198 protein-coding genes, 2 tRNA genes and 3 pseudogenes (1 of these 203 cut by a window edge) are annotated in these 230686 nt (G+C 63.6%); 98 read left to right on the forward strand and 105 right to left on the reverse strand.

Annotated features, from left to right (window positions below):
* Positions 1-185: 185 nt before the first annotated feature.
* The 11 genes and pseudogenes from hemE to pilM all read right to left on the reverse strand — a co-directional run bounded on the left by hemE (position 186) and on the right by pilM (position 15632).
* Positions 186-1253 (reverse strand): uroporphyrinogen decarboxylase, encoded by a 1068-nt coding sequence (gene hemE / locus AC1RCO_RS21870; RefSeq protein ID WP_041115348.1) that lies wholly within the window; start codon positions 1251-1253, stop codon positions 186-188.
* Positions 1254-1482: 229 nt separating this feature from the next.
* Complete coding sequence (locus AC1RCO_RS21875; RefSeq protein ID WP_011058828.1) at positions 1483-2901, reverse strand: FAD-dependent oxidoreductase; 1419 nt, start codon at positions 2899-2901, stop codon at positions 1483-1485.
* Positions 2902-2934: 33 nt separating this feature from the next.
* A complete protein-coding gene (gltB, locus tag AC1RCO_RS21880) occupies positions 2935-7383 on the reverse strand; it encodes a glutamate synthase large subunit (RefSeq protein WP_492618036.1) in 4449 nt (1482 codons plus the stop codon).
* 348 nt (positions 7384-7731) lie between these two features.
* Positions 7732-9312 carry an AAA family ATPase gene (locus tag AC1RCO_RS21885; protein WP_492618037.1) on the reverse strand — a complete coding sequence of 527 codons (1581 nt, stop codon included), beginning with the start codon at positions 9310-9312 and terminating at the stop codon, positions 7732-7734.
* A 10-nt stretch (positions 9313-9322) separates the two neighbouring features.
* Entirely contained in the window at positions 9323-10423 is a 1101-nt protein-coding gene (gene aroB / locus AC1RCO_RS21890) for a 3-dehydroquinate synthase (RefSeq protein ID WP_011058825.1), read from the reverse strand.
* Between the two features lie 145 nt (positions 10424-10568).
* Positions 10569-11087 (reverse strand): shikimate kinase AroK, encoded by a 519-nt coding sequence (gene aroK, locus AC1RCO_RS21895; protein WP_011058824.1) that lies wholly within the window; start codon positions 11085-11087, stop codon positions 10569-10571.
* 4 nt (positions 11088-11091) lie between these two features.
* Positions 11092-12747 (reverse strand): annotated as a pseudogene (locus AC1RCO_RS21900) (type IV pilus secretin PilQ); the annotation flags it as partial.
* A 110-nt stretch (positions 12748-12857) separates the two neighbouring features.
* Positions 12858-13388: a pilus assembly protein PilP gene (locus AC1RCO_RS21905; protein ID WP_011058822.1), complete on the reverse strand. Its 531-nt coding sequence runs from the start codon at positions 13386-13388 to the stop codon at positions 12858-12860.
* Complete coding sequence (locus AC1RCO_RS21910; protein ID WP_492618038.1) at positions 13385-14008, reverse strand: type IV pilus inner membrane component PilO; 624 nt, start codon at positions 14006-14008, stop codon at positions 13385-13387. Before AC1RCO_RS21910 ends, AC1RCO_RS21905 begins: the two co-directional genes overlap by 4 nt.
* Positions 14005-14571 carry a PilN domain-containing protein gene (locus AC1RCO_RS21915; protein ID WP_492618039.1) on the reverse strand — a complete coding sequence of 189 codons (567 nt, stop codon included), beginning with the start codon at positions 14569-14571 and terminating at the stop codon, positions 14005-14007. The genes AC1RCO_RS21910 and AC1RCO_RS21915 overlap by 4 nt, the downstream gene beginning before the upstream one ends.
* Positions 14571-15632 (reverse strand): type IV pilus assembly protein PilM, encoded by a 1062-nt coding sequence (pilM, locus tag AC1RCO_RS21920; RefSeq protein WP_492618040.1) that lies wholly within the window; start codon positions 15630-15632, stop codon positions 14571-14573. The genes AC1RCO_RS21915 and pilM overlap by 1 nt, the downstream gene beginning before the upstream one ends.
* Before the next feature lie 220 nt (positions 15633-15852).
* Here pilM and AC1RCO_RS21925 point away from each other — a divergent pair, with 220 nt between their 5' ends.
* Positions 15853-18285 (forward strand): penicillin-binding protein 1A, encoded by a 2433-nt coding sequence (locus tag AC1RCO_RS21925; protein WP_492618099.1) that lies wholly within the window; start codon positions 15853-15855, stop codon positions 18283-18285.
* A gap of 121 nt (positions 18286-18406) precedes the next feature.
* On the opposite strand, the gene AC1RCO_RS21930 is transcribed toward AC1RCO_RS21925, so the two are convergent.
* The 3 genes from AC1RCO_RS21930 to rpmE all read right to left on the reverse strand — a co-directional run bounded on the left by AC1RCO_RS21930 (position 18407) and on the right by rpmE (position 20905).
* Positions 18407-19675 carry a malic enzyme-like NAD(P)-binding protein gene (locus AC1RCO_RS21930; protein WP_053156016.1) on the reverse strand — a complete coding sequence of 423 codons (1269 nt, stop codon included), beginning with the start codon at positions 19673-19675 and terminating at the stop codon, positions 18407-18409.
* Positions 19676-19862: 187 nt separating this feature from the next.
* The gene (locus tag AC1RCO_RS21935) at positions 19863-20642 is read right to left on the reverse strand and encodes a thermonuclease family protein (RefSeq protein ID WP_011058816.1); all 780 of its coding nucleotides are present in this window, start codon (positions 20640-20642) and stop codon (positions 19863-19865) included.
* 41 nt (positions 20643-20683) lie between these two features.
* Positions 20684-20905: a 50S ribosomal protein L31 gene (rpmE, locus tag AC1RCO_RS21940; protein ID WP_011058815.1), complete on the reverse strand. Its 222-nt coding sequence runs from the start codon at positions 20903-20905 to the stop codon at positions 20684-20686.
* A 299-nt stretch (positions 20906-21204) separates the two neighbouring features.
* On the opposite strand from rpmE, the gene AC1RCO_RS21945 reads away from it, so the two are divergent.
* The 10 genes from AC1RCO_RS21945 (at position 21205) to AC1RCO_RS21990 (ending at position 34081) form a co-directional block, all read left to right on the forward strand.
* On the forward strand, positions 21205-23424 hold the full coding sequence (locus AC1RCO_RS21945) for a primosomal protein N' (protein ID WP_065364836.1): 2220 nt from the start codon (positions 21205-21207) through the stop codon (positions 23422-23424).
* Between the two features lie 210 nt (positions 23425-23634).
* Complete coding sequence (gene argS / locus AC1RCO_RS21950) at positions 23635-25371, forward strand: arginine--tRNA ligase (RefSeq protein ID WP_011058813.1); 1737 nt, start codon at positions 23635-23637, stop codon at positions 25369-25371.
* Between the two features lies 1 nt (position 25372).
* A complete protein-coding gene (locus AC1RCO_RS21955) occupies positions 25373-26080 on the forward strand; it encodes an SPOR domain-containing protein (protein ID WP_011058812.1) in 708 nt (235 codons plus the stop codon).
* A gap of 199 nt (positions 26081-26279) precedes the next feature.
* The gene (gene hslV, locus AC1RCO_RS21960) at positions 26280-26810 is read left to right on the forward strand and encodes an ATP-dependent protease subunit HslV (protein ID WP_003186641.1); all 531 of its coding nucleotides are present in this window, start codon (positions 26280-26282) and stop codon (positions 26808-26810) included.
* Between the two features lie 57 nt (positions 26811-26867).
* Positions 26868-28208: an ATP-dependent protease ATPase subunit HslU gene (gene hslU, locus AC1RCO_RS21965; protein ID WP_492618041.1), complete on the forward strand. Its 1341-nt coding sequence runs from the start codon at positions 26868-26870 to the stop codon at positions 28206-28208.
* Positions 28209-28299: 91 nt separating this feature from the next.
* Positions 28300-28677 (forward strand): gamma-butyrobetaine hydroxylase family protein, encoded by a 378-nt coding sequence (locus tag AC1RCO_RS21970; RefSeq protein ID WP_011058810.1) that lies wholly within the window; start codon positions 28300-28302, stop codon positions 28675-28677.
* 256 nt (positions 28678-28933) lie between these two features.
* Positions 28934-30613 carry a class II poly(R)-hydroxyalkanoic acid synthase gene (gene phaC / locus AC1RCO_RS21975; protein ID WP_015633859.1) on the forward strand — a complete coding sequence of 560 codons (1680 nt, stop codon included), beginning with the start codon at positions 28934-28936 and terminating at the stop codon, positions 30611-30613.
* A 130-nt stretch (positions 30614-30743) separates the two neighbouring features.
* Positions 30744-31604, forward strand: a complete 861-nt coding sequence (gene phaZ / locus AC1RCO_RS21980) for a poly(3-hydroxyalkanoate) depolymerase (protein WP_011058808.1) — start codon at positions 30744-30746, stop codon at positions 31602-31604.
* 108 nt (positions 31605-31712) lie between these two features.
* Positions 31713-33395: a class II poly(R)-hydroxyalkanoic acid synthase gene (gene phaC, locus AC1RCO_RS21985; protein ID WP_011058807.1), complete on the forward strand. Its 1683-nt coding sequence runs from the start codon at positions 31713-31715 to the stop codon at positions 33393-33395.
* A 65-nt stretch (positions 33396-33460) separates the two neighbouring features.
* Positions 33461-34081: a TetR/AcrR family transcriptional regulator gene (locus AC1RCO_RS21990; protein ID WP_011058806.1), complete on the forward strand. Its 621-nt coding sequence runs from the start codon at positions 33461-33463 to the stop codon at positions 34079-34081.
* A 60-nt stretch (positions 34082-34141) separates the two neighbouring features.
* On the opposite strand, the gene AC1RCO_RS21995 is transcribed toward AC1RCO_RS21990, so the two are convergent.
* The 3 genes from AC1RCO_RS21995 to AC1RCO_RS22005 form a co-directional block, all read right to left on the reverse strand.
* On the reverse strand, positions 34142-35014 hold the full coding sequence (locus AC1RCO_RS21995) for a phasin family protein (protein ID WP_445494152.1): 873 nt from the start codon (positions 35012-35014) through the stop codon (positions 34142-34144).
* Between the two features lie 10 nt (positions 35015-35024).
* The gene (locus AC1RCO_RS22000) at positions 35025-35447 is read right to left on the reverse strand and encodes a phasin family protein (protein ID WP_011058804.1); all 423 of its coding nucleotides are present in this window, start codon (positions 35445-35447) and stop codon (positions 35025-35027) included.
* A gap of 123 nt (positions 35448-35570) precedes the next feature.
* Positions 35571-35846, reverse strand: a complete 276-nt coding sequence (locus tag AC1RCO_RS22005; protein WP_011058803.1) for a polyhydroxyalkanoic acid system family protein — start codon at positions 35844-35846, stop codon at positions 35571-35573.
* Between the two features lie 155 nt (positions 35847-36001).
* Here AC1RCO_RS22005 and ubiE point away from each other — a divergent pair, with 155 nt between their 5' ends.
* From ubiE to AC1RCO_RS22060, 11 genes and pseudogenes are all read left to right on the forward strand, one after another.
* Positions 36002-36772, forward strand: a complete 771-nt coding sequence (gene ubiE / locus AC1RCO_RS22010) for a bifunctional demethylmenaquinone methyltransferase/2-methoxy-6-polyprenyl-1,4-benzoquinol methylase UbiE (RefSeq protein WP_011058802.1) — start codon at positions 36002-36004, stop codon at positions 36770-36772.
* A complete protein-coding gene (locus tag AC1RCO_RS22015; RefSeq protein WP_011058801.1) occupies positions 36772-37395 on the forward strand; it encodes a ubiquinone biosynthesis accessory factor UbiJ in 624 nt (207 codons plus the stop codon). The genes ubiE and AC1RCO_RS22015 overlap by 1 nt, the downstream gene beginning before the upstream one ends.
* Complete coding sequence (ubiB, locus tag AC1RCO_RS22020; RefSeq protein ID WP_011058800.1) at positions 37392-38996, forward strand: ubiquinone biosynthesis regulatory protein kinase UbiB; 1605 nt, start codon at positions 37392-37394, stop codon at positions 38994-38996. Before AC1RCO_RS22015 ends, ubiB begins: the two co-directional genes overlap by 4 nt.
* A gap of 80 nt (positions 38997-39076) precedes the next feature.
* Positions 39077-39469: a phosphoribosyl-AMP cyclohydrolase gene (hisI, locus tag AC1RCO_RS22025; RefSeq protein WP_011058799.1), complete on the forward strand. Its 393-nt coding sequence runs from the start codon at positions 39077-39079 to the stop codon at positions 39467-39469.
* A 1-nt stretch (position 39470) separates the two neighbouring features.
* Entirely contained in the window at positions 39471-39803 is a 333-nt protein-coding gene (locus tag AC1RCO_RS22030; protein WP_011058798.1) for a phosphoribosyl-ATP diphosphatase, read from the forward strand.
* A 25-nt stretch (positions 39804-39828) separates the two neighbouring features.
* Positions 39829-40110: a twin-arginine translocase TatA/TatE family subunit gene (locus tag AC1RCO_RS22035; protein ID WP_011058797.1), complete on the forward strand. Its 282-nt coding sequence runs from the start codon at positions 39829-39831 to the stop codon at positions 40108-40110.
* Positions 40111-40120: 10 nt separating this feature from the next.
* Complete coding sequence (tatB, locus tag AC1RCO_RS22040; protein WP_011058796.1) at positions 40121-40579, forward strand: Sec-independent protein translocase protein TatB; 459 nt, start codon at positions 40121-40123, stop codon at positions 40577-40579.
* A complete protein-coding gene (gene tatC / locus AC1RCO_RS22045; protein WP_011058795.1) occupies positions 40576-41370 on the forward strand; it encodes a twin-arginine translocase subunit TatC in 795 nt (264 codons plus the stop codon). Before tatB ends, tatC begins: the two co-directional genes overlap by 4 nt.
* Complete coding sequence (locus AC1RCO_RS22050; protein ID WP_210457718.1) at positions 41367-42074, forward strand: 16S rRNA (uracil(1498)-N(3))-methyltransferase; 708 nt, start codon at positions 41367-41369, stop codon at positions 42072-42074. Before tatC ends, AC1RCO_RS22050 begins: the two co-directional genes overlap by 4 nt.
* A gap of 137 nt (positions 42075-42211) precedes the next feature.
* Positions 42212-43273, forward strand: a pseudogene (locus AC1RCO_RS22055) (methyl-accepting chemotaxis protein); the annotation flags it as partial.
* Positions 43274-43414: 141 nt separating this feature from the next.
* On the forward strand, positions 43415-44128 hold the full coding sequence (locus AC1RCO_RS22060; RefSeq protein WP_425335757.1) for a methyl-accepting chemotaxis protein: 714 nt from the start codon (positions 43415-43417) through the stop codon (positions 44126-44128).
* A 49-nt stretch (positions 44129-44177) separates the two neighbouring features.
* Here AC1RCO_RS22060 and AC1RCO_RS22065 read toward each other — a convergent pair whose 3' ends face one another.
* The 19 genes from AC1RCO_RS22065 to hutC form a co-directional block, all read right to left on the reverse strand.
* Entirely contained in the window at positions 44178-44912 is a 735-nt protein-coding gene (locus AC1RCO_RS22065; protein WP_011058792.1) for an amino acid ABC transporter ATP-binding protein, read from the reverse strand.
* Positions 44905-45867, reverse strand: coding sequence for an amino acid ABC transporter permease (locus tag AC1RCO_RS22070; RefSeq protein ID WP_011058791.1), 963 nt, complete (start codon positions 45865-45867; stop codon positions 44905-44907). The genes AC1RCO_RS22065 and AC1RCO_RS22070 overlap by 8 nt, the downstream gene beginning before the upstream one ends.
* 145 nt (positions 45868-46012) lie before the next feature.
* Positions 46013-46810 (reverse strand): transporter substrate-binding domain-containing protein, encoded by a 798-nt coding sequence (locus tag AC1RCO_RS22075; protein ID WP_019095754.1) that lies wholly within the window; start codon positions 46808-46810, stop codon positions 46013-46015.
* A gap of 259 nt (positions 46811-47069) precedes the next feature.
* On the reverse strand, positions 47070-49640 hold the full coding sequence (mdoH, locus tag AC1RCO_RS22080; RefSeq protein ID WP_011058789.1) for a glucans biosynthesis glucosyltransferase MdoH: 2571 nt from the start codon (positions 49638-49640) through the stop codon (positions 47070-47072).
* On the reverse strand, positions 49633-51465 hold the full coding sequence (locus AC1RCO_RS22085; RefSeq protein WP_011058788.1) for a glucan biosynthesis protein G: 1833 nt from the start codon (positions 51463-51465) through the stop codon (positions 49633-49635). Before AC1RCO_RS22085 ends, mdoH begins: the two co-directional genes overlap by 8 nt.
* Positions 51466-51741: 276 nt before the next feature.
* On the reverse strand, positions 51742-52179 hold the full coding sequence (gene dtd / locus AC1RCO_RS22090; protein WP_011058787.1) for a D-aminoacyl-tRNA deacylase: 438 nt from the start codon (positions 52177-52179) through the stop codon (positions 51742-51744).
* Positions 52176-53147 carry a prolyl aminopeptidase gene (pip, locus tag AC1RCO_RS22095; RefSeq protein ID WP_011058786.1) on the reverse strand — a complete coding sequence of 324 codons (972 nt, stop codon included), beginning with the start codon at positions 53145-53147 and terminating at the stop codon, positions 52176-52178. Before pip ends, dtd begins: the two co-directional genes overlap by 4 nt.
* A 202-nt stretch (positions 53148-53349) precedes the next feature.
* On the reverse strand, positions 53350-54150 hold the full coding sequence (gene hutG, locus AC1RCO_RS22100) for an N-formylglutamate deformylase (protein WP_492618042.1): 801 nt from the start codon (positions 54148-54150) through the stop codon (positions 53350-53352).
* 10 nt (positions 54151-54160) lie between these two features.
* Positions 54161-55366, reverse strand: coding sequence for an imidazolonepropionase (gene hutI, locus AC1RCO_RS22105; protein WP_065364832.1), 1206 nt, complete (start codon positions 55364-55366; stop codon positions 54161-54163).
* A 10-nt stretch (positions 55367-55376) separates the two neighbouring features.
* The gene (locus tag AC1RCO_RS22110; protein ID WP_015633849.1) at positions 55377-56789 is read right to left on the reverse strand and encodes an amino acid permease; all 1413 of its coding nucleotides are present in this window, start codon (positions 56787-56789) and stop codon (positions 55377-55379) included.
* Positions 56790-56945: 156 nt separating this feature from the next.
* Positions 56946-58484, reverse strand: coding sequence for a histidine ammonia-lyase (gene hutH / locus AC1RCO_RS22115; protein ID WP_019095429.1), 1539 nt, complete (start codon positions 58482-58484; stop codon positions 56946-56948).
* Between the two features lie 117 nt (positions 58485-58601).
* The gene (locus AC1RCO_RS22120; RefSeq protein ID WP_492618043.1) at positions 58602-60125 is read right to left on the reverse strand and encodes an HAL/PAL/TAL family ammonia-lyase; all 1524 of its coding nucleotides are present in this window, start codon (positions 60123-60125) and stop codon (positions 58602-58604) included.
* 80 nt (positions 60126-60205) lie between these two features.
* Entirely contained in the window at positions 60206-61036 is an 831-nt protein-coding gene (locus AC1RCO_RS22125) for a quaternary amine ABC transporter ATP-binding protein (protein WP_072443857.1), read from the reverse strand.
* Positions 61033-61884 carry an ABC transporter permease gene (locus tag AC1RCO_RS22130; RefSeq protein ID WP_011058779.1) on the reverse strand — a complete coding sequence of 284 codons (852 nt, stop codon included), beginning with the start codon at positions 61882-61884 and terminating at the stop codon, positions 61033-61035. The genes AC1RCO_RS22125 and AC1RCO_RS22130 overlap by 4 nt, the downstream gene beginning before the upstream one ends.
* 71 nt (positions 61885-61955) lie before the next feature.
* A complete protein-coding gene (locus tag AC1RCO_RS22135; protein WP_011058778.1) occupies positions 61956-62921 on the reverse strand; it encodes an ABC transporter substrate-binding protein in 966 nt (321 codons plus the stop codon).
* A 75-nt stretch (positions 62922-62996) separates the two neighbouring features.
* Entirely contained in the window at positions 62997-64466 is a 1470-nt protein-coding gene (locus tag AC1RCO_RS22140; RefSeq protein ID WP_015633845.1) for a purine-cytosine permease family protein, read from the reverse strand.
* 129 nt (positions 64467-64595) lie between these two features.
* Positions 64596-66278 (reverse strand): urocanate hydratase, encoded by a 1683-nt coding sequence (gene hutU / locus AC1RCO_RS22145; protein WP_011058776.1) that lies wholly within the window; start codon positions 66276-66278, stop codon positions 64596-64598.
* Between the two features lie 404 nt (positions 66279-66682).
* Positions 66683-67255 carry a HutD/Ves family protein gene (locus tag AC1RCO_RS22150; protein ID WP_011058775.1) on the reverse strand — a complete coding sequence of 191 codons (573 nt, stop codon included), beginning with the start codon at positions 67253-67255 and terminating at the stop codon, positions 66683-66685.
* A complete protein-coding gene (hutC, locus tag AC1RCO_RS22155; RefSeq protein WP_011058774.1) occupies positions 67252-68001 on the reverse strand; it encodes a histidine utilization transcriptional repressor HutC in 750 nt (249 codons plus the stop codon). Before hutC ends, AC1RCO_RS22150 begins: the two co-directional genes overlap by 4 nt.
* A gap of 107 nt (positions 68002-68108) precedes the next feature.
* Here hutC and AC1RCO_RS22160 point away from each other — a divergent pair, with 107 nt between their 5' ends.
* The gene (locus AC1RCO_RS22160; RefSeq protein WP_011058773.1) at positions 68109-69473 is read left to right on the forward strand and encodes a formimidoylglutamate deiminase; all 1365 of its coding nucleotides are present in this window, start codon (positions 68109-68111) and stop codon (positions 69471-69473) included.
* An 81-nt stretch (positions 69474-69554) separates the two neighbouring features.
* Here AC1RCO_RS22160 and AC1RCO_RS22165 read toward each other — a convergent pair whose 3' ends face one another.
* Positions 69555-70124, reverse strand: coding sequence for a lipocalin family protein (locus tag AC1RCO_RS22165; protein WP_011058772.1), 570 nt, complete (start codon positions 70122-70124; stop codon positions 69555-69557).
* Positions 70125-70160: 36 nt separating this feature from the next.
* Positions 70161-70415 carry a hypothetical protein gene (locus tag AC1RCO_RS22170; protein WP_011058771.1) on the reverse strand — a complete coding sequence of 85 codons (255 nt, stop codon included), beginning with the start codon at positions 70413-70415 and terminating at the stop codon, positions 70161-70163.
* A gap of 294 nt (positions 70416-70709) precedes the next feature.
* On the opposite strand from AC1RCO_RS22170, the pseudogene AC1RCO_RS22175 reads away from it, so the two are divergent.
* Positions 70710-71732, forward strand: a pseudogene (locus AC1RCO_RS22175) (HAMP domain-containing protein); the annotation flags it as partial.
* A 93-nt stretch (positions 71733-71825) separates the two neighbouring features.
* The gene (locus tag AC1RCO_RS22180) at positions 71826-72590 is read left to right on the forward strand and encodes a methyl-accepting chemotaxis protein (protein ID WP_370059460.1); all 765 of its coding nucleotides are present in this window, start codon (positions 71826-71828) and stop codon (positions 72588-72590) included.
* A 36-nt stretch (positions 72591-72626) separates the two neighbouring features.
* On the opposite strand, the gene AC1RCO_RS22185 is transcribed toward AC1RCO_RS22180, so the two are convergent.
* The 5 genes from AC1RCO_RS22185 to AC1RCO_RS22205 all read right to left on the reverse strand — a co-directional run bounded on the left by AC1RCO_RS22185 (position 72627) and on the right by AC1RCO_RS22205 (position 82088).
* Positions 72627-73229 carry a DUF924 family protein gene (locus AC1RCO_RS22185; RefSeq protein ID WP_011058769.1) on the reverse strand — a complete coding sequence of 201 codons (603 nt, stop codon included), beginning with the start codon at positions 73227-73229 and terminating at the stop codon, positions 72627-72629.
* 3 nt (positions 73230-73232) lie between these two features.
* A complete protein-coding gene (locus AC1RCO_RS22190) occupies positions 73233-74243 on the reverse strand; it encodes a class 1 fructose-bisphosphatase (RefSeq protein ID WP_011058768.1) in 1011 nt (336 codons plus the stop codon).
* Between the two features lie 186 nt (positions 74244-74429).
* Positions 74430-75803: a DUF3999 domain-containing protein gene (locus tag AC1RCO_RS22195; RefSeq protein ID WP_072452097.1), complete on the reverse strand. Its 1374-nt coding sequence runs from the start codon at positions 75801-75803 to the stop codon at positions 74430-74432.
* Positions 75800-79432 (reverse strand): DUF2339 domain-containing protein, encoded by a 3633-nt coding sequence (locus AC1RCO_RS22200; protein WP_492618044.1) that lies wholly within the window; start codon positions 79430-79432, stop codon positions 75800-75802. Before AC1RCO_RS22200 ends, AC1RCO_RS22195 begins: the two co-directional genes overlap by 4 nt.
* Before the next feature lie 205 nt (positions 79433-79637).
* Positions 79638-82088, reverse strand: coding sequence for a glycogen/starch/alpha-glucan phosphorylase (locus AC1RCO_RS22205; protein ID WP_041115300.1), 2451 nt, complete (start codon positions 82086-82088; stop codon positions 79638-79640).
* 269 nt (positions 82089-82357) lie between these two features.
* Here AC1RCO_RS22205 and AC1RCO_RS22210 point away from each other — a divergent pair, with 269 nt between their 5' ends.
* The gene (locus tag AC1RCO_RS22210) at positions 82358-82798 is read left to right on the forward strand and encodes a YkgJ family cysteine cluster protein (RefSeq protein WP_026020056.1); all 441 of its coding nucleotides are present in this window, start codon (positions 82358-82360) and stop codon (positions 82796-82798) included.
* A gap of 267 nt (positions 82799-83065) precedes the next feature.
* Here AC1RCO_RS22210 and typA read toward each other — a convergent pair whose 3' ends face one another.
* Together typA and thiI are read right to left on the reverse strand one after the other, a co-directional pair.
* Positions 83066-84886: a translational GTPase TypA gene (gene typA / locus AC1RCO_RS22215; protein WP_019093868.1), complete on the reverse strand. Its 1821-nt coding sequence runs from the start codon at positions 84884-84886 to the stop codon at positions 83066-83068.
* A 139-nt stretch (positions 84887-85025) separates the two neighbouring features.
* Positions 85026-86480, reverse strand: a complete 1455-nt coding sequence (gene thiI, locus AC1RCO_RS22220) for a tRNA uracil 4-sulfurtransferase ThiI (protein ID WP_011058762.1) — start codon at positions 86478-86480, stop codon at positions 85026-85028.
* A gap of 331 nt (positions 86481-86811) precedes the next feature.
* Here thiI and glnA point away from each other — a divergent pair, with 331 nt between their 5' ends.
* From glnA to AC1RCO_RS22235, 3 genes are all read left to right on the forward strand, one after another.
* Entirely contained in the window at positions 86812-88218 is a 1407-nt protein-coding gene (gene glnA / locus AC1RCO_RS22225; RefSeq protein ID WP_011058761.1) for a glutamate--ammonia ligase, read from the forward strand.
* A 137-nt stretch (positions 88219-88355) separates the two neighbouring features.
* Complete coding sequence (locus AC1RCO_RS22230; RefSeq protein WP_011058760.1) at positions 88356-88910, forward strand: chorismate mutase; 555 nt, start codon at positions 88356-88358, stop codon at positions 88908-88910.
* 68 nt (positions 88911-88978) lie between these two features.
* A complete protein-coding gene (locus AC1RCO_RS22235; RefSeq protein ID WP_015633837.1) occupies positions 88979-89485 on the forward strand; it encodes a DUF4124 domain-containing protein in 507 nt (168 codons plus the stop codon).
* Positions 89486-89488: 3 nt separating this feature from the next.
* On the opposite strand, the gene AC1RCO_RS22240 is transcribed toward AC1RCO_RS22235, so the two are convergent.
* Both AC1RCO_RS22240 and AC1RCO_RS22245 read right to left on the reverse strand, forming a co-directional pair.
* On the reverse strand, positions 89489-90676 hold the full coding sequence (locus tag AC1RCO_RS22240) for a CaiB/BaiF CoA transferase family protein (RefSeq protein WP_492618045.1): 1188 nt from the start codon (positions 90674-90676) through the stop codon (positions 89489-89491).
* Positions 90677-90711: 35 nt separating this feature from the next.
* A complete protein-coding gene (locus tag AC1RCO_RS22245) occupies positions 90712-92433 on the reverse strand; it encodes an acyl-CoA dehydrogenase family protein (protein WP_492618046.1) in 1722 nt (573 codons plus the stop codon).
* Positions 92434-92543: 110 nt separating this feature from the next.
* Here AC1RCO_RS22245 and AC1RCO_RS22250 point away from each other — a divergent pair, with 110 nt between their 5' ends.
* Both AC1RCO_RS22250 and AC1RCO_RS22255 read left to right on the forward strand, forming a co-directional pair.
* Positions 92544-93443, forward strand: coding sequence for a LysR family transcriptional regulator (locus tag AC1RCO_RS22250; RefSeq protein ID WP_492618047.1), 900 nt, complete (start codon positions 92544-92546; stop codon positions 93441-93443).
* Positions 93444-93600: 157 nt separating this feature from the next.
* Entirely contained in the window at positions 93601-95013 is a 1413-nt protein-coding gene (locus AC1RCO_RS22255; RefSeq protein ID WP_065364826.1) for an MFS transporter, read from the forward strand.
* Here AC1RCO_RS22255 and AC1RCO_RS22260 read toward each other — a convergent pair.
* Entirely contained in the window at positions 94996-96090 is a 1095-nt protein-coding gene (locus tag AC1RCO_RS22260; RefSeq protein ID WP_011058754.1) for a bifunctional transcriptional activator/DNA repair enzyme AdaA, read from the reverse strand. The genes AC1RCO_RS22255 and AC1RCO_RS22260 overlap by 18 nt on opposite strands.
* Before the next feature lie 371 nt (positions 96091-96461).
* Between AC1RCO_RS22260 and glnL the strand changes: the two genes are divergently transcribed.
* On the forward strand, positions 96462-97547 hold the full coding sequence (gene glnL / locus AC1RCO_RS22265; protein ID WP_011058753.1) for a nitrogen regulation protein NR(II): 1086 nt from the start codon (positions 96462-96464) through the stop codon (positions 97545-97547).
* A complete protein-coding gene (gene ntrC, locus AC1RCO_RS22270; RefSeq protein WP_492618048.1) occupies positions 97544-98980 on the forward strand; it encodes a nitrogen regulation protein NR(I) in 1437 nt (478 codons plus the stop codon). The genes glnL and ntrC overlap by 4 nt, the downstream gene beginning before the upstream one ends.
* A gap of 766 nt (positions 98981-99746) precedes the next feature.
* On the opposite strand, the gene AC1RCO_RS22275 is transcribed toward ntrC, so the two are convergent.
* Complete coding sequence (locus AC1RCO_RS22275; RefSeq protein WP_011058751.1) at positions 99747-100187, reverse strand: hypothetical protein; 441 nt, start codon at positions 100185-100187, stop codon at positions 99747-99749.
* Here AC1RCO_RS22275 and trmL point away from each other — a divergent pair.
* Positions 100186-100641, forward strand: coding sequence for a tRNA (uridine(34)/cytosine(34)/5-carboxymethylaminomethyluridine(34)-2'-O)-methyltransferase TrmL (gene trmL / locus AC1RCO_RS22280; RefSeq protein ID WP_047283558.1), 456 nt, complete (start codon positions 100186-100188; stop codon positions 100639-100641). The genes AC1RCO_RS22275 and trmL overlap by 2 nt on opposite strands.
* Positions 100642-100736: 95 nt before the next feature.
* Here the strand turns inward: trmL and secB are convergent, their stop codons facing one another.
* Genes secB through AC1RCO_RS22295 form a run of 3 tightly spaced genes read right to left on the reverse strand, consistent with a single transcriptional unit; the run spans position 100737 to position 101926 of the window.
* Positions 100737-101216, reverse strand: coding sequence for a protein-export chaperone SecB (gene secB / locus AC1RCO_RS22285; protein WP_011058749.1), 480 nt, complete (start codon positions 101214-101216; stop codon positions 100737-100739).
* Between the two features lie 42 nt (positions 101217-101258).
* Positions 101259-101513 (reverse strand): glutaredoxin 3, encoded by a 255-nt coding sequence (gene grxC / locus AC1RCO_RS22290; RefSeq protein ID WP_011058748.1) that lies wholly within the window; start codon positions 101511-101513, stop codon positions 101259-101261.
* Complete coding sequence (locus AC1RCO_RS22295; protein WP_011058747.1) at positions 101513-101926, reverse strand: rhodanese-like domain-containing protein; 414 nt, start codon at positions 101924-101926, stop codon at positions 101513-101515. Before AC1RCO_RS22295 ends, grxC begins: the two co-directional genes overlap by 1 nt.
* Before the next feature lie 164 nt (positions 101927-102090).
* Between AC1RCO_RS22295 and gpmI the strand changes: the two genes are divergently transcribed.
* The 5 genes from gpmI (at position 102091) to AC1RCO_RS22320 (ending at position 108438) form a co-directional block, all read left to right on the forward strand.
* Positions 102091-103632 carry a 2,3-bisphosphoglycerate-independent phosphoglycerate mutase gene (gpmI, locus tag AC1RCO_RS22300; RefSeq protein WP_492618049.1) on the forward strand — a complete coding sequence of 514 codons (1542 nt, stop codon included), beginning with the start codon at positions 102091-102093 and terminating at the stop codon, positions 103630-103632.
* 166 nt (positions 103633-103798) lie between these two features.
* Positions 103799-104713 carry a DUF1460 domain-containing protein gene (locus AC1RCO_RS22305; protein ID WP_019093875.1) on the forward strand — a complete coding sequence of 305 codons (915 nt, stop codon included), beginning with the start codon at positions 103799-103801 and terminating at the stop codon, positions 104711-104713.
* Between the two features lie 174 nt (positions 104714-104887).
* Entirely contained in the window at positions 104888-106174 is a 1287-nt protein-coding gene (locus AC1RCO_RS22310; RefSeq protein WP_019093876.1) for a murein hydrolase activator EnvC family protein, read from the forward strand.
* A 31-nt stretch (positions 106175-106205) separates the two neighbouring features.
* Positions 106206-107516 carry a S41 family peptidase gene (locus tag AC1RCO_RS22315; protein ID WP_011058743.1) on the forward strand — a complete coding sequence of 437 codons (1311 nt, stop codon included), beginning with the start codon at positions 106206-106208 and terminating at the stop codon, positions 107514-107516.
* A 115-nt stretch (positions 107517-107631) separates the two neighbouring features.
* On the forward strand, positions 107632-108438 hold the full coding sequence (locus AC1RCO_RS22320; RefSeq protein WP_492618050.1) for a divergent polysaccharide deacetylase family protein: 807 nt from the start codon (positions 107632-107634) through the stop codon (positions 108436-108438).
* Between the two features lie 38 nt (positions 108439-108476).
* Here the strand turns inward: AC1RCO_RS22320 and AC1RCO_RS22325 are convergent, their stop codons facing one another.
* The 7 genes from AC1RCO_RS22325 to AC1RCO_RS22355 form a co-directional block, all read right to left on the reverse strand.
* The gene (locus AC1RCO_RS22325) at positions 108477-109232 is read right to left on the reverse strand and encodes a substrate-binding periplasmic protein (protein ID WP_169892965.1); all 756 of its coding nucleotides are present in this window, start codon (positions 109230-109232) and stop codon (positions 108477-108479) included.
* Positions 109233-109295: 63 nt separating this feature from the next.
* Positions 109296-110066 (reverse strand): imidazole glycerol phosphate synthase subunit HisF, encoded by a 771-nt coding sequence (gene hisF / locus AC1RCO_RS22330; RefSeq protein WP_015633827.1) that lies wholly within the window; start codon positions 110064-110066, stop codon positions 109296-109298.
* A gap of 9 nt (positions 110067-110075) precedes the next feature.
* A complete protein-coding gene (gene hisA, locus AC1RCO_RS22335; RefSeq protein ID WP_011058739.1) occupies positions 110076-110813 on the reverse strand; it encodes a 1-(5-phosphoribosyl)-5-[(5-phosphoribosylamino)methylideneamino]imidazole-4-carboxamide isomerase in 738 nt (245 codons plus the stop codon).
* A gap of 42 nt (positions 110814-110855) precedes the next feature.
* Complete coding sequence (locus tag AC1RCO_RS22340; protein WP_011058738.1) at positions 110856-111116, reverse strand: DUF2164 domain-containing protein; 261 nt, start codon at positions 111114-111116, stop codon at positions 110856-110858.
* The gene (gene hisH, locus AC1RCO_RS22345) at positions 111117-111755 is read right to left on the reverse strand and encodes an imidazole glycerol phosphate synthase subunit HisH (protein WP_019093880.1); all 639 of its coding nucleotides are present in this window, start codon (positions 111753-111755) and stop codon (positions 111117-111119) included.
* Entirely contained in the window at positions 111755-112348 is a 594-nt protein-coding gene (gene hisB / locus AC1RCO_RS22350) for an imidazoleglycerol-phosphate dehydratase HisB (protein WP_011058736.1), read from the reverse strand. Before hisB ends, hisH begins: the two co-directional genes overlap by 1 nt.
* Positions 112349-112585: 237 nt before the next feature.
* Positions 112586-114247 carry an OFA family MFS transporter gene (locus AC1RCO_RS22355; protein WP_492618051.1) on the reverse strand — a complete coding sequence of 554 codons (1662 nt, stop codon included), beginning with the start codon at positions 114245-114247 and terminating at the stop codon, positions 112586-112588.
* 342 nt (positions 114248-114589) lie between these two features.
* Here AC1RCO_RS22355 and AC1RCO_RS22360 point away from each other — a divergent pair, with 342 nt between their 5' ends.
* The 4 genes from AC1RCO_RS22360 to AC1RCO_RS22375 all read left to right on the forward strand — a co-directional run bounded on the left by AC1RCO_RS22360 (position 114590) and on the right by AC1RCO_RS22375 (position 118329).
* Positions 114590-116815, forward strand: a complete 2226-nt coding sequence (locus AC1RCO_RS22360) for an AsmA family protein (protein WP_492618052.1) — start codon at positions 114590-114592, stop codon at positions 116813-116815.
* Positions 116812-117879 (forward strand): A/G-specific adenine glycosylase, encoded by a 1068-nt coding sequence (gene mutY / locus AC1RCO_RS22365; RefSeq protein WP_053148603.1) that lies wholly within the window; start codon positions 116812-116814, stop codon positions 117877-117879. Before AC1RCO_RS22360 ends, mutY begins: the two co-directional genes overlap by 4 nt.
* Positions 117876-118148: an oxidative damage protection protein gene (locus AC1RCO_RS22370; RefSeq protein WP_011058732.1), complete on the forward strand. Its 273-nt coding sequence runs from the start codon at positions 117876-117878 to the stop codon at positions 118146-118148. Before mutY ends, AC1RCO_RS22370 begins: the two co-directional genes overlap by 4 nt.
* A gap of 105 nt (positions 118149-118253) precedes the next feature.
* A tRNA-Phe gene (locus AC1RCO_RS22375) sits at positions 118254-118329 on the forward strand.
* Positions 118330-118594: 265 nt separating this feature from the next.
* Here the strand turns inward: AC1RCO_RS22375 and AC1RCO_RS22380 are convergent.
* From AC1RCO_RS22380 to AC1RCO_RS22390, 3 genes are all read right to left on the reverse strand, one after another.
* On the reverse strand, positions 118595-119077 hold the full coding sequence (locus tag AC1RCO_RS22380; protein WP_492618053.1) for a hypothetical protein: 483 nt from the start codon (positions 119075-119077) through the stop codon (positions 118595-118597).
* 12 nt (positions 119078-119089) lie between these two features.
* Positions 119090-119548: a hypothetical protein gene (locus AC1RCO_RS22385; RefSeq protein ID WP_019093885.1), complete on the reverse strand. Its 459-nt coding sequence runs from the start codon at positions 119546-119548 to the stop codon at positions 119090-119092.
* 252 nt (positions 119549-119800) lie between these two features.
* Positions 119801-120142: an isochorismate lyase gene (locus AC1RCO_RS22390; RefSeq protein WP_065364820.1), complete on the reverse strand. Its 342-nt coding sequence runs from the start codon at positions 120140-120142 to the stop codon at positions 119801-119803.
* Positions 120143-120264: 122 nt separating this feature from the next.
* Here AC1RCO_RS22390 and AC1RCO_RS22395 point away from each other — a divergent pair, with 122 nt between their 5' ends.
* Positions 120265-120594, forward strand: a complete 330-nt coding sequence (locus AC1RCO_RS22395) for a hypothetical protein (protein ID WP_065364819.1) — start codon at positions 120265-120267, stop codon at positions 120592-120594.
* 49 nt (positions 120595-120643) lie between these two features.
* Positions 120644-121621, forward strand: a complete 978-nt coding sequence (locus AC1RCO_RS22400) for an alpha/beta hydrolase family protein (RefSeq protein ID WP_072443820.1) — start codon at positions 120644-120646, stop codon at positions 121619-121621.
* On the opposite strand, the gene gltS is transcribed toward AC1RCO_RS22400, so the two are convergent.
* Genes gltS through AC1RCO_RS22415 form a run of 3 tightly spaced genes read right to left on the reverse strand, consistent with a single transcriptional unit; the run spans position 121622 to position 124565 of the window.
* The gene (gltS, locus tag AC1RCO_RS22405) at positions 121622-122830 is read right to left on the reverse strand and encodes a sodium/glutamate symporter (protein ID WP_065364941.1); all 1209 of its coding nucleotides are present in this window, start codon (positions 122828-122830) and stop codon (positions 121622-121624) included.
* A gap of 52 nt (positions 122831-122882) precedes the next feature.
* Positions 122883-123821: a formimidoylglutamase gene (gene hutG / locus AC1RCO_RS22410; protein ID WP_041115264.1), complete on the reverse strand. Its 939-nt coding sequence runs from the start codon at positions 123819-123821 to the stop codon at positions 122883-122885.
* Between the two features lie 18 nt (positions 123822-123839).
* Entirely contained in the window at positions 123840-124565 is a 726-nt protein-coding gene (locus tag AC1RCO_RS22415) for an IclR family transcriptional regulator (RefSeq protein WP_019093890.1), read from the reverse strand.
* Positions 124566-124824: 259 nt separating this feature from the next.
* On the opposite strand from AC1RCO_RS22415, the gene AC1RCO_RS22420 reads away from it, so the two are divergent.
* The gene (locus AC1RCO_RS22420; protein WP_011058723.1) at positions 124825-125235 is read left to right on the forward strand and encodes a hypothetical protein; all 411 of its coding nucleotides are present in this window, start codon (positions 124825-124827) and stop codon (positions 125233-125235) included.
* An 82-nt stretch (positions 125236-125317) separates the two neighbouring features.
* Here the strand turns inward: AC1RCO_RS22420 and AC1RCO_RS22425 are convergent, their stop codons facing one another.
* The 3 genes from AC1RCO_RS22425 to gabP form a co-directional block, all read right to left on the reverse strand.
* Complete coding sequence (locus AC1RCO_RS22425) at positions 125318-125638, reverse strand: hypothetical protein (RefSeq protein WP_047335447.1); 321 nt, start codon at positions 125636-125638, stop codon at positions 125318-125320.
* Between the two features lie 358 nt (positions 125639-125996).
* Positions 125997-128027: a DKNYY domain-containing protein gene (locus AC1RCO_RS22430; protein WP_492618054.1), complete on the reverse strand. Its 2031-nt coding sequence runs from the start codon at positions 128025-128027 to the stop codon at positions 125997-125999.
* A gap of 187 nt (positions 128028-128214) precedes the next feature.
* Complete coding sequence (gene gabP / locus AC1RCO_RS22435) at positions 128215-129606, reverse strand: GABA permease (RefSeq protein WP_011058720.1); 1392 nt, start codon at positions 129604-129606, stop codon at positions 128215-128217.
* A 565-nt stretch (positions 129607-130171) separates the two neighbouring features.
* Between gabP and AC1RCO_RS22440 the strand changes: the two genes are divergently transcribed.
* From AC1RCO_RS22440 to AC1RCO_RS22460, 5 genes are all read left to right on the forward strand, one after another.
* Positions 130172-130945 carry an ABC transporter ATP-binding protein gene (locus AC1RCO_RS22440; RefSeq protein ID WP_011058719.1) on the forward strand — a complete coding sequence of 258 codons (774 nt, stop codon included), beginning with the start codon at positions 130172-130174 and terminating at the stop codon, positions 130943-130945.
* 13 nt (positions 130946-130958) lie between these two features.
* Positions 130959-131711, forward strand: coding sequence for an ABC transporter substrate-binding protein (locus AC1RCO_RS22445; protein WP_047283533.1), 753 nt, complete (start codon positions 130959-130961; stop codon positions 131709-131711).
* Between the two features lie 65 nt (positions 131712-131776).
* Complete coding sequence (locus tag AC1RCO_RS22450) at positions 131777-132469, forward strand: ABC transporter permease (RefSeq protein WP_047283532.1); 693 nt, start codon at positions 131777-131779, stop codon at positions 132467-132469.
* Positions 132469-133158: an ABC transporter permease gene (locus tag AC1RCO_RS22455; RefSeq protein WP_047283531.1), complete on the forward strand. Its 690-nt coding sequence runs from the start codon at positions 132469-132471 to the stop codon at positions 133156-133158. Before AC1RCO_RS22450 ends, AC1RCO_RS22455 begins: the two co-directional genes overlap by 1 nt.
* A 48-nt stretch (positions 133159-133206) precedes the next feature.
* Positions 133207-134415, forward strand: a complete 1209-nt coding sequence (locus tag AC1RCO_RS22460) for a methyltransferase (RefSeq protein WP_065364816.1) — start codon at positions 133207-133209, stop codon at positions 134413-134415.
* 285 nt (positions 134416-134700) lie between these two features.
* On the opposite strand, the gene AC1RCO_RS22465 is transcribed toward AC1RCO_RS22460, so the two are convergent.
* Positions 134701-136602: an acyltransferase family protein gene (locus AC1RCO_RS22465; RefSeq protein ID WP_065364815.1), complete on the reverse strand. Its 1902-nt coding sequence runs from the start codon at positions 136600-136602 to the stop codon at positions 134701-134703.
* 144 nt (positions 136603-136746) lie between these two features.
* On the reverse strand, positions 136747-138330 hold the full coding sequence (locus AC1RCO_RS22470) for a zinc-binding metallopeptidase family protein (protein ID WP_065364814.1): 1584 nt from the start codon (positions 138328-138330) through the stop codon (positions 136747-136749).
* A 283-nt stretch (positions 138331-138613) separates the two neighbouring features.
* Here AC1RCO_RS22470 and AC1RCO_RS22475 point away from each other — a divergent pair, with 283 nt between their 5' ends.
* From AC1RCO_RS22475 to AC1RCO_RS22515, 9 genes are all read left to right on the forward strand, one after another.
* Positions 138614-139531 carry a LysR substrate-binding domain-containing protein gene (locus AC1RCO_RS22475; protein WP_011058712.1) on the forward strand — a complete coding sequence of 306 codons (918 nt, stop codon included), beginning with the start codon at positions 138614-138616 and terminating at the stop codon, positions 139529-139531.
* A gap of 149 nt (positions 139532-139680) precedes the next feature.
* Positions 139681-140772, forward strand: coding sequence for an ABC transporter ATP-binding protein (locus tag AC1RCO_RS22480; protein WP_492618055.1), 1092 nt, complete (start codon positions 139681-139683; stop codon positions 140770-140772).
* An 85-nt stretch (positions 140773-140857) separates the two neighbouring features.
* Positions 140858-141970 (forward strand): ABC transporter substrate-binding protein, encoded by a 1113-nt coding sequence (locus AC1RCO_RS22485; protein WP_019093896.1) that lies wholly within the window; start codon positions 140858-140860, stop codon positions 141968-141970.
* Between the two features lie 10 nt (positions 141971-141980).
* Positions 141981-142817 (forward strand): ABC transporter permease, encoded by an 837-nt coding sequence (locus tag AC1RCO_RS22490; protein WP_047283525.1) that lies wholly within the window; start codon positions 141981-141983, stop codon positions 142815-142817.
* A gap of 7 nt (positions 142818-142824) precedes the next feature.
* A complete protein-coding gene (locus AC1RCO_RS22495; RefSeq protein WP_019093897.1) occupies positions 142825-143640 on the forward strand; it encodes an ABC transporter permease in 816 nt (271 codons plus the stop codon).
* Positions 143641-144044: 404 nt separating this feature from the next.
* The gene (locus AC1RCO_RS22500; protein ID WP_011058708.1) at positions 144045-144521 is read left to right on the forward strand and encodes a formate dehydrogenase subunit gamma; all 477 of its coding nucleotides are present in this window, start codon (positions 144045-144047) and stop codon (positions 144519-144521) included.
* A complete protein-coding gene (locus AC1RCO_RS22505) occupies positions 144521-146080 on the forward strand; it encodes a formate dehydrogenase beta subunit (RefSeq protein WP_492618056.1) in 1560 nt (519 codons plus the stop codon). The genes AC1RCO_RS22500 and AC1RCO_RS22505 overlap by 1 nt, the downstream gene beginning before the upstream one ends.
* On the forward strand, positions 146077-148974 hold the full coding sequence (gene fdhF, locus AC1RCO_RS22510; RefSeq protein ID WP_072452121.1) for a formate dehydrogenase subunit alpha: 2898 nt from the start codon (positions 146077-146079) through the stop codon (positions 148972-148974). The genes AC1RCO_RS22505 and fdhF overlap by 4 nt, the downstream gene beginning before the upstream one ends.
* Positions 148971-149192 (forward strand): formate dehydrogenase subunit delta, encoded by a 222-nt coding sequence (locus tag AC1RCO_RS22515; protein WP_011058705.1) that lies wholly within the window; start codon positions 148971-148973, stop codon positions 149190-149192. Before fdhF ends, AC1RCO_RS22515 begins: the two co-directional genes overlap by 4 nt.
* Before the next feature lie 53 nt (positions 149193-149245).
* On the opposite strand, the gene AC1RCO_RS22520 is transcribed toward AC1RCO_RS22515, so the two are convergent.
* Positions 149246-149890, reverse strand: a complete 645-nt coding sequence (locus tag AC1RCO_RS22520; RefSeq protein WP_065364809.1) for an amidase — start codon at positions 149888-149890, stop codon at positions 149246-149248.
* Positions 149891-150088: 198 nt separating this feature from the next.
* Here AC1RCO_RS22520 and AC1RCO_RS22525 point away from each other — a divergent pair, with 198 nt between their 5' ends.
* The 10 genes from AC1RCO_RS22525 (at position 150089) to AC1RCO_RS22570 (ending at position 159450) form a co-directional block, all read left to right on the forward strand.
* Positions 150089-151474, forward strand: coding sequence for a sodium:solute symporter family protein (locus AC1RCO_RS22525; RefSeq protein ID WP_053148563.1), 1386 nt, complete (start codon positions 150089-150091; stop codon positions 151472-151474).
* Between the two features lie 29 nt (positions 151475-151503).
* The gene (gene speB, locus AC1RCO_RS22530) at positions 151504-152460 is read left to right on the forward strand and encodes an agmatinase (RefSeq protein WP_011058702.1); all 957 of its coding nucleotides are present in this window, start codon (positions 151504-151506) and stop codon (positions 152458-152460) included.
* Positions 152461-152573: 113 nt separating this feature from the next.
* Positions 152574-152649: transfer RNA gene (locus tag AC1RCO_RS22535), tRNA-Thr, on the forward strand.
* Positions 152650-152913: 264 nt separating this feature from the next.
* Positions 152914-153897 carry a helix-turn-helix domain-containing protein gene (locus AC1RCO_RS22540; protein WP_011058701.1) on the forward strand — a complete coding sequence of 328 codons (984 nt, stop codon included), beginning with the start codon at positions 152914-152916 and terminating at the stop codon, positions 153895-153897.
* Positions 153898-154058: 161 nt separating this feature from the next.
* The gene (locus AC1RCO_RS22545; RefSeq protein WP_011058700.1) at positions 154059-155093 is read left to right on the forward strand and encodes a DUF1254 domain-containing protein; all 1035 of its coding nucleotides are present in this window, start codon (positions 154059-154061) and stop codon (positions 155091-155093) included.
* Positions 155094-155306: 213 nt separating this feature from the next.
* The gene (locus AC1RCO_RS22550; protein ID WP_342403516.1) at positions 155307-156158 is read left to right on the forward strand and encodes a MipA/OmpV family protein; all 852 of its coding nucleotides are present in this window, start codon (positions 155307-155309) and stop codon (positions 156156-156158) included.
* Positions 156159-156193: 35 nt separating this feature from the next.
* Positions 156194-157021 carry an acid phosphatase gene (locus AC1RCO_RS22555; RefSeq protein ID WP_492618057.1) on the forward strand — a complete coding sequence of 276 codons (828 nt, stop codon included), beginning with the start codon at positions 156194-156196 and terminating at the stop codon, positions 157019-157021.
* A 13-nt stretch (positions 157022-157034) separates the two neighbouring features.
* The gene (locus AC1RCO_RS22560) at positions 157035-157829 is read left to right on the forward strand and encodes a hypothetical protein (RefSeq protein WP_492618058.1); all 795 of its coding nucleotides are present in this window, start codon (positions 157035-157037) and stop codon (positions 157827-157829) included.
* A 79-nt stretch (positions 157830-157908) separates the two neighbouring features.
* Positions 157909-158295: a c-type cytochrome gene (locus AC1RCO_RS22565; RefSeq protein ID WP_011058696.1), complete on the forward strand. Its 387-nt coding sequence runs from the start codon at positions 157909-157911 to the stop codon at positions 158293-158295.
* Positions 158296-158319: 24 nt separating this feature from the next.
* A complete protein-coding gene (locus AC1RCO_RS22570; protein ID WP_492618059.1) occupies positions 158320-159450 on the forward strand; it encodes a lysozyme inhibitor LprI family protein in 1131 nt (376 codons plus the stop codon).
* Positions 159451-159522: 72 nt separating this feature from the next.
* Here AC1RCO_RS22570 and AC1RCO_RS22575 read toward each other — a convergent pair whose 3' ends face one another.
* From AC1RCO_RS22575 to AC1RCO_RS22595, 5 genes are all read right to left on the reverse strand, one after another.
* Entirely contained in the window at positions 159523-160218 is a 696-nt protein-coding gene (locus AC1RCO_RS22575; RefSeq protein ID WP_011058694.1) for a tetratricopeptide repeat protein, read from the reverse strand.
* Positions 160219-160223: 5 nt separating this feature from the next.
* A complete protein-coding gene (locus AC1RCO_RS22580; RefSeq protein ID WP_492618060.1) occupies positions 160224-160889 on the reverse strand; it encodes a hypothetical protein in 666 nt (221 codons plus the stop codon).
* Between the two features lie 208 nt (positions 160890-161097).
* A complete protein-coding gene (locus AC1RCO_RS22585) occupies positions 161098-162381 on the reverse strand; it encodes an OprD family porin (RefSeq protein WP_072443798.1) in 1284 nt (427 codons plus the stop codon).
* A 238-nt stretch (positions 162382-162619) separates the two neighbouring features.
* On the reverse strand, positions 162620-163009 hold the full coding sequence (locus AC1RCO_RS22590; RefSeq protein WP_015633792.1) for a nuclear transport factor 2 family protein: 390 nt from the start codon (positions 163007-163009) through the stop codon (positions 162620-162622).
* 27 nt (positions 163010-163036) lie between these two features.
* A complete protein-coding gene (locus AC1RCO_RS22595) occupies positions 163037-163732 on the reverse strand; it encodes a DsbA family protein (protein ID WP_072443796.1) in 696 nt (231 codons plus the stop codon).
* A gap of 262 nt (positions 163733-163994) precedes the next feature.
* Here AC1RCO_RS22595 and AC1RCO_RS22600 point away from each other — a divergent pair, with 262 nt between their 5' ends.
* Positions 163995-166094 (forward strand): TonB-dependent receptor, encoded by a 2100-nt coding sequence (locus AC1RCO_RS22600; protein ID WP_011058688.1) that lies wholly within the window; start codon positions 163995-163997, stop codon positions 166092-166094.
* 105 nt (positions 166095-166199) lie between these two features.
* On the opposite strand, the gene AC1RCO_RS22605 is transcribed toward AC1RCO_RS22600, so the two are convergent.
* The 4 genes from AC1RCO_RS22605 to AC1RCO_RS22620 form a co-directional block, all read right to left on the reverse strand.
* Entirely contained in the window at positions 166200-166400 is a 201-nt protein-coding gene (locus AC1RCO_RS22605) for a hypothetical protein (RefSeq protein ID WP_220223551.1), read from the reverse strand.
* Between the two features lie 244 nt (positions 166401-166644).
* Positions 166645-167751: an agmatine deiminase gene (aguA, locus tag AC1RCO_RS22610; RefSeq protein WP_011058686.1), complete on the reverse strand. Its 1107-nt coding sequence runs from the start codon at positions 167749-167751 to the stop codon at positions 166645-166647.
* A 5-nt stretch (positions 167752-167756) separates the two neighbouring features.
* Positions 167757-168635, reverse strand: coding sequence for an N-carbamoylputrescine amidase (gene aguB, locus AC1RCO_RS22615; protein ID WP_492618061.1), 879 nt, complete (start codon positions 168633-168635; stop codon positions 167757-167759).
* Positions 168636-168904: 269 nt separating this feature from the next.
* Entirely contained in the window at positions 168905-171823 is a 2919-nt protein-coding gene (locus AC1RCO_RS22620; RefSeq protein ID WP_492618062.1) for an aminotransferase, read from the reverse strand.
* A gap of 238 nt (positions 171824-172061) precedes the next feature.
* On the opposite strand from AC1RCO_RS22620, the gene rfbB reads away from it, so the two are divergent.
* The 7 genes from rfbB (at position 172062) to AC1RCO_RS22655 (ending at position 179253) form a co-directional block, all read left to right on the forward strand.
* A complete protein-coding gene (rfbB, locus tag AC1RCO_RS22625) occupies positions 172062-173144 on the forward strand; it encodes a dTDP-glucose 4,6-dehydratase (protein WP_065364797.1) in 1083 nt (360 codons plus the stop codon).
* Positions 173141-174016, forward strand: a complete 876-nt coding sequence (gene rfbA, locus AC1RCO_RS22630; protein WP_492618063.1) for a glucose-1-phosphate thymidylyltransferase RfbA — start codon at positions 173141-173143, stop codon at positions 174014-174016. Before rfbB ends, rfbA begins: the two co-directional genes overlap by 4 nt.
* Positions 174013-174558: a dTDP-4-dehydrorhamnose 3,5-epimerase gene (rfbC, locus tag AC1RCO_RS22635; protein WP_492618064.1), complete on the forward strand. Its 546-nt coding sequence runs from the start codon at positions 174013-174015 to the stop codon at positions 174556-174558. The genes rfbA and rfbC overlap by 4 nt, the downstream gene beginning before the upstream one ends.
* Positions 174555-175436, forward strand: coding sequence for a dTDP-4-dehydrorhamnose reductase (gene rfbD / locus AC1RCO_RS22640; RefSeq protein WP_492618065.1), 882 nt, complete (start codon positions 174555-174557; stop codon positions 175434-175436). The genes rfbC and rfbD overlap by 4 nt, the downstream gene beginning before the upstream one ends.
* Positions 175437-175470: 34 nt before the next feature.
* Positions 175471-177279, forward strand: coding sequence for a sensor histidine kinase (locus tag AC1RCO_RS22645; RefSeq protein ID WP_011058679.1), 1809 nt, complete (start codon positions 175471-175473; stop codon positions 177277-177279).
* 74 nt (positions 177280-177353) lie between these two features.
* Positions 177354-178760: a sigma-54-dependent transcriptional regulator gene (locus tag AC1RCO_RS22650; RefSeq protein ID WP_053155930.1), complete on the forward strand. Its 1407-nt coding sequence runs from the start codon at positions 177354-177356 to the stop codon at positions 178758-178760.
* A gap of 37 nt (positions 178761-178797) precedes the next feature.
* Positions 178798-179253, forward strand: a complete 456-nt coding sequence (locus AC1RCO_RS22655; protein ID WP_492618066.1) for a thioesterase domain-containing protein — start codon at positions 178798-178800, stop codon at positions 179251-179253.
* Between the two features lie 141 nt (positions 179254-179394).
* Here the strand turns inward: AC1RCO_RS22655 and cysQ are convergent, their stop codons facing one another.
* Positions 179395-180222: a 3'(2'),5'-bisphosphate nucleotidase CysQ gene (cysQ, locus tag AC1RCO_RS22660; protein ID WP_492618067.1), complete on the reverse strand. Its 828-nt coding sequence runs from the start codon at positions 180220-180222 to the stop codon at positions 179395-179397.
* Positions 180223-180233: 11 nt separating this feature from the next.
* Entirely contained in the window at positions 180234-180800 is a 567-nt protein-coding gene (gene nudE, locus AC1RCO_RS22665) for an ADP compounds hydrolase NudE (RefSeq protein ID WP_011058675.1), read from the reverse strand.
* Positions 180801-181024: 224 nt separating this feature from the next.
* Here nudE and yrfG point away from each other — a divergent pair, with 224 nt between their 5' ends.
* Complete coding sequence (gene yrfG / locus AC1RCO_RS22670) at positions 181025-181687, forward strand: GMP/IMP nucleotidase (RefSeq protein ID WP_011058674.1); 663 nt, start codon at positions 181025-181027, stop codon at positions 181685-181687.
* Between the two features lie 68 nt (positions 181688-181755).
* Here the strand turns inward: yrfG and lysM are convergent, their stop codons facing one another.
* Positions 181756-182196, reverse strand: coding sequence for a peptidoglycan-binding protein LysM (gene lysM, locus AC1RCO_RS22675; RefSeq protein ID WP_011058673.1), 441 nt, complete (start codon positions 182194-182196; stop codon positions 181756-181758).
* Between the two features lie 136 nt (positions 182197-182332).
* Here lysM and AC1RCO_RS22680 point away from each other — a divergent pair, with 136 nt between their 5' ends.
* The 3 genes from AC1RCO_RS22680 to AC1RCO_RS22690 all read left to right on the forward strand — a co-directional run bounded on the left by AC1RCO_RS22680 (position 182333) and on the right by AC1RCO_RS22690 (position 186623).
* Positions 182333-183220, forward strand: coding sequence for a LysR family transcriptional regulator (locus AC1RCO_RS22680; protein WP_011058672.1), 888 nt, complete (start codon positions 182333-182335; stop codon positions 183218-183220).
* 281 nt (positions 183221-183501) lie between these two features.
* Positions 183502-185850, forward strand: coding sequence for an FdhF/YdeP family oxidoreductase (locus tag AC1RCO_RS22685; protein WP_072452134.1), 2349 nt, complete (start codon positions 183502-183504; stop codon positions 185848-185850).
* Between the two features lie 299 nt (positions 185851-186149).
* Positions 186150-186623, forward strand: coding sequence for a glycine zipper domain-containing protein (locus AC1RCO_RS22690; protein ID WP_011058670.1), 474 nt, complete (start codon positions 186150-186152; stop codon positions 186621-186623).
* Positions 186624-186825: 202 nt separating this feature from the next.
* On the opposite strand, the gene AC1RCO_RS22695 is transcribed toward AC1RCO_RS22690, so the two are convergent.
* From AC1RCO_RS22695 to AC1RCO_RS22715, 5 genes are all read right to left on the reverse strand, one after another.
* Positions 186826-187260 carry an acyl-CoA thioesterase gene (locus AC1RCO_RS22695; protein ID WP_123473107.1) on the reverse strand — a complete coding sequence of 145 codons (435 nt, stop codon included), beginning with the start codon at positions 187258-187260 and terminating at the stop codon, positions 186826-186828.
* 67 nt (positions 187261-187327) lie between these two features.
* Entirely contained in the window at positions 187328-188554 is a 1227-nt protein-coding gene (locus AC1RCO_RS22700; protein ID WP_220223544.1) for a 3-hydroxyacyl-CoA dehydrogenase, read from the reverse strand.
* A gap of 104 nt (positions 188555-188658) precedes the next feature.
* Positions 188659-190593 (reverse strand): RecQ family ATP-dependent DNA helicase, encoded by a 1935-nt coding sequence (locus AC1RCO_RS22705; RefSeq protein WP_401261628.1) that lies wholly within the window; start codon positions 190591-190593, stop codon positions 188659-188661.
* A 168-nt stretch (positions 190594-190761) separates the two neighbouring features.
* Positions 190762-191892 (reverse strand): polysaccharide deacetylase family protein, encoded by a 1131-nt coding sequence (locus tag AC1RCO_RS22710; RefSeq protein WP_220223542.1) that lies wholly within the window; start codon positions 191890-191892, stop codon positions 190762-190764.
* Positions 191893-191959: 67 nt separating this feature from the next.
* Positions 191960-193117 (reverse strand): YfaP family protein, encoded by a 1158-nt coding sequence (locus AC1RCO_RS22715; RefSeq protein WP_015633773.1) that lies wholly within the window; start codon positions 193115-193117, stop codon positions 191960-191962.
* A 233-nt stretch (positions 193118-193350) separates the two neighbouring features.
* On the opposite strand from AC1RCO_RS22715, the gene AC1RCO_RS22720 reads away from it, so the two are divergent.
* Together AC1RCO_RS22720 and AC1RCO_RS22725 are read left to right on the forward strand one after the other, a co-directional pair.
* Positions 193351-193704: a DUF1493 family protein gene (locus tag AC1RCO_RS22720; protein ID WP_011058664.1), complete on the forward strand. Its 354-nt coding sequence runs from the start codon at positions 193351-193353 to the stop codon at positions 193702-193704.
* A gap of 40 nt (positions 193705-193744) precedes the next feature.
* A complete protein-coding gene (locus tag AC1RCO_RS22725; RefSeq protein ID WP_492618100.1) occupies positions 193745-194599 on the forward strand; it encodes an EamA family transporter in 855 nt (284 codons plus the stop codon).
* 115 nt (positions 194600-194714) lie between these two features.
* Here the strand turns inward: AC1RCO_RS22725 and AC1RCO_RS22730 are convergent, their stop codons facing one another.
* Both AC1RCO_RS22730 and hslO read right to left on the reverse strand, forming a co-directional pair.
* Entirely contained in the window at positions 194715-196259 is a 1545-nt protein-coding gene (locus AC1RCO_RS22730; protein ID WP_011058662.1) for a phosphoenolpyruvate carboxykinase, read from the reverse strand.
* 179 nt (positions 196260-196438) lie between these two features.
* Entirely contained in the window at positions 196439-197341 is a 903-nt protein-coding gene (gene hslO / locus AC1RCO_RS22735) for an Hsp33 family molecular chaperone HslO (protein WP_011058661.1), read from the reverse strand.
* A 98-nt stretch (positions 197342-197439) separates the two neighbouring features.
* Here hslO and AC1RCO_RS22740 point away from each other — a divergent pair, with 98 nt between their 5' ends.
* Positions 197440-198252: a phosphatase PAP2 family protein gene (locus AC1RCO_RS22740; RefSeq protein WP_011058660.1), complete on the forward strand. Its 813-nt coding sequence runs from the start codon at positions 197440-197442 to the stop codon at positions 198250-198252.
* 38 nt (positions 198253-198290) lie between these two features.
* Here the strand turns inward: AC1RCO_RS22740 and AC1RCO_RS22745 are convergent, their stop codons facing one another.
* The gene (locus AC1RCO_RS22745; RefSeq protein WP_011058659.1) at positions 198291-198695 is read right to left on the reverse strand and encodes an RNA-binding S4 domain-containing protein; all 405 of its coding nucleotides are present in this window, start codon (positions 198693-198695) and stop codon (positions 198291-198293) included.
* Between the two features lie 115 nt (positions 198696-198810).
* Between AC1RCO_RS22745 and rimA the strand changes: the two genes are divergently transcribed.
* From rimA to rimK, 3 genes are read left to right on the forward strand one after another with little or no spacing between them, the layout of a single operon-like run.
* Positions 198811-199590 (forward strand): S6 modification regulatory phosphodiesterase RimA, encoded by a 780-nt coding sequence (gene rimA / locus AC1RCO_RS22750; RefSeq protein WP_492618068.1) that lies wholly within the window; start codon positions 198811-198813, stop codon positions 199588-199590.
* Between the two features lie 16 nt (positions 199591-199606).
* On the forward strand, positions 199607-200089 hold the full coding sequence (rimB, locus tag AC1RCO_RS22755; protein ID WP_007931742.1) for a retropepsin-like aspartic endopeptidase RimB: 483 nt from the start codon (positions 199607-199609) through the stop codon (positions 200087-200089).
* Complete coding sequence (gene rimK, locus AC1RCO_RS22760; RefSeq protein ID WP_007931744.1) at positions 200086-200991, forward strand: 30S ribosomal protein S6--L-glutamate ligase; 906 nt, start codon at positions 200086-200088, stop codon at positions 200989-200991. The genes rimB and rimK overlap by 4 nt, the downstream gene beginning before the upstream one ends.
* Positions 200992-201066: 75 nt before the next feature.
* Here rimK and AC1RCO_RS22765 read toward each other — a convergent pair whose 3' ends face one another.
* Both AC1RCO_RS22765 and ompR read right to left on the reverse strand, forming a co-directional pair.
* A complete protein-coding gene (locus tag AC1RCO_RS22765) occupies positions 201067-202380 on the reverse strand; it encodes an ATP-binding protein (RefSeq protein ID WP_011058657.1) in 1314 nt (437 codons plus the stop codon).
* 105 nt (positions 202381-202485) lie between these two features.
* A complete protein-coding gene (gene ompR / locus AC1RCO_RS22770) occupies positions 202486-203226 on the reverse strand; it encodes an osmolarity response regulator transcription factor OmpR (protein WP_011058656.1) in 741 nt (246 codons plus the stop codon).
* Positions 203227-203585: 359 nt separating this feature from the next.
* Here ompR and AC1RCO_RS22775 point away from each other — a divergent pair, with 359 nt between their 5' ends.
* From AC1RCO_RS22775 to tauD, 7 genes are all read left to right on the forward strand, one after another.
* Positions 203586-205910 carry a Tex family protein gene (locus AC1RCO_RS22775; RefSeq protein WP_011058655.1) on the forward strand — a complete coding sequence of 775 codons (2325 nt, stop codon included), beginning with the start codon at positions 203586-203588 and terminating at the stop codon, positions 205908-205910.
* Positions 205910-206293 carry a PaaI family thioesterase gene (locus AC1RCO_RS22780; protein ID WP_011058654.1) on the forward strand — a complete coding sequence of 128 codons (384 nt, stop codon included), beginning with the start codon at positions 205910-205912 and terminating at the stop codon, positions 206291-206293. The genes AC1RCO_RS22775 and AC1RCO_RS22780 overlap by 1 nt, the downstream gene beginning before the upstream one ends.
* A gap of 215 nt (positions 206294-206508) precedes the next feature.
* On the forward strand, positions 206509-208092 hold the full coding sequence (gshA, locus tag AC1RCO_RS22785; protein WP_026020196.1) for a glutamate--cysteine ligase: 1584 nt from the start codon (positions 206509-206511) through the stop codon (positions 208090-208092).
* 173 nt (positions 208093-208265) lie between these two features.
* Positions 208266-209243 carry a taurine ABC transporter substrate-binding protein gene (gene tauA, locus AC1RCO_RS22790; RefSeq protein WP_311167037.1) on the forward strand — a complete coding sequence of 326 codons (978 nt, stop codon included), beginning with the start codon at positions 208266-208268 and terminating at the stop codon, positions 209241-209243.
* A 27-nt stretch (positions 209244-209270) separates the two neighbouring features.
* Positions 209271-210065: a taurine ABC transporter ATP-binding subunit gene (gene tauB, locus AC1RCO_RS22795; RefSeq protein ID WP_492618069.1), complete on the forward strand. Its 795-nt coding sequence runs from the start codon at positions 209271-209273 to the stop codon at positions 210063-210065.
* On the forward strand, positions 210062-210901 hold the full coding sequence (gene tauC / locus AC1RCO_RS22800) for a taurine ABC transporter permease TauC (protein WP_041115196.1): 840 nt from the start codon (positions 210062-210064) through the stop codon (positions 210899-210901). Before tauB ends, tauC begins: the two co-directional genes overlap by 4 nt.
* A gap of 253 nt (positions 210902-211154) precedes the next feature.
* On the forward strand, positions 211155-211994 hold the full coding sequence (gene tauD / locus AC1RCO_RS22805) for a taurine dioxygenase (protein WP_041751907.1): 840 nt from the start codon (positions 211155-211157) through the stop codon (positions 211992-211994).
* 57 nt (positions 211995-212051) lie between these two features.
* On the opposite strand, the gene lpdA is transcribed toward tauD, so the two are convergent.
* From lpdA to AC1RCO_RS22845, 8 genes are all read right to left on the reverse strand, one after another.
* Positions 212052-213506 (reverse strand): dihydrolipoyl dehydrogenase, encoded by a 1455-nt coding sequence (gene lpdA / locus AC1RCO_RS22810; protein WP_123431243.1) that lies wholly within the window; start codon positions 213504-213506, stop codon positions 212052-212054.
* The gene (locus AC1RCO_RS22815; RefSeq protein ID WP_169892889.1) at positions 213503-214264 is read right to left on the reverse strand and encodes an alpha/beta hydrolase; all 762 of its coding nucleotides are present in this window, start codon (positions 214262-214264) and stop codon (positions 213503-213505) included. Before AC1RCO_RS22815 ends, lpdA begins: the two co-directional genes overlap by 4 nt.
* Positions 214265-214466: 202 nt before the next feature.
* Positions 214467-214664, reverse strand: coding sequence for a rubredoxin (locus AC1RCO_RS22820; RefSeq protein WP_011058646.1), 198 nt, complete (start codon positions 214662-214664; stop codon positions 214467-214469).
* A 37-nt stretch (positions 214665-214701) separates the two neighbouring features.
* Positions 214702-216681 (reverse strand): alpha/beta fold hydrolase, encoded by a 1980-nt coding sequence (locus AC1RCO_RS22825; RefSeq protein ID WP_015633761.1) that lies wholly within the window; start codon positions 216679-216681, stop codon positions 214702-214704.
* An 18-nt stretch (positions 216682-216699) separates the two neighbouring features.
* Positions 216700-217020, reverse strand: a complete 321-nt coding sequence (locus AC1RCO_RS22830) for an acyl carrier protein (RefSeq protein WP_011058644.1) — start codon at positions 217018-217020, stop codon at positions 216700-216702.
* Between the two features lie 52 nt (positions 217021-217072).
* The gene (locus AC1RCO_RS22835) at positions 217073-218029 is read right to left on the reverse strand and encodes an acyl-CoA desaturase (RefSeq protein WP_015633760.1); all 957 of its coding nucleotides are present in this window, start codon (positions 218027-218029) and stop codon (positions 217073-217075) included.
* Positions 218030-218060: 31 nt separating this feature from the next.
* Positions 218061-218969, reverse strand: a complete 909-nt coding sequence (locus AC1RCO_RS22840; RefSeq protein WP_015633759.1) for an acyl-CoA desaturase — start codon at positions 218967-218969, stop codon at positions 218061-218063.
* Positions 218966-220747, reverse strand: coding sequence for a fatty acyl-AMP ligase (locus AC1RCO_RS22845; protein ID WP_492618070.1), 1782 nt, complete (start codon positions 220745-220747; stop codon positions 218966-218968). The genes AC1RCO_RS22840 and AC1RCO_RS22845 overlap by 4 nt, the downstream gene beginning before the upstream one ends.
* Before the next feature lie 371 nt (positions 220748-221118).
* Between AC1RCO_RS22845 and AC1RCO_RS22850 the strand changes: the two genes are divergently transcribed.
* Positions 221119-222165, forward strand: coding sequence for a GlxA family transcriptional regulator (locus AC1RCO_RS22850; RefSeq protein ID WP_011058640.1), 1047 nt, complete (start codon positions 221119-221121; stop codon positions 222163-222165).
* A gap of 14 nt (positions 222166-222179) precedes the next feature.
* On the opposite strand, the gene AC1RCO_RS22855 is transcribed toward AC1RCO_RS22850, so the two are convergent.
* On the reverse strand, positions 222180-223775 hold the full coding sequence (locus tag AC1RCO_RS22855; RefSeq protein WP_065364781.1) for a DHA2 family efflux MFS transporter permease subunit: 1596 nt from the start codon (positions 223773-223775) through the stop codon (positions 222180-222182).
* 77 nt (positions 223776-223852) lie between these two features.
* Here AC1RCO_RS22855 and AC1RCO_RS22860 point away from each other — a divergent pair, with 77 nt between their 5' ends.
* Positions 223853-225040, forward strand: a complete 1188-nt coding sequence (locus tag AC1RCO_RS22860; protein ID WP_011058638.1) for an HlyD family secretion protein — start codon at positions 223853-223855, stop codon at positions 225038-225040.
* Positions 225041-225135: 95 nt separating this feature from the next.
* Here AC1RCO_RS22860 and mgrA read toward each other — a convergent pair whose 3' ends face one another.
* The 3 genes from mgrA to AC1RCO_RS22875 all read right to left on the reverse strand — a co-directional run bounded on the left by mgrA (position 225136) and on the right by AC1RCO_RS22875 (position 230053).
* Positions 225136-226173 (reverse strand): L-glyceraldehyde 3-phosphate reductase, encoded by a 1038-nt coding sequence (gene mgrA, locus AC1RCO_RS22865; protein WP_019094917.1) that lies wholly within the window; start codon positions 226171-226173, stop codon positions 225136-225138.
* Between the two features lie 149 nt (positions 226174-226322).
* Positions 226323-227651, reverse strand: a complete 1329-nt coding sequence (locus AC1RCO_RS22870) for an LLM class flavin-dependent oxidoreductase (RefSeq protein WP_492618071.1) — start codon at positions 227649-227651, stop codon at positions 226323-226325.
* A 143-nt stretch (positions 227652-227794) separates the two neighbouring features.
* Positions 227795-230053, reverse strand: a complete 2259-nt coding sequence (locus tag AC1RCO_RS22875) for a TonB-dependent receptor (RefSeq protein ID WP_492618072.1) — start codon at positions 230051-230053, stop codon at positions 227795-227797.
* Positions 230054-230258: 205 nt separating this feature from the next.
* On the opposite strand from AC1RCO_RS22875, the gene AC1RCO_RS22880 reads away from it, so the two are divergent.
* Positions 230259-230686: the start of a LacI family DNA-binding transcriptional regulator gene (locus AC1RCO_RS22880; RefSeq protein WP_011058634.1), read on the forward strand. It continues 619 nt past the right edge of the window; 428 of the gene's 1047 nt are visible here — the first part of the coding sequence; the start codon lies at positions 230259-230261; its stop codon lies off the right edge, out of view.

A 230686-nucleotide genomic window follows, 5' to 3' on the forward strand; every position in this document is an offset into this window, starting at 1 on the left:
GCAAGCTGGCTCCTACACCGAGCGAACCTGGCTGGCCGGCCCCCTGTAGGAGCTGGCTTGCCAGCGAAGGCGTGCGCAAGGCAGGCGCAAGTCTTGAAGGCCCTCTCGCCAGCAAGCTGGCTCCTGCAAAAAGTGTCCGCCAATGAAAACGCCCGGCAGGTGCCGGGCGTTTTTTAGGGGGGCGCTTATTCGTGGTATTGCGCCGACAACTCGTGCACCGCTTCCAGGAAGGCTCCGGCGTGCTCCGGTTTCACTTCCGGAGTGATGCCGTGGCCCAGGTTGAACACGTGGCCGCTGCCCTTGCCGTAGCTGGCGAGGATGCGCGCAACTTCGCTGCGGATCGCCTGCGGGTTGGCGTAGAGCACGGTAGGGTCCATGTTGCCTTGCAGCGATACCTTGCTGCCGACCCGGCGGCGGGCTTCGCCGATGTCACAGGTCCAGTCCAGGCCCAGGCTGTCCGCGCCGGCATCGGCAATGCTTTCCAGCCACAGGCCGCCGCCCTTGGTGAAGAGGATCACCGGAACCTTGCGCCCGTCGTGTTCGCGGATCAGGCCACTGACGATCTTGCGCATGTAGGCCAGGGAGAACTCCTGGTAGGCCGCCGCCGAGAGGCTGCCGCCCCAGCTGTCGAAGATCTGCACCGCCTGCGCGCCGGCACGGATCTGCCCGTTCAGGTACGCGGTGACCGACTGGGCCAGCTTGTCCAGCAGCAGGTGCATGGCTTGCGGGTTGTCGTAGAGCATGGCCTTGGACTTGCGGAAGTCCTTGGAGGAGCCGCCTTCGACCATGTAGGTGGCCAGGGTCCAGGGGCTGCCGGAGAAACCGATCAACGGCACACGGCCGTTGAGTTCGCGACGAATGGTGCTGACCGCATCCATTACATAGCCCAGGTCCTTGTGCGGATCGGGGATCGGCAGGGCTTCGATGTCGGCCAGGGTGCTGACCACTTTCTTGAAGCGCGGGCCTTCGCCGGTTTCAAAGTACAGGCCTTGGCCCATGGCATCGGGGATGGTCAGGATGTCGGAGAAGAGGATCGCCGCATCCAGCTGTGGATAGCGGTCCAGAGGCTGCAGCGTGACTTCGCAAGCGAACGCCGGGTTCATGCACAGGCTCATGAAGTCACCGGCGTTGGCGCGGCTGGCACGGTATTCAGGCAAGTAGCGCCCAGCCTGACGCATCATCCACACCGGGGTGACGTCTACGGGTTGCTTGAGCAGGGCACGAAGGAAACGGTCGTTCTTCAGGGCAGTCATGTCGGCATCCGGAAAAAAAGTGGGGGCATTTTCTCAGAGCGCGACACAAAAGGCACGGCAAGAGCCGTGCCTTTTATGTATCAGGTCAATTTGTCGCGGACTACAAGCAGTTGTTTAAGCGTCGCGAGCGAAGGCAAGGCAAGGCGAAAACAGACGAGGAAGCGGAGTTGACTGCTGTCAATGAGCATTCCGAGTCTGTTTTCAACGCAGCATTGCCGAGCGCAGCAGCTTAAACGCCCAGGTAGTCGAGGATGCCTTCGGCGGCGTTACGCCCTTCGAAGATCGCCGTCACCACAAGATCAGAACCGCGCACCATGTCACCACCGGCAAAGATCTTCGGGTTGCTGGTCTGGTGCTTGAACTGGCCCTGTTCCGGGGCCACGACACGGCCCTGGCTGTCGGTCTGGATGCTGAACTGCTCGAACCATGGTGCCGGGCTTGGACGGAAACCGAAGGCGATGACCACGGCGTCGGCCGGGATGATCTCTTCAGAACCCGGGATCGGCTCGGGGCTGCGGCGGCCACGGGCGTCCGGCTCGCCGAGACGGGTCTCGACCACCTTCACGCCTTCGACGCGGTCTTCACCGACAATGGCGATCGGCTGGCGGTTGTAGAGGAACTTCACGCCTTCTTCCTTGGCGTTCTTCACCTCTTTGCGCGAGCCGGGCATGTTGGCTTCGTCACGACGATAGGCGCAGGTCACCGACTTGGCGCCCTGGCGGATCGAGGTGCGGTTGCAGTCCATCGCGGTGTCGCCACCGCCCAGCACCACCACCTTCTTGCCTTTCATGTCGACGAAGTCTTCCGGCGACTTTTCAAAGCCCAGGTTGCGGTTGACGTTGGCGATCAGGAAATCCAGCGCGTCATAGACGCCCGGCAGGTCCTCACCGGCAAAGCCGCCCTTCATGTAGGTGTAGGTGCCCATGCCCATGAACACCGCATCGTATTCGGCGAGCAGTTGCTCCATGGTCACGTCCTTGCCCACCTCGGTGTTCAGGCGGAACTCGATGCCCATGCCGCTGAAGACTTCGCGACGATTGCTCAGCACGGTCTTTTCCAGCTTGAACTCGGGGATACCGAAGGTCAGCAGACCGCCGATTTCCGGGTTCTTGTCGAACACCACCGGGGTCACGCCGCCACGCACCAGCACGTCGGCACAGCCCAGGCCCGCCGGGCCCGCACCAATGATCGCCACGCGTTTGCCGGTGGGCTTGACCTTGGACATGTCCGGGCGCCAGCCCATGGCGAAGGCGGTGTCGGTGATGTACTTCTCCACCGAACCGATGGTCACCGCACCAAAGCCGTCGTTGAGGGTGCAGGCACCCTCGCACAGACGATCCTGCGGGCACACCCGGCCGCAGACTTCCGGCAGGGTGTTGGTCTGGTGCGACAGCTCGGCGGCGGCGAGGATGTTGCCCTCGGCCACCAGCTTGAGCCAGTTGGGAATGAAGTTGTGCACCGGGCACTTCCATTCACAGTACGGGTTACCACAACCCAGGCAGCGGTGGGCCTGGTCGGCCGACTGCTGGGGTTTGAAGGGTTCGTAGATTTCCACGAACTCTTTCTTGCGTTGACGCAACAGTTTCTTCTTCGGATCCTTGCGCCCGACATCGATGAACTGGAAGTCGTTATTCAGACGTTCAGCCATTATCAAAACCTCATCACACTCTTCAGGCGCATATCACTGCGGGTTGGCACGGGTGCTGGAAAGCAACGACTTCAAGCTGGCAGCCTTGGGCTTGACCAGCCAGAAACGGCGCAGGTAGTCGTCGAGGTTCTCGGCGAGGTTACGGCCCCATTCGCTGTCGGTTTCCTCGACGTACTCGTTCAGCACGCGCTGCAGGTGGCTGCGATAGGCTTCCATCGCTTCGCCGCTGATCCGTTGGATTTCCACCAGTTCGTGGTTGACCCGGTCAACGAAGGTGTTGTCCTGGTCCAGCACATAAGCGAAACCGCCGGTCATGCCTGAGCCGAAGTTGTAACCGGTCTTGCCCAGGACGCAGACGAAACCACCGGTCATGTACTCGCAGCAGTGATCGCCAGTGCCTTCCACCACGGTGTGGGCACCGGAGTTGCGCACGGCGAAACGCTCACCCGCGGTGCCAGCGGCGAACAGCTTGCCGCCGGTGGCGCCGTACAGGCAGGTGTTGCCGATAATGGCGCTGTCCTGGGTCTTGTAGACGCTGCCCTTGGGCGGAACGATCACCAGCTTGCCGCCGGTCATGCCCTTGCCCACGTAATCGTTGGCGTCGCCTTCCAGGTAGAGGTTCAGGCCGCCGGCGTTCCACACGCCGAAGCTCTGCCCCGCAGTGCCCTTGAAGCGGAACGTGATAGGCGCCTGGGCCATGCCCTGGTTGCCGTGGAGCCTGGCGATCTCGCCGGAGATCCGTGCGCCGATGGAGCGGTCGCAGTTGCAGATATCCAGGGCGAAATCGGCGCCGCTCTTGTCATTGATCGCCGAGCGGGCCATCTCGACCATTTTCTCGGCCAGCAGGCCCTTGTCGAACGGCGGGTTGCGGTCCACCTGGCAGAACTGCGGCTTGTCCGCCGGAATGTGGTCACTGCCCAGCAACGGGGTCAGGTCCAGGTGATGCTGCTTGGCGGTCTGGCCTTCCAGCACCTCCAGCAGGTCGGTCCGGCCGATCAGTTGCTCCAGGGAACGCACGCCAAGCTTGGCCAGCCACTCACGGGTTTCCTCGGCGACGTAGGTGAAGAAGTTCACCACCATGTCGACAGTGCCGATGTAGTGATCCTTGCGCAGTTTCTCGTTCTGGGTCGCCACACCGGTGGCGCAGTTGTTCAGGTGGCAGATGCGCAGGTACTTGCAGCCCAGGGCGATCATCGGCGCGGTGCCGAAGCCGAAGCTCTCGGCGCCGAGGATGGCTGCCTTGATCACGTCGAGGCCGGTTTTCAGGCCGCCGTCGGTCTGCACCCGGACCTTGCCGCGCAGGTCGTTGCCGCGCAGGGTCTGGTGGGTTTCCGCCAGGCCCAGTTCCCACGGCGCACCGGCGTACTTGATGGAGGTCAGCGGCGAAGCGCCGGTGCCGCCGTCGTAGCCGGAGATGGTGATCAGGTCGGCATAGGCTTTGGCCACACCGGCAGCGATGGTGCCAACGCCGGCTTCGGCCACCAGCTTCACCGACACCAGCGCCTGAGGGTTGACCTGCTTGAGGTCGAAGATCAGCTGCGACAAGTCTTCGATCGAATAGATGTCGTGGTGCGGCGGAGGCGAAATCAGGGTCACGCCGGGGACTGCGTAGCGCAGCTTGGCGATCAGGCCGTTGACCTTGCCACCAGGCAGCTGGCCGCCCTCGCCGGGCTTGGCGCCCTGGGCCACCTTGATCTGCAGCACTTCGGCGTTGACCAGGTACTCCGGGGTCACGCCGAAACGGCCAGTGGCCACTTGCTTGATCTTCGAGCTCTTGATGGTGCCGTAGCGCGCCGGGTCTTCGCCGCCCTCACCGGAGTTGGAACGCGCGCCGAGGCGGTTCATGGCTTCGGCCAGGGCTTCGTGAGCCTCCGGCGACAGGGCGCCCAGGGAGATACCGGCAGAGTCGAAGCGCTTGAGGATCGACTCCAGGGGCTCGACTTCGCTGATGTCCATCGGCGTGTCCAGGGTCTTCACCTGGAACAGGTCGCGGATCATCGACACCGGGCGGTTGTCCACCAACGCGGTGTATTCCTTGAACTTGGCGTAGTCGCCCTGCTGCACGGCGGCTTGCAGGGTGTTGACCACGTCCGGGTTGTAGGCGTGGTACTCACCACCGTGGACGAACTTCAGCAGGCCGCCTTGCTGGATCGGCTTGCGCGGGCTCCAGGCTTCGGTCGCCAGGGCTTTCTGCTCGGCTTCGATGTCGACGAAACGTGCGCCCTTGATCCGGCTCGGCACGCCACGGAAGCTCAGGTTGCAGACCTCCTCGGACAGGCCGATGGCTTCGAACAGCTGCGCGCCACGGTAAGAGGCGATGGTGGAGATGCCCATCTTCGACAGGATCTTCAGCAGGCCCTTGGTGATGCCCTTGCGGTAGTTCTTGAACACCTCGTAGAGGTCGCCCAGCACTTCACCGGTACGGATCAGGTCGCCCAGCACTTCGTAGGCCAGGAACGGATAGACCGCCGAGGCGCCGAACCCGATCAGCACCGCGAAGTGGTGCGGATCGCGGGCGGTGGCGGTTTCCACGAGAATGTTGGAGTCGCAGCGCAGGCCCTTTTCAGTCAGGCGGTGGTGCACCGCGCCGGTGGCCAGGGAGGCGTGGATCGGCAACTTGCCCGGCGCGATATGACGGTCGCTCAGGACGATCTGGGTGCGGCCGGCGCGAGCGGCTTCTTCAGCCTGGTCGGCGACATTGCGGATCGCCGCTTCCAGGCCGACGCTCTCGTCGTAGTTGAGGTCGATGACCTGGCGCTCGAAGCCCGGGCGGTCGAGGTTCATCAACGAACGCCACTTGGCCGGGGAGATCACTGGCGAGCTGAGGATCACTCGCGAAGCGTGCTCGGGCGACTCCTGGAAGATGTTGCGCTCGGCACCGAGGCAGATCTCCAGGGACATGACGATGGCTTCGCGCAGCGGGTCGATCGGCGGGTTGGTGACCTGGGCGAACTGCTGGCGGAAATAGTCGTAGGGGGTACGCACGCGCTGGGACAGCACCGCCATCGGCGTGTCGTCGCCCATCGAACCCACCGCTTCGTAGCCCTGCTCGCCCAGCGGGCGCAGGACCTGGTCACGCTCTTCGAAGGTGACCTGGTACATCTTCATGTACTGCTTGAGCTGGTCGACGTCGTAGAAGGCCGAACCGTGGTCGTTGTCTTCCATGGTGGCCTGGATGCGCAGGGCATTCTTGCGCAGCCATTGCTTGTACGGATGACGGGACTTCAGACGGTTGTCGATGGCGTCGGTGTCGAGGATCTGCCCGGTCTCGGTGTCCACGGCAAAGATCTGGCCCGGGCCGACCCGGCCCTTGGCGATCACGTCCTCGGGCTGGTAGTTCCACACGCCGATTTCCGAAGCCAGGGTGATGAAGCCGTTCTGGGTGGTGACCCAGCGCGCCGGGCGCAGGCCGTTGCGGTCCAGCAGGCAGACGGCGTAGCGGCCGTCGGTCATGACCACGCCGGCCGGGCCGTCCCACGGCTCCATGTGCATCGAGTTGTATTCGTAGAACGCGCGCAGGTCGGCGTCCATGGTCTCGACGTTCTGCCACGCTGGCGGAATGATCATGCGCACGCCGCGGAACAGGTCGATGCCGCCGGTGACCATCAGCTCCAGCATGTTGTCCATGCTCGAAGAGTCGGAACCCACGCGGTTGACCAGCGGGCCGAGCTCTTCCAGGTCCGGGATCAGGTCGTTGGCGAACTTGGTGCGCCGGGCCACGGCCCAGTTGCGGTTGCCGGTGATGGTGTTGATCTCGCCGTTGTGGGCGAGGAAGCGGAATGGCTGGGCCAGCGGCCATTTCGGCAGGGTGTTGGTAGAGAAACGCTGGTGGAACACGCAGATCGCGGTTTGCAGGCGTTCGTCACCCAGGTCCGGATAGAAGGCGGCGAGGTCCGCCGGCATCATCAGGCCCTTATAGATGATGGTCTTGTGGGAAAAGCTGCAGATGTAGTGGTCGGTGTCGGCGGCGTTGGCCACCGAGGAGCGACGACGGGAGCTGAACAGCTTGATGGCGAAATCCTGGTCGCTCAGGCCCTGGCCGCCGATGAATACTTGTTCGATCTGTGGCAGGCGCTCCAGGGCCAGACGCCCGAGCACACTGGTATCGATCGGTACTTTGCGCCAGCCCACCAGTTGCAGGCCGGCGACGAGGATCTCGCGGTTCATGTTTTCGCGAGCGGCTTCGGCTTTCACCGGGTCCTGGTTGAAGAACACCATGCCCACCGCATATTGCTTGGGCAGCTCGATGCCGAAGTGCTCCGTGGCGACTGCGCGCAGGAACAGGTCGGGCTTTTGCATCAGCAGACCGCAACCGTCGCCGGTCTTGCCGTCCGCGTTGATCCCACCGCGGTGGGTCATGCAGGTCAGGGCCTCAATGGCCGTTTTCAACAGGGTATGACTGGGTTCGCCCTGCATATGGGCTATCAGGCCGAAACCACAGTTATCCTTAAATTCATCTGGTTGGTACAGACCTGCTTTCATAGACACTTTCTCACCAGGCTGCCTCTTTTAGAGGCAAATTTCTTTTCAATTCAACCACTTGCATTCCGCGCCGAACGTACGCCAGCTTTGCGGGGGCAAAAGGGAGGTCATTGTACACACCGACACAAAGCCCCACAAATTTAGCGACGATCTGTCGTAAATTCATGTCGCATTTATGAACGTTTTAAAGCGATATGCTGTGCTAGTCAAAAAGTTTTGCTTTTGACTGCCGCGACTCAAAAACTACTGTGACGCAGACACCACAAGGCACGCGGCCTGTAAGGCAGCATGCCGATGCGGAAATTTGAGGTTGCCGGGAGAGGCGGCCTGGGTAAGGCCGCCGAATCTTCAGCGAGTTGTTGCCAGTTCTTGTTGAACGCTAGCGACAGTGCGAGGCCAAGGTTTACCAGCCTGAACCTTCGCTGGCAAGGATTTGATGGCGCTGACCGCTGCATCGCGGCTTGCGAAGTTGCCGTAGGTGATCACATACAGCGGCTTGCCGTTGAGGACTTTCTTGAAGTAGCGGTATTCGCCGCCCTGTTCCTTGACGAAGTTCTGCGCGGTGGCTTCCGAGCTGGTGCCGAGGATCTGCACCACGTAGTTGCCTGGCGCCTGGCCAGCGTACCAGCTGCCACCGGCGGCCTTGGCCACGGTGACCGGCTTCTCGGCCGGCTTGGCCGGAGCAGGCTTGGCTGCCACTGGTTTCTCTGCCGGCTTGGCGGCAGGCGCAGGCTTGGCCGTGGCCACCTGGGTCGGTGCCGGGGCTGGACGCGCTGCCGGAGTCGGCGTCGGGCCAGCCGTAGCCCCAGCAGGCGGCGCGGTGGTGGTCACGGTCGGTGGAACGGCGCTGGAGCCTTCAACCGGTACCCCGTCGTCACCCTCACTGATACCCCCTGCGGCTTCGGCCAGAGGGCCGCGCATCACGGGCTGCGACTGGCCGACCAACGGCAGCGGCATTGGCTGTGACGAACCGGCGAACTCTACTGACGGACTGCCATTGGCATTGGGTGTCGGTGTTTGCCCCAAAGGCAGCTGCGCTTGCTCATTGGCCGGAGCGCCGGTGGTTGGAGCCTTGCTGCGGCCCGGCATCAACCAGGCCGCGGCCACGGCCACCACCACGACAGCGGAGATGGCCAATACGTGTTTCTTCGGCATGTTGAACCCCATACTTGGACGCTTGACCGCAGAGCGGCTGGCGATCATTGCTTCGATCATTGCATCCCTGGCGACCTGGTTGATGTTGCCCGGCCAGCCATCGGAGCCTTCGTGAATATCACTGATCTGATCTGCGGAGAAAAGTTCGATGCCCTGCCCCGCACCTTCAAGCCGCTGGGCCAGATATTCGCGGGTTTCCTCTTCGGTATAAGGCTGCAACTCGATGACGTGGAAGCGCTCTTCCTCGGTATTGAGCTGGTCCAGTGCGGCGATCAGCGACGACTCGCCGAACAGGAACACATGGGGACGACCTTCCGGAGCGCCGGCCGCCAGGGCCAGCAGGGCCTCGAGGGCGGACTCGTCGAGCTGCTCGGCATCATCCATCAGCAGATAGACTTCCTGACCGGTCAGGGCCAGTTGCACTATCTGGGCGAGGATCGCGCCGATTTCAGCCTCGGCCACGTTCAGCGCCTGGGCCACCTGGCGCAGCACGCCGGCAGCGTCGCCGGCGCCGCGGGCCGACACCACCACGCTCTGCACCGATTGCTTGTTGGTACTGGCTACCAGCGCCTGGCGCAGCAGGGTCTTGCCGCTGCCCTGAGGCCCGGTGACCACCAGCAGCAACTGGCTGTAGCGGGCCAGGTGATGCAGTTGCCCCAGCACGGGCTTGCGCTGGGCAGGAAAGAACTTGAAGCCAGGGACCCGGGGAGCGAAAGGATCGTGGCTCAACTGGTAATGGCCGAGGAAAGCCTCGTCGGCGTGCAAACTAGTCATCGGGATCTTATTAACCTTTAAGCTGAGCCAGGGCGCGGTAGTCCGCTCCCAGCGTGGCCTGTAAAACCTCTTTCGGATAATCGTCGGTCACTACGGCTTCGCCCATGCGGCGCAACAGCACCAGACGCAAACGACCGTCGATCACTTTCTTGTCAATTGCCATGTGTTCGAGAAAATCCGCTTCGCTCATTTCCTCTGGCGGGATGACCGGCAAGCCCGCGCGCTGGAACAGGCGAATACCGCGGTCACGCTCCTGGCTGGTGATCCAGCCCAGGCGCGCGGACATTTCCAGGGCCATTACGGTGCCAGCAGCCACCGCCTCACCGTGCAGCCACACACCGTACCCCATGTGGGTTTCGATGGCGTGGCCGAAGGTATGCCCCAGGTTGAGGGTGGCCCGCACTCCCGATTCACGTTCGTCGGCACCCACCACCGCGGCCTTGGCCGCACAGGAGCGCTCGATGGCGTAAGTCAGGGCCTGCTGGTCCAGGGCCCGCAGGCGGTCGACGTTCTCTTCCAGCCAGGTAAGGAAGGGCTCGTCGCAGATCAGGCCGTACTTGATCACTTCCGCCAGACCTGCCGACAGCTCGCGGCTGGGCAGGGTGTTAAGGCTGGTGGTATCGATCAGCACCACGTTCGGCTGGTAGAAGGCGCCGACCATGTTCTTGCCCAGCGGGTGGTTGATACCGGTCTTGCCACCCACCGAAGAGTCCACCTGGGACAGGAGGGTGGTAGGAATCTGGATGAAATCCACGCCCCGCTGGTAGCAGGCCGCGGCAAAGCCGGCCATATCACCGATCACGCCGCCACCGAGGGCGATGATGGTAGTGCGTCGATCGTGGCGAGCAGTGAGCAGGCCATCGAAGATCAACTGCAGGGTTTCCCAGTTCTTGTAGGCCTCGCCATCGGGCAGGACCACCGAGATCACCGAGAACTGCCCCAGGCTGCGGGTCAGACGCTCAAGGTAAAGCGGCGCGACGGTCTCATTGGAAATGATCGCCACTTGCCGCCCGGCGATATGCGGCACCAGCAGCTCGGGCTGGTCCAACAGACCTTCACCAATGTGAATCGGGTAGCTGCGCTCGCCTAGATCGACCTTAAGTGTCTGCATGTGTCCCCACAGTGAAGATGGAAGCAGGCATTGTGCCCTGCATTGACGATGGGCCTCGTCTGGTCTTCTGACGCAGCCCGATAGCTCTGCGCCACACCTTGGCGGTCTGGCGCGACGCCGAGAATAGCGCATTTCGCTCGACGCATTAACGGGGTGGCAGCTGCTGCAGGCGCTCCAGTATGTCCAGTACCACCATTCGTGGCGGCCGCTCATCGGTTTCCACCACCAGATCGGCAATTTCCCGATAAAGCGGGTCGCGGATTTCCAGCAGGTCGCGCAGGGTCTTGGCCGGATCGGCGGTGCGCAGCAGGGGACGATTGCGGTCCCGGGCGGTGCGCCCCACCTGTTGCTCGACCGAGGCGTGCAGATAGACCACTCGTCCGCCAGCGTGCAGCGCCCGACGATTGGCCTCGCGCATCACTGCACCACCGCCAGTGGCCAGGACCACGCCGTCAGTGCCACAGAGCTCGGCGATCATCGCCTGTTCGCGATCACGAAAGCCCGGTTCGCCTTCCTTATCGAAGATCCACGGGATATTCGCGCCTGTACGCAGTTCAATTTCCTTATCGGAATCTTTGAATGGCAGGCGCAGCTCTTTGGCCAGTAAGCGACCGATGGTGCTTTTTCCAGCCCCCATCGGCCCAACAAGAATCAAATTTCGCACAGAATCAACGACTCACAGCAATCGCCTGGTTGTTCATGATACGCGGAGTGAGAAATACCAGCAGCTCGGATTTTTTCTCCGACACCACGTCACGCCGGAAAAGGCGGCCAAGATACGGCACATCGCCAAGAAATGGCACTTTATCTACAACCTTGCTCTGGGTATTCGAGAAAACCCCGCCGATGACGATGGTCGCCCCGTCGTTGACCAGTACCTTGGCATTGACCTCGTTCTTCTTGATCGGCGGTACATCCTGGACCTTGTTCAGGTAGTCAGGCTCATCCTTGGTGACCTTGACCTCCATGATGATGCGGTTGTCCGGGGTGATCTGCGGCGTCACTTCAAGCGACAGCGACGCCTCCTTGAAGGACACCGAGGTAGCGCCGCTGGAACTGGCTTCCTGGTAGGGGATCTCGGTGCCCTTGAGGATCTTTGCGGTTTCCTTGTCGGAGGTGACCACCTTGGGCTGGGAAACGATCTCGCCGTTGCCGGTCTTCTCCATGGCGGTCAACTCCAGGTCCAGCAGCACGTTGTCGGTGATGTAGGCGATACCGATGCCCGAGGTATGGGCGCTAGCCCCCAGATCGACAAAGGGTGAGTTGCTGCCGCCGCTGCCCGGAGCGCCGATGCTGCTGGAACCGCTGGCAGCGTTCTGCACCCCGCTGGCGCTCCAGTTGCCCTGGTTCTGCACCGAGCCGCCCCAGCGCACGCCCAGGCTCTTGTCGTAGTCAACGTTGGCCTCGACGATGCGCGCTTCGATCATCACCTGGCGCACCGGAACATCCAGCTGGGCGACGATGCGCCGAAGTTCGTCGAGGCGCTCCTGGCTCTGGTAGGCAATGATGCTGTTGGTGCGCTCATCCACGGTGATCGAGCCACGCTCATCGGCTTTTTCCTCGGCGCGGGTCACCGACTGGAACAGCTTGGCGATGTCCGCTGCCTTGGCGTAGTTGACCTGCAGCAGCTCCCGACGCAACGGCGCCAGGTCCTCCAGCTGCTTCTGTGACTCCAGCTCCTGACGCTCCCGGGCGGCAATCTCATCCGCCGGAGCCACCAGCAGCACATTGCCGATCTTGCGTGAATCAAGGCCTTTGGTCCGTAGCACCAGATCCAGGGCCTGATCCCAGGGCACGTTCTGCAGGCGCAGGGTGATGCCGCCCTGCACCGTGTCGCTGGCCACCAGGTTGAGGCCCGTGAAATCGGCGATCAGTTGCAGCACCGAGCGCACCTCGATGTCCTGAAAGTTCAGCGAGAGCTTTTCCCCCTTGTAGGCAGGTCGGGCCGCAGCCGCCCTGCTGCTGGTCTCGGCCAGGGGGCGGACACTGACCGTCAGGCGGTTGTCGGTCTGGAAGGTGGAATAGTCGAAGGCGCCCTTGGGCTCCAGGGTGACGGTGGTACGCCCGGCAGCCGTATCCGCAGTGATGTACTGCACCGGGGTGGCGAAATCCTTGACGTCCAGGCGAACCCGCAGCGCCTCGGGCAATTGGGTACGGGCAAAATCGAGGACGATCCGGCCCTCGCGCCGCTGGACATCGACAGCGATGCGCGGGTCGGACAGGTCGATCAGCACATTGCCTTCGCCCTCCTCGCCGCGCTGAAAATCCACGCCGCGTATCGACCCGGCCACTGCCTGCGGCTTTGCAGGCGCCCGAGCTGCCGTCCCCGGAGCAGCGGGCTTGGGCTCGGCGGCGCCGACCAGCGGTGCCAGCAGCGCTATCCATAGCGCTACACCGAGGGCTGAAACAGTCCTGTTCATTTTCCAGATTCCACTTAAGAGTGTTTTTTCAGCGCCAGTGTTCGCGGCCGCTCCAGCCAGGCTCCCGCTCCATCGGGAACAATTTCCACCACCTCGATCTGCGATTCGCTGATGGTCACAACCCGGCCTTCGTTGCGCCCCAGGTAGTCGCCCACCTGCAAGCGGTGGATGCCACCTGCGCCGCGCAACAGGGCAAAGCTCCCGGAGGCGTTGGACAGGGTCCCGACCATTTGCAACTGCTCGATATCGAACCCCTCCAGGTATTGCCGGGCTCGCTGCGGGTCGGGCCGGACCGCACTGGCCCCTTGCCGACGGGCCGCCAGGTCAAGCCTTTGCGGCGGCTGGAACGGACTACGCAATGCGCTGGCGTCATAGGTGAACGAGGGGTAAGACCGGATTACCGGCATTGGTTCAATCGGCCCGGGCGCTTGCAGGCGCATCTGGTTCATGTAGGCGTCCAGGTCGGCAAAGTCGTCATCGGCGCCACCACACCCCCACAGCCCGGCACAAAGGCAGCCAAGCACCGCCCAGCGCAGGCGCCTCATGAGTGCGGCTCCGGAGCGTCGTACCTGTAGGTGCGCGCCTCGATGCTCATGCGCAACAGCGCCGGATTGCCCACCGCCACAGGCTGAATGCGAAAATCATGCAAGGTGACGATGCGCGGCAGGCCGGCGACGCCACTGACGAAGCTCGCCAGGTCGTGATAGGCCCCGGTGACAGTAATCTGGATCGGCAACTCGACGTAGAACTGCCTGGCCACCTCCGGTTGCAGCCTGATTTCCTCGAAGGCCAGGCCACTGCCCAGCCCCACGCGACTGATGTCCTCCAGCAGGCCGGGGACCTCGGTGTCGCTGGGCAACTGACGCAACAGCAGGTCGAAGCTGTTGCGTATGACGGCCAACTGCTCCTGGTAGCGCGGCAAATTGGCTCCCTGGCGCGCCTTGCCGGCAAACGCCTGCCGGAGACGAGTTTCCTCCTGGCGCTGGCGCTCCAGTTGCTCCAGGTGCGGGCTCAGGTAAAAGCCGTAGCCCACTAGCAGAACCAGCAGCAGAAGCAGGGCCGCCACCAGACTCCTGGCCGGCCCTGGCCAGGAGCCCAGGTTGGCCAGCTCCAGCTCCCGCAGATCGATACGCCGCAACTCTGCCAGCCATTGTCGGGGGGTCATTGCCGAAGCTCCCCGGCTGGCCCGGGCGTCTGCCCGACATTCAGCCGGAACAGGTTGTTCAGCCCTTGCTGGGCGTCCACCGCGTTCTTCACCTCGGTCAGGCTGGGGGCAGCAAAACCCTCGGCAGCCTGCAGATTGCGCATCAGGTCGGACACCCTGTTGTTTGACTCGGCGGCACCGCTGATTCCAAGGTTCTGCCCCTGCAGATCCACCTCGGTGAAGTACACGCCATCAGGCAGGCTGCGGGCCAACTGCTGAAAAATCCGCACACTGTTGGAGCGGTTGCCCTGCAGCTCTTCGATGATGCCCATGCGTTCGAGCAACTGCTGTCGTTGCGCCTTGAGCCCCTGGATGCTGGCGATCTGCTTATCCAGGCGTGCCGTCGCCTGGCCCAGATACTGGTTGCGCAAATGCTGGCGCTCGATCACCCGGCTTATATAGGCGTCGGCCAACAGAATGACCCCGGCCCCGAGCACGACCATCATCGCCAGCATCTGTAGGAAACGCCGACGTCTCAGTTCGCGCGAGGCCTCGCGCCAGGGCAACAGGTTGATCCGCGCCATCAGTCGAACCCTCGCAGGGCCAGGCCACAGGCCAGGAGCAGGTTCGGCGCCTGTTCATTCAATACCTGGGGGTCGACTCGAGGCCCCATCGGCATGGCCCGGAAAGGATTGGCCAGCGACGTATCGATGCCTGTCTCGCCCTCCACCCGCCGCTCCAGGCCGGCCAGGCCGCTACCGTCTCCGGCCAGCAGCAGTTGCACCAGGGGCTGTTGCTGAGGCGAGGTGGCGAACTGCTGCAGGGAACGGCTGACCTGTTGCAGCACCTCCTGCTCGAAGGGTTGCAGCAACTCTTCGGCGCAACCCTGTGGCAAACGGCCCTGGCTCTGCGCCAGCAATGCCTGCTCCAGTGTCAGCCCGTATCGACGCTGGAGCGCTTCAATCAGAGGCCCGCTACCGAAAAGCTGCTCACGGCTATAGATCACTCGCTGGCCGTGCAGGACGCTGAAACAGCTGAGGGCCGGGCCTATATCCAGCAACGCCACGGCGCCAGGAGTCGCCAGCGGCAGGTGCGCCGCCAGCAGCAACAGGCAGCGCTCCAGAGCCAGGGGCTGGGTATCCACCACCCGGGCTGTCAGGCCGGCCAGGCCCAATACCGTTTCCAGGGCTTCTACCCGCTCGTTGCGACAGGCCACCAGCAGCACCTGAACCCGCTGCGGATTACCGGGCACCGGCCCCTGCACTTCAAAATCCAGGGCCACGTCTTCCAGGGGATAGGGAATGTACTGGCCGGCTTCCAGCCGGACCTGCTGCTCCAGTTCGTCGGTGTGTAGGCCCGCCGGCATCTCGATCAGTTTGCTGATCACCGCCTCGCCGGCCACCGCTACCGCCACCCCCTTGAGCCGGCTGCCCGTCTTGAGCCAGGCGCGGGACAGGGCCGCGGCCAGGGCCTCGGGGTCGGCAATGTGCTGGTCAAGCACAGTATTGGGCGCCAGGGGCTCCCTGGCGTAGGCCTCGACCCGGTACCCCTGCCCCTGGCGCCCCAGTGCCAGAAGCGTGACCGATGTCGCATTGATATCGATCCCCATAAGGGAACTCGGCTTTTTGCTGAAGAGTCCAAGCACGACCAATTCCCTATGACTATCCGTGACTTACGGACTGCTTAAGCTGCATTGCGTTCAATGGTCACGTCTTGACAGACGGGCAAATGACGCTCTCGGCGGAAAATGCTTATAATGCCCAGCGTTTTTTTTCCGCTTTTACCTGCTGCGTGGGCCGGCCCCTGATGTCCGTGAATGCCCTGACGCCTAATTCATTCCTTTCTCTGGAAATCCAAAAGCCTTGATTCGTCTGCTGAAGTTTTTCGGGTGGTCCATCGTCGCGGTGTTCTGCGGGCTCCTCCTCGCCCTCTCCGGTGCGTTTCTCTATCTTAGTCCCGGCTTGCCGTCGGTTGAGGCCCTGAGAAGCATCCAGTTGCAGATTCCCCTGCGGGTGTACAGCAGCGACGGCAAACTGATCGCTGAATTCGGTGAAATGCGCCGTACTCCCATACGTTTCGCCGACATTCCGCCCAACTTCATCAATGCGTTACTAAGTGCTGAAGACGACAACTTCGCTAACCATTACGGGGTTGACCCCAGCAGCCTGATGCGTGCCGCAACCCAGCTGGTCAAGAGCGGACACATCCAGTCCGGCGGCAGTACCATCACCATGCAAGTGGCGAAGAACTTCTTCCTGACCAGCGAGCGCAGCTTCTCGCGCAAGACCACCGAGATCCTCCTGGCTCTGCAGATCGAACGGCAGCTGACCAAGGACGAGATCCTCGAGCTGTACGTCAACAAGATCTACCTGGGCAACCGTGCCTACGGAATCGAGGCAGCGGCCCAGGTGTATTACGGCAAGTCCATCCGTGACGTGAGCCTGGCGCAGATGGCGATGATCGCCGGCCTGCCCAAAGCGCCTTCGCGCTTCAACCCCCTGGCCAACCCGGCACGCAGCAAGGAACGTCGCGACTGGATCCTGGGGCGCATGTACAAGCTCGGCAAGATCACCGAAGCGGCCTATACCGAGGCAATCAACGAACCGTTGAACGCCAGCTATCACGTACCGACTCCGGAAGTGAACGCCCCGTACATCGCCGAGATGGCCCGGGCCGAAATGGTCGGCCGCTATGGCAGCGATGCCTACACCGAAGGTTTCCGGGTCACCACCACGGTGCCCAGCGATCTGCAGGAAATGGCCAACACCGCGGTCCATGAAGGCCTGATGACCTACGACCAGCGCCACGGCTATCGCGGCCCGGAATCGCGCCTGCCAGGCAAGACCCAGGCGGCCTGGGCCAGCGAACTGACCAAGCAGCGGACCATCAGCGGCCTGGAACCGGCGATCGTCACCCTGGTAGAGAAGAATGGCCTCCAGGTGCTGACCCGCAACGGCGAAGAACATGTGGCCTGGGACAGCATGAAATGGGCCCGGCCGTTCCTCAATACCAACAGCATGGGCCCGGCCCCGCGCCAACCGGCGGACGTGGCCCAGGTCGGCGACCTGATCCGCGTGCAGCGCCAGGCGGACAACTCGTTGAAGTTCAGCCAGATCCCGGTCGCCCAGGGCGCCCTGGTGACGCTGGACCCGCAGAACGGTGCGATCCGCGCCCTGGTGGGCGGCTTCGCCTTCGAGCAGAGCAACTACAACCGTGCGATGCAGGCCAAGCGCCAGCCCGGCTCCAGCTTCAAGCCGTTCATCTATAGCGCCGCCCTGGATAACGGCTACACCCCGGCCAGCCTGGTGAACGACGCACCTATCGTGTTCGTCGACGAATACCTGGACAAGGTCTGGCGCCCGAAGAACGACACCAACACCTTCCTCGGCCCGATCCGCATGCGCGAGGCGCTGTACAAGTCGCGCAACCTGGTGTCGATCCGCCTGCTGCAGAGCATGGGCGTGGACCGCACCATCGACTACATCAGCAAGTTCGGCTTCAACAAGCAGGACCTGCCGCGCAACCTGTCCCTGGCCCTGGGTACCGCAACCCTGACTCCGATGGAAATCGCCACCGGCTGGAGCACCTTTGCCAACGGCGGCTACAAGATCACCCCGTACATCATCGACAAGATCGAAAGCCGCAACGGCGAGCTGCTGTTCAGCGCCAACCCGCCAAGCGCCCCCACCGGCAATACGGCCACCAGCGGCATCGCCGCCCCTGAGCACAACTTCACGATCAACAACGTGGCCGGTGAAACCTCAGCTCCGGCAGCGACGCAAGCCCCGGCGGTTGCCGAGCGGATCATCGATGGCCGTACCACCTACATCCTCAACAGCATGCTCCAGGACGTGATCAAGCTGGGTACCGGACGCCGCGCACTGGCCTTGGGCCGTACCGACCTGGCGGGCAAGACCGGTACCACCAACGAGTCCAAGGATGCCTGGTTCTCCGGCTACAACGCCGACTACGTGACCACCGTATGGACCGGTTTCGACCAGCCGGAAAGCCTGGGGCGCCGCGAATACGGCGGCACCGTGGCACTGCCGATCTGGATGAGCTTCATGGGCGCCGCCCTCAAGGACAAGCCGCCACACACCCAGCCAGAGCCGGAAGGCATTCTCAGCCTGCGGGTCGACCCGGTCAGCGGCCGCGCCGCCACACCCGGCACGCCCAATGCCTACTTCGAACTGTTCAAGAGCGAAGACACTCCGCCCTCGGTCAATGAACTGGGCAATGGCGCCGTACCAGGCAGCCCGCTGCCGGCGGACGAAGCGGCGCCGATCGATCTGTTCTAGCGCCAGGGGAGCCGCGAACGCGGCAACCTTCGCCGGCGTGCCCGATCCTACAGCGGACAAGCGCCCACAAAAAAGCCCCGGTTCTCGCGAGCCGGGGCTTTTTGCATGACGCTACGAACGCTTAACCGTTGAACACATCATCCACGCTCTTGAGCGGGTAGTTCTTCGGGTACGGCAGGGTAGCCACGCCGGTCTCGATGGCGGCCTTGGCCACGGCATCGGAGATCACGGTGATCAGGCGGGCATCCATTGGCTTGGGAATGATGTACTCACGGCCGAATTCCAGCTTGATGCCACCGTAGGCGTCGCACACTTCCTGAGGAACCGGCAGCTTGGCCAGGTCACGCAGGGCGTTGGCCGCGGCGATCTTCATTTCTTCGTTGATGCGCTTGGCGCGTACGTCCAGGGCACCACGGAAGATGAACGGGAAGCCCAGGACGTTGTTCACCTGGTTCGGGTAGTCCGAACGGCCGGTAGCCATGATCACGTCGTCGCGGGTGGCGTGCGCCAGTTCCGGGGCGATTTCCGGATCAGGGTTGGAGCAGGCGAACACGATCGGGTTCGGCGCCATGGATTTCAGGCCTTCAGCACTCAGCAGGTTCGGGCCGGACAGACCGACGAACACGTCGGCGCCTTGCAGGGCGTCGGCCAGGGTGCGCTTGTCGGTGGAGTGGGCGAACACCGCCTTGTACTGGTTCAGGTCATCGCGGCCTGAGTGGATCACGCCGGTACGGTCGACCATGAAGATGTTTTCGATCTGTGCACCCATGCTCACCAGCAACTTCATGCAGGAGATGGCGGCAGCACCGGCACCCAGGCAGACGATCTTGGCGTCGGCCAGGGTTTTGCCAGCGATTTCCAGGGCGTTGATCATGCCGGCGGCGGTAACGATCGCGGTGCCGTGCTGGTCATCGTGGAACACCGGAATGTCGCACTGCTCGATCAGAGCGCGCTCGATCTCAAAGCACTCGGGTGCCTTGATGTCTTCCAGGTTGATGCCACCGAAGGTGATGGAAATGCGCTTGACGGTGTCGATGAAAGCCTGCGGGCTTTCGGAGTCGACTTCGATGTCGAATACATCGATGCCGGCGAAACGCTTGAACAGCACGCCCTTGCCTTCCATCACTGGCTTGGAGGCCAGTGGGCCGAGGTTACCCAGGCCGAGAATCGCGGTGCCATCGGAAATGACGGCAACCAGGTTGCCTTTGCCGGTGTACTTGTAGGCCAGTTCCGGATCGCGAGCGATTTCGCGTACCGGCTCGGCTACGCCGGGGCTGTAGGCCAACGCCAGATCACGAGCGGTAGCAGTGGCCTTGGTGAGCTCGACACTCAGCTTTCCTGGACGAGGATTGGCATGGTATTCGAGAGCGGCAGTTTTCAAATCAGACATGTGGGCATTCCGCTTTTTGCTGTTGGACAGACGGACCGCCGAGGATACTCGTGTCGCATAGTCCCCACAAGACTGCCCAGTCACCCCTGTCAAGGCCCCTAGCGTACGACTTTGGGCCAAGAGCCGCGGGGTACAAGGCTTTCAACTGTTCACAATCCATTAAAAAAATGTCTACAATTTTTCTTTATCAGATAAGTCCGAGCATGGAAGGGTCTGTCACGGACAACATCCAGCGCGGATGTGCAGATTGCCGACCAGGCTGACGCGAGCGATCGACAACCCAGCCCCGAGCCTCGATCCGGCGCCCTGAAAGGCCACTGAGCAGCCGGCGATCGAAGCGCCGCAGGACATTGGGTGCAATGCGCAATACAACCTGCCCCTGCAATGTGATCCAAAGACCACCGCGATTGCGCTGCACCCTGCTCACTCGCCCTTCGAACAGGGCAAAGCCCGCGCGATGGATCTGCTGCGCCTTGAGTACAGGTGAACGTCGCCAAAGCCCCAGCCCGGCTCGGCGCGCATGGTTCTCGGCAGCCTTCTGGCAGCTCGCCAGGGCGACGTTTGGCAGCACGGCAATCCGATAGGCCAAGCCTTCCGCGATCAACCGGGCTTCGAAGTTGATACCAGTGACGCCATAGACATGGGCCAGGACACGACCGTAGCGATCCTGCCTTTCACGCCCCGGCAGCAGGCCGACCCGCCCACCACTCTGTGCCACCAGTTGTCGCAGGCGCTGCCGCGCCGCCTCGGCGAAGGGCTCGGCAGGGCGCCCCTTGCCCGCCAGCTCCGGGGCATTGAGGCCGATCATGCGCAACCTGCGGCCATCCTTGAGGTGCAGGGTGTCGCCGTCCACCACCCGGAGCACCGTTGCCGGCAACAGCCCCTTGGGCGCCGGGCAAAACGCCTCGGCCGCTGTCAGCCAAATCGCGCCCACAAAAAAGGCGCCCACTAGGGACGCCTTTTTCATCAGCGAGGAAAGTCGGTATCGGCTTTCCAGAACGATCAGCCTCAGGCCTTCTTCGTTGCGCCGAAAGCACCGAAGCGCGACTTGAACTTGTCGACACGACCGCCAACGTCCAGAGTCTTTTGCTTGCCGGTGTAGAACGGGTGGCACTCGTTGCACACGTCCAGGCTCAGAGGCTTGGCCAGGGTGGAGCGAGTTTCGATGACGTTACCGCAGCTGCAGGTAGCGGTAATGGCTTCGTATACTGGATGGATATCGGCTTTCATGGTGTATTCCTCAGGCTAGCGTGCCGCCACCCAACACTATTGTTGAATACCGCACGAATTAGGGCGCGAATTCTACCAGACCGCGTCAAACGCGCAAGCGATCCTGAGTGCAGCCCATCAGAAAAAGCCGGTGCAACCTTGACAGCCCAGGCTTTGCCACCCCCTGAACTGAAAAACCGGCTCCATGCCCGGGCAGACCCCGCAGGTACAGGGGCCACGCACGCTTATACAGGACACTCCACCGCTGCTCTGTTAGGCTCCGGGGCCTATTTACCCTCTGCTCAACGAGATTGTCCCGCGTGCCCGACGCCATCCTGCGCCTCGCCCTGCCCTCGCCCCTGCGCCGCCTGTTCGACTACCGTGCTCCGGCCGGGGTGCTGCGTGCCCAGTTGCACCCCGGCATGCGCCTGCGGGTGCCATTCGGCCGCCGGGAAATGATCGGCATCCTGGTGGAGGTGGCAGATCACAGCGAGGTCCCGGCGGAAAAACTCAAGCCGGCCCTGGCCCTGCTGGATCCCACGCCTCCGCTGCCGCCGGCCCTGTTCAAGCTGTGCCTGTGGACCGCCCAGTACTACCAGCACAGCCTGGGAGATACCCTGAGCTGGGCATTGCCAGTGCTGTTGCGCCAGGGCGAGCTGGCCGAGGCCCGCCAGGAACGCTTCTGGTCGATCGCCCCCGGGGCCCGGCTCGACGACCCGCGCATCGCTCGCGCCCCACGCCAGCGCGAAGCCCTGGCAACCCTGGCCCAGCACCCACACGGCGTGCCCCATACCCTGCTGAGCAAGCTGATGCTGAGCAAGGACAGCCTCGACCTGCTGCTGGCCAAGGACCTGGTGCAGGTGGAGGTGCGCAAGCACGCGCCGGGCGTGCGCCACGAACACTGGCTGGCCCAGCCCGAACTGCCGCTCAACAGCGAGCAGCGCGCCGCCTATGAAGCCATCCGCGCCGGGTTCGACAGCTATCACGCGTTTCTCCTGGCCGGGGTCACCGGCAGCGGCAAGACCGAGGTCTACCTGCAACTGATCCGCGAAACCCTGGAAGCCGGCAAGCAGGCCCTGGTGCTGATTCCGGAGATCAACCTCGGCCCGCAGACCCTGGCGCGCTTCGAGCAACGCTTCAACGCCCGCATCGCCCTGCTGCACTCGGCGGTCAATGACCGCGAACGCCTGGACGCCTGGCTGGCTGCCCGGGACGGCGAGGCCGACATCATCATCGGCACCCGCTCGGCCCTGTTCACGCCGATGAAGAACCCTGGCCTGATCATCATCGACGAGGAGCACGACGGGTCCTATAAACAGCAGGAAGGCCTGCGTTACCACGCCCGCGACCTGGCTTTGGTGCGTGCGCGCCAGGAAAACATTCCCATCGTCCTGGGCTCGGCCACGCCGTCCCTGGAAAGCCTGCACAACGCCTACACCGGCCGCTACGGCCTGCTGCGCCTGAACGAGCGGGCCGGCGGCGCCAAGCAGCCGCGTTTCCTGCGCCTGGACGTGAAGAGCCGCCCGCTGGACAGCGGCATTTCCGGCCCCATGCAGCAAGCCATCGGCCAGACCCTGGCCGCCGGCCAGCAGGTCCTGGTGTTCCTCAACCGCCGCGGCTTCGCCCCGACCCTGCTCTGCCACGACTGCGGCTGGATGTCCGAGTGCAAGCGCTGCGACGCCCGCATGACCGTGCACCAGCGTTCCGGCGAGCTGCGCTGCCACCACTGCGGCCATGTGGAGCGGGTTCCGCGCCATTGCCCGCAATGCGGCAAGGTCGACCTGCGCCCCGTGGGCGCCGGCACCGAGCGGGCGGAAGAGCGCCTGGGCATCCTGTTCCCCGATTACCCGGTGCTGCGGGTGGACCGCGACAGCACCTCGCGCAAGGATGCGATGAACCAGCTGTTCGCCACCATCCAGAAAGGCCAGCCGTGCATCCTCGTGGGCACCCAGATGCTGGCCAAGGGTCATCACTTTCCCCGGGTGACCCTGGTGTCGATCCTCGATGCCGATGGCGGCCTGTTCTCCGGCGACTTCCGCGCCAGCGAGCGCATGGCGCAACTGATCGTCCAGGTCGCCGGGCGGGCCGGCCGGGCCGAAGAGCCGGGCAAGGTGATCATCCAGACCCACCTCGCCGACCACCCGTTGCTGGTGCAGTTGACCGAGCAGGGCTACTTCGCCTTCGCCGAACAGGCCCTGAGCGAGCGCCGCGCCGCCGGCCTGCCACCTTTCGCCCACCTGGCGCTGCTGCGGGCCGAAGCCCACAAACCGGGCCAGGCCGAGGGGTTCCTCGATGAAGCCTGCAGCGAGGCCGAGCGCCTGCTGGCGGAACAGAACCTGGGGGGCATCGAACTATTGGGCCCGGTGCCGGCTCCGATGGAGCGGCGCGCCGGACGTTATCGCGCGCAATTGCTGCTACAGGCCAATGCCCGAGCGCCCTTGCATCGTTTGCTCAGCAGTTGGCTGCTGGTGCTGGAACAGATGCCCAGCGGGCGGCAGGTCCGCTGGTCGCTGGATGTGGATCCCGTGGATCTGTATTGATCGAGGTCGTGCTTTCGCGGGCAAGCCCGCTCCTACAATGGGCAGCATCAAACCCGCAAGAGCGGGCTTGCCGGCGAAGGCAATCGAATGCCGCCATCGATCCCCAAGCAGTCCTCTATAGTTGGCAAGCCCGTTCCAGCAACGGATAATGCCCAGTTTTTCCACCTGCGCACCGAAGCGCCGCCGCACCAGCGGTCGAAAGAGAAGACCATGAAAGACACCATTCGCCAGCTCATCCAGCAAGCCATCACCCAACTCGTCACCGAAGGTGTGTTGCCAGAAGGCCTGACGCCGGCGATCCAGGTCGAAAACACCCGCGACAAGACCCACGGCGACTTCGCCAGCAACATCGCCATGATGCTGGCCAAGCCGGCCGGCATGAAGCCGCGCGACCTGGCGGAGAAAATCATCGCCGCCCTGCCGGCCCATGAAGACCTGAGCAAGGCGGAAATCGCCGGCCCCGGCTTCATCAACTTCTTCCAGAACACCCAGGCCCTGGCCGCGCGCCTGGACGCCGCTCTTGGCGACGACCACCTGGGCGTACGCAAGGCCGGCCCGGCGCAGCGCACCGTGATCGACATGTCGGCGCCCAACCTGGCCAAGGAAATGCACGTTGGCCACCTGCGCTCCACCATCATTGGCGACGGCGTGGCCCGGGTCCTGGAGTTCCTCGGCGACACCGTGATCCGCCAGAACCACGTGGGCGACTGGGGCACCCAGTTCGGCATGCTGATGGCCTACCTGGAAGAAAACCCCATCACCAGTGACGAGCTGTCGGACCTGGAGAACTTCTACCGCGCCGCCAAGCAGCGCTTCGACGAGTCCGAAGCCTTCGCCGACCGCGCCCGCGGCCTGGTGGTCAAGCTGCAGGCCGGCGACCCGGACTGCCTGGAGCTGTGGACCAAGTTCAAGGACATCTCCCTGTCCCACTGCCAGAAGATCTACGAGCTGCTCAACGTCAAGCTGACCATGGCCGACGTGATGGGCGAGAGCGCCTACAACGACGACCTGATCAACGTGGTCAACGACCTCAAGGCCCAGGGCCTGCTGGTGGAGAGCAACGGCGCCCAGTGCGTGTTCCTCGACGAGTTCAAGAACGCCGAAGGCGAGCCGCTGCCGGTGATCATCGTCAAGGCTGACGGCGGCTACCTGTACGCCACCACCGACCTGGCGGCCGTGCGCTACCGCAGCGGCAAGCTCAAGGCCGATCGCGCCCTGTACTTCGTCGACCAGCGCCAGGCCCTGCACTTCCAGCAAGTGTTCGCCGTGGCCCGCAAGGCCGGTTTCGTGACCCATCCGATGGAAATGGAGCACATGGGCTTCGGCACCATGAACGGCGCCGACGGCCGTCCGTTCAAGACCCGCGACGGCGGCACCGTGAAGCTCATCGACCTGCTGACCGAAGCCGAAGAGCGTGCCTACGCCCTGGTGAAGGAAAAGAACCCGCAACTGCCGGAAGCCGACCTGCGCAGCATCGCCAAGGTGGTGGGCATCGACTCGGTGAAGTACGCCGACCTGTCCAAGCACCGCACCAGCGACTACAGCTTCAACTTCGACCTGATGCTCAACTTCGAAGGCAACACCGCGCCGTACCTGCTGTACGCCTACACCCGCGCCGCCGGTGTGTTCCGCAAGCTGGGCAAGGACTTCAGCGAAGTCGGCGGGCAGATCGAACTGCACGCGGCCCAGGAACTGGAGCTGGCGGCCAAGCTGGCGCAGTTCGGCGAGATTCTCAACAACGTCGCCGAGAAGGGCACGCCACACATCCTCTGCACCTACCTGTACGACGTGGCCGGGCTGTTCTCCAGCTTCTATGAAAACTGCCCGATCCTGGCAGCCGAGACGCCGACCCAGATGCACAGCCGTCTGCGCCTCACCGAGCTGACCCGGCGCACCCTCAAGCAAGGTCTGGAACTGCTGGGCCTCAAAGTCCTGGAGCAAATGTAAGTTGGCTGCCAAGAAAAAACCTGCACCCAAGCGTGGCGCCAGCCGTTACCAGGCCCCGGCCAAGAAGCCGATTCCGGGCTGGTTGTGGCTGGCCATCGGCCTGACCATCGGTGCCTTCATCGTGTTCCTGATGAAGCTCGAGCCCGGCAAGGGCGGCGACAGCGTCAAGCGCGAGAAGATCGAACAGCAGAAAGCCACCAAGATCGCCGAGGCCAACAAGACCCCGCCGAGCCCCCAGCAACCGGTGAAGCCGAAATACGACTTCTACACCCTGTTGCCGGAATCGGAGGTCATCGTGCCGCCGGAAGCGGTGCCGGAAAAAACCCTGCCGACGCCACAGGTGCCACCAGTGCCGACCACCCCGGTAACCCCGGCGGAAGCGGCCAAGATCGACACCGCCCGTGCCCAGGCAGCCCTGGCCGGGATCACCCCGCCACCAGCGCCACCCGTGGCCAAGGCGGCGCCGGTGACCAAGTTCTTCCTCCAGGCCGGTTCGTTCCGCAAGGAAGCCGATGCCGACAAGGTCCGGGCGCAGATCATCCTGCTGGGCCAGTCGGTCTCGGTGGAATCCGGCACGGTGAAGGATGAAACCTGGTACCGGGTATTGGTAGGCCCGTTCAGCAACCGCGAACAGCTGACCGTGGCGCAGAAGCAACTGGCCGGCGCCGGCTTCAGCAACCTGCTGTTACAACAGCGCCAGAGCCGCTAAGCCGACCGCTACGCGATTGATCGCGGGCAAGCCCACTCCTACATGGCCCCCCGTAGGAGCGGGCCTGCCCGCGCAGCGCTTGCAGCATGCAACAATGACCGCCGGTCCCTCGCTGCAGCCTCCGGTTGAAAAACGCCCGGCCACCCCCATATGAGTTTCCATCAGGGCACTTTCGCCCCGCTGTGTGGAGACTCCCCCCTTGACCACCATCGTTTCAGTCCGCCGCCACGGCAAAGTCGTCATGGGCGGCGACGGCCAGGTTTCTCTCGGCAACACCGTGATGAAAGGCAACGCGAAAAAAGTCCGCCGCCTCTATCACGGCCAGGTCATCGCCGGCTTTGCCGGGGCCACCGCCGACGCCTTCACCCTGTTCGAGCGCTTTGAAGGCCAACTGGAGAAACACCAGGGCCATCTGGTCCGTGCCGCCGTAGAGCTGGCCAAGGAATGGCGCACCGATCGCTCCCTGAGCCGCCTGGAAGCCATGCTGGCCGTGGCCAACAAGGATGCGTCCTTGATCATCACCGGCAATGGCGACGTGGTTGAACCCGAGGACGGGCTGATCGCCATGGGCTCCGGTGGCGCCTACGCCCAGGCCGCTGCCAGCGCCCTGCTGAAAAAGACCGACCTGTCGGCCCGTGAAATCGTCGAGACCGCACTCGGCATCGCCGGCGACATCTGTGTATTCACCAACCACACTCAAACCATCGAGGAGCAGGATCTCGCGGAATAAGCCTGTTGCGGCGCTTGCGCCACGGCATTCATTCTTGCTTGAGGACCGCCAACTACTATGTCCATGACACCCCGCGAAATCGTCCACGAACTCAATCGCCATATCATCGGCCAGGACGATGCCAAGCGCGCCGTCGCTATCGCCCTGCGCAACCGCTGGCGCCGCATGCAACTGCCGGCCGAGCTGCGCGTTGAAGTGACCCCCAAGAACATCCTGATGATCGGCCCGACCGGCGTCGGCAAGACCGAGATCGCCCGCCGCCTGGCCAAGCTGGCCAATGCGCCCTTCATCAAGGTCGAGGCCACCAAGTTCACCGAAGTCGGCTATGTGGGCCGCGACGTTGAATCCATCATCCGCGACCTGGCCGACGCGGCGATCAAGATGTTCCGCGAACAGGAAATGATCCGGGTTCGCCATCGCGCCGAAGACGCCGCCGAAGAACGCATCCTCGATGCCCTGCTGCCCCAGGCACGCACCGGTTTCAACAGCGACGACACGGCTCCGGCCCAGGACTCCAACACCCGCCAGCTGTTCCGCAAGCGCCTGCGCGAAGGCCAGCTGGATGACAAGGAAATCGAGATCGAAGTGGCGGAAGCTGCAGGCGTCGACATTTCCGCGCCACCGGGCATGGAAGAAATGACCAACCAGCTGCAGAGCCTGTTCGCCAACATGGGCAAGGGCAAGCGCAAGAACCGCAAGCTCAAGGTCAAGGAAGCGCTGAAGCTGGTACGCGACGAAGAAGCCAGCCGCCTGGTCAACGACGAAGAACTCAAGGCCAAGGCCCTGGAAGCCGTCGAGCAGCACGGCATCGTGTTCATCGACGAGATCGACAAGGTGGCCAAGCGCGGCAACGCCGGCGGTGTGGACGTCTCCCGCGAGGGCGTGCAGCGTGACCTGCTGCCGCTGATCGAAGGCTGCACCGTCAACACCAAGCTGGGCATGGTCAAGACCGACCACATCCTGTTCATTGCCTCCGGTGCCTTCCACCTGAGCAAGCCCAGCGACCTGGTACCGGAGCTGCAAGGCCGTCTGCCGATCCGCGTGGAACTCAAGGCGCTGTCGCCGCAAGACTTCGAGCGCATCCTCAGCGAGCCGCACGCTTCGCTGACCGAGCAATATCGCGAGCTGCTGAAGACCGAAGGTCTGAACATCGAGTTCCTGCCCGAAGGCATCAAGCGCCTGGCGGAAATCGCCTGGCAGGTCAACGAGAAGACCGAGAACATCGGTGCCCGTCGCCTGCACACCCTGCTCGAGCGCCTGCTGGAAGAGGTGTCGTTCAGTGCCGGTGACCTGGCCAGCGCCCACAGCGAAGAGCCGATCCGCATCGACGCCGCCTACGTCAACAGCCACCTGGGCGAATTGGCGCAGAACGAAGACCTTTCCCGTTATATCCTGTAAACCTTCGCCACCCATGCAGGGACTGGCTTGCCAGCGATAGGGCCTCCCCCGATCGCCGGCAAGCCGGCTCCTGCCGGAAGGACTACAGGTCATGAGCAAACTTCCCACCGGTATCAACCTGCACAAAGCCTCGAAAACCCTGACCCTGACTTACGGGCCGGACGAGGTCTATCACCTGCCTGCAGAACTCCTGCGGGTGCATTCTCCCTCCGCCGAGGTCCAGGGCCACGGCAAACCCATCCTGCAATTCGGCAAGCTCGGCGTCGGCCTGACCAAGGTTGAACCGGCGGGCCAGTACGCACTGAAATTGACCTTCGACGACGGTCATGACAGCGGATTGTTCACCTGGGACTACCTCTACCAACTGGCGCTGCGCCAGGACGAGCTGTGGAACGACTATCTGGCGGAGCTCAAGGCTGCCGGAAAATCCCGCGATCCGAACGAGTCCATCGTCAAGCTGATGCTCTAGCTCAAGGCTCCGATGGTTTAGAGGGCATTTTCTAATTTCATCTGTTTGAATGCTTGGCTGTATGGCCAATGAATGGCCTGCTTGCGGAAAAAATTAAACTCGGGTAACCAATGGAGCTGGCAAGTTCCCTGCAGAGCTTTCGGAACAAAAAGCAGCGGTGCGCAATCAACGGTCACCCGAGCAGTAGTACCTGGCATCGTGCTGTGTGACTGCACAGCAGGTCCGGTACTCGTCTCAGGACAATGGAGCGTCGTAGATGAGTAACAAGAATAACGATGACCTGAAACGCCAAGCCTCGGAAAACACCCTGGGGCTCAATCCGGTCATTGGCTTGCGTAGAAAGGACCTGCTTACTTCCGCTCGAATGGTGCTTGCCCAGGCCATCAAACAACCCATCCACAGCGTCAAGCACGTCGCCCATTTCGGCATCGAACTTAAGAACGTGATGTTCGGCAAATCCACCCTGCAGCCGGAGAGCGACGACCGTCGCTTCAACGACCCCGCGTGGAGCCAGAACCCGTTGTACAAACGCTACCTGCAAACCTACCTGGCGTGGCGCAAGGAGCTCCACGACTGGATCGACGACAGCAGCCTGTCCGAGCAGGACATCAGCCGCGGCCACTTCGTGATCAACCTGATGACCGAAGCCATGGCCCCGACCAACAGCGCGGCCAACCCCGCAGCGGTCAAGCGCTTCTTCGAAACCGGCGGCAAGAGCCTGCTGGACGGCCTGTCCCATCTGGCCAAGGACCTGGTGCACAACGGCGGCATGCCCAGCCAGGTCAACATGGACGCCTTCGAAGTGGGCAAGAACCTGGGCACCAGTGAAGGCGCGGTGGTGTTTCGCAATGACGTGCTGGAGCTGATCCAGTACCGGCCGATCACCGAGCAGGTGCATGAGCGCCCGCTGCTGGTGGTGCCACCGCAGATCAACAAGTTCTATGTCTTCGACCTCAGCCCGGACAAGAGCCTGGCGCGCTTCTGCCTGCGCAACAACGTGCAGACCTTTATCGTCAGCTGGCGCAACCCCACCAAGGCCCAGCGCGAATGGGGCCTGTCCACCTACATCGAAGCCCTGAAAGAAGCGGTCGACGTAGTGACCGCGATCACCGGCAGCAAGGACGTGAACATGCTCGGTGCCTGCTCCGGCGGCATCACCTGCACCGCGCTGCTGGGCCACTACGCGGCGCTGGGGCAGAAGAAGGTCAACGCCCTGACCCTCCTGGTCAGCGTACTGGACACCACCCTGGACACCCAGGTAGCGCTGTTCGTCGACGAGCAGACCCTGGAAGCGGCCAAGCGCCACTCCTATCAGGCCGGAGTCCTGGAAGGCCGCGACATGGCCAAGGTGTTCGCCTGGATGCGCCCCAACGACCTGATCTGGAACTACTGGGTCAACAACTACCTGCTGGGCAACGAGCCGCCGGTGTTCGACATCCTGTTCTGGAACAACGACACCACCCGCCTGCCCGCCGCCTTCCACGGCGACCTGATCGAAATGTTCAAGAACAACCCGCTGGTGCGCGCCAATGCACTGGAAGTGTGCGGCACGCCGATCGACCTCAAGCAGGTGACCGCCGATATCTTCTCCCTGGCCGGCACCAACGACCACATCACCCCGTGGAAGTCCTGCTACAAGTCGGCGCAGCTGTTTGGCGGCAACGTCGAGTTCGTGCTCTCCAGCAGCGGCCATATCCAGAGCATCCTCAACCCGCCTGGCAACCCCAAGGCGCGCTACATGACCAGCACCGACATTCCGGCCTGCCCCGACCAGTGGCAGGAAAACTCGATCAAGCACACCGATTCCTGGTGGCTGCATTGGCAGGCCTGGCAGGCGGAACGCTCAGGTGACCTGAAGCCGGCGCCCACCAGCCTGGGTAACAAGAAGTTCGCAGCCGCCGAGGCGGCGCCCGGGACCTACGTCCACGAGCGCTGAGCCCCGGCCATCGACACGGCGGCGCCAGGAGGCTCCGCCAAGCCCTATTCTTGACAAGAGGCTCGGCCTCAGGAAATCCGCAGGACGCCCGGGATGGCGGCTGCGACGGTTTAATTCACAGGGCTACGGCATGCCACACTCATTCATATTCCGCACCGTCGACCTGGATGGCCAGACCATCCGCACCGCGGTACGCCCAGGCAAGCCGCACTTGACGCCGCTGCTGATCTTCAACGGCATCGGCGCCAACCTGGAGCTGGTGTTTCCCTTTGTCCAGGCCCTGGATCCGGACCTCGAGGTGATCGCCTTCGATGTCCCCGGTGTCGGCGGCTCCTCCACGCCGAGCCGGCCCTACCGCTTTCCCGGGCTGGCCAAGCTGACCGCGCGGATGCTCGACTACCTGGACTACGGCCAGGTCAATGCAGTGGGTGTGTCCTGGGGCGGCGCGCTGGCCCAGCAGTTCGCCTACGACTACCCCGAGCGCTGCAAGAAGCTGGTGCTGGCCGCCACCGCGGCCGGGGCGTTCATGGTCCCGGGCAAACCCAAGGTGCTGTGGATGATGGCCAGCCCACGGCGCTACGTGCAGCCCTCCCATGTGATGCGCATCGCGCCGCTGATCTATGGCGGCTCCTTCCGCCGCGACCCGAGCCTGGCAGCGGAACACGCAGCCAAGGTGCGCTCGGCCGGCAAGCTCGGCTATTACTGGCAGCTGTTCGCGGGCCTGGGCTGGACCAGCATTCACTGGCTGCACAAGATCCATCAGCCGACCCTGGTGCTGGCCGGCGATGACGACCCGCTGATTCCCCTGATCAACATGCGCATGCTGGCCTGGCGCATACCCAATGCCCAGTTGCACATCATCGATGATGGCCACCTGTTCCTGATCACCCGGGCCGAGGCCGTCGCCCCGATCATCATGAAGTTCCTCCAGGAAGAACGCCAAAGGGCGGTGATGCACCCGCATCCCGAACCTGTGCGCCCTACCAAGTAAAAGATACCTGTCGACAGGATCGTCGCGCGCAAGAAGGGCCAGGACCGACTATGTTGTCTGTCTTGGATTGGTCTGCTTGTTAGTGGTTTGACGAAGGAGTGTTGACTCATGCAAGACAAACCTGCGACGGGCTCATTGCCGTCACCCGCCGCGTATATCAATGCGCAGAGCGCGATCACCGGCCTGCGCGGCCGGGATCTGTTCTCCACCTTGCGCAGCCTGGCGGCCCACAGCCTGCGCAATCCGTTGCACAGTGCCCGGCATACCCTGGCCCTGGGCGGCCAGCTGGGGCGTGTGCTGCTGGGGGAAACCCTGCACAAGACCAACCCCAAGGACAACCGCTTCGCCGACCCGGCCTGGAGCCTCAACCCCTTCTACCGGCGCGGCCTGCAGGCCTACCTGAGCTGGCAGAAGCAGGTGCGCCACTGGATCGACGACAGCGGCATGAGCGAAGACGACCGGGCCCGGGCACACTTTGCCTTTTCCCTGCTCAATGATGCCGTTGCGCCTTCCAATACCCTGCTCAACCCCCTGGCCCTCAAGGAGATCTTCAACACCGGGGGCAACAGCGTGGTGCGGGGCATCGGCAACCTGCTGGATGACCTGCTGCACAACAACGGGTTGCCCAGCCAGGTGACCAAGCACGCCTTCGAGGTGGGCAAGAACCTGGCGGTCACCCCGGGCTCAGTGGTGTTTCGCAATGAATTGCTGGAGCTGATCCAGTACAGCCCCATGAGCGAAAAACAGTACGCCAAGCCGCTGCTGATCGTGCCGCCGCAAATCAACAAGTACTACATTTTCGACCTGAGCCCGACCAACAGCTTCGTCCAGTACGCGCTGAAAAACGGCCTGCAGGTGTTCATGGTCAGCTGGCGCAACCCGGATGTGCGGCACCGCGAGTGGGGCCTGTCGACCTACGTCGAGGCGGCCGAAGAAGCGCTGAACGTCACCCGGGCGATTACCGGCAGTCGCGAAGTCAACCTGGTGGGAGCCTGTGCCGGAGGGCTGACCATCGCCGCCCTGCAAGGCCACCTGCAGGCCAAGCGCCAGCTGCGCCGGGTATCCAGCGCGACCTACATGGTGAGCCTGCTGGACAGCCAGATGGACAGCCCGGCAACGCTGTTCGCCGACGAGAAGACCCTCGAAGCGGCCAAGCGTCGCTCCTATCAGCAAGGGGTACTGGACGGTCGCGACATGGCCAAGGTGTTCGCCTGGATGCGCCCCAACGACCTGATCTGGAACTACTGGGTCAACAACTACCTGCTGGGCAAGGAGCCGCCGGTCTTCGACATTCTCTACTGGAACAACGACAGCACCCGGTTGCCGGCCGCACTGCACGGCGATCTGCTGGACTTCTTCAAGCACAACCCCCTGAGCCATGTCGGCGGGCTGGAAGTCTGCGGCACGCCGATCGACTTGCAGAAGGTCACGGTGGACAGCTTCAGCGTGGCCGGGATCAACGACCACATCACGCCCTGGGACGCGGTCTACCGCTCGACCCTGCTGCTGGGCGGCGAACGGCGCTTCGTGCTGTCCAACAGCGGCCACGTGCAGAGCATCCTCAACCCGCCGAGCAATCCCAAGGCCAACTACGTGGAGAACCGCAAGCTCAGCAGCGACCCGCGGGCCTGGTACTACGATGCCGAGCATGTGGACGGCAGCTGGTGGAGCCAGTGGCTGACCTGGGTCCAGGAGCGTTCGGGGGCGCAGCGGGAAACCCTCACCACCCTGGGCAACCAGAACTATCCGCCGATGGAGGCTGCGCCCGGCACCTACGTGCGCGTGCGCTGAAGACACTTTGCACCACGGTTCCACGCCGGAGCCGTGCCCCTTCAATGGACCGACAAGAAGTCAGGATGAAGACCCGCGACCGGATACTCGAATGTGCCCTGCAACTGTTCAATCAAAAGGGCGAGCCCAATGTCTCCACCATGGAGGTGGCCAATGAAATGGGGATCAGCCCCGGCAACCTCTACTACCACTTCCATGGCAAGGAGCCGCTGGTGCTCGGCCTGTTCGAGCGCTTTCAGAACGAACTGACGCCGTTGCTGGACCCACCGTCCGACGTCCAGCTGGCGGCGGAAGACTACTGGTTGTTCCTGCACCTGATCGTCGAGCGCCTGGCCCACTACCGCTTTCTGTTTCAGGACCTGTCCAACCTGGCCGGGCGCCTGCCAAAACTGGCCAAGGGCATTCGCAACCTGCTCAATGCCTTGAAACGCACCCTGGCCTCGTTGCTGGCCCGGCTCAAGGCTCAGGGGCAACTGGTCAGCGGCACCCAGGCCCTGGGGCAGCTGGTGGAACAGATCACCATGACCCTGCTGTTCTCTCTGGATTACCAGCGGATTCTCGATCGCGAAGGCGAAGTCCGACTGGTGGTCTACCAGATCATGATGCTGGTGGCGCCACACCTGCTGCCGCCGGCAAAGATGGCCACCGAACAGATGGCGCTGCGCTACCTGGATGAGCAGGGCTAGAACGCCTCAATAAAAAACGCCCGGCCTTCCCAGGCCGGGCGTTTTTTATTCCTGATGCGATCAGGACTGGCTGCTTGGCGTCGCTGGAGCTGGCGCGGCAGTCGGGGTTGCAGCCGGGCTCGGGGCTGCGGCGGAGTTCGCCGAGCTGGCCGGGGCCGGGGCTGCAGGCTTGGCCGCAACAGCGGGCTTGGCTGCTGGTTTGGCCGCTGGCTTGGCAGCCACAGGCTTCTTGGCCACAGGCTTTTTCGCCACTGCAGGCTTGGCGGCCGGTTTGGCCGCTGGCTTGGCCGCTGCGGTTTTCGCCGCGGGCTTGGCTGCTGGCTTGGCAGTGGGCTTGGCCGCTACAGGCTTGGCAGCCGGTTTGGCCGCTGGTTTGGCGGCTGCGGTTTTCGCGGCCGGCTTGGCTGCGGGTTTAGCGGCGGCCTTGGCGACAGGCTTAGCGGCAGGCTTGGCCAGAGGCTTGGCTGCGGGTTTTGCAGCAGGCTTGGCAGCTGCAGTTTTGGCTGCAACCGGCGCAACCTTGGCACCTGTGAGTTTTTCAATCTGCTTGGTCAGGGTATCGACCTTGTCGTGCAGGGCCTTGACTTCGTTGCGGCTAGGCACGCCCAGACGCGAGATGGCGCTGTTCAAGCGCTTGTCGAAAGCGCCTTCCAGTTCATCCCACTTACCCAGGGCGCGATCCTTGACGTCGCTGATACGCGACTTGGCCGAAGTTGCGGAATCTTTGGCCGCATCAACTTTCTTGCCGACTACGCTCTTAGTCAGTTTCTCGGCTTTCTCACCATCTTTGACCAATGTCTCGAAAAGCTTGCTGCCGTCAGAGTCGATTTTCGAGTACACGCCTAAACCAGCAAGCCAAATTTTACGGGAGTACTCTTCGACTTTCCCGATCCACGAGCTGCCTTCTTTTTCAGTATTCTTTTTACCAGCCATCCCGTTCTCCTTAATGTTTACGCGCGACACGTTCGAGCAACGCCGTCAGCTCATCGAGCTTAGCAGAGAGTGTCTCAACGTCATGTTTAGACGGAATGCCGATACGATTCAAGGCACTGGCGACGCGCGTGTCAAAAGCCTTCTCGACCTTGTCCAGCTGCACTTCGACTTTGCCTTTAAGAGTGCTGACATCCCCTTTAACGCCATCTATCTGACTGTTGGCTGCTTCAAGTTGTTCAGTGACAACTTTTTTGCCTTTCTTTTCAACGGATTGACCAGCCTTGATCAACTCCTGGAAGTACTCGCTGCCTTCCTGACCGACTTTGGCGTAGGCCCCCAGGCCTGCCAGCCAGATCTTGCGGGCATAGGATTTGACTTCACTCAGAGCAGTCGATTGGGCATCAACTTTTTTCTTCAGAATTACTTTGGCCATGGTGCACCTCACGCGCAGAAGGTTTGAGGAACTGCCCTCGGAAAGAGGACCTGAGGCACAACCTAGAGAGAAAAATTAGAATCGGCACCCTAACGACTGTCATGAATTCATGTAGGAGCCGGTTCAGACCAGAGCCTTGTCCAGAGCCTTTTCGATTTCCGACTTGATGGTGCCGCTCATGGCCGACATCAACATCCCCAGTTCCACGTCGATGCGGATCGACTCTTCACCCACATGCACCGCGCCTTTGACGCCCGAGCGCTTGAGGTTCAGGGTATCGCCTGCCCACTGTGGCTCCAGGCCATATTGATCGGCGAGTTTCTGCGCCAGTTTGTCGGCCTTTTCACGGGCTGCCTGCTTGCCCAGGCCATGGGCACGTTCAACACTAATACGGGCCATTGAAGGTCTCCTGCTGTTTCGGGACTTGCCTGAAGCATCTTGACCCTGCGTGCGTCAAAACGTCCCGGCGGATCGCTATCTTACATTCAGCCTTGCCAAGACAAAGACCGCCACCGGCATTAGAATGTCCCGCATTCTCTTTTGGTGACAGCGATATGACTGATCAGCGCAAAGGCAGCGATGCCGAACCCACCACTCACTTCGGCTTCAAGAATGTTCCTGAAAGCCAGAAAGCGGAAAAAGTCGCTGAGGTGTTCCACTCGGTAGCGGCCAAGTACGACTTGATGAACGACGTGCTGTCCGGTGGCATGCACCGCCTGTGGAAACGCTTCACGATCGAGCTGTCCGGCGTGCGCGCCGGCAATCGCGTACTGGACATCGCCGGCGGCACGGGTGACTTGACCAAGCGTTTCTCCCACCTGGTGGGCCCGACCGGCCAAGTGGTACTGGCCGACATCAACGAATCCATGCTCAAGGTCGGTCGTGACCGCCTGCTGGACCTGGGTGTGGCCGGCAACGTCGAGTTCGTCCAGGCCGATGCGGAAAAACTGCCGTTCCCGGACAACCATTTCGACTGCGTGACCATTGCCTTCGGCCTGCGCAACGTGACCCACAAGGAAGACGCCCTGCGCTCCATGCTGCGGGTGCTCAAGCCCGGCGGTCGCCTGCTGGTGCTGGAGTTCTCCAAGCCCACCAACGCGCTGATGTCCAAGGTCTACGACGCCTACTCGTTCGCCTTCATGCCCCTGGCCGGCAAGCTGATCACCAACGACTCGGAAAGCTACCGCTACCTGGCCGAATCGATCCGCATGCACCCCAACCAGGAAACCCTGAAGTCGATGATGGTCGAGGCCGGTTTCGACCGCGTGACCTATCACAACATGACCGCAGGCATCGTCGCCCTGCACCGCGGCATCAAGCCCTGATGTTGCTCAGCGGCCTGCTCGCCAGCGTCGAGACCGGCATCAATCGGGTGCTGCGTCTGGACAGCACGGCGCTGCCGCGCCTGCAGCACCTCAATGGCAAGGTGATCGCCGTGGAATGCCGCAACCCGGCGCTGCAGCTGTTCATCCTGCCCAGCGATGAAGGCCTGATGCTCGCCAGCCAGTGGGCCACGGACCCGGACTGCACCCTGCGCGCACCGGCCTCGAGCCTGCTGCGCCTGGCCCTGAGCAAGGACAAGACCGCGGTCCTGCACGGCCCCGAAGTGGAGCTGGAAGGCGATAGCGGCGTGCTGCTGGACCTGGCAGCAACCCTTCAGGACCTGGAGCTGGACTGGGAATACGAACTCTCGCGCTGGCTGGGCCCCGTGGCCACCCAGCTGTTCAGTGGCCATGTGCGCAGCCGCGCCCGCTGGTATCAGCAAGGATTTGCCAGCCTCAACCAGAACCTCGCCGAATTCCTCGCCGAAGAATCGCGGACCCTGGTGGGTCAGCGTGAAGCCGAAGCGCGCTTTCGCGAGCTGGATCAGGCCAAACTCGACCTGGAACGTCTCGAGGCGCGCTTGGAGCGCCTTTCCCGATCCCTTGACCCAAGCGATAACGCATGAAGCTGCTTGCCGTCCGCCGTCTGTTGCGCATCCAGCGCGTCGTGATCCGCTACCGCCTCGATGACCTGCTGTTCGACCTGCCCCTGCCCTGGTTCCTCCTGGCCCTGCGCTTCGCCCTGCCCTGGCGCTGGTTCCCGCGCAAGCCGCTGGACCTGAGCCGCGGTGCACGCCTGCGCCTGGCGTTGCAGGACCTGGGGCCGATCTTCATCAAGTTCGGGCAGATCCTCTCGACCCGCCGCGACCTGCTGCCGGAAGACATTGCCGACGAGCTGATGCTGCTGCAGGACCGGGTGCCGCCGTTCGACTCGCAAAAGTCCGTGGCCCTGATCGAAGCGCAGCTGGGCAAGAAGATCAGCGACGTGTTCAGCCGCTTCGACATCGAGCCCCTGGCGTCGGCGTCGGTGGCCCAGGTGCACGCCGCCAAGCTCAAGACCGGCGAAGAAGTGGTGGTCAAGGTGATCCGCCCAGGGCTCAAGCCGATCATCGCCCAGGACCTGGCGTGGCTGTTCATCCTCGCCCGGGCCGCGGAAAAGCTCTCAGCCGACGCGCGCCTGCTGCACCCGGTGGACGTGGTCAGCGACTACGAAAAAACCATCTACGACGAGCTCGACCTGCTGCGCGAGGCGGCCAACGCCAGCCAGCTCAAGCGCAACTTCGAAGGCTCGCCGCTGCTCTACGTGCCCCAGGTCTACTGGGACTGGTGCCGGCCCAAAGTGCTGGTGATGGAGCGCATCTACGGCATTCAGGTCACCGACCTGGCCACCCTGGCCGACCAGCGTACCGACATGAAGATGCTCGCCGAGCGTGGCGTGGAGATCTTCTTCACCCAGGTGTTCCGCGACAGCTTCTTCCACGCCGACATGCACCCGGGCAACATCTTCGTCAGCACCGTGCAGCCCTGGAGCCCGCAGTACATCGCCATCGACTGCGGCATCGTCGGCAGCCTGACCCCGGAAGACCAGGACTACCTGGCCCGCAACCTGTTTGCCTTCTTCAAGCGCGACTACCGCCGCGTGGCCCAGTTGCACATTGATTCCGGCTGGGTCCCGGCGGAAACCAAGCTCAACGAATTCGAGGCGGCGATTCGCACCGTGTGCGAGCCGATCTTCGAAAAACCGCTGAAGGACATTTCCTTCGGCCAGGTGCTGATGCGCCTGTTCCAGACCGCTCGGCGCTTCAACATGGAAGTGCAGCCGCAACTGGTGCTGCTGCAGAAGACCCTGCTCAACATCGAGGGCCTGGGCCGCCAGCTGTACCCGGACCTGGACCTGTGGAACACCGCGCAACCCTTCCTCGAACGCTGGATGCGCGAACGGGTCAGCCCCAAGGCCGTGCTCGGCAACATCCACAGCCAGATCGAACAGTTGCCGCACCTGGCCAACATGACCCGCGACCTGCTGGAGCGCATGTCCCAGCCCCATGCCGCCGATCCGCCGGCGCCCTGGCACAAGCGCAAGGACGACTGGTTCCTGCGCCTGCTGGGCACTGCCCACCTGGGCGGTGGCGCGGTCCTGGCCGCCGGCGGTCCATTGCATGAGCTGGGGCACTGGCCTGCTGGCATCATGATTGCGGTCGGTTTGTATCTGATCGTTCGCCGATAGCCAGTGGCGCGACCTGCTGGCAAACTGTCGAAATCGCCGAGGCGTCACCAGCGGGTAGAGCCCGGTTGTCGGAGTCGAAAATGAAAGATTGGCTGGACCAGATCAAATGGGATGCGGACGGCCTGGTGCCGGCCATCGCCCAGGATCACAAGACCGGGCGCGTACTGATGATGGCCTGGATGAACCGCGAGGCCCTGAGCCTGACCGCTGCCGAGAATCGCGCCATCTACTGGTCACGTTCCCGTGGCAAGCTGTGGCGCAAGGGCGAAGAATCCGGGCACGTGCAGAAGCTTCATGAAATGCGCCTGGACTGCGACGCCGATGTGATCATCCTGATGGTTGAGCAGATCGGCGACATCGCCTGCCATACCGGCCGCCACAGCTGTTTCTACCGCGTCTATGAAGATGGCGAGTGGAAAACCGTCGAACCGGTCCTCAAGGACCCGCACGCGATCTATTCTGCAGGACACTGACATGAGCGATACCCTCACCCGTCTGGCCCAGGTGCTGGAAGAGCGTAAAGACGCCGCAGCCGACAGCTCCTACGTCGCCAGCCTGTACCACAAGGGCCTGAACAAGATTCTGGAAAAAGTCGGCGAAGAATCGGTGGAAACCATCATCGCCGCCAAGGACGCTGCCATCAGCGGCGACTGCAGCGATGTGATCTACGAAACCGCGGACCTGTGGTTCCACACCCTGGTCATGCTGGCGCAGCTGGGGCAGCATCCCCAGGCCGTGCTCGATGAGCTGGACCGCCGCTTCGGTTTGTCCGGACACGCCGAGAAAGCCTCGCGTCCGTCCGCCTGAACAACTTTCTAAGAGGAAACGCAGCATGGGCATTTTTGACTGGAAACACTGGATCGTCATCCTGGTGGTCGTGGTACTGGTATTCGGCACCAAGAAGCTCAAGAACCTGGGCACCGACGTCGGCGAATCGATCAAGGGCTTTCGCAAGGCCATGAATGACGACGAAAAGCCTGCCGAACCCGTGGTCCCGCCAGCAGCGCAGCCTGTGCCACCGGTTCAGCCGCAGCAGAGCGCGCCGTTGAACCAGCCGCACACCATCGACGTGCAGGCGCAGAAAGTCGAAGAGCCGACCCGCAAAGACTCGTGAGCACTGACTAATGTTTGGTATCAGCTTCTCTGAACTGCTGCTGGTGGGCCTGGTGGCCCTGCTGGTGCTCGGCCCCGAGCGCCTGCCCGGCGCTGCGCGCACCGCCGGCCTGTGGGTCGGGCGCCTCAAGCGCAGCTTCAACGCGATAAAACAGGAAGTTGAACGTGAAATCGGTGCCGACGAGATCCGCCGGCAACTGCACAACGAGCACATTCTGTCCCTGGAGCAGGAAGCGCGGAAAATCCTCGCCCCGACCCAGCAGCAACCGACTCCGGTAGAGCCTGTGGCCGAGCAGACGATTCACGCGCCAGGCGCCGCTACGGTCGCCGAAGCGCCGCCAGCCAGCGAAGTGCCCGCGCCCCTGCCATCGACACCAGCACCGGCACCGACCGCAGAGCCCGCAGCCCCAGTGGCAACACCCGCCACCACGGCCCCCCACGACTCCACCTTGCCGCCGCGAGCACCATGAGCGATATCCCAGAGAACGACCAACACATGCCGCTGGTGTCGCACCTCACCGAGCTGCGCACCCGCCTGCTGCGCTGCGTAGCGGCGATCTTCATCATCTTCGCCGGGCTGTTCGCCTTCACCCAGCAGATCTACACCATCGTCTCCACGCCGCTGCGCCAGTACCTGCCGGTCGGCGCGACGATGATCGCCACCGACGTCGCCTCGCCGTTCCTCACGCCGCTGAAGCTGACCATGATGGTCTCGCTGTTCCTGGCGATCCCGGTGATCCTGCACCAGATCTGGGGCTTTATCGCACCCGGCCTGTACAAGCATGAAAAGCGCATTGCCGTGCCCTTGCTGGTGTCGAGCATCCTGCTGTTCTACATCGGCATGGCGTTCGCCTACTTCCTGGTGTTCCCGCTGATCTTCAAGTTCTTCGCCGCCGCCACCCCGGCCGGCGTGGAGATGATGACCGATATCACCAGCTACCTCGATTTCGTCATGACCCTGTTCTTCGCCTTCGGCGTGGCCTTCGAGATCCCGGTGGCCGTGGTCCTGCTGGTGTGGATAGGCGTGGTCAACGTGGCGTACCTGCGCAAGATCCGCCCTTACGTGATCATCGGCTGCTTCGTGGTAGGCATGATCCTCACCCCGCCGGACATTTTCTCCCAGACCCTGCTGGCCGTGCCCATGTGGCTGCTGTTCGAGATCGGCGTGCTGTTCGGCGGGCTGATCAGCAAACGTGGCGAGCACCCGGACGATGAACCGGCCGACGACCACAACGACCAGCCGCCAGCGACCCAAGCGTGAACCTGCTGCTTCTGGAAGAGGCCGATTTCATTGCGGCCGACCGGGTAGTGCTGCGCGACCGACGCCTGACCCACATGCAGGACGTGCATCGGGTGGCGGTCGGCGACAGCCTGCGGGTCGGGCGCATTGGCGGCTTGATGGGCAGTGCCCAGGTACTGCGCCTGGAGCCTGCTGAAGCCGAACTGCAAGTGAGCCTCGATCAGCCGCCACCGGCCAAGCTGCCGTTGACCCTGGTGCTGGCCCTGCCGCGCCCGAAAATGCTTCGCCGGGTGTTCCAGACCATAGCGACCATGGGCGTGCCGCGGCTGGTGCTGGTGAACAGCTACCGGGTAGAAAAGAGCTTCTGGCAGACCCCGTTCCTGGAGCCCGAAACGATTCGCGAACACCTGGTGCTCGGCCTGGAACAGGCCCGTGACACCGTGCTGCCCGACGTCCTGATCGAAAAACGCTTCAAGCCCTTCGTCGAAGACCGCCTGCCGGCCCTCAGCGCTGGCACCCTGGGGCTGGTGGGCCACCCTGGCCCATATCCGCCCTGCCCTCGCGGGCTGGACCAGGCCGTCACCCTGGCCATTGGCCCGGAAGGCGGCTGGATTCCCTACGAGATCGATCTTCTGGGCAAGGCCGGCCTGCAACCGGTGCAACTGGGCGAACGCATCCTGCGGGTCGAAACCGCGGTCACCGCCCTGCTTTCGCGCCTGTTCTGAGCCCCCATGTGCGTGCTGGCCAAGTGGCCAGCCGGACCTCACGGTCGTAATGGCAACTAGCCATTCAAGCTACAGAATCCCCCACTCCCGCCGATAGCCTATGGTTAAGCGCACATTGCTAAAAGGGAGTTCGCAGAATGTACCGTTGGCTAGCCAGAAACCTGGGAAACGTAAGCGTCAGCCTCAAGCTGGGTATCGGCTTCGGCCTGGTACTGCTCCTGACCCTGCTGATCACCGCCACCGGCTGGACCGGCCTGGGCCGGGTGATCGACCGGGGCGACAAACTGGGCAATATTTCCGTTATCTACGCCCTGACCAAGGACCTGCGCATCGCCCGCCTCAACTACGAGATGAGCCGCGGTGAACACGGCCCGGCAGCGGTCAACGACTTCCTCAAGCAACTCAACGACGGCCTGCAGGACGCTCGCGCGCAGCTGCAGCAACCGGAAAGCATCACCATGGTCGACCAGCAACTGGACGCCGTGGCCGAATACCAGAAAGCCTTTGCCGACATGACTCGCGCCACCGCCAACCGCGAGGCCGCGAGGTCCCAGCTTGGCGCCACCGCGGACAATGCCGTGGCCCGGGTCGCGGAGGTTGAGAACTCACTGCTGCAAGGCGACAGCGTGGCGCAGTTCAATAGCGTGATCGACCTGTCCAAGCTGATCCAGCAGGCACGCTTCCAGGTACGCGGCTACACCTACAGCGCCAAGCCCGAGGCCAAGCAGCCGGCGCTGGACGCCATCGACAACGCCCTGAACAACCTCACCAGCCTGCCTTCGCGCCTGCCCGAGCAGCACGTTGCCAACCTGCAACAGGCCAGCGACTCGCTGAAGGCCTACCGGATGGCCGTCAGCGCCTACAGCGACGCCGAAGAAGCCAGCGCGGCTGCGCTCAAGCGCATGGCCGCCCAGGGCGACCGGCTGATGGACCTGAGCAAGCAGCTGACCGTGGCCCAGACCACCAAGCGTGACAGCGACGCCGCGCAGGCCAAGAGCACCCTGCTGATTGCCACCTTGCTGGCCATGCTGTTCGGCCTGATCGCCGCCTGGGCCATCACCCGGCAGATCACCCAGCCGCTGCAGCAGACCCTCAAGGCCGCCGAGCGCGTGGCTTCCGGGGACCTGAGCCAGAACCTCGCCGTAGAGCGCCGCGACGAACTGGGCCAACTGCAGAAAGCCATGCAGCGCATGACGGTGAGCCTGCGGGAACTGATCGGCGGCATCAGCGACGGCGTGACCCAGATCGCCAGCGCCGCCGAGCAACTGTCCGCGGTGACCGAGCAGACCAGCGCCGGGGTCAACAGCCAGAAAGTCGAGACCGACCAGGTGGCCACGGCCATGAACGAAATGGCCGCCACCGTGCAGGAAGTGGCGCGCAACGCCGAGGAGGCCTCCGAGGCCGCTGTGGCGGCCGACCAGCAGGCCCGCGAGGGTGACCGGGTGGTGAACGAAGCCATCGCCCAGATCGAGCGCCTGGCCAGCGAGGTGGGCCATTCCACCGAGGCCATGGGCCATCTCAAGCAGGAAAGCGACAAGATCGGCAGCGTCCTGGATGTGATCAAGTCGGTGGCCCAGCAGACCAACCTGCTGGCCCTGAACGCCGCCATCGAGGCCGCCCGGGCCGGTGAAGCCGGGCGGGGTTTTGCCGTGGTGGCGGATGAAGTCCGCAGCCTGGCGCAACGTACCCAGCAATCCACCGAAGAAATCGCTGAACTCATCGTTGGCCTGCAAAGCGGCACCCAGCAGGTGGCCAGCACCCTGGATACCAGCCGCAGCCTGACCGACAGCAGTGTCGAGCTGACACGCCGGGCTGGTGGTTCCCTGGAAAACATCACCCGTACCGTGTCGGCGATCCAGGCGATGAACCAGCAGATCGCCGCGGCAGCAGAGCAGCAGAGCGCGGTGGCGGAAGAGATCAACCGCAGCGTGTTGAATGTGCGGGATGTGTCTGAACAGACGTCATCGGCCAGCGAGGAAACCGCCGCGTCCAGCGCCGAGCTGGCGCGGCTGGGGATTCACCTGCAAACCCTGGTGGGGCGTTTCCGGGTCTGAGCCGCTTCGCCGGCAAGCCGGCTCCTACCGGGAAATGCAGGAGCCGGCCTTACAGCACCTGGCGCAGGAAAGCCTGGGCCCGCGGGTCTTGCGGCGCGTCGAAGAACACCTGCGGCGCCGCGTCTTCCAGCAGTTTGCCGTGATCGAAGAACAGCACCCGATCCGCCACTTCCCGGGCAAAGCCCATCTCGTGGGTCACGCAGACCATGGTCATGCCTTCCAGGGCCAGGGTCTTCATCACATCCAGCACCTCGCCGACCATTTCCGGGTCCAGGGCCGAGGTCGGCTCGTCGAACAGCATCACCTTGGGTTCCATGGCCAGGGCCCGGGCGATGGCCACACGCTGCTGCTGGCCTCCGGAAAGCCGCGAAGGAAACTCGTGGGCCTTCTGGGCGATCCCGACCTTTTCCAGCAACGCCAGGGCCTTGGCCTCGCGCTCCTGCTTGCCGCGCTTGCGTACCACCTTCTGCGCCAGGCAGAGGTTTTCCAGCACGGTCATGTGCGGGAACAGGTTGAAGTGCTGGAACACCATGCCGACTTCCCGGCGGTAGGCGTTCACATCGGTCCTCGGGTCGGCCAGTTGCAGACCGTCGATGCTCACCGAGCCGGAATCGAACTCTTCAAGGCCATTGAGGCAACGCAGGAAGGTCGACTTGCCGGAGCCGGACGGGCCGATCACCACCAGCACCTCGCCCTTGGCCACCTGGGTGGTGACGTTATCCACCGCGCGCACCACCTGGCCGCGGGTGTCGAAGACTTTTACCAGATCGCGGACTTCAATCACTTTGCGCGAGCCTCCGCTCAAGCCGGCTGGCCATCTTCGACAGCGGCAGGTTGATCAACAAATACAGGCCTGCCACGCAGAACAGGATCTCGAATGGCGAGAACGACGTGGTGATGACTTCCCGGCCGCTCTTGAGCAGTTCGGTAATGGCGATCACCGACACCAGGGAGGTGTCCTTGACCAGGCTGATGAACTGCCCGGCCAGCGGCGGCAGCACCCGCTTGAAGGCTTGGGGCAGCACCACATGGCGCATCGACTGGCCGGCGCTGAGCCCCAGGGAGCGAGCGGCTTCGTTCTGCCCGCGGGCGATGGACTGCACCCCTGCGCGAACGATTTCCGCCACATAGGCCCCGGTAAACAGCGACAACGCGGCGATCCCGGCGAACTCCCGGGACAGATTGAGCACCGTGCCAATAAAGAAATAGAAGATGAAGATCTGCACCAGCAGCGGCGTGCCCCGCACCAGTTCGACATAGATCGTCGACAGGTCGCGCAGGGTCGGGTTGCTGGACAACCGGCACAGGCCGGTACCCAGGCCGATCAGCAGCCCCAGCACGCCGGACACCACCGACAGCCACAAGGTGGTCCACAGGCCCCACAACAGCGGGCCCGCGGCCCAGTGCCGGGTCACGCCGATGACATCGCCTTCGGCCACGTCATCGCCGCTAGCCACCTGCAAGCTGCTTTCATCGACGCTCAGATGCTGCTCGGCACCCGAGTCACCGCGCAGCGTGACTTGTGCCTTGCCGCCCTGGCGCACCACCTCGGCGACGGTGGAGATTTCCGCCGCCCTCTGGGACTCTTCGGCCTGATAGGCGAAGTACTGGGGGACACGGTTCCAGCGCCACTCGTAGGACATCAACGAGGTGGCGTAGTACAGCGCGCCAGCCAGACCGATCAGCACCAGCACGGTCAGCACGTGCCAGGGCCATTGGGCTTTCTTGTGTTTGTTCACTTTGCAGGTTCCAGCGATTTGAAGCGGGGAGGTTCGGCAGAGCCCGGGGGGGCATCGTCGCGAGCAGGCTCGCTCCTACAAAAACGCTATGCGCCCTGTAGGAGCGAGCTTGCTCGCGATCAACCACAAGTCAGTTGCCTGACACCTATTCCATGTCCTTGAGCCACTCGGTGCTCTTGAACCACTTGTCATGGATGCGATCGTAGGTGCCGTCTTCGTGGATCTGGTGCAGGAAGTTGTTGATGAAGTTGATGCTGTCGTAATCGCCCTTCTTCAAACCGAAGGCCAGGGGCTCGTAGGTGAACGGCTTGTCGAGGAATACCAGCTTGCCATTGCCCACTTTGTTGACGGCCACCACGTTGTACGGGGCGTCGTAGATGAAGGCGTCGGCCTTGCCGTTGACCACGTCCAGCACCGCTTCCTGCTCGTTGTCGTAGCCGTGGTACTTGGCCTTGGCGATCAGCTTCTTGGCGACCATCTCACCGGTGGTGCCCAGCTTGGAGGTGATGCGGTAGTCGGCGCTGTTCAGGTCCTTGTAGGACTTGATGGTGCCTTCCAGGTCCTTGCGAATCAGCAGGGTCTGGCCCACCACGATGAAGGGTTCGCTGAAATTCAGGCGCAGGTTGCGTTCCTGGGTCAGGGTCATGCCGCTGCCGATCATGTCGAACTTGTCGGTCAGCAGGGCCGGGATGATGCCGTCGTAGCCAGTGGAAACCATCTCCAGCTTGACCCCCATGGACTTGGCCATGGCCTTGAGCAGGTCGACTTCGAAACCGATGATTTCGCCACGCTTGTTGGTCATCTCGAACGGCATGTAGGTCGGGTCCATGCCGACTTTCAGCGTGCCGCGCTTGACCGCGTCGTCGATAGCGCCGGCCTGGGCCGTGTTGACCGCCAGCAGGGCTGCGGCACCCGCCAGCAGCAGCGAAAGATACTTCTTCATCTCAAGTCCCCTGAAGCCATTTTATTGTGGTGTCTGCGCACGGCGGTCATCTGCTTGAGTGCTTCGAATGGCAGGCCGTTGTCGATTGCGCGCAGAAATTTGCGGGTGCGATGCTAACGCACTCGGCCATTTGCACAAGGATTTTTGTTGTTTCAGGGGGAGCGACCGGTGGCCGCTGCCACAGCCTCCGGCAAGGCGTAGGCGGCCATTGGCGCCATAAAGCAAAACGCCCTTGAGCAAGAGCTCAAGGGCGTTGGCTTCAGGCCGGTTGCGGCGCCGCGTTCAGCGGCTGCAACGGCAGCAGCGGTGCATGGGGATCGGCATCCACCGACTGGCGCCAGGCGCTCAGCCATTCGCTGTGCCCCTCGCTCCAGACCTGCTCGTGCAGGCGTCCCAGGGCTACCGGGTCGCTCAACAGCGCCAGCCGCTCGCTGTTGTTCAGGGCCGCCGGGCCGACTTTCAGGGCATGCCGTACACGCTCCTGGCGCAGCCACTCGATGGGCTCGGCCTGGGTGTGGCGCGAGGTCGCCAGGGCACAGGCCAGGGCGTTCTGCTGCGGATCCACCACGGCCCGGACAAAGCCGTCGTTGAGCGCATGCCAGCGGTTTTCATGGGTGTACTGGTCGGTTGCCAGCAGCGCCTGTGGCGGAGCGTATTCCTCGGGGATCAGGAACAGGCTTTCGTCACGGGACTTCAGGCCCAGGCCCACACGACTGGAGATCACCGACACCGGGATCGACAGCATCAACGAACCGACGATCGGTACCAGCCACCAGAGGAAGCTCGGATTCAACCAGATCACCAGCAGCGCCCAGCAGAAGCCCAGCAGGGTCTGCGGACCGTGGCGCTTGACCGCTTCGCTCCACGGCGTGGAGTCGTCGTCACGCTGTGGCGAGTTCCAGGTCGCGGCCCAGCCCAGGAATGCGGCCAGTACGAAACGGGTGTGGAAAATCATCCGCACCGGCGCCAGCAACATGGAGAACAGCATCTCCAGGAGCATCGACAGGGTCACCTTGAACTTGCCACCGAACTCTTTCGCACCCTTGGCCCAGATCAGGATGATGCTCAAGAGCTTGGGCAGGAACAGCAGCACGATGGTGGTGGAGAACAGCGCGATGGCCTTGTCCGGATGCCACTGCGGCCACAGCGGATACAGCTGCCGCGGCTCGAGGAAGTACTGCGGCTCCATCAGGGTGTTGACCGCCAGCAGGGCCGTGGACAGCACCAGGAAGAAGAACCACAGCGGCGCCGACAGGTAGGACATCACCCCGGTGAGGAACACCGCGCGGTGCACCGGGTGCATGCCCTTGACCAGGAACAGGCGGAAGTTCATCAGGTTGCCGTGGCACCAGCGCCGGTCACGCTTGAGTTCGTCCAGCAGGTTCGGCGGCAGCTCTTCGTAGCTGCCCGGCAGGTCGTAGGCAATCCACACGCCCCAGCCGGCACGGCGCATCAGCGCGGCTTCGACGAAGTCGTGGGAGAGAATCGCACCGGCGAAGGCACCCTTGCCCGGCAACGGCGCCAGGGCACAGTGCTCGATGAACGGCTGCATGCGGATGATCGCGTTGTGCCCCCAGTAGTGGGATTCCCCCAACTGCCAGAAGTGCAGGCCGGCGGTGAACAGCGGGCCGTAGACCCGGGTGGCGAACTGCTGCATGCGCGCATACAGGGTGTCCATGCCCGAGGCCCGTGGCGCGGTCTGGATGATCCCCGCGTCCGGCGTGGCTTCCATCAGGCGTACCAGGCTGGTCAGGCATTCGCCGCTCATCACGCTGTCAGCGTCGAGCACGACCATGTACTTGTAGTCACCGCCCCAGCGACGGCAGAAGTCGTCGAGGTTGCCGCTCTTGCGCTTCACTCGGCGGCGACGGCGGCGATAGAAGATCTTGCCGAAGCCCTTGGCTTCGCGGCAGACATCCAGCCAGGCCTGCTGCTCGGCCACGCAGATATCGCTGTCGTTGCTGTCGCTGAGGACGAAGAAGTCGAAGCGGTCCAGGTCACCGGTGGCCGCCACCGACTCGAAGGTCGCGCGCAGGCCGGCAAACACCCGGGGCACGTCTTCATTGCAGATCGGCATTACCAGTGCGGTGCGCGCATCCTTGGGAATCGGCTCGTTGCCGGCGCTGGCCCCAGAGATGCGGTACTTGTCGTGGCCGGTCAGCAGTTCCAGGAAGCCCATCAGCGCGGTCCAGAAACCTGCCGAGACCCAGCAGAACAGGATCCCGAACAGAATCAGGATGCTGGTCTGCAGGGCATAGGGCAGCACTTGCTGGGCGGTCTGCATCAGCGGCTGGTGCATGACCTCTTCCAGGTCGACGAAGGACCAGCCCTGGTACGGCATGATGCCTTTCATGTACCAGCCGGCGACGATGGTCTGGCCGAGCATCAGCACCAGCAGGATGTAGCGGCGGATAGAACCGACGGTACGCCAGCGAGCGGCCGGCAGTACCCGTTCGTCCTTCTTCGGCGCTGGCGGGTTGGTACGCCCGGTCAGGCGCCGCCAGCCGCGCACCAGAATATTGGTGCGCCACGGCTCCGGGACCACCTTGGTGCGGCGGATCGGTGGCGTGGCCTTGAGGCAGACCCGGCCCTCGGCGTCCACCGCGAGCATTTCCGCTTCTTCCAGCTCAGCGGCGGTGCTCAGGGTCAGGCGCTGGCCCACCGAGGCCTGGGCGGCATCGGTGGGGCCATCGAAGGTGCTGGACGACAGGCGTTGGTGCAATTCGCTGAAGGACTGGCAGCCCGCGAGTTCCGCGCGCTGCTGGTCCGACATCGGCAAATGCGCCAGGTACTCGGCAAGAGACTCTGGCTGTAGTTGAGAGTTACTCATCGGCAGGCAACTGATAGCTCCAGGTCTCGGTCAGGACTTGCTCCGTTTTAACCGGTTCCGGTGTGGCTGGGGCCGCGTCCGCAGCAGCAGGCTGCTTGGCGTCTTTGTGGTCCTTGTCCTTGGCGTTCTTGGCGTCTTTAGCCTCTTTGCCCGGCTGGGCTTGCGCCTGCTTGGCGGCTGCCGCTGCGGCTTCCTTCTCTTTCTTCTCCTGCTGCTTGGCGGCGATCTTGTCGGCCTTGGCGATGGAGGAGTTGGAGTTCGGCGTCGAGGCCTTGGCCGGCTCGGGCTGCGCAATGTCGCGGACCAGAGCGGCACGCATCTCGGTGGACTTGCTCGCGTCCTTGATCTTCATCCGCAGGGTCAGGCGCCAGCCCTTGGTTTCCGGGTTGTAGCGAACGCTGTTTTCCACCAGCTCGGCGTTGTCACCCACGCTGACCTGGCTGCGAACGTCGGCGTTTTCCGGCAATGCCGCCAGGGACGGGCCTTCGAAGTCCACCAGGTAGGCCACGCTGCCGTCGGGCTGACGGATCAGGTTGGACTGCTTGACGTCACCGGTGGAGCGCAGGGTCTGCTGTACCCAGGCGCTGTCAGGGGAATGCAGGGCGGCTTCGTCGATGGTCCAGTGCAGGCGATAGGCGAAATCCAGCGGCTGGCCTGGCTCAGGCTGCTTTTCCGGGTTCCAGAACGCCACGATGTTGTCGTTGGTTTCGTCCGCGGTCGGGATCTCTACCAGGTCGACGGTGCCCTTGCCCCAGTCGCCCTTGGGCTCGATCCAGGCGCTTGGGCGCTTGTCGTAGCGGTCGTCGAGGTCTTCATAGTGGCTGAAGTCGCGGCCACGCTGGAGCAGGCCGAAACCACGCGGGTTCTCCACCGAGAAGTTGCTCACGGCCAGATGTTTCGGGTTGTTCAGCGGGCGCCAGATCCATTCGCCATTGCCGGCGTGGATCGACAGGCCGCTGGAGTCATGCAGTTCGCGACGGTAGTTGAGGACCTTCGACGGCTGGTTGGCGCCGAACAGGTACATGCTGGTCAGCGGGGCCAGGCCCAGCTTGCCGACCTTGTCACGCAGGAACACCCGGGCCTTGACGTCGACAATGGTGTCGGCGCCCGGCCGCAGGGTCAGGCGATAGGCGCCGGTGGCCCGTGGCGAATCCAGCAGGGCGTAGATCACCAGGTGCTTGTCGGTAGCCTTGGGCTGCTGGATCCAGAACTCGCTGAAACGCGGGAATTCCTCGCCGGATGGCAGGGCGGTGTCGATTGCCAGGCCCCGGGCGGACAGGCCATAGGTATGGCCCTTGCCAACGACGCGGAAATAGCTCGCGCCGAGCATGGTCATGATCTCGTCTTGCTTGTCAGCCTTGTTGATCGGGTACAGAACGCGGAAACCGGCGTAGCCGAGCTTCTCGGTGGCCTTGGGATCGAACTTCACGTCGCCGAAATCGAAACGGTTCGGGTCGTACTTGATCTCGGTAACGGTGTTGGCGCTGATCTCGTTGATCTTCACCGGCGTGTCGAAGTGCATGCCCTGGTGGTAGAACGACAGCTTGAACGGGGTCTTCTGGTCGGCCCATTCGGCTTTTTCGGTGAGGAAGCGGATTTTTTGGTAATCCGCGAACTTCATCTCACGGAACTCGTTCGGCAGGTTACTGCGCGGGGCCTCGTACTTCTGCCCGGCCAGGTCCTTGGCCTTGACCGATACATCATCCAGATTGAATGCCATGAGTTGACCGGCGCCGAGCAGGCAGACCAGCGCAGAGCCCGTCACCAGTGCGTTTCGTAACCGTTTGGCAAACAAGTTTGGTGCATTACAGGGACTAACAATCACGAGCAACCCTCGCCGAAAACAGATCAAAAAACCAACGGCCAGCTATCTATATGCCAGGTTGGCGAGCATTGTTCCGACTCCGATGGGGCTAAATGATTCCCCAAACGGCCGTGGACAAGTCTCTACTTAAGTCAAAATGGACCAACGAACGCTGATCCCCGTAGCGCGCGATTATCTAGTAGCCCGCGTTACAACGCATCAGGGGTAACAAAGTATTTATCGCGAAAAACAGCAGTTTCCGGCCCAAATCGGTGGAAAAAGCTGTTTCAGGCGTTTTCAGGTCTGTAACAGGAAGGTTACCGGGCCATCATTGACCAGGTGCACCTGCATGTCCGCGCCAAAACGCCCTGATGCCACTTTGCCATGCAACTGTTGCGCCTTCACTACCAGGTAGTCAAAAAGCTCTTCGCCAAGGGCCGGCGGCGCGGCTGTGGAAAAGCTCGGGCGCAGCCCGCTCTTGGTGTCCGCCGCCAGGGTGAATTGCGACACCAGCAGCAAGCCGCCCTGCACATCCGCCAGGGACAGGTTCATCTTGCCCTCGGCATCACTGAACACCCGATAGTTAAGCAGCTTATGCAGGAGTTTGTCGGCACTGGCCCGGGTGTCCTCGGGCTCCACCGCCACCAGTACCAGCAATCCCTGGTCCACCGCGCCGACTATGTCCCCGGCGACTTCCACCCGCGCGCCACGCACGCGCTGCAACAGGCCCTTCATGCTTCTTCGGGCGGCAGGTCGAGCAGACGGCGCGCCATCTGGTCGGTGGCGCGTACCAGAGCATCGGTGATGCCCGGCTCGGAGGCGGCGTGGCCAGCGTCGCGGATCACCTGCAGCTCGCTGTTGGGCCAGGCCTGATGCAGCTCCCAGGCGTTGTCCAGCGGGCAGATCACATCGTAGCGGCCATGGACGATGACCCCGGGCAGATGGGCGATCTTGCCCATGTCGCGGATCAGCTGGTCAGGTTCGAGGAAGGCGTTGTTGGTGAAGTAATGGCATTCGATCCGGGCAATCGACAGCGCCCGCTGCGGCTCGGAGAAACGGTCCACCACCAACGGGTTGGGGCGCAGGGTCGCGGTGCGCCCTTCCCAGCCCGACCAGGCCTTGGCCGCATGCATCTGGGCGATCTGGTCGGTGCCGGTCAGGCGCTTGTGGAAGGCGCTGACCAGGTCATGCCGCTCTTCCAGGGGAATCGGCGCCACATAGTCCTGCCAGTAGTCGGGGAACAGGCGGCTGGCGCCACACTGGTAGTACCACTGGATCTCCTGGGGCCGGGCAAGGAAGATGCCCCGCACGATCAGGCCGAGCACGCGCTCCGGGTGGGTCTGGGCATAGGCCAGGGCCAGGGTCGAACCCCAGGAGCCGCCAAACAGCACCCACTTGTCGATGCCCAGGTGCTGGCGAATGCGCTCAAGGTCCGCCACCAGGTCCCAGGTGGTGTTGTTTTCCAGGCTGGCGTGGGGGGTGGAACGCCCGCAACCGCGCTGGTCGAACGTGACGATGCGATACAGATTCGGGTCGAAGTAGCAGCGGCTGGCCCCATCGCAGCCCGCCCCCGGCCCGCCATGAATGAACACCACCGGCAAACCTTCCGGTGAACCACTTTCGTCGACATACAGCACGTGCGGCTCGTCGACGGCCAGATCGTGCCGGGCATAGGGTTTGATCTGCGGGTACAAAGTCTGCATTACGCGCTCCGTGGAGGTCGGGTTCATCCCTGGCGGGGACTACATTTATTCTGCCGTCCGGCATCATAAACCCGAATTACGCAATGAGCATGTCCTTGGAGAAAACAGGGTTGTTTGCAGGTTTTGCGCGGGGGTCGAAGGCGCTTCGCGAGCAAGCGCGCTCCTACACAAAGGCGTGTACCCGCTGTAGGAGCGCTTGCTGTCAGGCGTAACGTTCCTGCCCCCAGGCCAGCAGCCCCTGGAGCAATTCCTTGAGCACCACCTGGGTCGGTGCTGCCAGGTCCTCGCGATAGCGGAACGGTTCGAACTCTTCCATGTAGGCGCTCTGTGCCAGTTCCAGTTGCACGGCATGGATATGCTCGTCCGGGTTGCCGTAGTGGCGGGTGATATGCCCGCCCTTGAAGCGCCCGTTGAGCACATGGGTGTAGTCGCCGTGGCCGGCGCAGATCGCCTCCAGCCGGCCGGCCAGTTGCGGATCGCAGCTGGCGCCATTGAAAGTGCCGAGGTTGAAGTCCGGCAGCTTGCCTTCGAACAGGTGCGGGATCAGCGAGCGGATGGAGTGGGCATCGAACAGCAGGGCATAGCCGAATTCGGCCTTGAGCCGCGCCAGCTCTTCCTGGAGGGTGCGGTGGTAAGGCCCCCACACCTCGTGCAGGTACTGCTCGCGCTCCTCACTGGACGGCGCCTGACCTTCGACGAACAAGGGCTCGCCGTCGAACAGGGTGGCCGGGTACAGGCCAGTGGTGGCCCCCACGTACAGGGGCTTGTCATCGGACGGGCGGTTCAGGTCGATGACAAAACGCGAATATTCGGCCGCCAGGGTACTGGCCCCCAGCTCCTGGGCGAACTGGTACAGCCGTGGAATGTGCCAGTCGGTGTCCGGCAGGCTCTGCGCCTGGGGCACCAGCCCGGCCGCCACCGCCGGGGTCAGGCGCGTACCGGCGTGGGGCATGCTGATCAGCAGCGGCACCCGGCCTTGTTTGAAATTCAGAACCTTATCCACAACCCTTCTCCTACACAGTCACTTCAACGCCGTGTCGCACGACGCGCTTTTCCAGATCGCCGCCCAGCCAGTAGGCCAGGTCGGCAGGACGATCGATCTGCCAGGCGACGAAGTCCGCCACCTTGCCCACCTCCAGCGAACCATGGGTCTTTTCCATGCCCAGGGCCTGGGCCGCATGCAGGGTAACCCCGGCCAGGGCCTCCTCGGGGGTCATACGGAAACAGGTACAGGCCATGTTCAGCATCAGCCGCAGCGACAACGCCGGTGACGTACCGGGATTGAGGTCGCTGGCCACGGCGATCTTCACCCCGTGCTTGCGCAGGGCTTCCATTGGCGGCAGCTGGGTTTCCCGGAGGAAATAGAAGGCCCCCGGCAGCAACACCGCCACGGTCCCGGACGCCGCCATGGCTATTGCATCCTCCTCGGTCATGAACTCCAGGTGATCGGCAGACAGCGCATGGTAGCGGGCCGCCAGGCTCGAACCATGCAGCGACGACAGTTGCTCGGCGTGCAGCTTGACCGGCAGGCCGAGCTGTTGCGCGACAATGAACACCCGCTCCACCTGCTCCGGGGAGAACGCCAGGTATTCACAGAAGGCATCCACCGCGTCCACCAGCCCCTCGGCCGCCAGGGCCGGGAGCATCTCGCTGCAGATATGCTCGATGTAGGCATCGCTGCGCTCGGCGTATTCCGGCGGCAGGGCGTGGGCCGCCAGGCAGGTGCTGCGCACGCTGACCGGCAACTCTTCGCCCAGGCGACGGATCACCCGCAGGATCTTGCGCTCGCTGGCCAGGTCCAGGCCGTAGCCGGACTTGATCTCGACGCTGGTCACGCCATCGCGCAACAGGCTCAGCAGACGCTTGCGGGCGCTGCTGAACAGTTCCTCCTCGGTGGCGGCCCGAGTAGCCCGTACGGTACTGGCGATACCACCGCCGGCAGCGGCGATCTCGGCATAGCTCACCCCTTGCAGACGCTGCTCGAACTCACCACTGCGGTTGCCGCCAAATACCGTGTGGGTGTGGCAATCGATAAAGCCCGGGGTTACCCAGGCTCCAGCCAGGTCATTGACCTGGGCGTAGTCGCCGGCCGGCGCCTCCGAGCGCCGGCCGATCCACTCGATGTGCGCCCCTGACGTCACCATGGCCGCATCCTCGATGATCGAGTAAACACCCGAGGCCATGCTGGCGACGTTGCAGTGTTGCCAAAGAGTTTTCATCCAACCTCCATTAATGGTCAGTAGGTAAAGGAGCGTCGCTCATGATCGCCTGGGCCTGCCCCGCCATGGGCTTGACCCACAGCATATAGGCCACGATCAGTAGAGCGATCCACACTACGCCGACGATCAGCGCTCCCTGGGTTTTCGGGAAATAGCCCAGCACGCCGAAGATGAATAGCATGAAGGCAATGGCCGCCGCCGGGGCCCAAGGCCAGAATGGCACCTTGAACTGCAACTGGGCCACCTGCTCGGCGGTCATCGAACGGCGCATGGCCACGTGAGTCAGGAGAATCATCAGCCACACCCAGACCGTGGCGAACGTGGCCAGGGACGCGATCAGCAGGAAGATGTTTTCCGGGATCAGGTAGTTCAGCACCACCCCGATCAACAGAGTCACGGCCATCACCACCACGGTCATCCACGGCACCCCGTGCTTGGACACCTGGGCAAAGCCCTTGGGCGCCTGCCCTTGCCGGGCCAGGCCATACATCATCCGGCCGGCGCCGAAGATGTCGCTGTTGATGGCCGATACCGCCGCCGAAATCACCACGATATTGAGGATAGTGGCGGCCGAGCTGATGCCCAGGCTGTCAAAGATCTGCACGAACGGGCTGCCCTGGGTACCGATCTGTGGCCAGGGGAAAATCGACATCAGCACGAACAGGGTCAGCACGTAGAACAGCAGGATACGCAGCGGCACGGCATTGATCGCCTTGGGAATGACCCGCTTCGGATCCTGGGCCTCGCCCGCAGTGACCCCGATGATCTCGATGCCGCCAAAGGCAAACATCACCACGGCAAACGAGGCGATCACCCCACTGATGCCATTGGGCATGAAGCCACCGTGGGCCCAGAGGTTGGCGGCGCCAGTGGCCTGGTCCTGCGCGGCGCTGCTGATACCGAAGAGCATGATGCCCAAGCCCCCCAGGATCATCGCGACGATCGCCCCGACCTTGAGCAGCGACAGCCAGAACTCCATCTCGCCGAACACCTTGACGTTGCACAGGTTCAGGCCGCCGATGAACAGCACGATGCCCAGCACCCAGATCCAGCGCGCCACTTCGGGAAACCAGAAGCCCATGTAGATGCCAAAGGCAGTCACGTCCGCCAGGCACACGATCAACATCTCGAAGGCGTAGGTCCACCCCAGGATGAAGCCCGGCAACGGCCCCAGGTACTGGCTGGCGTAATGCCCGAACGAACCGGACACCGGGTTGTGCACGGCCATCTCCCCGAGGGCGCGCATCACCATGAAAACCGCCGCGCCACCGATCAGGTAGGCCAGCAACACGGCGGGCCCGGCCATCTGGATGGCCGAGGCCGAACCGTAGAACAATCCTGTACCGATGGCCGACCCCAAGGCCATGAAGCGTATATGGCGGGCTGTCAGCCCTCGGCGTAGTCCACTGTCTTGCGATTGCATGTCATCGTCCCTTTTATTGTTATCGGACAAGTCCGCCCCGCGCAGGGGTGCGGGGCGGAGGAAGCAGACGCTCCGCGCCTGTCTTGCAGGTAAAGCCAACCAGCACGGGCCGCAGCTCCACGCCGAGCGCGAAGCTGCCTGGCGGCCCGGCGTGCATTACAGGCTCGGCAACAACCGGGCTGGCAGCAGCCCGTTCAGGCAACGCGAAGCCAGCAACTCACTGGCGGCGTTGATGTCCGGTGCAAAGAAGCGGTCCTTCTCGTAGTACGCCACTTTCTCGCGCAAGGTGGCACGGGCCTTTTCCAGGGTCGGCGAGGTTTTCAGGCCTTCGCGCAGGTCCAGCCCCTGGCAGGCCGCCAGCCATTCCACAGCCAGGACACCACGGGTGTTCTCGGCCATTTCCCACAAGCGCTTGCCGGCGGCCGGGGCCATGGAGACGTGGTCTTCCTGGTTGGCAGAGGTAGGGATGCTATCCACCGAGTGCGGGTGGGCCAGGGCCTTGTTCTCGCTGGCCAGGGCCGCGGCGGTGACCTGGGCGATCATGAAGCCGGAGTTGACCCCGCCATTGGCCACCAGGAACGGCGGCAGCTGGGACATGTGCTTGTCCATCATCAGCGAGATCCGCCGTTCGCTCAGGGAGGCGATCTCGGCGATGGCCAGGGCCATGTTGTCGGCGGCCATGGCCACCGGCTCGGCGTGGAAGTTGCCACCGGAAATCACGTCACCTTCGGCGGCGAACACCAGCGGGTTGTCCGACACGGCGTTGGCTTCCACCACCAGCACTTCGGCAGCCTGGCGCAACTGGGTCAGGCAGGCGCCCATCACTTGTGGCTGGCAACGCAGGGAATACGGGTCCTGGACCTTGTCGCAGTTCTTGTGCGACGCGGATACCTCGGTGCTGTCCCCCAGCAACGCGCGATAGGCCGCAGCGGTATCGATCTGCCCGCGCTGACCACGAGCGGCGTGAATCCGCGGGTCGAATGGCGAGCGCGAACCCAGCACCGCTTCCACGGTCAGGCCGCCGCACACCAGGGCGCCGGCGAACAGGTCTTCGCCTTCGAACAGACCACGCAAGGCGTATGCGGTGGAAACCTGGGTGCCGTTGAGCAGCGCCAGACCTTCCTTGGCGGCCAGGGTCAACGGCTTGAGGCCGGCCACTTCCAGGGCCGCTGTCGCTTCCAGCCACTGCCCCTTGTAGCGCGCCTTGCCCTCGCCCAGCAGCACCAGGGACATGTGGGCCAAAGGCGCCAGGTCGCCGGAAGCACCCACCGAGCCCTTGAGCGGGATGTGCGGGTAGACCTCGGCGTTGATCAGGGCGATCAAGGCGTCGATCACCTGGCGGCGGATCCCGGAGAAGCCACGGCTCAGGCTGTTGACCTTGAGCACCATGATCAGGCGTACCAGGTCATCGCTGATAGGCTCGCCAACACCGGCGGCGTGGGACAGCACCAGCGAGCGCTGGAGGTTTTCCAGGTCGGCGCTGGCAATGCGGGTCGAGGCCAGCAGGCCAAAACCGGTGTTGATGCCATAGGCAGTACGATTCTCGGCGAGGATCTGCTCGACACAGGCGACGCTGGCGTCGATCTGCGCCGAGGCGCTGCCATCCAGGGTCAGGGTCAGCGGCTGCTGATAGATGGCCCGCAGTTGGGCCAGGGTCAGTTGGCCGGGAATCAGGTTTAGCGCAGTCACATTCATGCTCCTTTTGAGAGTTTTGTAATAACTAGCCAGTCGCTCCGGAAGCTTCCGTTGTCCGTCGCCACCCGCAGCTTGAGCAGGTGGCGCCTTGGCACGCTGGCGATGGGGAAATCCGTTTTATTGCACCTTGGAAAAGCGTTTGTTGAGCAATCGCGGGTCCTTGAGCAAGGCCGCCACGCTGGCGATATCCGGGGCCAGCCAGCGGTCCTGGTCGTAGGCCGGAACCCGCTCGCGCAGCAGGCACCAGGCAATGCCGGTGCCGGTGCCGAAGCGCTGCTCCTTGAGAAATTCGAATGCCTGGGCCGCCAGCAGGTACTCGATGGCGAGGATCTGGGTGCAGTTTTCCAGCACCTGCAGCAGCTTCAGGGCGGCGTTGGTGCCCAGGCTCAGGTGGTCTTCCTGCAGGCCCGAGGTGACGAAGTTGTCGAGCACCGCCGGCTGTGCCAACTGGCGGTTCTGCGCGCACAGCGAGGCCGCCACGTACTGCATGATCATCATCCCGGAGTTGACCCCGGGCTCGGCCACCAGGAACGCCGGCAGGCCACTGACATGGGGGTTGATCAGGCGGTCCAGGCGGCGCTCGGCGATGGAGCCGATCTCGGCCATGGCAATCGCCAGCACGTCCGCCGCCAGGGCCACCGATTGGCCGTGGGGGTTGGCCTGGGACACCACCCGATAGTTGTCCGGGGTGCCCAGCAGCAACGGATTGTCGGTGGCGGCATTGAGCTCGGTTTCCACCTGCCTGGCCGCGTGGGCCAGTTGATCCCGGGCAGCACCGTGCACCTGGGGAATCGAGCGGATGCTCAGGGCGTCCTGGGTACGGATGCCCTTGCTGGAAGCGATCACCTCGCTGCGGTCGAGCAAGGCCCGCAGGTTGCTGCCCACCACCTGCATGCCGGGGTGCGCCTTGAGGGCGATGATCTCGGCATCAAAGGCGGCGATCTGGCCGCGCAGGGCCTCGAAGCTCATGGCGCCGATCACGTCGGCCCACTGCAACAGGCGGCTGGCATCGGCCAGGGCCAGGCAACCGAGGCCGGTCATGCACGGCGTGCCGTTGACCAGGCACAGACCATCCTTGGCCCCCAGTTGCACCGCTTGCAGCCCTTCCTCGGCCAGGGCCTGCTCGGCGCTGACGATGTGCCCGCGATAGCTGACCTGACCGACGCCGAGCAGCGCCACGCCGATATGGGCCATGTGGGTCAGGTAGCCCACCGAACCCTGCGACGGCACCTGCGGGGTGATCCCGCGATTGAGCAGCGCCAGCAGCGCCTGGACCACCTGCCGGTGGATCCCGGACTTGCCGTGGCTGTAGTTGATGATGGCCGCACAGATGATCGCCCGGGTCTGTTCGTCGGCCAGCACCGGGCCAACTCCGCAGGCATGGCTGAGCAGGGTATTGCGCGACAGCTGGCTGAGCTGCTCGCCGGCCAGCAACACATTGCACAAGGCCCCAAGGCCGGTGCTGATGCCATAGGCGCGCTCGCCGCTGTCCACCACTTTGCGCACGATGGCCTGGGCATTGTCGATCCGCGCCCAGGCCTGCTCCGAGAGTTCGAGCTCAGCACCGTGGCGGGCGACGGCGACAACATCCTGCCAACCCAGGGGGGCGTCGGCGATTACGATCTTTTCAGCCTGGAACATCGTTAACCTCGTGGTGGAATCCGGGGGCCTCTTCGCTGGCAAGCCAGCTCCTACGGGCCCGGGGCTTGTGGGCTGTTGAATTACACCGTCGCGGCACGACGCTGGACGAAACGGTCGACGTACTCATCCGCCGGTGAATGCAGGATTTCCCTGGGCGTGCCCACCTGGATCAGGCGGCCGTCCTTGAGGATCGCGATGCGGTTGCCGATGCGCACGGCCTCGTCCAGGTCATGTGTGATGAAGACGATGGTCTTGTGCAGCGTCTTCTGCAGCTCCAGCAACTGGTCCTGCATTTCTGCGCGGATCAGCGGGTCGAGGGCGCTGAAGGCCTCGTCCATGAGAATGATGTCGGTGTCCGCCGCCAGGGCCCGGGCCAGGCCGACCCGCTGGCGCATGCCGCCGGACAGCTGGTGCGGGTACTTGTTCTCGTAGCCCTTGAGGCCCACGGTGTTGATCCAGTGCAAGGCACGCTCGGCACACAGTGCCTTGCTCTCGCCGCGCACCTTGAGGCCGTAGGCAACATTGTCCTGCACGTTGCGGTGGGGCAGCAGGCCGAAGCTCTGGAACACCATGCTGATCTTGTGCCGGCGAAACTGGCGCAGGGCCTCCATGTCGTATTGCAGGATGTCCTCGCCGTCCACCAGGATCGCGCCGCTGGTGGGGTCGATCAGGCGGTTGAAGTGGCGCACCAGGGTCGACTTGCCAGAGCCGGACAGGCCCATGATGACGAAGATCTCGCCGGTGCCGATGCTCAGGGACAGGTCGTTGACCCCGACCACACAGCCGGTCTCGGCCAGCACCTGGTCCTTGCCCTTGCCTTGGTGGATCATCGCCAGGGCATCGGCAGGGCGACTGCCGAAAATCTTGAAGACGTTCCTCACTTCGATCTTGCTGATGGCAGCGCTGCTCATTTGCTCACCTCATGGCGCGGACGACCGTAGGCCTGGGTAATGCGGTCGATCACCACCGCCAGAATCACGATCGCCAGCCCCGCTTCCAGGCCGCGCCCGACGTTGAGGGTCTGGATCCCCACCAACACATCCTCGCCCAGGCCACGGGCACCGATCATCGAGGCGATCACCACCATCGACAGGGCCATCATCGTGGTCTGGTTGATCCCGGCCATGATGCTCGGCAGGGCCAGGGGCAGTTGCACACCGAACAGCTGCTGCCAGCGGTTGGCGCCGAAGGCGTTGATCGCCTCCATCACCTCGCCGTCCACCTGGCGGATCCCCAGGTCGGTGAGGCGGATCAAGGGCGGCGCGGCGTAGATCACCGTAGCGAAGATCGCCGGCACCTTGCCCAGGCCGAACAGCATCAGCACCGGGATCAGGTACACGAAGCTGGGCATGGTCTGCATGATGTCCAAGAGCGGCATCAGCACTGAGCGCAGGCGGTTGCTGCGGGCCGAGAGGATCCCCAGGGGGATGCCGATCAGCACCGAGATCAGGGTGGCCACCAGCATCAGCGCCAGGGTCTGCATCAGCTTGTCCCACAGCCCCACCGCGCCCACCAGGAACAGCAGGCCGACGATCACCGCGGTGGTCAGCAGCTTGCGGGTGGCGTGCCAGGCGATACCGCCGACAATCGCCAGCATCAGCCACCAGGGCGCCATGCGCAGCAGGCCTTCGAGGTTGACGATGGCCCACAGCAGGGTGTCGGAAATGTGCCTGAACACATCGCCATAATGGGTCACCAGGGCGTCGACCCAGCCGTTGACCCAATCGGCGATGGAAAACGTGAAGCTTTCTGGAAACATAGGAAACTCTCGCTCAAAGGAGGTTGCTGTCCGGTTCCCGACGGCCCTTGGAGCCGCCGGAAAAGCCCGGGCTACAGGGCCGCGTCGATTTTCCCGGCGGCCTCTTCACTGACCCATGGGTGCCAGACTTCAGGATGTTCCTTGAGAAAGAGTTTCGCCAGTTTCGGCGACTCGATGCGCTCACGGCTCATGCGCGCCAGATTCTGGTTGAGCAGATCGATCGGCAGGTTGACCTTTTCCAGTACCGCCACCAGCTCCGGGGCCTCGTCGTGGAAGACTCTGGACAAGCCGACCTTGATGCTCACGCTCTTGTCGACGCCAGGTTTCTCATCGAGCTTGACCAGGTCCACCTGGCCCATCAGCGGGGTCGGCGACCAGTAGTAGAAGAGGATCGGCTCGCCGCGCTTGTAGCTCGACAGTACCGCCGCATCCAGGGCCGGGCCGGTGCCCGGGCGGAAGTTGGTGTAGCTGCTTTCCAGGCCGTAGCTCTTGAGCATCTCGCTGTTGTCCAGCTCGCAGGTCCAGCCCGCCGGGCAGTTGTAGAAACGCCCCTTGCTCGGTTCTTCCGGGTCCTTGAACACGCTGGCGTACTTGCCCAGGTCGGCAATGTTCTTCAGGTCCGGGGCCTTGGCTTCGAGCTTGCGCTTGGCGTCGCCTTCGATCACGTAGCGCGGGACGTACCAGCCTTCGACAGCACCCACCACCGGGGCGCCGACGCCCACCACCTTGCCGGCCTTCTCGGCCTTGTTCCACACCTCGCTGCGGCCCACCCACTCTTCGGCGAAGATCTGGATGTCATTGCTGCCCAGAGCGTTTTCCATGGTGATGGAGTTGCCCGGCAGGCTGTCGGTCTTGCAGCCGTAGCCCTTCTCCAGGACCAGTTGCAGCACGTCGGTCAGCAACATGCCGCTTTCCCAGTTCAGGCCGGCGAACTTCACCGCCTTGCCCGACTCGCACCAGCCCGCGGCCTGGGCGCCGGAAGCGGCCAGCAGGCCCATGGACAGCAACGTGGTCAGCAGGGTCTTATGCATTTTCATTGTGTGACGCTCCTAATCATGAGTTGGCTTACGGCAGTTAAGAGGCATCCAGCCCTGTCCACGTCCAATCAAGACTCATACCGCTGCAGCGCGGGTGGTCCCACTCGTTTTTTGTTCGGTGGGCGCGCCCTGCTCTATTGGCAGGATCAGGTGCTCGGGCACCGCGCCATGCCACTTCTTCGCACAGGCGTAGTACAACGCCGCGGGCACCACCAGGCCGATGATCCAGGAGATGTCGGTATCTCCGAGGCTCGCCACCAGGGGGCCGGTGTAGAAGTGGGTGGAAATGAACGGCATCTGAATCAGCACGCCGAACACATAGATACTGATGCCCATGACATTCCAGCGGCCGTAGCGACCGTCCGGATTGGACAGCGCGGGGATGTCATAGCGCTCCTTGGTAATGCAGTAGAAATCCACCAGGTTGATCGCACTCCAGGGCGTGAAGAACGCCAGCAGGAACAGGATGAAGGCGGAGAAATCCTTGAGGAACGAATCCTTGCCCAACAGTGCCAGGGTGGCGGCAAGCGAGACCATGATGAAGATGTAGAACAGGCGCACACCGCTGCCGATATGCCGGCTGCCGCGAAAGCCGCTGATGATGGTGGCGATCGACATGAAGCTGCCGTAGGCATTCAACGTGGTCACCGTGACCTTGCCGAAGGCCACGGCGAAATACAGCAGGCCGGCGACGATACCGGTACCGCCGAGGCTGACGATGAACGACACCTCGTGGTGGGCGAACTGGGACCCGGCCAGGGCCGCCGCGAAGACCCCGAAGACCATCGCGGCCTGGGCCCCGATCACCGAACCCAGGCCTACGGCCCAGAAGGTTTTCGCCGCCGAGGTGCTGCGCGGCAGGTAACGCGAGTAGTCCGCCACATAAGGGCCGAAGGCGATCTGCCAGGAGGCCGACAGCGATACCGCCAGCAGGAAGCTGGCCAGGGAAAAATGCTTGTTGCCGAGCAGGGCCGCGATGTCGTTGCCTGCCAGCAGCTTGTAGAACAGGTAGATGAAGGCCACCACGCCAAGCACGCTGGCGATCCGCCCGATGCCGTGGATGACCCGGTAGCCGAAAATGGTGAAGACCATGATCGAGCCGGCGAACAGCAGGATGCCGGCCCAGTCTTCGACGTGCAGCAGTTGCGCCACCGCCTGCCCCGCCAGCAGCGAACCGCTGGCGGAAAAGCCGACGTACATCAGGCACACCAGCACCAGGGGAATCACCGCACCGTACACGCCGAACTGCACGCGGCTGGAGATCATCTGCGGCAGCCCCAGTTGCGGGCCCTGGGCGGCATGCAGGGCCATGACCCCGCCCCCCAGCAACTGACCGACCAGCAAGCCGATCAGCGACCAGAACACATCACCGCCCAGGACCACTGCCAGGGCGCCGGTGACAATGGCGGTGATCTGCAGGTTGGCGCCCAACCACAGGGTGAATTGACTCAAGAGACGACCGTGTCTTTCCGCTTCCGGGATGTAGTCGATCGAACGCCTTTCGATCAACGGTTTGTTGCTTGCACGATCATTCGCTAAAGCCATGGACGTCGAACCTCTAGTGGGCACTGCAGACGATTTCCCCTGTAGGAGCGAGCGGGCTCGCGAGGCGGTGTGCCTGATGCACCGCGGTGCATGCTTGGCCAGCAAGCTGGCTCCTACAGAGGGCGGTGGTTACTTGCCGGTGATCATCGGCAGATTCAGGCCCTGTTCCTTGGCGCAATCGATGGCGATCTGGTAGCCGGCATCGGCGTGACGCATCACCCCCGTGGCCGGGTCGTTGTGCAGCACCCGGGCAATACGCTCGGCAGCTTCATCGGTGCCGTCGCAGACGATCACCATCCCCGAATGCTGGGAGAAGCCCATGCCGACGCCGCCGCCGTGGTGCAGGGAAACCCAGGTCGCGCCACTGGCGGTGTTCAACAGGGCATTGAGCAGCGGCCAGTCGGACACGGCATCGGAACCGTCCTGCATGGATTCGGTTTCACGGTTCGGGCTGGCCACGGAACCGGAGTCCAGGTGGTCGCGACCGATGACGATCGGTGCCGACAGCTCGCCGCTGCGGACCATTTCGTTGAAGGCCAGGCCGAGCTTGGCGCGCAGGCCCAGGCCAACCCAGCAGATCCGTGCCGGCAAGCCCTGGAAGCTGATGCGCTCGCGCGCCATGTCCAGCCAGTTGTGCAGGTGGGCGTCGTCGGGGATCAGTTCCTTGACCTTGGCGTCGGTCTTGTAGATGTCCTGCGGGTCGCCGGACAGCGCCGCCCAGCGGAACGGGCCGATGCCACGGCAGAACAGCGGACGGATATAGGCCGGGACGAAGCCGGGGAAGTCGAAAGCGTTTTCCACGCCCTCTTCCTGGGCCATCTGGCGGATGTTGTTGCCGTAGTCGAAGGTCGGAACCCCCATTTTCTGGAAGTCCAGCATGGCTTGGACGTGCACGGCCATGGACTGCTTGGCCGCCTTGATCACCGCCGCCGGCTCGGTCTGGGCGCGGTCACGGTACTGCTCCCAGGTCCAGCCCTTGGGCAGGTAGCCGTTCAGCGGGTCGTGGGCGCTGGTCTGGTCGGTGACCATGTCCGGGCGCACGCCGCGGCGTACCAGTTCCGGCAGGATCTCGGCAGCGTTGCCGCACAGGGCAATGGAGATGGCACGGCCTTCGGCGGTGTATTTCTTGATCCGCGCCAGGGCGTCGTCCAGGTCAGTGGCCTGCTCGTCGACGTAGCGGGTCTTGAGGCGGAAGTCGATGCTGGTCTGCTGGCACTCGATGTTCAGCGAGCAGGCCCCGGCCAGGGTCGCGGCCAGTGGCTGGGCGCCGCCCATGCCGCCCAGACCGGCAGTCAGTACCCAACGGCCCTTGAGGTTGGAATCGTAATGCTGGCGGCCGGCTTCGACGAAGGTTTCATAGGTGCCCTGGACGATGCCCTGGCTGCCGATGTAGATCCAGCTGCCGGCGGTCATCTGGCCGTACATGGCCAGGCCCTTGGCATCCAGTTCGTTGAAGTGTTCCCAGCTGGCCCAGTGCGGCACCAGGTTGGAGTTGGCGATCAGTACCCGCGGGGCATTGCTGTGGGTCTTGAACACGCCCACCGGCTTGCCGGACTGCACCAGCAGGGTTTCGTCGTCGTTCAGATGAGTCAGGGCCTCGACGATCTTGTCGTAGCACTCCCAGTTGCGCGCCGCGCGGCCGATGCCGCCGTACACCACCAGCTCCTTGGGGTTCTCGGCAACTTCCGGGTCGAGGTTGTTCATCAGCATGCGCAGCGGCGCTTCGGTCAGCCAGCTCTTGGCGGTCAGCTTGTTGCCGCGTGCAGCACGGATTTCGACGTTACGGTATTTAGTTGGCTTGCTGTCGGTCACGGAAAAACTCCTCGGCGATGAGTCCAAGGTGCGAAGAGGATTCCATCGACTCTTACGCACACATATTTACTTGTACATACAAGCATATGCAATCAAGCGGCCAACTCCCTTGAGATCATTCTCATAAACCTGACGAACACATCGCAGGCCTTGTAGAACGGGGCTCTCAACCAAAGATAAATTTTCAGCGAAGGTTTTTTGCCACGCGCGCGGCTGTTACCAGGATGGGCTTTTGCGCCGAGCTGGGGCGTTCGGTAACAAATGAGTGCGCGCAAGAAACAGCAGGCGCGCCGGCGCAGGCACGCAGGACCCCGCACGAAGCCGAGGGCAACCAAGCACGAATAAAGAAAGGAGGTTTGCAGCATCCGCAGGCCGTATCCCGGCCTGCGGCAAGACGCGATGAATCAGCGGGCGGTGAGTTCGATCACGCAGCACAGCCCGTCCAGGGCGACTTCCAGCAGCCCGCGATTGCCTTCCAGGCGCAGGCAGTCATAACGCCCCAGTGCTTGCACCGGTGCGCTACCGGTATCCACCCAGGCTTGCTCGGCAGCACTGAACAACAACAAGGTGTGCGCCTGGGTGAAAAACCGCTGCTGGCCATCGAGCCACTGCAAACGGGCGACGTAGCGCTGTGGGCAATAGATCAGGTTGAAGTCGCGGATCGCCCCCTCCAGCAATGTGCAATCGACCTGGCTGGCGCCGCTGAAGGCAAAGGCGTCCAGAGGCAACAGCGGCCGCACATCCTCGCCATCGATGGTCAGTTGCATGCCCGCGCCCTGGAGCACGGTGATGACCCGCTGGTAACCGGCAAAACTGGAAAACCCGCCGGACTCGGCGATATCGGCAATCGACAGGCGCCAGCCGAAACCGTCCAGGCCGTCACCGGTATCCCGGGCAATCTCTTCGGTGCTGCCTCCACCATTTTTCCAGGGCATGCGTGGGTAGTCGGCGGCACGCAGATGGGTGAGCTGGATCATTTGTGAAAGCGCCCTTCCAGACGATGACGGGAACCGGGGTGGATCAGCCGCGCGGCGGTCACCGGCTGGCGCCCGGACCAGGTGCGACGGCGAATCAGCAGGCAAGGCTCGCCCCGCTCGATCTGCAGCAGCCGGCATTCTTCGGCTTCGGCGAGAATCGCCTCCACCACATGCTCGCCCTCGGTCAGGGGCGCGACCTGGGACAGATAGGCGTAGGGGGTCTGCAGGGTGAAGTCCTGCTTGAGGTACTCCGGCGCCACCAGGGCGTTGACGAAACGGTCCTCGATCTGCACCGGGATGTCGTTCTCGAAATGCACGATCAGCGAGTGGAAGACCTTCTGCCCTTCACGCATGTCCAGGGCCAGGGCACGCTCGGAACCGGCGGCCTCCTCGCCCAGGGTGATCACCTGGCAGGTGTGGCGATGACCGCGAGACGCGATCTCGTCGGCAATGTTGTGCACTTCGAACAGGGCGGACTGGCTCTTGGGTTCGGCGACGAAGGTGCCCACGCCCTGCATCCGCACCAGCATGCCTTCGGCCGTCATCTCGCGCAGCGCGCGGTTGATGGTCATGCGGCTGAAACCCAGCTGATTGACCAGCTCGCTTTCCGAGGGAACACGGTAGTGCGGCGGCCAGTTTCCGCTCTCGATCTGCTGGGTGATCATCTGTTTGACGCGGGCGTACAAGGGCGCCGGACTATCGCCCAAGTGGGCAGCCAGCGGCGATTTGGCAGGCGGAGTCGGCACAGGAAATCCTTGTTGATCGATAAAGGTGGCTAGCTTGCCGGAGTTTACCGGGCAGGCAAACGTCTGTATATGTATATACAAATAACAAACGATAGGGTGCTTGAACCATGTCCGCCTTTTTCGCCGAACGTGCACTGCTGCCTGATGGCTGGGCCAACCATGTACGCCTTGAAGTCAGCGCTAACGGCCAACTGACACAGATCCAGGCCAACGCCAGCGCAGACGGCGCGGAACGGCTCAAGGGCCCGCTGCTGCCGGGCATGCCCAACCTGCACTCCCATGCATTCCAGCGGGCCATGGCCGGGCTGGCGGAAGTGGCCGGCAACCCCAATGACAGCTTCTGGACCTGGCGCGACCTGATGTACCGCCTGGTGGGCAAGATCAATCCCGAGCAGTTGGAAGTCATCGCCCGGCAGCTGTATATCGAAATGCTCAAGGCCGGCTACACCTCGGTAGCTGAATTCCACTACGTGCATCACGACAGCGACGGCAAGCCCTACGCCGACCCCGCCGAACTGTCCCGACGCATCAGCCAGGCCGCCGCCGGCAGCGGTATCGGCCTGACCCTGCTGCCAGTGCTCTACAGCCACGCAGGCTTTGGTGGCCAGGCACCGAATGACGGCCAGCGCCGCTTCATCAACAGCACGGAAAACTACCTCAAGCTGCAACAGCACTTGCAGCCGCTGCTGGCGCAGCAGGCCAACCAGCAACTGGGCCTGTGCTTTCACTCGTTGCGAGCGGTCACGCCACAACAGATCAGCGAAGTGCTGGCTGCCAGTGATCGCCATTGCCCGGTGCATATCCACATCGCCGAGCAGCAGAAGGAAGTCGACGACTGCCTGAGCTGGAGCGGCCGGCGTCCATTGCAGTGGCTGTATGAAAACGTCGCGGTGGATCAGCGCTGGTGCCTGGTCCACGCCACCCACGCCAACCCCGAGGAAGTCAGCCTCATGGCCAGAAGCCGGGCCATCGCCGGCCTGTGCCTGACCACCGAGGCCAACCTGGGCGACGGTATTTTCCCGGCGGTGGACTTCCTGGCCCAGGGCGGGCGCCTGGGCATCGGCTCCGACAGCCATGTGTCCTTGAGCGTGGTGGAAGAGCTGCGCTGGCTGGAGTACGGCCAGCGCCTGCGGGACCAGCGCCGCAACCGCCTGTACCGCGCCGACCAGCCCATGGTCGGCCGGACCCTGTACGACGCCGCGCTGGATGGCGGTGCCCAGGCCCTGGGACAAGGCATTGGCGCCCTGGCCGTGGGTACCCGCGCCGACTGGCTGGTGCTGGATGGCAACGACCCCTACCTGGCCACCGCCGACGGCGACGGGATTCTCAACCGCTGGCTGTTCGCCGGCGGCGACCGTCAGGTGCGCGATGTGATGGTGGGTGGGCAGTGGGTCGTGCGCGACGGGCGTCACGCCGCCGAAGAAGACAGCAGCCGGGCCTTCACCCAGGTCCTGCGTGACCTGCTCAACTAACCCCGACCTGTAGGAGCCGGCTGGCCGGCGAAAGCATTCTCACGAGCGCCTTCGCCGGCCAGCCGGCTCCTGCGGATGAGCTTATTTCGAGGTCTTGGCCATGGCCGAGTCCGACACCCGCCAGATCAGCCGCGTGGTGTCATACCCCTGCTGGCGAGCCTTGCTCAGCAGCTCCTCGCGCACCGTTTCGTTGACCTCCTTGGTCCGCGACAGCAGCCACAGGTAACGGCGGTTCGGGTTGCCGACAATCGCGGTCTTGTAGTCATCGCTGACGTACAACACCCAGTAGTCGCCCTTGGTAGCGCCCGGCAGCAGCCGCGAGAACCAGTTATCGAACTCCACCCACAGCTTGTCGGTCTTGCCCGGCACTTGAGGCGTGGCCGTACCACGGGCCTCTTCCCATTTCCATTCCGGCGTCAGGCAGCGATTGAGCACCGCCACGTTGCCCTCCGGCAGCAGGGTATAGCGAGCCTCGGATTGCGCACAGTTGCGCTGGAAGTACATGGGCAACCGCGCCAGCTCGTACCAGGTGCCCTGATAACGCTTGAGATCGACGTGGTTGACGGTCTTGGGCGCCAGCGAATCGTCCCGGGACGTGGCGCAGCCGGCCAAGAGCAGGCCGACCAGAAGAGTGACAGCAAAACGCATCATTATTTTTCTCCCGTGGGCCCGAAGCCCCGGTTTTTTTTACTTCAGGCCTTGCCCGGAAAACATCAGAACCTTGTCACCGGCGTACTGCACGCTGATAAAGCTGTTCTTGTCACCCCAGGTGCAGCTGGACATGCCCAGCGCGCCCGAACAGTCAGTCGGCTTGCCCAGGAGTTGTTCGACCTCGGCCTTGGGCATACCCGCCGACAGCTTGGAATAGTTTTCCTGATTGACCTTGCTGCACGCGGCCAGCAGCACGCAGAACGACAACAAAGCGAGAGAACGCAGGGACATGGTGAACTCCTGAACAAAAGGGGGAAGGCCTGTCAGCCAACCAGAAGCTTAGAAGAGAAAACCCCCTTCTGGTTCCCCGGGGAGACGGGTATTTCTTGCCTGGCAAACCGGGCAATTGCCTCGTAAATCAAGGACCTTTTTGCCGCACCTGACAGTTCGTCGGCTTTGTGTATCTGCCCCTCATTTTCAGTGGTGGCCAGTCGACATAAGATGCAGCGCAAAGCCCTCCACTGTGGCAAATTGACGCCCCTCGTTGACCAGCCCCTCGCGGTAGTTCATTTAATGACCAGAAATATGAAGTTCAGCCACAAGATCCTGCTCGCCGCCGCCCTTGTGGTTGCCGTTGCGTTCGCCTGTTTTATTCTGTTCAACGACTATCGACAGCGAGAGGCCCTGCGCAGCAGCACCGAAGCCTCGATGCAGGAACTGGGCAGCCTGACCACCAGCAACATCCAGACCTGGCTGGAGAGCCGCATCCAGCTCCTGCAATCCCTGGCCCAGCAGATCGCCGTGGACGGCAGCGGCGCCGATAGCCTGAAACGCAGCGTCGGCCTGCCCGCCTACACCGGCAACTTCCAGCTCAGCTACTTCGGGGGCCAGGACGGCGTGATGTTCTCGGTACCGGCCGGCAACCGCGCCGCCGATTACGACCCCCGTGCCCGCGGCTGGTACAAGGCAGCCACCGGCGCCCAGCGGACCATCGTCACCGAACCCTACATCGCCGCCTCGTCGGGCAAGCTGGTGATCACCGTCGCCACCCCGGTACAGCACCAGAACCAGATGATCGGCGTGGCCGGTGCCGACATCGACCTGTCGAGCGTCAGCGCCATCATCAACTCACTGAACTTCGGCGGCCACGGCCATGCCTTCATCGTCAGTGCCGAGGGCAAGATCCTCATCCACCCTGACAGCAAGCTGGTGCTCAAGAACCTGAGCGAGGCCTACCCCAACGCAGCGCCGAACGTCAGCCCGGGCCTGAAAGAAGTGCAGCAGGGCGGCAAGACCCAGTTCATTTCCTTCACCCACGTCAATGGCGTGCCCTCGGCCGACTGGTACGTGGCCCTGGTCCTGGACCAGGACACCGCCTTCGCCATGCTCAGCGAGTTCCGCACCTCGGCCATCATCGCCATGGCCATTGCCGTGGTGATCATCATCAGCCTGCTGGGCATGCTGATCCGCATGCTGATGCAGCCCCTGCACCTGATGGGCCGGGCCATGCACGATATCGCCGAAGGTGAAGGCGACCTGACCAAACGCCTGGTGATCCACGGCCACGACGAATTCGGCACCCTGGGAGTGTCGTTCAACCGTTTCGTCGAACGCATCCACAGCTCGATCCGCGAAGTGTCCTCGGCCACCGGCCAGGTCAACGAAGTGGCCCTGCGGGTCGTGGCTGCCTCCAATTCGTCGATGTTCAACTCCGACCAGCAGGCCTCGCGCACCAGCAGCGTGGCCGCAGCCATCAACCAGCTGGGCGCCGCCGCCCAGGAAATCGCCCAGAACGCAGCCCTGGCCTCGCAGCACTCCAGCGACGCCCGCAGCCTGGCGGAAGACGGCCAGCAGGTAGTGGACAAGACCATCGCCGCGATGCACCAGCTGTCGGCCAAGATCAGCAGCTCCTGCGACAACATCGAAACCCTCAACAGCAGCACGGTGAACATCGGGCAGATTCTGGAAGTGATCACCAGCATCTCCCAGCAGACCAACCTGCTGGCCCTCAACGCCGCCATCGAAGCCGCCCGCGCCGGTGAAGCCGGGCGCGGCTTCGCAGTGGTAGCGGACGAGGTGCGCAACCTCGCCCACCGCACCCAGGATTCGGCGCAGCAAGTGCAGAAGATGATCGAGGAACTGCAGGTAGGCGCCCGTGAAGCGGTGGGCACCATGACCGAAAGCCAGCGCGAGAGCGAGAACAGCGTGGGCATTGCCAACCAGGCCGGCGAGCGCCTGGGCAGCGTGACCCAGCGCATCGGCGAGATCGACGGCATGAACCAGTCGGTGGCCACCGCCACCGAGGAGCAGACCGCCGTGGTGGAGTCGATCAACGTCGACATCACCGAGATCAACACCCTCAACCAGGAAGGCGTGGAAAACCTCCAGGCCACCTTGCGCGCCTGCGCCGACCTGGAGCAGCAGGCCAAGCGCCTGCAGCATCTGGTGGGCAGTTTCCGTATTTAAAGGAACGGCTTCGCCGGCTTGCCGGCGAAAGCGCTCTTAAAAACGCGAACCGGGCTCGCGCAGGAAAGCCAGTTCCTCGGCCGTGGATTCGCGGCCCAGGATGGCATTGCGATGGGGGAAGCGCCCAAAGCGGGCAATGACTTTCTGGTGCCGTTCGGCGTAGTCCAGGTTGTCGGCAAACACTGCACGCTCGTCCGCTGGCTGTTCATCGTGCAGGGCGGTAAAGCGTGAAACGCTCTCATTCTGCACTGCCAGGTTTTCGCAGTGCTCGAACACCAGGTAGATGAAGCAGCGCTGCATGGCCGGCAGGCGCCGGTCAAAATCCGCGGCGATACCCTGGGCCACCAGTGCCTGGGCACGCAGGTCGCCGGCAAATGCCTTGGGAGTGTCGCGATAGATCATCCGTGGCAGTTGGTCGAGCAACAGCACCATGGCCAGCCAACCTTGGGGGCTTTGCGCCCATTCGGTCAAACCGCCAGCCAGGGCCTGCTCCACCAGGCCGGCGAAACGCTGACGCGCTTCAAGGTCCTGGCTGTCGCGCTTGCCGAACCACAACCGGCCCTTGGCAGCGACAATCTCCGCCGGCTTTTCGGCTGAACCGAACCACCAATCAAGCAGAGGCTGCCAGGGCGCGCTCATGATTTATTCCTTGTGGTAGCCGGTCACGCGGGCCACTTCTTCCTTCGAGCCGAGGAACACCGCCACACGCTGGTGCAGGCCTTCAGGCTGAATGTCGAGAATGCGCTTGTGACCATCGGTGGACGCGCCGCCGGCCTGTTCCACCAGGAACGACATCGGATTGGCTTCGTACATCAGGCGCAACTTGCCCGGTTTTTCCGGCTCGCGGCTGTCCCGTGGGTACATGAACAGACCGCCCCGGGTCAGGATACGGTGCACGTCAGCCACCATCGCCGCGACCCAGCGCATGTTGTAGTTCTTTTTCAGCGGGCCGGTGTCGCCCGCCAGCAGTTCTTCCACGTAGCGCTTGACCGGGGCTTCCCAGTGACGCTCGTTGGACATGTTGATGGCGAATTCCTGGGTGGATTCCGGAATCTTGATGTCTTCGTGGGTCAGGACGAAGCTGCCCATTTCGCGGTCCAGGGTGAAGCCTTTGACGCCGTCGCCCAGGGTCAGCACCAGCATGGTCTGCGGGCCGTAGATGGCGTAACCGGCGGCGACCTGCTGGGTGCCCGGCTGCAGGAAGGCCTTTTCATTCAGGGCTTCGTTCTGGCTCAGGTACTCGTTGGGGCAGCGCAGTACCGAGAAAATGGTGCCGACCGGTGCGTTGATATCGATGTTCGAGGAGCCGTCCAGCGGGTCGAATACCAGCAGGTAGGCGCCTTTGGGGTACTTGCCCGGGATCTGGTAGGCATTGTCCATTTCCTCGGACGCCATGCCGGCCAGGTGGCCGCCCCATTCGTTGGCTTCAAGCAGGATCTCGTTGGAGATCACGTCGAGCTTCTTCTGCACTTCGCCCTGCACGTTTTCCGTGCCCATGCTGCCCAGGACACCGCCCAGGGCGCCCTTGGAAACGGCGTGGCTGATCTCCTTGCAAGCACGCGCCACCACTTCGATCAGGAAGCGCAGATCGGCAGGAGTGTTGTTGCTGCGGGTCTGCTCAATCAAATAGCGACTCAGGGTAACGCGGGACATGGAAGGCTCCGGAGGAATGGGGGGCTAAAAACCCGCGCAGTTTAACGCGAGTCGAGGCGCATTTCCTCCTCTCAGACAGGGAACCGCCAGTTAGAGTTCAGGCGCCGGTTTCAGCGTAGTCAAAAACCCCGGGCACGATGGACCTTGGTGGCGAGGGAGCTTGGTCCCTCGCCACACCTGCCCGCCTCAGGCCGCGGGTTTGCGCAACATGCTGAAGGCCATGCCGGCCAGGGCCAGCACCCCGAGAAGCAATACGGCCCACAGGCCGATCTTCTTCCAGTCCGGCCCGCCTGCCGCCACGGCAGCGGCAGGAGCGACAGTGGCCGAGGCCAGTTGCGCCGCGCCCTCGACCTTGGCCTGGCCCAACTGCTTGAGGCGTTGCGCACTGTAGTCGGGGATCAGGGTCGCCAGCGGCAGGTTGGCCGCGCTCGCGGTGGGGTTGCCCAGGGCCAGGGTGTAAGGGCCGGCTCCCCGAGCCAGGAACACCAGTTGGGTGCCACGCACGGCGAACTCCAGGCTCGGGGCCTCGGCGCCCAGGCCGCCACCACGCTCATCCACCACCAGCCTGAGTTGCTGCACGGTCTGCCCCGGCAGTTGCAGTTCGTTCTGCTGCACGTCCTGGCCATTCTGGGTCAGGCGGTACAGCAGGCCATTGCCCAGGGGCTGCCACGGCAGGCTGCTTTCTCGGCGCCCATAAAGCGTGGCCGGAGCCAGGCTGTTGGCCTGGGTCAGGGCAATGCGCACTCGCTCCAGGTTCAAACCCATGGGCAACTGCCAGGTGTACTCGCCGGCCTTGGCACTGCTGCCCTTCAGGGGCTGCGACCACACCAGCGGCGATGGCAGGCTGCTGGTGGTACTGCTTTGCAATTGCGCCGAAGTCAGCACCGGCGCCGTTTGCGGGGTGTTCCACAAGAGGCGCAGGTAGCGCGCCGTCTGCCCGGGCAAGGCCACTTCATGCTGTTCGACCCGTTCGTCGGCGAACGACAGGCGCGCCACCTGGCCTTCGCCCCAGGGCTGCCAGTGCTGCAGGTCGTCGCTGGCTTCGATGCTGAACCGCTGGAAGCCGTCGCGTTCGCTGGTCCAGTCCAGCACCAGTTGCTGCAACGGTGCCTTGATTGCGCTGGCATCCAGCAACCAGCCACGCAGGACCTCCTCGCCGGCCTCCAGTTGAGTGGAGGGCTGAACCTCCACCAGCGTGCCATTGGTGGTGGATTGCACCCGCACGCTGGGGGTGCTGTCGGCGGCATCTGCCGAGCTGTACAACGGGAACCACTTCACATCGCTGAGCGTGTGCTGCTCGGTGGTCTGCGCCTGCTGGCGCGCCAGGGCATAGGCCTGGGGCTCACCGGCAGCGTTGAACACACGGATATCCCGCAGGTCGGTCTGGCTGGCGTGCAGTTGCACCGCCAACGGCAGTTCCAGGCGATACCAGGGCCCCTCGCCGCTCAGGCTCAGGGGTGCCAGGGACTTGAAGTCCCCCGGTTTGTCCTGGGCCACGGCGGACAACGCCACACACAGGCCCACAGCCCCCAACCAGCCCAGGCTCAGCTTCGCACTCACGATGACACTCCTTCATTCAACGGTTTGCCGGGCTCGGCTTGCGCCTCGGCGCGCTTGGGCGGCAATGGGGCGAAATAGCCCACCACCAGCAGCAATACTCCCACCCCGATGAACGAGACGATCCGCGCCAGCCCGCCACGGTTGCTCAACTCCACCAGGAACAGCTTGGCCACCACCACGGCAATCAGCACTGCGCCGATCAGCCAGACTTCACGGCGATGACGCAGGTGGCCGCCGATCATCAGGCTCAGGGCAATCAGGGTCCAGACGATGGACAGCCCGGCCTGGACCATCATCGATTCCAGCAACGCATCCGCCTGGAACGGCACGCCGCTCCAATGGTGGGCCGCCCGCATCACCAGCACGGTGAAGAAGGCGAACAGCGACAGCCCCGCCACCAGTTGCGTGGCACGCTCGGCGTAGTCGGCACGGATCGCCAGTTCCCGCACCGCGCTGCGCGACCAGACATAGACGCCGAACAGCGCGAACAGCAGCCCCAGTTCCAGCGGGTTGAGCAGCGGCAGGTAAGGCAGTGGTTCGGCCCGGCCATCGCTGAAGATATTCGCCAGCCAGAACCAGCCGAGCATCAGCACCGCCAGGGGCAGCGCGGCATACAGGCGGTACTCGCGGGAGTGGGCAGAAACCGGCCACGGCCAGGCGCGCGGCGCGGCCATCGCCACCAGGTACAGGCTCGGCAGGATCGCCCAGCCCAGCCAGCGCCAGGCGTTGTACTGCTCGGACAACAGCAGCAGGCCATAACGCAGCTCCAGCGCCAGCACGCCGATCAGCAACCAGCAGCCCAGCACATGGGCGATGCTCGCCACCCGTGCCGGCAGCTGCGACACCAGGCGCCGCTGGCTGAAGAAGTGCACGGCGAACAACAGGGTCCAGGCCAGCCAGCCGAAATCCGCCGCCGGGTGATAGCGCGGAGCCCAGGAAGCCAGGAGCACCAGACCCGCGGCTGGTATCAACAGGCTGCACAACAGGCCCAGGGACGACCATTTCAAACGTACCGCCAGCAGCGCCCAGAGCAACACGCTAGCCGCGCTGATCAGCAACAGCAGGCTGGCCTGCCAATGGGCCGGGGCGAAGCGCAGCACTTCCTTGAGCCAGGTAAAGGCCCACCAGCAGGCGCCCCAGGCCAGCAACAGATCGGACAGATGGCCCAGGCTCAAGGTATCGAAGGCCGAACCATGGTTGCCCCGCTGCAGGCGCCAGGCGCCCACCAGGGCCGCCAGGGCCAGGACCATCGGCGTCCAGAAATCGCCATTGGCCAGAGGCCGCGCAGCGTCCGTCGCCACGAAATACCAACCCGAACCGGCCAGCAGGAAAGTGCTGCCGCCAATCACCTGGAGCACCAGGCCGAAGACAAAGCTGGCCCGCTGCTGCAGATACAGGCTGAGCCAGATGATCAGCAGGCCACTGGCGGCCCAGACGCCACTGGCCGTGCTCCAGGGCAGGACGAACAGCACCGCCAGGTTGATCATCATCAGGCCGGCCAGCAGTACCAGGGACAAGCCCCGCAGCAGCCGCGGATCACTGTGCACCATGTCATTGCGGGCTGCCAGGAGCATGCCGCCGATCAGCGCCAGGCCAATCAGCGAAGCGCTCATCAGCCCGCTCCAGCCGGCGTTGAACACCGCACCGGCATCGCCGTCCGCACCTTGCAGGCGCATCAGGAACAGCGCACCGCCCAACAGCTGCACGGCGAAGGCGGTGAACAGGAACGTCCGCGATTGCAGGCGCAGGCCGACAAACAGCGTCGCCAACCCGGCCACCGCCCAGCTGATGGCGGTGCCCTGGGTGAACAGGAACAACGGCGCCAGCAGGTACAGGAAAGCCAGCCCGGCCACCGCCAGGATCGGCGCAATGCCCTGCTCCCAGCTCGCTACCTGGGTCTTCCGCGCCCGCCGCAACTGGTCGAAGCTGAACAGCAGCGCGACGCCCAGCAGCAACGCCCCCAGCGGCGCGCCATCCAGCAGGCTGGTAGCGCCAGGCTGCAGCTTACTGAGGAAGGCCAGGGCCGACCCCAGTTGCAGCAGCAGGGCGAACGCCCGGGCCAGCGGCCGTTGCTGGCGCAGGCCGAGCCAGAAGATTCCCGCCCCTTCCACGGCCCAGGCAGCGCAGGTCCAGCGCGCATCCAGGCCTAGAGGGATCGCCAGGCTGGCGAAGATCACGCCCAGGGCCAGGCAGGTTTCACCCAGCAACAGGGCGCGGCCGCCCATCAGTAGCCGGGCCAGGACCATGTAGGTCAGGCCCAGGGCCAGGGCACTGAAGGAAGCGGCGAACTCCAGGTGCTGGACCAGCGCCAGTTGCAGGCCGAAGCCCACCAGGGGCGGGCCGAAGAGCATGCTGCCGTCGACGTAGTCACCCTTGCGCGCAGACCAGTGCAGCAGCGCCTGGCGGCTGTCATCCGCCGGTGCGTCGGGCATTTCCAGCAGCTTGCGCCGGGTGAACAGCAGGCCGATGGCCAGGTACATGACAAAGAACAGGATCAGGAAGGGCTCGGTGCTCCACAGCAGCTCCGGCGTGTAGGAGCGCAGGCCCCAGGCAAAGCCGATACCGAAGGTGCCGACAAAGCCGATCAGGTTCAGCAGGCGCCAGGCCTTGAACCAGGCAATGGCCAGGATGCCGGCATTGAGCAGGGCGAAGTAACTGAACAGTGCCACATGGCTGCCGGCGCCGGTGGACGTCAGGATCGGTGCGGCAAAGCCGCCCAGGGCTGCAGCGGCCGCCAGACTGAGGGCGTCCTGGGTAATGGCCAGGATCGCCGAAAACACGGTGACCGCCACCAACAGGCCAAGGGCCGCGGAAGGGTCGAGCAACGGATGCAGGCGCATCGCCGCGAACACCGTCAGGTACAGCACGGCGATACCGGTGCCCTGGAGCATCAGGGCGTAGCTGCTGTTGCGCCGCCGCAACCACCAGCCCAGGCCCAGCAGGCCCAGGGAACAGGCCGCAACCCCGGCGTAGCGCAGCTCCAGCGGCACCACCATGCCTTCGGTGGCGTAGCGCAGAAGGAAAGCCAGGCCAAGGAACAACAGCACCACGCCGACCCGCAGCACGGTGTTGCCGCCAAACAGCCAGGTGCGCGCGCCGCTCAGGGCACGCTCGATCAGGTTGGGTTCCCGAGGCGCAGCTACGGACTCACGGGCCGGCGCCTGGGGCTGGGGTTGCCATACCGACTCCGGCACCGGCTGGCTGGCCTCCACGGAGGCGGCAGGGCTCGCTGCCGCGGGCAACTCCCAGACCAGCTCGGGGGCAGCCGGCGCCGGCTCCACGGGCTGGACTTCCTCAAGAATGAATTCGGGAAGGTCTGCAAGTTCCGGCGCGGCGCTCATGCCGCTGCCTGCCTCGGCCAGCGGGGCGCTGGCCTGGGGTTCTGAGGCGGGCTCGGCAGCGGGGCCGCCGGTGCTTTCCAGCAGGGCAAGGCGCTGGCCCAGGGTAGCGAGGGCCTTCTTTGCCTTCTCCAGCTCACGATGCTGGTCGACAACTTGTCGATGCAAGGCGTCGGAACGAATCGCCAGGCCGATGGCCAAGCCCGAGACCGCGCCAATCAGGGCGTCGCTGAAGGACTCGTCAAGGAACCAGCCCAGTCCCCCTCCCAGCAGCATGAATATCCATTGCATGTGTCGATATCCCTAAGCAGTCCATTGACGGACGGGTGCAACCGTATGGGTGCCCGCGCCGGCAAACCGGTAAAGGCCCCTCCCCGCTTGGAAGCCGGACACCAGACAAAAGACACCGCCGGGGAGGCAAAACGCTGCCCAGTATATCGGCAAGGCCCAACAAACGCTGGGCCTTGTACACACTTCTAGAATTTTCTCAGGGGCCTCATTCCAGGGCCTTCCAGATCTCTGTGGCGTATTCACGGATGGTCCGGTCCGAAGAGAACCAGCCCATGCGCGCAGTGTTGAGCACCGCCGAACGCCACCATTCCTTGGAGTCGTGCCAGCGCTCCTCGACCCGAGCCTGGGCGTTCCAGTAAGCGTCGAAATCGGCGCAGACCAGGAACCGGTCGTAATCGATCAGCGAATCGATCAGCGCGGTATAGCGCGACGGATCGTCCGGGGAGAACACCCCGCCGCGAATCGCCTGCAGCACATCGTTCAGCCGATGGGAGGCGGCGATGTCCGGCACCGCGCTGAACTCGCCATTGCGTTTGCGCGCCTCCACCTGCTGGGCACTGAGGCCGAAGATGAACATGTGCTCCGCGCCAACCTGCTCGCACATCTCGACGTTGGCGCCGTCCAGGGTGCCGATGGTCAACGCGCCATTGAGGCCGAACTTCATGTTGCTGGTGCCCGAGGCCTCGAACCCGGCGGTGGAGATCTGCTCCGACAGGTCGGCGGCAGGAATGATGCTTTCCGCCAGGCTGACGTTGTAGTTGGGCAGGAACACCACCTTGAGCAAACCGCGCACCGTGGGGTCATTGTTCACCGTACGGGCGATGTCGTTGGTCAGCTTGATGATCAGCTTGGCCTGGTGATAGCTGGCGGCAGCCTTGCCGGCGAAGATCTTCACCCGCGGCACCCAGTCGGTTTCCGGCTCGGCGCGGATCGCCTGGTACAACGCCACGGTGTGCAACAGGTTGAGCAACTGGCGCTTGTATTCGTGGATGCGCTTGACCTGCACATCGAACATTGCCGCCGGGTTGATCGCGATTCCCAGGCGCTCATGGATGATCGCCGCGAGGGCGCGCTTGCTGTGCAGGCGCTGCTCGGCGAACTGTTTGCGAAAGGCCGGTTTCTCGGCAAAGGGTTCGAGCCCCCTGAGCAGTTCCTCGGGGCTGTCCAGCAGCTCGGGACCCAGGGCCTCTACCAGCATTTCAGTGAGTTGCGGGTTGGCCTGGTACAGCCAGCGGCGGAAGGTGATGCCGTTGGTCTTGTTGTTGATGCGCTCGGGGTACAGCTTGTGCAGCTCGGAGAACACCGTGCTGCGCATCAACTGGGTGTGCAGCCCGGACACGCCGTTGACGCTGTGGGAGCCGAGAAACGCCAGGTTGCCCATGCGCACCCGGCGGCCGTTGTCTTCCTCGATCAGCGACACCGCCCGCAGCACGTCGAAATCGTGCAGGCCCTTGGCCCGCAGCGAGTCGATGTGCTGGGCGTTGATCAGGTAGATGATCTGCATGTGCCGCGGCAGCATGCGCTCCATCAGGCCCACCGGCCAGGTTTCCAGGGCTTCGGGCAGCAAGGTGTGGTTGGTGTAGGAGAGGGTTTCCACGGTGATCTGCCACGCCGCGTCCCAGGCGATGCCGTGCAGGTCGACCAATTGGCGCATCAGCTCGGCCACGGCGATCGACGGGTGGGTGTCATTGAGCTGGATCGCCGCGTGCTCGCCGAGGCTGAGCACCGAGTCGTGCATGTTCTTGTGGCGGCGCAGCAGGTCCTGCAGCGACGCCGAGACGAAGAAATATTCCTGGCGCAGGCGCAGCTCCTGGCCGGCCTCGGTGCTGTCGGCCGGGTACAGCACCCGGGAAATGCTCTCGGCCCGGGCCACTTCGGCTACCGCGCCCAGGTGGTCACCGGCATTGAAGCGCTCCAGGTGCAGGTCTTCCATGGCCCGTGCCCGCCACAGGCGCAAGGTGTTGACGCTGGCCCCGCGCCAGCCCACCACCGGGGTGTCGTAGGCCACCGCGCGCACCGTTTCCGCCGGCCACCAGACCTGCCGGGTGTTGCCCGCCTCGTCGGTCACGGTGTCGACACTGCCGCCAAAGCCGATGGAGTAGATCACCTCGGGGCGCTCGAACTCCCAGGGGTTGCCGAAATCCAGCCAGTGCTCGGTCTGCTCCTGCTGCCAGCCATCGACGATGGCCTGGCGGAACAGCCCGTGTTCGTAGCGGATGCCGTAGCCGTGGCCGGCGATGCCCAGGGTCGACATGCTTTCCATGAAGCATGCCGCCAGGCGCCCCAGGCCACCGTTGCCCAAGGCCGCATCGGGCTCCAGCAGGCGGATGCGCTCCAGGTCCACCCCCAGGTCGGTGAGGGCCTCGCGGGCCACCTCCAGCAGCCCGAGGTTGCTCAGGCTGTCGAACAGCAGGCGGCCGATAAGGAACTCCAGGGACAGGTAGTACACCCGCTTCTGGCCCTTGCGGTAGATCTGCCGCGTGTGATCCATCCAGTGGTCGACCATGTGGTCCCGCGCGGCCAGGGCAATGGCTTCGAACCAGTCGTGGTCGAAGGCGTGATCCGGGTCTTTGCCTACCGCGTAGGTGAGTTTGGTCAAGACGGCTTCGCGAAAAGCGGCCACCTCAGCGTCGCGAACAAGGGGTTCCTGAGTCATCGATACGACCTCTGACGAGATACACAGTGAGCATGGAATTGTCTGAGCCTAGTCGGTCTGACACGAGGCGAAGGCTCTGGTTCGGCGCTATTTCAAATGGCTCGGCTAAACAGGGAGTCTTCTGCGCCAGCGGGAGAAAAGGATGCAGTTGCCGTGCCGCCAGGTATTGTTCGGCGCCACATGAAGAAAAATCCGACCTAAAGTCGTTCAAAAATCCACCAGTCCCGGTATGATCGCGCGCCCTGGAACACCTGCCGGAAATGACCTTGATGAAGTCCAACCTGATCGCCGCCGCGGAAATCGATCGTCTCGATACCTGGGCCAAGTACACCGCCCCCATGTGCGGCTCCTGCATGTCCAGCTGCTGCACACTGCCGGTGGAAGTGAAGATCAAGGACCTGATCCGCATCGGCATCGTCGATGAATTCGAACGCGGCGAGCCGGCGAAGAACATCGCCAAGCGCCTGCAGAAGGAAGGCATCGTCGAGCGCTACAACCAGAAGTCGGAAATCTTCACCCTGCAGCGCATGAGCAACAACGACTGCCTGTATCTGGATCGTAAAAGCCGCCTGTGCACCATTTATGACAAGCGCCCGGATACCTGCCGCAACCATCCGAAGATCGGCCCGCGCCCCGGTTACTGCGCCTACAAGCCCAAGCCTCAGGTGCGCCCGACCAATACCAGCAGCCGGACCCTGGAACGCTTCTGAGCCCCGGCCTGCGCCTGCAACCCCGTTCCCCATGTAACCCTGCCGCCCTGTAGCCGCTGCCGAGCCTTCGAGGCTGCGAACGGCTGCAAAGCCGCCGCAGTACGGGCCACTGCAGAGTTCCAGATACACCGTTTTACGACCGCTACGCGGTCGAGCGCAGCCTTGCAGGCTCGGCAGCGGCGACAGGACCCGAGCTTTTTCACAGATCAAAAAAAACGCCCCCGGCCGCAAGGCCGGGGGCGTTTTCATTCAGCCGGAACTAAAGACTCAGTTCTTGGCTTTCTTGGCAGCGCGAGTACGCTCGCCTTCGTCCAGGATCTTCTTGCGAAGACGGATGGACTTAGGAGTCACTTCACACAGCTCGTCGTCCTGGATGAATTCCAGAGCCTGTTCCAGGGTGAAACGGACCGGTGGAACCAGGGCGATGGTTTCGTCCTTGCCCGAAGCACGCATGTTGTCGAGCTTCTTGCCTTTGGTTGGGTTCACACCCAGGTCGTTGTCACGGCTGTTCAGACCAACGATCTGACCGTTGTAGATTTCCTGGCCGTGCTCGACGAACAGCTTGCCGCGCGCCTGCAGGGTTTCCAGGGAGTAGGTCAGGGCCTTGCCGGTTTCTACCGATACCAGTACGCCGTTCTGACGGCCGGACATGTGGCCGGACTTCATCGGAGCGTAGCGATCGAAGATCGAGGTCAGGATGCCTGCACCGTTGGTCAGGGTCAGGAACTGGTTACGGAAACCGATCAGACCACGGGCTGGAATGTTGTATTCCAGGCGTACACGGCCCTTGCCATCCGGAACCATGTTGCTCAGGTCGCCCTTACGCAGGCCCATTTCTTCCATGACCTTGCCCTGGGAATCTTCAGGGATGTCGATGGTGACGTTTTCGAACGGTTCCTGCTTCACGCCGTCAACTTCACGGATGATCACTTCAGGACGGCCAACGCCCATTTCGAAACCTTCGCGACGCATGGTTTCGATCAGTACCGACAGGTGCAGCTCACCACGGCCGGAAACCTTGAACTTGTCGGCCGAGTCGCCTTCTTCGACACGCAGAGCAACGTTGTACAGCAGCTCCTTGTCCAGACGCTCCTTGATGTTACGGGAGGTCACGAACTTGCCTTCTTTACCGCAGAATGGCGAGTCGTTGACCTGGAAGGTCATGGAAACGGTTGGCTCGTCGACGGTCAGCGGCTTCATCGCTTCAACAGCGGTCGGGTCGCACAGGGTGTCGGAGATGAACAGCTCGTCGAAACCGCTGATGCAGACGATGTCGCCGGCAGCGGCTTCTTCAACGTCTACGCGGTGCAGACCGTGGTGGCCCATCAGCTTGAGGATACGACCGTTGCGGCGCTTGCCGTCGACGTCGATGGCCACTACCGGGGTGTTGGGCTTGACGCGACCGCGAGCGATACGGCCAACGCCGATCACACCCAGGAAGCTGTTGTAGTCCAGAGCGGAGATCTGCATCTGGAACGGACCGTCACGGTCAACGCTTGGCGCTGGCACGTTGTCGACGATCGACTGGTAAAGCGGGGTCATGTCTTCGGCCATTTCGGTGTGGTCCAGACCGGCGATGCCGTTCAGGGCCGAGGCGTAGACGACTTTGAAGTCCAGCTGTTCTTCGGTGGCGCCCAGGTTGTCGAACAGGTCGAAGATCTGGTCCAGAACCCAGTCAGGACGCGCGCCCGGACGGTCGACCTTGTTGATCACCACGATTGGACGCAGGCCGGCTTCGAAAGCCTTCTTGGTCACGAAACGGGTTTGCGGCATAGGGCCGTCTTGAGCGTCGACCAGCAGCAGCACGGAGTCGACCATGGACATTACGCGCTCAACTTCGCCGCCGAAGTCGGCGTGGCCCGGGGTGTCCACGATGTTGATGTGGTAGCCGTTCCAGTTGATGGCGGTGTTTTTCGCCAGGATGGTAATGCCGCGCTCTTTTTCCTGGTCGTTGGAGTCCATCACGCGCTCGTCGTTGAGCTCGTTGCGTTCCAGGGTGCCGGATTGACGCAGGAGTTTGTCTACCAGGGTGGTCTTACCATGGTCAACGTGGGCAATGATGGCGATGTTGCGTAGATTTTCGATCACTTGTGTATCTCGATCAGAGGATTCGGTGTGCTGACAAATGCTGGCAGCGATTAACAATAGATTCAGGCCTGGCCGTTACAGCTGGACGGCGGCGTCGGGGGGCCGGTGACGCAAGCCACAGGCGAACATCCCCGGGCACTTAGCTCGGTCTATAAACGCGCACATTGGCATGTCCCTCACTGAGCAGATGGTGAGCATGCAGGCGACTCATGACGCCTTTGTCGCAATACAGCAGGTACTGGCGCGTAGGGTCCAGTTCCTTGAAGCGGGCGTTCAATGCATAGAACGGCAGCGCTTTTACTTCGATGCCTGCGAGCTCCAGCGGCTGGTCTTCCTCGGCATCCGGATGACGGATGTCGATGACGATCTGACCGGCCAGCGCCTCACTGACTTCTTCAATCTGTACATCCTGGCCCAACTCGTCGATCACCCGATCGATCGGCACCAGTTTGGCCCGCTCGATCGCACGCTCGAGCACCGCCATATCGAATTCTTTCTCTTCATGCTCGACGCGATGGCGCTTGGCATGGGTCTTGGGGTTCACCGAGATGACCCCGCAGTACTCCGGCATGTGCTTGGCGAAGTCGGCGGTGCCGATCTCCACGGCCAGGTCGATGATGTCCTGCTTGTGGCTGGCAATCAGGGGGCGCAGTACCAGTTTCTCGGTCACGCAGTCGATCACCGACAGGTTCGGCAGGGTCTGGCTGGACACCTGGGAAATCGCCTCGCCGGTCACCAGCGCGTCGATGTGCAGGCGGTCGGCGATGCTCGACGCGGCACGCAACATCATACGCTTCAAAATGACGCCCATATGACTGTTGTCGACTTTGCCGAGGATTTCCCCGAGCACTTCCTCGAACGGCACGCTGACGAACAGCACGCGCTGGGAGCTGCCGTACTTCTTCCATATATAGTGCGCGACTTCCATCACGCCCAGTTCATGGGCACGCCCGCCCAGGTTGAAGAAGCAGAAATGCCCCATCAGGCCGCGGCGCATGATCTGGTACGCCGCCACCGTGGAATCGAAACCGCCGGACATCAGGACCAGGGTCTGTTCCAGGGCGCCCAGCGGGTAGCCGCCGATGCCGTTGTGCTGGCTGTGGATCACGAACAACCGTTGGTCGCGAATTTCCATCCGCACTTCGATTTCAGGCTCTTTCAGGGAAATTCCGGCGGCACCGCACTGCCGACGCAGTTGGCTGCCGACGTATTTTTCCACGTCCATGGAGCTGAATTCATGCTTGCCGGCACGCTTGCAGCGCACGGCAAAAACCTTCCCCGGGAGGGCTTCGCCAAAGTGCTGCTTGCACTTGGCGACGATGTCGTCGAAGTCGCCCAGAGGGTACTCGTCGACCTGCAGGAAATGCGCGATGCCGGGCATGCAGCTCAGGCGCTCGGTCATGTCCTTCAGGGCCTTGGGCTCGCTGACGGCGGTTTCCAGCTCGAGGTTGTCCCACACACCATTGACCACCACGGCCGGGTCCAGGTCGCGGAGCACAGCACGGATGTTCTTCGCCAACTGACGGATGAAACGCGTCCGAACCGGGCGGCTCTTGATGGTGATTTCCGGGAAAACTTTAACGATTAGTTTCATGAAAACAGCGCGCGCTGGGCCAGCCGAAAAAGGGGGGCGCGGATTATAGCGGAAATTGCTCAAGGTTTAACCAGTTTATGTGCAGAAGGTTTTCGATGCACCAAAACGGGTCATTTATTGGCAAAGACGCTACATTGCAGTGCGCCGAATGCCGGCATTCAACCCAATACGTCGCAGAAAGCGTGATTTTGGGGCAGAAAACCCATCTCGGGGCACTGGCATGCAATTTGCTCCCTTGTGAGGCAGGTTGCCATGGCAGAGTATTCGCGCCGGCATCACCCACATTCTAAGGGCACTCCAACACCAAGCCCGAAGCCACCCGGAGGACACTATGTCGAAGTCGGTTCAACTCATCAAAGATCATGACGTCAAATGGATTGATCTGCGCTTCACTGACACCAAGGGCACTCAACATCACGTGACCATGCCGGCTCGTGATGCGCTGGATGAAGACTTCTTCGAAGCTGGCAAGATGTTCGACGGCTCCTCCATCGCTGGCTGGAAAGGCATCGAAGCCTCCGACATGATCCTGATGCCGGACGACGAAACCGCCGTACTGGACCCGTTCACCGAAGAACCGACCCTGATCCTGGTGTGCGACATCATCGAACCTTCGAGCATGCAGGGTTACGATCGTGACCCACGTGCCATCGCCAAGCGCGCCGAAGAGCACCTGAAAGCCACCGGTATCGGCGACACCGTATTCGCCGGCCCAGAGCCAGAGTTCTTCATCTTCGACCAGGTGAAATTCAAGTCCGACATCTCCGGCTCCATGTTCAAGATCTACTCCGAACAAGGTTCGTGGATGTCCGACCAGGACATCGAAGGCGGTAACAAGGGCCACCGTCCAGGCGTCAAGGGCGGCTACTTCCCGGTTCCACCGTTCGACCACGACCACGAAATCCGTACCTCCATGTGCAACGCACTGGAAGAAATGGGCCTGACCGTCGAAGTTCACCACCACGAAGTGGCGACTGCGGGCCAGAACGAAATCGGCGTCAAGTTCAACACCCTGGTGAAGAAGGCCGACGAAACCCAGACCCTGAAGTACGTGGTGCACAACGTGGCTGACGCCTACGGCCGCACTGCCACCTTCATGCCCAAGCCTCTGTACGGCGACAACGGCTCGGGCATGCACGTCCACATGTCGATCTGGAAAGACGGCAAGAACACCTTCGCAGGTGAAGGCTATGCCGGCCTGTCCGATACCGCCCTGTACTTCATCGGCGGCATCATCAAGCACGGTAAGGCCCTGAACGGCTTCACCAACCCGGCGACCAACTCCTACAAGCGTCTGGTGCCAGGCTTCGAAGCCCCGGTCATGCTGGCCTACTCGGCGCGCAACCGCTCCGCTTCGATCCGTATTCCTTACGTGTCGAGCCCTAAGGCCCGCCGTATCGAAGCCCGTTTCCCGGACCCGGCTGCCAACCCGTACCTGGCCTTCGCTGCCCTGCTGATGGCCGGCCTGGACGGCATCCAGAACAAGATCCACCCTGGCGACGCTGCTGACAAAAACCTGTACGACCTGCCGCCTGAAGAGGCCAAAGAGATCCCACAAGTTTGCGGCAGCCTGAAGGAAGCCCTGGAAGAGCTGGACAAAGGTCGTGCGTTCCTGACCAAAGGCGGCGTTTTCAGCGACGACTTCATCGACGCCTACATCGCCCTGAAAAGCGAAGAAGAAATCAAGGTACGTACCTTCGTACACCCACTGGAATACGAGCTGTACTACAGCTGCTGATCCGGTAGCGCCGGCGCAAGCCGCGTGATCAAGGGGCCTCCTTCGGGAGGCCTTTTTTTATGCCCGCGCATTTGCCCTGCCCGGGGTGGTTGCGTGCATCATGGGAGCCGTCTCCCCATCAGCAGCCGAGCCCGCCCATGACTTCGCGCCTCAACCTGTGCCTCGCCCTGACTTGCAGCCTGTTCGCCACCGCCGCCTGCGCCAGTGACGCCCCGCCCGCCCTCGCCCCGCTGCTGCAGAGCATCGGCGAACGCCTGGCGATTGCCGATCAGGTGGCCCTGAGCAAATGGGACAGCCACAAGGCCGTGGAAGACCGCCCGCGGGAACAACAGGTGATCGCCGGGGCAACCGCCCAGGCCGCAACCTATCACTTGAGCGAAGAAACGGTTGGGCAGTTCTTCGCCGCCCAGATCGAAGCCAACAAGCTGGTGCAATACGCCCGACTCTCGACCTGGCACTTGCAAGGCCGGGCACCGGACACTCCGCGCCAGGACCTGGCCGGGCAGATCCGCCCCCAACTTGATCAGTTACAAAAACGCCTGCTGCAGCAACTGGCCGACTTCAGCCCGCAGCGCACCGACCGCCAATGCCCGCAATGGCTGGCCCGGGCCAATCAGGCCAGCAGCAGCGACCCACTGCGACGACTGGCGATGGTTCGTGCCACGGCAGAGTTATGTGTGTTCAAAGGTTAACCACGCCTGTGCCACGCGCAGCAGCACCCTATGCTGGAGCCTTTCAGGCACCCGCCAGGATCAGCGAGATGCACCTCGTCATTGCTTGCCTGCTGTGGATCAGCGCATTGCCAGCCGGCGCGCAGATCTACCAGTACACCGACTCGGCCGGTAATCGCGCCTATAGCGACCAGCCGCCGGGAACCTCGTACCGGCAGATTGAAACGCCCGCGCCGAATCGCCTCCCCAGCCCGGCCACACCGGCGCCACATACGCCGGCAGCACAACCTGCCAGCACCCTTCTGGCCTACGAACGGCTGCAACTGAGCGGCGTACCGGAGCACGGTGCCTTGCGCGCCAACAACGGCAGTTTCAGCGTGCAGGTGGAGTTGCAGCCCAGCCTGCGGCCCGGCCACCGTCTGCGCCTGCTGCTGGATGGCCAGCCCTATGGCCAGGCCGGCCAGGGGCCCGAGCTGCAACTGGTGAATATCGACCGTGGCCAGCACCGGTTGGCGGTGCAGGTGCTGGCTGGCGACAAGGTCCTGCAACAGAGCCCGGCCATCAGCTTCACTCTGCTGCGGGCCCGCCGCCCCTGAGCCTCAACCGTGCACCACGCCGCTGGCCAGCAGTGCGGCGATGGTCGGTTCATCCAGGCCCAGCCCCTGCAATACCGCCCGGGTGTCCTGCCCCAGGCTCGGCGGCGCCGTACGGTAGCTGGCCGGCGTGCGCGACAACTTCACCGGCGAACCTATGCCCCGGTAGCCATCGAGTTCCACCAGCAGCCCGCGATGCCGGGTGTGGGGATGAGCCACCACCTGGTCGACGGTGGCGATCGAACCACAAGGCACCCCCAGGCCGATCAGCCGCGGGGCCAGCAACGCGCAGTCGTGTGCCGACAGGTAATGCTCCAGTTGCTGCTTCAAGGCCTCGCGGTTGACCGAGCGCTGGCCGTTGTCGGTAAAACGCGGGTCCTCCAGCAACGCGCCGGCCCCCAGTTCCTGGCACAGCCGGGCGAACTGGCGGTCGTTGCCCACCGCCAGGAAAATCGGCTCGCCAGCAGTGCGGTAGCTGTCGTAGGGAGCAATGTTGGGATGGGCGTTGCCCGTGCGTCTGGGCGTCTTGCCGGCGGCGAAGTAGTTCGGCAGGTGCGGGTGCAGCAGGGACACGCCGCAGTCGTACAGGGAGATGTCCAGTGACTGCCCGAGGCCGCTGCGCTGGCGCTCGTTGAGGGCCAGGAGAATCCCCGCCAGGGCATTCAGGCCGGTGACCATATCGACAATCGGCAGGCCGATGCGCAACGGCCCGCCGTCGCCTTCGCCGTTGACGCTCATCAGCCCGGCCATGGCCTGGATCACCGCGTCGTAACCCGGCAGCCCGCCCAGCGGGCCATCGGCGCCAAAGCCGGAAATCCCGCAGTGGATCAACGCCGGAAAACGCTGGCTCAGCACCTCCTGGTAACCGATGCCCCAACGCTGCAGGGTGCCCGGCTTGAAGTTCTCGATCAGCACGTCGGCGCCTTCCAGCAACTGCATCAGCAGTTCCAGGCCTTCAGGGCGCGACAGGTCGACGGCGATCCCCTGCTTGTTACGGTTGATGCCGCGAAAATACGCCGCGTCATCACCTTCGAAAGGCGGCCCCCAGCCCCGGGTCTCATCACCGCTCAAAGGTTCCAGCTTGATCACCTCGGCGCCGTGGTCGGCCAGGGCCTGGGAGCAGTAGGGGCCGCCCAGCACACGGCTGAGATCGATGATTTTCACGCCCGCCAGGGCGCCTTGGGCAAACGTCATGGATGTACTCCGGCAGATCGGACAAGGACGGCCATTCAGGCCGGCAGCAATTGCATGGCTTGGGCCTGGGACAGCGGGCTTTCATTGGCCAGGCGCGCCAGCAGCTCGGCATCGATCACCGGCTCCAGGCCCAACGGATCGCGCGGCAATACCTTGTGCACCAGCACCAGGTGAGCCAGGGCCAGGCGCCGATGGTCCGCACCCTGGCGCGCGGCCTCCCAGGCCATGAAGATGGCGCTGGCCAGGTGATAGAGAACGCTGCCCACCTGCCGTACCTGCTCGTCCCGGCGCTGCTGCGCCACGGCATGGAAGCCGGTCACGGTGCGCAACAGGGCCGAATCGAACAGCCGGCGGCTCGCCGGTGGCAAATCGGCCTCGGCCAGCAGCCCGGCCAGATAGCCCTGCAACGGCTCCAGCGCCTGCTCCCGAGTCACCGCCCGGGCAATGTCCAGGGCGACGATGTTGCTGGTGCCCTCCCAGATCGACCCCAGGTGCGCATCGCGCACCAGCCGGGCATCGCTCCACTCCTCGATATAGCCAACCCCGCCGCGTACTTCCATGGCATCGCCGGTCACCCGGCGTGCATCACGGCAGGCGCGGAACTTGATCAGCGGCGTGAGGATCCGCACGCACTTGCGCGCCGTCTCATCGCCGCCATCGGCCCGGGGCAGCAAGCTGGCGATCTGCATGAACATCGAGCGCGCCTGTTCGGCGGGCAGCACCATCTTCAGCAACTGGCGCTGCATCAGCGGCATTTCGATCAGGTGCTTGCCGAAGGCCCGGCGCTGGCGGGCGATGTACAACGCCTCGCTCAGCCCCCGGCGCATCAGCCCCGCCGCGCGCACGCCATTGGACAGGCGGGACATGTTGATCATGTCGGCCATCTGCTGAAAACCGCGGCCGACCTCACCGATCAGGTAGGCCGTGGCGCCTTCCAGGGTGATCTCGCCACTGGCCATCGAGCGGCTGCCCAGCTTGTCCTTCAGGCGCTGGATCCGGTAGTGGTTGCGCGAGCCGTCGGGCAGCACCTTGGGCAACAGGAACAGGGTCACCCCGGCCATGCCCGGTGGTGCGTCTTCCGGGCGCGCCAGGACCATGGCCAGGTCGGCATCCGGGTTGGAGCAGAACCACTTCTCACCGAACAGGCGCCATTGGCCATCTTCCAGCCGGGCCCGGGTTTCGGTGCGTGACACGTCGGAACCGGCGGCCTGTTCGGTCATGAACATCGCCCCCTGGAACAGCGTCTCGAAATCCTGGGACTGCAACTGCGGCAGGTAGCGCGCCACCAGTTCCGGCGTACCGAACTTGCACAGGGTGCGGGTCAGGGAGTCGGTCATGCTCACCGGGCAGCACAGGCCGAACTCGGCCTGGACGAACAGGTAGGTCAGGGCGTACTTGATCAGCGGCGGCGGGCCTCCGGGCTGGTGGCTCATGGCAGCCAGCCCCAGTTCGGCAAAGGCCACCCGTTCCAGGGTGACGTAGTCCGGATGCTTGGCAATGCTTTGCAGGTTCTCGCCGCGGCGGGTACGCGGTTGCAGCACCGGGGGATTCTTGTCGGCGCTCAGGGCCAGCACATCCAGCTCGCCACCGGCCCGGGCGCCCAGGTGCTGCAAGGTGGGCAACCACTGCTGGTAGACCGCCGAGGGCAGGTAGACCTGGAGCAGCGCGGCCAGGCCGGCGTCGCACTCGAACAGGTTGATGCCGCGGCTGTCGGGGATGTTGAGGCTGTCTTCAATGGGGCGGGGCTCGGCGGTCATGGCGCGTCTCCTGTTTTTTGTAGGCCGAGACTAGAGCCGCCATCGATAAGTATCTAATACAAAATCAATCAACTACGATAAGAAATCCATATCGTAGAGCCGGAGTCGCCATGGACCTCAAACAGTTGCGCTACTTCGTCGCGGTAGCCGAAGAACTGCATTTCGGGCGGGCCGCGAACCGTCTGTGCATTTCCCAGCCGGCCCTGAGTTTCGACATCAAGAAGCTTGAGGGGCAACTGGAAGTCCAACTGCTCAATCGCAACAACAAGTCGGTGAGCCTGACCAACGCCGGCCAGGTTCTGCTGGACGAGGCCCGCTACCTGCTGCTGCGTGCCGACCAGGCGCGGCACCTGACCCAGCGCTCGGCAGAAGGCTTTGCCGGGCGCCTGAGCCTGGGTTTCGTCAATTCGATCCTGCACCGCGGGCTGCCCGAGGCGGTCAAGGCCTTCGAACAGCAATCCCCGGAAACCGAAGTGGTGCTGATGGAAATGAACAGTGCCGACCAGACCCAGGCCCTGCAACGCGGCCAGATCGACATCGGCTTCGTCCATGGCAGCACCTTCGCCGCCGGCATCCACAGCGAACCGCTGCTGGCCGAGCCGTTCCTCTGCTGCCTGCCCCAGAGCCACTCGCTGGCCACCCAGGCGCGGATCGACCTGGCGCAACTGGCCAATGACGATTTCATCCTGTTTCCGCGGGCGGTCTCGCCGCACTACCACGACCTGATCATTTCCCGCTGCGTGGCGGCCGGGTTCAGCCCGCGCATTCGCCACGAGACGCGGCTATGGCAAACGGTGGTGGCAATGGTGGCCCACGAGATGGGCGTGGCGCTGGTGCCCCAGACCCTGGCCATGCTCGGCCAGCCGGGCGTGCATTACGGCGAGCTCGAAGGCTCCGGCGCGCCTTCGCAGATCCAGGCGATCCGCCTGGAGGACAAGCCTTCGGCGGCGGCCGAAAGCTTTCTCGGGCTGCTCAAGTCCCTGATCAAACCGGCCGCCGGAGGGCGCTGAGCGTTGGGGCGCGATACGCAATCACGTATCAAACCATAAGATTTAATCATTATATTTTTCGATTCCTGCCTGTATAGGCTCCCAGCGGTCGGACCTTGCCAGAGGTCCATGCGCCCGATCAGGGGCGCATATAACAATAAAAACGCAGGAATTGAACATGAACGCTGCCCAGGATGCCGCTGCCCACAAGAAAGCCCGCAAGGCGGGTATCGCCTCATTCATCGGCACCACCATCGAGTGGTATGACTTCTACGCCTACGGCATCGCCGCCGCCCTGGTGTTCGGCAAGGTGTTCTTTCCCGCCGACCTGCCCCCCGGCACGGCCACCCTGCTGTCCTTCCTGACCCTGTGGGCCGGGTTCATCGCCCGCCCCGTCGGCGGCATCATCTTCGGCCACATGGGCGACAAGATCGGCCGCAAGACCACCCTGGTGATCACCCTGATCATGATGGGCCTGGCCACCACCTGCATCGGCCTGCTGCCCAGCTACCTGCAGATCGGCGTCTGGGCCCCCATTGCCCTGGTGACCCTGCGCATCATCCAGGGCATCGCGGTGGGCGGCGAATGGGGCGGGGCGATCCTCATCGCCAGCGAAAGCGCGCCCAAGGGCAAGGGCATTCTCTATGCCGCCTTCGCCCAGCAGGGTTCGCCGGCCGGCAACCTGCTGGCAACCCTGGTGTTCTTCGGCCTCAGCGCCCTGCCGACTCCGGACTTTCTGCTCTGGGGCTGGCGCATTCCGTTCCTGCTGTCGGCGGTGCTGGTGATCATCGGCATGGTCATCCGCCTCAAGCTGGAAGAATCCGATGACATGAAGCGCCTGATGGAGCAGAAAAAGACCGTCAAGCTGCCGATTCTCGAAGTCCTGCGCGACCACTGGCGCCTGGTACTGCTGGGGGCCGGGGTGCTGCCGATCATCCACGTCACCTATTTCAAGAGCACCTTCGCCCTGTCCTGGGCCACCAAGGAGCTGGGCTACAGCCAGGGCAGCTTCCTCAGCGTGATCGTCATCGCCCTGGTGGTGCAGTTCATCACCCAGCCCCTGGGTGCGGTGCTGGTTTCACGCATGGACATGCGCAAGGCCATGGTGCTGATGGTGGTGCCCGAGCTGCTGCTGATGCCGGCGATGTTCTTCGCCGTGGAGACCGGTCACTACTGGATCGCGGTGCTGGGCATGTGCCTGGCCACGGTGCCGCACTCGATGTTCTATGGCGCGGTGGGCGGCATCCTGGCGCGGGCGTTTCCGACCCGGGTGCGCTACAGCGGGCTGTCGATCTCCTATCAGCTGTGTTCACTGCTGGTAGGCGGCGCCACGCCGGTGCTGGCCCAGAGCATCCTCAATGGCACCGGCAGCATCATCGGCGTGGCCATCGCCTCGGCCTGCTACGCCCTGGTCTCGCTGGCATGCATGCTGGCCCTGCTCAAGCGCATCGGCCATAACGCCGCCGAGCTGTCCACGGCGGAACAGGCGGATGCCGACGAATTGGCGCGCCAGACTGGCGCCCAGCCACCTGTGGATAAGGTTTCCCGGCTCGACCCGGTGCCCGGCAGCGAGCTACAGCCCGCTCGCTGATGCACCCTGCAAGTGGTGCAGGCGCCGCTCATGCTCCAGCAACCAGCGCTTGCGCCACAGACCACCGCCATAGCCGGTCAGGGAGCCATCGGCGCCAATCACCCGGTGGCAGGCAATGACAATGGAAATCTGGTTGGCGGCATTGGCCCGGGCCACCGCGCGCACCGCTGAGGGCGAGCCGACCTGCCGCGCCACCTCGGCGTAGCTGCAGGTGGTACCCAGGGGAATGGCCCGCAGCGCCTGCCAGACGGTACGGGTAAAGGGCGAGGCGCTCATCGCCAGCGGTGTGGCGAAGTGCACCGCCTCACCGGCGAAGTAACGCTGCAGTTCGGCCTCGATCTGGTCGATGGGGGCAAAACGCCCGAAACCTATGCTCGAACCGCTGCTCTTCTGCAGGTTCTGCAACTCATTGGCCAGTGCCGGGCGGTCGAAGAATTCCAGCAGATGCAGGACCTGGGCGTCGGCCACCGCCAGCATCACGCCGATCGGGGTCTGCAACCAATCGACCTTGAGCAGTTCCCGCCCCCGCAGGTTGGACGGCGGCTGGCCCGCCAGGCGGCTGAAGGCGTGGCGAAAGCCGCTGTCGGAGTCGAAGCCGGCGCTGATCTGCGCCTCGATCACCGGCTCTCCCGAGGCCAGTTGCTGCATGCCCTGGCCCATGCGACGCAGGCGCGCCATTTCCAGGAAGGTGACGCCGAAATAGCGCTTGAACGCACGGCGCACGGTGGATGGGTCCAGCCCCTGGGCGACCAGGTCGTCCTCGTACCAACGGCGTTCCGGGTCGCGGCCCAACTGCTCGAGCAAGGTCTGCACCCAGGGCTCCTGGACCCCGGCCCGCTCCAGCGGACGACAGCGCAGGCAGGCGCGGAACCCTGCTTCGACACAACCCTTGATGGAGCCGAAGAACACCGTGTTCTCGCGCTTGGGCTTGCGTGCAGCGCAGGTCAGGCGGCAGAACACGCCGGTGCTCTTCACCCCGACAAAGGCAAAGCCTTCATAGGCCGGGTCCCGGGCCAGCAGCGCCTGGTACAGGGTGTCGTCATCGGGAAGCTGGAACAGCAGAGGGGCATTTTCCATGGCCGCATCCTAAACCTTGAAGCATCGGGTTCGAGCACTCTAAACCCGCCCTTTGCCCCGCGCCGCTGAAAAACGGGCGTTGATTCTCCTATCAAGGCACGCCCATCGAGCGCCGTTCAGATTCATGCACTATATTGGTGCAATGCCTTGCACTCAGGTGCCAATACCAGCCCATTATGGTTCGAAAATACCCGCCAGAGCTGGCAAAACGCCACAGAACCAGGCTTCAAACGCCTGTTTCAGGGCATGCGCGCTTCTTTTCGGAGCCTTGGTTTGGTTTTTGCATTTTCTCCACCACAGCGCCTTAGCCGCGCGCGCACTTCGGGACCGGCCCCGGATTGTCTTGCTTCAAAAGAGGTCACCATCTACCCATGACCATCAGCGACCCACTGCACCGCCTGCTTCTGGACAACCTGACCACCGCCACCATCCTGCTCAATGCCGACCTGCGCCTTGAGTACATGAACCCGGCGGCGGAAATGCTCCTGGCCATCAGCGGCCAGCGCAGCCATGGGCAATTCATCAGCGAGCTGTTCACCGAATCCGCCGAGGCCCTGAGCTCCCTGCGCCAGGCGGTGGAGCAGGCGCACCCCTTCACCAAGCGCGAAGCCATGCTCACCGCACTGACCGGCCAGACCCTGACCGTCGACTACGCGGTGACGCCGATCCTCAGCAACGGCGACACCTTGCTGCTGCTGGAAGTCCACCCCCGGGACCGGCTGCTTCGGATCACCAAGGAAGAGGCCCAGTTGTCCAAGCAGGAAACCAGCAAGATGCTGGTGCGCGGCCTGGCCCATGAAATCAAGAACCCCTTGGGGGGCATTCGCGGCGCCGCACAGTTGCTGGCCCGGGAGCTGCCCGAGGAAAGCCTCAAGGACTACACCAACGTCATCATCGAAGAAGCCGACCGCCTGCGGAACCTGGTGGACCGCATGCTCGGCTCGAACAAGCTGCCATCCCTGGCCCTGACCAACATCCATGAAGTGCTGGAGCGGGTCAGCAGCCTGGTGGAAGCCGAAAGCCAGGGCTGTATCACCCTGGTGCGCGATTACGACCCGAGCATTCCCGACGTGCTGATCGACCGCGAACAGATGATCCAGGCGGTGCTCAACATCGTGCGCAACGCCATGCAGGCCATCAGCAGCCAGAATGAAATGCGCCTGGGGCGCATCACCCTGCGCAGCCGCACCATGCGCCAGTTCACCATCGGCCACGTGCGCCATCGCCTGGTGAGCAAGATCGAAATCATCGACAACGGCCCGGGCATCCCCGCGGAACTGCAGGACACCCTCTTCTTCCCCATGGTCAGCGGCCGCCCGGACGGTACCGGGCTGGGCCTGGCCATCACCCAGAACATCATCAGCCAGCACCAGGGTCTGATCGAATGTGACAGCCATCCCGGCCACACCACGTTCTCGATCTTTCTGCCACTGGAACAAGGAGCCCCATCGACATGAGCCGTAGTGAAACCGTGTGGATCGTCGATGACGACCGTTCTATCCGTTGGGTCCTGGAAAAAGCCCTGCAGCAGGAAGGGATGACCACCCAGAGCTTCGACAGCGCCGACGGGGTGATGAGCCGCCTGGCCCGCCAGGCCCCGGACGTGATCATTTCCGACATTCGCATGCCCGGCGCCAGTGGCCTGGACCTGCTGGCACGGATTCGCGAGCAGCACCCGCGCCTGCCGGTGATCATCATGACCGCGCATTCGGACCTGGATAGCGCTGTCGCTTCCTACCAGGGCGGCGCCTTCGAATACCTGCCCAAGCCGTTCGATGTCGATGAAGCGGTGTCGCTGGTCAAGCGCGCCAATCAGCACGCCCAGGAACAGCAAGGCCTGGAAGTGCCGCCGACCCTGACTCGCACCCCGGAAATCATTGGTGAGGCGCCGGCCATGCAGGAGGTGTTCCGAGCCATCGGGCGCCTGAGCCATTCCAACATCACAGTGCTGATCAACGGCGAATCCGGTACCGGCAAGGAACTGGTAGCCCATGCCCTGCATCGCCACAGCCCGCGGGCGGCTTCGCCGTTCATCGCCCTGAACATGGCGGCGATCCCCAAGGACCTGATGGAATCCGAGCTGTTCGGCCATGAAAAGGGCGCCTTCACCGGCGCGGCCAACCTGCGGCGCGGGCGCTTCGAGCAGGCCGACGGCGGCACCCTGTTTCTCGACGAGATCGGCGACATGCCAGCCGACACCCAGACCCGCCTGCTGCGGGTCCTGGCCGATGGCGAGTTCTATCGGGTCGGTGGCCATACCCCGGTCAAGGTCGATGTACGCATCATCGCCGCGACCCACCAGAACCTGGAAACCCTGGTGCACGCCGGCAAGTTCCGTGAGGACCTGTTCCACCGCCTCAACGTGATCCGCATCCATATCCCGCGCCTGTCGGACCGTCGCGAAGACATCCCGACCCTGGCCAGGCACTTCCTCAGCCGCGCCGCCCAGGAACTGGCGGTGGAACCCAAGTTGCTGAAAAACGAAACCGAGGAATACCTGAAGAACCTGCCGTGGCCGGGCAACGTGCGCCAGCTGGAGAACACCTGCCGCTGGATCACCGTCATGGCCTCGGGTCGCGAGGTGCATATCAGCGACCTGCCACCGGAGTTGCTGAGCCTGCCCCAGGATTCAGCGCCGGTCACCAACTGGGAACAGGCCCTGCGCCAATGGGCCGACCAGGCCCTGGCCCGCGGGCAATCGAACCTGCTGAACAGCGCGGTACCGAGTTTCGAGCGGATCATGATCGAGACCGCCCTCAAGCACACCGCCGGCCGCCGCCGCGATGCCGCGGTCCTGTTGGGCTGGGGGCGCAATACCCTGACCCGCAAGATCAAGGAGCTGGGGATGAAGGTCGACGGTGGCGACGAGGATGAAGGCGAGGAAGGCTGAAGCCCCGGCCGCGGCATGTAGGAGCTGGCTTGCCAGCGAAGAGGCCCTTGAGCCTTGCAGTGCGCCCACAGGCGCTTTCGCCGGCAAGCCGGCTCCTACGATGAGGAAGTGCGTGCACCAGGATGGGGTGCATGCACTGCCCGAAGGCGCGCTGCAGTGCCATCCAGCCCGGGTACAACCCGGGCCTCAGCTCTGAAAAGCCCTCCGTCGAAAACGCAAAAGCCCCGGATTACGGGGCTTTCGGCCTTTTATCCCAGCAATCAACGCCTCTGCAGCCAAAACTGGCACGCCACCTGCAATAACCCAGTCACTACCCAGTTTCGGGGACCTTGGTACAGGCAGGCCGGGGATTCCCCTCTTTAACACCTGGCTCGGCACGCACATCGCGACGGCCAAAGGTTTCGGGAACCCCAGTACAGGCAGGCTGGGACTTCCCTCTTTAACACCAGGCCCACCCCGCTCACAGCGACGGGCCAGGCTTTCGGGAACCCCGGTACAGGCAGGCCGGGACTTCCCTCTTTAACACCAGGCCCACCCCGCTCACAGCGACGGGCCAGGCTTTCGGGAACCCCGGTACAGGCAGGGCCGGGACTTCCCTCTTTAATACCCGGCCCATCCCGCGCATCGCGACGGGCCACGCTTTTGGGGACCCTGGTACAGGCAGGCCGGGAATCCCCTTCTTTACACCGGGACTCATCGCCCTCGTGGCGCTCAGCCCCTCCCGCTTTTGGGGGCCTTGGTACAGGCAGGCCGGGGTTTCCCTCTTTTATTCCTCCCGCAGGTGGATCGCCAGGCGCCAGCGCCCCTCCACCTCGCTCCCGTCCCACTGGCCCCGCAGCGGCCGCGCGGCCACCAGGTTCAGCAGCAGGCCCTGGTCCGCCCGGCGCACCCGCCAGTTCACATTGCGCTGATTGACCTGCAACTGGCCCTTCTGTGCCTGCCCCTGGGCATCGAACAGCAGCGCCACGGTGCCATCGATGTGTTCCCCATGGAGCTTGGGCTCATGGTTGAACCACAGCACCAGCCCATCGGGCGCCACCTCGACCTGCTGCAACGCCACCGGATCAGGCTGGGTCAGGCGGCCGATCATCAGCCCTACCATCACCCCGACAATCGCCAGGGAGCCGAACACCCGCAGCATTAGCTTCGGTCGCGAGTACGCTTCAGGCGTAGAATGCAGCCTGTCTTTCTCTTCGGAGCCGTGCATGTTTCACGTCATCCTCTTTCAACCAGAAATTCCGCCGAATACCGGCAACGTTATCAGGCTGTGCGCCAACAGCGGCTGCCACCTGCATTTGATCGAGCCGCTGGGTTTCGAAATGGACGACAAGCGCCTGCGCCGCGCCGGCCTCGACTATCACGAATACGCCACCCTGCAACGCCATGCCGACCTTGCCAGTTGCCTGGAAAGCCTCGGCCAGCCGCGCCTGTTCGCCTTCACCACCAAGGGCTCGCGCCCCTTCCATGACGCCAGCTTCCAGGAGGGCGACGCCTTCCTGTTCGGCCCCGAGAGCCGGGGCCTGCCGGCGGACGTGCTGGACGCCCTGCCCGGCGAACAGCGCCTGCGCCTGCCCATGCGCGAAGGCTGCCGCAGCCTGAACCTGTCCAACACCGTGGCCGTTGCGGTCTATGAAGGCTGGAGACAGTTGGGGTTCAAGTAGAGCCGGGGGTTCGCGGGCAAGCCCGCTCCTACAGGTTTTGCCCGAGCATGAAAAAAGCGCCGTTACAGGCGCTTTTTTCGTACCGCAACCCGCACTTACTGAACGGTGTTTTCGCCAGCGGACTGCAGGCGTTGCAGCTCTTGGGCGTACAGCGCATCGAAGTTCACCGGGGCCAGCATCAGCGCCGGGAACGAACCGCGGGTCACCAGGCTGTCCAGCGCTTCACGAGCGTAAGGGAACAGGATGTTCGGGCAGAAAGCACCCAGGGTGTGGCTCATGGAAGCCTCATCCAGGTTCTTGATCAGGAAGATACCGGCCTGCTGGACTTCAGCGATGAAGGCCACTTCGTCGCCGTTCTTCACGGTCACGGACAGGGTCAGCACCACTTCGTGGAAGTCGGCTTCCAACGCTGTCTGGCGGGTATTGAGGTCCAGGCCGACGCTAGGTTCCCACTGCTGACGGAAGATCGCCGGGCTTTTCGGCGCTTCGAAGGACAGGTCACGCACGTAGATACGCTGCAGGGAGAATTGCGGTGCGCTTTCGTCGTCGGCAACGGTGTTCTGTTGGTCAGTCATCTCAGAGTCCTTCTTGATCTTGGGTCTATAGGGTTGGGAATTTCAGGCCGCTAGCAGCGCGTCGAGCTTGCCGGCACGCTCCAGGGCGAACAAATCATCACAGCCACCTACGTGGGTGGCGCCGATCCAGATCTGCGGCACGGACGTACGCCCGGCCTTCTGGGCCATCTCGGCGCGTACCTGGGGCTTGCCATCGACCTTGATCTCTTCGAAGGCTACGCCTTTGCTCGCCAGCAGATGCTTGGCGCGCGAGCAGTAAGGGCAGTAATCACTGGAGTAGACGATGACCTTGGACATTACTTCACCAATGGCAGGTTATCGGCCTTCCAGCTGGCCACGCCGCCGGACAGCTTGGCCGCGGTGAAACCGGACTTGAGCAGCTCGCGGGCGTGGGTGCCGGCGTGCTGGCCCTGGGCGTCCACCAGGATGATGGTCTTGGACTTGTGCTTCTCCAGCTCGCCGACACGGGCGGCCAGCTTGTCCTGGGGAATGTTCAGTGCACCGACGATATGGCCGGCGGCATAGTCCTTGGATGGACGGATATCGATCACGACGCCCTGCTCGCTGTTGACCAGCGCGGTCAGTTCACGGGTGCTGAGGCTGCGGCCACCGCGGCTCAATTCATGAGCGATCAACAGAGCCAGCAGGATGGCGAAGGCGCCGACGAGCAAGTAGTGTTCAGTGGCGAATTGAATCAGGTGAGCAACCATCTAAGGAGGTTCCAGGGCGTTAAAATGTCGGCCAGTATACACAGCCCTCCGGGTCGACCAAACCCCGCCCGGCGGTGACTCCACCGGAACTTCGCTTTAAACTGCCACTCCCTTTTTCAACACCTCCCTTTCATCTCTTTCCTATCCAGCCACGAGTGGACGCCATGACTACCACGCCTAAACCTTTGGTCCTGATGATTCTGGATGGCTTCGGTCACAGCGAAAGCCACGAATCCAACGCCGTCTATGCGGCCAAGAAGCCGGTCCTGGACCGCTTGTGCGCCAGCATGCCCAACGGCCTGATCTCGGGTTCGGGCATGGATGTCGGCCTGCCGGACGGGCAGATGGGCAACTCCGAAGTCGGCCACATGAACCTCGGCGCCGGCCGCGTGGTGTACCAGGACTTCACCCGGGTGACCAAGGCCATCCGTGACGGTGAGTTCTTCGAGAACCCGACCATTTGCGCGGCCGTGGACAAGGCCGTGGATGCCGGCAAGGCGGTGCACATCCTCGGCCTGCTGTCCGACGGCGGCGTGCACAGCCACCAGGACCACCTGATCGCCATGGCCGAACTGGCCTTCAAGCGCGGCGCCGAGAAGATCTACCTGCATGCCTTCCTCGATGGCCGCGACACCCCGCCCAAAAGCGCCCAGTCGTCCATCGAACTGCTGGACGAAACCTTCAAGACCCTGGGCAAGGGCCGCATCGCCAGCCTGATCGGCCGTTACTTCGCCATGGACCGCGACAACCGCTGGGACCGTGTGGCCCAGGCCTACAACCTGATCGTCGACGGCCAGGGCCAGTTCAACGCCGCCACCGCCCAGGAAGGCCTGCAAGCCGCCTACGCACGTGAAGAGAGCGACGAATTCGTCAAGGCCACCACCATCGGCGAACCGGTCAAGGTCGAGGACGGCGATGCCGTGGTGTTCATGAACTTCCGCGCCGACCGTGCACGGGAGCTGACCCGGGTCTTCGTCGAAGACGGCTTCAAGGACTTCGAACGCCCACGCCAGCCTAAGCTGGCCGGCTTCGTCATGCTCACCCAGTACGCCGCCAGCATCCCCGCGCCATCGGCCTTTGCCCCGGGCAGCCTGGAGAACGTGCTGGGCGACTATTTGGCGAAAAACGGCAAGACCCAACTGCGCATCGCCGAGACCGAGAAGTATGCCCACGTCACCTTCTTCTTCTCCGGTGGCCGCGAAGAGCCGTTCCCGGGCGAGGAGCGCATCCTGATCCCGTCGCCGAAAGTCGCCACCTACGACCTGCAGCCGGAAATGAGTGCCCCGGAAGTCACCGACAAGATCGTCGACGCCATCGAGTACCAGCGTTATGACGTGATCATCGTCAACTACGCCAACGGCGACATGGTCGGTCACAGCGGCGTGTTCGAGGCGGCGGTCAAAGCCGTGGAATGCCTGGACCTGTGCGTCGGACGTATCGTCGACGCCCTGGAAAAGGTCGGCGGCGAAGCCCTGATCACCGCCGACCACGGCAACGTCGAGCAGATGTCCGACGAATCCACCGGCCAGGCCCACACCGCCCACACCACCGAGCCGGTGCCATTCATCTATGTCGGCAAACGCGCCTTGAAAGTCCGTGAAGGTGGGGTTCTGGCGGACGTGGCGCCCACCATGCTCAAGTTGCTGGGCCTGCCCAAGCCCGCGGAAATGACCGGCACGTCGATCCTGGTGGACCCGGCGCACTGATCCCTCCAGCTCGCCATTGCAGGCAAAAACGCCCGATGCAACCGTCGGGCGTTTTTCATGGTGGCCTTGCACAGGGCGAATCAGGGCCATGGAAGTAAAAGCAGACAAGCGCCGGGCACTTATTGAATAATGATTATCGTTATCAATAACAGCAGAGAGAATCTCCATGAACAAGACGGCTACGCTGCTTCTGGCCTCCCTCCTGTCAGGCTGTGCAAGCCAGATTCCTGCTCAACAGCCGGTGGATGCCAGTGCCCTCGCGCAGCAACACAGCCCGGTGGAAATGGATGCTCAGACCGCCAATAAATTGAAAGCACTGCTGAAGATCCAGCCTCCTCGGGGCTCTACCGACATAGGCCAGATGAACGACCTGATTTCCCGGGAGTTCCTGCACACGCCTTACGCGGCAAACCGGCTGCACGGCTCCGCAACCCTGGCCGAGAAGCTGGTGGTCGACTTCAGGGGCCTGGACTGCTTCACCTACCTGGATTACGTCGAGGCCTTGCGCCAGTCCAGCGACGAGGCCGGCTTCATCAACAACCTGGTGCAGATTCGCTACGTGAACGGCGATATCAACTTCCTCAACCGCCGCCACTTCTTCACCGATTGGGCCCATGCCGGGCAACCCATGGCCGAGGATGTGACCGCCCAGCTGAGTGCGAACGCGGTGACCGTGGCCAAGCGCCTCAATCAAAAGGCCGATGGCGGCCGCTACCTGCCCGGCCTGCCCGTGGCCGAACGCGACATCACCTACATTCCCAGCGCATTGATTGACCAGCATCTGCTCAGCCACCTGCGAACCGGCGACTACATCGGCATCTATACCCACCTCTCGGGCCTGGACGTCACCCATACCGGGCTGTTCATCCAGACGGCCCAGGGCCCGGTCCTGCGCAACGCCTCCTCGAAAAAGGACCAGGGCGCGGTGATCGACTCGCCCTTCATGGAGTACGTTCACAACGTCCCGGGAATCGTGGTCCTGCGGGCCCGGCAAGACAGCCAGGCCGGCCAGGATGCCTCGGCCGCGAAGGCCGGCACCCAGGCACTGCAGCATCAGGCTCGCTCGCCCGCACAAGGTTGATCGGCGCCGCCGCCCCAGGCCACGGCGGCGGCACGCTGATAGCAAATGGCCCAATAACGGCCCGGAAACGGCTTTTTATGACGAACGCCTCAAAGCAGTTGGCTTTGAGGCGTTTTTTTTGCAGCGATGGGCGGGCATACTAGGCCGTCCCTTTCCCTGGTGTCGCCCGCCTCTATGCTTCGCGCCCTGATTACCCTTGCTCTGATCTGCCTGCTCCAACCGGCTTTCGCCGACGAGCGCGCGCAAACCCAACAACAGTTGGACGCCACGCGTCAGGACATTGCCGAGCTGAAAAAGCTGCTGGGCAAGCTGCAGGAAGAGAAGTCCGGGGTGCAGAAAGAACTGCGCGGCACCGAAACCGAGATGGGCAAGCTGGAGAAGCAGGTCGAGGCCCTGCAAAAAGAGCTGAAGAAAAGCGAATCCGAGCTGCAGCGACTCGATGAGGAGAAAAAAAAACTCCAGAGCGCGCGCACTGAACAGCAGCGACTGATCGCCATCCAGGCCCGCGCGGCCTACCAGAACGGGCGCCAGGAATACCTCAAGCTGCTGCTCAACCAGCAGAACCCGGAAAAATTCGCCCGCACCCTGACCTATTACGACTACCTGAGCCAGGCACGCCTGGAGCAGTTGAAGAATTTCAACGAGACCCTGCGCCAGCTGGCCAATGTGGAAAAGGACATCTCCCTGCAGCAGGCCCAGTTGCTGGTGCAGAAAAGCAGCCTCGACACCCAGCGCGAAGAACTCGACAAGGTGCGCAAGGAGCGCCAGCTGGCCCTGGCCAAGCTGAACAACGATGTGAAGGCCCGTGACGACAAGCTCAAGGCCCGCGAACAGGACCAGGCCGACCTGGCCAAGGTCCTGAAAACCATCGAGGAAACCCTGGCACGCCAGGCTCGCGAGGCAGAAGAAGCGCGGCAGAAAGCGCTGATCGCCCAGCAGGAAGCCGAAAAAAAGCGCTTGCGTGAGGCTCAGGCCGACGCCAGCGATGAGCCGCGCAAACCCGCAAGATCAAGCCCTGGAGCCCTGGTTTCCAGCGCCGGCCCTTCCTATGGCGGGGCATTTGCTTCAGCCCGGGGAAAACTTCCATGGCCCGTTGATGGTCGACTACTGGCACGCTTTGGTGAAACCCGTGGCGACGACTCCCGCTCCAAGTGGGACGGCGTGATGATCAGCGCCGCCGCCGGCAGCCAGGTGCATGCCGTGCACGGTGGCCGGGTAGTGTTCGCCGACTGGCTGCGCGGCGCCGGCCTGCTGGTGATCCTCGATCACGGCAACGGTTACCTGAGCCTCTACGGACACAACCAGACGCTGCTCAAGGAAGCCGGCGACGTGGTCAAGGCCGGAGAGTCCATCTCCACCGTCGGTAATAGTGGCGGACAGGACACTCCTGCGCTGTACTTTGCAATTCGTCAGCAGGGCCGCCCCAGCGACCCGGCACAGTGGTGCCACGCGCAAGGATAAGCGCTGCATCTAAATTAGGAGTTCGTTCGACATGCTGCATTTGTCCCGCCTTACCTCGCTGGCCCTGACGATCGCCCTGGTGATCGGAGCGCCTCAGGCGTTTGCCGCCGAAACCGCTCAAGCAGCAACCGCCGCGACCACCAAGGCGCCCTTGCCGCTGGAAGAGCTGCGCACCTTCGCCGAGGTCATGGACCGCATCAAGGCCGCGTATGTCGAACCCGTAGACGACAAGACCCTGCTGGAGAATGCCATCAAGGGCATGCTCAGCAACCTCGACCCGCACTCTGCCTATCTGGGCCCGGAAGACTTCGCCGAACTGCAGGAAAGCACCAGCGGCGAATTCGGCGGCCTGGGCATCGAAGTCGGCGCCGAGGACGGCTTCATCAAGGTGGTCTCGCCCATCGACGACACCCCGGCATCCAAGGCCGGGATCCAGGCCGGCGACCTGATCGTCAAGATCAACGGCCAGCCGACCCGTGGCCAGACCATGACCGAAGCCGTGGACAAGATGCGCGGCAAGATCGGCCAGAAGATCACCCTGACCCTGGTGCGCGACGGCGGCACGCCGTTCGACGTGACCCTGGCCCGCGCCACCATCCAGGTGAAAAGCGTGAAGAGCCAGCTGCTGGAGTCGGGCTACGGCTACATCCGCATCACCCAGTTCCAGGTCAAGACCGGCGAGGAAGTCTCCAAGGCCCTGGCCAAGCTGCGCAAGGACAACGGCAAGAAGCTCAACGGCATCATCCTCGACCTGCGCAACAACCCGGGCGGCGTGCTGCAAGCCGCGGTGGAGGTGGTGGACCACTTCATCACCAAGGGCCTGATCGTCTACACCAAGGGCCGCATCGCCAACTCCGAGCTGCGCTTCTCCGCCACCGGCAAGGACGAAAGCGAAGCCGTGCCGATGGTGGTACTGATCAACGGCGGCAGCGCCTCGGCTTCGGAGATCGTCGCCGGTGCCCTGCAGGATCAGAAGCGCGCAGTACTGATGGGCACTACCAGCTTCGGCAAGGGCTCGGTGCAGACCGTGCTGCCGCTGAACAACGACCGGGCGCTGAAGATCACCACCGCGCTGTACTTCACCCCCAACGGGCGTTCGATCCAGGCCCAGGGCATCGTTCCGGACATCGAAGTGCGCCGCGCCAAGATCACCAGCGAGTCCCAGGACGGCGAGTACTTCAAGGAAGCCGACCTGCAGGGTCACCTGGGCAATGGCAACGGCGGCGCCGACAAGCCCAGTGGTGCAGCGAGCAAGGCCAAGCCGATGCCGCAGGACGACGACTACCAGTTGGCCCAGGCCCTGAGCCTGCTCAAAGGGCTGAGCATCACCCGCGGCAAATGATTGAACCCTTCGCCGGCAAGCCGGCTCCTACAGGAGCCGGCTTGCGTAGGAGCTGGCTCGCCAGCCAAGCGCCCGCCAGGGTGCCCATTCCCCTAAAGGCCTGATCCCGATCCCCATGATTTCCCGCTGCTCACTGCTGTTGCGCTCGCTCCAGGCCACGCTGCTCACCCTGCTGTGCCTCTTGCCCCTCGCGACCCAAGCCGCCGAACCCACAGCCGTCGCGCCCAAGGCCTACCTGAGCCTGATCATCGACGACCTGGGCCAGAACCTGCCCCGTGACCGCCGCGTACTGGCCCTGCCCGGCCCGGTCACCACGGCGATCATGCCCGACACGCCCCACGCTGCCGAATTCGCTCGCGAGGCCCATCGCGCCGGCAAGATCGTCATCCTGCACATGCCCATGGACCCGGCCACCGGGCCGTTTGCCTGGCACCCCGAGTTGCCCATCGAAGAGCTGCAAAAACGCCTGGAAGCCGCCTTCCAGGCCGTGCCCTACACCAGCGGCATCAACAATCACATGGGCAGCCGCATGACCGCCCAACCCCAGGCCATGGCATGGCTGATGGCCGACTTGCAGCGGCGACACAAATTCTTCGTCGACAGCCGCACCAGCGCCCAGACGGTGGCCGCCGCCGAAGCGCAGAAGATCGGCCTGGCCAGTGTTTCCCGGGATGTGTTCCTGGATGACGAACGTACCGAAGCGGCGATCAGCCAACAGTTGCAGACCGCGATCAAACTGGCGCGCAAACAGGGTTCGGCGGTGATGATCGGCCACCCTTATCCACAGACCCTGGCAGTGCTCGAACGTGAGCTGCCCAGGCTCAAGGCCCAGGGCATCGAGTGGATCGATATCAAGTCGATGATCAGCCTGCGCAGTAACAAGGCCATGGCCGGGCATGGCAAGAACGGGGTTTATCGCTAGAGGCCTTCGCCACAGGAGCTGGCTTGCCAGCGAAGCGCCTACAGGTAACGCCCCATGATCTCTTCCACCAGCCCCTCTTGGCGCATCTGGTCCAGGGCCGCCTGGAGCTTGGCCACCACCTCATCGGAGACATCCTTGTTCAGGGCCAGGTACAGCTCGGCGCTGTTGAAGCGCAGCACGGTCTTGAGGCCGCTGATGCCCTCCTGCTTGGCCAGGTAGCGCCCGGCCGGGTCGCCGGTGGCCCAGAGGTCGATCTGCCCCGCCACCAGCTTCTTGGCATTGTCCTGGTCCCGCAGCACCACCTGGGGTGCCAGGCCCTGCTTGGTCAGGGTCTCGGCAATGGCATCGCCCTTGTAGGCGCCGATCTTGTACTTGCGCGCCTGCTCCAGGGATTCGAGGCTGATGGTGCTGCCGGCCTTGGCCAGCATGATCCAGTCATCCGGGCCAATGGGGCCGACCCACTTGAACAGCGGCTCGCGGTCCGGCAGGCGCGCCATGACGAACACACCATAGCCCGGCTGTTCCAGCGCCATCTTGTAGATACGCTCCCAGGGGAAACGCAGGGTCAGGCTGTAATTGATTCCGGCACGCTTGAACATTTCGCGGACGATATCCACGGCGATGCCGTCGATATTCTCGCCCTGGGCGAAGTTCTTGCCGTTCTTGGCCATGTTGTAGGGAGGGAAGTTTTCCGTCAGCAACACCAGGGAGGTGTCGGCGGGTTCATCAGCGCGGGCGAGGCCGCAAAGAACAAGCGAAGCGCTGGCGACAACCACTAGAAGACGTTTGAACATGACGGGCTACCGGAATCCATGGCGTGCTCAAGAGTGCCGTGAGCACGCCATGCTGTCCAGTGGCTACCGCACAACAATCCCGCGCTGAGCCATATAGGCCTTGGCCTCGGGAACCGTGTATTCGCCGAAGTGGAAAATGCTCGCCGCCAGCACTGCGCTGGCATGGCCTTCAATGATGCCGTCGGCCAGGTGCTGGAGGTTGCCGACACCGCCGGAGGCGATCACCGGAATCCCCAGGGCATCGCTGATGGCCCGGGTCACGCCCAGGTCGAAGCCGTTTTTCATGCCGTCCTGATCCATGCTGGTGAGCAGGATCTCGCCGGCACCCAGGCCTTCCATCTTCTTCGCCCACTCCACCGCGTCCAGCCCGGTGGGCTTGCGCCCGCCATGGGTGAAGATTTCCCAGCGCGGGGTTTCACCCGGGCCGGAGACCTTCTTGGCGTCGATGGCGACCACGATGCACTGAGAACCAAAGTGCTGCGCCGCTTCGCCGACGAACTCGGGATTGAACACTGCTGCGGTGTTGATCGAAACCTTGTCCGCGCCGGCATTGAGCAGGTTGCGGATGTCCTGCACGGTGCGCACGCCACCGCCCACGGTCAGCGGGATGAACACCTGGCTGGCCATGCGCTCGACGGTATGGAGGGTGGTATCACGCCCATCGACGCTGGCGGTGATGTCGAGGAAAGTGATTTCGTCGGCACCCTGCTCGTCATAGCGACGGGCAATTTCCACCGGGTCACCGGCGTCGCGGATGTTCTCGAACTTGACGCCCTTGACCACCCGGCCGTTGTCCACGTCCAGGCAAGGGATGATGCGTTTGGCCAGTGCCATGGCGAGTCCTCAGCCTTGGTACGAATCGCAGAAAGCCTGGGCTTCTGCGACATCGAGGGTGCCTTCATAGATCGCGCGGCCAGTAATGGCGCCGATGATTCCTGGAGCCTTGGCATCCAGCAGGGCCTTGATGTCGCCCAGGTTGTGGATACCGCCGGAAGCGATCACCGGGATCCGGGTAGCGGCCGCCAGGGCTGCGGTGAACGGCACGTTGCAGCCCTGCATCATGCCGTCTTTGGCGATGTCGGTATAAACGATGGCGGACACGCCGTCGGCTTCGAAACGCTTGGCCAGGTCGATCACTTGCACGCTGCTGACTTCAGCCCAGCCGTCGGTGGCGACGAAACCGTCCTTGGCGTCCAGGCCGACAATCACCTTGCCGGGGAACGCGCGACAGGCCTCGGCGACGAACTCCGGCTCCTTGACCGCCTTGGTGCCGATGATCACGTAGCTCACGCCAGCCTTGACGTAGTGCTCGATGGTTTCCAGGGAACGGATGCCGCCGCCGATCTGGATCGGCAGGTTCGGGTAGCGCTTGGCGATTGCGGTGACCACCTCGCCGTTGACCGGCTGGCCTTCGAAGGCACCGTTCAGGTCCACCAGATGCAAGCGCCGGCAACCCCCTTCAACCCACTTGGCAGCCATGCTCACCGGGTCATCGGAGAACACCGTGGAGTCTTCCATGCGGCCTTGGCGCAGACGCACACAGGCGCCGTCCTTGAGATCGATAGCGGGAATAATCAGCATCTGGCAAACCTTCAAGTTCGATTGTTCAGCTTCACTCGGAAATCAGTTTTTCTCGAGCGCCCACAGGTCGCTTTCGATGCTTTCGAACCTCTCCTTGAGGTGCGCCTGCACATCGAAAATCGCCCGGTTGTAATAGTGCGGAGCAATTTCGCGGGTAAACAGTTCAAGAACCTCCGCCGCTTCGAACGAGCCCAGCTCGAGCTCGAACCGATCCTCCAGGAAACGCTTGATCTTGTGCGTCGCCTCGCTCTCCTGTTCGGCAGTGAGGCTCAGGATCGGCGGCTTGGGTTTCTTGATCGCCATTTACCAGCGACCGTCCCAGGCGGCGAAATTCTGCAGCAGCTGCAGGCCGTGGGTATGGCTTTTCTCCGGGTGGAACTGCACGGCGAAACGCGAGCCGTCGGCCAGCGCCGCGGCGAAATCCACGCCATAGTGACCGCTGCCCACCACCTGCCGTGCGTTACCGGCATTGATGTAGTAGCTGTGCACGAAGTAGAAGCGCGCCAGGTCTGCAATGTTGTGCCATAGCGGGTGGTCCACCGCCTGCTTCACTTCGTTCCAGCCCATGTGCGGCACCTTCAGGTGCTCGCCATCCTCGATCAGGCCCTTGCCGAAGAACTTCACCTGGCCGGGAAACAGGCCGATGCAGTCCACGCCTTCGTTCTCTTCACTGTGGTCGAGCAGCGCCTGCATGCCCACGCAGATACCGAGGAACGGACGGTCCTGGCTGACCTCGCGCACCAGGGCATCGAAGCCCAGGCGGCGGATCTCGGCCATGCAGTCACGGATCGCGCCCACTCCGGGGAACACCACCCGGTCGGCTTCGCGAATCACGCTGGCATCGCTGGTGATCAGCACCTTGCCGGCGCCCACGTGCTCCAGGGCCTTGGCCACCGAGTGCAGGTTGCCCATGCCGTAGTCGATGACGGCGACGGTCTGCATTACAGCACGCCCTTGGTCGACGGCATCTGGCCGGCCATGCGCTCGTCCAGCTCCACCGCCATGCGCAGCGCGCGGCCGAAGGCCTTGAACACGGTCTCGATCTGGTGGTGAGTGTTGGTGCCGCGCAGGGTGTCGATGTGCAGGGTCACGTTGGCGTGGTTGACGAAGCCCTGGAAGAACTCCTGGAACAGGTCGACATCGAAACCACCGACGGTGGCGCGGGTGAACGGCACATGCATCTGCAGGCCAGGGCGGCCGGAGAAGTCGATCACCACGCGGGACAGGGCTTCATCCAGCGGCACATAGGCATGGCCGTAGCGACGGATGCCTTTCTTGTCGCCGATGGCCTTGCTGAACGCCTGGCCGAGGGTGATACCGACATCCTCCACGGTGTGGTGGTCGTCGATATGCAGGTCGCCCTTGCTTTCGATGTCCAGGTCGATCAGCCCGTGCCGGGCGATCTGGTCCAGCATGTGCTCAAGGAAGGGCACGCCGATATCGAATCGGGCCTTTCCGGTGCCATCCAGGTTGATCGAGGCTTTGATCTGGGTTTCCAGAGTGTCGCGCTCGACAGATGCCTTACGTTCGGCCATCACCAGCTCCGCAAAATCATTGGGCGAAAAAGGCGAATAGTATAGGCCCCACGGCGGCTAAACAGAAACACGATGGACAATATCCTGACGGGCGCCAGCCAATGGCTGCGGGGCTGTACCTGTCATGACAACTATAGAAAACGGCTTGCCGGTGAAGGCGCCAGGCCTGGCAGGCCCGGGCACCTTGTTCGCCGGCCAGCGGGCTCCTGCGCAGGAGCTGGCTGGCCGGCGAAGCCCTTAATGGAACAGCACCGCGGTCTTCTGCAGGGTGACCCACACGCCCCACGCCAGGGGAATGCCCACGGCCAGCCAGGCAGCGATCACCAGCGGCAGGGTGGCGGATGAGGCCTTCCACTCCAGCACGACGCTGTTGTCGGCGCCCTTGTCATGGCCCAGGGCCTGCTCGGCCGCCAGTTGCTCGTCGGTCATGAAGTACTTGTCGGCCACCGGGCGCACCAGCAGGTTGCACAAAAAGCCCAGCACCAGCAGGCCGGCGAGGATGTACAGGGTGATGTCGTAAGCCGCAGCGCGCTCGACGCCGATGCTCAGCTGGTACTCGCGCAGGTAGTTCACCAGCACCGGGCCCAGCACGCCCGCCGCGGCCCAGGCGGTCAGCAGGCGACCATGGATAGCGCCCACCATCTGGGTGCCGAACAGGTCCGCCAGGTAGGCCGGCACCGTGGCGAAACCGCCGCCGTACATCGACAGGATGATGCAGAACGCCGCCACGAACAGGGCGATATTGCCCAGGTGGCCGAGGTTCGGGATCAGCGCATAAAGGGCAAAGCCCAGGGCAAAGAACACGAAATAGGTGTTCTTGCGGCCCAGGTAGTCGGAGAACGACGCCCAGAAGAACCGCCCGCCGATGTTGAACAGGCTCAGCAAACCGGTGAAGCCGGCGGCAATCGCGGCAATCTGCGCCAGTTGCCCGGCGTCCAGCTGGCTGAAGGTCAGGCCATTGCCCAGCAGCTTGCCGGCAAACACTTCCTGCAGCAGGGGCGAGGCCATGCCGAGGATGCCGATACCGGCCGAAACGTTGAGGCACAGCACCAGCCACACCAGGCGGAACTGCGGGGTCTTCCAGGCCACGTTCACGTGCACGTGGCGGTGGGTGATCATCGCATTGGCGGCTTTCTTCGCCGGTGCGGTCCAGCCCTCAGGCTTCCAGCCGGTAGGCGGAACCCGGTAGGCCAGGGCGCCACCGATCATGAACACGAAGTAGATGGCCGCCATCACCAGGAAGCTCTGCCACACGCCAACGCTGGTCGGCGTTGCAAAGTGGCCCATCAGGGCCGCCGCCAGGGGCGCACCGACCATGGCGCCGCCGCCAAAGCCCATGATCGCCATGCCGGTGGCCATGCCGCGCTTGTCCGGGAACCACTTGATCAGGGTCGACACCGGGGAGATATAGCCCAGGCCCAGGCCGATACCGCCGATGACCCCGGAGCCTATCCACATCAGCCAGATCTGGTGGGTGTAGATCCCCAGCGCCGAGATCAGCAGGCCGCCGCACCAGCACAGTGCCGAAACCACACCGGCCTTGCGCGGGCCGGCATGTTCCAGCCAGCCGCCCCAGATCGCCGCCGAGCACCCCAGGAAGATGAAGAACAGGGTGTAGATCCAGCCGAGCATGGAGATCGGCCAGTCACACTGGGACGAAAAGATCTGCGCGATGAAGCCCATGCCGGGCTCGCAAGCCACGGGCGCACTGACGCCCAGGGCCTTGGACAGCGGCAGCCAGAACACCGAAAAGCCATAGGCCATGCCGATGCACAGGTGGATGGCCAGAGCGGCCGGTGGAACCAGCCAGCGGTTGAAACCGGGCTTGGCGATGATGCGTTCTTTGGACAAGAACGCTGGCTGAGCGGACGGACTGGCCGCCGCGTTGCTAGTGCTCATGGATGTTTCCCCCAATTATTAGAATTGTTCATCGGCCACTCTTCTGCGACGACCTTGGCACACCGGCGCGGTCGTTTTATTGAGTAAAGCTCCATTTGGGCAGACGCGACATTAAGTCGCACAAGGGCGGACGAACCGCGAGAGGTTACCATTTGCGACAAACTAAAAAACCAAACTGACATCACCTTTTTTCCCGCAGCTGTTTTGCCCACAGGCCCGGCCGCTGGCCAAAAAAAACCGCTACAACGAAAAAATCTCTAACTGCAATGGGTGACCAGTCGTCAGGTTCAGAGCGCTATACTCCCCCGCTAAATTTTGAATTCGACATACAAGGACTCGCCCATGAAAGCGTTCGGCAAAATCCTGGGTCTGGTAATTCTCGGGCTGTTGCTGATCATCGTGGCTCTGGGCTTCGCCCTGACCCACCTGTTTGATCCCAACGACTACAAAGACGAGATTCGCCAGATTGCCCGCGACAAGGCCCACATCGAGCTGACGCTCAATGGCGACATCGGCTGGAGCCTGTTCCCCTGGCTGGGCCTGGAACTGCACGATGCCGGCGTCGCCACCCTGGCCAACCCGACCCAACCTTTCGCCGACCTGCAGATGCTCGGCCTGTCGGTCCGGGTGTTGCCGCTGCTGCGCCGCGAAGTGCAGATGAGCGATGTGCGTGTCGAAGGCCTGAACCTGCGCCTGACCCGCAACAAGGACGGCCACGGCAACTGGCAGGACATTGGCAAGGCCGCACCGACCGACAAGCAGGCCGAGACTCCGGCCGCCAGTACCGGCGAAGCCAGCCAACCACCAGCCGGCGCGGACAAACCCGCGCAGCCGATCCGCCTGGATATCGACAGCCTGACCGTGAACAACGCCCGGGTTGAGTACAACGATGAACAGACCGACAAGCAGTTCACCGCCGAAAGCATCCAGCTGAGTACCGGGCCGATTCACGAAGCCACCAACACCCCGGTCAAGCTCACGGCCTTCCTCGCCAGCAGCCAACCCGCAGTGCGCGTGCGCACCGAACTCAATGGCGAACTGCGCTTCGACCGCGCCCTGAAGCGCTACCAGTTCGAAGACATGCGCCTGTCCGGCGAAGCCGCCGGCGACCCGTTGCAAGGCAAGACCCTGACCTTCGCAGCCCAGGGCCAGCTGCTGCTGGACCAGGCCGCCAACGTTGCCCAGTGGACCGGCCTGAAGGTCTCCCTCAATCAGTTGCGCGCCCTGGGTGAGCTCAAGGTCAACGACCTGGACAAAACCCCGCAGATCAGCGGCGGCATCTCCATTGCCCAGTTCGACCTGGCGAGATTCGTCGACAGCATCGGCCAGACCCTGCCCGCCATGGGTGAAGGCAGCCTGAGCAAGGTCGAGCTGGTCAGCCGCCTGCAAGGCACGCCCACCAGCCTGGCCCTGGAAGACCTGAACCTGAAGCTCGACGACAGCACCTTCAGCGGCCGCCTGGCCATCGAGGACTTCGACAAGCAATCCCTGCGCGCCCAGCTCAAGGCCGACACCTTTAATGTCGACCGCTACCTGCCGCCCAAGTCCGCCGAAGCCAACAGCGCGGCATCGGCACGCAAGGCCGAAGTGCAGAGCAGCGAAGCCGATGCCATGGCCGGAGCCGGCAGCACCCCGCTGCCCAACGCACCGACCAAGGGCGCCTGGAGCACTGACCGCCTGCTGCCGGTGGAGCGCCTGAGCAAACTCGACGTCGATGCCGACCTGAACTTCGGCCAACTGACCCTGGACAAGCTGCCGATCCAGAATGCCGCACTCAAGGCCTCCGGCCAGGGTGGCCTGCTCAAGCTTTCCAGCCTGCGCGGCGAGCTGTACAACGGCAGCTTCGATGCCAGCGGCAACCTCGATGTGCGCCAGAGCACACCGCAGTTGAGCTTGCAGACCAAGATCAACCGGGTGCCGGTGGAACGCATCCTCGAAAGCCAGGGCCAGAATCCTCCGGTCAAGGGCCTGGTGACCCTGAACAGCAACCTCAGCGGCAGCGGCAACAGCCAGAAGGCACTGATCGACAGCCTCAACGGCACCGCCAGCTTCGTCATCAACAACGGCGTGCTGCTCAACGCCAATATCGAACAGCAGCTGTGCCAGGGCATCGCCGTGCTCAACCGCAAGAACCTCAGCAGCACGCCACGGGGCAAGGACACGCCCTTCCAGGAGCTCAAGGGCAACCTGACGCTGCACAATGGCGTGGCCAGCAACCCGGACCTGAAAGTGCGCATCCCCGGCATGACGGTGAACGGCAACGGCGACATCGACCTGCGAGTGCTGGGCATGGACTACCGGGTCGGCATCATTGTCGAAGGCGACCTGCGGGATAACCCGGACCCGGCCTGCCAGGTGGGCGAGCGCTTTACCGGCATCGAGCTGCCGCTGCGCTGCCGCGGCCCGCTGGAGCTGGGGGCCAAGGCCTGCCGCCTGGACAAGGACGGCCTGGGCCAGGTAGCGGCCAAGCTGGCCGGTGACCGCCTGCAGCAAAAGATCGACGAGAAACTGGGGGACAAGGTCAGCCCGGAACTGAAGAACGCGCTCAAGGGGCTGTTCAAGCGATGAGAGCCGAGGCGTTTTCAACGGCGGTGCTGGACTGGTACGACCGCCACGGCCGCCATGACCTGCCCTGGCAGCAGGACATCAACCCGTATCGGGTGTGGGTCTCGGAGATCATGCTGCAACAGACCCAGGTCAGCACCGTGCTCAACTACTTCGACCGCTTCATGGCCTCGCTGCCCACGGTGCAGGCCCTGGCCGAAGCCCCGGAAGACGAAGTGCTGCACCTGTGGACCGGCCTGGGCTACTACACCCGGGCGCGCAACCTGCAGAAGACCGCGAAGATCGTCATGGCCGAATACGGCGGCGAGTTCCCCCGGGACGTGGAAAAGCTCACCGAACTGCCGGGCATCGGCCTGTCCACCGCCGGCGCCATCGCCAGCATCAGCATGGGCCTGCGGGCGCCGATCCTCGACGGCAACGTCAAGCGGGTGCTGGCACGCTTCACCGCCCAGGAGGGCTACCCCGGGGAGCCCAAGGTGGCCAGGCAGTTGTGGGCCGCCGCCGAGCGCTTCACCCCCCACAGCCGGGTCAACCACTACACCCAGGCGATGATGGACCTGGGGGCGACGCTCTGTACCCGGAGCAAGCCCAGCTGCCTGTTGTGCCCCCTGGAGCGCGGCTGCGAAGCCCACATGCTCGGCCTGGAAACCCGCTACCCGATCCCCAAGCCACGCAAGGAAGTGCCTCAGAAGCGCACCCTGATGCCGATGCTAGCCAACCGCGAAGGCGCCATCCTGCTTTACCGGCGGCCCTCCAGCGGCCTCTGGGGCGGGTTGTGGAGCCTGCCGGAGCTGGATGGCCTGGACGACATCCAGCACCTGGCCCTGCAGCACTCCCTGGAACTGGGCCAGCAACAGCAGATGCCCGGGCTGGTGCACACCTTCAGCCACTTCCAGCTGGCCATCGAACCCTGGCTGATCCGGGTCGAAGAGTCGGCCCTGCACGTCGCCGAGGCCGACTGGCTCTGGTATAACCTCGCCACCCCGCCGCGCCTGGGCCTTGCCGCCCCGGTGAAAACGCTGCTCAAACGCGCGGCCGAAGTCTTGAATGCAGGAGAGTCGTCATGACCCGCACCGTAATGTGCCGCAAGTACCAGGAAGAACTGCCGGGCCTGGAGCGCCCTCCCTACCCGGGGGCCAAGGGCCAGGATATTTTCGATCACGTCTCGGCCAAGGCCTGGGCCGACTGGCAGAAACACCAGACCCTGCTGATCAACGAAAAGCGCCTGAACATGATGAATGCCGACGATCGCAAATATCTGCAGGGCGAGATGGACAAGTTTTTCTCCGGCGAGGAATACGCCAAGGCCGACGGCTACGTGCCGCCGGCTGAGTAAAGCTGTTGAAAATCGGGGGTGGAACGTAAGCGACGGTAATAATTAAACATTTTTTTCAAAACTTGCTTGACGCCCCCCTGAAAAACCCGTTTAATGCGCCCCGTTGCCCAGATAGCTCAGTCGGTAGAGCAGGGGATTGAAAATCCCCGTGTCGGCGGTTCGATTCCGTCTCTGGGCACCACCTTCAGCTTTCAGGTGGTGTATGCATCACGTGAAAGCAACCAGAAAACCCGCCTAGTGCGGGTTTTTTGTTGCCTGAGATTTGGCCCTTCCCCGTATAACCTGCACCGCCAAGAGTGTTGCACCCCGGCAGAAATACCCCGCCCCCCATGACCCGACTCAAGTCGTGGCTTGCCGGCACTCTCTCAGTTTGCCAACCCTTCAGGCTGCCCCCCCCTGTGGGGACTTAAGGGCTGCGTCAGGCCAGTTTGAAGGCAGCCCGAATCCTATCGATCCTGGCTGCCTTCACTCATTATCTGCCTGCGCCGATCAGCGGCCCCGTCTACAGCCTCCATCGCCTGCCCCTGGGCCACATCGAGCAAGGCCACGCCATCACCGAGCAGCAACGAGGCGATGTCGGCGATCTGGAACAGATCGCTGGCGTCGGCAGCTTGCGCGGTCATGCAGGACAGGCTGTTAACCAGCTTGTGGAGGACGCGTATGCGCTGATCGGCGCAGGCCAGAAGATCGAACAGCGGCACGCGGGGTAGGAAACGGTCACAAGATCCGGCCACGCCGAAGCGTGCCCGCGTACAGCTGCCATGACGCATAGACAGCAAACAACACCCAAAGCGCTGGGTGCTTCTTATGATCAGGTTCCTACACCCGGCCGCTGATTTGGCAGCGACCCGCAAAAACCCTGAATCACTCGATTCAGGGCTTTTCATGCGTGCAATTGGCCATTGCCCAGACTCAGCACCGGGCAACATTCCAGCCCTCTCTCAGTAACCGTTATTCCAGTGGACGTTGAGATCACGCATGGTCGCCACGCCCATGTCGACCATGCTGCGCTGTTCCAGCCCTTTGCGGGTGGTGATGACCTGGTATCTGCCGGCCGGCAACTGCACAAAGACGATCGGGCCCACTCCGCTCAGGCTCAACAGCTGATGCCCTTGCGGGTTCTGGATCAGCACATCGACATCCGAGGTGTATTCATTCCCTGAGCCGACGGAAAAGGTCATGTGCAGGTTGTAACCCTTGGCCTGCTGAATGGCCCGCGACTCGTCCAGGCCGATGCCGCCGCTGACATAGGAAATGCCGTTCTGTTGCAGCGGCTCCAATTGCACGCCAGCCGGGTCGATCGGCTCATTGCTGGTAGAGGCGGAGCGCACGCTCACTGGTGCGGCCAATAGCAGCACCGCGATAACACCTGACAGGACACTCATAGAAAAGGACTTCATGATGACCACTCCCGGGTTCGTCTCGAACCACTGAATGGGACGCCACCGTCAGGCCTCTGGCCCCGGGACGGCAGCGCCCGGGTCTCCCCTGCTTCATCTTGAATGGCCAGGCCATGTCTCAGGCCAGAAGCCGAATGAAAACCCTCGCTCGCCTTGTGCAACCAGGCTCGCCCATAGCTCCTGCTATTGAGTGTAAAACCTGACACAGGGCGGTTTAGATCGATTCGGCGTGAGGCCTTTAACCAAAGGTACCTAGGCTAGGGGACCAGCCCCTCGGCTCGGAGCCTGCGCCGCCTGCCAATGCCTCATCTCCTCGGCGATGAAGTGCTGCACCAGATCGCTGTACATCTTCTCGATGGCATCCGGGTTCAGGCCTTCGGCCGCCGCCCAATCGCGACGAGTGGCCAACATGGCTTTGAAACGCTCCTCGGCGCGCACGGTGGCCGCCGAGGTCTTGAATTTCGATGCCGCCAGTACGTACTGGAAGCGCGCGCCGAGCAAGGCGATGACCGCTCGATCCAGGGCATCGATTTCCCGGCGGATATCGTCCATGCCCTGGCATTGTTCCGGGCTCATCTGGTTCTTCACTTCCATGCTCAAGGCTCCATCGACGAATAGGGATACCCGGGCTCGACCGGGCCCGGATTATTCCCATGGGCCCGCCTGGGAGTAAAGTTGCAGGCATCCGCCCATCCGGGCGCAAAGGAAATGCTCTCGTGAACCAGAAACGAACCCGAGTCCGCCTGCCCCATCCCCAGCCCGGCAAGACCCGCAGCGGGGCCTGGTTTTTTTTGCTGATCGGCAGCGTGCTGCTGGCACTGACTGCGCTGCTGGGCTGGACCCTGGTAAGCGCGCTGCTGGACGGGCAGATCGTCACCAGCAACCGTGCCGGGCCGAAGCTCGCCTACAGCCAGGCGTTGCAGCCCACCCAGTTTTATATCGAGCTGCTCTGGCAGGGCACCAGCACCCTGTTGCTGGGTGCCCTGGCAGTTGCCGCGCTGTGGATCGCCCGGGTATTAATGGGCGCACAAAAAAATCGTCGCTGAACGCCAGGGGTCGCTCCGGCCCGTTACAGCCGCCAAGGAACAACCGCCCATGTCCCTGCTGTCCTCGCCCGACCTGCCGGCCGCCGGCCCCGCCACTGCCGAGCCGGCGCCCGGCCCCAGTGAACGCTTCAGCGAAGTGGCGGCGGACGGTTTCCGCCTTGGCGGCTTCAGCTGGCGCCACGCGCAAGCCGATCCGGCGCGCGCAGTGGTGATCATCAACGCCGCGACCTCGGTGCGCTGCCGCTATTACTTTCGCTTCGCCGACTACCTGTTCGCCAACGGCTTCGACGTGATGACCTACGACTACCGCGGCATCGGCGAGTCGCGCCCGGCCTCGCTCAAGGGGCTCAAGGCATCCTGGTCGGATTGGGGCGCGCTGGATTTCGAAGCCATGCTGCAACGCGCCCGGCGCGAGTTTCCCGGGCAACCGATCGACGTGGTGGGCCACAGCTTCGGCGGCTGCGCCCTGGGCCTGGCGGCCTCCGCCGGGGTGATCCGCCGCGCGGCCACCATGGGGGCGCAGTTCGCCTACTGGCGCGACTACGTGCCCGCCCAGCGCTGGCGCATGCTGGGCAAGTGGCATGTGCTGATGCCCCTGCTGACCCGCCTGTACGGCTACTTCCCCGGCAAGCGCCTGGGCTGGATGGAAGACACCCCCGCCGGGGTGGTCCGCGACTGGGCCACCCCGCACCCACGCTACGAAGGCCGCCCCAGCGGCCGCAGGCTGGCCGCAGAGCGCAGTGGGCAGCCCTTCGCCCAGGTCAGCGCCCCGATCCTCGCCATCAGCGTCAGCGACGACCCCTTTGGCACCGTGGCAGCCATCGAGCGGCTACTGGGCTACTTCGACAACAGCACGCGCACCCATTGGCGCATTCGCCCCGAGGACATCGGTGAGGTCGAGATCGGCCACTTCGCCTTCTTCCACAGCCGCTTCGAAAGCCGGCTCTGGCCGCTGCTGCTGCACTGGCTGCAGCACGCAAGCCCGGCCCCGAACAGCCCGGGGCAAGAGCTGACGCCGGGGCGCTGATCAGGCAAAGGCGTTGATGAACCAGGTGATCAGCGGGATCGCCACGATGTCGATCAATACCGCACCGCACAGCGGCACGATGATGAAGGCCTTGTAGGAAAAGACCTTGTAGTGATCACAGATCGCGCCCATGTTGGCCACCGCATTGGGCGTGGCCCCCAGGCCGTGGCCCATGAAGCCGGCACACAACACCGCCGCGTCGTAGTTGCCGCCAAACAGGCGGAACAGCAGGAACACGCACAGCAGCACCATCACCAGCACCTGCACCACCAGGATCACCAGCAGCGGCAGGCCGAGCTGTTCCAGTTCCCAGAACTTCAGGCTCATCATGGCCATGGTCAGGAACACCCCCAGGCATACGTCGCCCAGGGTGCTCACGGCGCTGTCGGGGATGTCGATGATCCGCGCCCGGTCATTGAGATTGCGCAGGATGATCGCCACGAACATCGCCCCCACGTAGCTTGGCAGGACGATGCCCAGGTGCTCGTTCAGCGCGCTGCCGATCCAGAAACCCAGCACCATGATCAGCAGAATGCAGGTCAGCAGGCGCAGCAGGGTCGGCGCATCCAAAGGCGCCACCGAACCCTGGGCAGCGTTTTCCAGGTGCTGCAGGGTACTGACCTGATCGGCCTGGATCTGCAGGCGGTTGCGCTCGATCAGCCAGCGCGCCAGCGGGCTGCCCAGCAAGCCGCCGGCAACCATGCCGAAGGTGGCCGAGGCCAGGGCCGCCGTGGTGGCCCCCACCGCCCCGAGGTTTTCCGCGATCGGGCCAAAGGCCGCCGCCGCGCCAAAGCCACCCTCCAGGGACACCGCACCGGCCATGATGCCCAGCAGCGGATCGATGCCCAGCGCCTTGGCGGCACCGACCCCCACCAGGTTCTGCAGCAGCGCCAGGGACCAGCAGGCCCCCAGATAGACGAACAGGATCTTGCCGCCACGACGCAGCAGGCCGAGGCTGCCCCCCAGGCCCACGGTGGTGAAGAACGCCACCATCAAGGGCGTCTGGATCGCGGTGTCGAGCTTGATCGCCAGCAGTTGCTGATCGCGCAGCAGCCAGACGATCAGGGCAAAGCCGAAACCGCCGATCACCGGCGCCGGGACACAGAGCTGGGTCAGCCAGCGGCTGCGTTTCTTCAGCTGGGCTCCCACCCCCAGCAGGATCAGGGCCAGCGCCAGGGTGGTCAGCGCGTCCAATTCAAAAGTCGGCATGGCAAACATCTCTTCTTGTCATTGTGGTGTTGCGCGGCGAGGGGCATGCCCCTCAGTGAATCAGGCTGGCCAGCAGACGCGCGGCCACGCGGGCGGTGCGCTGGTCCTGGTCGAGCCCGGGATTGAGTTCGGCAATGTCGGCCACGCGCAATTTGCCGCTGGCCCGAGCACGGCGTACCAGGTGCTCGACCACCTGCACATCCACCCCGTGGGCCGAGGGCGCGCTGACGCCGGGAGCCTGGCTGGCTGGCAGCACATCCAGGCACAGGGTCATGTAGAGCACGTCGATACCGTCGAGAAAAGCGTCCAGGCAGGCCTCGACTGCCGGCAGGTTCCAGCCTTGCATCTGCCGGTCCAGCAGGTAGCGCACATCGAGCTCCCGGGCTTGCTCGAACAGCGCCTGGGTGTTGCTCAACTCGCTGACCCCCAGGCAGCAATACTCGAAAGGCATGCCGGCCTGCCGGCAGTACTCGGCGATCTGCCGGAACGGCGTGCCCGAACTGCTTTGCGGCGCATGGCGCAGATCGAAGTGGGCATCGAAATTGAGAATGCCGATGCGCGGGCAGGGCTGTTGGCGGCGCAGGTGATCGGCCAGGCCACTGAAGCTGGCAAAGGCGATTTCATGACCACCGCCCAGCCCCAGGGCCAGGTGCCCCTGTTCGAGCAACAGGCCGAGGCGCTCGGCGTAGCGCTGCTGGGCGCTTTCCAGGTGGTGGTCGGTGCAGGTCACGTCCCCTGCGTCGTACAGCGGGCCGGTGCCGTGCCAGGCCAGGTTGGCCAGGGCCGCGCGCAAGGCTGCCGGGCCCTGGCTGGCACCGGTGCGCCCCTGGTTGCGCTTGACCCCCTCGTCACAGGCCAGCCCGAGCAAGGCGATACCCGCCGGCTGCTGTTCGGCCCAGGGCTGCACCCACTGGTGCCAGCGCCGGGCGGCAAGGCCTTCGGCCAGGTCGATACGACCCTGCCACAGGTGCATGGGGGCGGTGCTGATCATGGTCTTGCTCCAGTCAATTCAATCCAGTCGGGCGCTCAGGCGCTGGGCCGCTTCGCGGGTCCAGCGGATCAGCCGCTCACTGCGCTGTTCGGCGCGGAACGCCGGGGCCATGAGGCTGATGGCGCCTTGCAAGCGGTCACGGCTGTCCAGCAAGGGCGCGCTGACACCCCAGATGCCCAGATCGATCTCGCTCAGGCTCACCGCATGCCCGGCGGCGCGAATGGCCCCGTAGCTGTCCAGGTGCGCGGCGAAATCCGCCTCCTCGACGCCCTGCTGGCGCAGGATCGACAAGCACAGCTCAGGCTCCATGTAGGCCAGCAACACCTTGGCCGAGGCGCCCAGCAGCAGCGGCTGCGCCAGGCCTTTCTGGTAGCAGCAGCGCAAGGGCTGCGGGCTGTCCACCAGCTCGATGCAGATCGCCTGCCCGTTGCTTGGCACCATCAGCGCGACGCTTTCCTGGCTGAGTTCGGCCAGACGGTTGAGCTCCGGCTTGGCCAGGGTCACCAGCAGGCCTTCGCGGTCGAACTTCTTCGCCAGTTGCAGGCAAGCGGGCCCTGGCAGGTAACGGCCCTGGCCATTGTCCTGGGCCAGCCCCCAGCGCAGCAGGGTCTTGAGGTGGCGATAGGTGCTGCTCAGGGGCTGCTGCAGGTTCAGCGACAGCTCCTTGGCAGACATGGCCTCCGGGGATTGCCCCAGGGCCACGAGTATTTGCAGCAGACGGTCAGTGGGCGTGTGGTAGTGCATAGCGGCCTCTTGCAGCCATGGTGCATGGAGTTTCCCGGCAAATGAAATCAGATTCCCAGGCAGTGGGAAAAGGCTGCAAAAAACCTTTGGCACAGGTGCTGCGCCGCAATGGACCTCGGCCCATGCAGGATCGTCGGTACCCGCCTTGAGGCCTTGGCGGGTGCCAGCGCAGCGATTTGCTGGCATCCTTTCCCGCCTGACCGGCCGTTCGCCCCGAATCCGCGAGCGCCGCCCCTTTGCGCAACAAGGTAAGACGCCCATGGCATCGATCGACAAACAACACAAACGTGCCGCCCGGGCAAAGGCCAAGGCCAAGCAGAACCGCGCCAAGCGCACTGCACCGACCTCGGAGCTGGAACTGGACCCCAACGACAGCCGCATCGACTTCGAATCGGTGGACCTGACCGAGCTGTTCGTGAAGATGCGCGACGCCGAGAAAACCAGCCAGCAGGCGCTGTGCACGGTCTTCCTCTCGGACCCGCTGCTGGAACTGGTCTATGAGCAGGAGGGCGAACAGGGCGCCACGGACTTCATCCTTGCGGCGCTGATCGAATACCGTAACTGGTCCACCGAGGCCGACGAGGCCACGGCCCTGGCCTGGATCGAGTCCGAGGCCTTCCAGGCCGACTACATGGCCGCATCCCAGGCACTGTTCAGCGCCGAAGGCTGAGTTTCTTCCGGGCATGAAAAAAGGGCGCATTCAGCAATGAATGCGCCCTTTTCCGTTTCAGCCAAACAGCCTGGCGTGATGCTCAGGCAGCTTCCAGCCGAGGGATTTCCATGCCGATGCGCGAGCTGGCGAAGCTGAGGTCGCCGCTGGCGATGGACTGGGCCTTGAAGCCTGCGCCGATCAGGTCGCGTACATACAGCTTGTTGTAGATGAACATGAACACCAGGTTGCTCAGGCCGAAGGTGAACATGGCCAGCAGGAACATGATGGCGGCCCATTTCCAGTCGGCGCGGAACAGCGCCGGGATGAAGCCGAAGAAGAACACGGTCCAGGAGAAACCGACTGGCGCTTCCTTGATGGCTCCGGTGTTCGGGTTTTTGAAGATGATTTTAGTGAACGCCATGCGCGTCTCCTTGCCGCCCTTTCTTTAAGGGACCAATGGCCGGGCGATCACCATTGAACCCTGAATGCTCGTTCTTCGAGCCGGGACTGTCAGGCAGGCGCTGACACTCAGGAACCATGGCGGCTACGCAGGGAACAAGGGACAGAGGCAGAAGGCGGATTCAGGGCCCCGACAAGCATTCAATCCCTTGCAATACAGCGCTATTCCATAGCTCCTCTCACGCTGGCACGCAAGAGCTCTTATCGAAGAGCGCGCAGGCTACTATTTCGCCAGCGGGCTGTCCATGAAACGCCATGTAACAAGTCACAAATCCAGCAAAAAGGCCACCGTCAATGCTGACGGCAGCCTTTTTTGCCTTTCAGAACGCCAAACTCTCAGAGCCGGCGTCCCCTGCCGGGGCCTTCTTCAGTGCCTGGTGGTACTGCTCGGCGCTGATTTCGCTGAGTGTCGCGTAGCCGTCGTACTGGTAGAAACGCTGTTTGTCGCGAGCATAGCGGTCCGCGACAAACTCCAGGCTGGCCAGGTCGATGCGCTTGGCACTCACCGGCCGCCGGCCACAGAACAGCTTGCGCGTGCCCAATTGCAGAAAGTCCGGATGAGGAACCCTCACTTCCTCCGGGCTGAATTCCACCTCCAGCGGTTTGCCGGCAGCAAACATCAGTGTCGCGGTGAAGGCGTAGCTGCCCATGACGCGAGTGTGCGCCGGGTCGAGGGGCTTCTTTCTTGCGCCGTAGTAATACACCGCCCCCTTGTCCCGGGCCCAGCCATGCCCGCATGACTCGAAGCTGGCCAGATCCGCTTTGGCCATAGGCTCGGGCACCTGATAAAAGACACTGTGGCAAAAAACCCTCTGGCCATCGGTCAGGTACGGGCCGCCCAGGGCACGGTAATGATCGGCGCAGGCCGAAGAGAATCGCTCCGGCACCCGGGTCTCGGCGCGATGAAAGGGGATCAGATACAAGCCATTGGCGTCGCCACACAGGTGTGTGTCCAGCAGCTTGAAACTGCCGGCATCCAGACCATTGATGGGGCGGCCATGGAAGTGCACCTGGCTCCCCAGCTCGAACCCGGAGCCGATGGAACGCAAGGCCTGGGCTGTTGACGCCGATGGTGCCTGCAAGCGATGCCACCAATAATCTTGCAACTGCGGATGCGCCTCGAAGTACGCCGACCACTCTTGCAGCATGGTGTCATCGATCACCCCATCCGAACCGAGCGGGCCGTGCCTGTCACCCACCAGCAACGGCGAATAGTTGCCTTCGCCACGCTCCAGCTGGGCCACTACAAAACTCTCTACATCCACGTCCAGCGGCTTGCTGCGCCGGTAGACGCGATGCCGGTCAGCGTAGTAATCGAATCCCAGGTGACGGAAACTCGGGCCATCGGCACCACGCAGGCGGGTGCCATTGCAGTAGACGAACTGATCGTCCACGGCAAAGTACGGGTCCGCCGCTTCACTCTGGCTCAAGATCCGGCCACCGGCATCGAACACCGACTGAACACGGTTCAGCAGGCGGAAGTCACCGACATAGCGCAGGGTTTTTCCGGTCAGGTAATAAGCCCGCCGTGCGTCCTTGGCGTAGCGCTCGTTGAGCACGCTGAAAGTCGCCAGATCGACGTTGTCGATGCGGTAGAAATACTCATAGGCGATGCTCGAGCCCTGCTGCGCCTGGACAATCACCGAATGCCCATCCGTACCCCAGCGCCAGGCCAGCATCTGGAAGCCATCCGGATTGGCAATCGGCAACGCCGAACCGTCCTTCTGATGCAGCACAACGCCGCCCCGGCAGACTTGGCCGCTGATCACTTGATAAGCCGGATGGTTGGTACCGCGTACCTGCTGCTCCGCGCTGGCGATCGCCCGGGCGCCGAGGAAGACCTTGTCCCCGTCACTGAACAGCACCGACCCCGCAGGCCAGTTTTCTGGCACCGGGTGCACAAGCGCCAGGCGCTCAGGCTGCGCGCCGTCGATCACCTCCTGCCCGTAGTCATGACAGAAGTAGGCACGGCACTGATCACGCCAATGGTCATGGCCCAGGCTCTGCAAGCCCCGACACACACGCACCGGCAAGGCTTGCAACGGGTGGTAGCCATAACGCGCGAAGTAACGGGGCAACGCATAATAATCGGCCCGCGCATCACGCAGCAGGTGCCGATGAACACGATGTCGCCAGAGCGGCTCGCCCTCTACCAGGGGGGAAGCCGGGAATTGCTCGGTCGCGGCCTGGCAAGCCTGCTCAGCCGGGGTCCGCCCTTCACGCTGCAGCATGAGGTAGACGTCCCGGGCTCGCTCCTCCACCAACAGGGCCCCTTCCACGAAGGCGAACCCTTGATGCCATTCGAGGTCGAGCAGTTCCCACTCGGCATCATCCATATCCAGGTCTTTCATCGCTGCATCCCAAGCTAACCGAGTGGCGGATTATCAGCAGGCGCCCCGGGTGGGTAAAGCGCCCCGTCGCCAGGCCGCGAGCGAGCCTCTGCCCGCCACCAGCAGCCCCCCCCAAGTTGCATCCGGACATGAAAAAGGCCGCGGTCATTTCTGAGCGCGGCCTTTTCATAAAGAGCGGAGCAAACCGTCAGTTCAGTGCCAGGGCACCATTGCGCTCGGCCTTGCGCCGACGGGCCACCATCAGGCCGGCAGCGATGACGATGACACTCAGCAGGCCAGTGGCGAGGATCTCCACCCGGTGCTCTTCCTGGAACAGCATGATGCCCAGCACCGCGACGATGAACACGATCACAGCGTAAGTCAGGCCCGGGAACAGCCACATGCGGAAGGCGATCTTCTCGCCGGCAGCCATGCGCTTGTGGCGCATGCGCAGTTGCGAGACGGCAATCACCAGGTACACCAGCAAGGCGATGGCGCCGGAGCTGGCCAGGAGGAATTCGAACACCGCCGCCGGAGCGACATAGTTGGCGAACACCGCGAGGAAGGCCGCAGCGGTGGACAGGATCACCGCCCAATAAGGCGTGCCGCTGGCGTTGGTGCGCTTGGCGGCGGCCGGGGCATCGCCACGCTTGCCCAAGGAGAACAGCATGCGCGAGGCAGTGTAGAGCGCCGAGTTCAGGCAACTGGTCACGGCCACCAGCACCACCAGGTCAACGATCAGCTTGGCATTGGGGATGCCCATGCGGTCGAGCACGGTCTGGTAGGAGCCGACCTGGGCCAGGCTCGGGTCGTTCCACGGCACCAGGGCCACAACGATAAAGATCGATACCAGGTAGAACAGGCCGATCCGCCAGATCACCGAATTGGTGGCCTTGGAGATCTGCTTGCCCGGGTTGTGGGATTCCGCCGCGGCGATGGTGACGATCTCGGTGCCCATGAAGGAGAACATGGTGGTCAGCATGGCGGCCAGTACCGCGCCCATGCCGTTGGGCATGAAGCCCTGGGTGTCCACCAGATGCGATACGCCGCTGACCTGGCTGTTGGGGAGCAGGCCGCAGATGGCGGCGAGGCCGAGGATCACGAAGCCGATGATGGCTACCACCTTGATCAGGGCGAACCAGAACTCGAACTCACCGTAGTTCTTCACGCTGAACAGGTTGGTGGCGGTCAGCAGCAGGGTGATCACCAGAGTGAAGACCCAGATCGCCACGTTGGGGAACCAGGCATGCAGGATGGTCGCGGCAGCGTTGGCTTCCAGGGGAATCACCAGCACCCAGAACCACCAGTACAGCCAACCGATGGTGAAACCGGCCCAGTGGCCGATGGCGCGGTCCGCGTAGGTGGAGAACGATCCGGTGTCCGGCGAAGCCACGGCCATTTCCGCCAGCATGCGCATCACCAGCACCACCAGGGTGCCGGCGGCGGCATAGGCCAGCAGCACGGCGGGGCCGGCTTCGGCAATGGCGTGGCCGGAGCCGACGAAGAGGCCTGCGCCGATCACGCCGGCAATCGACAGCATGGTCACATGCCGCGGTTTGAGCCCCTGTTCGAGGTCATTGGAGAGTTGCGTACCGCTCATGAAAAGCACCTTTGCAACGAAAAAAGAGTAACTCCACCCGGTCTGCATTCGTTCTCGTAAAAAGAATCCAACAGGGCGTTCTTTATATCGCACGCAAGAATTGCGCCAAAATGTTACAGAACCCCGGGCAACAAGGGTTGGCGAGCCGACCGATGGAAATCCCAAGTCATTGAGAACAATGGCATTTCGCCATTTCGTTACCGGCCGACTCAATTGCAGGACGAAATGACGCACCAAAAACACACCCGAAAAGCAGCCGATGAGCGATTAGAGTGCAGATCCATGACCTTTGGCCCGTTAACCCTTCCAACACCCGGCCAAAGCTGGCACCATCGCGCCTTTTTTTACGCGACACCTACCGGATTTCAGGCGGATACAGGGTTCAAACAGGCGTTCGGTTGTTGATGGGGCGACAGTCTTCTGTGCTGATGCGACAACCTGCCACACACCGTCTGTTTACCTCCGGTAGCGCTGTTGGCTGCGCTTGGAACCCTATGCTAGCTTGGCGCCTCGCCAGGAAGGCCGCCCAACAGCAGGAGCACAATGAACTCAATGAGGACCGCACATGGCTGAGGCCACGCCCGCGCTTGAAATCCGCAACTTGCACAAACGCTACGGCACTCAGGAGGTACTCAAGGGTATCTCGCTGACCGCACGCGACGGTGACGTGATATCGATCCTGGGTTCCTCCGGCTCCGGCAAGTCCACTTTCCTGCGTTGCATCAACCTGCTGGAAAACCCGCACCAGGGCCAGATCCTGGTGGCCGGCGAAGAGCTCAAGCTCAAGGCCGCGAAAAACGGCGAGCTGGTAGCCGCCGACGGCAAGCAGATCAACCGCCTGCGCAGCGAAATCGGGTTCGTCTTCCAGAATTTCAATCTCTGGCCGCACATGAGCGTGCTCGACAACATCATCGAGGCGCCACGCCGGGTGCTGGGCCAGAGCAAGGCCGAGGCCATCGAAGTGGCCGAGGCGCTGCTGGCCAAGGTCGGCATCGCCGACAAGCGCCACGCCTACCCGGCACAGCTGTCCGGCGGCCAGCAGCAGCGCGCCGCCATCGCCCGGACCCTGGCGATGCAACCCAAAGTCATCCTGTTCGACGAGCCGACCTCGGCCCTGGACCCGGAAATGGTCCAGGAAGTCCTCAACGTGATCCGCGCCCTCGCCGAAGAAGGCCGCACCATGCTGCTGGTCACCCACGAAATGAGCTTTGCCCGTCAGGTCTCCAGCGAAGTGGTGTTTCTGCACCAGGGTCTGGTAGAAGAGCAAGGATCGCCACAGCAGGTCTTCGAGAACCCGCTTTCGGCACGCTGCAAACAATTCATGTCCAGCAACCGCTAACGGAGCTACACGCATGCAGAGCTATAAGAAAATCCTCCTGGCCGCTGCCGTCACCCTGGCCTTCAGCGCCAGCGCTGCCGCCGAGACCCTGAAGATGGGCATCGAAGCAGCCTACCCACCGTTCAACAACAAGGACGCCAGCGGCCAGGTCGTGGGCTTCGACAAGGACATCGGCGACGCCCTGTGCGCCAAGATGAAAGTCGAGTGCACCGTGGTCACCTCCGACTGGGACGGCATCATCCCGGCCCTGAACGCGAAGAAGTTCGACTTCCTGATCTCCTCGCTGTCGATCACCGATGAGCGCAAGCAGGCGGTGGACTTCACCGACCCGTACTACTCCAACAAGCTGCAGTTCATCGCGCCCAAGGCCAACACCGACTTCAAGACCGACAAGGCCTCGCTCAAGGGCAAGATCATCGGCGCGCAACGGGCGACCCTGGCCGGCACCTGGCTGGAAGACAACCTGGGCGACGACATCACCATCAAGCTTTACGACACCCAGGAAAACGCTTACCTGGACCTGACCTCCGGCCGCCTGGACGCGATCCTGGCCGACAAGTACGTCAACTACGAGTGGCTCAAGAGCGACGCGGGCAAGCCTTATGAGTTCAAGGGCGAGCCAATGGTGGAAAGCGACAAGATCGGGATTGCCGTGCGCAAGAAAGATCCACTGCGCGAGAGGCTGAACGCCGCCCTGAAGGAAATCGTGGCCGACGGCACCTACAAGAAGATCAACGACAAGTACTTCCCGTTCAGCATCTATTGATACTGACTTGCCTGACCGGCGCTCACCCCCTGGGCGCCGGTCCTTAGCAAAGCCATCCAGACCCCATGAATATCGATCTCTTCGGATTCGGCCCGGCGCTCGCCGCCGGCGCGCTGATGACCGTCAAGCTGGCCCTCTCGGCGTTATGCCTGGGGCTGGTGCTCGGTCTGCTCGGCGCCTTGGCCAAGACTTCCCCGTACAAGCCGCTGCGCTGGCTTGGCGAAACCTATTCGACCATCGTGCGCGGCGTCCCGGAACTGCTGTGGGTGCTGCTGATCTACCTGGGCACGGTGAATACGATGAACGCGCTGGGGGAGCATTTCGGCAACCCCGACCTGGCCCTCAGCCCGTTCCTTGCCGGGGTGATCGCCCTCGGGCTGTGCTTCGGCGCCTATGCCACGGAAGTGTTTCGCGGCGCGATACTGGCCATCCCCAAGGGCCACCGCGAGGCCGGCACCGCGCTGGGCCTTTCCAAGTGGCGGATTTTCAGCCGCCTGATCCTGCCGCAGATGTGGCGCATCGCCCTGCCGGGCCTGGGCAACCTGTTCATGATCCTGATGAAGGACACCGCGCTGGTGTCGGTGATCGGTCTTGAAGAAATCATGCGCAACGCGCAGAACGCCGTGACCTTCGCCAAGCACCCGTTCACCTTCTACATGGTCGCGGCCGTCATGTACCTGGGCCTGACCGTGCTGGCCATGATCGGCATGCACTTCCTGGAAAAACGCGCCGCCCGCGGCTTTGTGAGGACGACGTAATGGAATGGGAAGTCATCTACAAATGGCTGCCGAAGTTCATCCAGGGCGCGACACTGACCCTGGAGCTGGTGGGCATCGCGGTGATTCTCGGCCTGCTGCTGGCCATCCCGCTGGGCATCGCCCGCTCGTCCAAGCTCTGGTACGTGCGCGCCCTGCCCTACGCCTACATCTTCTTCTTTCGCGGTACGCCGCTGCTGGTGCAGCTGTTCCTGGTGTATTACGGCCTGGCGCAGTTCGACGCGGTGCGCGAGAGCTTCATGTGGCCCTACCTGCGCGACCCGTTCTGGTGTGCCACCGCCACCATGACCCTGCACACCGCGGCCTATATCGCCGAGATCCTGCGTGGCGCAATCCAGGCCATTCCGCCCGGTGAAATCGAAGCGGCGCGGGCCCTGGGCATGTCCAGGCCCAAGGCGCTGTTCTACATCGTCCTGCCACGGGCGGCACGCATCGGCCTGCCGGCCTACAGCAACGAAGTCATCCTGATGCTCAAGGCCAGCTCCCTGGCCAGCACCGTGACCCTGCTGGAGCTGACCGGCATGGCGCGCACCATCATCGCCCGCAACTACCTGACGGTGGACATGTTCTTCACCGCCGGGGTGTTCTACCTGTTGATGTCGTTCATCCTGGTCCAGGCCTTCCGCCAACTGGAACGCTGGCTGCGGGTCGACGCCTGCCAGGGACGCTGACCCTCTCCCGCTCCCGCCAGGGAGCGGGCCTGCCCCGGACTCGACACCATGCCCGTCATCCTCCAAGGCCCCGCGCTGCTCGATCGCTTCCAGGCCCTGGACGGCTTCCTGCTTGAACACCAGGATCTCTGGCGGCCCCGTCCGTTCCAGTATCTGCAGCTGCCCTGGGAAACCTCCTACCCGGAACTCGCCCAGTGGCTGCGCCAGCGCACCCTGGAAGACGCCGAGGCTGCCCACAACCACCCGGAACACCTCCAGGCACCCGCCCCCTTCGGCGAATTGGCCGCGCGCTCCGGGGCCCTGTCTGCCGTGGCCGAATGGTCCGGCCAGGCATTGCCGCCCCTGCGCCAGCGCCTCAGTGTCGACGTCCCCGGGCGCAAATGGCAGCAGATCGAAGCCTTCGCCGGCCGCCTGCACTTCACCCGGGCAACCGAGCACTGGCTCGACTGGTGTTCGGGCAAGGGCCACCTGGGGCGGCGCCTGCTGCAGCCCGGGCAACAACTGACCTGCCTGGAATACGATCCGGCGCTGGTGACCAGCGGCGCGCAGCTGAGCCAGCACCACGGCCTGCCTGCCCGGCACCTGCACCAGGATGTACTGGCCGCCGACGCCGACCGCCACCTCGATGCCCGACACACCCCAGTGGCCCTGCACGCCTGCGGCGACCTGCATGTGCGCCTGATCCAGCTGGCCAGCCAGAACGGCTGCCAACAACTGGCCATTGCCCCTTGTTGCTACAACCGCACCAGCGCCAGCCACTATCAGGGGTTATCCACAGCGGCCCAGGCATCACACCTGCAACTGTCCCTGGAGGACCTGGCCCTGCCCATGAGCGAAACCGTCACCGCCGGCGCCCGGGTGCGGCGCCAGCGCGACAGCTCCATGGCCCGCCGCCTGGCTTTCGACCTGCTGCAGCGGCAAGTGCGCGGGGTCGATGAATACCTGTCTACCCCGTCGCTGCCCAGCCACTGGCTGGACAAGCCCTTCGCCGACTACTGCCGCGACCTTGCCGCGCTCAAGGAGTTATCCACAGTGGGCCAGCCAGACTGGCCGGCACTGGAAGCCGCCGGCTGGCAGCGCCTGGCCCAGGTGCGCAACCTGGAACTGCTGCGCGGCCTGTTCCGCCGGCCATTGGAACTGTGGCTGGTGCTGGACCGGGCATTGTTTCTGCAACAGCAGGGCTACCAGGTACGCCTGGGCACCTTCTGCCCTGCGCACCTGACCCCGCGCAATCTGCTGCTTCTGGCGGAGCGTTGAGAGCCTGCGACGGCCTGTCGCGACCTGTGGATAAGTCTGTTGATGGAATTCAATGAAAGCCCATGAAAGCCTGGCCTGGAGCCAAAAACATAGGCTGGTCATTTTTTGTTCACAAAATAAACCGTCGAAAAAACAGCCAGTTGCGCAAAAAATGAGAAACGGTCCACAAAACCGGTCCATCCAGGCCCTGGCAACCCATCCGTTGTGCATAAAGCCTTGGGCAAAGGGCATAAACAATGCGCTGTTCAGTCTATGTCGCGCAGCTTATGCCCTACCCCGTAGCCCTCAACTGTCCTTGATCAAGCCCTTGAACAACCCTCTGAGCAACTGGTTTCCGGAGTCGACCAAATGGTTGTCATCGAAGTACAGCGGCACACCATCCTGGGAGCCCATGCAACGGCCATTGGGACACAGATAAGGCGTGGGATCGAGGATCTGGGCGTTGCACGCTTGAGCGGCCACTTCAATGGCCTGGATCGCCAGGTGATTGCGGCGCTGGTAGTCCTCAAGAGAGGTGCTGATGTCAGAGGTCCGCCCAAAGATACGAGTATGCAGATTCAGGCCTTTGTAGACGCTGAAAGGCATCTCGGGAATAGGCTTGACGATGTAGACAGGGTGATCCTGGGCAATCGAACACACGGTTCGTGTGTACTCGGCCATGTAATCGCGAGCAAAGGCTGCCTGGTCCTGACGCTCATTGCCATTGAAGAACGCTCGGTAGCTATTGTCCCGATTGGTATCGGAATACATCGCGGCGCGACTGAAGAGAATGACCGGCACACCGTGATACTCCTCTTTCAGGCGCGTCAGGAACTCATTGTTAAACCCCAGGCACTGGCTCTGCTGCTTCTTGTCCCGCATCTCAAAGTGCTGAAGGGTTGGACAGCCGCCACGCGCCCAGGATATCGCCGCCTGCTTGTTCTCCAACTGCACCGCAGCACCGGTGGACTGAGCATGACTATCGCCAAAGAGAATGACCGAGACCCTGCCGGAGCCAAACTTGCAGGTGGCGGCACTGTAGTCATTGGGACTGCACTCTTGGGTGTAAAGCTTGCTCGTATATTGCGGCTGGCCCAGATCGACAAATGCAAATCGGACTTGAGGATAGTCTTTGACCACGGACGCGGTAATCGCCGAAACAGCAACTACCGCGACAGTAACACCGGCATATTTGAACAGTGTGTTTCGCGCTGAAGTGCTCTTACTGACTTTCGACTCCACCAGATAATAAGAGAACGCGCCCAACACAAAAGAAAGAACAATGGCGAACACAACCGCTTCCCACTGAATCAACAGCCCGCAGGTGTACAGAAACACCACAATTGGCCAGTGCCACAAGTAAGTTGAATAAGAAGTGCTCCCAAAAAACTGCAAGAACTTATTATTACTGAATAACGACTGGGTATTGCCGTAGATCACCAATACTGTCCCGAGCACAGGTACCAGGGCCAGGTAGCCTGGCCATAGATCACCCTCGGAGAAACCCAGGACACTGCCCAGAATCAACCCCAGACCCAGTAGCTCGAACACTTGCCCATGGCGTTTGCTCAGATGCAGCGGGAACAGGAATACCAGGCCGCCAGCGATCATTTCCCAGGCCCGGGTGGGCAACATATAGAAGGCAAAGACTGGATGGGTCTGGGTAACGATGGCAGAGGCCACCAGAGAAGCGGCAGCGCTGAACAGCAGCACCCACTTGGCTTTCTGCAAACTTAGGTACTTGCCGATGGCCATCAACAGCAACGGATAGATCAGATAGAACTGCCACTCCACAGACAACGACCAGGTATGCAGCAACCAGTTTTCGTGCAAGGGGGCATCAAAGTAGTTACCGCTCTTGGCGAAGTCGAAGTTGGAACTGAACAGCAAACTGCTCTTGATGGTTCTGATGGTGTCGCGATAGTCATCCAGAGGCAGAAATATAAAACCGAAGGCCAACAGCGCCAGACACAGTATCGCCAGAGCAGGAATGATCCGACGCGCCCTGGCAGCATAGAATCCGACCAAGGAGAAACGCTGCTCCCGTAGCCCGGAAAAGATAATTCCAGTCATCAAGTAGCCGGAAATTACAAAAAAGATATCGACCCCGGCAAAGCCTCCAGAAAACCCTGAAACTTTGAAGTGGAACAACACAACTGAAATAACGGCTATTGCCCGTAAGGCATTTATATTCTTTCTGAACTGCATCTGCCAATCCGTGATCAGGTCCTTCGTTCGCGGTCGGCATGGTATCCGAGAAGACACAATAGGACTACGAAAGATAAATAAATCGGCAGCTCATGTATGAGCTGCCTCGACCTTCATCCTTCATCCCGACGCAAACTGACGCGCCTACTCATCCGCTCGCGCCGGGATCCACCATTCTTCGCCCCGGGCGGTACTGATGTACTCCGGCCAACGGAAATCGTGGGGCACCTTGAAGTCCTCGGGCAGCAGTGGCGCCTGCCAGCGAGTGCCGCCGATACCGCCACCGGTGCGCTCCACGAACTCGGCCTTGGCCGCACTCAACAGGGCTTCGTCGGTCAGCAGGTCCACCAGGGTCGCGGCAATGGTCTTGGCCGCCACTTCGATCATCGGGTCGATGGTCTGGCGGATGCCGCCCAGGGCGTTGGACACCCAGTCCGGATAGACCGTGCCAGCTGGCGCGCTGAGCATCGGCCGGGCCACCAGCAGGCGCACGGTGGGGCAGTGCCAGGTGTATTCCGGGTAGTCATCGGAGGTCAGGTAGTTCTGCCAGGCGGGCATTTGCAGGCGCATCTGGCGCTCGCATTCCTGGGGTTCGATCAAGGCTTCGGTGGCCGGCAGAAATGGCCGTTCCATGGCTTCGAGGCCAAGGTTGCGCTGGATTTCCCGAGCGATCTCCCGGGCTTCTTCGTCCCACTGTGGAGCGCCCACCGCCGCCAGGTTGTCGTAGGTGGCCTGGGCCATGACGTGGTTGGGCAGGCCGCCCCGGGACTTGCACACCCAGGTCTTTTTCCAGCGGCAGCCGGTGGCCATGGCCGCCGCTGCGGCGTTGTTGTCCATGACCTGGGAGATGGTCTCGGCCTGCTCGATGGAATCGCAGCGCAGCAGGTACTGGATCTGCGACAGGTGCGGCGGCAGGTTGTCCGCGGTGGCCTGGCCGGCGGTGAGAATCGCCTCGTTGTAGCTCCACAGGCCGGTGAACGGCAGGGTCGAACGGCGCAGGCTTTCGTTCAGGGTGTAGAAATGCACCAGGGCGTCGTTGGCCCCCGGCGCCCGGGCCGCCAGATGGTTCTGCGGGATCGGGCTGTAGCGATCGGCGGCGATCCAGTTCTGCGGATCCTCGCAGGTAAAGCTGTAGATGTAGGCGTAGGCGATGCCGCAGTGGGTGTCCCAGGTGGTGGTGTTGTTCAGCGGCAGCATGTAGGTGGGGTGAAAGCTGATGGCGGCATCCAGGTCATCGTAGTAGCCCTTGGCGGCGTGGACCGGCTTGGAGGCGCGGAGCTTTTCCGCCGGCTCGCCGAAGAACCTGATGCTGCCCTGCAGGCCGAATTCCACCATGGTCGCCTTGGCCGCCAGGGCCCCGCCGAGGGCGCTGATGCCCAGGGCCGAGTGCGGGTCGGTGTGCCCCGGAGCGAAGCGCGACAGGCCATCGCGCGGCTGCTTGCGCGTAGTGGCCGCCTGGCAGTTGCCGGGCACCGCGTCGTATTCGCCGTAGGTGGCCAGCAGCGGTCCCTGGCCCTGGGTGAAGGTGGCGCAGAAGGCCGTGGGCATGCCGCCGCTGGCACGCTCGACGGTGAAGCCCTCGGCTTCCAGCAGTTGCACGTACCAGGCGCTGGACTTGTATTCACGAAAGGCCGGCTCGGCGTAATGCCAGATGATCTGGTGCCAGTCCGACAGTTGCTGGCGGTGGCGTTCAACCCAATCAATGGCGAATTCTTTGTAACGGGACATCCGCGGCACTCCTGGTTATCCAGGTTCCGGCCGGCCGGCGCCAGGGCGCCACAGCGCCCCCACTCGGCCTGCGGGACCTCTTGTTGTTATTAGGCTTGTCCGGTCGGCTAAAGGCCGGATCGAGGCTCAGTATTGGTGAAGCGCCGATTACATCAATCGAATTTTTTAGGCGGCAATGTCAAAGTAAATTGACCAGTTTGCCGAGAGGTCGGCCCATACTGCGCCGCACTATGTGCGGAATACGAACGCCGTCGAACACAGGTTCCCTTGACCCGGAGGTTGTATGCGCTACCCCTCGATCACCGCCCTGCGCGCCCTCGACGCGGTCGCCCGGCTGGGCAGCGTCACTGCTGCCGCCCAGCAACTGAGCCTGACCCGCAGCGCCATCAGCCACCAGATCATCAGCCTGGAACAGAGCCTGGGTTTTGCCCTCACCGAACGGGTTGGGCGCGGCATCGGCCTGACCTACCAGGGCCAGTGCTATGCCCGGGAGGTGCGGCGCATCCTGGCCGACATCCAGGACGCCGGGAGGCGTTTCGACGGCCTGTCGGTGTCCGGAAAACTGCGCATCAGCTGCAACCCGGGGTTCGCCAGTTTCTGGCTGTGCAATCACATCAACGGTTTCCTGCGCCAGTACCCCCAGGTGCAGTTGCAGGTGGTCAGCCCGCGCTCCCAGGACGACACCAGCGATGCCGAAGCCGACCTGTTCATCGCCTATGGCATCGGCGACTGGCCGGGGCTGCTGGTGGAGCAGATCGTTACCCTGCGCTTCTCGCCGGTGTGCAGCCCGCGCCTGATCAATGCCATCGGCGGCCTGAAGACCCCACTGGACCTCAAGGACTTCCCGCTGATCCACATGAGCGACACCAGCGACTGGCGGGTCTGGCTGGCAGCGGCGGGCGCCAGCCAGGTCAACGCCGACAGCGGCATCACCTTCTCCGATGCGCACTGTGCCCAGTCGGCCTGCATCGCCGCCCAGGGCGTGGCGATTGGCGACAACCTGCTCAGTGGCGACGCCCTGGCCCGGGGCCTGCTGGTGCGCCCGTTCGACATCAGCATCAGCGCCTTGCGCGGCTACTTCCTGGTGATCGACCCGGCCAAGGCCGAGCGCTCGGTGGTCCAGGCCTTCAGCGCCTGGTTGAAGAACCAGTTGCAGACCAGCGCCCAGCACATCTCGGACGCCCCCTCCGGCGAACCCTGAGGCGCTCGCGACTGGGAAATTTCACTCACCAATGAGACAAAAATTATTCCATTGATGTGGCGTTGCTTTTCACAATAATGAGCCGACCGCCTGCTGTTCCGACAATAAAAATTCCATAGCGCAGGCCGGCTTTGCGGGAGATCTCCGTAGTGTCCAGCAGTCCCTCGACTCAACTCAGCGCCCAAGGAATCAGCCAGTTCTACGGCAACTTCACTGCCCTGGACGGCATCGACCTCGACGTTCGCCAAGGCGAATTCCTCACCCTGCTCGGCCCCTCGGGCTCAGGCAAGACCACCCTGTTGATGATCCTCGCGGGCTTCCTCACCCCCAGCGCCGGCAAGCTGCTGGAGCGCGGTGTGGACATCAGCCGGCGGCCGGCGGAAAAACGCAACTACGGCATGGTGTTCCAGGGCTACGCGCTGTTTCCCCACATGAGCGTGGCCGACAACGTCGCCTACCCGTTGCGCATCCGAGGCGTGAAAGCCGAGGAGCGCCAGCGCCGGGTCAAGCACATCCTCGAAGTGGTGGGCCTGGGCGCCCACCTGAACAAGAAGCCGTCCGAACTTTCCGGTGGCCAGCAACAGCGCGTCGCCATCGCCCGGGCCCTGGTGTTCGAGCCGGACATGCTGCTGCTGGACGAGCCGCTCTCGGCCCTGGACAAGAACCTGCGCGAGCAACTGCAGACCGAGCTGCAACGCATTCATCGCCAGGTCGGCACCAGCTTCGTCTTCGTCACCCATGACCAGGGTGAAGCCCTGGCGCTGTCGACCCGCATCGCCATCTTCGACCAGGGGCGGTTGGCACAGATCGACACCCCGGAAACCATCTACGACCGCCCGCGCAACCGCTTCGTCGCCGAGTTCCTGGGCAAGATGAACCTGTTCCCGCTGCAAGGCATTTCCCGCAACGGCAGCCAGGCCAGCGGACGCTTTGGCGACAGCCCGCTGCAGGCCACCACGTCCGGGGAAATCAGCAGCCAGCCGCAATTGCTGGCGGTACGCCCGGAACACATGACCCTGCACACCGAGCGCCCGCAAGCCGGCGAGCACAACGTGCTGCCCGCCTGCCTCGGCGAGCGGGTGTACCAGGGCTCCAGCACCCACCTGGCGCTGAACATCAGCCCGGAACTGGCACCGGTGAACCTCTCGGTGCCCGGCGACCACCCCGGCGCCCGATTGCCCAGCGGCACCCCGGTGTGGCTGAGCTGGCCGGTACGCCACAGCTTCCTGCTGGAAGCCTGAGCCGGCCGCTCCCCCATCGCGCACAGCTCTCCCATAACAATAATCGGCCGGCGCGCCCTGCACCGGCCTCGCGAGGACTTGCCCCATGAGCCAGCACCATCAACGCGACTGCATTGAAATCCTCATCGAAAAAGCCCGCGGCGGGCAGGTCAGCCGCCGCACCTTCCTCCAGGCCATGGGCCTGCTGGCGGCGGTGCCCCTGGCATTGCGCAGCGGTATCAGCTGGGCCGCCGACAAGCCCCTGGTGGTGGTCAACTGGGGCGGCGACGCACTCAATGCCTTTCGCAGCGCCTGGACCGACAGCTTCACCAAGAGCACCGGCATCCCGGTGCGCATCGACGGCGCCGGCCCCACCGAAGGGGCCATCCGTTCGCAGCTGGCCAGCGGCCGGCCGAGCTGGGACGTGGTCGACGTGGACAGCTATAGCGCCATGACCCTGGGCCGCGACAAGGTCCTGCAACCCCTGGACTACAGCGTGGTGCAGCGGGACCTGGTGGCGCCGTCGCTGTCCCACGAGCACGGCATCGCCGGCTACCTGTTCAGCTACGTGATCGCCTGGGACAGCCAGAAGTTCGGCGACACCGGCCCCAAGGACTGGGCGGATTTCTGGAACGTGGAGAAATTCCCCGGCAAGCGCACCCTCTACAAGTGGATGAACGGCATGCTCGAAGCCGCGCTGCTGGCCGATGGCGTGGCCGCCGAGCAGTTGTACCCGCTGGACGTGCCCCGCGCCTTGCGCAAGATCGATGAGCTCAAGCCCCATGTCCTGTCGTTCTGGGGGTCGGGTGCGGAAAGCCAGCAGTTGATGATCGAAGGCGAAGCCTCCATGGGCGCCATCTGGCACACCCGCGCCACCCTGCTCCACGAAGACAGCGGCGGCCGCATCAAGTGGGGCTTCGACCATGCCTTCCTCAACGCCAGCAGCTGGGGCGTGCTCAAGGACAACCCCGCGGGCACCGCACCGGCCATGCAGTTCATCCAGCACGCCTTGCAGCCGGCCGGGCAACTGAAGCTGTTCGAGGCCCTGGGCAACGGCCCGTCCAACGCCGCCACCCAGCAACTGATGAGCGCCGAACAGCGGGAGATCAACTGCGCCTCCGAAGCCAACATGAAGAAGCAGATCTTCCTCGACACCCAGTGGTACGCCGACCACTACTCCAGCACCCTGGAGCAGTACCTGACCCACCTGTCCAAATGAGCCGCCAACCATGAGTGCAACCCGAACCGCACGCCTGGAACGCAGCCTGCTGCTGTTCCCGCTGCCGCTGCTGCTGGTGGTGTTCTATCTGTTGCCGTTCTTCGGCGTGGTGAGCTGGAGCTTCACCCTGCCGGAGACGGGCTTGGGGCAGTACCAGCGCATCGCAACCGACCCGGCGATCCACGACATGCTCCTGCGCACCCTGCGCCTGTGCCTGACCGTGAGCCTCTTGGCCCTGGTGATCGGCTACCTGCTGGCCTACTGCTGGGTGTTCAGCCCGCCGTTCTGGCAACGCATGGTGGAGATCTGCGTGTTCATCCCGTTCTGGATCTCGGTGCTGGTGCGGGCCTTCGGCTGGCTGATCGCCCTGCGCAGCAACGGCGTGGTCAACGACAGCCTGCTGTCCCTGGGCTGGATCGATCACCCCTTGCAACTGACCCGCAACGAACTGGGGGTGGTGATCGGCATGCTGCACTTCATGATCCCCTATGCCCTGTTCCCGCTGCTGTCGAGCATGCGCCAGCTGGATCAACGGGTGCTGCTGGCCTCACGCGGCCTGGGGGCCGGCGCCCTGCGCACCTTCTGGCAGGTGCTGCTGCCGCAGACCCTGCCGGGGCTGCTGGGGGCCTTCATCATGGTCTTCGTGTTCTGCCTGGGCTTCTTCATCACCCCGGTGCTGCTAGGCGGTGGGCAGACGGTGATGATTGCCGAATACGTGTTCCTGCAGATGTTCCAGACCAGCAACTGGGGCCTGGGCGCGGCCCTGAGCCTGGTGCTGCTGACCCTGGTCAGCGCGCTGATCTGGCTGCTGATGCGCATCACCCGTGTCAATCGACTGGTGGGTTGAGGTCACTATGAATACACATCGCACTGCCCTGAGTACCCGGCTGATCGCCGTGGTCGCCATGGCCTTCATGCTGTTCCCGCTGCTGACGGTGATCCCGGTTTCCTTCACCGCCAAACGCTACCTGTCGATGCCCGACGGCCACTGGTCGCTGCGCCACTACGAGGCGCTGTTGAGCAACCCCGACTGGCTGTCGAGCATCGGCCAGAGCCTGGCCATCGCCAGCGCCACCAGCCTGATCGCCACCCTGCTGGCGGTGAGTTTCAGCCTCGGCATCTGGTACCTGCGTTCGCGCCTGGCAACCCTGCTGATCGGCCTGGTGCTGCTGCCCATGGCCATTCCGCCGGTGATCTCGGCGCTGGTGCTGTACTTCATGGAAACCAACCTCGGGCGCATCGCCCCGGGCTGGGGCTACGACACCCTGCCCGGGGTGGTGATCGCCCATGTGGTGATGGTGGTGCCCTACGGCGTGGTGACCATGCTGGTGGCGCTGAGCCAGGTGGACCGGCGCATCGAACTGGCCTCGCGCAACCTGGGGGCGAGCCTGATGCAGACCACCTTCCTGGTGATGTTGCCGAACCTCAAGCTGGGGATCTTCTCCACCGCGCTGCTGAGCTTTGCCCTGTCCTGGGAGGAAGTGGCGGTGACCCTGTTCATCACCAGTGTCGACGTCAACACCCTGCCGCGGCGGATCTGGAGCGGCCTGCGCGATAACGTCGACCCCAGCGTGGCGGCGATCTCGGTGCTGCTGATCGGCCTGACCCTGCTGGTACTCATGGGCCGCCTGGCCTTGCAGTACGCCGCCCAGCGCCGCGCCCGCTCCTAGCGCCTGTGGCGAGGGAGCTTGCTCCCTCGCCACAGGGCCCACCCTACTCCCTGGCTATTCGCTTCCGAGCTGACCGAAGTCATCCCTCACTCCCCGCGTTTTATCCGATAGTGCCCCGCTCGCCCACCCGGTTGCCCAGGCTCTTCTAGACTCAATGGGTGGTCGTAGATGGAACCGAACAAGTCGCTTTCGTGCAGATGAACCAGAAGCAGCGTGTCAAGCTGCCCTTTATGCCCTGAACAGGTGCGGCAACGACCGCGCCGGGTACAACAAGATGCCCATTCAGGGTGCATGGCCAACGGCCTGAAACGCCGCGCTACCGTGACGTGGCAACCAGCGCCGCAGCCGACACTTTCGGACAGCCGACAACCACCAGGTGTGTCCGTGACCGTGAGGAATGCTGTATGCCTGATGAAACACTGCACCTGCCTCTGATCCACCGCCTGCTGGAGCGCCACAAAGACTCCCCGGGCGCGCTGCTGCCGATCCTCCACCAGATCCAGGAAGAGCTCGGCTACATCCCCGATCCCGCCATCCCGGAAATAGCCCACAGCCTCAACCTGAGCCAGGCCGAAGTTCGCGGGGTAATCAGCTTCTACCATGACTTTCGCAGCGCACCGCCGGCGCGGCACATCCTGCGCCTGTGCCGCGCCGAATCCTGCCAGAGCCGCGGCGCCGAGCAACTGGCGGCGCAACTGCGCGAGCGCCTGCAACTGGACGACCACGGCAGCAGCGCCGACGGCAACATCAGCCTGCGGCCGGTGTATTGCCTGGGGGCCTGCGCCTGCTCGCCAGCCCTGGAGCTGGATGGCCAGCTGCATGCACGCCTGAGCGCCGAGCGCCTGGACGCGCTGCTCGACAGCTGCCGGGAGGACGCGTGATGCCCAGCCTCTACCTGCCCTGTGATTCCCTGGCCCGCGCCGTGGGCGCCGATGAGGTGGCCAAGGCCATCGCCACCCAGGCCGAACAGCGCCAGCTGCCGCTGCAACTGCAACGCACCAGCTCCCGTGGCCTGTACTGGCTGGAGCCGCTGCTGGAAGTCGACACCCCGGACGGGCGCCTGGGCTTCGGCCCGGTGGGCGCCGCCGACGTACCGGCGCTGCTGGACGCCCTGCAAGGCGATGCCGCCAGCCATCCCCTGGCCCTGGGCCGGGTCGAAGACCTGCCCTACCTGAAGAACCAGCAACGCCTGCTGTTCGCCCGCGCCGGCATTACCCGGCCGCTGTCCCTGGCCGATTACCGGGCCCACGGCGGCTTCGAGGGCCTGACCCGCTCCATCGCCCTGGGCGGCGAGCAGACCGTGGCCGCGGTGCTCGATTCCGGCCTGCGCGGCCGTGGCGGCGCGGCCTTCCCCGCCGGGATCAAATGGCGCACGGTGCGCGACACGCCGCAGCAGCAGAAGTACGTGGTGTGCAACGCCGACGAAGGCGACTCCGGCACCTTCGCCGACCGCATGCTGATGGAGGGCGACCCGTTCCTGCTGATCGAAGGCATGGCCATTGCCGGCATCGCAGTCGGCGCCAGCTACGGCTATATCTACGTGCGCTCGGAATATCCCCAGGCGGTGGCCACCCTGCGCGAAGCCCTGGACATCGCCCGGGATGCCGGTTATCTCGGGGCCAATGCCGGCGGTAGCGGCCAGGCCTTCGACATGGAGGTGCGGGTCGGTGCCGGGGCCTATATCTGCGGCGAGGAAACCGCTCTGCTGGACTCCCTGGAAGGCAAGCGCGGCATCGTCCGCGCCAAGCCGCCGATCCCGGCGCTGCAAGGCCTGTTCGGCCAGCCGACCCTGGTGCACAACGTGCTGACCCTGGCCTCGGTACCGCTGATCCTGGCCAAGGGCGCGCCGTTCTATCGCGACTACGGCATGGGCCGGTCCCTGGGCACCATGCCCTTCCAACTGGCGGGCAACGTGCGCCATGGCGGCCTGGTGGAGCGGGCCTTCGGCCTGACCCTGCGCGAGCTGGTGGAAGGCTATGGCGGCGGCACCGCCAGTGGCCGGCCACTGAAGGCGGCGCAAGTCGGTGGCCCCCTGGGCGCCTGGGTACCGCCTTCGCAGTTCGATACGCCGCTGGATTACGAAGCCTTCGCCGCCATGGGTGCGATGCTCGGCCACGGTGGCGTGGTGGTGGCCGACGACAGCCTGGACCTGGCCCACATGGCGCGCTTCGCCCTGCAGTTCTGCGCCGAGGAATCCTGCGGCAAATGCACCCCGTGCCGCATCGGCTCGACCCGCGGCGTGGAGGTCATCGATCGCCTGCTGGCCGCTCCCGATCAAGGCCGCCGCGATGAGCAGGCGCTGATCCTCAAGGACCTGTGCGACACCCTGCAATACGGCTCGCTGTGCGCCCTGGGCGGGATGACCTCCTACCCGGTGGCCAGCGCCCTGAAGCACTTCCCCGCCGACTTCGGTCTGGCGCCCTCGGAGGCCGAGCAATGATCACTCTTTTCGACCCAGCCACAGATATCGATCTCAATGCCGTGGACTTCGGCACCCCGGCCCGCGACAGCCAGGTGCAGGTCAGCCTGAACATCGACGGGCGCAGCATCAGCGTGCCCCAGGGCACCTCGGTGATGCGCGCCGCGGCCCTGATGGGCACCACCATTCCCAAACTCTGCGCCACCGACAGCCTGGAAGCCTTCGGTTCGTGCCGCATGTGCCTGGTGGAGATCGACGGCATGCGCGGCTACCCGGCCTCCTGCACCACCCCGGTCAGCGAAGGCATGGTGGTGCATACGCAAACGCCGAAACTGGCGACCCTGCGCCGCAACGTGATGGAGCTGTACATCTCCGACCACCCCCTGGACTGCCTGACCTGCTCGGCCAACGGCAACTGCGAACTGCAGACCGTCGCCGGCCAGGTGGGCCTGCGGGAAGTGCGCTACGGCTATGACGGCGCCAACCACCTGCAGGATCAGAAAGACACCTCCAACCCTTACTTCGACTACGACCCGAGCAAGTGCATCGTCTGCAACCGCTGCGTGCGCGCCTGCGAGGAAACCCAGGGCACCTTCGCCCTGACCATCAGCGGCCGCGGCTTCGAATCCCGGGTTGCGGCGGCCGGTGGCGACAACTTCCTGGACTCCGAATGCGTGTCCTGCGGCGCCTGCGTGCAGGCCTGCCCCACCGCCACCCTGATGGAAAAGAGCGTGGTGCAGATGGGCCAGCCGGAGCGGGCGGTGATCACCACCTGCGCCTACTGCGGCGTGGGTTGCTCGTTCCGCGCCGAGATGAAGGGCGACCAGCTGGTGCGCATGGTTCCGGACAAGAACGGCCAGGCCAACCACGGCCACTCCTGCGTCAAGGGCCGCTTCGCCTGGGGCTACGCCACCCACCCGGACCGCATCACCAAGCCGATGATTCGCAAGCACATCAGCGACCCGTGGCAGGAAGTCAGCTGGGACGAAGCAGTGACCTACGCCGCCAGCGAACTGCGGCGCATCCAGTTCAAGTACGGCCGCGACTCCATCGGCGGCATCACCTCCAGCCGGTGCACCAACGAGGAAACCTACCTGGTGCAGAAGCTGGTGCGGGCGGCCTTCGGCAACAACAACGTCGACACCTGCGCCCGGGTCTGCCACTCGCCCACCGGCTACGGCCTCAAGCAGACCCTGGGAGAATCCGCCGGGACCCAGAGCTTCGACTCGGTGATGCAGGCCGACGTAATCCTGGTGATGGGCGCCAACCCCAGCGACGCGCACCCGGTGTTCGGTTCCCAGCTCAAACGGCGCCTGCGTGAAGGGGCCAAGCTGATCGTCATCGACCCGCGGCGCATCGACCTGGTGGACTCGGTGCACGCCCGCGCCGAGCTGCACCTGGCCCTGCGCCCGGGCACCAACGTGGCCATGCTCAATGCCCTGGCTCATGTGATAGTCACTGAAGGGCTGGTCGACCAGGAGTTCGTCAGCGCCCGCTGCGAGCCCGAGGCCTTCGCCCTGTGGAGCGCCTTCGTCAGCCGCGCGGACAACTCGCCGGAAGTGCTCGGCGCCATCTGCGGCGTGCCCGCCGCCGATATCCGTGCCGCTGCCCGCCTCTACGCCACTGGCGGCAACGCGGCGATCTACTACGGCCTGGGGGTCACTGAGCACAGCCAGGGCAGCACCTCGGTCATGGGCATCGCCAACCTGGCCATGGCCACCGGCAACATCGGCCGCGAAGGGGTGGGCGTGAACCCGCTGCGAGGGCAGAACAACGTCCAGGGTTCCTGCGACATGGGCTCCTTCCCCCACGAGCTGCCGGGCTATCGGCACATCTCCAACCAGGTGGTGCGCCAGCAGTTCGAGCAGGCCTGGAACGTCACCCTGCAGGCCGATCCCGGGCTGCGCATTCCCAACATGTTCGAAGCAGCCCTGGGCGGCAGCTTCAAGGGCCTGTACTGCCAGGGCGAGGACATCGCCCAGAGCGACCCCAACACCCAGCACGTGACCGCGGCCCTGTCGGCCATGGAATGCGTGGTGGTGCAGGACATCTTCCTCAACGAAACCGCCAAGTTCGCCCACGTGTTCCTGCCGGGCAGCTCGTTCCTGGAAAAGGACGGCACCTTCACCAACGCCGAACGGCGCATCTCCCGGGTGCGCAAGGTCATGGAACCGCTGGGCGGCAAGGCCGACTGGGAAGGCACCCTGGCCCTGGCCGCGGCCCTGGGCTACCCGATGCACTACAGCCATCCCTCGGAAATCATGGATGAGATCGCCCGCCTGACCCCGACCTTCACCGGCGTCAGCTACGCCAGCCTGGACCGCCACGGCAGCCTGCAATGGCCGTGCAACGACGCCGCGCCGGACGGCACGCCGACCATGCACATCGACGAGTTCGTGCGTGGCAAGGGGCGCTTCATGCTCACCGGCTACGTGCCCACCGACGAGAAGGTCAACGGTCGCTACCCGCTGCTGCTGACCACCGGCCGCATCCTCAGCCAGTACAACGTCGGCGCCCAGACCCGGCGTACCGACAACGTCGCCTGGCACGCCGAGGACCGACTGGAAATCCACCCCACCGATGCCGAGAGCCGGGGCATCAACGAAGGCGATTGGGTGGGCATCGGCAGCCGCGCCGGGCAGACCGTGCTGCGGGCCCGGGTCACCGAGCGGGTGGCACCGGGGGTGGTCTACACCACCTTCCACTTCCCCGAGTCGGGGGCCAACGTGATCACCACCGACAACTCCGACTGGGCCACCAACTGTCCGGAATACAAGGTCACCGCGGTGGAAGTCAGCCGCGTCTACCACCCTTCCGAATGGCAGAAGCGCTACCAGGCATTCAGCGAAGAGCAGCATCGCCTGCTGGACAAGCGTGGCCGCTCCCGGGGCGGCAAGGCGGAGGTGCGCCGATGAGCACCGCCAACCTGATCAAGATGGCCAACCAGATCGCCTCGTACTTCGCCAATGAGCCGGACCAGGTACAGGCCGTGCTCAGCGTGCGCAACCACATGCAGATGTTCTGGACCCCAGGCATGCGCAAGGAACTGCTGGCCTGGCAAACCGAGCAGCAAGGGGCCGAACTGCATCCACTCGTGCAGCAGGCGGTGCGCGACGCGGGCTGGGAGGCCTAGACCAGCCCTCACCCCCGGCCTGCTACCCCAGGCCGGGGCTACCCTCCAACGGCTCAGCTACCCGGGCACTTGCTGTCCACCGGCGGCTTGGCCTGGACCGCCATCGGCATGACCGCTCCCGGCTTGCCCAGGGGCAACAACTGGTACACCGCAAAGGCACACATGGCTGCGGTTTCGCCGTTCGCCTGGGGGATGTAGTTCAGGCCGACATAGGCCTCGTAACTCTTGCCCGGCTCGAACAGCACCACCTTCCTCACCTCGGGGCAGGTGCTGTAGGTGCTGCCATAGCCACCCGCCGCCACGCCCCCGCCTTCCAGCAGGAAAGGCCGGCCCGCCGGTACCCGGTACTCGGTGGCGATCTCGTTGTAGGCGCCCTCGCCCCTGCGGATTGCCCCTGCGTAGGCCGGCAGTTTCGGCGCGAACCTGGGCAGCATGTCGATCTGCCGGGGCTGCACCGGGAACTGCGGGTAGTTGATGTTGGCCTGTTGATCGCTGCCGAAACGCCCGGCCTTGGCCAGGCGCTTGCTGTCCCCCAGGCACCCGGCATAGGCGTCCCCGCGCACCTCGCCGTTGGTGATCACCCGCAACTGCGCGGTCGGCACGCTCAGGGGCGGTTCCGAATAGGGCTGTACCGGTTTGACACTGCAAGCGCTGAGCAACGCCAACGCGGCCAGCAGGGTGGGAGTTGCGAGATTCATCACTGAAGTTTCCTTTGACTGAGGCGGCCACCGGGCCCGCACAGGCTATCGGCCGAGTGCCCGCAGCCTTCACTGCCACCCGGGCACTTTCCACAAAACACAAGCCAGCTTGTGCCCGCCGGGATGTACCCGGCAACCCCTGCCACCTACGCTGCCCCGACCTGCCTTCAACAACAAAAACAAAAGGAAGCGACGGTTATGGCACTCGATTATCTGGTAATGGCGATCTACGTCCTGCTGATGGCCGGCCTCGGCTGGTGGGGCATGCGCAAAGTGAAAAGCCAGGATGACTTTCTGGTGGCCGGGCGCCGCCTGGGCCCGGCCCTGTACCTGGGCACGCTGTCGGCGGTGATGCTCGGCGGCGCTTCCACCATAGGCTCGGTGCGCCTGGGCTACAGCTACGGCATTTCCGGGCTGTGGCTGGTGTTCATGCTGGGTCTGGGGATCATCGTGCTGAGCCTGGTGTTCTCCCGGCAGATCGCCCAGTTGCGGGTCTTTACCGTGACCCAGATCCTGGAGCAGCGCTATCAGGCGTCCTCGCGGCTGATCGGTGGCTGCGTGATGGTGGCCTACGACCTGATGGTGGCGGTGACCGCCACCATCGCCATCGGCTCGATCACCGAAGTGGTGTTCGAGATCCCGCGGATCACAGCGATCCTCTGCGGCGGCGGCCTGGTGATCTTCTACTCGGTGATCGGCGGCATGTGGTCGCTGACCCTCACCGACATCATCCAGTTCGTGATCATGACCCTGGGGATCTTCGGCGTCCTGCTGCCCATGAGCCTGGGCCAGGCCGGCGGCCTGGAAGCCTTGCAGGCCAACCTGCCGGCGGGCTTCTTCGAGCTGGGCAATATCGGCCTGGACACCATCCTCACCTACTTCCTGCTGTACTTCTTCGGCGCCCTGATCGGCCAGGACATCTGGCAGCGTCTGTTCACCGCCCGCAGTGAAAGCGTGGTGCGCTACGCCGGGCTCGGCGCCGGGATCTACTGCATGTTCTATGGCGCCGCCTGCGCCCTGGTGGGGGCCGCCGCCAAGCTGCTGTTGCCGGACCTGGCGGTGGCGGAAAACGCCTTCGCCGAAGTCACCCGCAGCGTGTTGCCCGCCGGCCTGCGCGGCTTGGTGGTGGCCGCTGCCCTGGCCGCCATCATGTCTACCGCCAGCGCCTGCCTGCTGGCGTCGGCCACGGTGCTCAAGGAAGACATCTACAGCCGCTTCCTTACCCGGGGCGGGGAAAACCACCTGGCCAGCAGCCGCTGGATCACCCTCGGGCTGGGCGCGGCGATGCTGTTGATGGCGTGCCTGGTGAACGACGTGATCGCCGGGCTGAGCATCGCCTATAACCTGCTGGTGGGCGGCCTGCTGGTGCCGATTATGGGCGCGCTGCTGTGGCGCCGCGCCTCGGCCAGGGGCGCCATCGCCTGCATGCTCACCGGCAGCCTGACGGTGATCGCATTCATGGTCCGCGACGGCATTCTCGCCAACACCCCGATCTACTACGGGCTCGGGGTCAGCCTGCTGACCTTTGTCGGCGTTAGCCTGACAAGCCGGGCGGCACCGGCACTGCGCAGCGCCACCGAATAAATCCTTCACAGCGAACAAGGAACCCCGCCATGTCCAAGCCCTTTCCCCAACCCGTGGATGCCGCCCTGGTCCCACGCTTCGCCGGCATTCCAAGCTTCATGCGCCTGCCGCTGTTCAACGACCCGGCCCAGGTGCAGATCGCCCTGGTGGGCGTGCCCTGGGACGGCGGCACCACCAACCGTGCCGGTGCCCGCCACGGCCCGCGGGAGGTGCGCAACCAGTCGAGCCTGATGCGCAAGGTGCACCATGTCAGCCGCATCGCCCCCTATGACCTGGTCCGGGTCGGTGACCTGGGTGATGCACCGGTGAACCCCATCGACCTGCTGGATTCGCTGAAACAGATCGAAGGTTTCTTCAGCCAATTGCACCAGGCCGGCGCCGTGCCCCTGGCGGTGGGTGGCGACCACCTGGTGACCCTGCCGATCTTCCGCGCCCTGGCCCGCCACCGCCCCATCGGCATGGTGCACTTCGATGCCCACTCCGACACCAACGACCGCTACTTCGGCGACAACCTCTACACCCACGGCACGCCCTTTCGCCGCGCCATCGAAGAAGGCCTGCTGGACCCCAAGCGCACGGTGCAGATCGGCATTCGCGGTTCGATCTACAGCGCCGACGACGAGGCTTTCGCCCGGGACTGCGGGATTCGCGTGATCCACATGGAAGAGTTCGCCGACATCGGCGTCGAAGCCACCCTGGCCGAAGCCCGGCGCGTGGTGGGCGACGGCCCGACCTACATCAGCTTCGACGTCGACGTGCTCGACCCGGCCTTCGCCCCCGGCACCGGCACCCCGGAGATCGGCGGCATGACCACCCTCCAGGCCCAGCAGATGATCCGCGGCCTGCGCGGCCTGAACCTGGTCGGCGCCGACGTGGTGGAAGTCTCGCCGCCCTTCGACGTCGGCGGCGCCACCGCCCTGGTGGGCGCGACCCTGATGTTCGAGTTGCTGTGCATCCTCGCCGAATCGATAGCGCAAGGCTCCTGAGGAGGGCCAGCCAATCGTTTGCCAGCGAACACGGCCCTGAGCGCTTCGCAAAAATAGTCAGATTTCAGGGGTTTACAGAAGCCCGCCAATCGCTATAATCGTCGCCCTGACACGCCGGTATAGCTCAGTTGGTAGAGCAACTGACTTGTAATCAGTAGGTCCCGGGTTCGACTCCTGGTGCCGGCACCATACAAAACAAAGCCCTCGCAGCGATGCGAGGGCTTTGTTGTTTCCAGGGTCAAACAATCCTCTCCCGATGCCTTCAGCACCTTGCTGGACCCGGTATCGCCGCGCTTCAGCCCCCTTACCCTTCTTCGCAAGTCCCACAAGCACAATGTCCTTCGTGTTTAATGCACATCGCCAGCACGACTCCGGCAGGTGTTTTGCGCTAGTGTTTCCTGCGGACTCGGACGTTCCTCACGTGCACGGCCTTTGAACCAGGTGCAAACGCTCATGACCCATGCAACGCCCTCCATCAAACTCAGCACGCTTCAGCAAATAGCGCCCTACCTGAGCATGCGCGGGGTGTCGCCGCTGGAGTTCTTCCGGCGTTACGGGATTTCCCCGCAGGTTTTTCAATACCCGGATGCCTGGGTGCCGCGAGCGACCTGTTTTCACATCGCCAATGAAATGGCCGCGGTCGCACAGGACCCCTTCGCGGGTGCAACGGTGGGGCACCTGATCGAAGTACGCTCACTCGGCGCCTGGGGCGGGTTGATCCTGGGTTCAACCAACCTTGCCCAGGCGTGCGCAGTGGCAGCGATCCATACGGACTTACTGCATCAAGGAAGTGACGTAAGAATCGTTACCGAAGGCCGTACGACGAAGCTGATCCAGCAATTCACCGGGCAGCACGGGGCTGATCCGAAACAGGTCATTCTCGGCACTCTGGCGCTGCTGAGGAAAGTGCCGCTCATGTCCGGCGAGCCTTGCGCCATACGGGTGCATCTGCAAAACCCGCGGGAGCGAGGAGATGAGGCGCTGGAGGAGTACCTGGGGCCGAATCTGCACATGAACGCGAAGCACAACATGATCGAATTCGACCGTGAGCTGCTCGACACCCCACTGCAACCTGCCCGGGATGACGCCTGGAAAGTCACCGAGGCCTTGAAGTCGACCGCGCAAGCCGCCGGTGTGCTGATCGAAAGGATCGCGGATCAGGATCGATCCAAACTTACCGCTATTTCAAGAAACATCGGCTTGTCTTCCCGAACGCTACAGCGTCGCCTCAAGTACTGCGGCATCGACTTCGAAGACCTGCGTGACGAAACCCGTCGCAGCGAAGCACTGCAATTGATTGCCAGCGGCAAATACACCGCGACCGAGATTGCCTACATGGTGGGCTACAGTGATCAGGCGCACTTTACCCGAGCCTTCAAGCGCTGGACCGGAAGTTCGCCGTCGCGCTACCGCTCGCTCTTGAAAGATGATCGTTAACCTCTTCGCCTGACCCTCCCGCCCCACTATCGGGCGCCTTCAAATAACCCACTTCGCGGTACTTGCCTGGTGTGCTTTTGGCACCAAATGGCAAGTTTCCAGCAGGGTGTTCTTATAAAGTCTGAAAAGGTAATGCCCACTTAAAAGAGCTAGAGGTTTACATGCCCGATTCATCCACGGCCTGCATCGTCGCCCTGACGCTGGCCACTTTTGCCAGTGCACACGCTCAGTCATCCGCTGATGCGACGGTGCGGGTAAATGTCGATAACTTTGCTCGCGCCGAGTCCGACCTCTACATGGGCAAGAGTGTGAAGAGTGGAGGCTTGGGGCGGTTTGTTCACAGCCGCGAAGCGGTTGCCATCGACGCTCAGGATGTCATCCGCATGAACAGGGACACGCTTTACTCGTCAGCGGTGTTCGATCTCGATGCCGGCCCGGTGACTGTCACCTTGCCTGAAGCCGGTGAGAGGTTCATGTCGATGCAAGTGGTCAACGAAGATCACTACGTGCCGGCAGTCATTTATGGGCCCGGTCCCCATACGCTGGCGAAAGAGGACATCGGCACACGCTATGTATTTGTCGCTATCCGCCTGTTCTTCGACCCCACGGATCGCAAAGACCTCGAGCAGGTGCATGCGCTGCAGGACGCCATCCAGGTCAGCCAGGCCAGGCACGGGGAGTTCGTGGTTCCGAAGTGGGATCAGGCGAGCCAGAAAAAAGTGCGTGATGCCCTGGCTGTTCTGGGTTCGACCCTTCCCGACTACAACCAGTCCTTTGGCCCGAAAGGCAGGGTCGATCCGGTGCGCCACCTGATCGGAACCGCTACGGGCTGGGGCGGCAACCCGAGCAGGGACGCCATCTACCTCGGAGCAGTATTGCCGCACAACGATGGAAAAACCGTCTACCGGCTCAAGGTTGAACAGGTACCGGTCAAGAGTTTCTGGTCTGTGAGTGTTTACAACGCCGACGGGTACTTTCAGAAAAACCCCTATGACGCCTACTCGCTGAACAACCTCACTGCCAAGAAAAGTGCCGATGGTTCAATTGTCATCCAGTTCGGGGGTTGCGAGGCCAAGGTCGTCAATTGCCTGGTTACGACACCCGGCTGGAACTACACCGTCAGGCTCTATCGACCGAGTAACGAAATACTCAGTGGCCAATGGCGTTTTCCAACGCCCGAGCCCGTCGATTTGTAGATTCGATTATTCGAGCAAGTGCAAGTTTGTCGAAACGACGGACTCCTGCCATCGGTACTTGTAAACGCACTGGGGCGATCCATGAGGCCAGCGCTTGCGCCGGGGGTTTACCGGCCTGCACTCGCCTCGGATACCAGCACCTGCAAGTTGAATATTGGTGATCAACTCAGCAATGGCTCTGCACTACAGAGTTCACACCCAAGGAAATGAACAATGACACTCAAGGATCATTCACATTCTTTCAGGTCTCCCGTGGTGTTCTCCCTAGGTGCAGCCCTTGCATTGATGCTGGTGCCGCCTGCCCAGGCTGCCCCGGCCGATTCAGGCGGCACGCCATCGGTAACGGTAGGCGGCGGCTTGGCTGTTGGCCCGTTGTACCAGGGCTCTTCCCACTACGCCGCCTTCCCGTCACTGAAGCTCAAGGCGGTCATGCCGACCCAGGACTGGGGCACCTTTACCGCAGCCTTTCCGGAAGGGCTGCGATGGGATCTGCCGGGGCTGGCGCCTTTCGGCGTGGCCCTGCTGGTGGGTTATGACCCGGGGCGCAAGGAACGCATTCACACCCTGGACGGCCGTGATGACTACCTGCGGGGCATGGGCAACCTGGACAGCACCGCCCTGGTGGGGGCGGAAGCATACTGGGTCCTGCCCGCCGGCCGCTTGTTCGTACGCGGCCTGCAATCGAGCCAGAGGCGCAATTACGGTGGCGAAAGCCTGGGCCGTACGACGTACCTGGAAGCCGGGGTCGCCACCACCTACCCGCTGTCTTCGACCTTGACCCTGGACTCGACGCTGTACGGCACCTGGAGCAACGAGAACGACATGATGGCCCGCTTTGGCGTCACCGCCCAGCAAGCCGCACGCACCCGGTTCGATGAATACCACCCCGGTGGCGGGATGCGCGACGTGACCTTGAAGCTGGGCCTGACCTGGCAATGGCAGCCACAGCTGGCGCTGGAAGGTGGCATCAAGACCTACGCCCTGGTCTCCGACGCCCGTGACAGCCCGCTGACGGGGGAAAAGGTCGGTGCCGGAGCCTATCTGGACGCCTTGTACCGGTTCTGATCAGCCGTGGTCATGGATAGAAAAGAGAACGCACGATGAAAAAAATACCTGAACCCTTCGCGGTGACACTGTCCCTGGCCGGCCTGCTCTGGTCGGCATGGGCGCCGGCCGAGGACGCCGCCACGAAGGTCACCGACCCGCACTTCAAGCTGGCGCCAGGCTACCTTGAACCGGCTGACTTGCCTGTACGCCTGGCATTGCTCGGGGCCCCGCCAAAACCGGGCTCCGCGGCCCTCGCGCGGGATGAAGAAGCACGGCGTGCGGCGCTGGCGCTGCGTGGCTCGAGCCGGGAGAAACTCGCGGCAACCGATGCAGAACTGTCATTCCCCGGCCCGGCGAAAACCTTCTCTTGCGCGCTGGGCACGCAGATCAGCGAAAAGAGCACCCCCCATCTCTATACCTTGATGCAGCGCACCCTGACCGATGCGGGGGGCTCCACCTACGCCGGAAAGAATGCCTACAACCGTACTCGCCCCTTCGTGGTGCATGACGAAGGCACGTGCCGCAAGGACATGGAGCCACTGCTGCGCACGGATGGCTCCTGGCCCTCCGGCCACTCCGCAGCGGGCTGGGCCTGGGGCCTGGTCCTGGCCGAGATCAGCCCGGCCCGCGCCACCGAACTGATGACCCGTGGCCTGGCATACGGCCAGAGCCGGGTCATCTGCGATGCCCACTGGCAGAGCGACGTGGACGCTGGCCGCATCATGGGGGCCGCGACGGTCGCCAGCCTGCATGGCAATCCGGCATTCCTCGCCGATCTGGCGGCCGCGAAGGAGGAGGTCAAGGCGGCGCAGCAGGCCGGCCTGAAGCCTGCCGAGGACTGCGCAGCCGAAAGCGTGGCCCTTGGGCTGACCCAGCACTGATCGGAGAAACAGCATGATCCACCGTGACCATCCGCACTCACCGTTGCTGCACCGGCGTACCCGCCTGGCGCTGCTGCTGGGCGCCTTGACGACCGCCGGAACCAGCCTGCCGCCCGTGGCCATGGCGGCAGACGACGATGGCTGGCGGTTCAACGGCGGCCCGTACGTGTGGGGCGCCGGGATCCGCGGGCACGTAGGCCACCGCAGCACAGGGACCCAGTTCATCAAGTCCGACTTCTCGGACATCGCGCGCAGTGTCGACATGTCGGTGATGCTGATGGGCGAAGCGCGGCGCGGCCCCTACAGCGTGCTCGCCGACCTGATGTACATCGACACCGACACCCGCAACCGGCTGCCAGCCGGAGCGCTGGCGTCCAAGCTTGAGGTGCAGAGCAAGACCGCCTCGGGTTTCCTGGGGGGCGGCTACCAGGTGCTGGGGGATGACGATCATCGCCTGGACATCGCCGGCGGCGTGCGCGTCTGGTACAGCAGCACCAGCATCACCCTGCACGGTGGGCCGGCGGGGGGCCTGTCGGGCTCGGACAAGGCCACCTGGGCCGACGCGATGGCGGGGTTGCGCGGGCACTACGCCATGAACGAGCGGTTCTGGCTCTCCGCCTGGGGCATGGCGGGCGCCGGGCAGTCCCGGGAAGACTGGGACCTGGCCGCACTGGCGGGCTGGGAGTTCCTGCCGGGCTTTTCGGCGGTGGCCGGCTACCGGGCCATGGGGGTCGATTATCGCCATGACGGGTTTGTCTACGACATCGTCCAGAAGGGCCCGCTGCTGGGTATCAGTGGGCGCTTCTGAGCCTTGTATCGCAAGGCTCCCCCCAGGCATGCGCTTCATGCTCCAATAGCCGCCGATTCCAGCTGCACGCAGGCCGCCCATGAAGCCCATCGCCGTATCGATCCTGACCCTGTTGCTCCACTCCCTGCTATTCAGCGCCCCGGCCCTGGCCGGTGATGCCGAAGCCGGCGCCAAGCTGTTCAAGCGCCTGTGCAGCGGCTGCCATAACATCGGGCCTTCGGTGCGCAGTTCCTTCGGGCCGCAGCTCAATGGCATCATCGACCGCCCCGCCGGCAGCGCCGCGGACTACCAGTACTCGACGGCCATGAAGTCCTCGGGCATTGTCTGGAGCCGGGACAAGCTCATCCAGTACCTGGAAGACCCCAAGGCCGTGGTGCCCGGTACCCGGATGATTTTCTGGGGGCTGAGCGATGAGGAAAAAATCGATAATCTGCTGGCCTATCTGCAGACGTTCCAGACCCCCTGACCCGTTTTCGACAAGGATGTGTTGATGAAGCTCCCTTTGCTCTCGCTGGCGGCCATGAGCCTCGCCCTGGGCGCGCTGGCGCCCGATCTGCAGGCCGCCGGCTTCGACTGCGCCAAGGCCTCGACCCAAGTGGAAAAGACTGTCTGCGCCACGCCGACGCTGTCCGCCAAGGACGAGGAGATGACCCGCCGCTACCAGGCGCTGAAGCACTTGCAGGTGTTCCGCCTGCTGCAAGGCCACTGGTTGAAGAACACCCGCAATACCTGCCCCGACACCGATTGCCTGGAGTCGGTCTACCGGGCCCAGGTGAAAATGCTCACGTCGCTGCCGATTCCTCCCGAGCCCGCCCCGGACGCACTGCGCCCACTGGCTCCCGGCGAGGCGTACCTGGTCTATGACCCGGACGACTGGCAGAACTTCACCCTGGCCACCTTCAACAGCACCCTGCCCCAGGGCGACCAGCAGATCGTCGATGCCCAGGTGATAGCCGGGGTGCTGCATGTGGTGCTGTTTGTCGGGCGCTATCAGCAGGGCAAGCCGGTGTATGTCGGCACCCTGTATGAGTACGCCGATGACCAGCCGGGGCTGCATCCCATCGCCCAGGACATCGCCTTCGCCGGCTGGGCCAATCCCGGGGCCAACGACCAGGGGCCGCGCTACGCCGGGATAGTCGATGGCCAGTTCTACTACCGCGAGCAGCTGGCGGGCCAGTTGCAGCAAAGCATGGTCTACCGCCTGGGTTCGCGCAGCGCGCCCTCCAGCACCCAGCAGGTGTTCCAGGTTGGCTCCAACACCTTCATGCACGCCCGGGCGCGGGTGGAGCAGGACCTCAATCGCGACAGCAGCCAGCTGTCCCTGAACTATGAGCGCGCCAACGCGGGCAGCCATTCGGAGAACATCACCGAGCAGAAACAGCCCGATGCCGGATGGGCCATCGTCAACCCGACCTGGAGCACCACGCGCCCGGTGCTGTACTTCGATAACCAAGGGCCCCGGGCCTGTATCTGGCGGGTCGATATGCGGGGCAAGGAGTTGTCGAAGATAGTCACCGATCACGACGCGATGTCGGCCCGGCCGGTGGATATCCATGGCCGTGAAGCGGTGGTCTACCTGCAGGGCAACCAGCTGAAGTTCGCCATCAATCCGGACGACTGACGAACAGCGCTCGCGGATAAAAAAAGGCTCGCGATCAGGCGAGCCTTTTTTATTGCATCAACCACGCTGCATTCAAGGCAGCTTGATCTTGTACTCGGCCAGCTTGGCCTGGTGCTGCGGCTCGACGTACTTCTGGTTCACCAGCTTGGCGAACTGGGCAAAGTCGGCGCGAGCGTCGTCGGTCTGGCCCAGTTTGTCGTAGGCCAGGCCGCGGTGGTAGAAGGCCCAGGCATAGTCGGGCTGCTTCAACAGGCCGGTGCTGTAGGCTTCCGCGGCCTCGCGATAGCGACCCAGGTCGTACAGCGTCTGGCCCAGGTGGTAGTAGGTCGGCATGTTGAAACCGCTGCCCTTGCCCGCCTCGCCCAGGTTGTTGTCAAGGTTGGACTGCACCAGCTCCAGGGCCTTTTGCGGGTTGCCCGCTTCGCGATACAGACGGCTCAGGTCCAGCACCGCCCGAGCATCGGGCTTGGGGCCCAACTCGATGGATTTTTCCTTGGCGGCGATGGCTTCCGGGTAACGCTTGAAGCTGGCGTAGGCATCGGATTTGAGCCAGTACACCAGGCTCTGCATGGGCTGGCTCAGCTGGTTCTTCTCAAGGCACAGGTCGGCCTCTTGCAGCACCACGTCGAATTTTTCGGCCTTGGAAGCCTGGCCCACCATGCGGCAATGGGCGTAGTTGATCTGGTCCTGGCTCTGCAGGCTGGCGCAGCCAGTCACAGCAAGGGCACACACAAGCAGGAGCGACCCGCGTACAGACAATGAAGGCATGTTTTTCAATCCAGCAGATGGGCGTTGAGGTCAGGGCGATACACCTGCAGCAACGGCGCGGTGACCGTACCCTGCAAGCTGCAGAAGATCGTGGTGCGGCCGGCAATCGGTGCGTGGGTGGTACCGATGTCGATGCTCAGGATGCGTTCGACATAACCGAACGGCGTAGCCACGCCACCGCCCGCCAGGCCTTCGGTGCGCCACTGGTCGATGGGGTCGCCGACCCGGCGGATCTCCACCCGGCTCATGGCGCTGCGGTCTGCCTGCAGGCGGCTGTTGTCCACCAGCAGCGGCTTGAGCGCCGCGGCCACGTCCTTGGGCTGGCCCTCGGCGACAAAGCCCCAGAACAGCAGGTTGCCCACCGACTTCAGCGACTGAGCTTCGTTGTAGTAGCCCACCAGGCGCACGCCATTGACCAGCAGCGGCTGTTCGAAGGCCTGGTAGCGCCCGCCTTCCTGCAAAGGGTTCATGACCTTGGGCGCGCTTACCGCACCGTACCGGGCCAGGCTCAAGGTGCCGGTCGGCAGTCGGGCGGTATTCAGGTTCTGGAAGAACTGCGCATCGCAGCGGGAGAAGTCGCTCAGCAACTGCTCGGGCGCAGTCGCTTGCTGGCCGTGGGCGATGCTGGCGACGCTCAGCAGGCACAGGCCGGATAGCAGGGTACGGAACATCGAAATCATCCGTGACGAGACAGGGGGGGTGGACTGTAACAAGATTGATATGCGCCAACCACTGGCTGAAACAGACACCCGGGCGAAAACAGTCACCCGCCATCCCGGGCATTTCTGCAACCCGGATGCCCAGGCACAAAAAAGCCCCGAACCAGCCGGGGCTTCTTGCGTTGCAGCCACCTGCAATCAGGTGGTGATCAAACGCTCATCAGAACACGTTGATCGGGTAGTCGACGAACACACGCAGTTCGTTGCCACCTTTGTTGTACTCATACGACTTCTGCGACACGCGCAGAACCGAGCTGCGCACTTTGACGCTCAGGTCCTTGGCCGGGCCGCTCTGCACTACGTACTTGAGCTGGTTGAAGATTTCTCGCTCGCTGCCACCAGTGCTGTTGACGGTGGTGATGTTGTCGCCACGCACGTAGGCCACGTTGTAGGTCAGGCCCGGTACGCCGAAGGCGCCGAAGTCCAGACCGTAGCCCAGTTGCCAGCTGCGTTCGTCTTCCGCGTTGAAGTCGGACCAGTAGGAGTTAGCCAGGTAGATGGTGTTGCCGCCATCACCCACATAGCCGGACTTCTGATAACCGCCATAGGCGTAGCCCAGGTGGCTGTCGCCGGTGCTGCGCTGATGGGCGACGGTGAACGAGTGCGGGCCAGTGGCGAAGGTCGCCGCCAGGCTCCAGATCTTGTTGTCCTGGCCGCCGGCGTTGAGGTCCTTGGCGAAGGATTTGTCCAGCTTGGTGCGGTAACCGTTGAAGTCCAGGGTCAGGGACTGGTCGGTGGCCAGTGGGAACACGTAGTTGAGGTTCACGTATTGTTTCTTCAGCACGTCTTCGACGTCGGAAGCGTACAGCGCGCCCTTGAACTGTTCGGTGAACTGGTAGCTACCACCCAATACGTTGATCGACTTCAGGCCACCGCTGTCACGGCCTTCGGCGCTCTTGCGCGATTCGGCGGTGAAGTGACCGGCGTTCAGCTCCAGGCCCTTGATCTCCTTGGAGGTGATCAGGGTACCGGTGTAGCTTTCCGGCAGCAGGCGCGAGTTGTCGTAGTTCAGCACCGGCAGGGCCGGCATCTGGTCACCGTAGGTCAGCACAGTGTTGGAGAAACGGAACTTGACTGCAGCACCGGCCTTGGCCAGGTCGTCTGCAGCGCTACCGCTGTCACCCTGCTTGAAGAAGTCGATGCCGCCGGCACCGCTGCGACCCTTGCCGCCGTCCAGGCGCAGTGCGTACAGGCCGAAGGCGTCAACGCCCACGCCCACGGTGCCTTGGGTAAAACCGGAAGAAAAGGTGCCGATGGCAGCCTGGCCCCACTCGGCCTTGTCCTTGTTACGGTCTTTGTAGTCACGGTTGATGTAGGCGTTGCGCAGCAGCACTTTCAGGCTGCTGTCTTCAACAAAACCCTTGGCGTCGGCCTGGCCGTCGGCCATGGCCTGTGTAGCGCTCAAAATCCCCAGTGCAATCAAGCAGATCCGCTGTTTAAACATTTTATTTTCCTTATTACGGTTTGGTGACGCGCTGTGAGCTCCGCGGCTATGGCGATTGAACGCTCTTCTACCGTTGAAACAAAAAAGCCCGACCGCGGGTGAGCGCGACGGGCCTTTTATTATTCTGAAATATGGCTCCTGGCCACAGGCGTTGGGGCGAATCCTATCTGCGCCTTTAACAACGTGTCAATTTCGTGAATCGTCTTTGAATAGCTGAAAATATTCTAAGAACTGCGGGCTAGAGCATTGCCAGCTGCACACTGTGACTGTCCACGAATTGTTCGAAGTGGGTGACCTTGCCATCTTTAAGTGTCCACAAGTGAGCCACCCGTACATCGATCGGTTTGCCCGAGGCCTTGTAGACGCCCTGGTAATTGCCATAGGCGAACACCTTGTCGCCCTGGGCCACATAGTTCTCGACCTTGAAGGTGAAGTCCTGCCATTCCGAGCCCAGGCGCTTGAAGACGTGCTCCAGCACCGCCTCGAACCCTATATAGGTGCCGGCATAGGGAAAGCCCGCCGCCTCGGTCCAGCGGGCATCGGGGGCCAGGGCCGCTGCGGTGTTGCGCGCATTTTCCTGGGAGTTGGCACCTTCGTAGGTGCTCTTGATCAACGCTAGGTTATCCATGGGTGACTCCACGCAGGTCAGGTGAGTTCAGGGTGTGCAACCGTCCAGGCCACAGGCCTGGGCCACGCCATCGTGAGGGCCGCTATCGGCGCCCAGGGAGGTCTTCAGCCAGTCGGCGAAGGCCTCGGGTTTGCCCAGCCAGGGGCTGATGTCGAGCAGCTGGTAACGACCATCGCGCTCCAGCACCAGAGTCGGGAAGCCTTGCCCGCCGACCTTGGCCAACAGGGCCCGGCTGGCCTTTATATGGTTGTCCAGTTCATGGGCCACCGCCTGGTCGAAGGCCGCCTCGAAGGCAGCCGGGGCAAACCCCTGGGCCTGCGCCAGCTCCAGCAGCACCTGCCGGTCGGCGATCCTGCGCCCTTCCAGATAATGCGCCGTCTGCAACCGGCCCAGAAATTCCAGGCCCCGCCCTTCCATAGCCTGGGCCGCCAGTACGGCGGCAATCGGCGGCGCCGAGTCGAAGGTGGCCGTCTCATCCCGCAGCAGGCCCTCGAAATAGGCCTGGCCAAAAGGCTGCCCGGTGTACTCGGCGATCCGCCGGTCATGGGGCATGACGTAATCGCGCAGTTGCGGCGAGACCGGCTGGCGATTGCGCCCGGTCATCATGCCGCCGGCATGGGCCACCACCGGCACCACCGCCTGGGCGGCCTGCACCAGCGGCTTGGCACCGTAGCACCAGCCGCACAGGGGGTCATAAATATAGTGAAGGGTGGCCAAGGACATATCTGGGCTCCAGCAAGGTCTTGAAAATTCGATGTCACGCAGACTAGGCCGCGCGCGCCAAGGAAAAAACCTCGAATTGGCTTTTAGTCTGTTGCTGTAACCGGTCGAATCCGTCTGTTTAGCCTCAGTATGCGAACCGAAACCCGAAAGATACATTCAGAAACAAATAGCCCGGGGAACTTATTAGGGAATATTTAACATCTGTTAATGACAAGCATTACCATTCGCACCCTCGAATTTCCCCTTCTCGGATGCGTTTCAGATGCCTGCCCATTTCCGCCTCATGCCCCTGTCCCTGGGTCTTTGCACCCTGCTGGCCAGCGGTTTTGCCTGCGCTGCCAGCACTACCCTGCCGATGACCTCCATCAGTGCCGAGGCCGAAGCCGACCCCGATGACCCACGGGTCAAGGAAGTCAGCACTGCAACCCGTACCTCGACCCCGGCGCGCTACGTGCCCCAGGCCATCGACACAATCAAGACCGCCAACGTGCTGGACTACGGCGTCAACGACCTGGGCAGCGCCCTGAGTGGCATTCCCAACGTCAGCAGCGGCTCGGACACGCGCTTCGACAGCCTGCGGATCCGCGGCTTCGATGCCAGTAACGACTTCTACCTGGACGGCATCCGCGACGACAGCCAATACGTGCGCGACCTGCACAACATCGAGCGCATCGAAGTGCTCAAGGGCCCGGCGGCAGTGCTCTACGGCCGTGGCAGCCAGGGCGGGATCATCAACCGGGTGAGCAAGCTGCCGGAATTCGGCCGCCGCTCCAGCGTCGAAGTCCAGGGCGGCAGCCAGGACCTGCGCAGCCTGTATGCCGACCTCAGCGCCGACCCGACAGAGAACATCAGCCTGCGCCTGAACCTGGGCAACGAGGACCGGAACAGTTTCCGCAAAGGCGTCAGCGGCAACCGCCAATTGTTCGCCCCGTCCATGAGCTGGCAACTGACCCCGGACCTGAACTGGCTGGTGCAGTACGAATACAGCCGCTACAACCGCACCCCGGACCGCGGCATCCCCGGGGTCAACGGACGCCCGGCGGACGTCAGCCGCGACACCACCTACGGCGATCACCGCGACTACATCGACGACAAGTCCCAGTCCCTGCGCTCCAAGCTGAGCTACGAGCTCAGCGAGAACTGGCAACTGCGCCACACCCTGGGGGTATTCAAGCTCGACAGCGACTTCGACAACACCTACCAGACCGGCTACAACGCCACGACGGGCAAGGTCCAACGCCAACGCTGGCAGCAAGACCTGAAGACCCGCAACGTCTACAACAACACCGAACTGGAGGGCCGTTTCGACACCTTCGGCCTGGAACATCGCCTGCTCACCGGCCTGGAGCTCGGCAGCCAGCGCCGCGACCCGATCCTCTACAACGCCGCCACTTCCGGGCCGGGCAGCCAGGCGGTGCCCGCCGTCGACCTGTACAACCCCAACCCGTACCAGAGCCACACCGGCCGCATGCAGGTCTCCAGCAACAACCACACCGAGGTCGAAAGCCGGGCCCTCTATGTGCAGGACCAACTGCGCCTGAACGATCAATGGCAATTGCTCGCCGGCCTGCGCTACGACAACTTTGATGTGCAGACCAGCAACCGCAAGAACGGGCTCTCCGAAAGCCGCGAAAGCCACAGCGTCAGCCCGCGCCTGGGGGTGGTCTGGACGCCGCTGGAGCACCACTCGTTCTATGCCTCATGGAGCAAGTCGTTCTCACCGGTGGGCGGCGGCCTGATCGGCATCACCCCGAACGCCGCCGGTAACGGCAACGACCTGAGCCCCGAGCTCACCCGGCAGAAGGAAGTCGGAGTCAAGAGCGACTGGCTGGGCGAACGCCTGAGCACCACCCTGGCGGTGTATGAGCTGGAGCTCTACAACCGTCGCACCTCCGATCCGCAGGACCGCAGCATCACCCTGCTCACCGGGCTGCAACGCTCCCGCGGCATCGAGCTGACGGGCACCGGCAAGATCGTCGGCAACTGGTACCTGCGCGGCGGCATCGGCCTGCAGGACGCCGTGGTGGTCAAGGACAACAACGGCTTCGAAGACAAGCGCGTGAACAACGTCGCCAAGCGCAATGGCAGCCTGTTCATCACCTGGAAACCGGAACTGGGCTGGTACGCCGAGACCGGCCTGACCCTGGTCGGCGACCGCTTCGCCGATAGCAGCAACACCGTGGCGCTGCCCGGTTATGGCCGCTGGGACGCCCTGGCCGGTTACCGGCACAAGGACTGGGACGTACGCGCTGCGCTGAACAACATCGCCGACCGCGAGTACTACAGTTCCGCCACCAGCGCCTTCCAGATCCAGCCGGGCGACCCTCGCAGCCTGGTGGTCACCGGCAACTACCGCTTCTGACGCCCGGATGCCCGGATGCCCGGATGCCCGGACGCCCGGCATCTGAATGCCAGGCAAAAAAAAGCGCTGCCATCCCGGCAGCGCTTCGCACAATCCCTTGTTTGTCTATCCTTTCACCACATCCCACAACGCCTGCAGTTCCGCCTCGCTGAGCAATCCAGCGGGGTAACGCTCAAGGATGATCCGGCGCGGATCAGGTTCCCTGATCTGACGCGTTCCATTGGACTTCAACCACTGGGCCAGCACCTGCAGCGACTCGTTATTCATTGCCAAGGGATGGGACGCCCGCTCGCTGACCATGTTCATTCCAGCGCTCTCCTGGTATCTGAGCGGCCTAACTTATCCAAGCTTTATGACAGAACAACACCGTTCTCCATGTCTCAGAATCACGCCAGGAGAGATACAAGAGCTATGCCAATGTGCCACCCGTGCCGATATACGGCCATGAAAAAGCCCGCGGCCTGTCTAGGCTGCGGGCTGGCTGGTGAAGCTCAGGCCACGGGCCGGGCCGGCACCGGCAAACAACCGGCATCGGCTGTTACAACGGCACTCAAATCCGCTGTGGCGCGGGCTGTTGCTGGGTAAGGCAGTGGATATTGCCGCCCCCCAGTAACAGTTCACGGCCCGGCACCATCACCACTTCGTGCTCGGGAAACAGCTGCTGCAGGATGGCCTTGGCCTGGGCGTCCATCGGGTCGTCAAAGCTGGGCGCGATGATCCCGCCATTGACGATCAGGAAGTTCACGTAGGAACCCGCCAGCCGCACCGAAGGGTTGCGCTCCTGGCTGCCCTCTACCGCGTCGACCCCGGCGCATTCCTCTTCGGTGGCGTACAAGGGGCCGGGAATCGGCATCTTGTGCACCTTGAAGGTGCGACCCTTGGCGTCACGGGTGTTTTCCAGCACCTGCAGGGCGGCCTGGCAACGCGGGTAGTTCGGGTCCTGGGGGTCGTCGGTCCAGGCCAGCAGCACTTCGCCCGGGCGCACATAGCAGCAGAAGTTATCCACATGGCCGTCGGTTTCGTCGTTGTACAGGCCGTCCGGCAGCCAGACGATCTGCTCGACCGCTAGATGCTCGCGCAGTACCGCCTCGATCTCTTCGCGGGACAGGTGCGGGTTGCGGTTGTGGTTGAGCAGGCATTCCTCGGTGGTGATCAGGGTGCCTTCGCCATCGACGTGGATCGAGCCACCTTCGAGCACGAAGCCCTCGGTGCGGTACTCCTGGCAACGTTCGATTTCCAGCACCTTGCTGGCGACCTGCTCGTCACGGTTCCACGGCGAATACAGGCCGCCTTCGAAGCCGCCCCAGGCGTTGAAGCCCCAGTGCACGCCGCGCACTTCGCCGCTGGCGTTGATGACGAAAGTCGGGCCGGTGTCGCGGACCCAGGCGTCGTCGCTGGACATTTCCACCACACGGATATTGGGCACGTCCAGGCGTGCCCGGGCGTTTTCATACTGGGCCGCGGACACGGCCACTGTCACCGGTTCAAAGCGCGCGATGGCCTTGGCCACCGCGGCATGGGCGGCCTGCGCCGGCTTGCCGCCCAGGCGCCAGTTGTCCGGGCGCTCGGGCCAGATCATCCAGGCCTGGGTCTGGGTCGCCCATTCGGCGGGCATGTAGAAACCGTCGGCGCGCGGCGTGCTGTGCAAAGTGCTCATAGTGTTCAGGACTCCAGGGAACCGTCGAGGGTTTTCAGCGCGCCATAGAGGTTCGGACGACGGTCACGGAAACTGCCCCAGGCGCTGCGGATGTGCTCGAGCTCGTCGAGGTCGAAGCTGTGCACAAGGATACCTTCTTCAGTTTGGTTGAGCTCCTGAACCTTCTCGCCGAACTGATTGGCGATGAAGGACGAGCCGTAGAAGGTGATGTCGTAGCCGTCCTGCTCTTCGGTGCCGATGCGGTTGCTGGCGATCAGCGGCATCAGGTTGGCCCCGGCATGGCCCTGCTGCACCCGCTGCCAGTGGTCGCGGGAGGAAATTGTCTGGTCGTGGGGCTCGCTGCCGATGGCGGTGGGGTAGAAGAGAATCTCCGCGCCTTGCAGGGCCATGCTGCGGGCGCACTCGGGGAACCACTGGTCCCAGCAGATGCCCACGCCGATCTTCGCGTAGCGGGTGTTCCATACCTTGAAGCCAGTATCGCCCGGGTTGAAGTAGTACTTTTCGTGGTAGCCGGGGCCATCCGGGATGTGGCTTTTCCGATAAATCCCGAGGTTGCTGCCATCGGCATCGATGATCGCGATGCTGTTGAAACGCGCCCGCCCGGCCAGCTCGTAGAAGCTGATGGGCAGCACCACTTGCAGCTCCCTGGCGACTTTCTGGAAGTGCGCGATGGCGGCGTTGCTGTCCACCGTGGTGGCCAGTTGCAGGTAATCCGGGTTGGGCTTCTGGCAGAAGTAAGGCGCCTCGAACAGTTCCTGGATCAGGATGATCTGCGCCCCCTTGGCCGCGGCTTCGCGCACCAGTTTCTCAGCGGTTTCGAGGTTGGCCTCAAGGTCCCAGGAACAGGCCATCTGGGTAGCAGCGACGGTAACGGTACGGCTCATGGATCAACTCCTGGGCAAGGCGAAGCGGTCGATGACAACGGACACAAGGCACCGGGCACGGCGAGGCCGGGCCTGGATATGGCCACTTTATATCCGATAAATATCGACTTTAAAAGCTGAAAAACCATTAACCACGATAAATTACCGACAAAAAGCCGATAACAATCGAATTATCAAGAAACGCATTCGCCGGCAAGCCGGCTCCTACCAAGCGTTGCAGGAGCCGGCTTGCCGGCGAATGGAGGTCAACGCAAAGCAGAGCCCTGCGCCTACAGCTCTTCGCTCAACACCTTGGCCAGCATGTCGACGAAGAAATCCACGCTCTGGCGAGTCGTGACCATCGGCGGCTTGATCTTGAGGATGTTCAGGTGATCGCCGGTAGGTTGCATGAAAATCCCCAGCTCGCGCAGGCGTTCGCACAGCAGGGTGGTTTCCTCGGTGGCCGGTTCCAGGGTGGCGTGATCGCGGATCAGTTCCAGCCCAAGGTAGAAACCGGAACCATGCACCGCTCCCACCAGCGGGTGGTTTTCCTTGAGCGCCTCCAGGCGCTGCCGGAAGTGTTCACCGACCACCTGGGCGTTTTCCCAGAGTTTCTCTTCCTGCATCACGTCCAGCACCGCAATGCCGATGCGGCAACTGACCGGGCTGCCGCCGGACGAGGAGAAGAAATAGCCTTCGGCCTCCAGCGCTTCGGCGATTTCCCGCCGGGTGATCACCGCACCCAGGGGCTGGCCGTTGCCCATGCCCTTGGCCATGGTGATGATGTCCGGGGTCACGCCCTGCTCCTCGAAGCCCCAGAAGAACTGGCCCATGCGCCCGTAGCCGACCTGGATCTCGTCGGCGATGCACACCCCGCCCCGGGCCCGCACTCGCTCGTAGACCTGCTGCAGGTAGCCCGGTGGCAGCGAAATCCCTCCGGCGTTGCCATACACGGGTTCGCAGATGAAACCGGCCAGTTGGCGTTGCTGCTCATCCAGCTTGTGCAGTTGCTGGTCGACGCTGCGCAGGTAGTGCGGGGTGCTGTCCTGGCCGCGGAACTCGCCGCGATAGGTGTTGGGCGCGGCCACCGGGTGCACCCACTCCGGACGGCTGGTGAGCGCCTGGGGGTTGTCGGCGATGGAGGTGGACACTGCGTCAGCCGCCACCGACCAGCCGTGGTAGGCCTCCAGCACACTGAGCATGTCGCGCCCGCCGCTGTAGGCCCAGGCCAGGCGGATCGCCAGGTCATTGGCCTCGGTGCCGCTGTTGACCAGGAACACCCGGTCCATGGAATCCGGTGCCAGGGCCAGCAGGCGCTCGGAGAACTCGGCGATCGCCGCATAGTGGAAACGCGAGTTGGTGTTGAGCAGCGACCATTGCCGCGCCGCTTCAGCGGCCATGCGCGGGTGTCCGTGGCCCAGCACCGCGACGTTGTTGAGCATGTCCAGGTAGGAACGCCCCTGCATGTCGATCAAGTGGTTGCGCCAGCCGCGCTCGATCCGCGGCGGATCGAGGTAATAGTGTTTCTGCGAGCGGGCAAAACTGGCGTCACGACGCTCCAGCAGGGTTTGCGGATCCAGTTCCGGCTCGGCATCGCAGGCCAGCCCCAGCAGCGCCGCCGGCGAGGGGCAAAGGGCTTGCCAGGCCGGGGCTCGGGACGGTGTACAAAACAGCGGCGGATCCAGTTCGGCAGCGCGACACAGCTGCACCTTGAGCCGACCATCCGCCGCCACGGCGCCCAGCACCTGGCCCTTGACCAGCGCCGCTCCCGGCTGCAGCGAAGGCTCGACGCCCCACAGGTGCACACTCAGGGTCGGGCCATCGAGGCGCAACAGGCCTTGCTCGCCACGGTGCAGGACCCCGGCGAACGGCGCTTCCACAGCGGTGCCTGGCGGCACTTGCAGTTGTACATGCAAGGGGCAGGTCGAGGGTTCCTCGGCGCTATCGGGACGGGTCTGCGACAGGCGGTACTGTCCATAGCGGCTGGCGGCCAGGCCATGGGCGGCGCCAGCTTCGGCCAACAGGCGATCGTCGATCCCCGGCTGCTCCCAATTGCCCGCCTCGAAGTGCGGGCTGAGCACGCCCAGGTCGATCAGGGCGAATTCGCGCCCCACCAGGCTCGGCAACAGCGGGGCGAACCCTTCAGCGCCGATGGCAGGCAGTGCGTGCCCGACAGCGGTGAGAATCGCCGCCTCCATGAACTCGAACGACACCGAGTTGGCGACCTGGAAAATCTCCCACTCGTGGCTCAGGTTGGCACGGCTGTAGGCATTGCCCGGGTCGATGCTGACCTGCTGCTCGCCACTGAGCACCAGCACCGCCGCCCGGGCCACGATCAGAGGCCAGAGCGCCAGCAGCTCCGCCCGTTGCAACGGGTTGACCTGATGGTAGGCCTGGATCGCCGGGAGGATGCGCAGCGGGTCGCCCTCGGCGTGATGCAGCAGCGCCGCGCAGGTCACCGACAGGTCGGTGATGCGCCAGGTGCGGATCAGGTCGCCGAAATCGATCACCCCCTGCACCTGCCAATGCCGTGCTTCATCCCGCTGCCAGACCACGTTGTCATCGGTGATGTCCATATGGATGGCCTGCACCGGCAGTTGCTCCAGCAGCGGATGCAGGCGGCGCTCGGCGCGTTGCGCGGCGCTGGCGATCACCGCTCGTTGCTGCGGGTCGGCAATGACCGGCAGCAGATGCCCGATCAATGCCTGGGCATGCCGGGCGTCCCATTGCAGGGTGCGCTCCAGGCCCGGATGCTCGAAATCCGCCAGGGCCAGGTCCATCTGCCCGCACAGCCGGCCCAGGCCCGCCACCAGCTCGCCGCCCAGGTGCGGCAGGTGGGTCAGGGAGCGGCCTTCTATATAGTCCAGCAGGCGTACGTGCAGCGCTTGCCCGGCAATCTCCACGGACAGCAGGTCCGCGCCGTTTGTCGCCGGGATGACCCTGGGCACTCGCAGCTCCGGGCGCTGTTGCAGATGCTTGAGGCCGGCGTGCTGCGCCTGCAACTCCAGGACCGAGTAGTCGCCGCGGCAGATCTTCAGGACAAACCGCCCCTGGGGGCTGTCGACGCGGTAGTTGAGGTCTTGCTGACTGCCCAGCGAGTGCAGGGTACCGTGCAGGCCGTAGTGGCTTTCCAGCAACTCCAGCGCTTGCTGCGCTAAGACTTGCGGGCTGGGCAGACTGGCACGGTGGATCAAGGTGGCGAGCAACATACAACGACCCCTGGAATTGTTATAGGCCGCTTATATCGCCACTGCGCAAGGTAATGCGCAACCCCAAAGCGCGCAGGCAAGACCAGAGCCTTGCCTGCTGTAAACTTCACCCTTGAAATTTCCGACGGTTCGCAGAGCAATCAAGCGGTTGTTGCTATTGCACCCTAGGCTCCCTATCGACAAGCTATGCTGCATTCGTCGCAGCAAATGACCGTTTTCAAGGATACAGGCCCCCAACATGCGCATTCTCGTTACCGGCGGAGCCGGTTTTATTGGCTCGGCTCTTGTCCGCCACCTGATTCAGCACACGGAACACGAAGTGCTGAACCTGGACAAACTGACCTACGCAGGCAACCTGGAATCGCTGCACAGCATCGCCAGCAACAGCCGCTATGAGTTCGTCAAGGCCGATATCGTCGACCAGGCCACCGTCAGCGCCGTGCTGGCGCGCTTCCAGCCCCACGCGATCATGCACCTGGCTGCCGAGTCCCATGTCGACCGCTCCATCGACGGGCCGTCCGACTTCATCCAGACCAATATCGTCGGCACCTACAGCCTGCTGGAAGCGACCCGCGCCTACTGGCACACATTGCCCGAGGCGGAAAAAGCCGCTTTCCGTTTCCACCATATTTCCACCGATGAGGTCTATGGCGACCTGCATGGCGTCGATGACCTGTTCACCGAAACCACGCCCTACGCCCCCAGCTCTCCCTACTCCGCCAGCAAGGCCGCATCCGACCACCTGGTCCGCGCCTGGCAGCGTACCTATGGGCTGCCGGTGCTGATCACCAACTGCTCCAACAACTACGGCCCGTTCCACTTCCCCGAAAAGCTGATTCCGCTGGTGATCCTCAACGCCCTGGCAGGCAAGCCGCTGCCGGTGTACGGCAACGGCCTGCAGGTGCGCGACTGGCTGTATGTCGAGGATCACGCCCGGGCCCTGTTCAAGGTGATGACCGAAGGCGCGGTCGGCGAGACCTACAACATCGGCGGCCACAACGAGCAGAAGAACATCGACGTGGTACGCGGCATCTGCAGCCTGCTGGAAGAGCTGGCCCCGCAGAAACCCCAGGGCGTGGCTCACTACGCCGACCTCATCACCTTCGTCCAGGACCGCCCCGGCCACGACCTGCGCTACGCCATCGACGCCGGCAAGATCGAGCGCGAGCTGGGCTGGGTTCCGGAAGAAACCTTCACCAGTGGCCTGCGCAAGACCGTGCAGTGGTACCTGGAAAACCTCGAGTGGTGCCGCCGGGTACAAGACGGCAGCTACCAGGGCCAACGCCTGGGTTCCACCGACATCAAGGATCTGATTGCATGATCAAAGGCATTGTTCTGGCGGGCGGCTCCGGCACCCGTCTGCACCCCATCACCCTCGGTGTGTCCAAGCAGCTGCTGCCGATCTACGACAAGCCGATGATCTACTACCCGATCTCGGTACTGATGCTGGCCGGCATCCAGGACATCCTGATCATCTCCACCCCCCAGGACCTGCCGCAATACCGCAACCTGCTGGGTGACGGCAGCCAGTTCGGCGTGCGTTTTTGCTACGCCGAACAGCCTTCGCCGGATGGCCTGGCCCAGGCCTTCCTGATTGGCGAGGAGTTCATCGGCAATGACCCGGTGTGCCTGATCCTGGGCGACAACATCTTCCACGGCCAGTACTTCGGCGAACAGCTGCGCGATGCCGCCAAGCGCACCAGCGGCGCCACGGTGTTCGGCTACTGGGTCAAGGACCCGGAGCGTTTCGGGGTCATTGACTTCGACAGTGAGGGCCGTGCCCTGTCCATCGAAGAAAAACCCAAGAAGCCGAAGTCCAGCTACGCGGTCACCGGCCTGTATTTCTACGACAATGACGTGGTGCAGATTGCCAGGGACGTCAAGCCTTCGCCCCGGGGCGAACTGGAGATCACCGACGTCAACAACGCCTACCTCAAGCGTGGCGATCTGCACGTGGAGCGTTTTGGCCGGGGCTTTGCCTGGCTCGACACCGGCACCCACGACAGCCTGCTGGAGGCCTCGCAATACGTGCAGACCATCGAGCATCGCCAAGGCCTGAAAGTCGCCTGCCTGGAAGAGATCGCCTACGAGAACCACTGGATCAGCCGCGAGCACCTGCTGGAGCGCGCCGCTTATTTCGGCAAGACCGGCTATGGCCAGTACCTGTTCACTCTGGCGGGGGAAACCCAATGAACATCATTCAGACAGAGCTCCCCGGTGTACTGATTATCGAGCCCAAGGTCTTTGGCGACGAGCGTGGCTTCTTCTACGAGAGCTTCAATGCCAAGGCCTTTGAAGAGGCCACCGGCTTGCAGAAGAGCTTTGTACAGGACAATCACTCGCGATCCGTCAAGAATGTCCTGCGTGGTCTGCACTACCAGATTGAGCACCCGCAGGGAAAACTGGTCCGGGTGATTGCCGGCGAGGTTCTGGACGTAGCCGTCGATATCCGGCGCAGCTCCCCGAACTTTGGCCGTTGGGCAAGTGTTCGCCTGTCTGCACATAACAATCGCCAGCTATGGATTCCCGAAGGGTTCGCCCATGGCTTCGTAGTACTCAGCGACGCTGCCGAGTTTCTCTACAAGACCACCGATTACTACACGCCTTCTGCTGAGCGTTGCATCAGCTGGGACGATCCGACCCTGGCGATCAACTGGCAGTTGCAGGATATGCCAATGCTCTCGGCCAAGGACCAGAAAGGTAAAAGCCTTGAAGAGGCCGATCTGTTCCCATGAACGCTCCTCTGAAAATCCTTATCAGCGGCCAGCACGGCCAGCTCTCCCGGGAGCTGCAGCAGCGCCTCGGCGACCTGGGCGAGCTGGTGGTCCTGGGTCGTGAGCAACTGGACCTGAGCCACCCGGAACAGATCCGCCAGCAAGTGCGCGCCATTCGCCCGGACCTGATCATCAATGCCGCCGCCCACACCGCCGTCGACCAGGCCCAGAGCGAGCCGGAGCTGGCTTTTGCTATCAACGCCACGGCCCCCGGGATCTTCGCCCAGGAAGCCTTCGAGCTGGGTGTGCCGCTGATTCACTACTCCACCGACTACGTGTTCGATGGCAGCAAGGAAACGCCCTATGTTGAGGACGACGAGCCCAACCCGCTGAGTGTCTACGGCGAGAGCAAGCTGGCTGGCGAACGGGCGATCCGGCTGGTCCAGGGCCAGCATTTGATCCTGCGCACCAGCTGGGTCTATTCCAGCCATGGCAAGAACTTCCTGCTGACCATGCAGCGCCTGCTGCAGGAAAAACCCGAGCTGCGGGTGGTGGCCGACCAGATCGGCGCGCCCACCTGGGCCGGCACCATCGCCACCAGCACCCGGGCGCTGATCGAGCGTTGGCGAGCCGGGCAGCCCGGCGCATGGGGCACCTACCACCTCACCGCCCACGGCGAGACTTCCTGGTTCGGCTTTGCCCAGGCCATCGGCGAGCAGTTGCTGGCCATGGACAAACCCTGCGCCGTCCTTGAAGCCATCCCTTCCAGCGCTTACCCGACACCGGCGCCGCGGCCGTTGAACTCGCGTCTGGACTGCAGCCGCCTGGCACGGGAGTGGGGCGTGGTCCAGCCGGACTGGCACACCGCATTGCGCGAGTGTCTTGCCGAGCAGGGCTAGGCATAATGCGCCTGTATCCACAGGCGCCTTTTCCATGACCCCACCCCTTCCCCGTCGCCCTCGCTGGCGCAGCCTGGCCTTGCTGGCACTGTGCCTGGCGCCGTTGCTGTGGCCGCTGGAGCATCTGGCGGAGCGCTACTACCGCAACGAGCTGACCAGCCAGAACCGCCAGACCCTCGACCTGTACGTGGCCAACCTGCTGGGCACCCTGCACCGCTACGAAGTGCTGCCGCAGATCCTCGGCGACCTGCCAGCACTGCGCGCGGTACTCGGCGCCCCGGACGATGGCGTGACCCAGGGCAACGCCAACCGCCTGCTGAAGAACATCAGTGCCCAGACCGGCGCCGAGGTGATGTACCTGATGGACACCAGCGGCAAGACCCTGGCGGCCTCCAACTGGGACAAGCACGACAGCTTCGTCGGTCGCAATTTCGCCTTCCGCCCCTATTTCAGCGAGGCCATGGCCGGGCGCCTGGGGCGCTTCTTCGGCCTGGGCACCACCTCGGCCAAGCGCGGTTACTTCTTTGCTGCCGCGGTGCGCGATGGCGAGCGGATCCTTGGCGTGCTGGTGGTCAAGGTCGACCTGGACCACACCGAAAGCCTGTGGGGCAAGACCCCGGAACAGCTGCTGATGACCGACCACAATGGCGTGGTGATCCTCACCTCGCGCCCGGAATGGCGCTTTCGCGCGACCCGGCCGCTGAGCGACGAGGAACGCCAGGCGATCGTCGCCATCCAGCCCTATCCGACTCGCGACCCAAGGCCGCTGAACCTCAACCCCAATGCCTGGCTGACCCAGACCCAGCAGATCGACGAAACCCGCTGGGCCGTGAGCATCCTCGCACCGCGCACTCTGATCGACCGGCCGGTGCGCACGGTAGTGGCCGTGGGCGCCGCCGCGCTGCTGGTGCTGATGCTGTTGCTCGGCCTGATGATGCAGCGCCGCCGCCACTACCTGGAGCGGATCGCCTTCGAAGCCAAGGCGCGGCGCGAGCTGGAGATGCGTGTGGCCGAGCGCACCAGCGACCTGGAAAGCCTCAACCGGCGCCTGAAGCAGGAAGTGCTGGAGCGCGAAACCGCCCAGCAGGAACTGGTGCGGGCCCAGGACAACCTGGTCCAGGCCGGCAAGCTCTCGGCTCTGGGCACCATGTCGGCCAGCATCAGCCACGAGCTCAACCAGCCCCTGGCGGCGATCCGCAGCTATGCCGAGAACGCCGAAGTGCTGCTGGACCACCAGCGCACCGACGACGCCCGAGGCAACCTCAAACTGATCAGCGAACTGACCGGGCGCATGGCCTCGATCATTGCCCACCTGCGGGCCTTCGCCCGGCGCGATCACCACGCCCCGGAAAGCGTGGCCCTGCAACCGGCCCTGGACGACGCCCTGGCGCTGCTGGCCAAGCGCCGCCGGGCCATGGAAGTGGAACTGATCCGCGACCTGCCGGCCGCCACCCTGTGGGTCGAAGCCGGGGAAACCCGCCTGCGCCAGGTACTGGGCAACCTGCTGGCCAATGCCCTGGATGCCCTGACCGAAAAAGGCCCCCCGCGCAAACTCTGGCTGAGTGCCGAATCCACCGCCACCGGCGTCAACCTGTACATTCGCGACAACGGTCCGGGCTTCTGCATGGAAGCGCTGGGTCGCGCCGGAGAGCCGTTCTACACCACCAAGACCCGTACTCAGGGCCTGGGCCTGGGGCTGGCCATCTGCGACACCCTGATGCGTGCCTTCGGTGGTGAACTGTCATTCGCCAACCACCGCGAAGGCGGGGCCCTGATCACCCTGCGCCTGCGGGCCGGGGCCCCCGGAGTCAGCCTGCAGCCCTCCGAGGACCGCGGGGTATGAAGCAGAGCGGCAACCCGATATCAACCCTGTCCGGCCCGGCGCTCCCGGCCCCGACACGATCTGGAAAGTGAGCGATGAGCCATCCCGAGAGCCTCGATCCTCAGTTGCAAGTGGTGCTGATCGACGACGATCCCCACCTGCGCCAGGCCCTGAGCCAGACCCTGGACCTGGCGGGGCTCAAGGTGCTGTCCCTCGCCGAAGCCCAGGGCCTGGCGCCGCGCCTGGAGCGGGATTGGCCGGGGGTGGTGGTCAGCGACATCCGCATGCCCGGCATGGACGGCCTGGAGCTGCTCAACCAGCTGCATGCCCAGGACCCGGAACTGCCGGTGCTGCTGATCACCGGCCACGGCGACGTGCCCCTGGCCGTGCAGGCCATGCGTGCCGGCGCCTATGACTTTCTGGAAAAGCCCTTCGCCAGCGATGCCCTGCTGGACAGTGTGCGCCGCGCCCTGGACTGGCGGCGCCTGGTGCTGGACAACCGCAGCCTGCGCCTGGCCCTCAGCGACCGTCAGGAACTCAGTGCGCGGCTGGTAGGCCAGTCGCCGCCGATGCTGCGCCTGCGCCAGCAGATCGGCGCCCTGGCGGCGACCCGGGCCGATGTGCTGATCCTCGGCGAGACCGGCGCCGGCAAGGAAGTGGTGGCCCGTGCCCTGCACGATCTCTCCGGACGGCGCAACGGGCCGTTCGTGGCGATCAACGCCGGGGCCCTGGCGGAATCGGTGGTGGAAAGCGAGCTGTTCGGCCACGAGCCGGGGGCCTTCACCGGCGCGCAGAAACGCCGCATCGGCAAGTTCGAATTTGCCAACGGCGGCACCCTGTTCCTCGATGAGATCGAAAGCATGAGCCTGGATGTCCAGGTCAAGCTGCTGCGCCTGCTGCAGGAGCGGGTGGTGGAACGCCTGGGGGGCAATCAATTGATCCCGCTGGATATCCGCATCATCGCCGCCACCAAGGAAGACCTGCGCCAGGCCGCGGACCAGGGACGCTTTCGCGCCGACCTCTACTACCGCCTGAACGTCGCGCCGCTGCGCATTCCGCCGCTACGCGAGCGTGGCGAAGACGTGCTGATGCTGTTCCAGCACTTCGCCGACGAAGCCAGCACCCGCCACGGCCTGCCACCCCAGGAACTGCAACCCGGACACCGTGCCTTGCTGCTGCGCCACAGCTGGCCGGGCAACGTGCGCGAGCTGCAGAACGCCGCCGAACGCTTCGCCCTGGGCCTGGAACTGGCCCTGGACAACAGCGAGCCGGGTACTCCCGCGGCTGCGGCCCCGAGCCTGATCGAAGGAGGCTTGAGCGAGCAGGTGGAGCACTTCGAAAAGACCCTGATCGCCGCTGAAATGGCCCAGCCCCACAGCTCCATGCGCAGCCTCGCCGAAGCCCTGGGGATTCCACGCAAGACCTTGCACGACAAGCTGCGCAAACACGGTTTGAACTTCGCCGACGGCGGCGCCAACCAGCCCGGCGACGAATCAGAATGAAGCGCTCCGTTATTCCCTTGACCCCTGAGGCCCCGGCATGAATCGCGACAGTCGATACCTGGAATCCATCCTCCACCACGACATCCCCCTGACACGGGACATGGGTCTGCAGGTGCTCGACTGGCAGGGGCAAGAGTTGCGCCTGCACTTGCCCCTGGAGGCCAACGTCAACCACAAGAGCACCATGTTCGGCGGCAGCCTGTACTGCGGTGCGGTGCTCGCCGGCTGGGGCTGGCTGCACCTGCGGCTCAAGGAACAGGGCATCGATGACGGGCATATCGTCATCCAGGAAGGCCAGATCAGTTACCCGCTGCCGGTGACCGGCGACGCCGTGGCGATCTGCGCCGCACCGGATGACAAGGTCTGGAACAAATTCCTCGCCATGTATCAGCGCTACGGCCGTGCCCGGCTGACCTTGCACTCCCGGGTCGTCAATGCCGGCAGCGCAGAAGACGCCGTGCGTTTTACCGGCCAGTACGTCCTGCACCGCTAGCCCGTTTGCGACCCGGCTCAAATCTGTAGGAGCTGGCTTGCCAACGAAGAGGCCGGAAATGCTTGCACAGGGCCCAAGGGCCCCGTCGCCGGCAAGCCGGCTCCTGCACAAGGGTGGCAGCGGCAAGTCGCCGCGAGGTGATCAGGAGCGGGCCAGTTCCAGCAACTTGGCGCGCCAGGGCGCCTTGGCCGGCAGGGCCAGGAAGAAGCCGTTGAGCAACGACTCCCGAGGTGGATAGCAGAACGGCGCACCGCTGAGATCCAGCACCTCGCCGCCCGCGCCTTCGAGCACGCCCTGGGCCGCCGCGGTGTCCCACTGCGAGGTGGGCGCCAGGCGCGGATAGCAGTCTGCCGCGCCTTCGGCCAGCAGGCAGAACTTCAGCGAACTGCCGATATTGGCCAGTTGCAACTCACCCAGGGCAGCGCTCAAACCACTGAGCAGACGTTCCTGCTCCGGGCTCGAATGCCGGCGGCTGGCTACCACGGTAAACGCCTCGCCGGCCCCCGGTTGCTCACGCACCTGGATCACCTGCGGTGCCTGCCCGCGATCCACGCGCCAGGCCCCAAGGCCTGCGCCGCCCAGGTAGCAGCGGCCACTGGTGGGCATCGACACCACGCCGAACACCACCCGCCCCTGCTCGATCAGGGCGATATTGACGGTGAATTCTTCACTGCCGGAAATGAATTCCTTGGTGCCGTCCAGCGGGTCCACCAGCCACCAGCGCTGCCAGCTGGCGCGGGTGGCCTGGGGAATGTCCGCATCCTCTTCGGACAGCACCGGGATGCTCGGGTCCAGGGCCGTGAGGCCGGCCACGATCAGGTGATGGGCGGCCAGGTCGGCGGCGGTCACCGGCGACTCGTCGGCCTTGTGATTGACCGCCACATCGGCGCGCCAGAACGGCAGGATCGCTTCACCGGCACGCAGGGCCAGCTCGGCAACCGGCGCCAGCAAGGGATGGGGAAAATTCATTGACGTCTCGCTCATGCTTGAAAGACCCCGCGCTGGCTCAGCAGGTCGCGGGTCAGGTAAAGCGCAGCCAGGGCCCGGCCTTCGCTGAACTGAGGGTTCTGCGCCAGGCTCGCCAGTTCGCGCAGGTTGACCTTGTCGACCCGCATCGGCTCCGGCTCGTCGCCTTCCAGGCGCTCTTCATACAGATCGGTGGCCAGCACTACCTGGATCTTCTGGCTCATGTAGCCCGGGGACAGCGACAGCTCGGTCAGGTGCTCCAGTTGCCGCGCGCCAAACCCGGCCTCTTCCTTGAGCTCGCGCTCGGCCGCTGCCAGCACATCCTCCCCCGGCTCGATCAGGCCCTTGGGCAACGACAGCTCGTAGGCGTCGGTGCCGCCGCAGTATTCCTCCACCAACACTGCATGCTCGGCGTCGAGCATTGCCACGATCATCACCGCGCCATAGCCGGCGCCCTTGCCCACCAGGCGCTCATAGGTACGTTCGACGCCATTGGAAAACCGCAACTGCACCTCTTCGACACAGAACAGACGACTGGTGGCGACGATCTCGCGGGCGAGTACGGTGGGTTTCTGGCGCATAGCGGGCTCCTTGGCGATAGCGGGTTACTATACAGCCTGTTTTAAAGTGACTGGGTTGCAGATTGCCGGTGCACGGCACCACGGCGGAACCTATTGTTTACTGCGTGTGACCGTCCTCTTCGAGGCGGCTCCTTTCTATCCGTTCTAGTGACCGGGCCTCCCTGCCCCACTGGCCTTGTCGACCCCGCCGGTCGGCTGTTTTCTTACCACTGGAGAAGTGTTCGATGGCCCTACTGCCCTGGCACCAGATCGATACCGTCCTGCTGGACATGGACGGCACCTTGCTGGACCTGCACTACGACAACCATTTCTGGATGGAACACCTGCCCCAGCGCTACGCCGAGCTGCACGGGGTCAGCCGGGCCATGGCCGAGCTGGAGCTGGAGCCCCTGTTCGAACGCAACGCCGGCCAGTTGCAGTGGTATTGCCTGGACTTCTGGAGCGCCGAACTGCAACTGCCGGTGCGCGAGTTGAAGCTGGAAACCGCGCACCTGATCGCCCTGCGTCCGGACGCAGACACCTTTCTTGCAGCCATCAAGCAAGCCGGCAAGCGGGTGATCCTGATCACCAACGCCCATCGCGACTCCCTGTCATTGAAGCTGGAACGGATCGAACTGGCGCCATACTTCGAACGCCTGATCAGTTCCCACGACTATGGTTTCCCCAAGGAAAGCCCACAGTTCTGGGACGCCTTGCAGGCCGATATCCGCTTCGACCCGGCCCGCAGCCTGTTCATCGACGACACCCTGCCCATCCTGCGCAGTGCGCGAGACTTTGGTGTGGCGCAGTTGCTGGCGGTGAGCCAGCCGGACAGCCGCAGAGGGCCGAAAGACACCGCGGAGTTCGCGGCGGTGGGGGATTACCGGGCGCTGATCGAAGGCTTGTGACGCCCTTCGCGGGCAAGCTCGCTCCTACAGAAACTCGTGGGAGCGGGCTTGCCCGCGAAGAGAGCCGATCATTCGGGAATACGCAGCACCTGACCCGGGTAGATCTTGTCCGGGTGGGACAGCAGCGGCTTGTTGGCCTCGAAGATCTTGTTGTACTTGTTGGCATCGCCGTACTGCACCTTGGCGATGGCGCTCAGGGTGTCGCCTTTCTTCACGGTGACGAATACCGCAGAGACCACCGCCGGACCGGTCACGGTGATCTGGTCCTCGACACTGCCGACGCCGGAAATGTTGCCCAGGGCCAGCAGGATCTTCTCCTTCTCTTCCTGGCTCGCCACTTCACCGCTGACAATCACCTTGTCACCTTCCACCGTGGCATGAACATTGGGATTGCCCAGGCCAACCTTTTCGATGTGCTCCTTGAGTTGCTCACTGGCATTGGCGTTACCCGGGGTCAACAGGTCGATCAGTTTCTCACCGGCTTCCTTCACAAAGCTGAAAATGCTCATGTCGCACACTCCTTGGTTGATAGATCCAGACGCGAAAGACTAGACCAGCCTGGCCGGATGAGGTTCCCGGGCGACCAGTGACCCAAGGTCACAGGCCCGCGGTAGAATCCCGGCCTTTTGCCGCTCCGGAGCGAAGATGGACCTCAAGCAGCTGAAATTCCTCATCGCCCTCGACGAAACCCGGCATTTCGGCCAAGCCGCCGCGCGCTGCCACATCACCCAGCCGACCCTCTCCATGCGCCTGCGCAGCCTGGAAGAAGAGCTCGACTTGCCGCTGGTCAAGCGCGGCCAGCGTTTCGAAGGCTTCACCGCACCCGGCGAGCGGGTGCTGGCGTGGGCCCGCACCGTGCTCACCGCCCATGACGGGCTATTGGCCGAGGCCGCCGCCTGCCGCGGCAACCTGGTGGGCACCCTGCGCGTAGGGGTGGTGCCGCTGTCGAGTTTCAATCCCCAGCCACTGCTGCAGCGCCTGCATGCCGAGCACCCGAACCTGCGCTTCGAACTCTCGTCCCTGAGCTCGGAACAGATCCTCGAACAGTTGGCCAGCAATCGCCTGGACCTCGGGGTTTCCTACCTGGAGCGCCTGGACAGCGAGAATTTCGACTCCCTGCCCCTGGAACCGACCCACATGGGCCTGCTCTACGACCACCGGCACTTCAGCTTCGGCGAGCAGCCCCTGAGCTGGGAGGCGCTGATCGAACTGCCCCTGGGCCTACTCACCAGCGGCATGCACTTTCGCCAGTCCATCGACCACAACTTCCACATTCGCGGCCTGCAACCGCAGCCGGTGCTGCAGACCGACGCCGTCCATCAACTGGTGCAGATGGTCCATGGCGGCCTGTGCTGCGCCGTGATGCCTCTGGACAGCGGCCTGGAAACCCTCACCGAGCACCTGCGCCTGCAACCCATCGCCGATGCCCAGACCCTGGCCCGCCTGGGCCTGATCATGCGCCGCAGCGCGCCGCGCTCGGCCCTGGCGCAAGCCTGCTTCGCCCTCTACCAGCAATCCTTCGGCGATTCTTGATCGACGCCATCTATCAATAGATCAGTACTAGCAATTAGACGCGACAGATTGCCGCGCTTAGTCTTGGGAGCCGTTACGCCGCTGGTCACTCCGGCGCGGCGCCAGCCCCGGCGAAACGGGCACCCGCACTCGCTGCCAGCCAGCCCCACAGCATCCCTCGAACGCTAGTACGCGAAGGCATTTGCCCGGCCAGACGCCGGCCGCGCGAGCAGCGTCTCAACCTTGTCCACCTGCCGCCGAGCGTGCGCTGCGGGTCAGCAGCCTGCGATGGAGAGTCGCCCGTGAGTACACATAACCAAGCCGATCAGAAACCCGTAGCCCGCTACAAGCCCTACAAGGGACCCGCCGGCGGCTGGGGCGCCCTGATCAGCGTGGCCCAGGCGTGGCTGACCAGCGACAACGCGCTGAAGAACATCCGCATGATGCTCAAGACCAACCAGAACGGCGGCTTCGACTGCCCGGGCTGCGCCTGGGGCGACTCGCCGGAAAGCGGCATGGTCAAGTTCTGCGAGAACGGCGCCAAGGCGGTCAACTGGGAGGCCACCAAGCGCCGGGTGGACGCAGCGTTCTTCGCCAAGCACAGCGTCACTTCGCTGCTGGAGCAGAGCGACTACTGGCTGGAGTACCAGGGCCGGCTGACCGAGCCGATGAGCTACAACGCCGAGACCGACCGCTACCAGCCCATCAGTTGGGAAAATGCCTTCAGCCTGATCGCCAGGCACCTGCACAACCTGCCCAGCCCGGACATGGCCGAGTTCTACACCTCGGGCCGGGCCAGCAACGAAGCGGCCTACCTCTACCAGCTGTTCGTGCGCGCCTATGGCACCAACAACTTCCCCGACTGCTCGAACATGTGCCACGAGGCCAGCGGCGTGGCCCTGGCGCAGAGCGTCGGGGTCGGCAAAGGCACGGTGACCTTCGACGACTTCGAACACGCGGACGCCATCTTCGTCTGGGGCCAGAACCCCGGCACCAACCACCCACGCATGCTCGAACCGCTGCGTGAAGCAGTGAAGCGTGGCGCCCAGGTGGTGTGCATCAACCCGCTCAAGGAGCGCGGCCTGGAACGTTTCCAGCACCCGCAAAGCCCGATCGAGATGCTCACCAACGGCAACCGCCCAACCAATACCGCCTACTTCCGCCCGGCCCTGGGCGGCGACATGGCGCTGCTGCGGGGCATGGCCAAGTTCCTCCTGCAGTGGGAGCGCGATGCGCAGAAAGCCGGCGCGGCGTCGGTGTTCGACCACGACTTCCTCAATGCCCACACCGCCAACGTGCTCGACTACCTGGGCACCATCGACGACACCCCGTGGGAGCAGATCGTCGAGCAGTCCGGCCTGGCCCTGGTGGAGATCGAGCAAGCGGCGCGCATGTATGCCAAGGGCAAGAACGTCATCATGTGCTGGGCCATGGGCATCACCCAGCACCGCCACTCGGTGCCGACCATCCAGGAAATCGCCAACCTGATGCTGCTACGCGGCAACATCGGCAAGCCCGGCGCCGGGCTGTGCCCGGTGCGCGGCCACAGCAACGTGCAGGGCGACCGCACCATGGGCATCAACGAACGCCCGCCAGTGGCCTTCCTCGACTCCCTGGAGCGGCGCTTCCAGTTCAAGGTCCCCCGGGACAACGGCCACAACGTGGTCGAGGCGATCCACGCCATGCTCGAAGGCCGCTCCAAGGTATTCATCGGCCTGGGGGGCAACTTCGCCCAGGCTACCCCGGACAGCCCGCGCACCTTCCAGGCCCTGAGCAACTGCGACCTCACCGTGCAGATCAGCACCAAGCTCAACCGCAGCCACCTGGCCCACGGCAAGGACGCACTGATCCTGCCGTGCCTGGGACGTACCGATATCGACCAGCAGGCGGGCGGCCCGCAAGCGGTGACCGTGGAAGACTCCTTCAGCATGGTCCACGCCTCCAACGGCCAGTTGCAGCCGCTGTCGTCGCAGATGCGCTCCGAGCCGTGGATCCTCGCCGGTATCGCCGCTGCAACCCTGGGCAGCCGGCCGGTGGACTGGAACTGGCTGGCGGCCGACTACGGACGCATCCGCGACCTGATCGCCGACACCATTCCCGGCTTCAAGGACTTCAACGAACGGCTCAAGCATCCTGGCGGTTTCTACCTGGGCAACAGTGCCGGCGCCCGCCAGTGGAACACCCCGTCGGGGCGCGCCAACTTCCGCGCCAACTCGTTGCCCAAGGACCTGATCCACGAGCGCACCCGGGCCACCGGCCAACTGCCGGACCTGATCCTGCAATCGATGCGTTCCCACGACCAGTACAACACCACCATCTATGGGCTGGACGACCGCTACCGCGGGGTCAAGGGCCAGCGCGACGTGCTGTTCGCCAACGAGGCGGACATCATCCGCCTGGGCTTCAAGCCGGGGCAAAAGGCCGATATCGTCTCGCTCTGGGACGACGGCCGCGAGCGCCGGGTCAAGGGCTTCACCCTGCTGGCCTTCGACATTCCGGCCGGCCAGGCCGCGGCCTACTACCCGGAAGTGAACCCCCTGGTACCGCTGGAAAGCACCGGTGACGGTAGCCACACCCCGACTTCCAAGTTCATCGCCATTCGCCTGGAAGCGGCCAGCGACAGCGGCCTGATCATGGCTCGCTCGGCCTGATTCCTGGCTTGAGGGCCTCTTCGCTGGCAAGCCAGCTTCTACGGTTAGCGCGTGAACCGTAGGAGCCGGCCTGCCGGCGACAGCCGCTGCGCAGCCTTGAACCGCAGGCACAAAAAAGGCCGCTTTTGTATCAAAGCGGCCGTTCCGAAGTAGCTAAAGACCCGCAAAAACCACTTAAGTTCCGCATTAAAAACAATAAGTTACGAGATTGTGTACAATTCGTGCTATTCGTCGGATTTCGTTTGTAAGCCCCTCGATACAGCCTCAGGATCGCGCCGTCATCCCTTTGAGGCTCCTCTATGAAGTTCTCCTCGATTCTCTTGTTGTCCCTTGGCCTGGTCAGCGGCGTCGCCTCTGCCGGTGGCACCACTGAAGCAGGTGTGGGCGGCGCATTGGGCGGGGTTCTAGGCTCGGTGGTCGGTCAGCAGATCGGCGGCAATACCGGTTCCGCCATCGGTGCGGCCCTGGGCGGCGCCGGCGGTAGCGCAGTGGGCGCGGACAAACGCAGCCGTGGCCAGGCAGCCATTGGCGGCGCCCTGGGCGCAGCCGGCGGCAACGTGGTGGGCCGCAGCATGGGCGGCAACACCGGCAGCCTGATCGGCGCAGCGGCAGGCGGTGGCGCCGGCGGCGCGCTGGGCAACTACATGGGCAATGAAAGTGCCCGGGAAGATCGCGACTACCGCGGCCGCGACGACCGCCGCTACTACCGCGACGGCCACCGTGGCCGTGGCCATGCCTACGGGCATCGCAAGCACCGCCACTACCGCGACTGATCCCCTGTAGCCGCTGCCGCAGGCTGCGAACGAGGCCGCAGGACTCGCCAGAGCAGGCGCTGCGGTGTGTCAGGCGGCTCGTGGAGACAGGTTAGCGTCTCCTGCGGAGCCGATCGCAGCCTACGGCAGCGGCTACAGATTCCAGATTCCAGATTCCAGATTCCAGATTCCAGATTCCAGATTCCAGATCGATTATCGACGTTCACGCCACCAGCAGCTGTTCCAGCGCCACCCGCAATGCGGGCGGAATCGGCACCGGCTGGTTCGATGCCCGATCCACGAACACATGGACAAAACGCCCCGCTGCACAGGCATCCGCCTCTCCCGCCTTGAACACCGCCAGTTCGTACTGCACTGAACTGTTGCCCAGCTTGCCGACCCGCAAACCGATCTCGATGCGTTCGGGAAAGGCGATGGACGCAAAGTAATCGCAAGCCGAGCTGACCACGAATCCCACCACCTCGCCGTCATGGATATCCAGCCTGCCCCGTTCGATCAGGTAGGTGTTCACCGCCGTGTCGAAGAAGCTGTAGTAGGTGACATTGTTCACGTGGCCGTAGACATCGTTGTCATGCCAGCGGGTGATGATCGGCTGGAAATGGCGATAGTCGCCGCGTTGCGGCATAGGCTCGGACATCAGGGCTCTCTCCCATCGATTGAAGGCCGGGCGATCGGTTGATCGCCCGGCATTTCACCCCAGGCAGCTAAGCCTGGGCAAACCCTTTTCCGGCCGCGGCCAGTTCCTCGATCAACTGCGCCGGGCGCCAATGCGCCCCGTGTTCGGCTTGCAGGTGCTGCAAACGCTGGCGGACCTGCTCCAGCCCCTGGGCATCCGCCCAGCTCATCGGCCCACCCTGCTCCTTGGGAAAACCGTAGCCATTGAGATAGACCCGGTCGATGTCGGCGGCCGACTGGGCGATGCCCTCCTGGAGAATCTTCGCACCTTCGTTGACCAGCGCCAGCAGGCAGCGCTCGAGGATCTCCTCGGGGCCGATGTCCCGGCGCCGGTAACCCAGCTCCTCGCTGACCTGCAGCACCAGCGCATCCACCTGCAGGTCATGCTCGGCCTGGCGGCTGCCGGGTTCGTAGTGGTAGTAGCCGTCGCCACTCTTCTGGCCGAAACGACCCGACTCGCACAACCGGTTGTCGATCTGCACCTCGGGCGCATCCTGGCCCACACCGTCCAGTTGCCGGGCGCGCCAGCCCAGGTCGACGCCCACCACGTCATACATGCGGAACGGGCCCATGGCGAAACCGAACCCCTGCAAGGCGCCATCCACCTGATAGGGAAACGCCCCTTCCAGCAGCATCTTGCGCGCCTCGAGCACGTAGGTGTTGAGCATGCGATTGCCGATGAAGCCGAAGCAGTTGCCCGCCACCACACTGACCTTGCCCATGCGCTGCCCCAGGGCCAGGGCAGCGTCGAGCACCGCAGGCGCGGTCTTGGCCGCGCGCACCACCTCCAGCAGTTTCATGATGTGGGCCGGGCTGAAGAAGTGCAGGCCCAGTACCTGTGGCGCCCGCTGGGTGACTGCGGCAATCGCGTCGATATCCAGGGCCGAGGTGTTGCTGGCAAGGATCGCCTCGGGCTTGAGGGTCGCGTCCATCTGGCGAAAGATCTGCTGCTTGAGTTCGAGGTTTTCGTAGACCGCCTCGATCACCAGGTCCACGTCGGCGAGCTGTGGATAATCCGCCGCCGGCTTGATCCGCGCCACCCGCGCATCGGCCTCGGCCTGATCGATGCGCCCCTGGCGCACGTTGTGGGCATAGGTGTCCGCCACCGCCGCCAGGGCCTGCTGGAGCATCTGCGGGTTGTTGTCCAGCCACAGTACCGGCAGGCCGGCATTGGCCAGGCACATGACAATGCCACGGCCCATGGTGCCGGCACCGATCACGGCGGCGCGCTGAATATCGAAAGCTGTCTGGCTCATGTTGGCTCTCTTGTGGGCGATCCAAAGACAGCCCCCACCATAGTCAGGCCCTCATCATTTTTGAAATTTATTCCTGTGATGAGCAGCATTCAGCAGATGGATTTTCAGCCTGGCAAATGGGCCTCGCACCACGCCCGCACCGCGGCATAAGGGTAATCTTCCAGTGCCGCGAAACCGGGGATGCTCCGAGCCTTGAGCCGGGTGAACAACGGCACGCTGATACCACAGAGAAAACGGGTCAGGCGTTCCGCCCCGGGTACATCGCCGGTGTGCTGCTGGTGCCTGTGGATAAAGTGGCCACACAGCCCGTCGAAACTCTTATCCACAAGCGCGGGCAGAACCGGCGGCTCCGGCAGCCGCGCCACCTGGCCATGGCACACCGAACAATGCCCGCAACGCTGGGGTGCCTGCCGGTCGCCGAAATACTCCGCCAGGCGGTAACCCAGGCACTGCTCGGTGGCGAACAGGTCGAGCATGGCGTGGATCCGCGCAATTTCACTGCCCTCGTGGCGGGTGAAATAACCGTGCAGGTCGGCACTCAGTGCCGCCAGGTCAAAGTCCGTCTGCAACAGGCTGTAGACCTCGGTCATCTGCTTGCTTTCCAGCTCTACCCAGCCTTTTTCCTGGAAGTAGTCCAAGGCCTTGACCACCCGGTTGCGCGGCGCCTGGTACTGCTCGTAGAGCGCGTCGAAATTCACCGTGGCCCAGGTCCTGGCGCGGCTTGAAGTGTTGATCACGGCCTCGACGAAGTCCCTCCGCTCGCCTTCGAAACGCGCCAGCAGGGCCTCGGTTTCCAGCAGCAGTTTGAAGCGGTATTCCGCGAAATAGGCATAGCGCGGCGCGATCAGGCCCCGCAGTTCCAGCTGCACCAGCAAGGTCTTGAGTGGCAGTTGGCGAATGTTGCTCTGGTCCGCCAGGGGGCCGAGCAGGAACTCCCATTGCCCGTCCGCCGCCGATGCCTGCAACTCCTCCAGCACACAACGGATGCCACTCAATTCCGGGGTGTCGCCGTAGACGAAGTTTTCCAGCACGTTGAGGCTGTCGCGGTTGGCCAGCACCAGGCAATCCGAAGGCTGGCCGTCGCGCCCGGCACGACCGATTTCCTGGCTGTAGTTCTCGATGGACTTGGGCAGATCGAAGTGCACCACGTTGCGGATGTCGCTCTTGTCGATGCCCATGCCGAAGGCGATGGTGGCGACGATGCAGTGGCTGCGGCCCTCCATGAAGCGACGCTGGATCGACTCGCGCTGCTCGTGGGGCAGGCCGGCGTGGTAGGCCTCGGCGGCGATGCCTTGCTGGCTCAGGTGCTCGGCGATCTGCTCGGCGGTTTTCTGCAGGGTCACGTAGACAATGCTCGGCTGCCCGGCCCGGTCGCTCATCCACTGCACCAGCCGCCGACGCTTGTCGGCGCCCCGAACCGGCTCCACCAGCAGGTTGAGGTTGGGCCGGTAGAAACCGGTGGTTACTACGTCCTGCTGGGCGATGGCGAACTTGGCCTGCATGTCGACGATCACTTTGGGGGTCGCCGTGGCCGTCAGTAGCAGGGCCTGGGGGATGTTGAACTGGCGCTGGTAGTCCGGCAGTTTCAGGTAGTCGGGGCGGAAATTGTGGCCCCATTCGGAGATGCAGTGCGCCTCGTCCACCACCAGCAGGGAGATGGGCACCTGCTGCAGAAAGTTGCGAAAGCGTTCGTTCTTCAGCCGCTCCACCGAGATCATCAGGATCTTCAGCTCCCCGGAACGAGCCCGGGCCATGACCTCATTGGCTTCATCCCGGCCCTGGGCCGAGTCGATGCTGGCAGCGGCAATGCCGTGGCGCTGGAGGAAGGCCAACTGGTCCTGCATCAGCGCCAGCAGCGGCGAGACCACCAGGGTCAGGTGCGGCAGCAGCAGGGCCGGCAACTGGTAGCACAGGGACTTGCCCGAGCCGGTGGGAAAGATCGCTGCCGCCGAGCGCCCGGCGAGCACCGCGCTGACCGCGGCCTCCTGGCCCGGACGAAACTGTGGATAACCGAAGACCTGTTCCAGGGTGCTGTGCATAAGGGTCACTCCTTGGACCGCTGACCTGTCTTGAAGACTAGCGGGACAGGTCGGCAGGGCCAGAAAAGGTCGAAGGAAAAGCGCTACCGGATGATACCGGGCACAAGAAGCTTCATCGGCAAGCCAGCCCCAGCGCAGTAGCCGGCTTGCCGCTAAAAGAGGCCACCGCTAGCGCAAGGTCCGGCAATCCAGCCACTGCACGCCGTTGTGCTGATTGGCCTTGAGCAAGGCCGGCACCGTCTGGGCGGCCTTGGCATGGGTGTCATGGAACAGAATGATGCCCCGGCGCCAGAGCAGCATCAGTGTCTGCACCCGCTGCGCGGCCGCCTCGGCACTGACCTTCTTGCTCCAGTCCTGGGAGTCGATGTTCCACAGCATCACCTGCACCCCCTGGGCCTTGAAGAACCCGGCGCTGTCACTGCGACGCTGCCCGTAGGGCGGCCGGAACAGCGGCAGGTACTCATTGGTCAACGTGCGGTTGGCCAAGTTGGCGCTGCGAATCACCGAGCTTTGCCATTCGTTCCAGGATGAGTGGGACTTGTGCTCCCAGCCGTGTACGCCCACACACTGACCGTCGTACAACTCGCGCATTTTCCCTGCCGAAGACTGGCTCAGGCGCGCCTGAAACGAGTCCCCCAGGACAAAGAAAAGGCTATGCAGATCGTAGGCCCGCAGCACCTCGATCAACTGATCCGTAGGCCCGTCTCTCAGGCTCGGCCCATCGTCGAAGGTCAGCAGAAACTGCCGGTCTGCCAGTTCGTCGCCCAGGCGCTCTGCCGGGTCCATGCGCTGGATCTCACTGCTGACGGCGGGAAACAAGGCGGCCAGGCGCAGCTGTTCATTGAGGTACTGCTGATGAAACTGCCCACTGGCCTCACCCCAGGCGCCGTAGGCCGCCTTGCTGGCGCCGGTGAAACTGGCCGCCAGTTGCCGCAGCTCCCCAAGGTTGCGTACCTGCAGACAGAAAGGCTGGCCATCACAGCCCTGGCTGGCCTGCCGGTAGTTGCCCAGCAATTGCTCCCAAAAACGCTGGCGCAGTTGATCCACCGACTTGCGGTCAAGCTGCCGCACTCCAAGCCGCTGCTTGAGGGCCTTGTCATCCAAGGCCTCGGTGACCAGCAGGGCTTTGCTGAACATCAGAATCTCGGCCCGGGAGGCGGTATCGAAATCTGCGGCGCTGGTCAGCGGATTCGGCCAGCCACTGCGGTCGATGGTGGCGAACACCAGCGGCCCGGCCGCCTGGGCCACCCCTGTGGTCAGACACAGCGCCAGCAACCAGGGGAAAACACGAATTCGCATACCAACCTCCATAAATGCACAACGCGCCACTGCCGGCGCGTTGTGGAGATAACTTCTGCCTGTGTGATCAGCGGTTCTGCAACCGCTCTATCGCCTTGTCGTACACCGGGTTGGCCTTCTGCTCCCGGGCCTTGCGGTAGTGCTCCAGCGCCGTGACCAATTGCCCGGCATCTTCGTAGATGCGCCCCATGTCGTAGTAGGCGCTGGCGCGTATGGTGGGTGCCGACGGGCCACTGGCCAGGGCGATTGCCTGGCGATCGGCGGCCACGGCCTCGTCGGGGCGGCTGTTCTTGCGGTTGGACAGCGCCAGGTTGCTGTAGGCCTGGGCAAAGCCTGGATCCAGCTCGATGGCTTCGCGATAGTAGATACCCGCACTGCCGAAGTCGCCCTTGCGGTAGGAAGCCTCGCCTTTCTGGTTGAGGCTCTTGGCATCCACCGGCCCCTCGTCCCTGGCCAGCACTTCATCGATGGGCTTGCCATTGGCCAGTAGCAGCGGATCGAGGTCGCTCATCCGCGACTCCACTTCCTCGTTGCCTTGCAGCACCCGATCGATGTCCTGCAGTTGGCCATTGGCCGTCAGGCGAAACACTACCCAGAGGTTGCCCTGGCGGTTCTGTGGCACCCGGTAGCTGCGCATCAGCGTCGGGCCCTTATAGACAAAGACTTGCGCCTGGCTGCGGCCCAGGCGCAAGGATTCGGGGTTATTGCCGTTGGTAAAGTCGTGCACCGCATACACGTAGGCATCGCCCGGCACAGGCTGTTCGATGGTGAGGGTCTCCGGCCCGCGGCTGTCGGTGCTATCCACATTCATCCGCGCCCCCGGCCCGGTGCCGGTGGCGTAATACAGCAACCGGTGGGGATAGCTCAAATGCGCATCCAGGTCTTCCCCCGGTGCACTCCAGCTCAGCACCACGCGCAGGCTTTGCGGATCCTTGAGCACCGGGCTCATGGCGTAGCTCAGCCCCTGGCACGGGCACTTGGCCCGCAGGTCGGCATAACCGAGCTTGCGGATCAGCAGTTCACTGCCCGGCGAATCGGCGGCCTCCAGCGTCACTCGCCCCTGGGCATCGGTCCGCCCGGAAGCCTGCCCCAACTGCACTTCGGCATCGGCCAGTACCGCGTCCTTGACCACCGCATCCAGCACCTGGAGCGACAACGACTGAGCCTGCACCGGACTCATCAGCATCCCTAGCCACAACAACGCCGCCAGGCGGAAAAAAGCCATAACAAAATCCCTGTAGATAACGATGGCCGGACCTCTGTCCCGCCCCACCCATCAGCGGCGAACCATACACAGTTTTGCCCGCCAATGCTCGGCCTGGCGCCGTAAATACAGCGTAAAACGACAGTCTTGCCTACCCGGAGCAACGCCCCCCGTCCCGACCTCCGAGCACTTGCAAGCCAATCCCCAACTCGCCTTACACTGCAGCCCCTGGAAACCGCAAGTGAACCCCGACCATGCAACTGGCCCCCGGCTTTCCCGACGACGTCATCATGCGCCAGCTCATGCAACTGCTGCATGAGGAAATAGGCCTGCCCGAGCGCAAGACTCTTCGCCTGAACACCGCGATCAATCTCGACCTGGGTTGCGACGGCGCCGACGCCCGGCATTTACTCAACGCTCTGGAAGAACAGTTCGATATCGATTTTGTCGATTTCGACAGCTATCGCTACTTCCAGCCCGAAGGCTACGATGTGTCCCTCAAGCGTCGCGCCAAGGGTCGGGGAGACAAGCTCCCGCTGACCATCGGCATGCTGTACCGGGCGCTCAAGGAGCAACGCTGGGACACTCAGGAGCTGGAAGGCCTCTAAGGTCCACGGCAGTACATAAGGAAATGCCGTGGACGTACTGATGGGCTTGCTCGCCGCCCTGCTCTGGGGCGGCACCGATTTTCTCGTGGGGCTCAACGTGCGCGCCGTGGGTGTGAAACGTGCGGTGTTCTTCAGCCAGAGCCTGGGGTTCACCCTGATGAGCCTGCTGCTGGTGATCTTTCCCGCCTTCCTGCTCAAGGCCATGGCCGCGCCCCTGGAGGTCTGGCTGATGGGCATGGTCGCCGCGGCCTTCACCGTCTCCGGCGCCCTGGCCCTGGGCAAGGCCTTCGCCCTGGGCAAAGCCTCCATCGTCGCCCCATTGGTGACCTCCTACGGTGTGGTCACCACCTTGCTGTCCTGGGCCAGTGGCGAGCAGATCAGCCTGCTGCAGCTCATGTGCATCCTGTTGTGCGTGATCGGCGTGATCCTCTCCAGCCTGCACTCGGACTCCAAGCTGCCCCACAGCACCGCCGCCGGCCGCTCGATCTTCTTCGCCCTGCTCTCGGCCTTCCTCTATGGCACCAGCTTCTGGCTGCAGGGCCGCTACACCCTGCCGCAACTGGGGCCGATCAGCATGCTCTGGCTGGGTTACGCGGTGGGCAGCGGCGTAATGCTGCTGATGGTGCTGAAAGTCCCGGACGGGCTGAAGATTCCGCCACTGAAGAACTGCGGGCTACTGGCCTCCACCAGCCTGATGAACCTTGGCGCCTTCTTCGCCTTTTCCTGGGGTGCCATGAGCGGCTCGGTGTCGGTGGTGACGGTGATCAGCACCCTGTCCGGCGGCATCGCTGCGGTGCTGGGCTATGTGTTCTTCAAGGAGCGGCTGACGGCGGTGCAAGTGACGGGGGTGGTGCTGGTGTTACTGGGGGCGCTGGTGTTGCACTTGAAGACGTGAGGGTGTCTGGCTGGCCCAAGGGATGCCGCGCATCCCATCGCAGCCTGCGCCAGCGGCTACAGCTGCGCACAAAAAAGCCGCCCCGAAGGGCGGCTTTTTCATGGCAGGTCGAGGCTTACAGCTTTGGACCGGCTGCCTTGATCGCGTCGCTCACGTCGAACTTCTTGAAGTTCTCGATGAACAGGCCGGCCAGGGCCTTGGCGGCTTCGTCGTAGGCGGCTTTGTCAGCCCAGGTGTTGCGTGGGTTGAGCAGGCCGGTCTCGACGCCCGGTACGGCTTTGGGCACGTCCAGGTTGACGATGTCCAGGTGCTCGGTCTCGGCACCGATCAGCGCGCCGCTCTGGATCGCTGCAATCACGCCACGGGTGGTGGGGATGTTGAAGCGTTTGCCCACGCCGTAGCCACCGCCGGTCCAGCCGGTGTTGACCAGGTAGACCTTGGAGCCGAAACCGCGGATGCGCTTGATCAGCAGCTCGGCGTATTCGCCCGCCGGACGCGGGAAGAACGGTGCGCCGAAGCAGGTGGAGAAGGTCGACTTGATGCCCGAGCCCGAACCCATTTCAGTCGAGCCCACCAGAGCGGTGTAGCCGGACAGGAAGTGGTAGGCGGCTTGTTCTTCGCTGAGGATCGACACCGGCGGCAGTACGCCGGTCAGGTCGCAGGTCAGGAAGATCACGGCGTTAGGCTCGCCACCGAGGTTCTTCGGTGCGCGTTTTTCGATCAGCTCGCGCGGGTAGGCGGCGCGGCTGTTCTGGGTCAGGCTGTCGTCGGCGTAGTCGGCTTTCTTGGTGACCGGGTCGATCACCACGTTTTCCAGAACGGCACCGTGCTGGATGGCTTTCCAGATCACCGGCTCGTTCTTTTCCGACAGGTCGATGCACTTGGCATAGCAACCGCCTTCGATGTTGAACACCACGCCCACGCCCCAACCGTGTTCGTCGTCACCGATCAGGTAACGGCTTTCGTCAGCGGACAGGGTGGTCTTGCCGGTGCCCGACAGACCGAAGAACAGGGTCACGTCGCCTTCTTCACCCATGTTGGCGGCGCAGTGCATCGGCAGTACGTCGGCAGCCGGCAGCAGGAAGTTCTGCACGGAGAACAGGGCTTTCTTCATTTCACCGGCGTAGCGCATGCCGGCGATCAGCACTTTCTTGGCCGCGAAGTTGAGGATCACGGTGCCATCGGAGTTGGTGCCGTCGCGCTCTGGCTCGCAGACGAAGTTCGGCGCGTTGAGGATCTGCCACTCATCCTTGCCACCGGCGTTGTACTGCTCGGGGTTGATGAACAGGCAGCGGCCGAACAGGTTGTGCCAGGCGGTCTCGGTGGTCATTTTCACCGGCAGGTAGTGCGCCGGATCGGAACCTACATGCACATGGGAAACAAAACGCTCGCGCTCGCCCAGGTAGGCTTCAACGCGGTCCCACAGGGCGTCGAACTTGGCCGCCGGGAACTTGCGGTTGATCGGGCCCCAGGCGATAGCGTCCTGGGTGCTGGGCTCTTCTACGATGAAACGATCCACTGGCGAACGGCCGGTACGATGACCGGTGCGAACCACCAGAGCGCCGGTATCGGCAAGCTCGCCCTCACCGCGGTTCAGGGCTTCTTTGACCAGATCATCCACACTCAGATCGGTGTACACGGCGTTATTGGCTTGCGTCATGAGGTTCCCCGTCGGCCATTGGCCGAGTGCTCCAAACGTTTTGTAGTAGAAACTCGCGCACTACTACCGCGAAAAAAGTGCGCCGGATTATGCCAGAAAAGCCCCAAAATAGTAGGGCCCTCCCGTCAGCACGGCGTAATTCCGGCGTTTGCCAGGTGATTTACCTGCGCTGAATCGTTTTAGTGACGAGTATCTGACGGCGTGTCCACGCCCGCCCCCGCGAACAATTGCGCGATATCAGCGGCATCGAACAGGTAGCGTTCGTTGCAGAACTGGCAATCGATCTCGATGCTGCCGCCATGTTCGACCACCAGTTGCTGGGCATCTTCCAGACCCAGGCTGACCAGCGCATTGCCCGAGCGTTCCCGCGAGCAACTGCAGCGAAAACGCAGCGGCTGCACGTCGAACAGGCGCACGGCTTCTTCGTGGTACAGGCGGTGGAGCACGGTTTCGTTGTCCAGGCTCAGCAGCTCATCGGCGGTCAGGGTGCTGGCCAGGGCAGTGAGGTGCTGCCAGCTGGCGTCACGCTCTTCCTGATCACGCAGGCGGTCGGCGGGCAGTTGTTGCAGGAGCAGGCCACGGGCGCTGCGGCCGTCGGCATAGAGCCAGAAACGGGTGCCGGTCTGTTGCGACATGACGAAGTAGTTGGTGAAGCATTCCGCCAGGTTGGTGCCGTCCAGGTCGACGATGCCCTGGTAGCGCTGGCCATTGGTCGGGTCCACGGTCAGGGCCAGGACGCCGTTGGGCATCAGGTCGGCGAGGGTGGCATCAGGGGCGATCTGCTCCGCGTCGTAACGGGCCAGGCCACGAATCTCGCGCTCGCTGGAGCACTCGATCATCAGCAGCGGCACCGGGCCTTCGGAACGGGCCTGGAGAATCAGCAAGCCATCGAATTTTAGGGTGCCGACCAGCAACGATGCCGCCGCCATCAGTTCGCCGAGCAGCTGTGCCACCGGCTCGGGATAGGGGTGTTTGGCGAGGACTTCCGCGTAACTGCGCTCCAGCGCCACCAGCTCGCCGCGGGTGTCGCTCTCATCGAAGATGAAGCGTTGAGTGAAGTCGGTATCCGGCAAATCAGTCATAGGTCTGGGTATCTGAATGATGACAAAAAGGTGACAAGCACCGAAAATTGCGGCTTTGCACCATGAGGGTGCAGTTTTGCGGTGATTGGAGATATTTTATGAACAATCCGGGTTTGTTCCAAGCAAGGTGGAACCTCGGCAAGCTGGTTCTGTGCAATTTACTCCCTTTGGCCCTGCTGGGTTTCTGGTTGTGGCCCACCGGGCAGGCGCTCTGCACGGTCTTCGACGAATGGCTGTTCCACCACCTCAACGCCCCTCTGGCAAGCAACTCGACCTGGCTGCATATCTGGGCCGTGGCCAGCCTGCGGCCGTTCGATATCGTGGTGGGGCTGATCATGCTCGGCCTGCTGATTCGCGGTGACTGGGTGTTCAAGGCGGTGGACGTGCGCCGCGCCTTCTTCGGCTTTCTATCGATCCTGATTCTGATGGTGGTGATTCGCGCGCTGTTTTCCAAGCTGGTGGCCGTCATGAACTGGCAGCACAACAGCCCGTCCATGGTGCTGGAAGGCGCCGTGCACATGAGCGACTACTTCCCGGGCTGGGAAAAGACCTGGGAACTCAAGGACCGCTCCAGCCAGAGCTTCCCGGGCGACCACGCTTCGGTGCTGCTGATCTGGGGCCTGTTCATGGGGATCTTCAGCCGCAGCATCGGCCAGTTCCTGATCGTCTGGGGCCTGACCCTGCTGTTCATGATGCCGCGCCTGGTGGCAGGCGCCCACTGGGGCCAGGACGACTACATCGGCGGTGTGCTGCTGGCGGTGCTGGCCCTGGGCTGGGGCTACTACACCCCGTACGCGGCGCGGATGTCGAACTTCCTGCTGCGCCTGACCCACCCGCTGTTCAACCTGTTGAGCCGGATGCCCGTGCTCTCGCGCATGAGCGTGGTGCGCGCCAGCAGCCTGCTGCGCTAAGCAGCCCCGTAGGAGCCGGCTTGCCGGCTCCTACGGTTTCATTCGTGGTTGCTGCCGTGGAACTTGAACAGGTCCCGGCGCTGTTTCTTGCTCGGTTTACCGTCGGTGCTCACTCCTAGGGCACCAGCCTTGCGCTGGGCCGCAGCGGCTTCGCGCTTGGCGATGCTGGCCTCGGTTTCCGCGTACAGAGCCTGCGCTTCAGGAGCGCCACGGCGGACGATGGACAGGGCCTGGACCACCACGGTGCGTTCGTCGAAGCCGGCGCGAATCTGGTATTCATCGCCTACCCGCGGCTCCTTGCCCGGTTTGCAGCGCTCGCCCCGGTGATGCACCTTGCCGCTTTCAATCGCTGTCTTGGCCAGGGCCCGGGTCTTGTAGAAGCGCGCTGCCCAGAGCCATTTATCCAGACGAACCTTGTCCTCTTCTTCCTGCTTGTGCGCCACTGGAATTCCCCTCGCTGAAAAATGTCGCAACTTTACCGCCTGCAAGCGGGCTCTCATAAACCCTGCCGCTCACCTAAAATAACCCAGGTTGCGCCCTGATACGCGAGGAGTCCCCGTGACTGACTTCCCCACTTCCCTGACCTCGCCCGGCAACCGTTGCGAAGGTTGCCAGCAAAGCCAGCCACTGGACTTCGATTTTTCCTTCGCCTACCAGCCCATAGTCGATCTGCGGGACCACTCGGTCTTCGCCCATGAAGCCCTGGTGCGCGGGGTCAATGGCGAAGGGGCGGGAACGGTGCTGGGCCAGGTCAATGACAGCAATCGCTACCGTTTCGACCAGCGCTGCCGGACCCAGGCAATCACCCTCGCCGCCCAGTTGGGGATGCAAAGCCACCTGTCGATCAACTTCATGCCCAACGCCGTGTACCGGCCGGAACTGTGCATCCGCAGCACCCTGGAGGCAGCCCGGGCCCAGCGTTTTCCCCTGGACCGGCTGATTTTCGAAACCCTGGAAAGCCAGCACGTAGATAACTATCGCCATTTGACCAATATTCTGCGTGAATACCGCGAATTCGGCTTCAAGACCGCCATCGACGACTTCGGCTCGGGGTACTCGGGGCTGAACCTGCTGGCGGATTTCCAACCCGACCTGATCAAGCTCGACATGGCGCTGGTGCGCGATGTGGACCAGGATCGCGTACGCCAGGCGATCATCCGCGCGATTGTCACAATGTGTGCGGAGTTGGGGGTTACAGTCATCGCCGAAGGTATTGAAAGCGCCGGTGAACGGGACTTTCTCAGCGACTGTGGAATTTATCTGATGCAGGGCTACTGGTTCGCCAAGCCTGCATTCAAAGCCCTGGCCGAGGTTCCGGCCGCGGCCTGGAACAGCTAATTGCGGATTTTCCTTATTGAAGACTTTTGACCATTTGACCGTTGTCGGTCTGCGCGAGTGGGTGGCGCTCCCGGATCTGGGCGTGGCCGGCCTGCGCGCCAAGATCGACACCGGGGCCAGCACCTCCAGCCTGCATGCCACCGAGATCGAGCCCTTCGAGCGCGACGGTGAGCAGTGGGTGCGCTTCAATGCCCACCTGGGCAGTGTGGTGCAGTTGCGTCACCGGCGCTGCGAAGCACCGCTGGTGGCGATGAAAACCATTAAAAGCTCCAACGGCCAGGCCCAGGTGCGCTACGTGATCAGCACCACCCTGGCCCTGGGCGATCGGGTGTGGCGGGTGGAGTTCACCCTCGCCTGCCGCAAGGCCATGCGCTATCGCCTGCTGCTGGGTTCCAAGGCTCTGATCGACGGCCAACTGGTGGTCAATCCGGGCATCAAGTACGTACAAGACAAACCGGTGTTCCCGGTATCCACTACCTCTGCCACAGGTGTTGCATGAAGATCGCTGTGCTGTCGCGTAACCCGCGTCTGTATTCCACTCGTCGTCTGGTCGAGGCCGGCACCGAGCGTGGCCATGAAATGGTAGTGGTCGATACCCTGCGGGCCTACATGAACATCGCCAGTCACAAGCCGCAGATCCACTACCGCGGCAAGCCCCTCGAAGGCTTCGATGCGGTGATCCCGCGGATCGGTGCCTCGGTGACCTTCTATGGCTGCGCGGTGCTGCGCCAGTTCGAAATGATGGGGGTGTTCCCCCTCAACGAATCGGTGGCCATCGCCCGCTCGCGGGACAAGCTGCGCTCGCTGCAGTTGCTGTCGCGGCGTGGCATCGGCCTGCCGGTGACCGGCTTCGCCCATTCCCCGGACGACATTCCCGACCTGATCGAGATGGTCAACGGCGCGCCATTGGTGATCAAGGTGCTGGAAGGCACCCAGGGCATCGGCGTGGTGCTGTGTGAAACCGCCACGGCGGCGGAATCGGTGATCGAGGCCTTCATGGGCCTGAAGCAGAACATCATGGTCCAGGAGTACATCAAGGAGGCGGGCGGCGCCGACATTCGCTGCTTCGTGGTGGGGGACAAGGTGATCGCGGCAATGAAACGCCAGGCCAAGCCGGGGGAGTTCCGCTCCAACCTGCATCGCGGCGGCAGCGCCAGCCTGATCAAGATCACTCCCGAAGAACGCATGACCGCGCTGCGGGCGGCCAAGGTCATGGGCCTGAGCGTGGCGGGGGTGGATATCCTGCGTTCCAATCACGGGCCGCTGGTGATGGAAGTCAATTCCTCGCCGGGCCTGGAAGGCATCGAGACCACCACCGGCAAGAACGTGGCGGGAATCATCATCGAGCACATCGAGAAGAACGGCGGGCCGAACATGACCCGGACCAAGGGCAAGGGCTAGGGATCGCGTGGCCGGCCTTGCGCTGGCAAGCCAGCTCCTACGGGCTATGTGCTGCCTGCAGGAGCGAAGCCCTGATCAATCCGCATCACGGGGCAGCAGCAAGCCCAGCGGCAGGCGTACCCGCGCTTCCAGGCCACCATCGGGGCGGTTGCGCAGTTCGACATTGCCACCGTGCATGGCGGCAATCCGCTTGACGATGGCCAGCCCCAGCCCGGTGCCCTTGCCGCCCCGGGCACGGTCGCCACGGGTGAAGGGGTTGAAGATCGCTTCCAGTTCCGAAGGATCGATCCCCGCGCCACGGTCCATCACGCTGAGCACCACATAGGGCGCATTGGTGTCACCGGACACATAGGCCGCCACTTCCACTTCCGTACCCGCATGATTCAAGGCGTTACCGATCAGGTTGTTGAGCAGGCGCTTCATCGACACCCGTCGCAGCGGGAACGGCTGGATCGGCTCCAGGCGCAGGTGCACCCGTTCTTCGTTCTGGTTGTAGGGCGCCGCCACTTCCTGCACCAGATCGCCCAGGTCCACCTCTTCCACCGACTCGTCGCGCCCATCGCGAATGAAGGCCAGGAACTGGTCGAGAATGGCGTCCATGTCCTCGATATCCCGCACCATGTCGTCGGTCAGGTCAGTGTGATCGCCCATCAATTCCAGGGACAGGCGCAGCCGGGTCAGCGGCGTGCGCAGGTCGTGGGACACCCCGGCCAGCATCAACTCCCGTTCTCGCCCTGCCTGTTCCACGTCCTCGGCCATCTGGTTGAACGCGCGGTAGACCTCGGTCATCTCGCTGGGCGTATCGCTGATGGGCAGGCGCACGCTGCGTCCCTGGCCCAGTTGCCGGGCGGCATACACCAGGCGCTTGAGGGGCTGGTTGAGCTGGCTGACGAAAATCCAGGCCGAGGCGGTGGACAAGAGGCCAATGGCCAGGAACCAGCCCAGCACGCTCCAGATCTTCTGCCCCCGCAGCGGATGGGGGTACAGCGGCACCTTGAGCCAGCCGTCCCCCAGGCTCGGCGCCCGCACCCAGAGCGCCGGCGGCGCATGCATGCGCAGGCGCACTTCGGTGTCGGCGCCCAGTTCGGCCTGCATCTGCCGCTGGTAGATCTCGCTGTAGGGCCAATGCTGCTCGCCGGCCGGTACGCCGCTGCCCACCACCTTGATCAGGCCGGCAGCCTCGGCGATCTGGTCACGGTTGGATTCATCGGCGGCCCAGTAGGCGCGCAGGGTCAGGGCCACGCCGTGGCTGTACTGCCGGTCCACCAGCACGTCCTCGTTCATCAACAGATAAACCAAGGTCAATGCCTTGGAAAACAGCACCACGATCAGCACCAGCCACAGGGTGCGGGAGAAGAAACTCTGGGGGAACCACAGCGGGGTTTTCATAACAGCCACTACACACTTTGCAGGAGCGACTCGCGCTCGCACCGTTGCGGAATGCGAACGCCCGGGTCGTTACCGGCCCGGGCGTTGGCTCCTACAAATCAATGATCACTTGGTCGCGGTGCCATCCGGCACAAAGACATAACCCACGCCCCAGACGGTCTGGATGTAGCGCGGCTTGGAAGGATCGGGCTCGATCATCCGACGCAGGCGGGAGATCTGCACGTCAATGGAGCGCTCCAGGGCGTCCCATTCGCGACCACGGGCCAGGTTCATCAACTTGTCCCGGGTCAGCGGCTGGCGGGCGTTCATCACCAGCGCCTTGAGCACCGCGAATTCACCGGTGGTGAGCATGTGCACTTCATTGCCGCGCTTGAGCTCGCGGGTGGCCAGGGACAACTCGTAGTCGCCGAAGGTCACGCTTTCGTCTTCGCTGCCCGGCGCACCCGGCACCGGGGCGGACTGGCGACGCAATACGGCCTTGACCCGCGCCATCAGCTCGTCGGGGTTGAACGGCTTGGCCAGGTAATCGTCGGCGCCCAGTTCCAGGCCCTTGATGCGGCTCAGCTCGTCGCCCTTGGCGGTGAGCATGATGATCGGAATCTGGTTGTTCGCGCTGCGCAGGCGGCGGCATGCGGTCAAGCCGTCTTCGCCGGGCAGCATCAGGTCGAGTACCACCAGGTTGAACACTTCGCGACCCAGCAGGCGGTCCATTTGCTCGGTGTTCGGTACTGCGCGGGCACGGTAGCCCTTGCTGACGAAGAAACGCTCCAGCAGGCTGCTCAGCCCCGGGTCGTCGTCAACAATAAGAATTTTTTCGCCTTCAGCAGTTTGTACAGTGCTGCTCATTGGATGCTCCTCTAATCTCGGTGCGCATTATGGCGTAGCTGCCGTTATACGCACCGAGTGCATTGTTAGCAGATTTTTCCTCTATCGCCAGCAAACCCGCTGTCGGCCTGAGGCTGGCGATCACCCCGCAACGGCTAACGCTGGGTATAATGCGCCGCCTTTTGTGTTGGGCAATATCTGATCAGTACGCCTGCGGCCGGTTTATTTTTTTACCCGGGCCGGCAGTATTTTTTCGATTTCACGGGTCAACAGGCAGCCTTTTGATCCAGGTGGCGGCGCGTGCCAGGCCGCTCAACCAGACTCGCCGGGCCTTATTTTCGTGCCCGCGGGCCTGCTTTCACAATTTGTCAGGTGGTTTTATGGACAGCATCAACAGCCGCATTGCCGAGGAACTCGGCGTACGCCCACAACAGGTCGAAGCGGCCGTCGCTCTATTGGATGAAGGCTCCACCGTGCCCTTCATCGCCCGCTACCGGAAAGAAGTCACCGGCAGCCTCGATGACACCCAGCTGCGTCATCTGGAAGAGCGCCTGCGCTACCTGCGAGAACTCGACGAACGGCGGATCAGCATCCTGGCCAGCATCGAAGAGCAAGGCAAGCTGACCCCGGAGCTGGCCCGCGACATCAAGCTGGCCGACACCAAGACCCGCCTCGAAGACCTTTACCTGCCTTATAAGCAGAAGCGCCGCACCAAGGGCCAGATCGCCCTGGAAGCCGGCCTCGGCGAACTGGCCGACGGCCTGTTCAACGACCCGAACCTGGCTCCGGAAACCGAAGCCGCACGCTTCGTCGACGCCGAAAAAGGCGTGGCCGACGTCAAGGCCGCCCTGGAAGGCGCCAAGTACATCCTGATGGAGCGCTTCGCCGAAGACGCCAGCCTGCTGGAAAAGCTGCGCAATTTCCTCAAGCAGGAAGCGACCATCAGCGCCCGCGTGATCGCCGGCAAGGAAGAGGAAGGCGCCAAGTTCCGCGACTACTTCGAACACGATGAACCACTCAAAAGCATGCCATCGCACCGCGCCCTGGCAATTTTCCGTGGCCGCAACGAAGGCATTCTCAGCTCCGCGCTGAAAGTCGGTGACGAACTGCCGGGCACCATGCACCCGTGCGAAGGCATGATCGGCCAGCAATTCGGCATCCAGAACCAGAACCGCCCGGCCGACAAATGGCTCGGCGAAGTGGTGCGCTGGACCTGGAAGGTCAAGCTCTACACCCACCTGGAAACAGACCTGCTGGGCGAACTGCGCGATGGCGCGGAAACCGAGGCGATCAACGTCTTCGCCCACAACCTGCACGACCTGCTGCTGGCCGCTCCGGCCGGCCCGCGCGCCACCCTGGGCCTGGACCCGGGCCTGCGCACCGGCTGCAAGGTGGCGGTGGTGGATGCCACCGGCAAGCTGCTGGACCACGCCACCGTCTACCCCCATGTGCCGCATAACAAGTGGGACCAGACCCTGGGCATTCTGGCTGCCCTGTGCGCCAAGCACTCGGTGGACCTGATCGCCATCGGCAACGGCACCGCCAGCCGGGAAACCGACAAGCTGGCGGCCGAGCTGATCAAGAAATACCCGGCCATGAAGATGACCAAGGTCATGGTCTCCGAAGCCGGTGCATCGGTGTACTCGGCCTCGGAGCTGGCGGCCAAGGAATTCCCGGACCTGGACGTATCGATCCGTGGCGCGGTGTCCATCGCCCGCCGCCTGCAGGATCCACTGGCCGAGCTGGTGAAGATCGACCCGAAATCCATCGGTGTCGGCCAGTACCAGCACGATGTCTCGCAACTGAAACTGGCCCGTGGCCTGGACGCGGTGGTGGAAGACTGCGTGAACGCCGTGGGCGTCGACGTCAACACCGCCTCCGTGGCCCTGCTGGCGCGGATCTCCGGCCTCAACGCGACCCTGGCGCAGAACATCGTCAGCCACCGCGACGAACACGGTGCCTTCAAGACCCGCGCCGCGCTGAAAAAAGTCGCCCGCCTGGGTGAAAAGACCTTCGAACAGGCCGCCGGCTTCCTGCGTGTGATGAACGGCGACAACCCGCTGGACGCTTCCGCAGTGCACCCGGAAGCCTACCCGCTGGTACAACGCATCGCCGCCGACACCGGCCGCGACATCCGCTCGCTGATCGGCGACAGCGGCTTCCTCAAGCGCCTGGACCCGAAAAAGTTCACCGACGAAACCTTCGGCCTGCCCACCGTCACCGACATCCTCCAGGAACTGGACAAGCCCGGCCGCGACCCGCGCCCCGAGTTCAAGACCGCCGAGTTCCAGGACGGTGTCGAAGACCTCAAGGACCTGCAACTGGGGATGATCCTCGAAGGCGTGGTGACCAACGTCACCAATTTCGGGGCCTTCGTCGACATCGGCGTGCACCAGGACGGCCTGGTGCACATCTCGGCGCTGTCGGAGAAGTTCATCAAGGACCCACGCGAAGCGGTGAAGGCCGGTGACGTGGTGAAAGTGAAGGTCATGGAAGTCGATATCCCGCGCAAACGTGTCGGCCTGTCGATGCGCATGGGCGACACCCCGGGCGAGAAGATCGACGGTGCCCGCGGCTCCCGCCCCGGCTCGGCGCCACGCTCCTCCCAGGGCAATGCACCGCGCAAGGAGAGCGCCGCGCCCGCCCCGAGCAACAACGCCATGGCCTCGCTGTTCGCCAACGCCAAGCAGTTGAAGAAACGCTGATGCAGATCCCTGCCGGCCTGACCGAAAGCGCCTTCAGCCAATTGCTCGGCTGCCGTCTGCAACGCCTGGAAACCGGCGAAGCGGACGTCGCCCTGGAGCTGACCCCGCAACTGCGCAATCGCGGGCAGAAGCTGCACGGCGGGGCGATCTTCAGCCTGGTGGACATTGCCATGGGGCTGGCCTGCTCCAGCACCCACGGCTTCGACCAGCAGAGCGCCACCATCGAGTGCAAGATCAACTACATCCGCGCCGTGGCCGAGGGCGAGGTGCTGTGCCGGGCCAAGGTGATCCACCCCGGCCGCCGCACCCTGGTGGTGGAAGCGGATGTGATCCAGGGCGACAAACTGGTCGCAAAAGCACAAGGCACCTTCGCGGTCCTATAGCTCCCTGTCATGTATTTGGGTTAATTTCGGCGCTGCAAAAGCGGCGTCGGAGTTTTCTGCCCGCGCTAAAGCCAGATTCAGGGATGAAGGATTGGCGTTTTCAGGCGAGTCGGCTTGACTCAAAAACCAGGCGAAAACGCCAGTTTTAACTTCACCCTTGTAGACCGTCCTGCCCACCCCCATATTGGGGCGACTGACGCGTGAAGGAATCCAACTTGAGCGAACTTCTCAACCGCCGCCTGGCTCTGCTCGGCGAGCGCGCTAACCTCTCTCTGCTCGAGCAGTGCCTGCACGGCATCGAACGTGAATGCCTGCGTGTCACCGGCGAAGGCCGCCTGGCACAGACCCCGCACCCGGAAGAACTGGGTTCCGCGCTGACCAACGAACAGATCACCACGGACTACTCCGAGTCGCTGCTGGAGTTCATCACCCCGGCCCTCAAGGACCCGGCGGACACCCTGGCCAGCCTCGACAAGATTCATCGCTTCGCCTACAGCAAGCTCGGCAACGAGTACCTGTGGAGTCCATCGATGCCGTGCCCGTTGCCGGCCGAGGAAGATATCCCCATCGCCTACTACGGCACCTCCAACATCGGTCAGCTCAAGTACGTGTACCGCAAGGGCCTGGCCCTGCGCTACGGCAAGACCATGCAGTGCATTGCCGGGATCCACTACAACTTTTCCCTGCCGGAACAGCTATGGCCGCTGCTCAAGCAGGCCGAGGGCTTTGTCGGCACCGACCGTGACTACCAGTCCTCGGCCTACATCGCGCTGATCCGCAATTTCCGTCGCTACAGCTGGCTGCTGATGTACCTGTTCGGTGCCTCGCCGGCCCTGGACGCGGGCTTCCTGCGCGGCCGCTCGCACCAGCTGGAGCAGTTGGACGCCGAGACCCTGTACCTGCCCTACGCCACCAGCCTGCGCATGAGCGACCTGGGCTACCAGAGCAAGGCCCAGGCCGGCCTGACCCCTTGCTACAACGACCTGAACAGCTACACCGACAGCCTGCGCAAGGCCGTGGCCACGCCCTACGCGCCCTATGTGGAAGTCGGCACCCACAAGGATGGCGAGTGGGTGCAACTGAACACCAACATCCTGCAGATCGAAAACGAGTACTACTCCAACATCCGCCCCAAGCGCGTGACCTACACCGGCGAGCGGCCGATCCAGGCGCTGATGGCCCGGGGTATCCAGTACGTCGAAGTACGCTGCCTGGACATCAACCCGTTCCTGCCACTGGGCATCGACATCCAGGAAGCCCGCTTCCTCGACGCCTTCCTGCTGTATTGCGCACTCAACGACAGCCCGCTGTTCGAGAACAACGAGTGCGGCAATGCCACCTCGAACTTCCTCGCCGTGGTCAAGGAAGGCCGGCGCCCGGGCCTGCAGCTGCAACGCCAGGGCCAGCCGGTGGAAATGAAGGAGTGGGCCGCCCAACTGCTGGAGCAGATCGCCCCTCTGGCCGCCCTGCTCGACCAGAGCCATGGCAGCGACGTGCACAGCAAGGCCCTGGACGCCCAATTGGCCAAGGTCAAGGATTCGTCCCTGACCCCTTCGGCCCAGGTGCTGGCGGCCATGAGCGAGCACAAGGAGAGCTTCACCCAGTTCTCCCTGCGCCAGAGCCAGGCCCATGCCGAGTACTTCCGCAGCCAGGCCCTGAGCAAGGAAGAGCAAGCCGCGTTCGAAGAAGCGGCGCGCAAATCCCTGGAACAGCAGACCGAGCTTGAACAGAACGAGGTGGGTGATTTCGACGTGTTCGTCGGTGCCTACCAGGCCAGCATCCTGGCCATCAGCAACTGACGCTTCGCCGGCCAGCCGGCTCCTACACCCCTCCCGTAGGAGCCGGCTTGCCGGCGAACAGCACGCTGCATATTCCCCTCATAAGCTAATGCAAATAAGTTATTTATTTCTGCATTCTTAGATCATTTAGTCTCCTCCCACGCCGATCACCGGCCGCCTATGAGGAGCCTCCCATGAAACTGCATTTCCCCCTTCGCCTCCTGGCGGCCGCGTCCCTGGCCGCAGCGAGTTTCTTCGCCCAGGCGGCCGACGTCACCGTCGCCTACCAGACCACCGTCGACCCGGCCAAAGTGGCCCAGGCCGACGGCAGCTATGAAAAAGCCACCCAGGCCAAGATCAACTGGCGCAAATTCGATAACGGCGCCGACGTCATCGCCGCCATCGCCTCCGGCGATGTGCAGATCGGCTACCTGGGCTCCAGTCCGCTGACCGCCGCCATCACCCGCAAGGTGCCGGTGCAGACCTTCCTCATCGCCACCCAGATCGGCGCCGCCGAAGCCCTGGTGGCCCGGGACGGTTCCGGGATCAACAGCCCTCAGGATCTGGTCGGCAAGAAGGTCGCCGTGCCCTTCGTTTCCACCGGCCACTACAGCCTGCTGGCAGCCCTGAAGCACTGGAACATCGACCCCTCGAAAGTGCAGATCCTCAACCTCGCGCCACCGGCGATCATCGCCGCCTGGAAGCGCGGCGATATCGACGCCACCTACGTCTGGGACCCGGCCCTGGGCGTGGCCAAGGAAAACGGCAAGGTGCTGATCACCTCCGGTGAACTGGCCAAGTTCGGCGCGCCGACCTTCGATGCCTGGATCGTGCGCAAGGATTTTGCCGAGAAGCACCCGGAAATTGTCAGCGCCTTCGCCAAGGTGACCCTGGATGCCTACGCCCAGTACCGCAAGGACCCGCAAGCCTGGCTGGCCAACCAGGGCAACGTCGACAAGCTGGTGAAACTCTCCGGGGCCAAGGCCAGCGATATCCCGCTGCTACTGCAGGGCAACGTCTACCCACTGGCCGCCGACCAGGTGGTCAGCCTCGGTGCGCCGACCACCAAGGCCATCACCGACACCGCCGCGTTCCTCAAGGAGCAGGGCAAGGTCGAGGCAGTGCTGCCGGACTACGCCCCCTACGTCAGCGCCAAGTTCATCCCTGAATAACCCGCGTCAGGACAGGAGATAGCCGTCATGGCCTTGCTACAACTGGAGCGCATCAGCGCACAGTACCCCGGCGCCGCCGAACCGGTGCTGGCGGATATTTCCCTGACCCTGGGGCCACAGCAACTGCTGGTCGCCCTGGGCCCTTCCGGCAGCGGCAAGACCTCGCTGCTGAACCTGATTGCCGGCTTCGTCGAACCCAGCGCCGGGCGCATCCAGCTCGATGGCGTACCGGTGCAGGGCCCCAGCGCCGAACGCGGCGTGGTGTTCCAGGACGATGCCCTGCTGCCCTGGCAGGACGTGCTGGGCAACGTCGCCTTCGGCCTGCAACTGGCCGGCGTGGCCCGCGACAAGCGCGAAGCCCGGGCTCGGGAAATGCTTGCCCTGGTGGACCTGGCCGGCTTCGACAAGCGCCGCATCTGGCAGCTCTCCGGTGGCCAGAAGCAGCGTGTGGGCCTGGCCCGCGCCCTGGCGGCCGACCCGCGGGTGCTGCTGATGGACGAACCCTTCGGTGCCCTGGATGCCTTCACTCGCGAGCAGATGCAGGAGCTGTTGCTGCAAGTCTGGCGGCGCACTGCCAAGCCGGTGTTCCTGATTACCCACGACATCGAGGAAGCGGTGTTCCTGGCCACCGACCTGATTCTCCTGGCACCCAACCCGGGGCAGATCGTCGAACGCCTGAACCTGGACTTCGGCCAGCGCTACGCCGCCGGCGAGTCGGCGCGGGCGATCAAGTCCGACCCGCGGTTCATCGAAACCCGCGAACACGTGCTGGCCCGGGTGTTCTCCCAGCGCAGCGCCACCCAGCAGCAGGAGCGGCCATGAGCAGCTACGAGATTCCCGCCACCGCCACCGGCGATGCCAACCCCAAAGCGCCACAAATCGCGCGCCGCAGCCTGAGCACCCGCTGGATCAGCGTGCTGACCCTGGTGGTCCTGCTGGCCTTGTGGTGGGCCGTCACCGCCACCGGCCTGATCGAGCCGCTGTTCCTGCCGCCCCCTTCTGCGGTGCTGCAAAAGGGCTGGTTGCTGGCCACCAGCGGCTACATGGATTCCACCCTATGGCAGCACCTGGCGGCGAGCCTGCAACGCATCGGCCTGGCCCTGGGCTTTGCCGTGCTGACGGCGATTCCGGTGGGCATCGCCATCGGCGCCAACCGCATCGCCCGTGGCGTGCTCGACCCTTTGATCGAGTTCTACCGGCCGATTCCGCCCCTGGCCTACCTGCCGCTGATCGTCATCTGGTGCGGCATTGGCGAGCTGTCCAAGGTGCTGCTGATCTACCTTGCGATCTTCGCCCCGATCGCCATCGCCACCGCCACCGGCGTGCGCACCGTGGACCCGGCGAAGCTGCGCGCCGCCCAGTCCCTGGGGGCTACCCGGGCCCAGCTGATTCGCCATGTGATCCTGCCCAGCGCCTTGCCGGACATCCTCACCGGCGTGCGCATCGGCCTGGGCGTGGGCTGGTCGACCCTGGTGGCGGCAGAGCTGATTGCCGCCACCAGCGGCCTGGGTTTCATGGTGCAGTCCGCCGCGCAATTCCTGGTCACCGATGTGGTGGTGCTGGGGATCCTGGTGATTGCCCTGATCGCCTTCGCCATGGAAATGGGCCTGCGCGCCCTGCAGCGCAAGCTGGTGCCCTGGCATGGCCAGAGCCACTGACTGGCGCCTGCCTTGCGTCGATTGCCCCGGTTGTCTGTAGCCGCTGCCGAGCCCCTGCGAGGCTGCGACCGAGCGCGCAGCGATCGACCAGGACGACCGCGCTGCAAGGGTTTGCGTCTGCTGCGCAGCCGTTCGCAGCCTCGCCAAGGCTCGGCAGCGGCTACAAGAGCCGTGCATGCCAGCGATTTCAAGATTGATGCAGATAAACCGAATCCGACCACGCCGACGTCCGGCGCCGTACAAGAGAACGACCATGAGCCTGACCATCACTCCTCTAAGCTCCGCCCTCGGCGCCCAGATCGGCGGCATCGATATCAGCCAGCCCTTGAGCATCGAACATCGTGACGCCATCGAGCAGGCGCTGCTCAAGCACCAGGTACTGTTCTTTCGCAACCAGCCGGTCACCCCGCAGCAGCAGGCGCGTTTCGCCGCCTGCTTCGGCGACCTGCACATCCACCCGATCTACCCCAATGTGCCGGAGCAGCCGGAGGTATTGATCCTCGATACCGCCGAGACCGACGTGCGCGACAACGCCATCTGGCACACCGACGTAACCTTTCTGCCGACCCCGGCCCTGGGCGCGGTGCTCAGCGCCAAGCTGCTGCCGGAGTTCGGCGGCGATACCCTGTGGGCCAGCGGCATTGCCGCCTACGAGGCGCTGTCGGAGCCGATGAAGAATCTGCTGCAGGGCCTGACCGCGACCCACGACTTCACCAAGTCCTTCCCTCTGGAGCGCTTCGGCAACACCCCCGAGGACCTGGCGCGCTGGGAAGAAACCCGACGCAAGAACCCGCCGCTGTCGCACCCGGTGATCCGTACGCACCCGGTGAGCGGGCGCAAGTCGCTGTTCGTCAACGACGGCTTCACCACCCGGATCAATGAGCTGTCGGAGAGCGAAAGCGCAGCCATCCTGCAACTGCTGTTCGCTCACGCCACCCGCCCGGAATTCACCATTCGCTGGCGCTGGCAGGAGAACGACATTGCCTTCTGGGACAACCGCGTGACCCAGCACTATGCGGTGGACGACTACCGTCCACAGCGCCGGGTGATGCAGCGCGCGACCATTCTTGGGGATGTGCCGTTCTTGCGCTGAAACGGGGGGATGCAGCAAACCCCGGCCGCGCTGCATGAGCGGGGCCGGGGCCACTGGCTATTTGACGCCGGCGGGGGCTTTCTTCTTGCGATTGCCGATATGGATCGCCTGGCCATTCACGGCCAGCGCGGCTTCATGCAGGGCTTCGGACAGGGTCGGATGGGAGAACACCATCATCCCCAGGTCCTCGGCGCTGGTGCCGAACTCCATGCCGATGGCCCCTTCCTGAACCAGCTCCGCCGCGCCCGGCCCGATCACATGCACGCCCAGCACGCGGTCGGTGCCTGCATCGGCAATCACCTTAACCAGCCCGGCGGTGTCGTTGGCCGCCATGGCCCGGCTGCTGGCAGCGAACGGGAAGGTGCCGATGTTCAACTCGACGCCCTCGGCCTTGAGGGCCTGCTCGGTCTGGCCGACCCAGGCGATTTCCGGGTGGGTGTAGATTACCGAGGGGATCAGGTCGTAGTTCAACGGGTGCCGATGCCCGGCAATCCCCTCGGCCACCATCACCCCCTCTTCAGAAGCCTTGTGCGCCAGCATCGGGCCGCGTACCACGTCGCCAATGGCGAACACCCCGGGAACGCTGGTGCAGCACTGGCCATCGACGTGGATAAAACCGCGTTCGTCCAGGTGCACGCCGCTGTCGGCGGCCAGCAGATCGGTGGTCAGGGGGCGGCGACCGACGGCGACGATCAGCCGGTCGAACACCTGCTGCTTGTCCTCGCCGGCCTCACTGAGGCTGACCTTGACGCTGTCGCCCTGCACTTCGCAGGCCGTCACCCGGGCGCCCAGGCGGATATCCAGGCCCTGCTTGCCGAGGATCTTCTGCGCCTCCTTGGCGATCTGCGCATCCACCGCCGGGAGGAAGCTGTCGAGGGCTTCCAGCACTGTGACTTCAGCCCCCAGGCGTGCCCAGACCGACCCCAGTTCCAGGCCGATGACGCCGGCACCGATCACCCCGAGGCGCTTGGGCACCTGGGTGAATTCCAGGGCGCCGGTGGAGTCCACTATCACCTCGCCGGCCAGGGGCGCCGCGGGAATGTCGATCGGCCGCGAGCCGGGAGCCAGGATGATATTGCCGGCGCTGATGCGTTGTGTGCTGCCATCGGCGGCGGTGACTTCCACTTCCTTGTTGGCCAGCAGCTTGCCGTGACCTTCCAGCAGGGCCACGCCATTGGCCTTGAACAGCGAGGCAATGCCGCCGTTGAAATTGCGCACCACGTTGTCCTTGCGCGCCAGCATGGCCGGCACATCCATCTGCGGATTGCTGATGCCGATGCCGTGCACTTCGAATCCGTTGCGCGCTTCGTAGTAGTGGTGGGAACTGTCCAGCAGTGCCTTGGAGGGAATGCAGCCAACGTTCAGGCACGTCCCGCCCAGGGCGGTCTTGCCATCCTTGCCCTTGTAGCGCTCGATGCAGACTGTCTTGAGCCCCAGTTGCGCGGCCCGGATGGCGGCGACATAGCCGCCGGGACCCGCACCAATAACGATCACATCGTAACTTTCACTCATAGATTGCCGTCCTTTGCACAGACAAACTCGACCACGGCCTCCATGGTCGCGCTGTCCTTGAGAATTTTCAGATGGCCCAACCCGCGAGTCTGCAAGACCCGCCGGTGTCGCAAGCCTTCGGCGAAGGATTGCAGGTCATCTGCCGGGACTTCCTGATCCTGCTGGTCATGCACCAGCAGCACCGGGACCTCCACCTGGCGCCCATAACGGCTGACCGCCAGGCTGGCCATGTCCTTCTGATAGCGTTGCTCAACCAGAAGTTGCATGCGTTGCCTGACGTCATCGTTGATCCACAAAAATGCGCCAAAGCGCCGGACCACGTTTTCGATATCGGCCGGCGCGGCCACCAGGACCGCCCGCTGGAAACCCTTGCCGACCGGAGTGCTCAAGGCATACCCGGCGGCAGCGCCGCCCAGGGAGTGACCAATCACGGTGTCGAAGGGCCCCAGTTGCTTTTGCACCTGGTCGAGCATGCTGACGAAGGTCGGCAGCGAGGCCTGCCGACCGCCGCTGCCGCCATGGCCGATGCAGTCGAAGGAGAGGACCTCGCAGCCCTCCTCCAGCAACAGCGGGATCAGGTACTGCCACTGGGTGCTGGCGCCACTCCAACCGTGCACCAGCACCACGCGGCGCCGGACCTGCGGTGGAGTCCAGCGAAAGCAGCGCAGGCGCCCCTGGTCGGTTTCCAGGTCCTGCACCGTGGCGCTGGGCAAGGTCTGCGGAAAATGCTGGCGCAGCCGTTGTGGCGTCGTGAACATCTTCAGCGCCCGTGCTGCAGCGCGCTGGGGAAAAAGCCGCGACTCGATCCAGAAGCTGCAGCGAAGCAGCCCCAGAACTCCGTTGTAAATGCCCTTGAAGAGCATCTTCCTGAAGCTGTTGCGCCGGCCCCTGGCAGGTGCCGGCCTTGGCTCTTGGGTCGCCATCTTCCTTCCTCATCGACTACAGAATTCAAGCGCTGGGCTACAGCTTCACCATGTTGAAGTCCAACTTGCTCACGCCGCATTCCGGGCAGGTCCAATCCTCGGCAATGTCGTCCCAGGCGGTGCCCGGAGGCACCCCCGAATCCGGATCGCCAAGGCGTTGATCGTAGATCCAGCCACAGATCAGGCACATCCACAGGCCGGATTCGGCCACAGCGTTTTCAGCGTAGGTGCTCATGGGTGGTCAACCATCATCAAAGGGTTATGCGTTGTTCTCATGCGCTGGCCTGGGCCACTTCGGCCACCTTGACGTTCTCCACGAGGAACTGCGCCACCTGCTCCAGCACCGCGGCATCGGAGAGGATCCGCACATGCCCGAGCCCGGACACCGGCTCCAGCTTGGCCCATGGCATCAGCGTGGTGATCTGCTGCGCTTCGCAGAACGGCACGATCGGGTCGTTGAGGTCATGCAGCACCAGGGTTGGCAGTTGCAGGGCGTTGCCCAGCGCCGGGATATCCCAGTGCTCCACCGGCACGCCGTTGCGTTTCCACAGTTCCCGGTGCATGGCCTGGACCACCGCCGGCTTGAGCTTCAGGTAGCCGTTGGCCCAGCGCTGGATCACCACCGGCAGGTTGGCCGGCGAACCCAGCAGGCACAGGGCCTTGATCCGATGAGTCTCGGCCAGTTCGGCCAGGGCTCCGGTGGCGGCGATCCCGCCCAGGGAATGGGCAACGATACCCACCACGTCACCGAGGGCGACAATCGCCGCTTTCACCGCGTCCTTGAACTCGGTCATGGTGCTCAGCGAGCCCGGCGAGATGCCGTGGGCCGGCGCATCGAAGGTCGCGACCTTGAAGCCCTGGCGCTGCAGGACCCGGGTGAAGGAATACAGGCTGCGGCTGTCCGCACCCCAGCCATGGACCAGCAGGATGGTCTGGTTGCCCGTGCCCCACTGATAGCCATGGGGAACGCCGGGGATACCCTTGATATGGAAACGCTGGGCGCCCAGGGGGCTCATTTCCTTGTCCGGCTGCTTGATGTATTCCCGGGTGTAGCCGAACAGGTCGGTGGCCTTGGCCCCGGCGGTCTCCAGCGACACCGATCCCAGCACGCCCATGTAGCTGCGCAGCATCTGCTGCTTCATGGTCAACGGGCCGTTGGCGGCCCGGGCTCCGGGGGTGCTCGGGTCACCGGCCGCCTGGGCTGGTTGGTCGAAGGACTCATAGAAACCGTTCACCGGGTCGTACAGGTGGCAGCTACGCGCCACGTGCCACACGTCCTGCACGGTCATGGGCTTTTCCCGGACCATGCCGGGGAAGGCCGTCTTCAACGCGGCCTGGGCTTCGGGCAGGTTGTAGTGGGGAATGATCGGCGCCACATGGTGCGCGGTGTGCACCGAAATGTAGTGGGTCAGGAACAGCAGCCACTTGGGGTACATGTAGTCGGTGGTCAGCAGCAGGCGGCTGCTGTTGAAGCTCCAGTGTTCCTTGGTGAGGAACGGGGTCTCGTCGCTGATGTGGTGCATCATGGTGGTCAGGCTGAACCAGGCATGGGTCGCCAGCCACGGGGCGATGAAGTACAGGAACAGACCGGTGAAGCCGGTGAAGTAGACCAGGGTCGGCAGGTAGATCAGCGCAGCCACCACCATGAACAGGATCGAGCGACGCACTTCGTTGCGCGCTTCGAGCTTGTGGAACATCGACGGACGGAAGCCCGAGTGACGCTGGTAGTTGACCGTGCCCAGCCAGAACAGCCAGGTGCGGGTGCTGCTGTAGACCAGCTTGTCCCACCAGGGCATGGCGTCATATTGCACGCGCAGCACCGGGCGCCAGTCGACGTCCATTTCCAGGTTGTTGGTGTTGGCGTGGTGCATGTTGTGCATGTGGCGCCAGCCGTGGAACGGGTACAGCAACGGCAGCAGCGCGATGTGCCCGAGGATGTGGTTGAAGCTGCGGTTGCGCGAGAACGAGTTGTGCCCGCAATCGTGAGCGACACAGAACAGGCCCCAGCCGCCCAGGCCCGCCACCAGCCACAGCGGCAGGTAGAACATCCAGTGCACGTGGGCGACCGCCACGATGGCACCGATGTAGAGCATGTAGCTGACGACGAAGCTGAGCATCCCGCGCCATACCCGCGGCTGATACAGGTGCTTGGGGATTGCGTCGGTCAGACGCAGGCCCTCGATCTCCTGAGAGCGTCGGAGCAGGTCATTGAATTTATCGTTTTTTTGCGAGGGCATCTGTGCAATGGCCATGGCCAAGCTCCTGCGAAGTCAAACTTCGGATGTGGTCAGTTCATTGGCCAGGTATTTGGACAGGTCATCGATGCTGGAGTATTCGAACAGCAGGGCCGGCGACAGGCGCTGCTCCATGAACTTCTCCAGGTCACCCGCCACCTTCACCGCTACCAGCGAATCGAGGCCGTAGGACTCGAAGCTGCGGGCGGTATCGACCTGGGAAGGATCGATCTTCAAGAGCGCGCCCATCTTCTGCACCAGCCAATGCTTGATGCTGTCCTCGTTGAGTTCGACCGCCGCCTGTTTTTTCTCTGAGAAGCTCAGAGTGCTCAGCAAATTGGAGATGAAATTGGACATAGGATCTTCCTTGATGAGTGAGGTGGTTAATACGATCAGCCGATTGGGCGTTTCAGGACGAGGCCTGGCGCTTGCGGACTTTGTCGATCATTGCCTGGGACGGGGAACGCAGGTCTGAGACCAGTCTCAGCTTGCCCATTAACGCCAGTGTCCAGCCCGACAGGTCGGGCTCCCACCAGTGCACGCCATGCCGGTACCAGGCAGGGAATGCGTGGTGATTGTTTTGCAGCCCCTCGCCAAAGGTGAGGAAGGCCACGATCCAGTTGTTGGTGCTCTGGTCGTGGGTCACGAACGGGCGAGCGCCGTAGCGGTGGCAGATGGAGCCCACACACCAGGCCGCCTGGTTGGCGACGAAGATCCGCGCCAGGCCGCCGAAGATCAGGCCGCTCCAGGCACCGGACCAGCTCTGGCTGACCAGCCCGCCGATCACCCCTGGCAGGATTACCCCCAGGGCCACCCAGAACAGGTAGGTCTGGTTGTAGAAGAACAGCCGGCGGTCGCGCAGGATGTCCGGGGCGAAGAAGTTCCAGCTCGACATGTCCGGGGCCAGCATCCACGGCATGTGCGCATGCCACAGCCCCTTGGCCCGTTGCCAGCGGCTCTGGCCCATGAGGTTGGGGGAATGCGGGTCACCGTGCTGGTCGCTGTAGGTGTGGTGCCGGCGATGGGTGGTGACCCAGAACAGGATCGGCCCCTGGGCCGCCATGCAACCGGCGATCAGCATCAGGCTGCTCATCAGCCGCGAGGTCTTGAACGCACGATGGGCCAGGTAACGGTGGTAGCCCATGGAAACCCCGAACATCTGCACCGCGTAGAACACCGCGAAGAGGATGAAATCCAGGGCATGGACCTGGCCGGTGAACCATAGCCGGATTGCCTCGAAAGTCCCGAACAGGGGCACCAGCATGACTGCCAGCGCGATCCGCGCCTTGGTCCTGGCCGCACTCGGGCTCAGCTGGGCAACCCCGCCGACCTCTGGTGTCGCTGTGTTGGTGAGTATCTCGTCCATGAATTGCTTCCTGTGAGGTAGGGACCGGCAATCAGCTTTCTGAAGGTTCTGCAGCCACGGTCGGGCCGGGCCGTTTGACATCCCAGGCCAGGCCGCAGAGGGCGAGCAGCTCGATGAACAGGCCGCCAATATCCAACTGCCAGGGTTTCAGGCCGGCATGGGCCAGCGCCGGGAAGGCGTGGTGGTTGTTGTGCCAACCGCCCCCTACCGTCGGAATCGCCAGCCAGAACACGTTGCGGCTGGTGTCCCGGGTCTTGTGGTCGCGGCCGCCAACCCGGTGGGCAAAGGAGTTGATGCACCAGGTGGCGTGGTCCACCAGGAAGATCCGCACGAAGCCGCCCCACAGCAGGCCGCTGAGCGCGCCCTCCCAGCTGCGGGTTATCAGCCCGCATGCCAGGCTGGGCAGCAGCAGGCCGAGGATGATCCACAGGTAGTAGCGCTGGTTGATCTGCATGATCAGTCGATCGCGCAGCAGGTCCGGCACGAACTGGCTCCAGTTCTGCTTGCGCAGGCTGAACAGCCAGCCCAGGTGAGCGTGCCACCAGCCCTGGATATTGCCGATAAAACCCGCCTTGAGCGGACGCGGCGAATGCGGGTCGCCTTCCTTGTCGGTGAAGGCGTGGTGCTGGCGATGGGTCGCCGCCCAGAACAGGATCGGGCCCTGCGCCGCCATCGAACCGGCGATGCCGAAGAATGCGGTGATCACCGGGCCGGCCTTGAACGCATGGTGGGAAAAGAAGCGGTGCATGCCCACTTCCACTCCCAGGGCGGTCAGCAGGTACATGCTGGCCAGCGCGCCGATTTCCAGCCAGCCGATGCCCTGATGCCAGGCCAGCACCAGGGCCACCACGGTGCCCACTGCCGGAGTTGCGACCGTCAGCCAGGCCAATTGCCGCTCGCGCTGGCCGGTGCGGTCGATATGAGGATTCATGGCCGTCATGACAGGGCATCCGTAGCAGTTTTAAGGGTAGGTGCCGCAGCCGCGCGACTGGCGCCATAGCGCGCCAGCGTGTCGTTGAGCAGGGCCTTGCGGGTGGCCTGGCGCTGGACCTTGCCACTGGTGGTCAGTGGAATGCCGCCCATGGGCACCAGGTGGATGCGCGCCGGGGCCACGCCGAACTGGCTGACCAGCGCACTGGTGATCACCTGGCGCAGCTGTTCCTGCTGGGCTTCATCGAGTTTCTCGCTGCGCTTGACCTCGGCCACGATCGCCAGTTGTTCCTGCTGGCCGTTATCGATGCCCACCGCCACGCAGCCGTTGCTGCGGATGCGCGGGTCGGCGCTTTCCACCGCCAGCTCCAGGTCCTGGGGATACAGGTTGCGCCCGGCAATGATGATCAGGTCCTTGAGGCGCCCGGTGACGAACAGCTCATCGCGGTGCAGCGCGCCAAGATCGCCGGTGCGCATGAAACGCCCATGGATGCCCGGCAGGCTGGCGCGAAACACCTGCTGGCTCAGCGCTTCCTTGCCCCAGTAGCCGGCGCCCACGTTGTCGCCCTGGACCCAGATCTCGCCGATCTGGCCGTCCGCCACCGGTTGCAGGCTGACAGGGTCGACAATCGCCACACGCAGGCCCGGGGCGACCCTGCCGCTACTGACCAGCGGCAGGGCCCGGGTATCCTCGGCATCGACGATGGCCAGGGTGCCACTGGCGAGTTGGTCCCGATCCACCTGGGTATTGAACGCCGGCTCATCGTGGCGCTTGCCCGAGACCAGTACGGTGGCCTCGGCCAACCCGTAGCAGGGGCCCAGGGCCGCCGGATTGAAGCCGGCGGCGGCAAAACGTTCGGAGAAGCGCGCCAAGGTGCTCTGGCGCACCGGCTCGGCCCCGCAATAGATAGCCTTGAGCTTGCTCAGGTCGAGCTCTGCCAGTTCCTCGTCGGTGATGTTTTCGACACACAGGTCGAAGGCGAAGTTGGGCGCGATGGTGACGTCGGCGCCGTACCTGGACACCGCATCCAGCCAGCGCAGCGGCCGCTGGACAAAGTGCCCGGGGCTGATGAGCACGGTAGGGAAGGCATCGAAGATCGGCTGCAGGATTCCGCCCATCAGGCCCATGTCGTGATAGGGTGGCAGCCAGCTGCAACCCACGCGATTCCTGGCCGGGCCCATCCACTGGCTGGCACTGCGGCAATTACTGTAGAGGTTGTCGTGGGTCAGCATCACGCCCTTGGGCGCCGAGGTGGAGCCCGAGGTGTATTGCAGCAGGGCCAGTTGGCCGTGGGCGAGCGCCTGCCCGCGCCAGGATGAATCCGCCTCGGCCAACTGCTCCGGGTCAACCCACTGGGGCGCGGGCAAATCACCCTGGAGCAGAGCGTTGACCCGCTCCTGGGACCGCATGAAGCGCGAGCTGGTGAGCACCAGTTGCGGATGGGCATCAGCGCAGATCAGTGCCAGCCGCTCCAGCCCCCGGGTCCCCACTGGGGGAAAGGCCGGGATCGCCACGGCACCGGCCAGCAGCAGGCCGAACAGTGAAACGATGTAGTCGATACCGGTCTCGAACAGCATCAGCACCCGTTTTTCACGGGGCTCGAAGATCTGCAGCGCGGCGGCCAATCGTTGACTACGCTTCCACAGCTCGGCGTAGCTGATCGACGCCTCCTCCCGCTCGCCATCGAGCAGATGGATGAAGGCAATGGCATCGGGTTGCCGCCATGCGCGATAGGCCAGTACTTCGGTAACCGAACTTAAACATTCGATGCCCGGGACTTCAGCCAACGGCAGATCATCAACTGCTACATGCGCTGAGATGGCTGGATTGACATCATTAAGATAATCACGAGGCACGGCGTAGTTCATTCAAAATCCTTTTTAAATGGAGAGCCATATATTGACCTGAAGGTCGTTTATTATTTTCAGCACTAAGGAACCGAACAAACGCCCCTAAGAAGGGGAGCTCTTACTAGGCAGTAGACAAAGATGTCATTTTATTGACAGAGCAACGCATTCACTTGATGAATGCATATTTTTTTATGTCCCACAGGGAATAGCGTGGGCAGGAAAGTGAAATCTGGATGCGTTGAGAAGTCTGCCACCAGCTTGTATATTTTGCTAATGCACAAATGGACACTTACAGGGAGAAAATGGACATGGATGTGCTCACGCTTATTGCGCTGGAAGGTGCCATGGGATCGAGTGTCGCGATCACCCTGGATGTGCTGCGAACAGCTAACCAGGTCGCCGAAGTCATGGGCCGGCCAACCATCACCTGGAAGATTATCGGCAGCAGCGAATCGGTTCGCATGCGCAACGGCATGCGCCTGGATGCCCAGCCACTGGACAAGGTCCAGGCCATCGAAGGCAGCATGCTGGTGATCCCTGGACTGGGGCTGGAGAACACCCAGGAGCTGGATTTCTTTGGCTGTCGCCGGGAAAAAAGGCTGCCTGGGCTCAGCCTGTCCAGCGAACTGATCACCCGGCTCGGGCACGCCGATATCCGCAAGCTCAGCCAGCTGGTGCATGACCATCACCGCCGCGGGCAGCAGACGGCGGCGTCCTGTTCAGCAGTTTTCGTCCTGGGTGAGGCGGGGGTTCTGGAGGGGCATACGGTCACCACTCATTGGCAACTGTATGAAACTTTCAAAGAGCGTTATCCCGAAGCGATACTCGACACAAAACGCATGCTTATTCATGACGGTAATATGATTACAGCAGGCGCAGGCATGTCGCAAATGGATCTAATGCTCTACATATTGCGTAATAAGATGGGCAATCAGATTGCTGAATTGACCATGCGTTATCTGTTGATAGATGGTCGACCGGCGCAATATCACTACATGGCCCTGTCCAACTTGCAAACGGAAAACCGTGAAGTTTTGTTAATGGAGAAGTTCATCGAGGATTGCCTGCCCAACGTTCCGCCACTGAGCACCATTGCCGAACATTTGCGTATAACCGAGAAGACCTTATCCCGCAGAATTCGTAGCGCCACGGGAAAGCCGCCCATGGCCTTCATTCAGAAAGTTCGCCTGCAACATGTTCAAAGCTTATTGGAAACCACCAATATGAGCATTGAAGAAGTTGCTTTCAAAGTGGGCTATGCCGATTCCACCGCTCTACGCCGCCTGATGTGGAAAAACATGGGCTGCACCCCCAGCCAGTTGCGCAAGACCCGCTCCGGGCCGCCGATCATCTAGGCCCCGGCTGCTTATCACTTCTCCTCCTCGGCTGCGCCTGGCGCGGCCGGGGGCACCTTGCACAACGGCACCAGCAACAACGCCACCACGAACATCATCGCCATCAGGCGGAACACATCGCCAAAGGCCAGGGTCAGCGCTTCACGCCCCACCAGGCGGCCGAGAATGCCCTGAGCCATCAGGAAAGCGTGGCTGGCATCCGGTGTATCGGCGGCAATCTTCAGCGCCAGTTGGCCCATGAGTTCCTGGGCGGCGACAGCCTTGCTCCCCAGCGACTCGGACAGGCGCAGGACCTGAGTCCGGGCATCGTCCTGCAGCCAGGTGTTGACCGTAGCAATACCAATGGCGCCGCCCAGGTTGCGCATCAGGTTGAACAGCCCGGAGGCCTGGCGCAGTTCAACCCCCTGGAACGAACTCAAGGCCATGTTCACGCTCGGCACGATGCACAGCATCAGGAACAGCCCACGCGCCACCTGCGGCACCAGCAACTCATCGAATCCCCAGTTGGAAGTGACCCGGGAAGTCAGCCACAGGCTCAGCGCCAGGCCGAGGAAACCCACCGAGATGATCAGGCGCCGATCAACTTTTTCCGAGGCTCGGGCTGCAATAATCGTACTGACCAACTGCCCGATGCCCACGACAAAAACCGTGGTGCCGATTTCCAGGCTATCGAAGCCACGCACCCGGCCAAGAAACACCGGCACCAGGTAGGTCGACGAATAAAGGCCAAAACCGATCACCAGGTTCAACAGGCAGGCAATGGAAAAGGTGCGGTCGCGAAACGGCACCAGGGACACGATCGGGTTGTTCGAATACAACGAGCGCTCGATGAACAAACCAAAGGACACAAGGGATACCCAGGCCGCAATGACGATCCCGGTATCGCTGAACCAGTCCTTGCGCGGCCCCTCCTCCAGCACGTATTCAAAACACCCCAGGGCCAGCGCCATGGCGACGAAATGCAGCCAGTCGATACGCCGCAGCATGGACAGGTCCGGGCGATCCACATCGATCAGCAACGCCGCGCCGATGCAGATCAGCAGCCCCGGCAGCACGTTGATGAAGAAGATCCAGCGCCAGTCCAGGTAGAAGGTCACCAGGCCGCCCACCGTGGGGCCCAGGGTCGGTGCCAGCACCGCGGTCATGCCAAGGATTGCCGGGACCATCGCCCGCTGCTTGCCTTCGAACAACACGAACCCCACGGCGAATACCGTGGGCACCATCGCCCCGCCGGCAAAGCCTTGCAGGGCCCGCAGCACGATCATCGACTCGATGTTCCAGGCCATCCCGCAACCCACGCTGAACAGGGTAAAGAACGCCGCGCTGGCAGCGAACAGCCAGCGGGTGGAAATCGCCTGGGCGAGAAACGCCGAGAAGGGAATCATGATCAGTTCGGCAATCAGATAGGCGGTCTGCACCCAGCTCACTTCATCAGGGCCGGCACTGAGCCCGGCCTGCACGTCGTTGAGCGAGGCCGCCACGATCTGGATGTCGATCAGCGCCATGAACATGCCGAAAGCCATGATCGTGAAGACCAGAAACTTGCGCTTGGTGGACTGTTGGCCGGGCTGGGCACCCGCTTCGGAGAGGTCAGTTGCGCTTGTCGTCACGGTAGGTACTTCCCTGTAGTATTGCGACCGACATGTGAATATTATGATCGTAATTCAAAACAGCATGGAGCTTCAACATGGAGCAGAGCACCCAGACTCAGAACGCCATCCTGCAAGCCGCCCAAGAGTCCGAGAAGCCGCGCAAGCGTTCCAAGCGCCCGCTGATCGCCGGCGCTATCGCCCTGACATTGGTAGCAGTCGGGGTTGGCTGGGTGCTGATGGCGCCGTCGACGCAGGCCACGGACGATGCCTACATCGCCGCCGATGCGACCTCCGTCGCGCCGCGGGTCCATGGCCTGGTGACAGAGGTGCTGGTCAAGGATCACCAGAACGTCACCGCCGGGCAGCCCCTGGTGCGCATCAACAGCGAAGAGTTCGACAGCCGGGTATCCCTGGCCGAAGGCGATCTGGCGGACAACCAGGCCCAGGTCGCCCTGGCCGAGGCCGCGCTGACCATCCAGGACGCCGAGCAGCGCCTGGCCAGTGCCCGCGTGCAGGCGGCGCGCACCTCGATCCGCACCAACCAGGCCGAATCCAAGCGTGCCGGTGCGGAGCGCAATCGCTTCGATACCCTGGTCACCACCGGCGCCGTGGCGCGCAATGAAGTGGAGAAATACAGCACCCAGGCCATCTCCGCCGAACAAGGCCTGGCCTATGCCCAGGCCATGTTGCAAGTGGCGGAGAACGACCTTGCGGTCACCACCGCGCAACGGCAACGCCTGCAAGCGCAATTGCAGATGGCCAAGGCCAAGGTGGTAACCGCCAAGGCGCGGCTGGAACTGGCCCAGCAGGACCTGCGCCACACCACCATCTATGCACCGATGGACGGCACCGTCGGCAATCGGCAGATCCAGGTCGGCGATTACGTGCAACCGGGTTCGCGCCTGCTGACCCTGGTGCCGCTGCATGACCTCTATGTACTGGCCAACTTCAAGGAGACCCAGACCCAGCACATGTACCCGGGGCAATCGACGCAGATCAAGATCGATGCCCTGCCGGGCGTCAGCATCACCGGCACCGTGGAAAGCCTGGCTCCGGGTTCAGGCTCGACCTTTGCCCTGCTGCCCTTCGAACCGGGCACCGGCAACTTCACCAAGATCGTCCAGCGGGTGCCGGTGCGCATTCGCTTCGACGCCAACCAGTCCGGCCTCGAACGCCTGCGGCCGGGCCTGTCGGTGACCGCCAAGGTCGACCTCGATGATCCCCAGGACCGTACCGTGGCCGGCAATCCGTCCTCCTTGAAAGTCAGCAGCACGACCAGGTAACGACGCCTGCCGCCCCGCTCCAGGCGGCAAAGCCAACAGCCCCCGGCAGATCGCTCTGCCGGGGGCTGTTTTATCGGTGCAGGGGCAGACTTACCTCACTCTGCCGTCGAAGGTTTTTCCCACAGGTTGATGCGCCCTTCTTTGGCGAAATGATCGATTTCCGCCAGTTCCTCGACACTGAAGCTCAAGTTCTGCAACGCCCCGACGTTCTCGATGATCTGCTCCGGCCGGCTGGCACCGATCAGCGCCGAGGTCACCCGCGGGTCGCGCAGGGTCCAGGCCAGGGCCAGTTGCGCCAGGCTCTGGCCGCGGTTCTTGGCGATCTCGTTGAGCGCGCGGACATGGGCGATATTGGCCTCCGACAAGTGCGAAGCCTGCAACGAGCCGCCCCCCGGACGATTGACCCGCGCATCCTCGGGAATGCCATTGAGGTACTTGTCGGTAAGCAGGCCCTGGGCCAGCGGCGTAAAGGCGATGACCCCGGCGCCGAGCTCCTCGGTGGTGTCCAGCAGGTCCTTCTCGACCCAGCGGTTGAGCATGTTGTAGGCCGGTTGATGGATCAGCAGCGGCACCTTCCACTCCTTGAGCAACGCGGCGATTTCCCGGGTCTTGGCCCCCGAATAGGAAGAAATACCGATATACAGCGCCTTGCCCTGCTGCACGGCGGTGGCCAGGGCGCTGGCGGTTTCCTCCAGCGGCGTATCCGGGTCGAAGCGGTGGGAATAGAAGATATCCACATAGTCCAGGCCCAGGCGCTGCAGGCTCTGGTCGAGGCTGGCCAGTACGTACTTGCGCGAACCGCCGCCCTGGCCGTAAGGCCCGGGCCACATGTCCCAACCGGCCTTGCTGGAGATGATCAATTCATCGCGATAGGCCTTGAAGTCTTCACGCAGCAGGCGGCCGAAGTTGATTTCGGCGCTGCCGTAGGGCGGGCCGTAGTTGTTGGCCAGGTCGAAGTGGTTGATCCCCAGGTCGAAGGCGGTGCGCAGCAGGGCACGCTGGGTGTCGATCGGCGTGCTGTCGCCAAAGTTGTGCCACAGCCCCAGGGACAGCGCCGGCAGTACCAGGCCACTGCGGCCGACACGGCGATAGGGGATGGAGTCGTAGCGGTTTTCAGCAGCTATGTAAGTCATCGAATCCTCTCTGAGTCAGGTCTTTCCAAAACGACTAACGTCGATCAAAGCGCCCCACGGTAGGAGCCGGCTTGCCGGCCAAAGGCCCGCAAGCCTTGGCCACCACGAGCGCTTTCGCTGGCAAGCCGGCCCCTGCGCCAGCCGCGTTGTCACACAAACTGATTTTTCGGTCGCGCCAACCCCAGGTTTTCCCGCAGGGTTCGGCCCTCGTATTCAGTTCTGAACAGCCCGCGCCGCTGCAGTTCCGGAATCACCCCGCCGGCAAAGTCCCGTAGCCCGCCAGGGAGATGCGGCACCAGCACATTGAAACCATCGGCCGCGCCCTCCTCGAACCAGGCTTGCAGTTCGTCGGCTATCTGCCCGGGCGTACCGATCAGGCTGTAGTGCCCACGGCCACCGGCAATCCTGCGCCCCAGCTGGGCCAGGGTCAGGTTGTCCTTGCCGGCCAGCTCGGTGAGCAATTGCTGGCGGCTCTGCTGGCCGCTCTCGGTCAGTGGCAGCGCCGGCAACGGTGCATCCAGCGGGTAGCCGGACAAGTCGAAGTTGCCCAGCATCCTCCCCAACAGGGCCACGCCCACCTCGGGCTCCACCAGGTCCTGGAAGGCTTCGAACTTTTCCCGGGCCTGACTTTCGCTGTCCCCCACCACCACGAATACCCCAGGCATGATTTTCAGGGATTGCGTACTACGATCGTACTGCTTCAGGCGCCCTTTCAGGTCGGCATAGAAGGCCTGCGCGGCGGCCATGGAAGGCTGGGCAGTGAATACCACTTCGGCGGTCTGGGCCGCCAGCTCACGACCGCTCTCGGAAGAACCGGCCTGGACGATCACCGGGTATCCCTGGGGTGGGCGCGCCACATTCAATGGTCCTTTGACCTGGAAGAATTCACCGCGATGGTCCAGTAAATGCTGCTTGTCTGGGTCGAAATACTCGCCACTGACCTTGTCGCGGACAAAGGCGTCGTCCTCCCAGCTGTCCCAGAGCCCGGTGACCACCCGATGGAACTCCCGGGCCCTGCGATAACGTTCCGCGTGCCCAAAATGTTCCTCCCGACCGAAATTCCGCGCTTCGGCGGCATTGTCGGAAGTCACCAGGTTCCACCCCGCCCGACCACCTGAAAGATGGTCAAGCGACGCGAGTTTACGTGCTACGTGGTACGGTACGTTATAGCTCGTAGTGCTAGTGGCAATTAGCCCTATCCGCTCGGTCACGGCCGCCAGGGCCGCCAGTAACGTCAAGGGTTCGAAGTAATCGGAGCGGGCCATGCGGCTGGCGATGGGGCCGGTAGGGGCTGCCAGGCTGTCGGCGACGAACAGTGCATCGAAGCGCGCGGCTTCGGCGATCTGCGCCAGTTCTTTATAGACGGCAAAATCCAGCCCTGCCTGGGCCGGAACATCCGGATGACGCCAGGCGGCAACGTGGTGACCGGTGGCCATGAGAAAGGCGCCGAGCTTGAGCTGGCGAGTGGAACGGGACATGGATCACTCCTTGTTTCATGCTGCAAAAAGGGCACCGCCAAAGCCCGCTGTAGGAGCGGGCTTGCCAGCGAAAGCGCCCTCAAGACCTGCTCCCAGCTCGCCGACCCATTCGCCGGCAAGCCGGCTCCTACAACGGCAGGGCATCAGAAATCCTTGCGCAACTGCACGCCGAAATAACGTTCGTCATCCCGGGGCACGGCGCGGTAGATGTAGTTGCCGCCACTGGCCAGCAAGGGCGAATAGGACTTGTCGGCAAGGTTCTTGCCCAGCAATGCCACGCGCCAGCCATCGTTGTAGTCGGCCAGGGCAATGCTGGCGTTCCAGATGCCGTAGGCGCCCTGCCGGGTGTCGAGGTTCTGGCTGATGTCGTACTGCACTTCGCTTTGCCAGCTGTAGTCAGTGCCCAACTCGATATCCAGGCCGTTATCCAGGGGAATGCTGTAGTCGGCGCGCACGTAGCTTTTCCAGTCCGGGCTGAAGGGCAACGGCTTGCCGTTGACATTGCACGAAGCCGCCGCGCCCGCCGGGCAGGCGAATTCGTCGATGCGCGCCCGGGTGTAGGCCAGGGCCCCGGAGAACTTCAGTTGCTGGGTGGCCTGCAGGGCGTAATCCAGTTCCACGCCCTCGCTGCTGACGCTCCCGGCATTGATCAGGCGGGTCACTACCTGCCCGGCCACGGTGTCGAAGAAGTTGGCCTGGTAGTTGTCGTATTCGCTGTGGAACACCGCGAGGTTGGTGGTCAGCCGGTTGTTCCAGCTGCTGGCCTTGATCCCCACCTCCCAGGTGTTGGAGGTTTCGGGTTTCAGTGCTTGGGTGTCCCGCGGCTGCATGTTGAAGAACACGTTGTAGGCCGGGCCCTTGTAGCCCCGGGAATAGGTCAGGTAGCTGGTGACCGTGGCGCTGAGGTCATATTGCAGGCCCAGGCGCCCGGACCAGCCATCCTCGTCCACCGAGCCGGAACTCTGGGTGCCCGGCTGGATACCGCTGACCGTGGTCGCCGAAGTCGAGACCCGGCGGTGATCGTACTTCAGGTCATCGTGGGTCCAGCGCAGGCCGGCGATGCCACGAAAGTCCTCGGTGAAATTCAGGGTGCTCTCGCCAAATACCGCGTAGCTGTCGTTGGTGGTGCTGTAGTCGGCAATGCCCCGGTTGGCGCCGGTGGTCGTGGTCAGGGTGCGCTGGTAGGTTTCTTCATCCTTGCCGTGCATGTAGAACAGACCACCGACGTACTCCAGGAACCGCCCCTTGGGCGATGCCAGGCGCAGCTCCTGCGAGTACTGGTTGTAGTCCAGGTCACCCTTGTCGGCGGTCCCGGGGAAAGCCGCAGTGACCGTGCCAAGACGGTCGCCGTCCTGGTACTGGGTATTGTTCCAGCCGCGCCAGGCGGTGATCGAGGTCAGGGTGTAGTCGCCCAGGCTCCAGTCCAGCTGGCCGGAAAGGCCCTTGTTGATATCGTCCACATGGGTACGGGTGTCGGTGTTGATGTCCCGGTTGTCGCTGCTGGCGCGCACGGGGTTCAGGGCATTGGCAAAGGCAGGTGTCAGGGCCTTGCTCACCACCCCGTTGGGGGCGTCATCATGGGATTGCATATAGTCCGCCGCGAAGGTGAACTTGAGGTCCTCGCTGGGGGTGAACTCCAGCTTGCCGCGCACGCCCTTGCGGTTGTAGCCGTTGACCTCCTGGCCGTTGTGGCGGTTATCCACATTGCCGTCGTAACTGCCGAACAAGGTGGTGAGCGAGCCCTTGAGGGTGTCGGGAATCAGGCTGCCGCCAATGCCGAAACGGGTGCGGCTTTCATTGCCGCTGTAGTAGGCCTGGTCGATGTAGCCATGAGTCTCGGCGGTAGGCGCCTTGGTGATGACATTCAGCACCCCGGCCGAGGCGTTCTTGCCGAACAGGGTGCCCTGGGGCCCGCGCAGGACTTCGATCCGTTCCAGATCCAGCAGGTCCAGGGTGGCCTGGCCGGGGCGGCCGTAGACCACGCCGTCGATCACCGTCGCCACCGTGGGCTCCACCCCCGGTGAGGTGGAAATGGTGCCCACGCCACGGATGAACAGCGAGGTGTCCTTGTTCGAGGCACCCGTGCGGAAGTTCAGCGATGGCACCTGCTGCACGATGCTTGCAACGCCGTTGCGGTTATCCCGCTCCAGTTGCTCGCCCTCCACCACCGAGACCGCCACCGGGACTTTCTGCAGCGATTCCTCGCGGCGGGTGGCGGTGACGGTCACCGACTTCAGGGTCGGTTCCTGATCCTGCGCGCTGGCGCCGCTGTCAGCGGCATAAGCCGCCGGCAGCGGCAAGGCGGCCAGCCCCGCCAGCAACCAGCCCAGATGGGGTCGCAATGGCGTGGCACCACGGATCGACTGCGTGAGACTGTGCTGTTCCCCAAGAAAGTTCTGCATGCTGCACCTGCTGAAAAATGCCCCGAACCGCTGCCGATCTGTGCCGGCAGCGCCTGAAAACTGTCTTGGGCATTCGCTCGAGCGAGTAGCAGACATGGCGCTTTGTTAGCGCTAACATCACCAGTATCGACAGGCTCCTGATAGAGCGTCCAATACTGAAAAATTACTTTTATATGCCTTTTTGTTCAGCCAAAGGAATGCGCTCATGAGCTCTGACCAAGCGCCTGGCCGCAAGCGCCGCGGCGCCGGCCGCGTAACCCTGAACACCGTGGCGCGCCAGGCCGGGGTGTCGGCGATCACCGTTTCGCGCTATTTCAACCAGCCCGACAGTGTTTCCCCCGAGCGCCGTGAACGCATCGCCGCGGTGGTCGCCGAACTCGGCTATGTACCGAACCTGGTGGCCGGCGGGCTGGCCTCGGCCCGCGGGAGGATTGTCGCCATGGTCATCCCGAACATTTCCGGGCCGATTTTCGCCCAGACCATCCAGGGCTTCAGCGACACCCTCAGCCGCCATGGCTACCAACTGCTGCTGGCTTCCAGCTACTTCGACGCAAGGCAGGAGGAGAGCGCGGTAAGGGCCTTTCTCGGCTGGTCGCCGGCAGCCCTGGTACTGACCAGCCACTTCCATAGCCC

It is taken from the genome of Pseudomonas sp. GW823-FHT03E05, from assembly GCF_058796855.1.

What these genes read in the sequence shown, in the direction of transcription:
- AC1RCO_RS22765 (WP_011058657.1), bottom strand. Translation starts at nt 202,380, where the DNA reads ATGAAAACCCCGCTGTGGTTCCCCCAGAGTTTCTTCTCCCGCACCCTG.
- AC1RCO_RS22820 (WP_011058646.1), bottom strand. Translation starts at nt 214,664, where the DNA reads ATGAGCACCTACGCTGAAAACGCTGTGGCCGAATCCGGCCTGTGGATG.
- AC1RCO_RS22570 (WP_492618059.1), top strand. Translation starts at nt 158,320, where the DNA reads ATGAAGCTCCCTTTGCTCTCGCTGGCGGCCATGAGCCTCGCCCTGGGC.
- AC1RCO_RS22590 (WP_015633792.1), bottom strand. Translation starts at nt 163,009, where the DNA reads ATGGATAACCTAGCGTTGATCAAGAGCACCTACGAAGGTGCCAACTCC.
- AC1RCO_RS21885 (WP_492618037.1), bottom strand. Translation starts at nt 9,312, where the DNA reads ATGACTAGTTTGCACGCCGACGAGGCTTTCCTCGGCCATTACCAGTTG.
- AC1RCO_RS22520 (WP_065364809.1), bottom strand. Translation starts at nt 149,890, where the DNA reads ATGAATCTCGCAACTCCCACCCTGCTGGCCGCGTTGGCGTTGCTCAGC.
- AC1RCO_RS22015 (WP_011058801.1), top strand. Translation starts at nt 36,772, where the DNA reads ATGTTGCTCAGCGGCCTGCTCGCCAGCGTCGAGACCGGCATCAATCGG.
- AC1RCO_RS22400 (WP_072443820.1), top strand. Translation starts at nt 120,644, where the DNA reads ATGTCCCTGCTGTCCTCGCCCGACCTGCCGGCCGCCGGCCCCGCCACT.
- AC1RCO_RS22190 (WP_011058768.1), bottom strand. Translation starts at nt 74,243, where the DNA reads ATGTCCCGCGTTACCCTGAGTCGCTATTTGATTGAGCAGACCCGCAGC.
- AC1RCO_RS22060 (WP_425335757.1), top strand. Translation starts at nt 43,415, where the DNA reads ATGAACGAAATGGCCGCCACCGTGCAGGAAGTGGCGCGCAACGCCGAG.
- argS (WP_011058813.1), top strand. Translation starts at nt 23,635, where the DNA reads ATGAAAGACACCATTCGCCAGCTCATCCAGCAAGCCATCACCCAACTC.
- AC1RCO_RS22450 (WP_047283532.1), top strand. Translation starts at nt 131,777, where the DNA reads ATGAATATCGATCTCTTCGGATTCGGCCCGGCGCTCGCCGCCGGCGCG.
- AC1RCO_RS22715 (WP_015633773.1), bottom strand. Translation starts at nt 193,117, where the DNA reads ATGGCTTTTTTCCGCCTGGCGGCGTTGTTGTGGCTAGGGATGCTGATG.
- AC1RCO_RS22705 (WP_401261628.1), bottom strand. Translation starts at nt 190,593, where the DNA reads ATGCACAGCACCCTGGAACAGGTCTTCGGTTATCCACAGTTTCGTCCG.
- ntrC (WP_492618048.1), top strand. Translation starts at nt 97,544, where the DNA reads ATGAGCCGTAGTGAAACCGTGTGGATCGTCGATGACGACCGTTCTATC.
- AC1RCO_RS22620 (WP_492618062.1), bottom strand. Translation starts at nt 171,823, where the DNA reads ATGTTGCTCGCCACCTTGATCCACCGTGCCAGTCTGCCCAGCCCGCAA.
- cysQ (WP_492618067.1), bottom strand. Translation starts at nt 180,222, where the DNA reads ATGAATTTTCCCCATCCCTTGCTGGCGCCGGTTGCCGAGCTGGCCCTG.
- AC1RCO_RS22275 (WP_011058751.1), bottom strand. Translation starts at nt 100,187, where the DNA reads ATGCACGGCTCCGAAGAGAAAGACAGGCTGCATTCTACGCCTGAAGCG.
- AC1RCO_RS22150 (WP_011058775.1), bottom strand. Translation starts at nt 67,255, where the DNA reads ATGATCCAGCTCACCCATCTGCGTGCCGCCGACTACCCACGCATGCCC.
- lpdA (WP_123431243.1), bottom strand. Translation starts at nt 213,506, where the DNA reads ATGAGTGAAAGTTACGATGTGATCGTTATTGGTGCGGGTCCCGGCGGC.
- AC1RCO_RS22305 (WP_019093875.1), top strand. Translation starts at nt 103,799, where the DNA reads ATGAACAAGACGGCTACGCTGCTTCTGGCCTCCCTCCTGTCAGGCTGT.
- AC1RCO_RS22440 (WP_011058719.1), top strand. Translation starts at nt 130,172, where the DNA reads ATGGCTGAGGCCACGCCCGCGCTTGAAATCCGCAACTTGCACAAACGC.
- AC1RCO_RS21910 (WP_492618038.1), bottom strand. Translation starts at nt 14,008, where the DNA reads ATGACCCCCCGACAATGGCTGGCAGAGTTGCGGCGTATCGATCTGCGG.
- AC1RCO_RS22295 (WP_011058747.1), bottom strand. Translation starts at nt 101,926, where the DNA reads ATGGTTGCTCACCTGATTCAATTCGCCACTGAACACTACTTGCTCGTC.
- AC1RCO_RS22340 (WP_011058738.1), bottom strand. Translation starts at nt 111,116, where the DNA reads ATGGCGATCAAGAAACCCAAGCCGCCGATCCTGAGCCTCACTGCCGAA.
- gpmI (WP_492618049.1), top strand. Translation starts at nt 102,091, where the DNA reads ATGACTACCACGCCTAAACCTTTGGTCCTGATGATTCTGGATGGCTTC.
- AC1RCO_RS22830 (WP_011058644.1), bottom strand. Translation starts at nt 217,020, where the DNA reads ATGTCCAATTTCATCTCCAATTTGCTGAGCACTCTGAGCTTCTCAGAG.
- AC1RCO_RS22180 (WP_370059460.1), top strand. Translation starts at nt 71,826, where the DNA reads ATGTTCAACTCCGACCAGCAGGCCTCGCGCACCAGCAGCGTGGCCGCA.
- tauB (WP_492618069.1), top strand. Translation starts at nt 209,271, where the DNA reads ATGGCCTTGCTACAACTGGAGCGCATCAGCGCACAGTACCCCGGCGCC.
- pip (WP_011058786.1), bottom strand. Translation starts at nt 53,147, where the DNA reads ATGCAGACTTTGTACCCGCAGATCAAACCCTATGCCCGGCACGATCTG.
- AC1RCO_RS22700 (WP_220223544.1), bottom strand. Translation starts at nt 188,554, where the DNA reads ATGAGCCAGACAGCTTTCGATATTCAGCGCGCCGCCGTGATCGGTGCC.
- AC1RCO_RS22185 (WP_011058769.1), bottom strand. Translation starts at nt 73,229, where the DNA reads ATGAGCGCGCCCTGGCAGCCTCTGCTTGATTGGTGGTTCGGTTCAGCC.
- AC1RCO_RS22540 (WP_011058701.1), top strand. Translation starts at nt 152,914, where the DNA reads ATGACCCATGCAACGCCCTCCATCAAACTCAGCACGCTTCAGCAAATA.
- phaZ (WP_011058808.1), top strand. Translation starts at nt 30,744, where the DNA reads ATGCCACACTCATTCATATTCCGCACCGTCGACCTGGATGGCCAGACC.
- AC1RCO_RS22445 (WP_047283533.1), top strand. Translation starts at nt 130,959, where the DNA reads ATGCAGAGCTATAAGAAAATCCTCCTGGCCGCTGCCGTCACCCTGGCC.
- AC1RCO_RS22710 (WP_220223542.1), bottom strand. Translation starts at nt 191,892, where the DNA reads ATGCGAATTCGTGTTTTCCCCTGGTTGCTGGCGCTGTGTCTGACCACA.
- yrfG (WP_011058674.1), top strand. Translation starts at nt 181,025, where the DNA reads ATGGCCCTACTGCCCTGGCACCAGATCGATACCGTCCTGCTGGACATG.
- AC1RCO_RS22310 (WP_019093876.1), top strand. Translation starts at nt 104,888, where the DNA reads ATGCTTCGCGCCCTGATTACCCTTGCTCTGATCTGCCTGCTCCAACCG.
- AC1RCO_RS22260 (WP_011058754.1), bottom strand. Translation starts at nt 96,090, where the DNA reads ATGGAAAATGCCCCTCTGCTGTTCCAGCTTCCCGATGACGACACCCTG.
- AC1RCO_RS22490 (WP_047283525.1), top strand. Translation starts at nt 141,981, where the DNA reads ATGAGTGCAACCCGAACCGCACGCCTGGAACGCAGCCTGCTGCTGTTC.
- AC1RCO_RS22545 (WP_011058700.1), top strand. Translation starts at nt 154,059, where the DNA reads ATGCCCGATTCATCCACGGCCTGCATCGTCGCCCTGACGCTGGCCACT.
- AC1RCO_RS22595 (WP_072443796.1), bottom strand. Translation starts at nt 163,732, where the DNA reads ATGTCCTTGGCCACCCTTCACTATATTTATGACCCCCTGTGCGGCTGG.
- AC1RCO_RS22505 (WP_492618056.1), top strand. Translation starts at nt 144,521, where the DNA reads ATGCCCAGCCTCTACCTGCCCTGTGATTCCCTGGCCCGCGCCGTGGGC.
- AC1RCO_RS22475 (WP_011058712.1), top strand. Translation starts at nt 138,614, where the DNA reads ATGCGCTACCCCTCGATCACCGCCCTGCGCGCCCTCGACGCGGTCGCC.
- AC1RCO_RS21995 (WP_445494152.1), bottom strand. Translation starts at nt 35,014, where the DNA reads ATGGCTGGTAAAAAGAATACTGAAAAAGAAGGCAGCTCGTGGATCGGG.
- tauA (WP_311167037.1), top strand. Translation starts at nt 208,266, where the DNA reads ATGAAACTGCATTTCCCCCTTCGCCTCCTGGCGGCCGCGTCCCTGGCC.
- glnL (WP_011058753.1), top strand. Translation starts at nt 96,462, where the DNA reads ATGACCATCAGCGACCCACTGCACCGCCTGCTTCTGGACAACCTGACC.
- phaC (WP_011058807.1), top strand. Translation starts at nt 31,713, where the DNA reads ATGCAAGACAAACCTGCGACGGGCTCATTGCCGTCACCCGCCGCGTAT.
- hisI (WP_011058799.1), top strand. Translation starts at nt 39,077, where the DNA reads ATGAAAGATTGGCTGGACCAGATCAAATGGGATGCGGACGGCCTGGTG.
- hutH (WP_019095429.1), bottom strand. Translation starts at nt 58,484, where the DNA reads ATGAATGTGACTGCGCTAAACCTGATTCCCGGCCAACTGACCCTGGCC.
- tatB (WP_011058796.1), top strand. Translation starts at nt 40,121, where the DNA reads ATGTTTGGTATCAGCTTCTCTGAACTGCTGCTGGTGGGCCTGGTGGCC.
- AC1RCO_RS22455 (WP_047283531.1), top strand. Translation starts at nt 132,469, where the DNA reads ATGGAATGGGAAGTCATCTACAAATGGCTGCCGAAGTTCATCCAGGGC.
- nudE (WP_011058675.1), bottom strand. Translation starts at nt 180,800, where the DNA reads ATGCGCCAGAAACCCACCGTACTCGCCCGCGAGATCGTCGCCACCAGT.
- AC1RCO_RS22495 (WP_019093897.1), top strand. Translation starts at nt 142,825, where the DNA reads ATGAATACACATCGCACTGCCCTGAGTACCCGGCTGATCGCCGTGGTC.
- AC1RCO_RS22200 (WP_492618044.1), bottom strand. Translation starts at nt 79,432, where the DNA reads ATGCAATGGATATTCATGCTGCTGGGAGGGGGACTGGGCTGGTTCCTT.
- AC1RCO_RS22005 (WP_011058803.1), bottom strand. Translation starts at nt 35,846, where the DNA reads ATGGCCCGTATTAGTGTTGAACGTGCCCATGGCCTGGGCAAGCAGGCA.
- AC1RCO_RS22355 (WP_492618051.1), bottom strand. Translation starts at nt 114,247, where the DNA reads ATGAGCACTAGCAACGCGGCGGCCAGTCCGTCCGCTCAGCCAGCGTTC.
- ubiE (WP_011058802.1), top strand. Translation starts at nt 36,002, where the DNA reads ATGACTGATCAGCGCAAAGGCAGCGATGCCGAACCCACCACTCACTTC.
- AC1RCO_RS22370 (WP_011058732.1), top strand. Translation starts at nt 117,876, where the DNA reads ATGACCCGCACCGTAATGTGCCGCAAGTACCAGGAAGAACTGCCGGGC.
- AC1RCO_RS22850 (WP_011058640.1), top strand. Translation starts at nt 221,119, where the DNA reads ATGGATGTGCTCACGCTTATTGCGCTGGAAGGTGCCATGGGATCGAGT.
- hisB (WP_011058736.1), bottom strand. Translation starts at nt 112,348, where the DNA reads ATGGCCGAACGTAAGGCATCTGTCGAGCGCGACACTCTGGAAACCCAG.
- grxC (WP_011058748.1), bottom strand. Translation starts at nt 101,513, where the DNA reads ATGTCCAAGGTCATCGTCTACTCCAGTGATTACTGCCCTTACTGCTCG.
- AC1RCO_RS22485 (WP_019093896.1), top strand. Translation starts at nt 140,858, where the DNA reads ATGAGCCAGCACCATCAACGCGACTGCATTGAAATCCTCATCGAAAAA.
- AC1RCO_RS22740 (WP_011058660.1), top strand. Translation starts at nt 197,440, where the DNA reads ATGAACAATCCGGGTTTGTTCCAAGCAAGGTGGAACCTCGGCAAGCTG.
- mgrA (WP_019094917.1), bottom strand. Translation starts at nt 226,173, where the DNA reads ATGACTTACATAGCTGCTGAAAACCGCTACGACTCCATCCCCTATCGC.
- AC1RCO_RS22730 (WP_011058662.1), bottom strand. Translation starts at nt 196,259, where the DNA reads ATGACGCAAGCCAATAACGCCGTGTACACCGATCTGAGTGTGGATGAT.
- AC1RCO_RS22110 (WP_015633849.1), bottom strand. Translation starts at nt 56,789, where the DNA reads ATGCAATCGCAAGACAGTGGACTACGCCGAGGGCTGACAGCCCGCCAT.
- tatC (WP_011058795.1), top strand. Translation starts at nt 40,576, where the DNA reads ATGAGCGATATCCCAGAGAACGACCAACACATGCCGCTGGTGTCGCAC.
- speB (WP_011058702.1), top strand. Translation starts at nt 151,504, where the DNA reads ATGTCCAAGCCCTTTCCCCAACCCGTGGATGCCGCCCTGGTCCCACGC.
- aroB (WP_011058825.1), bottom strand. Translation starts at nt 10,423, where the DNA reads ATGCAGACACTTAAGGTCGATCTAGGCGAGCGCAGCTACCCGATTCAC.
- AC1RCO_RS22585 (WP_072443798.1), bottom strand. Translation starts at nt 162,381, where the DNA reads ATGTTTAAACAGCGGATCTGCTTGATTGCACTGGGGATTTTGAGCGCT.
- rpmE (WP_011058815.1), bottom strand. Translation starts at nt 20,905, where the DNA reads ATGAAAGCCGATATCCATCCAGTATACGAAGCCATTACCGCTACCTGC.
- AC1RCO_RS22415 (WP_019093890.1), bottom strand. Translation starts at nt 124,565, where the DNA reads ATGCACTACCACACGCCCACTGACCGTCTGCTGCAAATACTCGTGGCC.
- AC1RCO_RS22645 (WP_011058679.1), top strand. Translation starts at nt 175,471, where the DNA reads ATGACCCCACCCCTTCCCCGTCGCCCTCGCTGGCGCAGCCTGGCCTTG.
- AC1RCO_RS22580 (WP_492618060.1), bottom strand. Translation starts at nt 160,889, where the DNA reads ATGTTCCGTACCCTGCTATCCGGCCTGTGCCTGCTGAGCGTCGCCAGC.
- ubiB (WP_011058800.1), top strand. Translation starts at nt 37,392, where the DNA reads ATGAAGCTGCTTGCCGTCCGCCGTCTGTTGCGCATCCAGCGCGTCGTG.
- AC1RCO_RS22385 (WP_019093885.1), bottom strand. Translation starts at nt 119,548, where the DNA reads ATGAAGTCCTTTTCTATGAGTGTCCTGTCAGGTGTTATCGCGGTGCTG.
- AC1RCO_RS22320 (WP_492618050.1), top strand. Translation starts at nt 107,632, where the DNA reads ATGATTTCCCGCTGCTCACTGCTGTTGCGCTCGCTCCAGGCCACGCTG.
- AC1RCO_RS21905 (WP_011058822.1), bottom strand. Translation starts at nt 13,388, where the DNA reads ATGAGGCGCCTGCGCTGGGCGGTGCTTGGCTGCCTTTGTGCCGGGCTG.
- AC1RCO_RS22035 (WP_011058797.1), top strand. Translation starts at nt 39,829, where the DNA reads ATGGGCATTTTTGACTGGAAACACTGGATCGTCATCCTGGTGGTCGTG.
- tauD (WP_041751907.1), top strand. Translation starts at nt 211,155, where the DNA reads ATGAGCCTGACCATCACTCCTCTAAGCTCCGCCCTCGGCGCCCAGATC.
- gabP (WP_011058720.1), bottom strand. Translation starts at nt 129,606, where the DNA reads ATGAGCGGTACGCAACTCTCCAATGACCTCGAACAGGGGCTCAAACCG.
- AC1RCO_RS21935 (WP_011058816.1), bottom strand. Translation starts at nt 20,642, where the DNA reads ATGAAAAAGGCGTCCCTAGTGGGCGCCTTTTTTGTGGGCGCGATTTGG.
- lysM (WP_011058673.1), bottom strand. Translation starts at nt 182,196, where the DNA reads ATGAGCATTTTCAGCTTTGTGAAGGAAGCCGGTGAGAAACTGATCGAC.
- AC1RCO_RS22205 (WP_041115300.1), bottom strand. Translation starts at nt 82,088, where the DNA reads ATGACTCAGGAACCCCTTGTTCGCGACGCTGAGGTGGCCGCTTTTCGC.
- rfbB (WP_065364797.1), top strand. Translation starts at nt 172,062, where the DNA reads ATGCGCATTCTCGTTACCGGCGGAGCCGGTTTTATTGGCTCGGCTCTT.
- dtd (WP_011058787.1), bottom strand. Translation starts at nt 52,179, where the DNA reads ATGAAGGGCCTGTTGCAGCGCGTGCGTGGCGCGCGGGTGGAAGTCGCC.
- AC1RCO_RS21970 (WP_011058810.1), top strand. Translation starts at nt 28,300, where the DNA reads ATGAGCAAACTTCCCACCGGTATCAACCTGCACAAAGCCTCGAAAACC.
- AC1RCO_RS21990 (WP_011058806.1), top strand. Translation starts at nt 33,461, where the DNA reads ATGAAGACCCGCGACCGGATACTCGAATGTGCCCTGCAACTGTTCAAT.
- hemE (WP_041115348.1), bottom strand. Translation starts at nt 1,253, where the DNA reads ATGACTGCCCTGAAGAACGACCGTTTCCTTCGTGCCCTGCTCAAGCAA.
- tauC (WP_041115196.1), top strand. Translation starts at nt 210,062, where the DNA reads ATGAGCAGCTACGAGATTCCCGCCACCGCCACCGGCGATGCCAACCCC.
- AC1RCO_RS22380 (WP_492618053.1), bottom strand. Translation starts at nt 119,077, where the DNA reads ATGTTGCCCGGTGCTGAGTCTGGGCAATGGCCAATTGCACGCATGAAA.
- mdoH (WP_011058789.1), bottom strand. Translation starts at nt 49,640, where the DNA reads ATGAGTAACTCTCAACTACAGCCAGAGTCTCTTGCCGAGTACCTGGCG.
- hslO (WP_011058661.1), bottom strand. Translation starts at nt 197,341, where the DNA reads ATGACTGATTTGCCGGATACCGACTTCACTCAACGCTTCATCTTCGAT.
- AC1RCO_RS22255 (WP_065364826.1), top strand. Translation starts at nt 93,601, where the DNA reads ATGAACGCTGCCCAGGATGCCGCTGCCCACAAGAAAGCCCGCAAGGCG.
- AC1RCO_RS21915 (WP_492618039.1), bottom strand. Translation starts at nt 14,571, where the DNA reads ATGGCGCGGATCAACCTGTTGCCCTGGCGCGAGGCCTCGCGCGAACTG.
- AC1RCO_RS22390 (WP_065364820.1), bottom strand. Translation starts at nt 120,142, where the DNA reads ATGGAAGTGAAGAACCAGATGAGCCCGGAACAATGCCAGGGCATGGAC.
- AC1RCO_RS22860 (WP_011058638.1), top strand. Translation starts at nt 223,853, where the DNA reads ATGGAGCAGAGCACCCAGACTCAGAACGCCATCCTGCAAGCCGCCCAA.
- AC1RCO_RS22250 (WP_492618047.1), top strand. Translation starts at nt 92,544, where the DNA reads ATGGACCTCAAACAGTTGCGCTACTTCGTCGCGGTAGCCGAAGAACTG.
- AC1RCO_RS22600 (WP_011058688.1), top strand. Translation starts at nt 163,995, where the DNA reads ATGCCTGCCCATTTCCGCCTCATGCCCCTGTCCCTGGGTCTTTGCACC.
- rfbC (WP_492618064.1), top strand. Translation starts at nt 174,013, where the DNA reads ATGAACATCATTCAGACAGAGCTCCCCGGTGTACTGATTATCGAGCCC.
- AC1RCO_RS22835 (WP_015633760.1), bottom strand. Translation starts at nt 218,029, where the DNA reads ATGGACGAGATACTCACCAACACAGCGACACCAGAGGTCGGCGGGGTT.
- AC1RCO_RS22515 (WP_011058705.1), top strand. Translation starts at nt 148,971, where the DNA reads ATGAGCACCGCCAACCTGATCAAGATGGCCAACCAGATCGCCTCGTAC.
- AC1RCO_RS22815 (WP_169892889.1), bottom strand. Translation starts at nt 214,264, where the DNA reads ATGTTCACGACGCCACAACGGCTGCGCCAGCATTTTCCGCAGACCTTG.
- AC1RCO_RS22465 (WP_065364815.1), bottom strand. Translation starts at nt 136,602, where the DNA reads ATGCAGTTCAGAAAGAATATAAATGCCTTACGGGCAATAGCCGTTATT.
- AC1RCO_RS22565 (WP_011058696.1), top strand. Translation starts at nt 157,909, where the DNA reads ATGAAGCCCATCGCCGTATCGATCCTGACCCTGTTGCTCCACTCCCTG.
- secB (WP_011058749.1), bottom strand. Translation starts at nt 101,216, where the DNA reads ATGACTGACCAACAGAACACCGTTGCCGACGACGAAAGCGCACCGCAA.
- AC1RCO_RS22315 (WP_011058743.1), top strand. Translation starts at nt 106,206, where the DNA reads ATGCTGCATTTGTCCCGCCTTACCTCGCTGGCCCTGACGATCGCCCTG.
- hutI (WP_065364832.1), bottom strand. Translation starts at nt 55,366, where the DNA reads ATGAAAACTCTTTGGCAACACTGCAACGTCGCCAGCATGGCCTCGGGT.
- AC1RCO_RS22840 (WP_015633759.1), bottom strand. Translation starts at nt 218,969, where the DNA reads ATGACGGCCATGAATCCTCATATCGACCGCACCGGCCAGCGCGAGCGG.
- hutG (WP_041115264.1), bottom strand. Translation starts at nt 123,821, where the DNA reads ATGATCAGCACCGCCCCCATGCACCTGTGGCAGGGTCGTATCGACCTG.
- AC1RCO_RS22725 (WP_492618100.1), top strand. Translation starts at nt 193,745, where the DNA reads ATGGGCTTGCTCGCCGCCCTGCTCTGGGGCGGCACCGATTTTCTCGTG.
- gltS (WP_065364941.1), bottom strand. Translation starts at nt 122,830, where the DNA reads ATGCCGACTTTTGAATTGGACGCGCTGACCACCCTGGCGCTGGCCCTG.
- AC1RCO_RS22140 (WP_015633845.1), bottom strand. Translation starts at nt 64,466, where the DNA reads ATGGCTTTAGCGAATGATCGTGCAAGCAACAAACCGTTGATCGAAAGG.
- aguA (WP_011058686.1), bottom strand. Translation starts at nt 167,751, where the DNA reads ATGAGCACTTTGCACAGCACGCCGCGCGCCGACGGTTTCTACATGCCC.
- AC1RCO_RS21875 (WP_011058828.1), bottom strand. Translation starts at nt 2,901, where the DNA reads ATGGCTGAACGTCTGAATAACGACTTCCAGTTCATCGATGTCGGGCGC.
- AC1RCO_RS22680 (WP_011058672.1), top strand. Translation starts at nt 182,333, where the DNA reads ATGGACCTCAAGCAGCTGAAATTCCTCATCGCCCTCGACGAAACCCGG.
- AC1RCO_RS22695 (WP_123473107.1), bottom strand. Translation starts at nt 187,260, where the DNA reads ATGTCCGAGCCTATGCCGCAACGCGGCGACTATCGCCATTTCCAGCCG.
- AC1RCO_RS22825 (WP_015633761.1), bottom strand. Translation starts at nt 216,681, where the DNA reads ATGGCCATTGCACAGATGCCCTCGCAAAAAAACGATAAATTCAATGAC.
- AC1RCO_RS22125 (WP_072443857.1), bottom strand. Translation starts at nt 61,036, where the DNA reads ATGAGCAGCGCTGCCATCAGCAAGATCGAAGTGAGGAACGTCTTCAAG.
- AC1RCO_RS22230 (WP_011058760.1), top strand. Translation starts at nt 88,356, where the DNA reads ATGACTTCGCGCCTCAACCTGTGCCTCGCCCTGACTTGCAGCCTGTTC.
- AC1RCO_RS22235 (WP_015633837.1), top strand. Translation starts at nt 88,979, where the DNA reads ATGCACCTCGTCATTGCTTGCCTGCTGTGGATCAGCGCATTGCCAGCC.
- AC1RCO_RS22460 (WP_065364816.1), top strand. Translation starts at nt 133,207, where the DNA reads ATGCCCGTCATCCTCCAAGGCCCCGCGCTGCTCGATCGCTTCCAGGCC.
- AC1RCO_RS22210 (WP_026020056.1), top strand. Translation starts at nt 82,358, where the DNA reads ATGAAGTCCAACCTGATCGCCGCCGCGGAAATCGATCGTCTCGATACC.
- hisH (WP_019093880.1), bottom strand. Translation starts at nt 111,755, where the DNA reads ATGCAGACCGTCGCCGTCATCGACTACGGCATGGGCAACCTGCACTCG.
- phaC (WP_015633859.1), top strand. Translation starts at nt 28,934, where the DNA reads ATGAGTAACAAGAATAACGATGACCTGAAACGCCAAGCCTCGGAAAAC.
- AC1RCO_RS22655 (WP_492618066.1), top strand. Translation starts at nt 178,798, where the DNA reads ATGAATCGCGACAGTCGATACCTGGAATCCATCCTCCACCACGACATC.
- AC1RCO_RS22720 (WP_011058664.1), top strand. Translation starts at nt 193,351, where the DNA reads ATGCAACTGGCCCCCGGCTTTCCCGACGACGTCATCATGCGCCAGCTC.
- fdhF (WP_072452121.1), top strand. Translation starts at nt 146,077, where the DNA reads ATGATCACTCTTTTCGACCCAGCCACAGATATCGATCTCAATGCCGTG.
- AC1RCO_RS22030 (WP_011058798.1), top strand. Translation starts at nt 39,471, where the DNA reads ATGAGCGATACCCTCACCCGTCTGGCCCAGGTGCTGGAAGAGCGTAAA.
- AC1RCO_RS22120 (WP_492618043.1), bottom strand. Translation starts at nt 60,125, where the DNA reads ATGTTCCAGGCTGAAAAGATCGTAATCGCCGACGCCCCCCTGGGTTGG.
- AC1RCO_RS22420 (WP_011058723.1), top strand. Translation starts at nt 124,825, where the DNA reads ATGGCATCGATCGACAAACAACACAAACGTGCCGCCCGGGCAAAGGCC.
- AC1RCO_RS22135 (WP_011058778.1), bottom strand. Translation starts at nt 62,921, where the DNA reads ATGAAAATGCATAAGACCCTGCTGACCACGTTGCTGTCCATGGGCCTG.
- gltB (WP_492618036.1), bottom strand. Translation starts at nt 7,383, where the DNA reads ATGAAAGCAGGTCTGTACCAACCAGATGAATTTAAGGATAACTGTGGT.
- AC1RCO_RS22650 (WP_053155930.1), top strand. Translation starts at nt 177,354, where the DNA reads ATGAGCCATCCCGAGAGCCTCGATCCTCAGTTGCAAGTGGTGCTGATC.
- glnA (WP_011058761.1), top strand. Translation starts at nt 86,812, where the DNA reads ATGTCGAAGTCGGTTCAACTCATCAAAGATCATGACGTCAAATGGATT.
- AC1RCO_RS22240 (WP_492618045.1), bottom strand. Translation starts at nt 90,676, where the DNA reads ATGACGTTTGCCCAAGGCGCCCTGGCGGGCGTGAAAATCATCGATCTC.
- thiI (WP_011058762.1), bottom strand. Translation starts at nt 86,480, where the DNA reads ATGAAACTAATCGTTAAAGTTTTCCCGGAAATCACCATCAAGAGCCGC.
- AC1RCO_RS22555 (WP_492618057.1), top strand. Translation starts at nt 156,194, where the DNA reads ATGAAAAAAATACCTGAACCCTTCGCGGTGACACTGTCCCTGGCCGGC.
- AC1RCO_RS22130 (WP_011058779.1), bottom strand. Translation starts at nt 61,884, where the DNA reads ATGTTTCCAGAAAGCTTCACGTTTTCCATCGCCGATTGGGTCAACGGC.
- AC1RCO_RS22560 (WP_492618058.1), top strand. Translation starts at nt 157,035, where the DNA reads ATGATCCACCGTGACCATCCGCACTCACCGTTGCTGCACCGGCGTACC.
- mutY (WP_053148603.1), top strand. Translation starts at nt 116,812, where the DNA reads ATGAGAGCCGAGGCGTTTTCAACGGCGGTGCTGGACTGGTACGACCGC.
- AC1RCO_RS22165 (WP_011058772.1), bottom strand. Translation starts at nt 70,124, where the DNA reads ATGATGCGTTTTGCTGTCACTCTTCTGGTCGGCCTGCTCTTGGCCGGC.
- AC1RCO_RS22605 (WP_220223551.1), bottom strand. Translation starts at nt 166,400, where the DNA reads ATGAACATGGTCAGCGAGCGGGCGTCCCATCCCTTGGCAATGAATAAC.
- AC1RCO_RS22160 (WP_011058773.1), top strand. Translation starts at nt 68,109, where the DNA reads ATGTCCGCCTTTTTCGCCGAACGTGCACTGCTGCCTGATGGCTGGGCC.
- rimK (WP_007931744.1), top strand. Translation starts at nt 200,086, where the DNA reads ATGAAGATCGCTGTGCTGTCGCGTAACCCGCGTCTGTATTCCACTCGT.
- AC1RCO_RS22245 (WP_492618046.1), bottom strand. Translation starts at nt 92,433, where the DNA reads ATGACCGCCGAGCCCCGCCCCATTGAAGACAGCCTCAACATCCCCGAC.
- AC1RCO_RS22430 (WP_492618054.1), bottom strand. Translation starts at nt 128,027, where the DNA reads ATGAAAGACCTGGATATGGATGATGCCGAGTGGGAACTGCTCGACCTC.
- AC1RCO_RS22325 (WP_169892965.1), bottom strand. Translation starts at nt 109,232, where the DNA reads ATGTTCAAACGTCTTCTAGTGGTTGTCGCCAGCGCTTCGCTTGTTCTT.
- hisF (WP_015633827.1), bottom strand. Translation starts at nt 110,066, where the DNA reads ATGGCACTGGCCAAACGCATCATCCCTTGCCTGGACGTGGACAACGGC.
- AC1RCO_RS22525 (WP_053148563.1), top strand. Translation starts at nt 150,089, where the DNA reads ATGGCACTCGATTATCTGGTAATGGCGATCTACGTCCTGCTGATGGCC.
- rfbD (WP_492618065.1), top strand. Translation starts at nt 174,555, where the DNA reads ATGAACGCTCCTCTGAAAATCCTTATCAGCGGCCAGCACGGCCAGCTC.
- aguB (WP_492618061.1), bottom strand. Translation starts at nt 168,635, where the DNA reads ATGAGCCGTACCGTTACCGTCGCTGCTACCCAGATGGCCTGTTCCTGG.
- AC1RCO_RS22690 (WP_011058670.1), top strand. Translation starts at nt 186,150, where the DNA reads ATGAAGTTCTCCTCGATTCTCTTGTTGTCCCTTGGCCTGGTCAGCGGC.
- AC1RCO_RS22170 (WP_011058771.1), bottom strand. Translation starts at nt 70,415, where the DNA reads ATGTCCCTGCGTTCTCTCGCTTTGTTGTCGTTCTGCGTGCTGCTGGCC.
- AC1RCO_RS22575 (WP_011058694.1), bottom strand. Translation starts at nt 160,218, where the DNA reads ATGCCTTCATTGTCTGTACGCGGGTCGCTCCTGCTTGTGTGTGCCCTT.
- hslU (WP_492618041.1), top strand. Translation starts at nt 26,868, where the DNA reads ATGTCCATGACACCCCGCGAAATCGTCCACGAACTCAATCGCCATATC.
- AC1RCO_RS22500 (WP_011058708.1), top strand. Translation starts at nt 144,045, where the DNA reads ATGCCTGATGAAACACTGCACCTGCCTCTGATCCACCGCCTGCTGGAG.
- AC1RCO_RS22870 (WP_492618071.1), bottom strand. Translation starts at nt 227,651, where the DNA reads ATGTCCCGTTCCACTCGCCAGCTCAAGCTCGGCGCCTTTCTCATGGCC.
- AC1RCO_RS22360 (WP_492618052.1), top strand. Translation starts at nt 114,590, where the DNA reads ATGAAAGCGTTCGGCAAAATCCTGGGTCTGGTAATTCTCGGGCTGTTG.
- hisA (WP_011058739.1), bottom strand. Translation starts at nt 110,813, where the DNA reads ATGCTGATTATTCCCGCTATCGATCTCAAGGACGGCGCCTGTGTGCGT.
- trmL (WP_047283558.1), top strand. Translation starts at nt 100,186, where the DNA reads ATGTTTCACGTCATCCTCTTTCAACCAGAAATTCCGCCGAATACCGGC.
- AC1RCO_RS22775 (WP_011058655.1), top strand. Translation starts at nt 203,586, where the DNA reads ATGGACAGCATCAACAGCCGCATTGCCGAGGAACTCGGCGTACGCCCA.
- ompR (WP_011058656.1), bottom strand. Translation starts at nt 203,226, where the DNA reads ATGAGCAGCACTGTACAAACTGCTGAAGGCGAAAAAATTCTTATTGTT.
- AC1RCO_RS22780 (WP_011058654.1), top strand. Translation starts at nt 205,910, where the DNA reads ATGCAGATCCCTGCCGGCCTGACCGAAAGCGCCTTCAGCCAATTGCTC.
- AC1RCO_RS22550 (WP_342403516.1), top strand. Translation starts at nt 155,307, where the DNA reads ATGACACTCAAGGATCATTCACATTCTTTCAGGTCTCCCGTGGTGTTC.
- AC1RCO_RS22000 (WP_011058804.1), bottom strand. Translation starts at nt 35,447, where the DNA reads ATGGCCAAAGTAATTCTGAAGAAAAAAGTTGATGCCCAATCGACTGCT.
- AC1RCO_RS22875 (WP_492618072.1), bottom strand. Translation starts at nt 230,053, where the DNA reads ATGCAGAACTTTCTTGGGGAACAGCACAGTCTCACGCAGTCGATCCGT.
- AC1RCO_RS22425 (WP_047335447.1), bottom strand. Translation starts at nt 125,638, where the DNA reads ATGGCGTTCACTAAAATCATCTTCAAAAACCCGAACACCGGAGCCATC.
- AC1RCO_RS22470 (WP_065364814.1), bottom strand. Translation starts at nt 138,330, where the DNA reads ATGTCCCGTTACAAAGAATTCGCCATTGATTGGGTTGAACGCCACCGC.
- AC1RCO_RS21930 (WP_053156016.1), bottom strand. Translation starts at nt 19,675, where the DNA reads ATGTCTGATTTGAAAACTGCCGCTCTCGAATACCATGCCAATCCTCGT.
- AC1RCO_RS22075 (WP_019095754.1), bottom strand. Translation starts at nt 46,810, where the DNA reads ATGAAGAAGTATCTTTCGCTGCTGCTGGCGGGTGCCGCAGCCCTGCTG.
- rfbA (WP_492618063.1), top strand. Translation starts at nt 173,141, where the DNA reads ATGATCAAAGGCATTGTTCTGGCGGGCGGCTCCGGCACCCGTCTGCAC.